Origin of the sequence: Mycoplasma miroungigenitalium (genome assembly GCF_013008635.1) — a bacterium.
Taxonomy (GTDB): Bacteria; Bacillota_I; Bacilli_A; order Mycoplasmatales; family Metamycoplasmataceae; genus Mycoplasmopsis; species Mycoplasmopsis miroungigenitalium.
Genome location: NZ_CP053096.1, coordinates 576,714 through 807,399, shown reverse-complemented (window position 1 = coordinate 807,399; position 230,686 = coordinate 576,714). Strand labels below are relative to the sequence as shown.

Annotated in this window: 155 protein-coding genes, 4 tRNA genes, 3 rRNA genes, 1 other RNA gene, 2 pseudogenes and 1 riboswitch (2 of these 166 only partly in view); of the genes and pseudogenes, 91 read left to right on the top strand and 74 right to left on the bottom strand. The window is 29.4% G+C overall.

The genetic code is table 4. The features are described from left to right. On the top strand, positions 1–5 hold the end of the coding sequence (locus HLA87_RS03535) for an MAG5150 family histidine triad lipoprotein (protein WP_171112010.1). The gene continues 1,009 nt to the left of window position 1, outside the view; 5 of the gene's 1,014 nt are visible here — the last part of the coding sequence; its start codon lies off the left edge, out of view; its stop codon occupies positions 3–5. Between the two features lie 513 nt (positions 6–518). Next, a complete protein-coding gene (locus tag HLA87_RS03530) occupies positions 519–6,122 on the top strand; it encodes an FIVAR domain-containing protein (RefSeq protein ID WP_171112007.1) in 5,604 nt (1,867 codons plus the stop codon). 331 nt (positions 6,123–6,453) lie between these two features. Here the strand turns inward: HLA87_RS03530 and HLA87_RS03525 are convergent, their stop codons facing one another. From HLA87_RS03525 to trpS, 3 genes are read right to left on the bottom strand one after another with little or no spacing between them, the layout of a single operon-like run. Beyond that, on the bottom strand, positions 6,454–6,852 hold the full coding sequence (locus HLA87_RS03525; RefSeq protein WP_171112005.1) for an MAG3450 family membrane protein: 399 nt from the start codon (positions 6,850–6,852) through the stop codon (positions 6,454–6,456). Further along, positions 6,845–8,593: a threonine--tRNA ligase gene (gene thrS, locus HLA87_RS03520; protein WP_171112003.1), complete on the bottom strand. Its 1,749-nt coding sequence runs from the start codon at positions 8,591–8,593 to the stop codon at positions 6,845–6,847. Before thrS ends, HLA87_RS03525 begins: the two co-directional genes overlap by 8 nt. Before the next feature lie 8 nt (positions 8,594–8,601). After that, complete coding sequence (trpS, locus tag HLA87_RS03515; RefSeq protein WP_336508858.1) at positions 8,602–9,618, bottom strand: tryptophan--tRNA ligase; 1,017 nt, start codon at positions 9,616–9,618, stop codon at positions 8,602–8,604. 246 nt (positions 9,619–9,864) lie between these two features. On the opposite strand from trpS, the gene HLA87_RS03510 reads away from it, so the two are divergent. After that, the gene (locus HLA87_RS03510; protein WP_171112001.1) at positions 9,865–10,224 is read left to right on the top strand and encodes a PTS sugar transporter subunit IIA; all 360 of its coding nucleotides are present in this window, start codon (positions 9,865–9,867) and stop codon (positions 10,222–10,224) included. A gap of 92 nt (positions 10,225–10,316) precedes the next feature. Here the strand turns inward: HLA87_RS03510 and HLA87_RS03505 are convergent, their stop codons facing one another. From HLA87_RS03505 to topA, 8 genes are all read right to left on the bottom strand, one after another. After that, positions 10,317–11,363 carry a ZIP family metal transporter gene (locus HLA87_RS03505; RefSeq protein WP_171111998.1) on the bottom strand — a complete coding sequence of 349 codons (1,047 nt, stop codon included), beginning with the start codon at positions 11,361–11,363 and terminating at the stop codon, positions 10,317–10,319. Then, positions 11,356–11,925: a hypothetical protein gene (locus HLA87_RS03500; protein WP_171111996.1), complete on the bottom strand. Its 570-nt coding sequence runs from the start codon at positions 11,923–11,925 to the stop codon at positions 11,356–11,358. The genes HLA87_RS03505 and HLA87_RS03500 overlap by 8 nt, the downstream gene beginning before the upstream one ends. A gap of 2 nt (positions 11,926–11,927) precedes the next feature. After that, on the bottom strand, positions 11,928–13,835 hold the full coding sequence (locus HLA87_RS03495; RefSeq protein WP_171111994.1) for an MAG3240 family lipoprotein: 1,908 nt from the start codon (positions 13,833–13,835) through the stop codon (positions 11,928–11,930). Next, positions 13,825–15,984, bottom strand: coding sequence for an OppA family ABC transporter substrate-binding lipoprotein (locus HLA87_RS03490; RefSeq protein ID WP_171111992.1), 2,160 nt, complete (start codon positions 15,982–15,984; stop codon positions 13,825–13,827). The genes HLA87_RS03495 and HLA87_RS03490 overlap by 11 nt, the downstream gene beginning before the upstream one ends. After that, positions 15,977–17,068 (bottom strand): ABC transporter permease subunit, encoded by a 1,092-nt coding sequence (locus HLA87_RS03485; protein ID WP_171111991.1) that lies wholly within the window; start codon positions 17,066–17,068, stop codon positions 15,977–15,979. The genes HLA87_RS03490 and HLA87_RS03485 overlap by 8 nt, the downstream gene beginning before the upstream one ends. Continuing rightward, positions 17,056–17,901, bottom strand: a complete 846-nt coding sequence (locus HLA87_RS03480) for an ABC transporter permease subunit (RefSeq protein ID WP_171111989.1) — start codon at positions 17,899–17,901, stop codon at positions 17,056–17,058. Before HLA87_RS03480 ends, HLA87_RS03485 begins: the two co-directional genes overlap by 13 nt. A 172-nt stretch (positions 17,902–18,073) precedes the next feature. Continuing rightward, positions 18,074–20,926: a C1 family peptidase gene (locus HLA87_RS03475; RefSeq protein WP_171111987.1), complete on the bottom strand. Its 2,853-nt coding sequence runs from the start codon at positions 20,924–20,926 to the stop codon at positions 18,074–18,076. A gap of 147 nt (positions 20,927–21,073) precedes the next feature. Further along, positions 21,074–22,885 carry a type I DNA topoisomerase gene (gene topA, locus HLA87_RS03470; protein WP_171111985.1) on the bottom strand — a complete coding sequence of 604 codons (1,812 nt, stop codon included), beginning with the start codon at positions 22,883–22,885 and terminating at the stop codon, positions 21,074–21,076. A gap of 320 nt (positions 22,886–23,205) precedes the next feature. On the opposite strand from topA, the gene rpsF reads away from it, so the two are divergent. Genes rpsF through rpsR form a run of 3 tightly spaced genes read left to right on the top strand, consistent with a single transcriptional unit; the run spans position 23,206 to position 24,446 of the window. Next, positions 23,206–23,631, top strand: a complete 426-nt coding sequence (gene rpsF / locus HLA87_RS03465) for a 30S ribosomal protein S6 (RefSeq protein WP_171111983.1) — start codon at positions 23,206–23,208, stop codon at positions 23,629–23,631. Positions 23,632–23,655: 24 nt separating this feature from the next. Continuing rightward, positions 23,656–24,168 carry a single-stranded DNA-binding protein gene (locus HLA87_RS03460; RefSeq protein WP_171111981.1) on the top strand — a complete coding sequence of 171 codons (513 nt, stop codon included), beginning with the start codon at positions 23,656–23,658 and terminating at the stop codon, positions 24,166–24,168. Positions 24,169–24,176: 8 nt separating this feature from the next. Continuing rightward, entirely contained in the window at positions 24,177–24,446 is a 270-nt protein-coding gene (gene rpsR, locus HLA87_RS03455; protein WP_171111979.1) for a 30S ribosomal protein S18, read from the top strand. Positions 24,447–24,518: 72 nt separating this feature from the next. Here rpsR and HLA87_RS03450 read toward each other — a convergent pair whose 3' ends face one another. The 6 genes from HLA87_RS03450 to HLA87_RS03425 form a co-directional block, all read right to left on the bottom strand. Continuing rightward, positions 24,519–24,977 (bottom strand): L-threonylcarbamoyladenylate synthase, encoded by a 459-nt coding sequence (locus HLA87_RS03450; protein ID WP_171111977.1) that lies wholly within the window; start codon positions 24,975–24,977, stop codon positions 24,519–24,521. Between the two features lie 16 nt (positions 24,978–24,993). After that, entirely contained in the window at positions 24,994–27,363 is a 2,370-nt protein-coding gene (locus HLA87_RS03445; protein WP_171111975.1) for a UU173 family protein, read from the bottom strand. Then, positions 27,332–28,177: an MAGa7180 family putative nuclease gene (locus HLA87_RS03440; protein WP_171111973.1), complete on the bottom strand. Its 846-nt coding sequence runs from the start codon at positions 28,175–28,177 to the stop codon at positions 27,332–27,334. The genes HLA87_RS03445 and HLA87_RS03440 overlap by 32 nt, the downstream gene beginning before the upstream one ends. A 170-nt stretch (positions 28,178–28,347) precedes the next feature. Beyond that, on the bottom strand, positions 28,348–29,703 hold the full coding sequence (locus HLA87_RS03435; protein WP_171111971.1) for a hypothetical protein: 1,356 nt from the start codon (positions 29,701–29,703) through the stop codon (positions 28,348–28,350). Positions 29,704–29,863: 160 nt separating this feature from the next. Further along, a complete protein-coding gene (locus HLA87_RS03430; protein WP_171111969.1) occupies positions 29,864–30,301 on the bottom strand; it encodes an MAG0130/MAG3770 family membrane protein in 438 nt (145 codons plus the stop codon). Then, a complete protein-coding gene (locus HLA87_RS03425; RefSeq protein ID WP_171111966.1) occupies positions 30,294–31,832 on the bottom strand; it encodes a TrkH family potassium uptake protein in 1,539 nt (512 codons plus the stop codon). The genes HLA87_RS03430 and HLA87_RS03425 overlap by 8 nt, the downstream gene beginning before the upstream one ends. A gap of 92 nt (positions 31,833–31,924) precedes the next feature. Here HLA87_RS03425 and HLA87_RS03420 point away from each other — a divergent pair, with 92 nt between their 5' ends. The 9 genes from HLA87_RS03420 to HLA87_RS03380 all read left to right on the top strand — a co-directional run bounded on the left by HLA87_RS03420 (position 31,925) and on the right by HLA87_RS03380 (position 39,055). Next, positions 31,925–32,602: a potassium channel family protein gene (locus HLA87_RS03420; RefSeq protein WP_171111964.1), complete on the top strand. Its 678-nt coding sequence runs from the start codon at positions 31,925–31,927 to the stop codon at positions 32,600–32,602. A 177-nt stretch (positions 32,603–32,779) separates the two neighbouring features. Next, positions 32,780–33,211 (top strand): division/cell wall cluster transcriptional repressor MraZ, encoded by a 432-nt coding sequence (gene mraZ / locus HLA87_RS03415; RefSeq protein ID WP_171111962.1) that lies wholly within the window; start codon positions 32,780–32,782, stop codon positions 33,209–33,211. After that, the gene (gene rsmH / locus HLA87_RS03410; RefSeq protein WP_171111960.1) at positions 33,211–34,113 is read left to right on the top strand and encodes a 16S rRNA (cytosine(1402)-N(4))-methyltransferase RsmH; all 903 of its coding nucleotides are present in this window, start codon (positions 33,211–33,213) and stop codon (positions 34,111–34,113) included. Before mraZ ends, rsmH begins: the two co-directional genes overlap by 1 nt. A gap of 21 nt (positions 34,114–34,134) precedes the next feature. Next, positions 34,135–35,289, top strand: a complete 1,155-nt coding sequence (locus HLA87_RS03405) for an MAG3720 family protein (RefSeq protein ID WP_171111958.1) — start codon at positions 34,135–34,137, stop codon at positions 35,287–35,289. Positions 35,290–35,301: 12 nt separating this feature from the next. Further along, positions 35,302–36,411: a cell division protein FtsZ gene (locus HLA87_RS03400; protein WP_171111957.1), complete on the top strand. Its 1,110-nt coding sequence runs from the start codon at positions 35,302–35,304 to the stop codon at positions 36,409–36,411. Positions 36,412–36,548: 137 nt separating this feature from the next. Further along, positions 36,549–37,253, top strand: coding sequence for a 16S rRNA (uracil(1498)-N(3))-methyltransferase (locus HLA87_RS03395; RefSeq protein ID WP_171111955.1), 705 nt, complete (start codon positions 36,549–36,551; stop codon positions 37,251–37,253). A 4-nt stretch (positions 37,254–37,257) separates the two neighbouring features. Beyond that, on the top strand, positions 37,258–38,088 hold the full coding sequence (mutM, locus tag HLA87_RS03390; protein WP_171111953.1) for a bifunctional DNA-formamidopyrimidine glycosylase/DNA-(apurinic or apyrimidinic site) lyase: 831 nt from the start codon (positions 37,258–37,260) through the stop codon (positions 38,086–38,088). Further along, entirely contained in the window at positions 38,078–38,311 is a 234-nt protein-coding gene (locus HLA87_RS03385; RefSeq protein ID WP_171111951.1) for a Smr/MutS family protein, read from the top strand. Before mutM ends, HLA87_RS03385 begins: the two co-directional genes overlap by 11 nt. 135 nt (positions 38,312–38,446) lie before the next feature. Beyond that, a complete protein-coding gene (locus tag HLA87_RS03380) occupies positions 38,447–39,055 on the top strand; it encodes a variable surface lipoprotein (protein WP_171111949.1) in 609 nt (202 codons plus the stop codon). A gap of 88 nt (positions 39,056–39,143) precedes the next feature. On the opposite strand, the gene rpoC is transcribed toward HLA87_RS03380, so the two are convergent. From rpoC to HLA87_RS03365, 3 genes are all read right to left on the bottom strand, one after another. Next, positions 39,144–43,544 (bottom strand): DNA-directed RNA polymerase subunit beta', encoded by a 4,401-nt coding sequence (gene rpoC / locus HLA87_RS03375; RefSeq protein WP_171111947.1) that lies wholly within the window; start codon positions 43,542–43,544, stop codon positions 39,144–39,146. Further along, on the bottom strand, positions 43,537–47,160 hold the full coding sequence (rpoB, locus tag HLA87_RS03370) for a DNA-directed RNA polymerase subunit beta (RefSeq protein ID WP_171111944.1): 3,624 nt from the start codon (positions 47,158–47,160) through the stop codon (positions 43,537–43,539). The genes rpoC and rpoB overlap by 8 nt, the downstream gene beginning before the upstream one ends. Before the next feature lie 365 nt (positions 47,161–47,525). Continuing rightward, entirely contained in the window at positions 47,526–49,943 is a 2,418-nt protein-coding gene (locus HLA87_RS03365) for a hypothetical protein (protein ID WP_171111942.1), read from the bottom strand. Between the two features lie 286 nt (positions 49,944–50,229). Between HLA87_RS03365 and HLA87_RS03360 the strand changes: the two genes are divergently transcribed. The 18 genes from HLA87_RS03360 to HLA87_RS03285 all read left to right on the top strand — a co-directional run bounded on the left by HLA87_RS03360 (position 50,230) and on the right by HLA87_RS03285 (position 70,951). Continuing rightward, complete coding sequence (locus HLA87_RS03360) at positions 50,230–51,060, top strand: deoxyribonuclease IV (RefSeq protein ID WP_171111940.1); 831 nt, start codon at positions 50,230–50,232, stop codon at positions 51,058–51,060. Positions 51,061–51,183: 123 nt separating this feature from the next. Then, complete coding sequence (locus tag HLA87_RS03355; protein WP_171111937.1) at positions 51,184–53,085, top strand: hypothetical protein; 1,902 nt, start codon at positions 51,184–51,186, stop codon at positions 53,083–53,085. A gap of 7 nt (positions 53,086–53,092) precedes the next feature. After that, positions 53,093–53,434, top strand: coding sequence for a thioredoxin domain-containing protein (locus HLA87_RS03350; RefSeq protein ID WP_171111935.1), 342 nt, complete (start codon positions 53,093–53,095; stop codon positions 53,432–53,434). Further along, positions 53,434–55,143: a GIY-YIG nuclease family protein gene (locus HLA87_RS03345; protein ID WP_171111933.1), complete on the top strand. Its 1,710-nt coding sequence runs from the start codon at positions 53,434–53,436 to the stop codon at positions 55,141–55,143. The genes HLA87_RS03350 and HLA87_RS03345 overlap by 1 nt, the downstream gene beginning before the upstream one ends. Positions 55,144–55,152: 9 nt before the next feature. Further along, complete coding sequence (locus HLA87_RS03340) at positions 55,153–55,905, top strand: hypothetical protein (protein ID WP_171111931.1); 753 nt, start codon at positions 55,153–55,155, stop codon at positions 55,903–55,905. A gap of 775 nt (positions 55,906–56,680) precedes the next feature. Next, entirely contained in the window at positions 56,681–56,986 is a 306-nt protein-coding gene (locus tag HLA87_RS03335; RefSeq protein ID WP_171111929.1) for a hypothetical protein, read from the top strand. 480 nt (positions 56,987–57,466) lie between these two features. Then, complete coding sequence (locus tag HLA87_RS03330; protein WP_272869872.1) at positions 57,467–58,402, top strand: ATP-binding protein; 936 nt, start codon at positions 57,467–57,469, stop codon at positions 58,400–58,402. A gap of 149 nt (positions 58,403–58,551) precedes the next feature. Next, positions 58,552–58,713, top strand: coding sequence for a hypothetical protein (locus tag HLA87_RS03585; RefSeq protein WP_212752331.1), 162 nt, complete (start codon positions 58,552–58,554; stop codon positions 58,711–58,713). Positions 58,714–58,836: 123 nt separating this feature from the next. Further along, positions 58,837–59,049, top strand: a complete 213-nt coding sequence (locus HLA87_RS03580; protein ID WP_212752330.1) for a hypothetical protein — start codon at positions 58,837–58,839, stop codon at positions 59,047–59,049. A gap of 315 nt (positions 59,050–59,364) precedes the next feature. Next, on the top strand, positions 59,365–59,742 hold the full coding sequence (locus tag HLA87_RS03630) for a type III restriction endonuclease subunit M (RefSeq protein ID WP_216547031.1): 378 nt from the start codon (positions 59,365–59,367) through the stop codon (positions 59,740–59,742). Continuing rightward, positions 59,634–60,977: a site-specific DNA-methyltransferase gene (locus tag HLA87_RS03320; RefSeq protein WP_336508869.1), complete on the top strand. Its 1,344-nt coding sequence runs from the start codon at positions 59,634–59,636 to the stop codon at positions 60,975–60,977. The genes HLA87_RS03630 and HLA87_RS03320 overlap by 109 nt, the downstream gene beginning before the upstream one ends. Further along, complete coding sequence (locus tag HLA87_RS03315) at positions 60,958–63,459, top strand: DEAD/DEAH box helicase family protein (RefSeq protein WP_171111927.1); 2,502 nt, start codon at positions 60,958–60,960, stop codon at positions 63,457–63,459. Before HLA87_RS03320 ends, HLA87_RS03315 begins: the two co-directional genes overlap by 20 nt. Before the next feature lie 157 nt (positions 63,460–63,616). Continuing rightward, on the top strand, positions 63,617–63,829 hold the full coding sequence (locus HLA87_RS03310) for a hypothetical protein (RefSeq protein WP_171111925.1): 213 nt from the start codon (positions 63,617–63,619) through the stop codon (positions 63,827–63,829). A gap of 252 nt (positions 63,830–64,081) precedes the next feature. Beyond that, positions 64,082–64,678 carry a type IV toxin-antitoxin system AbiEi family antitoxin domain-containing protein gene (locus HLA87_RS03305; RefSeq protein WP_171111923.1) on the top strand — a complete coding sequence of 199 codons (597 nt, stop codon included), beginning with the start codon at positions 64,082–64,084 and terminating at the stop codon, positions 64,676–64,678. Then, complete coding sequence (locus HLA87_RS03300; RefSeq protein WP_171111921.1) at positions 64,672–65,511, top strand: nucleotidyl transferase AbiEii/AbiGii toxin family protein; 840 nt, start codon at positions 64,672–64,674, stop codon at positions 65,509–65,511. The genes HLA87_RS03305 and HLA87_RS03300 overlap by 7 nt, the downstream gene beginning before the upstream one ends. A 1,265-nt stretch (positions 65,512–66,776) precedes the next feature. Then, positions 66,777–67,124, top strand: coding sequence for a type III restriction endonuclease subunit M (locus HLA87_RS03625; RefSeq protein ID WP_171111919.1), 348 nt, complete (start codon positions 66,777–66,779; stop codon positions 67,122–67,124). Between the two features lie 25 nt (positions 67,125–67,149). Next, complete coding sequence (locus tag HLA87_RS03290) at positions 67,150–68,469, top strand: site-specific DNA-methyltransferase (protein WP_336508868.1); 1,320 nt, start codon at positions 67,150–67,152, stop codon at positions 68,467–68,469. After that, on the top strand, positions 68,450–70,951 hold the full coding sequence (locus HLA87_RS03285) for a DEAD/DEAH box helicase family protein (protein WP_171111914.1): 2,502 nt from the start codon (positions 68,450–68,452) through the stop codon (positions 70,949–70,951). Before HLA87_RS03290 ends, HLA87_RS03285 begins: the two co-directional genes overlap by 20 nt. A gap of 135 nt (positions 70,952–71,086) precedes the next feature. Here the strand turns inward: HLA87_RS03285 and HLA87_RS03280 are convergent, their stop codons facing one another. From HLA87_RS03280 to aspS, 3 genes are read right to left on the bottom strand one after another with little or no spacing between them, the layout of a single operon-like run. Next, positions 71,087–71,776: a hypothetical protein gene (locus HLA87_RS03280; protein WP_171111912.1), complete on the bottom strand. Its 690-nt coding sequence runs from the start codon at positions 71,774–71,776 to the stop codon at positions 71,087–71,089. Positions 71,777–71,823: 47 nt separating this feature from the next. Beyond that, the gene (gene pip, locus HLA87_RS03275; protein WP_171111910.1) at positions 71,824–72,774 is read right to left on the bottom strand and encodes a prolyl aminopeptidase; all 951 of its coding nucleotides are present in this window, start codon (positions 72,772–72,774) and stop codon (positions 71,824–71,826) included. Positions 72,775–72,808: 34 nt separating this feature from the next. Next, on the bottom strand, positions 72,809–74,521 hold the full coding sequence (gene aspS / locus HLA87_RS03270) for an aspartate--tRNA ligase (protein ID WP_171111906.1): 1,713 nt from the start codon (positions 74,519–74,521) through the stop codon (positions 72,809–72,811). Positions 74,522–74,937: 416 nt separating this feature from the next. Here aspS and tuf point away from each other — a divergent pair, with 416 nt between their 5' ends. The 8 genes from tuf (at position 74,938) to HLA87_RS03230 (ending at position 81,639) form a co-directional block, all read left to right on the top strand. Beyond that, positions 74,938–76,128, top strand: coding sequence for an elongation factor Tu (gene tuf, locus HLA87_RS03265; protein WP_171111904.1), 1,191 nt, complete (start codon positions 74,938–74,940; stop codon positions 76,126–76,128). 100 nt (positions 76,129–76,228) lie between these two features. Beyond that, positions 76,229–76,624: a tRNA (adenosine(37)-N6)-threonylcarbamoyltransferase complex ATPase subunit type 1 TsaE gene (tsaE, locus tag HLA87_RS03260; protein ID WP_171111902.1), complete on the top strand. Its 396-nt coding sequence runs from the start codon at positions 76,229–76,231 to the stop codon at positions 76,622–76,624. Then, positions 76,624–77,181, top strand: a complete 558-nt coding sequence (gene tsaB, locus HLA87_RS03255; protein ID WP_171111900.1) for a tRNA (adenosine(37)-N6)-threonylcarbamoyltransferase complex dimerization subunit type 1 TsaB — start codon at positions 76,624–76,626, stop codon at positions 77,179–77,181. The genes tsaE and tsaB overlap by 1 nt, the downstream gene beginning before the upstream one ends. Then, entirely contained in the window at positions 77,181–78,113 is a 933-nt protein-coding gene (tsaD, locus tag HLA87_RS03250) for a tRNA (adenosine(37)-N6)-threonylcarbamoyltransferase complex transferase subunit TsaD (protein WP_171111896.1), read from the top strand. The genes tsaB and tsaD overlap by 1 nt, the downstream gene beginning before the upstream one ends. 113 nt (positions 78,114–78,226) lie before the next feature. Next, on the top strand, positions 78,227–78,466 hold the full coding sequence (locus HLA87_RS03245; RefSeq protein ID WP_171111886.1) for a YdbC family protein: 240 nt from the start codon (positions 78,227–78,229) through the stop codon (positions 78,464–78,466). 81 nt (positions 78,467–78,547) lie between these two features. Next, on the top strand, positions 78,548–79,366 hold the full coding sequence (locus HLA87_RS03240; protein WP_171111884.1) for a GNAT family N-acetyltransferase: 819 nt from the start codon (positions 78,548–78,550) through the stop codon (positions 79,364–79,366). Continuing rightward, positions 79,359–80,732: a signal recognition particle protein gene (gene ffh, locus HLA87_RS03235; RefSeq protein WP_171111882.1), complete on the top strand. Its 1,374-nt coding sequence runs from the start codon at positions 79,359–79,361 to the stop codon at positions 80,730–80,732. Before HLA87_RS03240 ends, ffh begins: the two co-directional genes overlap by 8 nt. Next, the gene (locus tag HLA87_RS03230) at positions 80,641–81,639 is read left to right on the top strand and encodes a YwaF family protein (protein ID WP_237022745.1); all 999 of its coding nucleotides are present in this window, start codon (positions 80,641–80,643) and stop codon (positions 81,637–81,639) included. Before ffh ends, HLA87_RS03230 begins: the two co-directional genes overlap by 92 nt. Before the next feature lie 122 nt (positions 81,640–81,761). Here the strand turns inward: HLA87_RS03230 and HLA87_RS03225 are convergent, their stop codons facing one another. Next, positions 81,762–81,950, bottom strand: coding sequence for a kelch repeat-containing protein (locus HLA87_RS03225; RefSeq protein WP_171111878.1), 189 nt, complete (start codon positions 81,948–81,950; stop codon positions 81,762–81,764). A gap of 232 nt (positions 81,951–82,182) precedes the next feature. Between HLA87_RS03225 and HLA87_RS03220 the strand changes: the two genes are divergently transcribed. The 7 genes from HLA87_RS03220 to HLA87_RS03190 all read left to right on the top strand — a co-directional run bounded on the left by HLA87_RS03220 (position 82,183) and on the right by HLA87_RS03190 (position 91,527). Next, positions 82,183–83,097 (top strand): hypothetical protein, encoded by a 915-nt coding sequence (locus HLA87_RS03220; RefSeq protein WP_171111876.1) that lies wholly within the window; start codon positions 82,183–82,185, stop codon positions 83,095–83,097. Next, complete coding sequence (locus HLA87_RS03215) at positions 83,098–83,451, top strand: hypothetical protein (protein WP_171111874.1); 354 nt, start codon at positions 83,098–83,100, stop codon at positions 83,449–83,451. A gap of 4 nt (positions 83,452–83,455) precedes the next feature. Next, positions 83,456–84,622 carry an Mbov_0396 family ICE element transmembrane protein gene (locus HLA87_RS03210; RefSeq protein ID WP_171111872.1) on the top strand — a complete coding sequence of 389 codons (1,167 nt, stop codon included), beginning with the start codon at positions 83,456–83,458 and terminating at the stop codon, positions 84,620–84,622. A gap of 108 nt (positions 84,623–84,730) precedes the next feature. Then, the gene (locus HLA87_RS03205) at positions 84,731–87,511 is read left to right on the top strand and encodes an Mbov_0397 family ICE element conjugal transfer ATPase (RefSeq protein ID WP_171111870.1); all 2,781 of its coding nucleotides are present in this window, start codon (positions 84,731–84,733) and stop codon (positions 87,509–87,511) included. 12 nt (positions 87,512–87,523) lie between these two features. Further along, entirely contained in the window at positions 87,524–88,129 is a 606-nt protein-coding gene (locus tag HLA87_RS03200; RefSeq protein ID WP_171111868.1) for a hypothetical protein, read from the top strand. Between the two features lie 118 nt (positions 88,130–88,247). Further along, positions 88,248–89,996, top strand: coding sequence for a hypothetical protein (locus tag HLA87_RS03195; protein ID WP_171111867.1), 1,749 nt, complete (start codon positions 88,248–88,250; stop codon positions 89,994–89,996). Positions 89,997–90,306: 310 nt separating this feature from the next. Further along, positions 90,307–91,527, top strand: a complete 1,221-nt coding sequence (locus HLA87_RS03190; protein WP_171111866.1) for an Mbov_0401 family ICE element transposase-like protein — start codon at positions 90,307–90,309, stop codon at positions 91,525–91,527. Between the two features lie 155 nt (positions 91,528–91,682). On the opposite strand, the gene HLA87_RS03185 is transcribed toward HLA87_RS03190, so the two are convergent. Further along, the gene (locus HLA87_RS03185) at positions 91,683–91,865 is read right to left on the bottom strand and encodes a hypothetical protein (protein ID WP_171111865.1); all 183 of its coding nucleotides are present in this window, start codon (positions 91,863–91,865) and stop codon (positions 91,683–91,685) included. Between the two features lie 65 nt (positions 91,866–91,930). Beyond that, on the bottom strand, positions 91,931–92,284 hold the full coding sequence (locus tag HLA87_RS03180; RefSeq protein ID WP_171111863.1) for a lipoprotein 17-related variable surface protein: 354 nt from the start codon (positions 92,282–92,284) through the stop codon (positions 91,931–91,933). Positions 92,285–92,535: 251 nt separating this feature from the next. Here HLA87_RS03180 and ssrA point away from each other — a divergent pair. After that, positions 92,536–92,930, top strand: a transfer-messenger RNA (tmRNA) gene (gene ssrA, locus HLA87_RS03175). 389 nt (positions 92,931–93,319) lie between these two features. Here ssrA and pgsA read toward each other — a convergent pair. After that, positions 93,320–94,099, bottom strand: coding sequence for a CDP-diacylglycerol--glycerol-3-phosphate 3-phosphatidyltransferase (gene pgsA / locus HLA87_RS03170; RefSeq protein WP_171111861.1), 780 nt, complete (start codon positions 94,097–94,099; stop codon positions 93,320–93,322). Continuing rightward, the gene (locus HLA87_RS03165) at positions 94,089–94,598 is read right to left on the bottom strand and encodes an MHJ_0274 family protein (protein ID WP_171111859.1); all 510 of its coding nucleotides are present in this window, start codon (positions 94,596–94,598) and stop codon (positions 94,089–94,091) included. The genes pgsA and HLA87_RS03165 overlap by 11 nt, the downstream gene beginning before the upstream one ends. Positions 94,599–94,805: 207 nt before the next feature. Here HLA87_RS03165 and HLA87_RS03160 point away from each other — a divergent pair, with 207 nt between their 5' ends. The 8 genes from HLA87_RS03160 (at position 94,806) to HLA87_RS03125 (ending at position 105,256) form a co-directional block, all read left to right on the top strand. Continuing rightward, positions 94,806–96,035 (top strand): hypothetical protein, encoded by a 1,230-nt coding sequence (locus HLA87_RS03160; protein ID WP_171111857.1) that lies wholly within the window; start codon positions 94,806–94,808, stop codon positions 96,033–96,035. Positions 96,036–96,319: 284 nt separating this feature from the next. After that, complete coding sequence (locus HLA87_RS03155) at positions 96,320–98,542, top strand: P68 family surface lipoprotein (RefSeq protein ID WP_171111856.1); 2,223 nt, start codon at positions 96,320–96,322, stop codon at positions 98,540–98,542. Between the two features lie 79 nt (positions 98,543–98,621). Then, positions 98,622–99,476 carry a thermonuclease family protein gene (locus HLA87_RS03150; RefSeq protein WP_171111854.1) on the top strand — a complete coding sequence of 285 codons (855 nt, stop codon included), beginning with the start codon at positions 98,622–98,624 and terminating at the stop codon, positions 99,474–99,476. 8 nt (positions 99,477–99,484) lie between these two features. Next, positions 99,485–101,614 (top strand): ATP-binding cassette domain-containing protein, encoded by a 2,130-nt coding sequence (locus HLA87_RS03145; RefSeq protein WP_171111851.1) that lies wholly within the window; start codon positions 99,485–99,487, stop codon positions 101,612–101,614. After that, positions 101,604–102,731, top strand: a complete 1,128-nt coding sequence (locus HLA87_RS03140; protein ID WP_171111849.1) for a carbohydrate ABC transporter permease — start codon at positions 101,604–101,606, stop codon at positions 102,729–102,731. Before HLA87_RS03145 ends, HLA87_RS03140 begins: the two co-directional genes overlap by 11 nt. Continuing rightward, the gene (locus HLA87_RS03135; protein WP_171111847.1) at positions 102,640–103,668 is read left to right on the top strand and encodes a carbohydrate ABC transporter permease; all 1,029 of its coding nucleotides are present in this window, start codon (positions 102,640–102,642) and stop codon (positions 103,666–103,668) included. Before HLA87_RS03140 ends, HLA87_RS03135 begins: the two co-directional genes overlap by 92 nt. A gap of 8 nt (positions 103,669–103,676) precedes the next feature. Further along, positions 103,677–103,955 carry a hypothetical protein gene (locus HLA87_RS03130; RefSeq protein WP_171111846.1) on the top strand — a complete coding sequence of 93 codons (279 nt, stop codon included), beginning with the start codon at positions 103,677–103,679 and terminating at the stop codon, positions 103,953–103,955. Between the two features lie 8 nt (positions 103,956–103,963). Beyond that, positions 103,964–105,256: an RNA-binding protein gene (locus HLA87_RS03125; RefSeq protein WP_171111844.1), complete on the top strand. Its 1,293-nt coding sequence runs from the start codon at positions 103,964–103,966 to the stop codon at positions 105,254–105,256. A gap of 121 nt (positions 105,257–105,377) precedes the next feature. Here HLA87_RS03125 and HLA87_RS03120 read toward each other — a convergent pair whose 3' ends face one another. The 6 genes from HLA87_RS03120 to HLA87_RS03095 are packed head-to-tail and all read right to left on the bottom strand — an operon-like array spanning position 105,378 to position 114,501. Then, positions 105,378–105,854: a hypothetical protein gene (locus HLA87_RS03120; RefSeq protein WP_171111841.1), complete on the bottom strand. Its 477-nt coding sequence runs from the start codon at positions 105,852–105,854 to the stop codon at positions 105,378–105,380. Next, complete coding sequence (locus HLA87_RS03115) at positions 105,854–108,250, bottom strand: ATP-binding cassette domain-containing protein (RefSeq protein WP_171111839.1); 2,397 nt, start codon at positions 108,248–108,250, stop codon at positions 105,854–105,856. The genes HLA87_RS03120 and HLA87_RS03115 overlap by 1 nt, the downstream gene beginning before the upstream one ends. After that, complete coding sequence (locus HLA87_RS03110; protein WP_171111837.1) at positions 108,237–109,337, bottom strand: ABC transporter ATP-binding protein; 1,101 nt, start codon at positions 109,335–109,337, stop codon at positions 108,237–108,239. The genes HLA87_RS03115 and HLA87_RS03110 overlap by 14 nt, the downstream gene beginning before the upstream one ends. Positions 109,338–109,344: 7 nt before the next feature. Beyond that, entirely contained in the window at positions 109,345–110,613 is a 1,269-nt protein-coding gene (locus tag HLA87_RS03105; RefSeq protein WP_237022744.1) for an ABC transporter permease, read from the bottom strand. A 1-nt stretch (position 110,614) separates the two neighbouring features. Further along, complete coding sequence (locus HLA87_RS03100) at positions 110,615–111,667, bottom strand: ABC transporter permease (protein WP_237022743.1); 1,053 nt, start codon at positions 111,665–111,667, stop codon at positions 110,615–110,617. Between the two features lie 32 nt (positions 111,668–111,699). Further along, the gene (locus HLA87_RS03095) at positions 111,700–114,501 is read right to left on the bottom strand and encodes an OppA family ABC transporter substrate-binding lipoprotein (RefSeq protein ID WP_171111833.1); all 2,802 of its coding nucleotides are present in this window, start codon (positions 114,499–114,501) and stop codon (positions 111,700–111,702) included. Between the two features lie 142 nt (positions 114,502–114,643). Continuing rightward, positions 114,644–114,810, bottom strand: a riboswitch (Lysine riboswitch). A gap of 314 nt (positions 114,811–115,124) precedes the next feature. Between HLA87_RS03095 and HLA87_RS03090 the strand changes: the two genes are divergently transcribed. After that, complete coding sequence (locus tag HLA87_RS03090) at positions 115,125–115,997, top strand: MSC_0882 family membrane protein (protein ID WP_171111831.1); 873 nt, start codon at positions 115,125–115,127, stop codon at positions 115,995–115,997. Positions 115,998–116,092: 95 nt separating this feature from the next. Here HLA87_RS03090 and HLA87_RS03085 read toward each other — a convergent pair. Continuing rightward, positions 116,093–116,176, bottom strand: a tRNA-Leu gene (locus tag HLA87_RS03085). A 102-nt stretch (positions 116,177–116,278) separates the two neighbouring features. On the opposite strand from HLA87_RS03085, the gene HLA87_RS03080 reads away from it, so the two are divergent. From HLA87_RS03080 to HLA87_RS03030, 11 genes are all read left to right on the top strand, one after another. Further along, positions 116,279–117,175, top strand: a complete 897-nt coding sequence (locus HLA87_RS03080; protein WP_171111829.1) for a nucleotidyltransferase — start codon at positions 116,279–116,281, stop codon at positions 117,173–117,175. 31 nt (positions 117,176–117,206) lie between these two features. Then, a complete protein-coding gene (locus HLA87_RS03075) occupies positions 117,207–117,437 on the top strand; it encodes a hypothetical protein (protein WP_171111827.1) in 231 nt (76 codons plus the stop codon). A 338-nt stretch (positions 117,438–117,775) separates the two neighbouring features. After that, entirely contained in the window at positions 117,776–118,372 is a 597-nt protein-coding gene (infC, locus tag HLA87_RS03070; protein WP_171111824.1) for a translation initiation factor IF-3, read from the top strand. Between the two features lie 24 nt (positions 118,373–118,396). Continuing rightward, positions 118,397–118,585, top strand: coding sequence for a 50S ribosomal protein L35 (rpmI, locus tag HLA87_RS03065; RefSeq protein WP_004419201.1), 189 nt, complete (start codon positions 118,397–118,399; stop codon positions 118,583–118,585). 36 nt (positions 118,586–118,621) lie between these two features. Continuing rightward, positions 118,622–118,972 carry a 50S ribosomal protein L20 gene (gene rplT / locus HLA87_RS03060; RefSeq protein ID WP_171111822.1) on the top strand — a complete coding sequence of 117 codons (351 nt, stop codon included), beginning with the start codon at positions 118,622–118,624 and terminating at the stop codon, positions 118,970–118,972. 310 nt (positions 118,973–119,282) lie between these two features. Further along, positions 119,283–120,614: a BMP family ABC transporter substrate-binding protein gene (locus tag HLA87_RS03055; RefSeq protein WP_171111820.1), complete on the top strand. Its 1,332-nt coding sequence runs from the start codon at positions 119,283–119,285 to the stop codon at positions 120,612–120,614. Continuing rightward, positions 120,614–122,512 (top strand): ABC transporter ATP-binding protein, encoded by a 1,899-nt coding sequence (locus HLA87_RS03050; RefSeq protein ID WP_171111812.1) that lies wholly within the window; start codon positions 120,614–120,616, stop codon positions 122,510–122,512. Before HLA87_RS03055 ends, HLA87_RS03050 begins: the two co-directional genes overlap by 1 nt. Then, a complete protein-coding gene (locus tag HLA87_RS03045; protein ID WP_171111810.1) occupies positions 122,466–124,592 on the top strand; it encodes an ABC transporter permease subunit in 2,127 nt (708 codons plus the stop codon). Before HLA87_RS03050 ends, HLA87_RS03045 begins: the two co-directional genes overlap by 47 nt. After that, positions 124,576–125,535 carry an ABC transporter permease gene (locus HLA87_RS03040; protein WP_171111808.1) on the top strand — a complete coding sequence of 320 codons (960 nt, stop codon included), beginning with the start codon at positions 124,576–124,578 and terminating at the stop codon, positions 125,533–125,535. Before HLA87_RS03045 ends, HLA87_RS03040 begins: the two co-directional genes overlap by 17 nt. Before the next feature lie 9 nt (positions 125,536–125,544). Continuing rightward, complete coding sequence (locus tag HLA87_RS03035; protein ID WP_171111806.1) at positions 125,545–126,963, top strand: leucine-rich repeat domain-containing protein; 1,419 nt, start codon at positions 125,545–125,547, stop codon at positions 126,961–126,963. A gap of 85 nt (positions 126,964–127,048) precedes the next feature. Beyond that, entirely contained in the window at positions 127,049–127,867 is an 819-nt protein-coding gene (locus tag HLA87_RS03030) for an HAD-IIB family hydrolase (protein WP_171111804.1), read from the top strand. A 59-nt stretch (positions 127,868–127,926) separates the two neighbouring features. Here the strand turns inward: HLA87_RS03030 and HLA87_RS03025 are convergent, their stop codons facing one another. Then, a complete protein-coding gene (locus tag HLA87_RS03025) occupies positions 127,927–133,167 on the bottom strand; it encodes a coiled-coil domain-containing protein (RefSeq protein WP_171111802.1) in 5,241 nt (1,746 codons plus the stop codon). 174 nt (positions 133,168–133,341) lie between these two features. Between HLA87_RS03025 and HLA87_RS03020 the strand changes: the two genes are divergently transcribed. Continuing rightward, complete coding sequence (locus HLA87_RS03020; protein ID WP_171111800.1) at positions 133,342–133,530, top strand: hypothetical protein; 189 nt, start codon at positions 133,342–133,344, stop codon at positions 133,528–133,530. Between the two features lie 481 nt (positions 133,531–134,011). On the opposite strand, the gene HLA87_RS03015 is transcribed toward HLA87_RS03020, so the two are convergent. Next, positions 134,012–138,151 carry a coiled-coil domain-containing protein gene (locus HLA87_RS03015; RefSeq protein ID WP_171111798.1) on the bottom strand — a complete coding sequence of 1,380 codons (4,140 nt, stop codon included), beginning with the start codon at positions 138,149–138,151 and terminating at the stop codon, positions 134,012–134,014. A 590-nt stretch (positions 138,152–138,741) separates the two neighbouring features. On the opposite strand from HLA87_RS03015, the gene HLA87_RS03010 reads away from it, so the two are divergent. The 3 genes from HLA87_RS03010 (at position 138,742) to HLA87_RS03000 (ending at position 150,466) form a co-directional block, all read left to right on the top strand. Further along, positions 138,742–148,554 (top strand): hypothetical protein, encoded by a 9,813-nt coding sequence (locus HLA87_RS03010; RefSeq protein ID WP_171111796.1) that lies wholly within the window; start codon positions 138,742–138,744, stop codon positions 148,552–148,554. A gap of 762 nt (positions 148,555–149,316) precedes the next feature. Continuing rightward, positions 149,317–149,568 (top strand): hypothetical protein, encoded by a 252-nt coding sequence (locus HLA87_RS03005; RefSeq protein WP_171111794.1) that lies wholly within the window; start codon positions 149,317–149,319, stop codon positions 149,566–149,568. A gap of 172 nt (positions 149,569–149,740) precedes the next feature. Next, positions 149,741–150,466, top strand: coding sequence for a hypothetical protein (locus HLA87_RS03000; RefSeq protein WP_171111791.1), 726 nt, complete (start codon positions 149,741–149,743; stop codon positions 150,464–150,466). A 271-nt stretch (positions 150,467–150,737) separates the two neighbouring features. On the opposite strand, the gene HLA87_RS02995 is transcribed toward HLA87_RS03000, so the two are convergent. The 8 genes from HLA87_RS02995 to HLA87_RS02960 all read right to left on the bottom strand — a co-directional run bounded on the left by HLA87_RS02995 (position 150,738) and on the right by HLA87_RS02960 (position 162,481). After that, complete coding sequence (locus HLA87_RS02995; RefSeq protein ID WP_171111789.1) at positions 150,738–152,009, bottom strand: hemolysin family protein; 1,272 nt, start codon at positions 152,007–152,009, stop codon at positions 150,738–150,740. Beyond that, entirely contained in the window at positions 152,009–153,445 is a 1,437-nt protein-coding gene (locus tag HLA87_RS02990) for a replicative DNA helicase (protein WP_171111787.1), read from the bottom strand. Before HLA87_RS02990 ends, HLA87_RS02995 begins: the two co-directional genes overlap by 1 nt. Further along, entirely contained in the window at positions 153,435–153,890 is a 456-nt protein-coding gene (gene rplI / locus HLA87_RS02985) for a 50S ribosomal protein L9 (RefSeq protein WP_171111785.1), read from the bottom strand. The genes HLA87_RS02990 and rplI overlap by 11 nt, the downstream gene beginning before the upstream one ends. Further along, on the bottom strand, positions 153,890–155,848 hold the full coding sequence (locus tag HLA87_RS02980) for a GGDEF domain-containing protein (protein WP_171111783.1): 1,959 nt from the start codon (positions 155,846–155,848) through the stop codon (positions 153,890–153,892). The genes rplI and HLA87_RS02980 overlap by 1 nt, the downstream gene beginning before the upstream one ends. A 75-nt stretch (positions 155,849–155,923) precedes the next feature. Further along, a complete protein-coding gene (uvrA, locus tag HLA87_RS02975; protein ID WP_171111780.1) occupies positions 155,924–158,749 on the bottom strand; it encodes an excinuclease ABC subunit UvrA in 2,826 nt (941 codons plus the stop codon). Between the two features lie 11 nt (positions 158,750–158,760). Beyond that, positions 158,761–160,746 (bottom strand): excinuclease ABC subunit UvrB, encoded by a 1,986-nt coding sequence (gene uvrB, locus HLA87_RS02970; protein WP_171111778.1) that lies wholly within the window; start codon positions 160,744–160,746, stop codon positions 158,761–158,763. Between the two features lie 181 nt (positions 160,747–160,927). Beyond that, positions 160,928–161,155 (bottom strand): DUF2188 domain-containing protein, encoded by a 228-nt coding sequence (locus HLA87_RS02965; RefSeq protein WP_171111776.1) that lies wholly within the window; start codon positions 161,153–161,155, stop codon positions 160,928–160,930. A gap of 87 nt (positions 161,156–161,242) precedes the next feature. Further along, positions 161,243–162,481: a YitT family protein gene (locus HLA87_RS02960; RefSeq protein WP_171111774.1), complete on the bottom strand. Its 1,239-nt coding sequence runs from the start codon at positions 162,479–162,481 to the stop codon at positions 161,243–161,245. A gap of 535 nt (positions 162,482–163,016) precedes the next feature. Here HLA87_RS02960 and trpB point away from each other — a divergent pair. The 3 genes and pseudogenes from trpB (at position 163,017) to HLA87_RS03610 (ending at position 165,839) form a co-directional block, all read left to right on the top strand. After that, positions 163,017–164,267 (top strand): tryptophan synthase subunit beta, encoded by a 1,251-nt coding sequence (gene trpB, locus HLA87_RS02955; protein ID WP_171111772.1) that lies wholly within the window; start codon positions 163,017–163,019, stop codon positions 164,265–164,267. Positions 164,268–164,375: 108 nt separating this feature from the next. Beyond that, a pseudogene (locus HLA87_RS03685) lies at positions 164,376–164,839 on the top strand (Bsp6I family type II restriction endonuclease). 50 nt (positions 164,840–164,889) lie between these two features. Beyond that, positions 164,890–165,839 (top strand): annotated as a pseudogene (locus HLA87_RS03610) (DNA cytosine methyltransferase). Positions 165,840–165,876: 37 nt separating this feature from the next. On the opposite strand, the gene HLA87_RS02940 reads toward HLA87_RS03610, so the two are convergent. The 8 genes from HLA87_RS02940 to HLA87_RS02905 all read right to left on the bottom strand — a co-directional run bounded on the left by HLA87_RS02940 (position 165,877) and on the right by HLA87_RS02905 (position 186,805). After that, positions 165,877–167,223 (bottom strand): ABC transporter ATP-binding protein, encoded by a 1,347-nt coding sequence (locus HLA87_RS02940; protein ID WP_171111770.1) that lies wholly within the window; start codon positions 167,221–167,223, stop codon positions 165,877–165,879. A gap of 3 nt (positions 167,224–167,226) precedes the next feature. Continuing rightward, positions 167,227–168,759, bottom strand: coding sequence for an ABC transporter ATP-binding protein (locus HLA87_RS02935; protein WP_171111768.1), 1,533 nt, complete (start codon positions 168,757–168,759; stop codon positions 167,227–167,229). 9 nt (positions 168,760–168,768) lie between these two features. Then, positions 168,769–169,752: an ABC transporter permease gene (locus HLA87_RS02930; RefSeq protein WP_171111766.1), complete on the bottom strand. Its 984-nt coding sequence runs from the start codon at positions 169,750–169,752 to the stop codon at positions 168,769–168,771. A gap of 5 nt (positions 169,753–169,757) precedes the next feature. After that, positions 169,758–170,831 (bottom strand): ABC transporter permease, encoded by a 1,074-nt coding sequence (locus HLA87_RS02925; RefSeq protein ID WP_171111763.1) that lies wholly within the window; start codon positions 170,829–170,831, stop codon positions 169,758–169,760. 11 nt (positions 170,832–170,842) lie between these two features. Then, the gene (locus HLA87_RS02920) at positions 170,843–173,737 is read right to left on the bottom strand and encodes an ABC transporter substrate-binding protein (protein WP_171111761.1); all 2,895 of its coding nucleotides are present in this window, start codon (positions 173,735–173,737) and stop codon (positions 170,843–170,845) included. A gap of 12 nt (positions 173,738–173,749) precedes the next feature. After that, positions 173,750–181,666, bottom strand: a complete 7,917-nt coding sequence (locus HLA87_RS02915; protein WP_171111759.1) for a PDxFFG protein — start codon at positions 181,664–181,666, stop codon at positions 173,750–173,752. Between the two features lie 189 nt (positions 181,667–181,855). After that, positions 181,856–184,963 carry a coiled-coil domain-containing protein gene (locus HLA87_RS02910; protein WP_171111757.1) on the bottom strand — a complete coding sequence of 1,036 codons (3,108 nt, stop codon included), beginning with the start codon at positions 184,961–184,963 and terminating at the stop codon, positions 181,856–181,858. Positions 184,964–185,245: 282 nt separating this feature from the next. Beyond that, complete coding sequence (locus HLA87_RS02905) at positions 185,246–186,805, bottom strand: phospho-sugar mutase (protein ID WP_171111755.1); 1,560 nt, start codon at positions 186,803–186,805, stop codon at positions 185,246–185,248. A gap of 156 nt (positions 186,806–186,961) precedes the next feature. Here HLA87_RS02905 and HLA87_RS02900 point away from each other — a divergent pair, with 156 nt between their 5' ends. Both HLA87_RS02900 and HLA87_RS02895 read left to right on the top strand, forming a co-directional pair. After that, positions 186,962–187,840: a hypothetical protein gene (locus tag HLA87_RS02900; protein WP_171111753.1), complete on the top strand. Its 879-nt coding sequence runs from the start codon at positions 186,962–186,964 to the stop codon at positions 187,838–187,840. A gap of 55 nt (positions 187,841–187,895) precedes the next feature. Then, positions 187,896–188,312, top strand: a complete 417-nt coding sequence (locus tag HLA87_RS02895; RefSeq protein WP_171111751.1) for a transcription antitermination factor NusB — start codon at positions 187,896–187,898, stop codon at positions 188,310–188,312. Between the two features lie 96 nt (positions 188,313–188,408). Here HLA87_RS02895 and HLA87_RS02890 read toward each other — a convergent pair whose 3' ends face one another. After that, positions 188,409–189,008 carry an FMN-dependent NADH-azoreductase gene (locus HLA87_RS02890; protein ID WP_171111750.1) on the bottom strand — a complete coding sequence of 200 codons (600 nt, stop codon included), beginning with the start codon at positions 189,006–189,008 and terminating at the stop codon, positions 188,409–188,411. Between the two features lie 175 nt (positions 189,009–189,183). Here HLA87_RS02890 and HLA87_RS02885 point away from each other — a divergent pair, with 175 nt between their 5' ends. After that, the gene (locus tag HLA87_RS02885) at positions 189,184–189,873 is read left to right on the top strand and encodes a nuclease-related domain-containing protein (protein ID WP_171111748.1); all 690 of its coding nucleotides are present in this window, start codon (positions 189,184–189,186) and stop codon (positions 189,871–189,873) included. Further along, positions 189,873–190,673: a YgjP-like metallopeptidase domain-containing protein gene (locus HLA87_RS02880; RefSeq protein ID WP_171111746.1), complete on the top strand. Its 801-nt coding sequence runs from the start codon at positions 189,873–189,875 to the stop codon at positions 190,671–190,673. The genes HLA87_RS02885 and HLA87_RS02880 overlap by 1 nt, the downstream gene beginning before the upstream one ends. A 64-nt stretch (positions 190,674–190,737) precedes the next feature. Here HLA87_RS02880 and mgtA read toward each other — a convergent pair whose 3' ends face one another. Next, on the bottom strand, positions 190,738–193,449 hold the full coding sequence (mgtA, locus tag HLA87_RS02875) for a magnesium-translocating P-type ATPase (protein WP_171111744.1): 2,712 nt from the start codon (positions 193,447–193,449) through the stop codon (positions 190,738–190,740). A 116-nt stretch (positions 193,450–193,565) separates the two neighbouring features. On the opposite strand from mgtA, the gene HLA87_RS02870 reads away from it, so the two are divergent. Next, positions 193,566–194,651: a M42 family metallopeptidase gene (locus HLA87_RS02870; RefSeq protein ID WP_171111742.1), complete on the top strand. Its 1,086-nt coding sequence runs from the start codon at positions 193,566–193,568 to the stop codon at positions 194,649–194,651. A 172-nt stretch (positions 194,652–194,823) separates the two neighbouring features. Further along, entirely contained in the window at positions 194,824–195,636 is an 813-nt protein-coding gene (locus HLA87_RS02865; RefSeq protein WP_171111740.1) for a hypothetical protein, read from the top strand. Positions 195,637–195,711: 75 nt separating this feature from the next. Here HLA87_RS02865 and HLA87_RS02860 read toward each other — a convergent pair whose 3' ends face one another. From HLA87_RS02860 to HLA87_RS02845, 4 genes are read right to left on the bottom strand one after another with little or no spacing between them, the layout of a single operon-like run. Continuing rightward, positions 195,712–197,262, bottom strand: coding sequence for a type 2 periplasmic-binding domain-containing protein (locus tag HLA87_RS02860; RefSeq protein WP_171111738.1), 1,551 nt, complete (start codon positions 197,260–197,262; stop codon positions 195,712–195,714). After that, positions 197,252–198,079 carry an ABC transporter permease gene (locus tag HLA87_RS02855; RefSeq protein WP_171111736.1) on the bottom strand — a complete coding sequence of 276 codons (828 nt, stop codon included), beginning with the start codon at positions 198,077–198,079 and terminating at the stop codon, positions 197,252–197,254. Before HLA87_RS02855 ends, HLA87_RS02860 begins: the two co-directional genes overlap by 11 nt. Next, positions 198,072–198,902, bottom strand: coding sequence for an ABC transporter permease (locus tag HLA87_RS02850; RefSeq protein WP_171111734.1), 831 nt, complete (start codon positions 198,900–198,902; stop codon positions 198,072–198,074). Before HLA87_RS02850 ends, HLA87_RS02855 begins: the two co-directional genes overlap by 8 nt. Then, entirely contained in the window at positions 198,892–200,262 is a 1,371-nt protein-coding gene (locus tag HLA87_RS02845; protein ID WP_171111732.1) for an ABC transporter ATP-binding protein, read from the bottom strand. Before HLA87_RS02845 ends, HLA87_RS02850 begins: the two co-directional genes overlap by 11 nt. Before the next feature lie 453 nt (positions 200,263–200,715). Between HLA87_RS02845 and HLA87_RS02840 the strand changes: the two genes are divergently transcribed. The 4 genes from HLA87_RS02840 to HLA87_RS02825 all read left to right on the top strand — a co-directional run bounded on the left by HLA87_RS02840 (position 200,716) and on the right by HLA87_RS02825 (position 208,708). Then, entirely contained in the window at positions 200,716–202,545 is a 1,830-nt protein-coding gene (locus HLA87_RS02840) for a M3 family oligoendopeptidase (RefSeq protein ID WP_171111730.1), read from the top strand. 36 nt (positions 202,546–202,581) lie between these two features. Continuing rightward, positions 202,582–204,384: an ABC transporter ATP-binding protein gene (locus tag HLA87_RS02835; RefSeq protein ID WP_171111728.1), complete on the top strand. Its 1,803-nt coding sequence runs from the start codon at positions 202,582–202,584 to the stop codon at positions 204,382–204,384. Between the two features lie 11 nt (positions 204,385–204,395). Continuing rightward, complete coding sequence (locus tag HLA87_RS02830) at positions 204,396–206,207, top strand: ABC transporter ATP-binding protein (RefSeq protein ID WP_171111726.1); 1,812 nt, start codon at positions 204,396–204,398, stop codon at positions 206,205–206,207. A gap of 899 nt (positions 206,208–207,106) precedes the next feature. Next, on the top strand, positions 207,107–208,708 hold the full coding sequence (locus HLA87_RS02825; protein ID WP_171111724.1) for a variable surface lipoprotein: 1,602 nt from the start codon (positions 207,107–207,109) through the stop codon (positions 208,706–208,708). 51 nt (positions 208,709–208,759) lie between these two features. Here HLA87_RS02825 and HLA87_RS02820 read toward each other — a convergent pair whose 3' ends face one another. From HLA87_RS02820 to rrf (HLA87_RS02795), 6 genes are all read right to left on the bottom strand, one after another. Beyond that, the gene (locus HLA87_RS02820; RefSeq protein ID WP_171111722.1) at positions 208,760–209,584 is read right to left on the bottom strand and encodes an HAD hydrolase family protein; all 825 of its coding nucleotides are present in this window, start codon (positions 209,582–209,584) and stop codon (positions 208,760–208,762) included. Between the two features lie 76 nt (positions 209,585–209,660). Beyond that, positions 209,661–209,766 (bottom strand): 5S ribosomal RNA (gene rrf / locus HLA87_RS02815). A gap of 92 nt (positions 209,767–209,858) precedes the next feature. Beyond that, positions 209,859–215,705, bottom strand: coding sequence for a hypothetical protein (locus HLA87_RS02810; RefSeq protein ID WP_171111720.1), 5,847 nt, complete (start codon positions 215,703–215,705; stop codon positions 209,859–209,861). 184 nt (positions 215,706–215,889) lie between these two features. Beyond that, a complete protein-coding gene (locus tag HLA87_RS02805; protein ID WP_336508856.1) occupies positions 215,890–216,492 on the bottom strand; it encodes a pseudouridine synthase in 603 nt (200 codons plus the stop codon). A 111-nt stretch (positions 216,493–216,603) separates the two neighbouring features. After that, positions 216,604–217,200 carry a hypothetical protein gene (locus HLA87_RS02800; RefSeq protein WP_171111714.1) on the bottom strand — a complete coding sequence of 199 codons (597 nt, stop codon included), beginning with the start codon at positions 217,198–217,200 and terminating at the stop codon, positions 216,604–216,606. Between the two features lie 52 nt (positions 217,201–217,252). Beyond that, positions 217,253–217,358 (bottom strand): 5S ribosomal RNA (rrf, locus tag HLA87_RS02795). 852 nt (positions 217,359–218,210) lie between these two features. Between rrf (HLA87_RS02795) and HLA87_RS02790 the strand changes: the two genes are divergently transcribed. Together HLA87_RS02790 and HLA87_RS02785 are read left to right on the top strand one after the other, a co-directional pair. Continuing rightward, positions 218,211–218,375 (top strand): hypothetical protein, encoded by a 165-nt coding sequence (locus HLA87_RS02790; protein ID WP_171111711.1) that lies wholly within the window; start codon positions 218,211–218,213, stop codon positions 218,373–218,375. 194 nt (positions 218,376–218,569) lie between these two features. Further along, positions 218,570–219,601: a DNA-methyltransferase gene (locus HLA87_RS02785; protein WP_212752327.1), complete on the top strand. Its 1,032-nt coding sequence runs from the start codon at positions 218,570–218,572 to the stop codon at positions 219,599–219,601. Between the two features lie 527 nt (positions 219,602–220,128). On the opposite strand, the gene HLA87_RS02780 is transcribed toward HLA87_RS02785, so the two are convergent. From HLA87_RS02780 to rpsL, 8 genes are all read right to left on the bottom strand, one after another. After that, entirely contained in the window at positions 220,129–220,569 is a 441-nt protein-coding gene (locus HLA87_RS02780) for a hypothetical protein (protein ID WP_171111709.1), read from the bottom strand. Between the two features lie 612 nt (positions 220,570–221,181). Further along, positions 221,182–221,287, bottom strand: a 5S ribosomal RNA gene (rrf, locus tag HLA87_RS02775). A 115-nt stretch (positions 221,288–221,402) separates the two neighbouring features. Then, positions 221,403–221,478: transfer RNA gene (locus HLA87_RS02770), tRNA-Lys, on the bottom strand. Positions 221,479–221,506: 28 nt separating this feature from the next. Further along, positions 221,507–221,593 (bottom strand) — tRNA-Leu (locus HLA87_RS02765). 474 nt (positions 221,594–222,067) lie between these two features. After that, positions 222,068–222,143, bottom strand: a tRNA-Lys gene (locus HLA87_RS02760). Between the two features lie 95 nt (positions 222,144–222,238). Further along, the gene (gene fusA / locus HLA87_RS02755) at positions 222,239–224,329 is read right to left on the bottom strand and encodes an elongation factor G (protein ID WP_171111707.1); all 2,091 of its coding nucleotides are present in this window, start codon (positions 224,327–224,329) and stop codon (positions 222,239–222,241) included. A 9-nt stretch (positions 224,330–224,338) separates the two neighbouring features. Further along, a complete protein-coding gene (gene rpsG / locus HLA87_RS02750; RefSeq protein ID WP_171111705.1) occupies positions 224,339–224,809 on the bottom strand; it encodes a 30S ribosomal protein S7 in 471 nt (156 codons plus the stop codon). Between the two features lie 25 nt (positions 224,810–224,834). After that, positions 224,835–225,254: a 30S ribosomal protein S12 gene (gene rpsL, locus HLA87_RS02745; RefSeq protein ID WP_171111703.1), complete on the bottom strand. Its 420-nt coding sequence runs from the start codon at positions 225,252–225,254 to the stop codon at positions 224,835–224,837. Positions 225,255–225,537: 283 nt separating this feature from the next. Here rpsL and HLA87_RS02740 point away from each other — a divergent pair, with 283 nt between their 5' ends. From HLA87_RS02740 to HLA87_RS02730, 3 genes are all read left to right on the top strand, one after another. After that, positions 225,538–226,752, top strand: coding sequence for a trigger factor-related chaperone (locus tag HLA87_RS02740; RefSeq protein ID WP_171111701.1), 1,215 nt, complete (start codon positions 225,538–225,540; stop codon positions 226,750–226,752). A 176-nt stretch (positions 226,753–226,928) separates the two neighbouring features. Continuing rightward, the gene (locus HLA87_RS02735) at positions 226,929–228,539 is read left to right on the top strand and encodes an ABC-F family ATP-binding cassette domain-containing protein (protein ID WP_171111699.1); all 1,611 of its coding nucleotides are present in this window, start codon (positions 226,929–226,931) and stop codon (positions 228,537–228,539) included. 136 nt (positions 228,540–228,675) lie between these two features. After that, positions 228,676–228,966, top strand: a complete 291-nt coding sequence (locus tag HLA87_RS02730; RefSeq protein ID WP_171111697.1) for a hypothetical protein — start codon at positions 228,676–228,678, stop codon at positions 228,964–228,966. Between the two features lie 69 nt (positions 228,967–229,035). Here HLA87_RS02730 and HLA87_RS02725 read toward each other — a convergent pair whose 3' ends face one another. Beyond that, positions 229,036–230,686: the 3' portion of a phosphoketolase family protein gene (locus HLA87_RS02725; protein ID WP_171111695.1), read on the bottom strand. Its footprint extends 725 nt past the window's final position; the window shows 1,651 of its 2,376 coding nt (coding positions 726–2,376); its start codon lies off the right edge, out of view; its stop codon occupies positions 229,036–229,038.

The window sequence follows — 230,686 nt, the reverse complement described above, 5'->3', positions numbered from 1 at the left end:
ACTAACAACTTATCACACCGCCGGGTGTGATTTTTGTTTTATAAAATCCATTCAAAAAAACAAATTTTTAAACAAATTTTTATTTATTTCATAAAAAAATTATTTTTAAGGACTGATTTTGTCTGTTTTTTTGCGTAAAAATTAGCATTTATTGGATTTAATTATTTATTAACTTAATTATTAATGCAAAAATAACTAATCAATAGATGAATAGAGCTATTTATATACCGCTAAGAAGTTTCCATTTAAGTCTATAAAATAGGGTGTTCCGTAATTAATTTCATTTTAACGGGATTTTCAACCAATTTTTTAAAACGAACTAAAATCGAATTTTAAGGATTCAATTTATTCAAATTCAGCTGTGTCATTTTGGTCTAAAACACCAATAAATAATGATTTTTACTCAAAAAATACCCGAATTAGTTTTTTTTGGTTAATTTGGTAAAATAATTACATACAAATAAATGGGAGAAACTTATTATGAAAAAGAAAGTAATTAATATACTATTGGGGGGGGCTTGCTATCTACGGCTTTAGCAACCGGAGTTTCAGTAATCCAATCCAATAATTTTGTATTGAACAAAAAGGATTTCAAAGATAAAAAAAGTTATGAACTTTCTATCAAAGATATCGACGTTAGATTTTCTGGAAAACGTATTGATAAAAACAACATTGTTATAGAACACGGTGAAACCAAAAAAGATAAAGACGGTAACCCAATTAGTTACGTTATCATCAAAGTTGAAACAGAAAAAAACGGCAAGAAATTAACTGATGAATTTAAAATCGAGAAATTCAAAACATCAAAAGATGATTTTGAAAATAGTAATCTAACTATAGATGGTGATAAAACAAAAACACCTCAAGAATTCACAGATTCTATTAATGATAATAAAATTACGCCTAGACTAAATAATTTACGTAACGCTGTTATTTACAATGTTACATTTTCTGATGCTAAAGTTAGTCAAGATGGGGTAGACGTGCTGGTTACTATTACTGACAAAAACGATCAAAATGACAGTTTTTCTGGCGTGGTAACAATCAATAAAAATGAATTTAAAAATATTGAAAAATTAATAAAAGTTATTACAGATGCTGAAGATACTAAGAAAAAAATTGACTCAATTACTGGTGAAAATGGTAAAAAACCAGAAGTTATTAATGCTAAAAATGATTTAGATAAAGCTATCGAAGATGGCAAAAAAGTCAAAGATAATCCTAATTCAACTCAAGATGAAATCAATGATGCTGAGAAAAACATTAATGATGCTAATGAGAAAGCTAAAAAAGTTGTAGAAACCGTTGATAATAAGAACAAAACAGATAAAACTAATTTAGATAAAGTCATTACAGATGCTGAAGATACTAAGAAAAAAATTGACTCAATTACCGGTGAAGATGGTAAAAAACCAGAAGTTATTAATGCTAAAAATGATTTAGATAAAGCTATCGAAGATGGTAAAAAAGTCAAAGATAATTCTAATTCAACTCAAGATGAAATCAATGATGCCGAGAAAAACATTAATGATGCTAATGAGAAAGCTAAAAAAGTTGTAGAAACCGTTGATAATAAAGTTGATAAAACAAAACTAATTAATTCAACCAAAGAAGCAACCACTACCGCTGATACAATTAATAAATATTATTCAAAAGATAAAGATATCAAATATATTTCAGATACTGAAACTGACTTAAATAACGCCATCAAAGAAGCTGAAAAAGTCAAAAATAACGATGTCGCTACACAAAAAGAAGTTGATGAAGCAGAAAAAAATGTTGCTGATGCCAATAAGAAAGTAAAAGAAGCAATTAAAAACTTTGAGTACTGAATTAAATTAAAAAACAGTGTAGACGAAGCAACAAAAACAAAAGAAAAAATGGATGCTATCACCGGCACGCCAAAAACATGAGATCATGTTGTATCAGCCGAAAAAGAACTTGAAGAAAAATTGGTTGATGCTAATGTATATCTAAATATTCCTGACACTCCGTCATTTATGGTAAATAGAGCTGCTAGAGATTTGGAAGATGCTAATAAAACAGCTTTAATGGAATTAGAATATGTAAATAACGAAATAAAAAGTAAATGAAACGATTTAAATTCAGAAATTATTGATGCGGAGAAAACCGCAAAATTATTGGGTTATGTTAAAGGCGAATATCAACATTATCCAGATTACAAAACAATTTTATCTAAATTAAATAACTACTTAAAGATTGCTAAAGAAGTAGCTAATAATAATGATGCAAACTATGATTTACTAGTATCAACCAAAGAACGTTTATGAAGTTTAAATTCAAAAGGTAAAAATGTTTTATATTTAATTAATGATAAGATGGCATATACATATAACTCATTAGAAATAAATATTAATCATAAGGATGAAACTTTAGAAAAGATTGACAATTTAAGTGTAAATGTAAAGGATAAACCAGAAATTAAGCAAGCTAGAGAAAATTTAGTTAATAGTTACATTCAAGCCGAAAAAGTCCTTAATAAGATTAATTTAGTTCCCGAAAATACAGCTTATTCACTGGTGACCACATATGAAATAGGCGAATTGGAAAAAACATTATTAGAAATACGCGCCGCTGATATCAATTTCCGTAATCTATTAAGCAAAGCAGATATAACAAATCTAACTAATGCTGTTAGAAAAGCTAGACTTATATATGCACAATTAGACTCAAAAAGACATTCGCTACCGTCAACTGCGAAAAAATATAAAGAAATAGATGAATTTTTACCAGAATTTACAAAAGGTATTAATAAAACGCAAGAAATTTGTTTTGCAGAAAATAGTACTCAAAGTCAAATTAACGATGCTGAAGCAGAACTTAATAAGTTAATAACGACTGCAGAAAAATATTTAGACTGATTATTGAAATATTTAAGTAGTAATTTAGTAGATACATACGAATTAGATAACTCTATTAAAAACGCTGAAAAAACCAAAGAAAAACTTGACTCAATTACTGTCGAGGACGCTAATAAACCCGAAGTTGTTAATGCTAAGACTGAATTAAATAAAGCTTTAGATGATGCTAAAAAAATTAGAGATATTGATTTAAATTTAGAAATCAGAACTCAGGAAGATGTTGATAAGGCAACAACCAACCTAAACAGTGCTAACAACAAAGCAAAACAAGTTATTGAATCACTAAACAATCATACTAATACTGATAAAACTAAGTTAGACCAAGCAATTACTAATGCTGAAGATACTAAGAAAAAAATTGATGCTTTTACTGGTGAAAATGCAAGTAAACCAGAAGTTGTTGATGCTAAAAATAAGTTAAACAAAGCAATTGAGGATGCTAAAAACGTTAAAAATAACCCTAAAGCAACTCAAAGCCAAATTAATAATGCAGAAACCAACCTAAACAGTGCTAACAACAAAGCAAAACAAGTTATTGAATCACTAAACAATCCTGCTAATACTGATAAAGCTAAGTTAGACCAAGCAATTACTAATGCTGAAGATACTAAGAAAAAAATTGATGCTTTTACTGGTGAAAATGCAAGTAAACCAGAAGTTGTTGATGCTAAAAACAAGTTAAACAAAGCAATTGAGGATGCTAAAAACGTTAAAAATAACCCTAAAGCAACTCAAAGCCAAATTAATAATGCGACAAATGCTTTAAATAAAGCTAATGACAAAGCAAAACAAGTTATAGATTCAATAAACAATCAAATTAAAGCAGCCAAAGCTAAGTTAGACCAAGCAATTATTAATGCTGAAGATACTAAGAAAAAAATTGATGCTTTTACTGGTGAAAATGCAAGTAAACCAGAGGTTATTGATGCTAAAAACAAGTTAAACAAAGCAATTGAGGATGCTAAAAACGTTAAAAATAACCCTAAAGCAACTCAAAGCCAAATTAATAATGCGACAAATGCTTTAAATAAAGCTAATGACAAAGCAAAACAAGTTATAGATTCAATAAATAATCAAATTAAAGCAGCCAAAGCTAAGTTAGACCAAGCAATTACTAATGCTGAAGATACTAAGAAAAAAATTGATGCTTTTACTGGTGAAAATGCAAGTAAACCAGAAGTTGTTGATGCTAAAAACAAGTTAAACAAAGCAATTCAGGATGCTAAAAACGTTAAAAATAACCCTAAAGCAACTCAAAGCCAAATTAATAATGCGACAAATGCTTTAAATAAAGCTAATGACAAAGCAAAACAAGTTATAGATTCAATAAACAATCAAATTAAAGCAGCCAAAGCTAAGTTAGACCAAGCAATTACTAATGCTGAAGATACTAAGAAAAAAATTGATGCTTTTACTGGTGAAAATGCAAGTAAACCAGAGGTTGTTGATGCTAAAAACAAGTTAAACAAAGCAATTGAGGATGCTAAAAACGTTAAAAATAACCCTAAAGCAACTCAAAGCCAAATTAATAATGCGACAAATGCTTTAAATAAAGCTAATGACAAAGCAAAACAAGTTATAGATTCAATAAACAATCAAATTAAAGCAGCCAAAGCTAAGTTAGACCAAGCAATTACTAATGCTGAAGATACTAAGAAAAAAATTGATGCTTTTACTGGTGAAAATGCAAGTAAACAAGAAGTTGTTGATGCTAAAAACAAGTTAAACAAAGCGATTGAGGATGCTAAAAACGTTAAAAATAACCCTAAAGCAACTCAAAGCCAAATTAATAATGCGACAAATGCTTTAAATAAAGCTAATGACAAAGCAAAACAAGTTATAGATTCAATAAACAATCAAATTAAAGCAGCCAAAGCTAAGTTAGACCAAGCAATTACTAATGCTGAAGATACTAAGAAAAAAATTGATGCTTTTACTGGTGAAAATGCAAGTAAACCAGAGGTTATTGATGCTAAAAACAAGTTAAACAAAGCAATTGAGGATGCTAAAAACGTTAAAAATAACCCTAAAGCAACTCAAAGCCAAATTAATAATGCGACAAATGCTTTAAATAAAGCTAATGACAAAGCAAAACAAGTTATAGATTCAATAAATAATCAAATTAAAGCAGCCAAAGCTAAGTTAGACCAAGCAATTACTAATGCTGAAGATACTAAGAAAAAAATTGATGCTTTTACTGGTGAAAATGCAAGTAAACCAGAAGTTGTTGATGCTAAAAATAAGTTGAACAAAGCAATTGAGGATGCTAAAAACGTTAAAAATAACCCTAAAGCAACTCAAAGCCAAATTAATAATGCGACAAATGCTTTAAATAAAGCTAATGACAAAGCAAAACAAGTTATAGATTCAATAAATAATCAAATTAAAGCAGCCAAAGCTAAGTTAGACCAAGCAATTACTAATGCTGAAGATACTAAGAAAAAAATTGATGCTTTTACTGGTGAAAATGCAAGTAAACCAGAAGTTGTTGATGCTAAAAACAAGTTGAACAAAGCAATTCAGGATGCTAAAAACGTTAAAAATAACCCTAAAGCAACTCAAAGCGAAATTAATAATGCAGAAACCAACCTAAACAGTGCCAATAACAAAGCAAAACAAGTTATAGATCCAATAACGAAATTGGACATAGCAAAAGATCAACTTCGGGAAGTCTTTGAAGAAACGCAATATTATCTTGAAATATTTAACAAAATTCATGAAAATGAATGACATTCAACCGGTGGGATGTTGCCGATTTGATACAGTTATAATTATGAAGATTTTATTAAAAGTAAAAACGCAGCCGAAAGAGAATTAACAAACAAAAACGCTACCACCGTATCGCTAAACAATCATAGAAAAGACTTAGCAAGCCAAAATGAATGATTGGTAGAATGTTTAGAAGATTTTTTCACTTTTTTTAAGTGTATTCCAGTATTTAATAAAGTTATAGAATTAAAAAATAATCTTAAAAAAGATCAAAACTCTGCTAAGTATGCTCAAATCATAACCATGATTGAAAATAATGTGAAGGATATACGGGATTATATTATTAAACAAATTAATAAACCACCTTATGCTGATTCGAGTGATATATGACCATATTGAGACAATCATCCTAATACCAACAAAGCAGTCTGACTACCACTTAAAGTCTCATGAAAAGTAATTGATGATTTAACCACGTTATATGATAATGCCGTTAAAAGCAAAAAAGAAATAGATTCACAACGTCACTAAATTATTACTGCATTAAGTATAATTATCGAAGCTATTAACACTAAAAAACAAAAGTTTTACAAAGAAATTAAACAAACCAATTGTAAATTGCGGTTTTAAAGATTATTTAAATTAAATAACTTCACGATGCAAAAAGCCCGGAAATACTATCGAAGTTTTAATAGTTGTCAAAATTTATCCTTAAGTAACTTAAATTACCGCAATGATTAACTAAAGAATTATTCAATAAAATGCTAAATGGAAGCGACGACTTACATAAACCACAACAATAATTAAACTAATTGCGCAGCTAATGCTGCGTTTTTTGTTACGCATATAAAAACCAAGCCGTTTAATTGGCTTGAGTTTTTGAATTCTTTATCCATGTATTTAAGGCAGTAATTATAAAATGACTAATAATCGTTGATAAAATAGCCACTACAAGTGAAATAATTACTCTTAAAGAAATATTTAATGAAGTAAAGGAAGTAAAAATCATTGCTAAAAACATCAATCCTATTGGAACTATGTAAGTCATTGACTTCAAGTTAATTATTCTAAAGTAAATCAAAATAGCGCCCAAAGTTAATGAAACAATAAAAATGGCGAAAGGTACAAAAATAATAACTCAATAATTAAAAATCTTTTGACCTTGAAAATCTTTAGTACCTATTAGCCACATAATTAATAAAGGTAATACTTCCAGCAAAGAAATGAAAAATATTGCTCTTAAAGGTGCGTATTTATTCATAATGTACTTTTTGTTTGTTTAACATTGAAATAAATTCATCTAAAGTTACGGTATTGGTTTCGTTTTCACCGTATTTTCTATATGAAATTGTTTTATCCTTAGTTTCTTGTTCACCAAGAATAACTTGATATTTAGATTTAGAAATTTGTGCTTCACGAATCTTTTTGTTCAAACGTTCATCGCGATCATCTAATTTTACACGGAAATCATGAGCAAATAACTCATTAGTAATTTGTTGAGCGTATTCAATATTTTCCTCTAGATTTACTGGAATGACTGTAATTTGTTTTGGAGCCAATCAGAAAGGCAATACTCCTTTAGTTTGTTCGAGCAAGATGGCAACAAAACGTTCGTAAGTACCGATTAGACCACGGTGAATCATTACTGGACGAGCGTCAGCACCGTTTTTATCTGTATATTTAAGGTCAAATTTCATTGGTTGTAAAAAGTCCAGTTGAATTGTTGCTACAGTGATTTCATGACCTAGCGCAGTGTGAATTTGAATATCAATTTTAGGCCCATAGAATGCAGCTTCGCCAGGAATAGCTTCATATTTAACATTTAACGAATCAAGAGCGTCTTTAAGCATCTTTTCGCTTTTTTGTCACATTTGTTCATCATCGAAATATTTTTCTTTATCTTGAGGGTCTCTTAAAGAAAGAGAAATAAAGCTAATTTGTGTTTTGAATAATTTTAAGGTTTCATCGATTTGACTATACATACGGACAATTTCATCATAAATTTGATCTTCGCGCACATACAAGTGACCTTCAGTTAGCAACATACCTCTCACACGTTCCAAACCAGTTAAGGCTCCTGATTTTTCATAACGGTACAACATTGATTGTTCAGAATATCTAATTGGTAAATCACGGTAAGACCTTTTTTCTAAACCATAACAAACGTTGTGGTGCGGACAAGTCATTGGTCTAGGAATTAAACGTTCATTTTCAACTATTAACGGTGCGAACATGTCATCTTTATAGTGTGCTAAGTGACCAGAAATACGATAAAGTTCTTCATTACCAAAATGAGGCGTTAAAACTTCAGTGAAACCGTATTTACGATCCATTTTTAATACTAAATTTCTAATTTCATTGTGAATATACATTCCATCTTCTAATCAAATTGGAAAACCTTGACCTGTTAATGGGTGCAAGGCAAAGATTTTAAGGTCTTTACCTATTTTTCGGTGGTCACGCTCTTTACGATCTTTTAGCAATTCTAAATAATTATCTAATTCTTGTTTAGATTCTCATGATGTTCCATAAATACGTGTTAGTTGAATATTATCTGAGTTCCCTCGTCAATAAGCACCGGCCAATGATAATAATTTGAAATTTTTCAGATTCTTTGTGCTTTCAATATGACCTCCAGCACATAAATCTTTAAAAACTATTTCGTGATTCAACGGATCTTGCAAGGCGTAAAATGTAATAGTTTCACCGCGTTGTTTTAATTCGTCATAAAGTTCTTTTTTATATGGTTTATCAGTAAAATCATATTCAGATTCAGGAATTTGAATAGTTACTAAATTACGCGATGATAATTTTTTCATCAATTTTTCAATCTTGTTTAATTCTTGGTCACTGATTGCTTCAGGGAATTCAAAATCATAATAGAATCCTTCATCAGTAGCTGGACCAAATCCCAATTTAACACCAGGATATAGTTTTTCAACAGCTGCGCCTAAAAGATGCGAACATGTATGGTTTAATAATTTATTTGCTTGTACTTTCATTTTTACCTCTAATTAAAGCCCATCTTATGAGCTAGTTCCTTTACTATTGGACCACAAATTTCTTTAGCTTTCAGTGCTCCTTGCTTAGTAACTTCATCTATTTGTTGTTTTGCAATTTCATAGTTTTTTTGTATCTTGATTAATTCATTTTTTACAATCTCGGCAACGGCAGTTTTAAATTCAACATAATTAGCATTAGTGAATTTTTCTTCAGCTTCTTTTAAAGTTATTTCAGCTAGTGATGCGTAAATATTTAATAGATTTAACACGCCAGGCTTATCTTCTGAAATATAAACCTTATTTTCAGAATCGGTTACTGCTTTCATAATTTTCTTGTAGGCCAATTCAGGGTCATCATGTAAGTAGATTGTACCTTTTGTTGATTTATCACTTTTAGACATTTTTGATTCAGGGTTGGTTAGTGATTTGATTCTGGCGCCAACCGGTGGGATTACACCATTTGGGATTTTAAATCTAGTTTTATATTTTTTATTTAATCTTTCGCCAATTGTTCTGGTTAATTCTAAATGTTGTTTTTGATCCTCACCAATAGGCACTACATCCGCATTATAAATCAATATATCGGCTGCCATTAAAACAGGATACATCAATAAACCAACCGGTATTTTTTCAGTACCATTATCTTGTTTTTCTAATTTCTGCGCTTTATCTTTAAATTGAGTCATACGATTTAATTCACCAAGAGATACTTCTGACGTCATTAATCATTGCGCGTATGCGTGTTCGTATAAATCTGACTGATAAAATATATTAGCTTTCTTCGGATCCAAACCACAAGCAAGATACATTGTCACTATTTCCCTACGAGCTTGTAAATTTTCTTTTGGATTTACGGCACCGGTTGTCAGTCCATGTAAATCTGCTACAAAGTAATATGCATCGTAATCCTCTTGCATTTTAACAAAGTTTTTTAAAGCTCCGATGTAATTACCAAGAGTTAAATCACCAGTTGGTTTAATGCCACTAATTAAACGTTGTTTCATCAGCACCCCCATTAAATTCATAAATATAATTGTAAATTATATTACAATGTTACCATTAAGCTAATTAATATTAATAGAAATACCTATTAGTATTAAAGTTTTGTTTTTAATCAATCATCGCAAAACTACCAATTGTAGATATTATTCATTAGTATGAAATTTACGAATTATATTGAAATTAGGGTAAAAGAGTTTTATCACTAATTTAAATTTAACAAAATGATTCTTTATTAAGAGTATGGATAAAACTGTTGGTATAATAGTTACATGACAAAAAAAGATAAATTTATTATTGCAATGTTAACAATTTTTACACTTGGTTTTTGTTGACTATATTGATCTCAAAAAAACAAAAAACAAGCCCTTGTTTTACAAGGGAAAGAAAATGTGAAAATTTCGTTCAATCAATCCAATGAATTAGTTAATCTTTTGGGCGGAGATGGTAATATACTTAATCTAGAAGCTAAAGGCTCGAAATTAATAATTGAAGTTTTAAATAAAGAAAATGTTATGTTAGCTAAAATCTTAGAAAAAAACATTGCCACAGGTGCGTTCGTAAACGCAAATAAAGTAACATTAATAATGGGCGAGCATGCAGCGGCATATGCCAAATCGATGACTATCTAATAATTAATCTTGAATTATTTCAAGATTTTTTTACCAAAATACACGTTTAACACTAAAAATAGACAAATAAAATAGGGCTATCCCCTATTAAATTATTTAAGATTTAAAGACCCATGAGTGTGGAAACAAAGAATTAAAATCGTAAATATGATTCCTAAGAAAAACATAATTAAAGTAATAATCCATTTATGTTTTTTCATATTATTGTGGTAAAACTCAGGTAAAAATTCAATCATAGCTGTAAATACCATTACACTACCCACAACTGACATAATAAATGCTTTCAATCATGGAATTGTATCGATTAAATCGCCTCCAAACAAACCAATAAAAATAAATGGAATTATTAATGATAGCGCGCCAATCGAATTCAATACTGCAAAAACTGGTTTAATACCCATTTCACGTTGACGATAGAAAAAGACAACTTCTTCAGGTATTGTGTGTAATACGAAAGAAACAAAGAACGCAACTGATATAGCATTTACATTCGAGTAAACAATTAAGTTATTTAAACTGATACCAATTAATAATCCCTCGGGAATTCTGTGTCCTAAAAGTAGAATTAATGCGGTTCATTTGTTTTTAACTTTAGGGTTACTTTCTTTAACATCTGCAATATCATTTTTATTTCAAATATGATCTGCGTGAGTATGTTGATGTTGATGTTCGCCCACATGGTGACCCTCTTCATGAGTGTGGACGAAAACAGAGTTGTTTAGCTTATATTTTTTCTTGATTGTGCTGTAAACTACAAATTTTATTGTGAATGCACTAATAATACCTAACAAAGCACCGCCAACAATTACCAGAATATTGTATAAATAAATATTTTTTGGTGGAATATTGGTCCCTTTTAAACCGGCACCGGTACTTGTTATTTCAATCGCTTCTCTTAAGTAACCAAAAGAACCAAGAATTATAAACATACCAGTAATAAACGAATATAAGTAAATCGAAAATTCTTTTTTAGGTTTTTTGATAATTAGTGGGACAATAGTGGCGACCAAAATTGGGATGCAAAGTAGAATTATTGAAACAATCAGACCAAAAATGAATTTCGAAATTGATTCACTTGCGTGAGTATAAGAGAGGGCGTTATTCAACCAAGTATAGAGTTGATTTAATTTATTATCCATTATTTTTCTCCAAATCTAACTCAAAATTGTGTGTAAAGTAATAAAGGGGCTCACTGGGTTTCTTTGAATCGAAGTTTTTTGATGCAAATTTAGCTTTAAAAGTTAATTTATTATTTTCTAATTTTATAAAGGAATTATCACCTTCTATTAATTGCATTTCAAAACGCAACACTTTTGTATGATCTTTAAACACATCATTAATTATTTCTTCATGAATGTGATCATAGGCACCACCGGCAACATCCCACCCAGAGTGCGGGCGAGTAGCAACAAGCGATATTCTGAGTTTATTTTGAATAAATTTTTCAGCATCTTGCTTGGTTTTGATGTCTTTAATTTCGGGAATAATAATATTTTCTATAGCTTTACTTGAATAATTTTGTTTAAAAGTAACTTTAATAGTTTCGGTCTTAATATTTTTGGGATTTGAAATTGTTGTTTCAAAATCACTGAAATTTCAATCATCAGCATGTTCATTAAATGTACCATCTAAGCAACTTGCAGATAAGGCAACGGGGCAAAAAATTGAAATTGGAGTTAAAAACATCAGTATTTTTTTCATTTTTATTCCTTTCAGTCAAAATAATCAATGATATTATTTTGATTTTTTAAATTCTTTTGTGAATTTTTTAATAAATAATCAATATTAGTATTGACTATATTATAGTTACTTATCTGTTTGTTAATCTTAGTGAAGTCAGTACCATTGAACCCATACCATTTTATGATTTTGTTGCGATTAAAGTCATTTAACATAGAATTTTTATTTTTATCCAAAAAATCAACCTTAAGCAATACACAACCGGGTTCATTACTTAATCCTAAATATTTTACATTAATATCGTCAATTAAATCATTCTTATTATTACCATTACCAATTAGATATTTAAATACATCGATTCCTAATTTAGTTTTTAATTGTTCAATTAAAATAGTATTATGTTCTACATTGTGAGCTTCATATTTCGTCATAACTCTATTGTTGAATAAAGTTAGATTATCTTTTAATTTGTAAACTTGTAAACTTAGTAGTTTTAACAGCATTTTTTCATAGAACTCATTAGGGTCGATAACTTTAGTTATTTTATTTATCTTTCCCTTACCCAAATTCTCATCTCAGCCGTATCCGTAAATATTATTACTATTTCAATCTGTGTTTAGGTTTGTTTTATATCCGGCAAAAGTATGGTAGTGCGAATTAATGTCGATTGAATATCATTTATAAAATTTAATTGATCCGTCTAGTTTAGTAACCTTAATTTTCAACTCAATTAATGACAATGAATCATTTAGATATTTCTCATTAATTTTCTTATCAACGATTTCATATTTCAAATCAACATTTTTCCGGTGTTCTGGCACCACTATTTCAAAGTACTTTTCATCATTTTTTAAGAATCATAAAAATGATCTAGCACTAACTTTATTGTATAAATAAGTCGGATTGACATATAACTCATATTGATTGTTTTCTAAAGATAAAGGATTAATATATTTTAGTATCGTAATATCATCATAGAAAACATTGACATATTCATTGAATAAAACCTCATTATCATCAATATCTAAAGTGTGTTTAAAATCACTAATTGAATTATAATCCCTAAATAATGAATTATATTTTTTCACATTATCATCATTGTAAGGAATTAAATAATCCTGATTTAATTGTCCAATAATGAATTTTTGATTTCTTAATTTTTCGCTGAGCAATGATTTACCATCAGCATCCAGAAAATTAATAGTTACAACAGGTGCGTTTTTATGATATCTCCCCTCATTTGATTCAATAAAATTAACGACTGAAATTTTTACCTTTTGAATTGGTTTTAAACTACCAAAGTCAAATCTTTTAAGTTCAAATAATATTAAATCTTCTCAGTAACTAATTTGTTCTTTGTTTTTAACTCAAGCCTTCGCTCTGATTCAGTTAGGAGTTATAAAATTTGGTATAGTGATATTTAATTGATCATTAATTGTTGATGTGGAAATTCTTTTAATGATGCTATTAATATCTGGAAAGTCAATATTTAAATCTTGGTCAAAGATATAATCATAATGTTCGAATAAAAGATCGTAATTGTCAATGGTCGACTTGTTTTTATCGACCATAATATATTTCCAATTTTGTACTTTGTCATTGATTAAATGTAAACCTAATTTAGCTATGGGTTTGTAATTCAAATACTTATAAAGTGATAAATGTTTGTTTTTTGTTTTAACTAAAATATCATTGTCTTTAAAAGTTATATCAGATGAATTAAGTTTGTCAGATTTCGCATTAAGTAAAGGACGAAATTTATTCAATATTTTAAGTTGTTCAATAGTAAATTTATTTAAAATAGATTCATTAGTATTCAACCCATATTTTAACTCTTTGTTAATCTTAACGTCAAAATCATTATTACAGCTGGCTGCAATAATACAAGGACTTATTAAAAAAGGTATAATGGTTAAATTTTTAATTTTCATAATCTTCTTTCGACACCGTGATATCCTCAAAGTATATTAAATTATCATCACGTGTTGGTTTATGTATTCACGATTGAACGAGTTCATATTTAAAATCGTCTAAGTCAACATTATTTTTGGTGTTATATGTAGGTGTTAATAATATTTTTAATTCAGTAATCATATTAATAATGTCGTAGTAATTAAATTTAGAATGTAACTTAAAAGCAAATTCACTCATATTTGATTCATAATCAGCCGGTTCCCAATTATTAACAGTTTCTAAAATCTGTTGGGGATTTATTTTAAAATATTCAGCAAAAAATTCTTTAAACTTAATCAAATATTTAAACTTCATATTCTCAATATAAGGCAGTGAATTTATAAAATTTTTATTATCTAGAGTTAATAATTGAATGAAGAAGTCAATTGTGTTATTGGCATTAAATGTTATTTTTTCATAATAATCATCGACAGTTTTATCATTAGTATCAACTATTTTTATAATTAATCTCTCATCAATTTCTGAAAATATTTCATTTATCACTTCTAAGGTCTTGAAATCAAACGCTTTAATATCGAAAGGTATAATCATTGTAATTGTTTGTTTTGATGACAAATTGTAATCATGATAAAACTTATTCAGCAACATATTAATATTATTTTTAATTTCATCAAATCAACGAGATTTTAATTGAATTTTTAAATCTAAATAACTATCTTTCTTGTAATAATCTTCTTTTAAAATTTGTGAATAATACTCAATTTTCTGTGATTTCGTAAAAATTACCGACTTATTTAAATGATCTATTGCATCCAGTATCCTAATATAGTTAGTATTTTTTGCATTAGAAATCAAGGCGTTAGGCGAAATTAAATTATCATAATATTGTGTCTTATATAGGTTGAAATTTAAAGTGAACTTGTTTATTATTTGTTGTAAATTATTTCTTAACTCAAAACCTCTACCATTATAAAAAGCTGATTCGTTTTTACTGATTCCATCAAACTCATACATGAATTTATCATATAAATCTATATCACCAATATTTGATAAAGTTTTAAATCTAGGCAATAACACATTTATTGAAGAATTGTTTTTAGTTTGAACTATATTCAATTTGACACCATTAATTTGTGATTTAAAATCCCGTATGTATTTGTTTTGTTGTAAATTATCAAATTTATCTATAGTTTGAGATGTAATTAAACCCTGTTCATATTCATTCATCAAGTGAATTCTATGAGTTTGCAATTCAACACTTCCTACAGGATTATATTTCAAAATAACTTTTTTGAGATCCTGATGCAAATTTGCAATATACTCCGTATGTTTTAAGTCATTAATTATTAAACTATATGCGCCAGCAGATCATTCATTATCTCTATAAGCAGTAAAGATTTTATTGTTAGCAAGTTCATTTAATAATAAGTCAACATTGGTTACTTCTGCCATATTAAATTTAAATTCACTATCAGAAAAATTATTATTTAAAACTAAGCTGTCTTTAATATCAAAACCTAATAATGATAAATGTTTAAGATTTTTTCTAGTTAAATTAGCTGCTTTGATTGATTTGAGCACATCTAATCCTGTAACTTTTGAGTTTGTTTTTTGACCTTTATCAAATCAAAATAAATCGGATTTAATATGAAAAATGACTTGTTTAGAATTCAATAAACAATTTGTGAAATTTTCTGAATTGATTGACTTAGGATTAGCCGAAACTAAATTGTAAATATAATTCTTATACCCACGGTTAATGTCGACCTTTGTTAACTTGCTAGGGTTCTTAAATTCATCTTCAGAGTCTGTATCAAAAAGACGTATTTGGCCATCATTAGTTATTATCGTTATTTTGTCAATAATTCCAAATTTACGGAATTTTCCAACTATTCCATTTTTTTCAAAATATTTATTTAAATAATCATATTTTGCTTCGCCAACAAATTTATATCTGAATATATAATTGCCAACCAACGAGTCATGTAAAGTGTTTTTATAATCTCAAACACCACCTGTTTTAGGTAGATTTAAATATGTATCATTGACACCATTTTTTTCCAGAACATACACATTTTTAGCAATATTTTGTCTCGTTGTGCATCCCAGTACAGTTAAAGGAATTACACATAAAGGTAATATTGCTGATAAATATCTTTTACTCATCTGACCCCCTAAAATTTATATAACTATTATTCAAACCGAATGCAAGAAATTTAAATCCAAACATTAATCCAGTTATTAATACAAATAGAGTCACCAAATATCAAGGATTAATCGAAATTAAATCTAATGCTTCTTTAATTACAGTACCAAGGGTTAGTGTTGATGTATCAATCGAAAAAATTGATATTGCAGTATATGCTAAGAAAATCAAACTTAATTGTTCGGTGGCTTGAATTAATTGATGAAGAAATACTGGTTTAAAAACTGTTCTGATTAGTAAATCAAAGTTACTAAAACCGACAGATTTATCAGCATTGATAAATTCATTTTCTAGTATTTCACATGTTTTTTGATAGGAACTAATAAATAATGTTATTGTAGAAATTACAGAAAAAATTATTATTGCATTTACAACGGTATTTTTAACTAATAAAAAGACGATTACCGAGATGAAGATATAAGGTATCAAAGCAAACGTTGAAAAAATTTTTTCGATAATTTGAGAGATAGATTTTTTAAAATAGATTGCAGTTAAAGAACCTAAAATAATTGATAAAAATACAGATATAACTGCAGCCGAAACTGAAATTATGATTAAATTAATTAATGTTGAAATCAATCTAGCGAAAATATCAATACCTTGTGAATTGGTTCCTAATAAGTGGAGTTTAGTATCACCAAATATTTTATATGCGTTAAAGGTAACGGAATAAGATATCAGTCCGTCTTTATCGTCAATGATTTTATCTATAAATACTGAATCCTTATTGTATTTAGCAAATTCTCGAAACACATTAAGTTCATCACTTTCGGGCAAAATCAAAGTTTTTCATGGTCTTAATGAACTAGGTAATTCGGAATTAAGTGAGTAAGCATCATTGATAGTTTTATATGAACTAGCACTATAAAATAATAACGATGAAATTAAGAATATGGAGATCAATAATAAAACTATTAAAGAAATAATCGAAAGTTTTGATGAGAAAAATTTTCTTCAATATCTTCTATTAGAAGAAACAGGAACAACTGTTCCAACTTGTTTGGATGGATGTTTACCAAAATCAAAATTATTTATTTGTTTCATTTTAAACCTCCAATTCTATAGTTTTTAACTATTTTGGATGTATCCAAAAAATAAATAGACAATTCACAAACAGCTTTAATCAAGCCAATCACTGAAATATTAATCAAAATTGAAAACATTAATAAATTAAAATATTGTGGCTGGCCTAAATATTGAAAAATAAACGATTGACCAGGGGCATAAAAGAAACGTTCAAGAATCATTGCATATGTCGTTAAGAAAATATAGAATAGCACAATATTTTGAAGCGCTTTTACGATTCAATTTCTTATAACCACAGTAACAAAAATTTTATATTGACTGAAACCGTTTGCGCGAGATCAAGCGTAATATTCACTTTGTAAAATTTCTTTTAGAATAGGATAATTAATTGCGACCACTAATGGTGTAATAACAATAGTTAAAATTAATATTGGAACAATTAATGACAAGAATGTTAATCAAAAACTGTTGAAATAAGTATCAATATAAATACTTGGCAACCCAACTAATTTATTAAAACCGATAGCTATCGGTCCTAAAATAAATATAGGTACCGAACTAAATATAAAAATTAAGATATTTAAAGTACTAGTTATTGCATTTTTATTATTTTTTGCTAATTTATATGATATTGCAAAACCAATATTGAAGCTTATTGCAAAACTTATTAAAACAACTAATAATGTGAAATTAAAGTAAGGAACATAGACATCAAAAACAGAAATACTTGAAGAATTTACTTCAATATTCCCATAATTAAAACTTAAAATACTTCTCAAAAATTCAAATCCAAATTTAGTTTGATAATCCGTTACCAAACTATAACCTAATGCTCAATGGATTAATAACATAGCAAGCACTATGACTATAAAATTAATTGCTATGTTCTTTAAAATGTATATTAAATAATTTAGAAATTTCATTTAGTCCGTTTCTACATATAGTTATTATATTAAATATTTAATATATTATCAATTTAATATTAATATTTATTTAAAATAACAAAAAAACAACCGCAATTAGCTATTTACGATTGTTTTTAGCTTTAGTTTTGAGATAAATTGTAATAAAAAGTAAGACTAAAATTATTAAACTGATAGCGCTAGATGTGATTATAATTGTGTTTTTATTAAACTTTTTTTGAACCTTTTTTTGTTTAATTTCCAAAACATGACGATTACTATTCTTAGGTCGCTGTTTGTTTTTATCACCGTCGCTAATCTCAATGATATTTACTTTGTTATTATTGTTTTGTTTAACATGTGACACATCGTTTTGTTTATTTGGATTATCAGTCACTTCTTTATTAGGAATCGAATTACCTTCTTTTGATTCACTATTTTGTATGGAATCATTTAAATTTGGCTTCACAATTAGTGGGTACACTATTTTTTCAATATGCAATAAATTACTTATATAAATATTTGTGTTTTCGGTAGGCTCGATTCGAGCTCGAATATAAAATTCGTCTAGTTTATTAATATCCTCTTGACTAATCTTATTTTTTGCATCAGAATCTGAATAAAATTCAAATATTACCGGTAAATCTAAATCATTTTTAGCTGTGATAAAATTTTTATTTACAGCAACATAAAATAAGTATGGAGTGGACTTATTTATCGTAAAATTTTTATAAATAACACCTTCAAATTTACCTATGCCTATTATCTTTATTGTTCCAATACCTGCATTCTTATTATTTTCATACTCTACTATAAAATCAGTGTTTCTAGTTAAAATTAACCCATTTAATTCAATACTCACTTTAGGTGTCAATTCTTTATTTACATATTCAAATGAATTATTTTCTAAAATAATATTAGCATTAGAAATATTAATTGGAATAACACTCGATTTAATCTTATCAACATCTCTAAACTCTAACCATAGAGCGTTAAAACTTTGATCAATTTCTTTAACTATTGGTAAGGGTGCATTTTTGACTAAAACAGTTCTGAAATAAGTTTGACGGAGATTGTATACATCGGCGCCTGTATATTTCAGTATTTGTTCAGTGTTGAAACCGTCATGTATTTTCTGGTCTGGATTGCTTCATCATAACCCGAATTTAGTTAAATTTAAATCTCCAAATTTATCTATATTTTTATCTGTTTGAATATACAAGATTTTATTCTCGTAATCAAATATTGAATTTGGAATATTAGTTAAATCTGGGTTTAAACCAACTTTTATACCGTAATAATTTTCGTTTCCTCCGCCATATTCTCCAAGACCTTTAACTTTAACTACACCATATCCAATAATATTATTATCATGATAATTTGACCCTTTATTTCCATAAAGATGTTCCTCAACAGTGAAATCATAATCATATTTGTATCTTAATAATTTACCACCATAATATACTTTTGGAATAGATTTGAATGTATCTTTATTATGTCTCAATACATTTTGTTCTAATAACACTCTTGAATATTTAAGGTCCTTTACAACAGAAGTATTAAGAATTGCTTTATTGACCGTATAAGCTTTAATTCTGGCGCTGTAATTATCGTTTGCACCAATTAAACCATTTTCTCATTTTCCGTTTAAATAATAGTATGACAAGTCATTTGTTGATTTTTCATTAGACCACAGAATTACAGCATTATTCGCACTATTTTTAACCTCAACGACAACACTGAAATACTGACCCTGAACCAATTCTATTTCTTTATCTAATTCAATAGTTCTCACACCACCGTGCCTAAAATGTTTTGTTTGTTCCACAACTAATTTCGATTCATCAATAGGGTTATTTATAGAATCTTTAGGATTCGCTTTATTGGCTTTTATATTGTTATAAATCTTAACTGAAACATCGAACTCACTTGGTTTTTCGTCATACGACTGAAATGCAACATTAATTGCTTTTAAATACTCTTTCCTGTCTGGTAAATTATTCAAAACAGGGAAGATATTAGCTGCTTTAGATATTTTTTCGCCGTTTGGAGATTCAACGCCTAAACTCATACCGTCATAGTGATATAAATTATCGTATTTAGAACTAGACACGTAATTATAAGAGTAAACTTTACGAATAGGCAATTCATAAGAAATATATGCAAAACCCTGATCGTGAAAATGTGTGCCTCATGAATTTTTAATTATTCACGCACCGTTTTTAATTGGTTGCTGAGAGAAATTCTCCTTTGCAACGTCATCATCTCAACCAATAATTGTGCTAACATGGTCTGTATCGGTATCATTGTGATTTATAAATTTTCCTGTTTCACCCAAACCTTTTCAGCTTATAGTTGCTGATCCATATTTGGCTACTGCCATTTTAATATCAGAAATGTTATCTCTATCCAGTTGAATTAAATCAGTAATTTTAGCAATAGGTTCTTGGTTTTTTTCGTTGAATAAATCATTTTTTGAATCAACTTGAATGATTGGACTGTTTCAATTAAATAGTGTCAATCCAGATAATAAAGAATGTTCTGCGCTGTCTCACTTCACATTCTTGGTAATATCGTCGGTTGTTAATCCTGTGTAATCAATGTTGCGACCACGATTTTTATGATAATAAGCAAAATTCTTTTCATTCAAATCGAGTTCCTTATCATCTTGATTTACATATAACCCTTTTAATAGAATATTAGTTTCAGCTGCCGACATTTGCGCATAAGATCAACAAATGTCTTGACTTTCTTGATTTTTAACAGATGTTACAATGCCATAATCTCTTGAATCAAAACGTTTAAGTTTAGACAATTGATATGGATTGGCTTTTCTTAGTTCTTCCAATGTTTTAGGTGGCAAAATATCAGTTTGATCATGAGAAAAACTGGCAGAAATAACACCCAAAGGTAAAGTTGATACCAATGGTAATAATCATTTAGAAAAAAATAATTTCTTAATTTTCTTTATCATTTTCTATTTCCTTGATCATACATTTAATACTAAACATTTGAATTTTAAACTAATAATTAAATCTTAATAAAAAAATAACAACTAATAATTTAACTAAATTAGTCGTTATTTTTCCTAAAACAAAACAAAAATGAGTGTTTTGGTAAATTATTTTTCGTAATTCTTAGCGAATTTACATTTTGGGAAATTGGGACAACCAATGAATTTATTGCCATATCTGTTTTTTCTAATGATAAGTTCCGCTCCATCTTGTGGACATTTTTCGTTAGCAAATTCGTATGAAATTGTTGTGTGTTCCATTGTTTTTTCAGCTTCATCATAAACTCTATTGAAGTTGTCTCAAAACTCTTGCATAACCGGTTTCAAATCAACTTTGCTCTGAGCGATTAAGTCCAACTCTTCTTCAACTTGAGCAGTGTAACCTTCCTCGATTATTTTTGGGAATGATTCAGTTAATTTGTCCATAACGATACGACCAAATTCAGTAGGATGTAGAGCCCCGTTAATATTTTCAGCATATTCACGATCTAGAACAATTTTTACTGTTGAAGCAAATGTTGAGGGACGTCCAACTTTTATATTATCCAAAGCTTCGATCAATGAACCTTCACTATATCTTGAAGGTGGGTTTGTTTGGTGATCGGTTACTTCAAATTTCTCAACCGAAATCACTTGACCTTCACTGTAATTAGGATCTTCAACTTCTTCGCGTTCACCTTTAACTACGTAATAACCATTAAACAAAATTTTAGAGGTTGTTAATCTAAATTTCAAACCTTGTTTATCAAAAACATAAGCTTTAGACATTCTAATAGGTACATTAATTAATGCTTGTAGTGTGTGTTCATAAATTAATTTATAAACTTGGTAGTCATAATTATTTAATTTAAACTTATTTTTTGCTTCTTCAGGAGTTAATGTAATGTCTGTAGGTCTAATAGCTTCGTGGGCGTCTTGATCACCCGAAAAACCTTTGATTTCCTCTGAAACATATTCTTTACCATATTTAATTTTAATATATTTACGTGCGTTATCTATAAAATATTGACTTAATCTAGTCGAATCTGTACGTGGATAACTAATTAAACCGCCATCTCCATATCCTTCATATAAATTTTGAGCTGCTCTTTGTGTTGATTGCGAAGAAAAAGGTGATTTTTTATATAAAACAGCTTGTTTTAATGGTGTTATAGCGCCCATTTTTTTTCTTGTTTCTTTTATGCTTTCAACAACTAATGAATTTGGTTGTGCAAATATTTTTTCAGATATTTCATCCTTTTCTTCTGGATAAATTCAATCTTTTTCACCGCTTGGGTTACTATCATTGTAATAATCTGCCTTGAAATTTTCATTGATGTAAGCACAAGCTTTATGATAATCTCTTGGAATAAAAGCTTCAATTAATTTTTCTCTATCAACAATTAATTTCAATGCTATCGATTGAACTCTACCAGCTGATGGTTTTGTCGGAGAGTTAGAAAGTTTTTGTTTCATTAATTTGCTTAGTTTGAAACCAATAATTCTATCCAACATACGACGTGCTTTTTGGGCATCGATTAATGCTTCATCAAGTTTTCCTGGGTGTGAAATAGCTTTTAAAATTGCATCTTTGGTTATTTCATTGTATTTAATACGAGAGTATTTATCCTGAATGTCTAAATACTTAACCAAGTGATCTCCGATAGCTTCTCCTTCTCGGTCAGGGTCAGTTGCAATGAAAACCTCATCAGCTTTTTTAACGGCTGACTTAAGTTTTTTAACAGTGCTTTTTTTTGTAGAATCAATCACATATACAGGTTCTCATTCATCAATCTTAATACCCATGATTGTATTGCCAATTGTTCTGGTTGAAAGTTTAGCAATATGGCCAACTGATGCTAGAACATCAAAATCATCTCCTAAATATTTTTTTATGGTTGCCACTTTATTTGGCGATTCAACAATAACTAATTTACTCATAATATTAAATTTACCACATAATTTAACTTTGTATATTAAGTTTGCTAAAAAAAGCTTATAAATTTAAATAGAATTGCATTTTAATGATTTTACGTTTCAACCATATTAAACAGTCAGTATTTTTACAAAAAACACTGAAAAATAACTCAAATAAGTGTATAGAAAATTTAGATTCGGAACGTATAAAAATCTATTATTTACATCGAAAATATTAATTAATAATATTGATTTTGTTTTTTTAAATCTTAATATATAATAACCATGAGTAAATATTAATTACTCCTTGGTCGTATGACCCAGATGTCCATAAGGAGGATAAAATGCATAAATATGAAATTATGATGCTCCTAGATCCTAAAGCTAACCACGAAATTGGATTCGAGTTAGTTGAAAGTGTCTTTGGAAAATCAAACATCATTAAGGCAGAAAAACTAGAAAACACAACTCTAGCTTATCCAGTAAACCATTCAACACAAGGACAATATCTTTTAATTCAACTAAACGGAGAAGCTTCATTAGTGGCTGAATTCGTTCGTCGTTCAAATATCTCTAAAGAAATTTGAAGACAATTAGTTATCAATTTAGATACAGAAAAAGGTTTAGGCAAAGAAAGAAAGACTTGAGCTGGCAAAAAAGTTTATAATCCAGCCGAAAAATCTGAAAGAAGACCTTTCAAAAAATCTTACGATGCAGAATCAAAAGTTGAAAGAAAACCTAGAACACCAAAAGCTGAAAAAGCTGAATAATTAACCAATTAGAAATGAGGAAATATGAATAAAGTATTACTGGTTGGAAGAATCGCTAACGATATTAGAGGTTTTACTACCCCTAGTGGCGTTAATTGATGTAGAACTTCTGTCGCAGTTACAAGAAGAACAAATTCAACCGAACCAATTACAGATTTTATACCATTAGTAGCCTGAAGAGCCACCGCTGATTTTATGTCAAAATACTTGACAAAAGGATCGTTAGTGTCTATTGAAGGTTCATTTACGACAGGTTCATACAATGGCCAAAATGGAGTTGTTAGAACCTATGAAGTTACAGTTGAAACAATTAACTCTTTGGAATCTCGTCAACAACGTGAAAGAAGAGCAGCAGATACTTCAAACATCGATAATTCATTTAATCCTCAAAGAAATCAAACTACATTTAGTGGATCATCAAAACCTACATCAAATTATAGCGCTACAGATACACAGGTATTTAATACACCAACATCTAACGCTAATGAAGCAAAACATAACTTTGCCGTATTTGATGAAGATGACGATTTACAATAGGAACTAAAATGGCAAAATTCCGTTCAAAAAAACCTGCTTTCAACAGACGTCGTAGAAGCTTAATCGCTGACTTAAACCTAAATTACATTGATTACAAAGATATTGAATTGCTAAATAAATTCGTTACAAACACAGGTCAAATTAAACCGCGTGCTTTAACAGGATTATCAGCAAAAGACCAAAGAAAAGTTGCAATGGCAATCAAAAGAGCTCGTTTCATGGCTCTAATGCCTTACGCTAAAGAACGTGTACGTGTTGTAAACAACCCTACACACTAATATTTTTAGTTAATAACACCAAAATCTGGTGTTATTTTTTTTAAAAAAATGTGAGTTTAACTCACATTAAAATTATCTTATTCACTCTTTGGAATCAACATTATAAATTCGACTTGCTTTACCTGAAACTTGACCAAAATTAAAAACATTTGTTATTTGAGGGAAAACAATTTTAGCTTGATTAATCTGAATTGGTTCTTGACCCGAAATATTGGCACTTGTAACATACATTGGACCATTTTTTAATAAGAACTCATTAAGTTTTGGATGATTCGGCATTCTGAAACCTTGATTATTGACAACAATACTTACTGCACCAGGTCAAAACTTCAATGCTACATTATTTGCTTCTTCGTTTCATTCCTTGAATTTTTGAGCTTGCTCCAATGAACCAACTAAAATCATTATTTTTTTATGAGCCGGACGTTGTTTAAGCTCATAAATAGTTTCCAAAGTTTCTTCACTAATTGGTCCGCCGATACCACAAACAGTGTCTGTGGTTGTTATAAAAATTTTTTCATACTTGTTCATAATACTTCCATCTTAATTATTTAATTGATACTTTAATAAGTTTTTTACTATCAAAATCAACTGCCAATTTCTCATTTTTATTTAATTCAAACTCAAAACCGTAAATCTCTGGAAATACATCCGCAATAAAGCCTAGGATGAATTCGTAAACAACAATCATTGCAACAACGTCATTGTGACAATACTCTTTTAATTTTTCGACCTTAGCAGCTCACTCATTATCTTTGGTGCAATTGGCATTTCTGTTTACGGCTAGCTCTAGTGCCATAGAACCATTTTTGATTTCTAATCCGGCATACTCTTTAATTTTTCAACGATATTGATAACCACTTTTAGTGATTAATTTTTCAAGTTTTTTAATACTTGTGTAACCAAGTAGTTCCATTATTCGAATAGTTTTTAATTCTTTATCAGCAAACGTGTTGCGACGATATTTGTCGCAGATTTTTTTATAATCATCTAGATTTCCTTCAAATTCTTTAAGATTTAATTTGAATGACGGTTTGTGATACTCGTTATATTTTATATATTGTGAGACATAAAACACTTGATCTGTTATATCAGTTTTGGTTGTAAAACACTCTAATAAATCGAATGTATTATCATAAATATGTTTAACTAAAATTTCAAAATCTAACCACGAATCAAATCCACGTGCTCTCATTTGATTTACAAATTCAACATCAGCGGTATTATTTTGGTCAAAATTATCATAACGCTGTTTGACCAAGTCTCTGATTTCTAAGTTTCTTGTGTTTTCGTAATTTTTATTGAAAACAACATATTTATCTGCTGAACTATGAACTCTAATTATTACATCGACTAAATCTATAAGTTCTAAGTTCTTGGGGTCTTTAATAACATCTTCTTCTGAAACAACCTGACCATTTTGTGTAATAATCACAGAAACTTGATGAGGAACTTGCCTTCACGATTTAAGCCCATCAAAAATTGGAATTAACGAGCTAACTCCTTCATAGTCATATCAGACAATTTTCAAATCCTTAATCATTAATTCACTGATTAATTCTAGAGCTTTATTTGTGAAATAATTCGGAAAGCTATATAACTTATCGACAATAAATTTGTGTTTATCAATATGATTTTGGTCTAATATCTTTAATGAATTACCTGTGCCACCATTGCCTGATGAATAAACATAGTGCGGTCCTAAATATAGATTTTTAATTGTATTCAACTCTTTATTCTTACCTCAACCGGTCGAATCGGTAGATAAATCGAAAATCAATTCACCATTTTGTTTTATTGAATAAACAGGTTTAGTAATTTTACTTGCATCAATTATTTTTGAAATAGATTGGTCAAATTCTTCATATTTAGCTTCTTTTAAATTAACGGTAAGATCTGGGATAAACAATTCATTATTTTTGATATTATCTAGAATTTTAGTTGAAAATATTGTAACGTCTTTGGATTTCGGGTTATCAAAAACAAATCCTAGTTTAAATGAATTATAAACGCTTGCCTTCACTCCTTCATAATTCGACTGCGAATGGGCTAATCCAGAATTAATTAAATCACGAACAATCAATTTATTTGTGTCTTTAGTTAAACTTATTCCTTCTCTTTTAACTGAAGAAGCGCTAGCGCTCGAAAAAGACCCATCAACTGTGCGAAATGTAATTCTTCCTTTTTTATCGTTATCGAAATCAAAAATAACGAATTTTATGTTATTAATTTTAATACCAGATTTTAGAGCAACATTATAAGTAAAATAAGCTTTTAGATAATCATCTATATTAGTAGAGCTTTTCATTTTTTGAAAATATAAAGTGCAATGTTCTTTACAATATGCGAAGCAAGTTGCTTTAACAACAAAATTAGCGTCACCTTTTTTTGCTAGATAACAAAATGTTGGATCTAATAGTAATGTTTTGTTCTTATCTACAAAAAAATCATTTAAAAATTCATCAGCTAAATGTAGCTGAGTAACCGGAAAAACTCTTTGCATATAAGATGTCGATAAATTATCTCCATGGTATTTAATCAAATAATCACAAGCTTGTTTATATGCCGTTGTGAACATGTTCTGATTTTCCATTTTGTAATTTCACTCACTAGTAAAAAAGCTTTTGGCCATGTCACTTAAATATTTATTATCGTAATAAGATTCTTCTTCATCATCATTAAGTTCTTTTAAAAAATCGAACTGATGTAATGGCTCGTTATCTGATGAAGAATCAATCGCAGAATCTAAAAACAATTTGAAACCGTTAATGTCAACATTGGGAATGATTGAATTCCCTTCTGAGTCCTTTTCAGATCAAATGAAATAAGGTTGACTTGTGTAATATGTTTTGAATTGGCTAAAAGAAATAACTTTTGTATTATCTTTATTTAACTTGTCAGAACTCAATATCTTCATCTACATCTCCAAATCTTTTTCATTTATTGAATAATTCTTCTCATTCCTGTTCGTTATGACACATTAAATACTCGACAACTTTCGCATCGCGTCTAGCATCATATTTTGGGCTTATACCAGTTCTTGAATAATATTTTCAAAATTTTACAATTGTTTCTAAATCATCGCGTGCTTTGTTTTGGTCAACATCAAACATATATTGGGCAATATTTCTTTGATTTAAATCTATTAACTCAGGTTTTTCATAATCGCCTTCCTCTAAATAAGTAGCAACTATTGAATATCTTGGATATCCTAATAGATAGGCGTACAATTCAGCTTGTTTTCGATAATCTAATGGAACATTAAGATTGTTGTTTTGTTCTCAAATTGCTTGTTTTTTAGCTTGCACCGCTTTCATTTCTAATACTATTTTTTTTGAAGGTATCAATCCATCAGGAACTCCCCCGACGATGTCATGAGTTTCTTTAAAATAATCATAACCAACCTTTGAAGCTTCGATATGCTCGATATCAAGCTTTGGAAATTTCTTTTTCATCAAATCAAAAACCATTGGTTCGACAGCTTCACCGGCCTTCACATACTTTTTAACAAAAATTGGAGGCGCTAGTCTAGCCATGTGTAAAAATGCTAAAAATTGCCCTTTGAATGAGTCAGTTTCAAAAATATTGCCTATTGATGAGCCACCAAATTTTTTAAATCCTTTACCTGCAGGTTTACTTAATAAATCCTCATGATATTGAGTTCTTAATTTAAGTGTTTGATTAACCACGTCTAAATCGTAATCTACACCGTTATATTTTCTTTTTGCCATATTTACTCCTATATATTTTATAACATAAAATATATACTTTTTTATCATATTTCAAAGCACATTTTAAACTATTTTTAGTTTCCCAAATAAGCTAGTTTTCTATATCATTAGTCAAAAATTATAGAATTTAAAAATAAAAAAAATCGCCACAACGGCGATTTCTGATGTGATTAATTAACGTAATTAACTACTCAATGTGCAATTACGTAAATTCCACCCACGATTATTAATAATAAAATAATCAAGAATAATCAGAATAAAAGATCGTTTTGTCTTTTTGGGGCAGGAGTTTTGGCTGGTTCAACATCAACTGTTCTTGTCCGAGTCATTGTTAAAGTTTGATTGTCATTAAAAGGTAATAATTTAGTATCACCTAAAATTGATTCAGCTAGGTCAAACTTAACTGAATTCGATTCAGATTTAAATTCACCTTTTTCAAAATGGTAAGTTACAAAAGCAGTCTCTTTATTTATTGCGTTGATTTGCTCAATTTTTAAATCTAAAACAGAATCTGATTTAAATTGTTTAGTTTGAAATAGAATTGCATCATTATTATCTGTAATATCAGCATAAATTGAAGATAATGATACTAAGTTATTAAATTCTTCTTCTGTGATTGAAGGGACAAATGAGTCTTCAGCATAGATAATTTCTGTATTATCGTCAAGTTTTCTAAAATCAAATACACCTGTAATATCACTAGAAATTAAATTATCCTTTGAAAAATGCCCTTTGAAAAATGTGTGTTCTAAACCTTGAACATTAATTTCTTCTACTACAAAATTCAAGTCTTCGTTATCTGATTTTATACAGCAAGAATGTAAATCTAATGCAGTCATGTTCTTTTTAGTTTTAGCATAAACTTGTGCTGATTTAATCAATTCGCGGAATTGTTCTTCTGTGATTAAGTCATCAGATTCGTATAAAAATTCTGTTTCCGAAGTTAAATTAAAGTAAATAAATTTAGCGATACGTGGTTGTGATACAAATTTATCTTTTTCTAATGTATACTCAACAGTTGCTTTTTTATCACCGTTAACAGCAATTCATAAAACGTTTACATTAACATCGGCAGTTGATTTAATTGATTTTGAATTAATTAAAATAGGTAAGTTATTTCCGTTTAATTCAATATAAAGTTTTGAGTTATCGATTAATTTATTGAATTGTTCAAGTGTTAAAGGCTTAGTTTTCTTGGTAGGCACCTTGTCAACTAAGTCTTCTCTGTTAATAAATTCAATAACATCTTTATCTTCAATTTTTTCTTCTTTAACACGACCTAGAATCACCATACATTGTTCAACTGTAGCGCTCCCTCTAAAACACCCATCACGATGGAATCAAACCTTAGCAGGCGATTTTGTTTTTGAAGCTTTTTCAATAAAAGCATTTAAGGCTAACTCAAATGTTGCAAAATTATTATGAGTTTTTAAATTTTGTTTTTTTAAGTTGAAAGACATGTTTCTGTCTTTATCAAATTTTTCAGCTAAATAGAATTTAGCAAATAATGTTTTTTTAGTAGCCATTTTGTCCCCTTTAAATAATTATTATTTACAATATCATACAACAAATTACTATATTTAATTATAAATATAAGTATTTATTACTGAATTTGTCTCTAATGAGTTGCTAAAACTGACTAAATTCGCATCAAGAGCCGTAATTCAAAAAAAATAAAAGCAAACTCTAATTAGAATTTGCTAGCAAATTTATTAGTTTATATGAATCGAATTTATTAATTTTGCTAATCTTCTTATGAGAAATATTGTGTGTTCAAAGAGCTACTTTTGTATCGAAAATAATACTTAAATATCTTGGTTTATACTTGGTTCAAACTTTAGGATTATCTTGTCGATAAATACGTTCAATGATTAAACAAAAGCGAACATAATTTAGGTAAATATTGATTATTAATGCAGGCAAAAATAATATAAGGATTGAAACTAACGTTGCTCATCATGGAGTAATTAATTTGACACATGAAATAAGTGCAATGATAGCAATAATCAGTAAAATTAATATTACAAATAGAGAAATATTGAGTTTTTTACGACGGGCACATTTTACAAATGACTCAGTAATATTATTATCTATATCTAAGTCTGAATAACTTTGTCTAGCCAATCATTACCTCCTCATGAATATAATCATATTTATATGAGTAATTCTTTTTGCCGCCTCAAACCAAAACGGTTGAACTAATACCAAATTGACCTATAAACATAATTAAAATTATCACGAGTTTTGAAACAACATTCATATTAGAAGTGACGCCAACTGTTAACCCGCTAGTACCAAATGCACTTGAAACTTCAAACAATAAATGGGCAAAACCAAATTTATTGTGATCTAATTTGCCACCGTAATCTATGGTACTTGATGAAACTATTAATGCGCCAACAAACACCAAAAATACTGAAATAGAGAAAATAATAAAACTCATTTTAACAGTGTCATCATCAACTCTTCTTCTAAATGCCCGAACTGAAGGACGCCCGCTAATTTTTGAAGCAAGAGCAAGTATTAAGATGGCAATAGTTGTTGTACGAATACCGCCACCAGTAGAAACAGGACCTGCCCCAATAAACATTAATATCGACATCATAACTACACTCCCCATAGTTAAATGTTGTATATTAATGGTACTAAAACCTGCTGAACGAGTAGATAATGTTAGGAAAAGTGATTGTCAAATTTTTTCAGCTATATTTCCGTATTCTGCTTTATTTCAAAATGTCAGCATTTCATTTTTAGCACTAGCTTCAAATGTCAATATAACAATAAAGCCCACTACTGTAGTAATAAGGTAAGTGCTTGTTGAAATTTTTGTTATTAATTTAAAAACATATTTTTTATTTTTGCCTCTGTATTTTATTTTTATTTTTATGCAATTTAATAAATCATAAATAACTGGGTAACCAAGACCGCCAATAACGAATAAAATTACGAAAAATATTTGTAATTCTATATTGTGATAATAAGACATTAGCGAATTATCACCAATAATGTCAAATCCAGCATTGTTCAAGGCTGAAATTGTATGGAAGAAACCATATCTAAATGATAATGCCCAATCTCCTTGCGAAGCAATGAAATCTCCGTGTAACTTGATATCGCCAGCAACTTTGGGTTCAGCCAAATAAAAGTACACGCTTAAAGCAAATCCGGCAATTATTGTAATAATTAATAAAGCAGAAACAGAATTAATTATTACTCGTTTATTTTGGCCAAAATTATCTCCCCCGCGTTCGTGGGCTAAAATTTCCATATCTGTAATTGAATTTTTAGCTTTAGGAAACAATAAAGTAAAGAAAAATATTTTTAAGGCAAAAATACCAATTCCTCCAGCCAAAATTAAAAATGCTATGACTGCCTGACCGAACATATTTCAAGTTTTTCAACTAGTTTTGGTTACCAAACCAGTGTCACTAAAAGCTGATGCAGTTGTAAATAAAGCATCAATGTAGGATATTTTATCAGTTGTTTGGTGCGTAATTGGACTTCATAAAACTAAACTTGCTAAAATTATTATTGCTAAATAAGTTATCAAAATGATACGAACATTTGATACTTTTTTTAATCAATAAAAAAATGAAGTAAGATTTTGTTTAAACCTAGAATTACGTCAGCGTGTTTCTCAATTTGGTTTTTTCATAAACATATTTTAATACATTAAACAATAAATATTCATTTTTAAACTATAATTTAGAAAACTTAATATTTATTCACACAAGCAAGGAGATTAAAATGCCAAGAAAATCTATACAGAATATCTGCGTTATCGGAGCAGGGCGTTTCGGAGAAGCAGTCATCAGACAACTTCTTACAATGAAGGTTTCATTACTAGTAGTAGACAAAGACGAAGCAAACCTAAAAATGTTTGCTGATTTAGTTGATAAATTAGTTGTCGCAGATGCCGCTGATACCAAAACCTTAAAAGCTTTAGGGATTAATGATATGGATATTGTTGTTGTAGCTACTAACGACAATATTGAAATAGTCGCTGCTCTGACTGAATTAAAAGTTGACAACATTATCGCAAGAGCTAAATCAGCTCGTCACGCTAATGTTTTACAGCAAATCGGAGTTAATGTAATTATTCGTCCCGAACAAGAAGCGGGAGTAAGAACTGCTCTTTTAGCTGCCAACCCAAACTTTGCTAAATATTCAAAAGGTTTACAAGAATTAGGAGATGGGTTTGTGATGGGTACTTCTTTACTAACTAATCCTTCACTAATTAATAAAACAATTAAGGAATGTAAATTCGTCGAAAAAGGTGTCAGCATCGTATTAATAAAACGTGGAGCCCAAAGCATCCTACCAAATGGTTTTAGTGTCTTGCAAGCCGGTGATATCATCACAATATTAGGAAAAGTACACGATGTTACACACGTTTTTGGTTTAATGAACAAAGTAACTAAGTAATTATCCTCCACTTTTATGGAAAATTCCACTTTTTATAAAAACTCGTTTTTCAATAAAAAAACTAGCTGAAAAACGAGTTTTTATTTTTTTTATTTTTTTTGTTGCAAAATTATTGAAATTTTATTAAATAACATACGTGAATAATGTAAAATTGTGGTGGATAGTGGAGGAAAGTGGATGTACGGACAATATCAAAGAAGTGTTGATTCAAAAAATAGAATTGCCTTACCATCAAAATTGCGTGATGCGTTAGGTAGCAAGTTTTATTTGACTATTGGCATGGAAAATGTAATTGAATTACGGAGTGTTGAAGAATTCGATAAATTAACCGCGGATTTAACTTCGCAAAGTCTTTATGATAAGAATGCGAGATTATTGAAACGTTGATGGTTGGGTAACACCCACGAAATTGAACTTGATTCTCAATCACGTTTCGTTATTCCAAAATCTATTCTTACCAAAGGCGCTATCCAAAAAGATGTAGTCTTCATTGGCGTTGGTGACTCTGTTGAATTATGAGCTACCGAAATTTATGAAGAATACGAATCAAAAATGAGTGTTGAAGATTTAGAAATGGCTGCCCAAGCATTGGCGCAAAGAGTTAAATAATGCACCATGAACATTATTCAGTTTTATTGCATGAAACTATAGAAGCCATCAATGTTAAACCAGACGGCATTTACGTTGATTTAACATTAGGAATGGGCGGACACTCAAGCATAATTCTGCCAAAACTTACCACAGGTCGTTTGATCAGTTTTGACAAAGATGTTTTTGCGATAGAGAAAAGTCGCGAACGTTTAAGCAAAATCGGTCATAATTTCACACTAATTCATTCAGATTTTCAAAATATTACTGACGAATTAGCAAAACTTGGAATCGATCATGTAGATGGCATTATTGCAGACTTAGGAATTTCTTCACCACAAGTTGACAATAGCCAAAGAGGTTTTAGTTACAACAAAGATGCTAAACTAGACATGAGAATGGACCAAACTCAAACCCTTGATGCTCATTACATTATTAATAATTATGATGAGGATGAACTATGTCGAATCTTGCACGATAACGCAGAGGTTAAGCTTGCTAAGCGAGTTGCGAATGCCATCATTGCAAATCGACCTATTGATACCACATTACAATTTGCTGATGTAATCAGATCTAGCTTGCCAGCTAAAATTGTAAAGGCCAAAAATCCTTGCAAAGCTATATTTCAAGCTATTCGTATCGAGGTAAACAATGAGCTTGGTTCGTTACAAAAAATGCTAGAACAAAGCATAAAATTGTTAAAACCAAATTCATCTTTGGCAATAATTACATTTCATTCGGTAGAAGATCGCATTGTTAAACGATTTTTCGGTAATTTAACAAAATCAAAATTACCTGTTAAAATGCCGATTTTAGAAAAGAAAGAATTCGGAGTCAAAGTTATTGACGCATCAAAAAACGAATTAGTTGAAAACAAGCGCTCAAGAAGCGCTAAACTAAGAGTTTTAACCAAATATATTTAAAAATAGATAAAGGAGTGGCTTATGAAGAATTTTTTAGTAACTTTTCAAATAAACAAAGAATTCGTACAAGCTAGTGTTGTAACTAATACATCACTGGGTTTTAGCACACTCCTAAATATTTCGAAACGTAACAATAATTTTACTGATTTGGTGTGTTTAATTGATGAAATAAAGCTTTTTATCAATAAAAACGTAAACACTAAAAAAAGCAAAATTAAATATTCATTAATAATTCAAGATGCATTGTTTGACGTTCAAGTTCTCTATAATTCTCATTCACAAAAACTAAACGGAAAAGTAGAAAATGAACACAAAACAGTCTTCGATGAATACTTAACTACATCTAGAAATAATCTTGACTATTACACATTAAATTATGCTCCATACATGTTTGAAGTATTAAATAATAGCGAAAATAAGAAATATGCTTTTTTTCCAGCAAACAAATTGGGACAAAAACTAATTACTTACTATAGTCTGGTTTTAATCAAAAGAAGTGATGCTAATTTTACAAATATTTTGAACCTATTCAATAGTAAAAATATTGAATTAAGTCAAATTATACTAGAATCACAATCTTTAATAACTAGTCAAAATAAGAAGACTCATTCGGTATTAGTACAAATGAATTTCAATATAATTTCTATCACCGGATTCTTCAATAGTATCGTCTTATATAAAGAAAATAAATTGTTAAATTTCAATGAAGTATTTAACAAAATCGGACGTAGTTTAAATATGAGTAAAGATATGGCTTCTGCATATTTTAAAGCAGTAATCGCTAATTGAAAATATTATTCAACGATACAAGATACTGCGTCGACTGAATCAATAATTTTCGGAGTATGTGAAAAAATGCTTCATAAAATCATTGATGAAATCGAAAAACAGCATCAAATCCACTACAATAAAGAACAATATGTTGAATACGTCGTTTCAGGTTCACAAGCTGGCTTATTGAAACATCTAATGGCCAAAGAAAAACAATATAATGTCAGCACATATGAACAAATTCCAGTCGAACAAAATATCTTGCCAGCAAGTCACTATGGCGCTTGTTTAATGGTGGATGAAAAAATAAATACAAATTTAATTGAAACATTAAATGATATTGATGATTTTAAACAAAACAAAAATGTATTTCAAAAATTTATAAGCCTATTTAAAAATGCTTAGAAAGGAGTCAACATGGATTTGAATACCAAAAAAATTACAATTAAAGTTATTGGTATTGGTGGTGCCGGTGGAAACATGGTTAACTCACTAGTAGATGAAAATCTAGAAAATGTTGAACTCTTTGTTGCAAATACAGATAATCAAGATTTGATTAAAAACCGAGTAGAAAATAAAATTCAACTAGGTAATGATACAGCAGGTCTTGGTACCGGAGGTAACCCAGAAATTGGGGCCCAGTGTGCCAATGAATCATTGGAAGAGCTAGATAAAATAATTAATAATACTGATTTACTAATTTTAGTTGCCGGTTTAGGTGGCGGGACAGGTACCGGGGCTACTCCGGTGATTGCTGATTACGCCAAAAAACACGGAATATTAACATTAGCAATCGTAACAACGCCTATGGAAGAATTGGAGGGAAGTCGTATTTGCGCTGTGGCTAGTCATGGCCTTAGAGAAATAAAAGACTCTGTAAATTCTTACATGGTAATATCAAACGAAAAGCTGATGAAACAAAATATAAATCTCCCTTTAACAGCTTCATTCCAACAAGCAAACATCTGCGTACGTGACACAATCGAATTAATTAACTCAATAGCAAATTCAACTGGCTTTATAAATATTGATTTTAACGATATTAAACAAGTTTTATCTAAGGGTGGAAAAATAACAACCACCACTGGAAAATGCAATGGTGATCAGCAAATACAAAAAGCAATGGATTTGGTTTCAAATTCAAATCAATTTGTTGATAAACCACAATCTTTTGGAAGCATCATATTACATTTTCAAGTTGGAAAATCAACATCGTATGGTGATTTATTAACGTTAAAAAAAGAAATTTTAAATCATTATGGAATTGATGAAACGGTCGATACTCAAATGGGAATTGACAACGTTATGAAAAATGATTCACGTGACGAATATTTCAAATTTAGCATTATATTAACTGAATCAAATGATAATAAAGTTAATAAACTTGAACAAGATACATCAATAAAAACTGATTCACTTGATGATGAAATTAATGAAATTACAAGCGGAATAAATTTAATTGGTGATAATGATATCAATACAACATTCGAAAATTCTAATAACACTGATCCTCTTCCAGAATTTTAACTACTGGGTGCTTAAAGGCATCCTTTTTTATTGCATTTTTTAGTAAAAAATATTTAAAAATGACTATATATGCTTTGGTTGTGCTTTATTTTTGTTCTATTTTTTATATAATTAAATTTAAATCTAAAGGAGATAAAATGCATAGATTTTTTGTTAATGAAAAAATAGGTAACACATTTAAACTAGATGACCAAACATTGCACCATATCAAGGTTGCTCGTCTTAGCAAAGACAATTTTTTAATAAACTTTCAAGGTGAATTTTATGAATGCCAACTTGAAACTGATACAAATTTAGCTCGAATCATTCGTAAGATTAATATAAACCATGAATTTAATAATAATTTGATTTTAGCTGCCCCAATAATTAAACCAGAACGTTTTGAATGAATGTTAGAAAAAAGTGTTGAGTTGGGTGTAAAAAAAATAATTCCTATGATATCTCAATATTGCAATCACAAATTAATCGATTCTAGTTTTAGTGATAAAAAATATATACGGTACCAAACAAAAATAAAAGAAGCAGCTCAGCAATCCTTTAGAAATATTATTCCCGATATAACAAAACCTCAAAAATTAGAACATATTGTTAATGAGTATTTAAACCAAAACTACACAATTTATATTGCTTTAGAAACATTGGATAATTCATTACAAACTAATTTTCTGGTAACTAATTCAGTAATGATAGCTGGACCGGAAGGCGGATTTAAAGAAAACGAAATTGAATTTATCATGAAAATAGCAAGCACAAATGAAAACATTAAATTAATATCGCTAGGAGCAAGAATATTGCGTGCCGAAACCGCCGCCATTACAATGCTTGCTAAGGTAAAGGAGTAATACTATGCCAGAAATGCCAGAAGTGACTACAGTAGTTAACGCTCTTCGCCCAATAATAAGTAATCAAACAATTAATAAAGTAGAAATTTATAAAGATAAATTATTTCAAAATTGTACTTCTCAAGAGTTTAAAAATTTTGTTCAAGGAGAAACAATTAAAGATATTTATAATCTTGGTAAGCACATTATTATCGAACTTAAAAATGAATCATTTATTTTAAACCATTTACGAATGACTGGTAAATACGCTTTTTATCAAAAATATCACAAACCAACTCTGCACGATCACGTTGTTTTTAACTTGAGCAATGGATATTTATACTTTAATGATGCTAGGGCTTTTGCTACTTTCCATATTAAAAATAAAAATGAATTAATGAGCACAAAGCCATTATGTGATTTGGGAAAAGTTCCTGATGAAATTGATGTAGATTGACTTTTTGAAAAAGTTAAAAAACGAAGTGTTTCAATCAAAAATATATTATTAGATCAAAATTTAATTTTAGGTATAGGAAATATATATGCTAACGAATCATTATGAGAATGTCAATTGCATCCTTCAACACCTGCTAATCAAATTAATAAAATAAAATTAATTGAACTAATAAAATCGGCGGGGCAAATTATGAAACACGCAACTGAATTAGGCGGTTCAAGCATTCAATCGTATTCTTCGCTTAATGGCAAAAAAGGCGAGTACCAAAATTTATTAAAAGTACATAATCGTGAAAATTTAAATTGTTATCGATGTGATAACAAAATACAGAAATATTGAGTAAGTAAACGCGGAACATATTATTGTCCACAATGTCAAAAGGAGAGAAATGATTTATAGTATTGATTTGCATGGCTTTTCAGTAGAAGAAGCAACTAGTCGCATTTTGCTTGCGTTACAGTATGCAGAAGAACAAGATTATGACTACCTAGACATAATCACGGGTCATGGAACAGGAGCAATGAAAGTTACTGTTGAAAACCTTTTAAATGAAGAAAACTATGATTACTCAATCATTCGTGATGGATGCTATCGAGTCTTAATTTACGGCACTTTTAGATAAATTATGTGAAAATGTCCATATTGTTTTCGCAATTGAGTCAAAATATACTGTTAAATTCTTCTAAATCTTAATAATTAAAATATTTGTAATAAAATATATACGAAATATTTTTAAATATTATTAATAAGGAGAGATATGAAAAGAAAATTATTCTTAATGCTAGGGGGAGTGGCTGCTTCAATGACAGCAATCCCAGCTATGGCTGCTTCTTGTGCCAAAAAAGAAACACATAAAAATAAAGATGAAGATAAAACCACAACTCAACTAGTAACAATGTTAGAAGAAAACAAAAAAGCTAAAGATGAACCAGTTGATAAAAAATCATCAGCACAATACCAAGACATGTCTGATATTGATTTAACAACATTTAAATTAACAATCGTTGAACCACTAACCGAAGATAATATCGGAGAGCATAATCATAATAAACAAGTATTTATTAATACTTTTAAAGGCGAAACTAAAATTATAGGTAAATCAACAGGCAAATCAATAGGTAAATCAACAGGCAAACCATGAGAAGGACCTACAATCGCTACAATGATATTGCCTGATAAAATTTCGCTAGTTAATGCGGATAAACCTCTATATTTCAATAAAAAAGATAATTCAGCAAAAGGTAGTGGTTTCATTACAGTTGTAAAGGACACTAACGGATACTTAGCTAAATTTAGATTATTCAAATACGATAAAGGTGGAAACCACAAAGTTTCAACCGCTGTATACTCAATGTATATAAAATAATTAGAATTTAAAACATCGGAATTTGCTTCTGATGTTTTATTAATTTGAATTAAAAAAATCAAGCATGATTATTAATGCTTGATTTTAATTATTCAAATTCGTGTTCAATGTCTTCTGTAAAGTTATCTTCAACTTGTTGAACGTCTAATTCAGAAAAGATTTCATCTAGGTCAGAATTAACTAAATCTAAGTCGACAGTAGCAAATTTTTCTGTTATGTCTTCGTGTTGAGGATCGTATTTCATTGAAAAGTATGATCTTGGGTCACGAATATCGTATTTTTCTTTAGCTTCAAAATTGCTATTTGTACCAGCAGGGATTTTGTGTCCTAGAATAATATTTTCTTTTAGACCTTCCAATTTATCTGTTTGGGCTCCGATTGAAGCGTTAACCAAAATTTTGGGAGTTTCTTGGTAAGAAGCTGCAGCGAGGAATGAGTCAGAAAGAAGAGGAGTTTGTTTAGCACCTTTAATTTTAACTTCTCCAAATGGAGGTTTTTTACCTTCTGCTAACAAGCGAGCTGATTCTTTTTGGAATGCAAAAATATCCACTAAAGAACCTGAGAAGAATTTAGAATCTCCAGTATCTGTAATCATCACTTTTGACAACATTTGACGAATAATAATTTCGATATATTTATCTGCAATTGAAATACCTTGTAGACGATATAGTTTTTGAACTTCTTTTAATAGGTAATTTTGTACCGCTCTTGTATCAGCGTATTTTAATAAATCACCTAAAACGATAGGACCTTCAACAAGTTTTTGTCCAGGGATTAATTTATCACCTTCTTTAACAACAATTCTACGATCAGCTTTGGTTTCAAAATCAAAGATTTCTTTTTCGCCTTTATCATTTAAGATTTCAGCAGTAATTATTTTAATATTTCTATTTGTAATTTCGGTTGGAGTAGTAATAGAAATTACTTTACCATAACCAGGAGCAATAATTGCCGGTCTACCCCATGGTGAGTCATAGGCGTCAATAAGTTCCATCAAACGACCGAAACCACCCGTAATATCTTCAACCCCTGCAACACCACCAGTGTGGAATGTACGCATGGTTAGCTGTGTACCAGGCTCACCAATAGATTGAGCAGCAACAACTCCGACCGCTTCACCGATGTTAACAACACGGTTTAAAGCTAGGTCTTTACCATAACATTTTTTACATACACCATTGCGTGTGTAGCAAGATAAAACAGATCTAATTTCAACGGCTTCAACACCAGCTTTAACTATTCTGTTTGCAATTTCTGGAGTAATTAATTGATTTGCAGCAATAATCACTTCACCAAATTGGTCTAAAACAGGTTTGTTAGTAAAGCGACCTTCAATTCTTTCAGCCAATGATTCAATAACTGTATTGGTTTTTGAGTCTTTAATATCTTTAACAACGAAACCGTAGTCAGTACCACAATCAACTTCACGAACTACAATACCTTGAGCAACATCGACCAAACGACGAGTTAAGTAACCTGATTTTGCTGTGTTAAGAGCAGTATCGGTTAGTCCTTTACGAGCCCCGTGAGTTGATGAATAAAATTCGTAGGCTGTAAGACCTTCTAGGAATGATGACTTAACTGGGATTTCAACTGTTGAACGAACGACACGTTCGTTTTCAGCGTCGGCTTTAAGGATTTTAACGTTGTTGTTCATTAAACCACGCATACCAGCTAGTTGAACGAAGTTACTTGAGTTACCACGCGCTCCAGATGTAAACATCATAAATAGAGGGTTATGTGGGTCAGATTTAGTAACTTGTTTCAGTTCATCTTCAATAGAATTTTTAATTTCAGCTCATTTTTTGATTGAAAGTGAATATCTTTCGTCATCTGTCAACATACCTTCTTCAAAAAAGGCTTTTAATCTTTCGATGTATTCTTCACCTTCTTTAATTTTATCTTTGGTTGTTGGTAAGGTAATAACATCGCTAACGGCAATAGTTGTACCTGAAATTGTTGAGAAGTGGAAACCTAATGATTTAATTTTGTCAAGAACACTAGCGACAACATTAGTATATTTAAATCAAACAGTTTCTAATAATTTTGTGTAATCATTAATGGTTCATAAAGCATCCTCATTGTTTTGAGTCATAGTAACTTCATATTGAATTTTGTTAAATTCTTCAATAATGAATTTAGTTAGAATTTCGGCATGTGAGGCACTGATATGTTCACCATTATAACCTTTTAATACAGCACATTTTTCAAAGATTTTATCAATTTCGTCTTTGTTTATTTCATTTAAAACGCCTGCTAAATCTTCCATGCAAACAACACCAACATATTGGTCATAAACTCTACGAACAATTTTGGCAATATCTTTTTTAGATAAAGGTAGGTTAATGTCCATTTTTGCAATATGTTCTGGGAAATTTGTACCTTTTGGCAATAAGTATCTTGATAATTCGTCTCCATTTGCAGAAGTGTGAACTATTTCTTTACCTTCAGGAGTTGTGAATTTACCAAAAATGAATTCAAAAGAATTTGGAAATGCACGGTTAAACATGAATTTACCAACTGTAGAAACAATGTAAGAATTTTGTTCAGAAGCATTGATTCATTTTTTATTGGCTTGTTCAATAGGTAAAACAACTCTAGTATGAACACTAACAGCTTTATTTTCATATGCTGTAACCATATCTTCATATGTTGAGAAGAATTTACCTTCGCCTTTTGCGCCGGCTTTTTCCATTGTTAAGTAGTATAAACCTAAAATCATATCTTGACCAGGGTTGATAATAGGCTCACCATCTTTAGGCCCTAAAATGTTTTTAGAAGCTAACATTAATTCGCGTGCTTCTCGAGTAGCTTCAGGACTAATTGGTACGTGAACAGCCATTTGGTCCCCATCAAAGTCCGCGTTAAATGGAGTACATGAAAGTGGGTGAAGTTTAATGGCTTTACCTCTAATTAGAACTGGTTCGTAAGCTTGAATACTTAAACGGTGCAATGTAGGCGCACGGTTCAATAGCACTGGGCGACCTTCAATCGCTTTTTCCACATATGGTCAAATGATAGGGTCTAGGTTTTCAACGGCTTTTTTACCAGATTTGATTGAATTTATATTGTTTTTATCACATTTGATTAATTCTCTGATAATTCAAGGTTCAAATAATTTAGCTGCCATTTCTCTAGGAATACCAACTTGGTGCATTTTAAGTTCTGGACCGACAACAATAACTGAACGCCCTGAATAGTCAACACGTTTACCAAGCAAGTTTTGACGGAAACGACCTTTTTTACCAGTTAATGCATCAGAAATGGATTTAAATGGTCTCCCATCTTTAGATGCAACAGGATTAGGTTTTTTACGAGCATTATCAATTAACGAATCCACCGCTTCTTGAATCATACGATACTCATTTTGTTTAATCAACATTGGAGCATCTGTTTCCTCTCATTTTTTCAAACGATTGTTTCTAATAATAATACGACGATAAAGTTCATTAATATCACTTGTTGAATGACGACCACCATCAAGTTGAACTAATGGACGTAAATCAGCAGGAATAACAGGTAAGTTATAAATTAACATTGATTTAGGATCTTGACCTGATTTAATAAATGAGTTAATTACAGTTAAACGTTTATATAGTTTTGCTCTTTCTTGAATTTTAGCATTAGCTGATGGGTTTTGAGCAATTTGCAAGTTAATTTCAGCAATTTCTTCTTCCAGTTTTGCTGCTTCCTCTTTTGGATCAACATGTTCTAGTAAGTATTCAATTGCTTTTGAACCAGTTGAGATACGAGCATCAGAATATTCGTGAATAATATCATTGTATTCATAGAAGTCAATACCATAATCTTGACCCATTTTTGATGTTGCTTGTTCTTTTAAGTCTTCAATTGCTTCATCAATAATTTCGTAAGCTTCAATATCAAATTCATCTTCGCTATTAGGATCAAATTTTTCTTTCAGTTCTTTCAATGCTTCATAGTAAACAATAGCGGCATCAGAAATATCAATAATTGCATTCTTTTTAAGCGCTTTCAATCCACCATCTTCCAAAACAATGTGAGATTTATAGTAGATTAATTTTTCTAATTCTGATTTAGTTACTGATCTATTTGAATTAGCAACTTTTAAACCTAAAAGTTTTGAAATAATTGAGTGGTCAATTTTAAAGAATCAAAAGTGAACAACAGGGTTTTTAAGACTGATGTGTCCCATTCTGCTTCTACGAGTGATTTTAGGTAGAATTTTTGGTTTGTATTTAACACACATTGGTGTACGAATACAGTCTGTATTTTCGTCACTTCTTTTGTATTTTGTATTACATACTGGACATTTATAGTCAGTAGTAGGCCCAAAAATAATTTCGTCAAATAGACCATCACGTTCAGGTTTGTAGCTTTTGTAATTAATGGTTTCAGGTTTTGTAACTTCACCATTTGATCAAGATGTAACATCTTTATCGGTTGCTAAAGATAAAGTAATTTTATCGATTAACAATTTTGTTTCATCTTTATTTTGAAATCTACTCATTAAAACCTCCTATATTTGAATCGAAGTGTTGAATTGATAAATCTTCATCATCAACTTCCACGTGATCAATATCTAATTTCATGCCTAAACCTCTTAATTCGTATTTAAGCACATTGAATGATTCTGGAACTCCAGGTTTTGGTAATTCTCTACCAGATGCTAATGCGGCATAAAGTTGGTTTCTGCCATTAATATCATCCGATTTATATGTCAATATTTCTTGAAGAATATTAGTTGCACCATAAGATTCAATAGCTCATGTTTCCATTTCACCAAATCTTTGCCCACCATTTTGCGATTTACCTCCAAGAGGTTGTTGGGTAATAAGTGAGTATGGTCCAACACTACGAGCGTGCATTTTATCGTCAACCATGTGGTTAAGTTTCAACATATACATAACACCAACTGAAACTGGATTATCAAATTTTTCACCTGTTATCGGATTGATTAAGGTTTGTTTACCAGTTGCGGGTAACCCTGCTTCTTCAATAACATCATAAATTTCTTCTTTTTTAATACCATCAAATACACGGGTAACAAATTTTGTTTTTAAGCTTCTAGCCGCCATCCCTAAGTGAATTTCTAGTACTTGACCAATATTCATACGAGATGGAACCCCTTGTGGGTTTAACATAACATCTACTGGTGTTCCATCTTCTAAGTGTGGCATATCTTCTTCAGGTAAAACGATTGAAACGACACCTTTATTACCATGACGTCCACTCATTTTATCACCGACTTTGATTTTACGTTTAACCGCAATTGAAACTTTAACAATTTTATCAATACCGTCTTCTAATTGGTCTTTATTTTCACGACTTAAAATTTCAACACCTATAACAGTACCACCATGTCCATTTTTAACTTTTAATGAAGTATCCTTAACTGCTTGTTGACGTTGTTGAAGAACTGCTAACAATAATTTTTCTTCTTGTGTTGGGTTATCATCCCCTTTAGGACTAACTCTACCAACTAAAACATCACCGGGGGCAACATCGCTGCCAACACGAACAACACCATGTTCATCCAAGTGACGAGTTGAGAATTTCGACACATTTGGAATATCAGCAGTTAATTCATCATCACCAGCTTTTGAGGTTCTAAATTGAACTGTTTGTTCTTCAATATGAATTGATGTAAAGACATCATCTTTAACTAATCTTTCATTTAAAATGACAGCATCTTCATAGTTATATCCATTATAAGTTGTGAATGCAACTAAAACGTTTTTACCTAGTGCTAATTCACCATCTTTAAATGATGAGCCATCAACCAATAAATCTCCTTTTTTAACTTCTTGACCTTCTCTTACAAGTGGTTTTTGGTGAACAACTGTATCTTGGTTAGAACGTTGGAAGTTTTTAAGGTTATATGTATCAATGCCTTTTTTATCATTTCTAATTTTAATTTTCTTGCCATCAACAAATTCAACAATACCATCGTTACGGGCAACGAAGTTACCTGAAGAGTATTTAGCGATTTCAGCTTCAATACCAGTAGCAACAAATGGGGCTTCAGTTTCTAATAAAGGTACTGCTTGACGTTGCATGTTGGCACCCATAAGTGCACGGTTGGCATCATCATTTTCAAGGAAAGGAATACATCCAGCAGCAACAGAAACCATTTGGTTTGGAGCAACTTCAATAAAATCAATTTCATCAGCAGTACCAATTTGATATGTGTAGTTGTGACGAATTGTTAATTGAGGGTCGATAATTCTATTATTTTCATCAACCTTAACAGTTGATTGGGCAATTTTGTAACCCATTTCATCAGCTGCTGTTAAGTAAACAGGTTCAGAATAGTCGACAATACCATTATCAACTCTAAAATATGGAGTTTCTAAAAAACCGAATTCATTTACTTTAGCATATGTGGCGAAGTTTAGAATCAAACCAATGTTTGGTCCTTCAGGAGTTTCAATAGGACAAATTCTTCCGTAGTGAGTTGCATGAACATCACGAACCTCAAATTGAGCAGTATCACGATTAAGACCTCCGGGTCCTAAAGAAGTGATACGTCTTTCATTTGATATTTCAGCAAGAGGGTTAATTTGGTCCATAAATTGTGAAAGTTTTGATGAGTTAAAGAATGTTTTCATTTGGTTAGAAATTAGCTTGTTGTTTGTAACATTTTTAGGACTAACTTTGTCGGGTTCTTTAGCACCCATTCTTTCACGAGTTGTTTTTTCCAATTTAGATAGACCAACTTTTAAGTTATTTTGAACTAATTCACCTAACGAAACAATACGTTTGTTTGTTAATGCATCTGGATCATCATCTTGACCAATACCATCAAGTAAATTAAAGTAGTAGTTAATTGTAGCAATTAGGTCTGAAACAACCAAATGAGTTTCGACCGCTTTAGGATCAGTACCAATAACTCTAACTGGTTCTTTTCCTTTTTCCATTCATTTCTTACTTGGATAAACTTTAATAGAAATTATTTTATCTCTTCTTTTCAATGATGAATTGGCAGGATCGTTAAGTAATTTAGCATAAACAACTTCAGGTTTAATACATTTAAGTTTTTCTGAAGGTAATTTACCGTTATTGAAGTTTCACTGAATTAATACAGCCAATTTGTGAGTAATTGTTTCACCAATCTCTAAATTAATTTCTTCACCGTCTTTGTTTTGGATTGTTAGCGGTTGTGCCAAAATAGTTCCCGAAATACGGTCAACTAAATTTAACTTAATGTTTAACATATAACGGCCAGTTTGACTTAAATTATAGTGTTTTTTGTGGAATAAAAGTCCTGGGATTAAGTTAGAAATAGATTCATCAGAAACACGATCTCCTTTTCTGATAGTTCTAAATAAATCGTCTTGACAATTTTTGATAACTTCTTCGTGTGATAAGTCAGTTGTTAATTTCTTGTCTTTTTTAATAGATTCTTCTAAAACATCCGATTTCCCGAATAAATCATAAATATCTTCGTGAGTTAAACCAAGCGCACCTAAAAATGTAATAATATTGACGTTTTTGTTTTTATCAATTTTAATTTTTACACTGTCAGGGTTTTTTGACGTAACTTTGTGCGAAATTTCAACTCATGAACCTACACGAGGCAAGATTTCAACTTTGTTAAATAAGTCATCTGATTGTTTATTACGAACACCACGACCAAAATATGCCCCAGGCGAACGTATTAACTGACTAACGATAACTTTTTCACTACCATTGATGATAAAACTACCACCAGAGGTCATTAATGGGATTTCACCTAAAAATACAGTGTCTTCCTTAACCAAACCATCCGATGTGGTTATAGCTTTAAACTTACCATACAATTTACCTGCATAGTTTGTTCCTTTTACTTTCGCTTTCGTAACTTCATCATATTCCTTGGCTGGGATTTCTAAAGTAGCACTATTGTGAATGTATTCAAGTGTTACTCCTTTGTTCGATGATGAAATTGGGTAATGTTCTCTAATAGCTTCTTCAATACCAGATTTTTTAAATCATTCAAAAGACTCTTTTGATGTTTTCAAAAAGTCTTGAACTTCATAAATATGTTTGGTTACTGAATAATCTCTACGTTTAGTCCCCGCACCAAATTCGGTTACTTTGTATGGGTATTTGTTAACGTATTTTTTTGTAACTTTTTCTTCCATAAAAACTCCTTTGTTAATGTGATATAATACTACTGCAAACTTACTTTAAGATTATGTGTAAGGCGTAATTAGCAAATATATTAATATTGTATCACTTTAAAAATTTAAAGTAAGTAGATTTGTATTTTTTCTTAGCGCATTTTTGCGCTAATTTTATTTTTACGAAAAATACTGAATTATAATTCATTTAGAGAAAAAACAATTTTAATGTACTGAGTTAGAAAATTTGGAAAAATTAACTAAATTATTGATTTTTTTAAAAAATTTCAAAGTTAATTAAGGAGTTAAAATTTATAAAATTAAGTTTTTATCTTATAAATTCAATGAAAAAAGCACCTAATTTAGGTGCCTTAAATTACATAATATTATGCAGTTTTAAATCCTTCTAATTCAACAAATTTTGTAAAGGTACTTATTGCGCTGCCTTTAATTCTGATTGAACATTTAAAGAACAAGTGACCAGGTTTTTTTGAATTCGTTCTTAGATCATCATAATCAATTATTTCTCATTCATCATGCAGACCTTGAACGTTAACATTTTGCTTTAATAATTCTTTATTATCTTTTATTTGTTCTACGGTGTAATTTTGGATGTTTTTAAATGTAAACTTAACAGTTTTATTTTTGTATAAATTAGTAAAATCTAAGTAAAGTTTTGCTTTTTTAGCTTCCGTTTTAACGTCTGATTTGTTTTTATTAGGAGACAAAATTTTAACTCTTACTATTCCGACTCTGTTTTCATTATAAGCGGCTTTCATGGTATTGTTAGCAGCATTATTCTTTTCACAAATAACCATTTTGGCAGTTAAAATCCCATTTTCATTTCTAAAATCAGTGAAAGCAAATGCTGTAAATTGAATGTATTTATTATTCACTAAATATGGAGTGTTTTTAAAAAATACATTATTTGAAGTTAAATTATTATTTTCATCAAATTTATATATTTCTCATAAAACTTTGTTTGCAGAATTGCTTAATAAATTATCATATGTTTCTTGATCGTCAACATAAATTGTGTCGTTTCCAGATTCATTAAAATGTTTATAAATTGGTAGGATATTTGCTTTGACTGATAACGATTTTGGCTCTAGTTTTTGAGCTTCATTGTCAACGTAATATTCAGATTTAATTTCGGGTTCATAATTAATGTCAACCGTAGCAGTAGGAGCTTCAATATCTTGAATAGCTTGTTTGTTTTTTGCAAGATTGATTTTATTTAATTTGTCTACACCTAACTCATCTAAATTAATTTTAATTTTTTTGTTTAATTTTTGGCGTGGTTTTGCTTCGGTTGGAACATAATCTTGGAAACTTAATGATAGTTCAATATAAAATGTTTTATCGTTAGTTTCTTCATTTTTTTCAACCGATAAGTTTCCAAATTCATATAGTAAATCATTATTCTTAGTATCTAATCAAAATGACTTATTATTTAGTTTTTGATTCATTGATTTATTGATATAAGTTCTATCTTTGCTGAAAAATGGATTTACAAATTCAATTTTATTTAATTCGTTAGTAAGGTATTCATGTTGTTGTTCAGTGGTCATATTGTAGGGATTTATTCCACGTTGGAAATCCGGTTTAATCTTTGCTTCTTTTTCTACGTAAATAGAATTATTCACAATCGATGAAGCTTTAACTGTCACAAACATTTCGTCGTTGCTTCTACGAAGGTTTTTTAATTCATATTTATAAACTTTATCATCAGAATTATTCACTACAAAATTAGGTTTATTATTGTAATCAAATATTCCGTTAGACTCTGTTAATTGTGTATTTTGGTCAAATGTTTTAACAACAATATTGTATGCTTTTATATTAGCAAATTTAATTTCTAATTTAGCAATAGAATTTTCTATTTCTGATTTGGCTTTTGACTCTAGTTCTAATATTCTTGGGCTTTTCTTAAAATTTTTAATGGTTTTAGACACATTTTTGGGCGACACGATGTCAGTGCCTGAAATTTTCAATTTAAATATTATTGTGTAATCATAATACTGGTCTTCATCGTTTTTCACCGCTTTAAATTCCGCCAATTCATAACCATCGGGTATGATTTTAACAATTTTACTTTCATCAGCATCACTAAGCAAAACATTCTCGGCATCTGGATAAGTGAATGTAGTATTTTCTTCTGCTTCTGTTAGTTTTTTCATTTTTTCAACAAGTTCTTTAGATAATATTTTACCTAATGTTTTCGTGCAAATTTCTGAACTGAAAATGTGATTTCCATCCTTAAAATATTTAGCTAATTTGAAACTAACAACAATGTCATTAGATTCATTAACAGACAACTTAATTTTAGAACTAATCTTGTTACTTCCATCTGAGGATTTGTAAGTTGGATTATCTGGGTTGGCCAATTGAATATTCTTTGCTTCAATATCGTTAGTGAATTCTCCGAAATCTAACAACGGACTATATTTTTCTTGCGTTCAATTAGGGAAAGTTCCTTTTGGAACGCTAATGATAACTTTTTTTACTCTATCATAGTAAAAATCGTCTCCTCTAGATACCGATTCATAGAATTCTCCAGAGTTTTCTTTATTTATTTCTAAATTTGTCTCAAAATCTTGAACAAATTTGTCTAATTCATTAGTTTCTCCAGTGGTTTCCCCGTTATTTATTGGTTTGTTTGGTTTGACAGGTTTATCTGGAGGAATAACTTCTTTTCCTCCATTGATTTGTTTTGGTGTATTACATTGCGCTGAAATAGCAATAGTTGTAACTCCACTTAGCAAACCTAAATTTAATAAAAGTTTCTTAAATTTTAGTTTCATTTTTTCTCCTTTTTTTTGTTTCCGAATTTATGATATCTTTTTTTGGTAGAACCTCATGTTAAAAGAACAAAAAATATGAAAAAAACATATATTTTGTGGAAATAATATTTTTTTATTTGATTTTGATGATCAAACGCGATAATGCTAAGTTAAACAAGATTTTTTGAAAAAACGAATAAATAAATAAATAAATAAATAACAAAAACATAGAATAAAGATTAATTATTTATCAATTTCAAACTAATATTTATTGATAAAATAAGGAAAATTAAAAGGAGTAGCAATTATGATTAAATTAGGTTCACACGTTCAGTTTAAAGCACCAAATTATTTAGTTGATTCAGCCGAAACAAGTATTAATAACGGTGCAAATTGTATGATGATTTATGTTGGTCCACCCCAAAGCACAAGACGGATTTCAAAAGAACAATACAAACTTGATGAATATATTGAACAATACTCAAATATAATAAAACCTGATGATGTAGTGGTACATGCTCCATACATAATAAATATGGCTTCGCCAGAAAAAGGTGATTTTGCTGTTCAATTTCTAATTGAAGAAATCAAAAGAGTTGACTACATTGGTGCTAAATATCTCGTTTTACACCCAGGTGCACACACAACTTTTGATGTAGATGTTTCTATTGAAACTTTATGTAATAATTTGCAAAAAGTTATAGATGCCACCGAAAACGTAATTATTTGTTTGGAAACAATGTCGGGTAAGGGTACTGAAGTATGTAAAAACTTCGAACAAATAAAATACGTAATAAATAAATTAAATAATGAAAGAATCCAACTGTGTCTTGATACATGTCATATTTGAGATGCGGGTTATAATATAAAAAATTATGAAGATTTCAAATCTGAATTGGTTAAATTCAACCTATTAAAACATATTAAAGTTATCCACTTAAATGATTCATTGAATGGACTTAACTCACATAAAGATCGACACGCAAATATAGATAAAGGGCATATTGGGTTGCAAACATTGTCTAGATTTGTTCACGATAAAGATTTCGATAACATACCAATAATTTTAGAAACACCTTGAACAGACAATGGACCAATCTATGATGTTGAAATCAAAATGCTTTTAGACGCAAAATAGCGTCTTTTTTTTACTAATATACACAAATTACAGTGTAATTCGTAATCAGTATAATCGTATTCAATGATTTAAATTATTTACTTATTAATATATAAATATTATTAAATGGTTATAATTTAAATTATGAATATAAATAGAAGCACTTTTAAACCTACTCCAAAACCATATTTTGCAAAATTAGAGCGCAAAACAAAGAATGAAATTATCGCCACCAAAACCTTGAATATCGGTCTTGAATTTTTAAAATTTTTATTGTTGGTGTTAGTTACCACATCATTTGTACTAGTTCAATACAGTGACAGTATATTCGGAAACACAAACGTAAATAGTTTCTTTAAAAAAGCATATCTATATACAATTGGTTTATCCTTCGGGGATTTAATTATCTTTTTTATGGTTGGACTAATAATTTCATTAATTATCAATTGGACTGAAGCTTCTATGAAAAAATATTACTGTTTTTGGTTACGCACTCATTCCAAAGTTGATTATTGAATAATTCGTAAAAGATTAAAAATGTTTGTGTGAATAACTCTTTTAGTTGTTGCAATAATTTATCATTGAGCATTGTTATCACAACGAAGTATTTCTAGTTTAACTCTCTACACGACAGATGATATGAAAAATATATTCATACAGGGTTGATATTACTCATTCACTCAAGTTAATAAAGAACTAAATTTACCTAATGCTACTCATAATATAGGAGTATTCGGGGATACAATTCTTAATGTATTACATTGCATATGTTTAGGACCATGAATAATTGCAACATTATTAGTTATATTAGTTTTATTATCATGAATTTATTTATTACTATTAAATCCGAAAGAATATTTTAAATACTTATTGGGCAATAATGATATATTCAAAGTTCGCAATTATCTTAAGAAACCAAATTCAGTCTTTTATTACACGCCTGAAGTGAAACGCTATTTTTCATTTTTACTAGCAGCAGCTAAAACATTAGAAATCAACCCCGATTCATTGAGCTTTAACAAACTTATTAAATTAGTTAAAAAGAATATAGCTGACATAGCCGCAAACCCTTTAACTTCAGAATATTTTGTAAACCCTAACTCAAGTAAAGCAAAAATTGAAACTGATGAAGAAAAATTTGAGAAATTTATAAACGAAAAATTGATAAATCAGCAAATTCAAGATAATATAGAAAATCCAGAAACACTAAATGAAGAAATAAATGTTGTTCAATCTGAAAATTCAGCTCAAATTGATATGGGCAACGAAACAGTATGTCATGAAACAGATAATCTTTCACAAAACACAAACACAATTCAACAAACCGTGTTAAACGAAATACCTACAACCGAAAATATTACTGATATTAACTTAAATGAAGGTAATTTTACAGAAGTGAATAATACTGTAATAACCAATGACGATTCAACGTATACCATTGTAAATACTACTGAAAATGAAAATTTACAAGAACACGATAGATCATGTATTTTTGATGAAAACAATGACGAACATGAAGAATTAATAATTGATAAAACAATTGAATTAAGAAGTGTTGACACAGACGAATTACAAAACCAAACAGTATTAACTAATATTGATGCAAAAGGAGCTACTCAAACAAACTCTATTGAATTAAATATTAATAGTGAAAACAAAACAGTAAGTGATAACTTAATTAATAACAGCATTGATGCGTCCAAGGAAACAAAGGTAGTTAACAAGCCAAGTTTTGTATTGCTTGAAGATACAGAAGAATTAAAGCAACCAGAAGAAGAATCAACCAAAGAAGCAAAAAATATTGATAAAAAAATAGGTTTTATAACAATTGATACTGCTGAAATAGGAACCAACACAACTCTAATCTCAAAAATCGATAAAGACGAATTAAACAAAAATAATCGGATTTGAGGACCACAAGAAGGATTTATTTTTGACACTTCAACATTTGAAATGCCATTAACACCTAATGAACAACTCGAAAAAACTCAGCAAATATTGCTTGAAGATGAAGATGACGGTACATGAATAAATCCGTTTGAATAGGAATAACATGAAAATAACACCATGAGAAGATGCATTAAAGTTAATAACAAACAAGGAAAACACTAACGTCACTTTCTTTGTTATTTTTACACGCCATCAGGATTGAAATTGTATGGTTATGTCCGAAGAATATAAAATAGTTAGAAAGCATTTTCAAAACGAAAAATCAGTGCAATTTTTACATGTAGATATCGATGAATCAAAATTATTAACCGAAATAAATAGCCCATTCCGTGTGTTACAGGTCCCAACATTCTTAATAATATTTAATAATAAGGTCAAAAGGTCGGGTAGTGGATATTATCCGAGAGAAATAATGATTGATTTTATAGAAGAAAACTTAGACTAATGACAGAATATTTAAAAAACCGTTTATCAAATGTGCCTAAAGCAGCCGGAATTTATTTATGAAAAGACAAGGATAATCAAATTATTTATGTGGGCAAGGCTAAAAATTTGAATAGAAGAATGCATCAGTACTTTGAAGGTGCAATTAATTCATACAAAACTAATGCTTTAGTTGAACGCATTAGTGATTTTGATTTATTTATTTGTCGAAATGATAAGGAAGCCTTATTACTTGAAAAACAGTATATAGAAAAATATAATCCTGAATATAATATCCTTCTACTCGATGATAAAAGATACCCTTATATTAAAATTGAATTGAAACCTCATGACTTGGATATATCTATAGTTCGCAAGATTAAAAAGAAAGAAAATTCTAACCTTATTTATTTCGGTCCATTTCCCCAGGGATATGGTGCGGGCGTAATTCTTAAATTACTTCAAAGAGAAGCTTTTTTTGAAAACGGTTTACGAATTCAAACTAAAGATATTGAATTCTGAAAACAAAAATTCAATCATATTAAATCAATCATTACTTTTCAACAGAAATATATTGCGCAGTTAAAAGAAAAAATGTTTACTGCAAGCGCCAATCTTCAATTTGAAATAGCTTTAGATATTAAAAACTCTTTACAATATTTAGACAAAATCGGGCAGGATCAAATTATTGAATTAAAAAATTTTCAAAACATTGATGTCTTCTGTTACAAAATAATTCAAGACACACTATACGCAACAATATTATTTTATAGACATGGAAATTTAATTGGAAAAGACAATATTGTTATAGATATGTATATTGATGAATTCGAAACATTGTCAAATTTTTTCAGAAAATATTATTTGAATAAACACGTTCCAGAATCTATTGTGGTCAATCCCGAATTGGAGCAGTTTAATCTAGAGAATGAGTGTTCGTTGAATTTTACATATCCAAAAATTGGCAACTACAAAAAAATACTGAATATAGCTCAGTTAAACTTAGACGAATTTTGTGCTAATCAAAACAAATATTTTATCAACGCCGAGAAAAAAGCATTTAACATGCTTAAATTACTATCTAAATATACAGATGACCAAATTCCACACAACATTGTTGCATTCGATAATTCAAACTTTGCCAATACTAATCCTGTCGGAGTTGCTGTTGTTTACACAAATGGACTTAAAAATAAATTCTACTATCGAAAATTCAACCACACAGAAATTTCGAGTCGTCAAGCTGATGTAGAATACATGAAATTAAGTGTCCATAAATATTTTCAAGACTTAAAGAATAATGTATTGCCTGATTTAGTAATTGTTGATGGTGGGTTAGCTCAAATTCACGAAGCAAAAAAAATTCTATTTGATATGAATCTAAATATTAACGTGATTGGATTAGTCAAAAACGATTATCACAGAACATCAAAATTAATTGATTTACAAGAACAAATAAGATCAATCCAACCACTAGATTTGAAAAATTTCTTAACGGAAATTCAAGTCGAAGTTGATAGATTCGCTAAATCCCATCACAGAAAAAGAGCAAAAATTTCATCTTTAGAAGGTAAATTACAGAGAATTAAAGGTTTGGGGCCAAATTATGAAAATAAATTGTTAAAATATTTTAAGACATATAACAATATTTATAATGCGCCTATTGAGGAACTGGAAAAAGTTGTTCCCAAAAATATTGCATTAAAAATATTTAACAAAGAATATTTATAAGGAGACAACATGCCAATTAATTTTTTCTCATTCGAAGTTTCATCATATTTGAACCTTTTTTTAATTGCATTAGTCATTTGACCGATAATTTACCAGTTAATTTTATGGCGTTTTTTCTTGAAAAAATTTTCTTTTTTCAAGAAAAACGAACTAATTACTCACTCATTAAGAAAATCTAAAATTAAAAATTTAATTCATTACGCGATAGTGGGTGTTGTTGGTCTGGCAGCTACATCAATACTTTATTTAATCGGATCGTTATTTCTAGAATCTGAAGAATTTTGAATCAAAAATAAAATGAGCGTTATAGCTGCAATAATATTTACGGCTGCAACATCAATTATTGGTTTAGTAACAATGGGAATTTTAATTTCACAAATGAAAATTAATCACAAAATTGATTGAAATAGTATTAAAAATATATCAATTGAAAAGGATTTAAATTTCAATAATTCAGATTTCCAAATTAGATGATTAGATCCAATAACAAAACAATATGAGGAAGCGAATCAGAAAGTTTTGAATGTCGAATGAAAAAAAGATTTTAATTTTTATCATTCAATGAGTATCAAGAAAAATATCTCCTTCAATGTTTTGAATCATTATTTGGCTAAAGCCGATTGCTTTTATTTCTACGGAATAAATGCACCCGAAAAAAATATCGAGTTTATTTGTTCGGCTGTTGTTAACCAGTTAATTCAAGAAGGCCTTTATGAAAATCTAGATTCTGCTATTGATGACCTTTCAAAAAAAATATATTAAATATCTTAGGTGTGCCTAAGGTCCTCAATTTAAAGTTCAAGCGTACACAAAAAGATAAATTTGGTTGTGTGTAGCTTGAACTTTTTAATATAAAACGAACCCTACAAACAATGAAAAAAGCACATGTGTATTATTATCTAATCAATAGATAAAAACATTTTAAATAAAAAAGTTTGCATATTTAAATTCATTTAAACCGCGTATCAGAGTTAACTAACAATATCTGGGTGGCTAGATAACTTGAAATACTTTTGTTTTTTAATATAATTGATTTGCAAAAAAAAGAAAGCACATAAAAGGGGGGGAAATGTATGAAATTTTATACACATCATTATACATATCAATGTTTATTATATATATAGTCGTACCCATTATTGTTCTGCTGTTTAATTCAATAATTCTCAATACGCTGCATAAAAGCACTTATTTAAAATCGCGAAAAAATAGAATGAAATTTTATCTATCTTTTTCGACAATTTGATTCGTCTGGATGCTTATACTATTTATAATAAGTTTAACCTATACAATACAAAAGTTCAGTTTCTATTCGGATTTTAAAATTTGGAAATCAGATATTTACAATTGATTAAAAAAATTTGACATTTTTTTAGATTTGGTAAATATATTTAGTTTTATAGGATTTATAATAATCATTCCCTTATTTATTTTTAATATCTTATATTGAGCAAAATTAAAAAACAAAAGACTATTATATTTTGAATATAAAGAACTAATTAATTTTAACGATGAAGAATATAATATTGATTTTCTTAAAATGAATGTAAAAATAACCAGAAGAAAAAGAATTGTTACAACAACACAAGAAACATTGGAGAAATTAAAAAGAATACCTAAAATATTGCCAAGAAAATTGTTAATTATGGATATAGTGTTTTGTTGTATTGGTTATTCTCTTTCATATACAGATGAAGATTTCGAATCAGATGAAATTCAGTTTCAATTTATGATGATGAATTATATTAAACAGCTTAAAATGAATTTTGGTTTTTCTGATGATGAGATTGAAAAAGCATACTATAAATTTATGATAAAAGATAAAAATAAAAAAGATGCAAAATAACGAATATACTCTATTAACAGAGTAATTCGTTATTTTTTAATCCAATAAATAGCCAAAATTCAATGATTATTAAATTAATAACAGTCTAACTAGCTGAATATTAAATATTTTTTGGCTCTACTTAATGGTAGGTGTTTTTTTTATGCCAAAATCCAAAGAAAGGAGAGCTTATAGCTAACAGAATTAAAGGCATTACGGTTGAAATTGGTGGGGATACTACTGGTCTTTATAAAGTCTTAAAAGGCGTTAACTCATCAATAAGACAAACTCAGACCACTCTTATTCCTACTTAGGTATGTAGAACTATGGATATCAATAAAGGAATTGAATTTGGTAACGATAAGTATGGTGCTAGATATATGGACAGAAAAAGCAATGATGGAGTAAAATAAAGCAAAGTTGCAGGTCAAGCTGAATTTGATAAGTTAAGCATGCATTTTAATAAAAGTAGTAAATACGCATTTATTTTAAAAGTAATCATTGAAAATTCCGAATGTAGATGTATATATTACGGGCAGTAATTCAAAGATGATTTCATCAGATGTACTAACGCAGTTTAGAGATCGTGGCGATGAAATAAGAGTATATCCATTTTCGTTTGCAGAATTTTATTCATGTTATGAAGGAGACAAGGGAAAGGCTTTTGCTGAATTCTGCCTGTACGGTGGAATGCCAATGTCTGCGCAACTTAAAAGTCATGAAAAAAAGAGCGAGTATTTGAAGAATGTTTTTACAAGTACTTATATTAAAGATGTAATGGAGCGCAATAAAGTTCTTAAAGATGCATCTATAATGGATGATTTGTTAGATATTATATCTTCATCTATTGGTTCTTTATCAAATCCGACTAAACTGGCTAATACTTTCATGTCAGAGAAGAATATAAAGATATCACCGTTTACGGTAAGCAATTACTTGGACTACTTTATAGATGCTTTTTTAATTGAAAAGGCCAGAAGATATGATGTAAAAGGGAGAAAATATATATCAGCCCCGTATAAATACTATTTTTCAGATATTGGACTTAGAAATGCAAGGTTGAATTTCAGACAGAATGAGCAGTCACATATTATGGAGAATATAATATATAATGAACTTCGCATGAGGGGGTTAAATGTAGATGTTGGTGTTGTGGAATATAACTATAAAGATGAGAATAGAAAAACGATTAGAAAAAATTTAGAAGTAGACTTTATTATCAATAGAGGAAGTAATAGATATTATATTCAATCGGCGCTTAATGTTGATACAAGAGAAAAACAAATACAAGAAACGGAATCCTTAAGAAGAACAGGAGATTCATTTAAGAAAGTTGTTATAGTTAGAAACAACATAGTGCCTAGATTTGATAACGATGGAATTTTATATATTGGAGTAGAGGATTTTCTCTTGGATGAAACAGCACTGGATTTATAGAAATAGCATCGTTAGATTTAATAAAAATGCATATTTACTCGATGATTTTAAATAAATAACAGTCTAACTAGCTGAATATTAAATATTTTTCGGCACTTACTTAATAGTAGGTGCTTTTTTCATGCCAATTTTAGGAAGGAGGTGGACAAGTGGCAAACAGAATAAAAGGTATTACCGTTGAGATTGGTGGAGATACAACAGGTCTTGATAAAGCCTTAAAAAGCGTTAACTCTTCAATAAGACAAACGCGGGCTTCTCTTCGTGATGTTAATCATCTGCTTAAGCTCGATCCTAGAAATAGTGAACTTTAGGTACAAAAGCAAAAACTACTGCAAAATGACTAAAAGGAACTAAGGAAAAACTAGAAACCTTAAAAGAAGCAGATAAACAAGCAAAAATACAACTTGAAAAAGGAGAGCTAGGTCAAGATAAATATGATGCTCTTCAAAGAGATAGTAGAAGCTAAGAACAAACTAAAAGAGCTTGAAAAAGAAGCAAGTGTTGCAAGTAGTTCATTAACTAAAATATCTGATACCGGAGCTAAACTTAAGACTGTTGGAAAAGGCATAGAGTCGGCCGGTAAAAAGATGTTTGATTCATCTGAAGGAGTTTTAGTTGTTGGCGGTGGATCAGCAAAATGAGTATAGACTTTAAAAATGCAATGGCAAAAACAAATGCCAAAGGCGATACACAAAAATTCAACTTAAAACATTAGAAAATCAGATAATAGCTTTATCTAATCAAACAGGTATTAGTTCTAGCGGATGGTGTTTCTTCCGATTTTTTTGTGATCTTGCATTTTTTTATTCACCCATAGATTTTCCTATAGTTCTATTTTTTATATATTCATTTATTTCACCTTGCATTTATTGTCGCTAATTAAAATATATTCCCAAAGTGCACTCATTTTAATATAATTTTAATTAGCTAAAAAATAGCTGATGTATTAATAAGGAGAAAATATGAACAAAGAATTAATCTTAAATGATTATATTAATAAAATAAATGAAATATCAAAACACGATATTAATCAAGACCAAAAAGATCTAATAATTAATATCTTAAAAAGAACAGATGAAAAAGATTTACAAGATGTATATCAATTTTTAATTAAAAGAGTAAAAATTGGTTTTGTTTTCGATGAAGCACCAGCTTGCAAAAACACAGCTTTAGCTTTACTTAAAAAAGATAATGAAAAATCGTTTATTAATGATATGTTAAATCACCAAGAATTTGAAAATACTCTAATTATTGGTGAAAACTATGATGCTTTAAAGAATCTATTAGTGATAGAGAGAGAGAGAGAGTCGCTAGCGACACCAATGCATTTTACGATGTAATTTACATCGATCCTCCTTATAATACCGAATCATCTTTAAGCGATGGAAATAGTTTAAAAAATGGCGAAAAAGATGATATCGCAGCTTCAAAATTTATTTATCGTGATAAATTTAGTCGTACTGGTTGACTAAATATGATGAGCGAGCGTTTAAGAATGGCAAAAGACCTATTGAAAGAAGATGGGGTTATTTTTGTATCAATTGATGATACTGAACAAGCCTATTTAAAAGTATTAATGGATGAAATTTTTGGGGAGGAGAATTTTGTTGTAAATCTGATTTGACAAAAAACAACAGCACCTAAAAACAATTCAAAATATTTTAGCATCAATCATGATTATATTTTGCTTTATTCAAAAAATAAAAATAAGTTAAATATTAGTTTGGACGAAAGAACAGAAAAACAGCTAAAAGAATATAAAAACAATGATAATGATTCAAGAGGCCCTTGAACAAGAATTAAATTACGTTCTCCAAAGTATAATAAATCTAATGATTATGAAATTGAATATATGGGAAAAGTTTATAAACAACCCGAAGGCTTTTCGTGAGTCGTTTCTAAAGAAACTATGAAAAAACTAATCGACGAAAATAGGGTTTATTCAGAAGGAAGTATGTTAAGAAAGAAGGCGTTTTTATATGAATCAAAAAATGGTGTAACACCTATCTCAATATTATTAAAAGACAAGGTTGGAATTTCACAATCAGGAACAGAGTTATTAAGAAAAATCATAGGTAATCTCTTTGATTATCCCAAACCTGTATCTTTAATAAAATATTTGATATCAAAAATCCCTAACAAAAACGCCCGTGTTCTTGATTTCTTCGCCGGTTCTGGTACCACAGGTCACGCTGTTATGGAATTAAACAGAGAAGATGGTGGAAATAGAACTTTTACATTAGTTACTAATAATGAAAATAACATAGCATATGATGTAACTTATGAAAGACTTTATAGAATAAATAATGGTAAAGGTACAAAAGAAGAATCATTTAAATGACTAGAAAAGAATAAACCTTATAAGCAAAATCTTAATGTTTTTAACATTGAATATTTTGATACAAAACTTTTCGATGACAATGTTAATAATGAATTAATCAAGCAAACATTAATTGACGAATTACAAGACAATGGAATCACAACATTCACAAAATTTGAAAAGCAACTTTATTTTGACCTAATGTCTTTAAAACCTCTTGATACTGATAAGGAAAATGAAAATGGCGGCAATTAATTTATCGGATGTCCAAGCTAGAGCAGTTAAAGAATTAGTTGAAAAATGTGATTTAAATAATAAATCATCGATTTATTTTAAAGCGCCCACCGGTAGTGGTAAAACATTCATGATTGCTAATGTAATTGATCGATTAATTAAATTACATGGTAATAAGCAAAAATTGTTTTTTATTATTGCTACTTTATCTTCTGGCGAATTGCCTAAGCAAATGGAACAAAATTTAAATGAATACAAACATGTTTTATACTCGATTAGAAATATTGAAAGAATAGAATCGCCTAGTATCAATAAAACTAAAAATAAAGATTATGAACCAAGATTAGTTTTAGAACAAAATAAAGTAATGATTTTTGGGGCTTCAACCTTTGGAAAAGGAAGAATACTTACAGAATATAATTACTTGGAAAACTTTATTGAAGAGATTAAAAATGAAGGCTATAAATTAATCTATATTAGAGATGAATCGCACCACGGGGGTGAGGTTAAAAACAATTTTGTTGATATTGATAGAAATGACTTAAAAAATAAAGATCAACAAAATGAAAAGCATTTTGAAGCCTTGATTCAAAAAGCTGCTCAATATATTATTAAAATGACAGCTACACCGCCGAGAACTCAAAATCAAGTAGTAATAACCGAAAAAGAATTACAAACAGATTCAATTAAATTAATTAAAACAGAAGCAAAAAGAAATGATTTTAAAGTTGATAAATTCTTAGAAGAAATTAGCGACTTTGATTTATTACAAAAAGCATGTGAAAAATTCAAAGAAATCAAAAAAGCATATGGCAATGCTGAGTTAGAACCATCATTAATTAATATTCATCCAGCAATGCTAATTCAAGTAAAAGACAAAACGGAAAAAGACGAAAATTTTGAACAAAACATAAAAGAAATTATCAAAATACTTGAACAAAATAATTTAACTTGGGTTAAATATTTCAGCGGGGATAAAGTAGATCAAAATACCAGTAGTATTAAGGAAGAAGTTTCTCTAAAAAAGATATCTAGAAATAATTCTGGTGTTGATTGCATTATTTTTAAAGTAGGTCCAGCCACTGGTTGAAATATTCCAAGAGCGTGTATGCTCGTTCAATTAAGAAATGTTTCGTCTGAAAACCTAAATATTCAAACATTGGGAAGAATAAAAAGAAATCCTAATCCTAATTATTTTGTTGATAATGATGATCAATTGTTTGAAAATTCAATTGCTAATAAATATTGGTTTTATTCAAACTTTGAAGAAAAGAAAAGAGAATGAAGTTATTATGAATTGCAGGAGAAATGAAAGCAAGATTATAATGGCTTAACTTCATTTTATAAAGGAAGCATAAATAGAAATTTATTAAAAAAGGTATCAAATACTAATGCATATAATGATGAACTTATTGGTGTTTTATCCAAAAAAGAAATCCTTGAAGAATGTAATGCACTTCAACAACATTTTAGGGAATATCATTATTTAGCTCCCAAAGCAGAATTATTGAAAAACGATAAAAATGAAAACTTTAGAAAAATTAATGATCAAGATAAAATAACCAATTCAATTGAATTAGAGTTATATATTGAAAATTTTTTAGATACAAACAAAGCTTATTTTATTGATGCAACAAAATTCAAGATTAATGGGTGAATAAAATCAACATTTTTAGACGACCCAAATAAGCCTGAATATATTTCGGCTAATTTGGTTTGGTTTGTAATTTCGTATCTTTACATTAGTCAAATTAAACAAATTCATAAAGAACAAATGAATAAATACAAAAAAACCGTACAAGAAAAAGAATTTATATTATCTAAACAAAATTCATTACCAGGCAATGAGTATCAATGAATAAATAGTGACTTACATATTGCATTTGACAATGAATTCGATGAAGTGAAATTAAATTACGCATATCAAAATACATATTTTGTTAACGAAAAAGAAAAATATAAACACTATTTAGATAGCCATAATGAAGAAATTATTTTAAACGCATTAAAAAATGTGTTTAAAGAAAAATACAAGAATGATGCTGAAGATTTTTATAATAAAGTAAAAATTTGAACTAAAAACCCAACCTTACACGGCGTAAATTATGAATACTATAGTAAAGATTATGATATTAAAAACTCATTCCCAGATATTGTAATTAAATATGGTAAACATCAAATTATTATTGAAGTTAAAGACGCCACTAAAGACTATGATAAAGAGAAGACTAAAAAAATTATAGAAGCATATCGTGCTTATATTGATGACCAATTGGATAATAGTTTTATTTTATCGCCTTTGACTTTGTTGGTCTGCAAAGTTAAAAAAGAAGATTCTCAAAGCAAAAAAAGCGGAAAAATGGAAATAACTTTTGAAGGTGCAAGCACAAATGAGTTATTCAATGACAAAATTAATGATGGCACATTTGACAAAAAAGGACTTGCTATAGAAAATCTTTTTAAGGATATGTTTGATGTCATTGATAAATTAGATAATAATTAGTTTTTAAGAATTAACTAAAATAGCAAAAATTAACATTAACTATAAAGGTGGACAACAAAAATTAACATTGCAAAGTGTTAATTTTTCGTACACAACCATTAGTGGTGGGATACCCCACCAAAAATTAAAAAATAAAAACTGAAAAGGATTATTGAATATGTCAAGACATTTAAAAATGGAAGAGTTTGATTTCATATTTGAGGTTTACCCAAAATATGGAAAGTCAGAAGCTATAAAAGCATTTTGAAATATTTCTCCAAAAACAAAGTTTGTTAAGAGAAAACATCTCGCAAGGAAAATTGCAAAAATAATTAAATATTATAATTTAGGAATGAAAGAAAAATTATTAACCAAAAAAAGGCAAAGATAGAAAAACGGGCTCAGAAATACCTAGAAAAGAACCAAATTTTGATTGAGATATTTTTGATAGAAATGATCTAATTGAGATAGCAAAAAGATATTATGAAATAACTAATGAAAAACCTAAGAAAGATAAGAAAGAAGAAGCTAAAAATTTTTGACAAGTTCTAATAAGTTGTTCCTGCAAAAAAGTTTCATACTAAAACTTTTATTTCACGCTCCTTTATGTTAGAATATAGAGCGTGAAAGGAAAGTGAATACTGTGAGTTATCAAGATTTATTAATGAAAATAGTTGATGAGAATAATGGTTATTTAGATACTTCACTAGCTCTTAGTAAGGGTGTGTCTTCTACTATTTTAACAACTTTCAAAAGGAAAAATAACCTTGTTCGCATAACGCAGGGTTTATATAAGTTACCAGATGCTTGGGATGACGAGTTATATGTTATTTCTAATTCTAATCCTCGAGCGGTTTTTTCGCATGAAACAGCTCTGTACTTGCATAGTCTGATGGATAGAGAACCTTTGGATATTAGCGTGACAGTAAAAGCAGGATATAATGCTACGCATCTTAGAAAAAAGAATATTCGTGTATATCAGTTAGATGAAGAAAAATATGAACTGGGGCAAAGTGTTATTCAGACAGCTTTTGGCCATGATGTAAAAGTTTATGATTTAGAGCGAAGCGTGTGTGATTTAGTAAGGAATAAGGATAAGACTGATGTTCAGATTTATTCTACTGCATGAAAGAATTATTTATCTAGAGCAGATAAAAATATTTCCAAACTTATGAGGTATGCTAAAGAGTTTAATATTCAAGATATTGTTAGGGGATATTTGGAGGTGGTTTTGTGATAACGAGTTCAAGACAGTTAAAAGATAAAATAAATAATCTAACTGGTGGGGATAGCAAGAAATCGCAGGTTTATCTTCGGAATTTCTTTATGGAGCGTTTCTTGGAAAGGGTTTCTAGGTCTGATTATAAAAACAATTTTATTGTTAAAGGTGGAATCCTTGTGTCATCACTTGTTGGTCTTGATACGAGGGCAACAATGGATATTGACACCACAGTTAAAAGTCTAACTCTAAGCGAGACGGAAGCTAGAAACATAGTAGAAAATATTATGAGTGCCGATCTTGCTGATGGCGTTACTTTTAAGATGGTTAATAGTGCATTAATTATGGAAGAACATGACTATCCAGGTATTAGATTTAGCATTGATGGGTATTTTGAGAAAATTAGACAAGCAATAAAAATAGATTTATCAACGGGAGACGCTATTACACCAAGAGCAATAGAATACAAATATTTCCTAATGTTTGAAGATAGATATATCTCATTACTCACATATAACATAGAGACCTTGTTAGCAGAAAAATTAGAAACCATGATAGCGAGATCAACAGCTAATACTAGAATGAGAGATTTCTACGATATTTTTCTAATAACAGGGGGAAACGACTATTCAATTGAGGTATTGCATGAAGCAGTTATAAAAACAGCCACTAAAAGAGGAACGCTAGATGTGTTGAAGGATTATAAACAGATTTTAGTAGATGTTAAAGAAAGTGAAATCATGCGAAAAGCATGGACTAACTTCGAAAAACAATCATTTTTTGTTAAGGATACAAATTGGGATAAAGTGATTGATTCTTGTATTAATCTTGCTGATGAAGTTTTTAATAATTAGATAAGTTGTTCATAGTTTTAATATTAATAAATGCAAATTAAGAAGAATGTATTCGAAAATCAGGAATGTCAAATAAGAAAGAATTATCAACAACAAAGTTGTATTATGCATTTCCGATTATAATCATAGGATGTAAAGATGCAAATTTAGATATAATATCACTAAATTATCTTCATCATATAGTTTGGGAGATATGTTAGTAATAGCAACTGTTGATGTAAGCAATTTAGCTAATAATATAAAAAAGAAATGGAATTTAGCGTAAATATTTCAAGCAAATACACGATGAAAGAAATAGAAGGTACAGGATTTTTTAGTGGTATAGATAAACTTTGAAAGTTAAATCTCGAATATATAATTGTTAAAACTATAGATGCATCGCTTATAGATAAGTGCGCTATAAATATAGAGTGTAAAGTGTAAAAAATATTGGAAATTGATGGATATTTAACCATAATTTTTAAAATCACAAGAAGATTAGTAAGCGGTAGCTTGCTTAACAATGATTTAAGCTTTAGTAATGAAAAGTTTAATCCTGTGTTTTTTGTCGAGATAAACAAAAAAGAGTTTACCGTTATTTAGATGAAAATATTAATGAATTTGGCGAATTTTAAGAATAATAAGCAATTTAACTAAAACAAACTTAAGACATTTACATTTTGTAGGTGCTTTTTTATGCCTAGTCAAATTATGGTTGGACATTTTTTTATGCCCATTTTTTAGGAAAGTTGGAAGTTTGTGGCAAGTAGAATTAAAGGTATTACGGTTGAAATTGGTTGACATACTGCTGGTCTTGATAAGGCACTTAGAAGTCTTAATTCAACAAAAAAACAAGACCACTTTTTTTGTAATCTTGCGTTTTTTTATATTAAAAAGTGTTTTTTCAATTTTATTAATCAGTTATTTATATCTAATAGAAAGTAATTTTTGGAATTTTATTAAAAAGTAAAAAGTTTTTAGTAATTCAGATTTTGATTTTGTTTGTGCCTCTTAATTCATTGTTTACGTTGTTTTGTATGAATTAATTCAAAATTAAACATATACAAAATTTTAAAATTCCTTTAACTCACATTTTTTTATATCTAATGCTACTAAAATGGTTTGTAAATAAATATTTAGCATTTTGTATCTTTAAATTATTTTATATAGTCATTTATTTCACCTTGCATTTATCGTCGCTAATTAAAATATATTCCCAAAGCGCACTCATTTTAATATAATTTTAATTAGCTAAAAAATAGCTGATGTATTAATAAGGAGAAAATATGAACAAAGAATTAATCTTAAATGATTATATTAATAAAATAAATGAAATATCAAAACACGATATTAATCAAGACCAAAAAGATCTAATAATTAATATCTTAAAAAGAACAGATGAAAAAGATTTACAAGATGTATATCAATTTTTAATTAAAAGAGTAAAAATTGGTTTTGTTTTCGATGAAGCACCAGCTTGCAAAAACACAGCTTTAGCTTTACTTAAAAAAGATAATGAAAAATCATTTATTAATGATATGTTAAATCACCAAGAATTTGAAAATACTCTAATTATTGGTGAAAACTATGATGCTTTAAAGAATCTATTAGTGATAGAGAGAGAGAGTCGCTAGCGACACCAATGCATTTTACGATGTAATTTACATCGATCCTCCTTATAATACCGAATCATCTTTAAGCGATGGAAATAGTTTAAAAAATGGCGAAAAAGATGATATCGCAGCTTCAAAATTTATTTATCGTGATAAATTTAGTCGTACTGGTTGACTAAATATGATGAGCGAGCGTTTAAGAATGGCAAAAGACCTATTGAAAGAAGATGGGGTTATTTTTGTATCAATTGATGATACTGAACAAGCCTATTTAAAAGTATTAATGGACGAAATTTTTGGGGAGGAGAATTTTGTTTCAAGTATTGTTTGAAAAAAACATAATTCTCAAAATGACGCAGTTTATATTGAAAGTAATCATGAATATATTATTTGTTTCTCAAAGAATAAAAGCCAAACCAAATTAATTAAAAACAAAATAGATAATAAATCAGGAAAAAGTTTCTCTCTATTACTGGGTAATACTGAAGGCGGAAGACTTAACAATAGGTATAAAATGGGTTACACTGTTTATTGAAATAAATCCACAGGTGATTTAATACCATTGCATGATTACGATTTAGAAAAAGCAAAAACTTCAAATGATATTAATATTTATAAGGACAATAAAGAACTATTGCAACAAGGTTACACAATTATTAGACCTCCTAAAACCGGCAATTATATTTTACGTTGAAAGTGAAATATAGACAATTTCTTGCGTAACAAAGAGAAAGTCGTGGTTAAAACAAAAAAAGATGGAACTTATACACTTCATTATCTTGATGAGAGGAATTTTAAATTTGTTGGAAATAAATCAATTATTGAAAACATTTCTTCTTCATTAGGCTCGAGAATAAACAGAGAAGTTGAAATAAATTTTACCAATCCAAAGCCAATAGAATTAATTAAGCACATATTGAAGATGTTTAATAACAATTCACGCGTCCTTGATTTCTTCGCTGGTTCTGGTACCACAGGTCACGCTGTTATGGAATTAAACAGAGAAGATGGTGGAAATAGAACTTTTACATTAGTTACTAATAATGAAAATAACATAGCATATGATGTAACTTATGAAAGACTTTATAGAATAAATAATGGTAAAGGTACAAAAGAAGAATCATTTAAATGACTAGAAAAGAATAAACCTTATAAGCAAAATCTTAATGTTTTTAACATTGAATATTTTGATACAAAACTTTTCGATGACAATGTTAATAATGAATTAATCAAGCAAACATTAATTGACGAATTACAAGACAATGGAATCACAACATTTACAAAATTTGAAAAGCAACTTTATTTTGACCTAATGTCTTTAAAACCTCTTGATACTGATAAGGAAAATGAAAATGGCGGCAATTAATTTATCGGATGTCCAAGCTAGAGCAGTTAAAGAATTAGTTGAAAAATGTGATTTAAATAATAAATCATCGATTTATTTTAAAGCGCCCACCGGTAGTGGTAAAACATTCATGATTGCTAATGTAATTGATCGATTAATTAAATTACATGGTAATAAGCAAAAATTGTTTTTTATTATTGCAACTTTATCTTCTGGCGAATTACCTAAGCAAATGGAACAAAATTTAAATGAATACAAACATGCTTTATACTCGATTAGAAATATTGAAAGAATAGAATCGCCTAGTATCAATAAAACTAAAAATAAAGATTATGAACCAAGATTAGTTTTAGAACAAAATAAAGTAATGATTTTTGGGGCTTCAACCTTCGGAAAAGGAAGAATCCTTACAGAATATAATTACTTGGAAAACTTTATTGAAGAGATTAAAAATGAAGGCTATAAATTAATCTATATAAGAGATGAATCGCACCACGGGGGTGAGGTTAAAAACAATTTTGTTGATATTGATAGAAATGACTTAAAAAATAAAGATCAACAAAATGAAAAGCATTTTGAAGCCTTGATTCAAAAAGCTGCTCAATATATTATTAAGATGACAGCTACACCGCCGAGAACTCAAAATCAAGTAGTAATAACCGAAAAGGAATTACAAACAGATTCAATTAAATTAATTAAAACAGAAGCAAAAAGAAATGATTTTAAAGTTGATAAATTTTTAGAAGAAATTAGCGACTTTGATTTATTGCAAAAAGCATGTGAAAAATTCAAAGAAATCAAAAAAGCATATGGTAATGCTGAGTTAGAACCATCATTAATTAATATTCATCCAGCAATGCTAATTCAAGTAAAAGATAAAACGGAAAAAGATGAAAATTTTGAACAAAACATAAAAGAAATTATCAAAATACTTGAACAAAATAATTTAACTTGGGTTAAATATTTCAGTGGGGATAAAGTAGATCAAAATACCAGTAGTATTAAGGAAGAAGTTTCTCTAAAAAAGATATCTAAAAATAATTCTGGTGTTGATTGCATTATTTTTAAAGTAGGTCCAGCCACTGGTTGAAATATTCCAAGAGCGTGTATGCTCGTTCAATTAAGAAATGTTTCGTCTGAAAACCTAAATATTCAAACATTGGGAAGAATAAAAAGAAATCCTAATCCTAATTATTTTGTTGATAATGATGATCAATTGTTTGAAAATTCAATTGCTAATAAATATTGGTTTTATTCAAACTTTGAAGAAAAGAAAAGAGAATGAAGTTATTATGAATTGCAGGAGAAATGAAAGCAAGATTATAATGGCTTAACTTCATTTTATAAAGGAAGCATAAATAGAAATTTATTAAAAAAGGTATCAAATACTAATGCATATAATGATGAACTTATTGGTGTTTTATCCAAAAAAGAAATCCTTGAAGAATGTAATGCACTTCAACAACATTTTAGGGAATATCATTATTTAGCTCCCAAAGCGGAATTATTGAAAAACGATAAAAATGAAAACTTTAGAAAAATTAATGATCAAGATAAAATAACCAATTCAATTGAATTAGAGTTATATATTGAAAATTTTTTAGATACAAACAAAGCTTATTTTATTGATGCAACAAAATTCAAGATTAATGGTTGAATAAAATCAACATTTTTAGACGACCCAAATAAGCCTGAATATATTTCGGCTAATTTGGTTTGGTTTGTAATTTCGTATCTTTACATTAGTCAAATTAAACAAATTCATAAAGAACAAATGAATAAATACAAAAAAACCGTACAAGAAAAAGAATTTATATTATCTAAACAAAATTCATTACCAGGCAATGAGTATCAATGAATAAATAGTGACTTACATATTGCTTTTGACAATGAATTCGATGAAGTGAAATTAAATTACGCATATCAAAATACATATTTTGTTAACGAAAAAGAAAAATATAAACACTATTTAGATAGCCATAATGAAGAAATTATTTTAAACGCATTAAAAAATGTGTTTAAAGAAAAATACAAGAATGATGCTGAAGATTTTTATAATAAAGTAAAAATTTGAACTAAAAACCCAACCTTACACGGCGTAAATTATGAATACTATAGTAAAGATTATGATATTAAAAACTCATTCCCAGATATTGTAATTAAATATGGTAAACATCAAATTATTATTGAAGTTAAAGACGCCACTAAAGACTATGATAAAGAGAAGACTAAAAAAATTATAGAAGCATATCGTGCTTATATTGATGACCAATTGGATAATAGTTTTATTTTATCGCCTTTGACTTTGTTGGTCTGCAAAGTTAAAAAAGAAGATTCTCAAAGCAAAAAAAGCGGAAAAATGGAAATAACTTTTGAAGGTGCAAGCACAAATGAGTTATTCAATGACAAAATTAATGATGGCACATTTGACAAAAAAGGACTTGCTATAGAAAATCTTTTTAAGGATATGTTTGATGTCATTGATAAATTAGATAATAATTAGTTTTTAAGAATTAATTAAAATAGCAAAAATTAAGATCAACTAAAATCACTCCGATACAAAGCAAATTAAAATACCAAGTGCATTCGGGATGCGCTTGGTATTTATTTCAGGAAATCATAGACTCGTCTAAGATTTTTAAATGTGACATTTTGTTTTTTTATGGCTTTTTCTAATTAGAGCTACTTCACCATATAAGTCAAAGTCCTCATTAGTTCAGTCTATTTCTGCAGAAGATTCAGTATCAACAGCATCAGAAACAATTGTTAGAATATGTCTATCTGAAAAAGCTCCAAATATTTCCATCAATACTTGTGTTGTGCGTGTGATGGCATCAAGGTATTCTTGATATCTAGATTGTTCTAATGCTTCCAACATTAAAATATTTCTTTTTGAATTAAATTTTTGGTTATTATCAGCGTTGAAAACTAATGATTCTTTTTTTCCATTTATTGCATAAATTAACTCGTTGTTTACAAAGTCAATATCAACTGGTCCAAATTTGTTATCAATCTGTAGCATATTATATGTAAAACCTGTTATAACGCTCATCATATTTAAAACATTTTGCATTGGATCGCTAGTTTCAAATGAACTAATGCCATTTTTAATGATGTTTTTTAATGATGTTGTAACTTTTCTATCGTCGAATGGTTTTAGAAATAGCTCTAACTGACTTGAATTTTGCAATGCCTCAATAGCTTGTTGTTTTAATTCTTGGTATGCCAATTCGTTAATTACGCTGTTATTTAAATCAAACAATCTAAATGCTGTAATAACTACTCATGGTTGCTTTTTAAGCAATCTTCTTAATAAGGTAATAGTCATTTTTGCCTCCTTTAAATATGTTTTTATTATACAAAGACAACAATGCATTAGCGAATAAAACTTTTAGTTATTTCAACTAATTTCTTAGATATTTTTCACTCGCGTTGTGTGTGAGCGGTTTTAGACAAAATGAATAAATGCGCATTATTCAATTCCTTAGCAAGTTCATATGCCCCTGAAGGTCTACAATCCAAATCATAAACACCATGGACTATATATGTTTCAATGTCTTTGATGCGCTCAACATTGTTTAGAATATAATTTTCAGGCATAAAACCTTTGTTAAAAAAATAGTAGTTTTCTAAAAATGATATTTCTTTAGTTTCCTTTAAATTGTTCTCACCATCAAAAGCAATTTCGTTAACACTAATTAAACACGTTTCTCAACGCGACCATTCAATAAATGCTTGATTTCTTATTTTTTCATTATCAGAATTCATTCTGTAATAGTATGCGTCTACAATATTATTTTTTTCTTGTGCAGTTAGAAAATGAGTATATTGGTCAAATTCGCGTGGTTTAAAATAACTTGCGCCTTCTTGGAATAGCCATTTTATATCACTTTCTCTGTTTAGATAAATACCTCTGAGAACCATTTTGCTAACATTTTGTGGATATTTTATTGCATAGCATAAACTCAAGGTAGTGCCTCATGAGCCGCCGAATAGAATTCATTGCTCTATCCCAAGCAATTTACGAATGTTCTCCATATCTTCAACCAAAAAGTCGGTTGTGTTATTTACCGTTGAAATTGATGGAGTTGATAATCCACAACCTCTTTGATCAATTAAAATGATTTTATAAAATTTTGGATCGAAGTATCTACGACAAACAGGGCTTGTTCCACCCCCTGGTCCTCCGTGGACATACACTATAGCAACACCATTCGGATTGCCACTAACTTCATAATAAATTTTATGATTTGAATCAGGAGCTGCGTAAAAACCTTTATGAAAGGGTTCTGTTTCCGGATATAAATATTTTAAATAAGTTTTCATAAACTAAATTTTACATAAAAAACTAGCATTACTGCTAGTTATTATTATTTTTAACTTGAATAAACAGTTCATTAAGTTGTTTTTCATCAACTGTATTAGGCGCTTGGGTAAATACATCCTGTGCTTTAGCATTTTTAGGGAATGCAATAACATCACGAATACTTTTTTCATGAGCTAAAATCATAACCAATCTATCAATACCTAAGCCAATACCACAATGAGGCGGAACCCCGAATTTGAATGAGTTCATGAATCATCCAAATTTTGATTGTTGTTGTTGTTCGTTCATACCGATTAAACTAAACATTTTTTCCTGTGTTTTTTTATCAAAAATTCTTGCCGATCCCGATCCTAATTCAAATCCATTTAATACCAAATCATAACTTTTAGCCATTACTTTTTCTAATGGAAGCTTATCTAATTCTTCAAGTTCATGGTCAAATTGAGTAAATGGGTGATGTGCTGCTTGTCATGAATTATTTTCTTCATCATATTCAAACATAGGTCAATCAGTAATTCATGATAAATGATATTCATCAGGGTTTGCATATTGGAACATTTCGTTTAATTCGACTCTAACAGCCCCAAGTGCTTTTGAAGCATTTTCGTATGTATTAGCAACAATAAAGTATGTTCCATCAGTATTTTGACGAGATTCAATTAATTTATAAGCTGATTCGCTAACTTTATTTGCGAAATTAGTATGTATAATTTTCCCGTCTTCGACAACAAAATAAAAAAGAATATTAGCTTTATTTTTTAATGCAATTTCTGAAAGAGATTTAAAGTCTTTTTTACTGATTTTCGTGTTAACGAAAAGCAAACGTTTAGAAGGTGCATCTTTAATAATGTTAAAATAAGTATCTTTACAAAAATCATTGATATCTTCAATTTTATAACCATATCTCAAATCCGGCTTATCAGTTCCGTAATCTCTTATCGCATCAAAGTATTTAACTCTAACTAAAGGTGTTTTTAGATTTAACCCCAATTGTTTAAAAATGTGAATGAATAATTCTTCAATATATTTTTGGAAATCCTCCACATTCATAAACGAAGCTTCGATGTCAAGTTGAGTAAACTCAGGTTGACGGTCTTTACGGCCATCTTCATCTCTAAAACAACGAGCAAATTGATAATATCTTTCAAAACCAGAAATCATTAAAACTTGCTTGAATAACTGAGGGCTTTGTGGCAATGCTCAAAATTTATCAGCTTCTCTTGTTGGTACTAGGAAATCACGAGCACCCTCGGGTGTTGATCTTGCAAGCATTGGTGTTTCAATATCGATGAAATTATGTTTGTGCATAAATTCACGAACTGCAAACATCAAATTATTTTTCATAATAATATTATTTTGCATTTTAGGTCTACGTAAATCTAAGTAACGATATTTTAATCTCAAATCTTCCTTAACATCGATATCATCTCTAACAGCAAAGGGTAATTCTTCTACTGATTCTGAAAAAATATTAAAACTTTCGACAACTACTTCGATTTCGCCTGTTTTTAATTCTTTGTTTACGCTTTTACGTTGAACAACCTTACCTGAAACTTCTATAATACTTTCTTTAGTGATATTTAAATCTTGATTAAATACACATTGAGTAATTCCACTGCGATCACGTAAATCAATAAATGTTAATTCACCAAAACGTCTTTTATTCGCGACTCATCCGTGCAAAACTACGTCTTGTCCAATGTTTTTAGCGCTTAAATCATTATTATTAATATATTTTGTTTTCATAATTAGCTCCTATTTTGATTATTAAATTATATACGTATTTAGGTATAACCAAATTTATTCATTTAATTTATTTTATCTAAATTTTATCATATGTTTTTTGTGAAAAATTTCACATTAACAACAAATCTTTCCAATATTTTGGAATTAAAAATAGCAGTGATTTGTTTTTTTACATTGCTAAATTTGATTAGAAATCAAAGATTAATCGAGTTTAAAAAAATACAAATGAATTCAACTTGTTACTTATTATTAATATTAATTGGAAATAATTAATTTTTGTAATTGTTAATCTTTGGTAAAATGATAATGCTATTTTATTATTACATTAAATAGGCATGGATAGGATGCGGATGAAAGGCCGCACTTAGGTGGTTTAGCGCTAAACAATTTAATATTTATGAAAGGAAATAAATAACATGGCAAAAATTGATTTTAACCGTGATAAAGAACACGTAAATATCGGTACCATTGGTCACGTTGACCACGGTAAAACTACTTTAACCGCTGCTATTGCTTCTACATTAGCTAAAAAAGGTCTAGCTGAGGCTCGTGATTACGCTTCAATTGACAACGCACCTGAAGAAAAAGCACGTGGTATAACAATTAACACATCACACATTGAATACCAAACAGAAAAACGTCACTATGCACACGTTGACTGTCCAGGTCACGCTGACTACATCAAAAACATGATTACCGGTGCTGCACAAATGGATGGGGCAATCTTAGTTGTTGCTGCTACTGACGGGGCTATGCCTCAAACACGTGAACACATTTTACTATCTAAACAAGTTGGTGTTCCACGTATGGTCGTATTCCTAAACAAAGTTGACATGCTATCAGCAGATGAAGCTGAAATGGTTGACTTAGTTGAAATGGAAGTTCGTGAACTACTTTCAAAATACGGTTTTGACGGAGACAACACACCATTCGTACGTGGTTCAGCTGCTAAAGCTCTAGAAGGAAATGCAGAATACGAAGCTAAAATTTTAGAACTAATGGATGCAGTTGACTCATGAATTGAAACTCCTGTTAAAGAATTTGACAAACCATTCTTAATGGCTGTTGAAGACGTATTCACAATCTCGGGTCGTGGTACAGTCGCTACAGGACGTGTTGAACGTGGAAGATTAAACCTTAACGAAGAAGTTGAAATTGTTGGTCTAAGACCTACAAAGAAAACTGTTGTTACAGGTATGGAAATGTTCAGAAAGAACCTAAAAGAAGTTCAAGCTGGAGATAACGCAGGTCTATTACTACGTGGAGTTGAAAGATCATCAATCGAACGTGGACAAGTTCTTGCTAAACCAGGATCAATCGTTCCTCACACAGAATTTACAGCACAAATTTACGTTCTAACTAAAGATGAAGGTGGACGTCACACTCCATTCTTCAAGAACTACAAACCTCAATTCTACTTCCGTACAACAGACGTTACAGGTGGAGTTGAATTTGAAGCTGGACGTGAAATGGTTACACCAGGTGAAAACGTTGAACTAACTGTTAAATTAATCTCACCAATCGCTGTTGAAGAAGGTACAAAATTCTCAATTCGTGAAGGTGGACACACTGTAGGTTACGGTAACGTTACAAAAATTATTAAATAATTTAAAAATTATTTTGAGATGGGGAAACCCATCTTTTTTTATACTTTCAGATAATTAAAAATTATTAATAATATAAAATAATTATTAAAGCGAGGTAAAAATGACTAAAGAATTTTCTATTCCTACAGGCGAATCAATAAAAAATGTTGCTATCTATGTATTAAATAATTTGACAAAATCAAAAATTTTATTGCTCAATGGAGACCTAGGGGCTGGTAAAACAGCGTTAGTTAAAGAATTGGCAAAGCTTATCGGCATCACCGAAAATATAACTTCTCCAACATTTAACTACATGAAAGATTATGAAGGATTAATTCATATTGACGCATATCATTTGAGTGATGATTTGAGCGAATTTGAAGATTATTATTTAGATAATATCGTCGCTATAGAGTGATCAGATAATATTACGCACAATTATTCCAACTACTTAGATATAAGGATTAAACTAGATAGCAATAATAATCATATTTTTCAAATAAAGGAGGTTGAATAATGAAATTATTTCTCGATACAACTACAGACACGTTTGCAATAGCGCTGTATGATAAAAATTTCAATTTGATAGATTCAAATATACTGGATAAGGAACCCAAAAAAGTTAATTTAATTACTGATTACACAAAAAAAATGCTAACTAAAAATGATATTAAAATTACTGATATAACTGATTTTTATACTAACTTGGGGCCAGGTTATTTTACAGGTGTTCGTATTTCACTAGTGTATTTAAGAACTATCGCCTTATTAACAAATGCAAAAATTTATACTACAAGTTCAATGCAAATTCTTCAAAAACAAAATCCAAATCATAGTAAATTAACTATTAACGCTTCTGGTGGAAAATCTTATGTCTTCTATCCTAAGAATACTGATTTTTCAATTGATTTAATAAAAATTGAAGTTTCAACAACTGATAACTTTGATTCCATTAATTACCACGACTTAATAAACAACTTTGTAAACTACTTAAACTTGTTTATTAGCAATGAAAATCTACTCAACATTGAACCATACTATATAAAACAACCACAAATAGGAGAAAAAAAATAATGAGAATACTTGGTATAGAAACAAGTCATGATGACACATCTATTGCGCTATTAGAAAACGGAAAAATATTGGATTTACACACAATAAGTCAAATAGATGTTTTTAAGGAATTTGGTGGTACGATTCCTGAAATTAGTTCGCGTCTTCACGTAAAAGCAATTAATTTGATACAAATGTTATTTCAAAAAAAATATGACTTAAAAACTATTGATTACATAGCTTATACTGAAAAACCCGGACTAATTGGTACATTGCAAATCGGTTTTTTATTTGCTAACGCATTATCATTAACATTAGATAAACCATTAATTCCAATCAATCATTTACATGGACATTTTTACTCTAATGCAATTGATAATAAAATTAATTATCCATCATTATGTTTATTAGTTTCAGGCGGTCATACTCAATTAATGTTAGTCAACAATGCCTTCGATATTAAAATAATTGGTGAAACACTCGATGATGCTGTTGGCGAAGCATTTGATAAAGTTAGTTCAAAGTTAGGATTAGGTTTTCCTGGTGGTCCAAAAATTGATAAGATCTATCAAAACTATAAAGGGCAATATATTTTATTTACCCAGCCCCACACAGAAAATGAATTTGATTTTAGTTTCAGCGGACTAAAATCACAGGTTTTAAACTATTTCAATACCCAAAAAATGAAAGGTGTTGAAATAGACCCTGAACAAGTTGCCGCAAGTTTCCAAAATACAGCAATTGATTATTTAATTAATAAAACAAAGTTAGCATTAAATAAATATGATGTTAAATCTCTTGTTTTGGCCGGCGGAGTAAGTGCAAATACTGAATTAAGAAAAAGATTTTTAGCTCTTAGTCCTAAAGCTTTAGTTCCTAATTTGAAATATGCCACCGACAATGGCGCAATGATTGCAATGTGCGCTTATATGCAAATCAACGAAAAAAACTAGGTAAATTCAATAATTTCATTCGAAAATCACATGTATATATTAAAAATAAATAATAAAATTTAATTATTCTATATAATATAAATATTAATTATTTTATATATAAAGGGGTTATTATGGCATTTAAAAAACCAGAAATTACAAATAAAATCGTACGTCATATTGGCAAAATAGCTGAAACAAACAGCGGTTACACCAAAGAATTAAATTTAGTATCTTGAAATGACGGTGAAGCTAAATATGATATTCGTGATTGAAGTGAAGATCACGCACGTTCAAGCAAAGGTATCACTTTAACTTTAGAAGAACTAAAAGCTTTAAAAACTATTCTTGATGAAGAAGTTAAAAATCTTTAATTTAATCATTAAAAAATAATAAAAAATAACCTGTAAAAAGGTTGTCTTTTTCTATTTAATAGGAAGTTGAGAAGAGGAAATATGATTATTAAAGCAACAGAAGCACAAAAAAATATCATCTTAGATTTTTTGGACAAAGATGTTGATAACAATTTTTTCTTTATTGGAGATATAGAAAATTTTGGACTTCATTCCAAAATTCATTCAACATATGTAAAATTATCACCTGATAATGAAATAGTAGCAGTATTATTAATTTTTAATAATACCTTGCTTTTTTATGACCCTTTTTCCCAACTACACTGAAATGAAATAATTGAAATAGTTAATAAAAATAAATTAATAAATATTAACATTTCAGAAAATATGTATAAGCGCTTTAGCGACAATTTTAACAGCAAGCGTTTCAACGTTCATAAACAGTATCTAGCCAGACTAAATAGCTTCGTTAACCTAGATACATCACGAGCAATAGAGGCAACAAAAGAAGATATCAAATTGATTGTTGAATCTAGATTAAAAATTCCTGAATTTACTGAATTTACCAGTGATTTCGTCAATGAATATAATTCATACCTAGAAAGTTATGAATCGGGAGTTTCGCATCCATTCATCATTAAATCTTCGTCCGGAAAAGTAGTCAGTTGTGCCACAATCGCTATTAACGCTTCAAATAAATCTGTAATTGGTGGGGTATATACCTTGCCAGAATTCAGACAATCAGGTTTAGCATCAATTGTTGTTGCGGCTTTAAGTAATTGAATACTGAGTAGAGGCAATCAACCGATATTGTTTTATCACAACCCAGAAGCCGGGAAAATATATCATTCGTTAGGTTATAAAGATGTTGGTATATTATACACAATAGTTATCAATGATATTAAGGAGAAAAATGTTTAATTTTTTAGAAAATAGAATACAAAAATCAATTCAAAAAATGAATAAGAAAACAATTATTAATGAAGAAGATATTTTAGAAGTGACAAGAGATATCAAAATGGCTCTTTTGGAAGCTGACGTCAACTTACGTGTTGTAAAAGACTTCGTTAATAATGTTAAAGAAAAAGCATTGGAATCTAGATTGGTTGGTTCGTTGAACGCTTCTCAGCAAATGATTAAAATTGTTCACACAGAATTACAAGAAATTTTAGGTGGAGAGGTCAAGGAAATAAAAATTGATAAACGACCATTTATTATTATGATGACAGGTTTGCAAGGGTCAGGTAAAACTACAGCAGCAGCAAAATTAGCTTTCCATTTCCGTAAGAAAAATTATGTTTCTAAACCTTTATTAGTTGCGGCCGATATATATCGTCCCGCCGCAGTACAACAACTAGTAACTCTAGCAAAAAGTATCCAAGTTGATTATTTTGAAAAAGGAACTTCGGATACAGCGCAAAACATAGTTAAAGAAGCTTTGAAATACGCAGAAGAAAATAAAAATGATTTTATCATTATCGATACTGCGGGCCGTCTTTCAATTGATGAAGCACTAATGAATGAGTTAGTTGATTTAAAGAAAATTGTCAGTCCCAATGAAATATTTTTCGTTGCCGATGCATTAAGTGGACAAGATATCATTAATGTAGCCACAGCTTTTAATGATAAGTTAAAACTAACCGGAAGTATCATTACTAAACTGGATTCAGATGCTCGTGGTGGAGCAGCCTTAAGTTTATGTAAAGTCCTTAATTTACCAATTCGCTTTATAGGTACTGGTGAAAAAATCTCTAATCTAGATTTATTCTATCCAGATAGAATGGCGGATCGTATTTTAGGAATGGGTGATGTCTTAAGCCTTATTGAAAAAGCTGAGGAAGTTTATGATCCTGACCAAGCAAATAACATGGTTGCCAAACTTTTAAAAGGCGAATTTACTCTTGATGATTTAATGAACAATCTAGCTCAAATGAAAAAACTGGGTAAGATGAAAGCTATTCTTAAAATGATTCCAGGATTGGCTAATAAAATCAGCGAAGAGAAAATTCTTGAAGCAGAAAATAAAATGGCCACTTATGAAATTTTAATTTCTTCAATGACAATGAAAGAACGAAAAAATCCTAAACTTCTTAAACAAGCTTCACGTAAAGCTCGTATTTTAAGAGGAAGTGGTAGAAGCGCATTCGAATTTAATAGATTAATTAATGATTTTGAAGCAATGTCTAAAAATATGAATGAAATGGCAAAAAAAGTTAAAAGCGGAAATCTATCAGACCTTGCCAAATTTGGCGGTATGGGCGGTAGCGGGGGATTCGGTGGGTTCTAGTTTATCTGAATTTTTCCGATGACAAGGAGAAAACAAACATTTTTCTTTCTCTGGAATAAGTTTAATTTTATATATTATTACATTCGCAATTGTTTTTACATGTGTAATTTTGTTATGAATATTTAAAAACCCTTTGCGAAGATGATTTTCTACCAAAAATACGCATTTACGTGTATTTAAGACAAACACATTATTTAGATTTATCGGTATAACAACATTGATTTTTATGGCATTTAGAAGTTACATTTTATACGCTTCTAATTACCCAACTAGATGAGAAATATTGCCTCTACACTTATGTAGATTAACGATGATATTTCTTTCATTAACTTTAATCTTAAACAGGATTGATTTAGTTAAATATTTTGGTCATTTAGCGATAATTGGTTCAATACTAGCTATCATAAAACCTGATTTTGATTTTACAAAAACAATAAATGGCGTTATTCCGGTTGGTCTAGACTCATTTTATTACTATGATTATATCCTAGCCCATTCTTGGCTATTATTGGCAACGAGTTCACTTTATGCCATTAAATATATTGATTTGAAACTAAAAGATTGAATTATAACAGTCGTTTTCTTTAGTTGTGTAGCTATTATTATGTTTTTCATTAATTGAATAACCTTCAAATATGCACCGAAAGGTTGAAAAACAAATTATTTCTATCTCGGGGATGATTCAATTAATCCTCAAAAAAACATCTTCGGTGCTGCCTCAAAATGACCTTATAACTTATTATCATGAACGTTAGTGGGCATCATAGCAACGTCAATATCAACAATGTTTTGAATTATTCAAAGCAAATTTATGTTTGATAGATTTGACAATAAATTTAAGTTTAAATTAGTAAAATCGCAACGTTGAGAAGAATTTAGGCACTCATTCAATTTGAAAAAACATTAATATCAAAAAATAATAAATTGACGCTTTAGTTTAGGGCGTTATTTTTATTAATTTAAATAGATATTGCATATATTTAAATCAGAATAAAAAACCTCGTTATTTCGAGGTTTTTTAATGATGCTTTATTCTAAATTTGGTAATGGTGGCATTTCGGTTCAATCATCTTTTTGGAAGTTATAGAATCATAAACGATTCCCATTAAATACATTACGACTTTTATCTTTCGTTTTATCATCTTCAATAACTTGATCAATAAATGCATATGCCAGTTTATAGCCATCTCTAATCGCATTTAATGCATCGTCTATCATACCATTCAATATTGTTTGGTAAATGTCGTGACGTCTACGTCTAAATTCAAGAATCGTAATATTATTAGGATTAGCATTGCCAGTTTTAAGTCAATATTCAGTATCGGTTTTCCACTTCCAATTAAAGTAATTAGAGGGAGAAAAAAATAAGTAGGTTAAAACCAATTTTCTTTCTTTTTATTTAATAAAAGTTTCTTTTAAAGGTTCAAAAAAATGGGGGTTCAAAAGTCTAATGTTATATAAAATCTGAAATTCTAATAGTTTTTGCACTAATTTTTATATATTCAATAAATCATTTAAATCAAAACCTACTCACGATGATGCTAAATTAATTAATTATTATTTTCATAAACAATTGGTATTTCCTAACAAAAAAATTCAAACAACGAGATTTTCGAGATTGGTTAATGCTATCAAACAAAATAAAACATATATTTGTTCGACGGGAAAAACATCACGATTTATAAATATTGATATAGATGATAATACTGAAAATATCTATAAAACATTAGTTGACTATTATTCAAAAAAAATTGAATTAAAAGAAATGAATGATAAAACTAATAAAAATTCACTATTTTTAAAATATCTTTTACCAACTCTTGCGTATGAAACTAATTCATCATCTATGTCTAAACCTAAACTAAGACTCATATATGCTTTAGCTTCTAACTGCGATAAAGAACTTTTAACAAAAACCACTGAAAAACTAATATTTTTAATAAATTATTGTTTTAATTCAATAGTTGCTAATGCCTCAAAAAACCTAAAACAGCTATTTTATGGAACATTAAATAAGGTTTTTGATACTAAAAATATACGTGTTTATAATTTGGAAAAATTAGATGAGATATTAGATTACATTTTTTGGCTATTGGGTATTGAATTACCTTTAACAGCAAAAAAACATTCAAATATCTCAATCAAAATTACTGACGTAATTTATTCAAATAATTACGATGAAGCACTTTGAATTTATATTGCACTCTCCAAATTGAACCTTCAATATCTATTGTTTACGAAACAAAAATGACTTGATAAGTTTCATAAAACTATAATCAACAGACCATATTTTAAGGTCAAACGCAATACTAAGGGATATGAAATACTACAAAAATATTTTATTAAATCCCAGAAAGGAGTATAAATGCCTATTAATGCCCTATTAAACACTACTGAAACTACAACCGATTCTACTGGTTTAGCTGGTTCAGTTGGTTCAGCAATTGCTCAAGGATTTCAAACTATTGCTTCTGCAATTACAATTCCTGTAATTATTTTATTAATTGGTACCATTATTTATTTAATTGTAATGCTTTCACGACGATGTTTAAATTTATCAAAAGTTGAAGCTTCTGACTATAAAATGGAAATCAAAAAAATTTGTTGATATGTTGCAGGATTAGCCGTTTTATTTTTTGCGTTAATATTTTTAATAACAATGCAATCAACAAACTGGTCAATTATTAATATTAATTCGAATTCGTTTAAAAAGAGTTAAATAAATGTTCGGTTTACTTCAAACAATCGCTTATGGAATTTTTTGTGCTTTTTGGTATGTATTAGTTTATATGCCCGCTTGAATATTGCATATTGTTTCAATGACGCTCGAATTTATAGCCTTGAAACTACCAATATATTTAATATTTGGCGGTTATGAAATAAATTTTTCATCACCTTTTTTCACAAAATTTATCATTATTTCATTTCTTTGCGTCATTTTCGTAATTGGTATTGTTTTCTACAAATTCCTCAAGGCTTCCAAATCACCCGAAGCTCAACTAAATTTTAAAGATTCTATTAAACGAGCAATGTTGGCTTTCATTCTAATTTTCGGAATACCGATTTTAATTTGAGTAATTTCTATTTTTGTTGTTATTCTTTATGATTTTACGAAAACAGCGTTGGGATTGGATTCAAACACAACTTTATCTAACTATATTTTTAAAGTTCTTGAACCTAAATTCAAATACCCACAATATCATACTGAATGAATTTCTACACAAAACACATTTCAACCAATTACAAAAAATGCTTTTATTGCTTTAGACACAAATTTTTTATTATTGATTATTGAATTATTTGTGTCCATTATTGCTATTTTATGAGTAATTATTAATTTATTTTTAAGAGTTATTAAAACAACATCATATCAGTTTATTTACTTTTTATGATTGCCCCCAGCAATTACACAAGCAATCAGTGATAATGGTATATCACTAAAAAACTGATTCAAAAAATATACAGAATGTGCTTTAAGTACTTTTATTATCTTGATTTGTTTAATTTTATTTGGTTTTTTAATAGAAATAACATTTGAACAACTCCCTAAATTAATTGTTGAAATAATTTCATCACCCCAGTTGCAGGCACTAACTGAACCTATTTCAACAATTGCTTCAATATTAATATTAATTGGAATGACGTTTGGGATGGAAAATATGACCACCAAAATAATGGAATTTTTCAATCTCCACGAATTTGCTCAACCACCAGTTAAATTAAAAGTACCAAAAAATAAACAATCTAATCAACAGACCAAATCAACAGATAAAAAGTCAAAAACTGCTAATACACGTGTTAGTTCTGATAAAAATGCCCTTGCAAAAACCAATACATTAAAAAACAAAAACATTCCAAAAACACTAAATCAAACAAAACAGAAAGCTTAACAAACCTAAAACCAACTTTACTAAAAATTTTCGACAAATTGAAAGGACTAAAAACTGATGCTTCAACCAAAACCGCTCAAAAGAAAAAGGTTTACGATTTTCAAGAGTATGACTTGATATGATTTAGCTATTTTTTGTTTAATTGTAATAGCAGAGTTTTTAATAGTTATATTTGGTATCCCACAAATTAGTGCAGTATATAGATTAATAATTCCATTAGTTTCTATATTTCCCACAATGTTATTGTTTATTAATGTTAAAAATACTTCTTACAAGGTTTACCAATTGTTTTGAGTTTGACTTAAATTTTTATCAAGTAAAAAGAAATTTTCTCAAGACGAAATTAATAATTTATTAGTATTTAAAACAATCGATAAAACCGGAATATTAAGCACTGATTCAACCTTATCAAAGAAAAAAATAAAAGCACAATTATTTAAACTAAATGGTAATTCCATTTTTAAATATGATGCATCAACCCAAGAATCTCTTTTAATCACGCTTGCAACTTCTTTGAGCACTATCTCTAATTCTCTTTCAATTATTAAATTAAATAATAAAGGCGAATTTAAAGAAAACACGTATGTAATTAACCAAAAATTAACTAAATATGTAGATTCCAATTCACAAAATTATTTATCAGCAAGACGTGATGATATATATAAATTTAAGAATTCTGAATATCAAGAATATCATCTATTAATTTATGGTGATAACGAATTTTGTTTAAAAGAAAATATACATAATGTTAAGTTTGCTTTTGAAAGTGTTAACTTCTTAATAAGTGAACTATCACAAACTGAAACTTTGTTGTTTTATAGTAATTATTATAGTTTAAATCAATCACTTGCCGATATTGAATTGAAAATCGTTAATACTGATTCAACAATTATTAATATTATTGACGTATTGAATTTAAATTCAATTGAATTCGCCAAAAATTATTTCAAACTAAACAATAATTTTTATTCAGTTCAATCGGTCAGCGAATTTGATTATGAAGTCGATAATGGGTGAATTAATACAATTTATAACACTGATTCAAATGTTATTTTAAATATAAATAAATTAAGTTTTAAACACGCTGAATCACTTTTGGAAGGCTCGAATAGAACAATTGGTACAAATGCATTTGAAAAAACACATCATTTACTAAGAAACCAAAAACGTCAATATGAATACGAGATTTTTAATGAATTAATTGAAAATGTTGCAAAAAACCAATCAAAACCACTTCTAGATATTGGTGTTTATTTTTTAAATAAATCCAATACTACAAAGGTTTTATCAACTCTCGAGAACAAAAACATCCAAAACGCTAAAAAAGAAAAAATTACTTTACGAAAATTTCACTATGAACAATTCAAGTGCTGAAATCAATCGCAATTGCCCGCTACAGATGTTTTAAACACTTCAATACAAGCACTACCCGAGTTGATTGCTTTTGGTTGACCTTGAAATTTAGAATTATTAAACGATAGCAACGATTTTATTTTAGCAACTCAACTAACTGACGAATCCCCTGTTTTCTTTGACTTATTTCATAGAAATACATTTCGTAGAAATAGTAATTGCATTATTATCGGAACTAGTGGTTCCGGTAAATCAACAATGTCTAAAAAATTATTATTAAATGAATATTACGATAATGCCCAAATACTTATTATTGACCCGCAAAATGAATATAAATCCATTTGTAAACAAGTGAAAGGCCAGTATATTGATTTGAAAGATGGCGACGAAACTATCATTAATCCGCTTGAAATTCAAATTAATGAATTTAACGAAAACAATACCAAAGTATTTAACATAATTGTTAATCATATTGATTTTCTTGGCGATTGAATAAGTATCCTTTTTCGAGATTTAGATTCAACAGACTTAATTCTGATTAAAACTGCTCTAAAGAGTTTATACAACAAAAATAAATTTTATGATTGTGAGTCTATTGAAGACTTAAAAAACACTGCAAAATGACCTATTATGAATGATTTAATTAACGAATTAGAGAATACAAGGTTTAATAGCAAACTCGAAAAAAACATTTATGAAATACCACTCGCAAAATTAATAAAAGAGTTTAAGTTCTATTTCCAAGAATTAACAACATATAAATCAATCTTTAATCAACAATCAAACACTAATCTAGATAATAAATTTATTGTATTCAACGTTAAAAAACTGCTATCCCAACAAAATCAAGATTCAGCAATGGCTCAAATATTTTTGCTTCTTAAAATAATTAACACAAAAATTAGTATTAACTCAATTAATAAGTCATATCACAAAACAATTTTATTTATTGACGAAGCCCATTTTGCTTTGAAAGATAATACGCCTCAATTAAGAGAGTTTATTATCGACACAACCAAAACAATTAGAAAGTACAATGGTTCGATTATACTCGCAACGCAAAACGTCATCGATATTTCAGCAAATGCATCAAAAATTCTTGGAAATATTCAATACAGCTTTTTCTTTGCTTGCAAACAAAAAGATATTGATGCAATCACTGAGTTGTATAGGACTAGTCAATCCCTAACCAAACAGGAATTAAAGTTTATTGCAAATGCAAAAACTGGTGAATGTTTAATGTTTTTAACTGAAAAACAACACTACCAGATTGCTATTAACTATAACAATTTAGAACAAGACTTATTTTTTAACGATTTTAAAGAGTTTATTAAATACATTAAAGTAGTGAAAATAGATATTAATTCTTTAATAGAGCGAATTTCTGACGCAGAATCAAAAAATGAGTTTATTACAGAATATGACCAATCTTGTGCTGAATACGAAAGTAAACTAACAATTTATTCAGCGTATAAACAATATTTAGCATTTTTATGCTCAATTAAACAAAATTTAATCGAAACCCTAAAACTTTAAAGGAGCACCTATATGAATCAAACTTACACCCAACATTTAACACCAAGCAACATATCAACAATTAGCCGAATTAACGAAAATTATGTTGCAGATTTTAATAAAAATATTGACTTATTATCGTCTTTAAAAGAAAAATCTAATTACAAAAAATCAATAATTATTCTAGACGGAACTATTGAACAACTAGTAGAAAAACATTTTACCCCTGATTTATGTAATAAATTTATCAAATTAGCATTACAATCACTAGACCACGAATATGTTATTAATATTGACCATTTTATTAGAACCATCTACTTCAAACAAGATTTTTCATCAATAATTGTTGACCTAGATAATTCGCTACCGAAAACAATATTTACTTGGTTTCTGAACTCCAAAACATCATTGACTATGATTTGAAATCTAATGGTTTATCAAGCGATTATCAATAAAGATATACAAACATTTACTAATGCTGGTTTAAGTGAGATAGAAGCAATAAGAATTACCAATAACTCTAAATTAACCCAAAAAGCATCTTGAGTTTTGGAAAATAACCAAACAGAACCCGTTGATAAATTTGTCTTTAATATCTATGACAAAAACACCTTGAATAAAGCAGTTTATGTTATGTAATCTACTTTTTATATAACAAAAATAACGATAAACATTTATACTTTAATTATGAAAAAAAACAAAACTAAATAAACTACTGATATTAACAGCACCTACAACTGCTGTTATTGCCCCCACGATGGTTTCTTCATCGTGTTTAGAAGACGCTCTTAACAAAATTCTTAAGCATCAAACTCAAGGTCGTACTGGTAAACCTGATACTCCAAATACAACTCCATCAACACCAGCTATTACGCCTTCAACTCCGCCAAAACCAGTGGAACCTAAAAAACCATCTAAAAACGTAAATGAAATAGTATATTCTTATGATAACTTATATAACACCAAAGCTTCGTTGGATTATCACCCTGCTGTTTTTAACGATACAGGTACATTTCTTACAAACTATAATCCAGAATTTAAGCACGGCAATAATACTCTAATTTTTAAGCATCCAACCGCTATGTTCTATTACTCGGGTATTAAAAAATACTACGATTACATCTTGCAAGTAGATAATATTAAAGATAAAGAAGGTATTAAAAATAGAATTAAAAAACTTCTAACTGAATTAAAACCCGAACAAGAAAAAATAAATAATGGTTATTCTACTGAAAGACTGGGAAAAATTTGATACGACGCAATAACTTATGATTTAAACAAAATCATTGCTGTCTTTGCTGACCTTTACAAGCAAGATACTCAATACGCAAAAATGTACCACGGCGTATTACCATTAGATTACGAAAATAATGAAACAATTCTAAAAACACCGCACGACGACGGCAACTGATACCAATATCAAGACGAACACTTGGATGATTCCATCAAAGGCGAAGCTTTCTTATCATATATAGATATGTTTAAAGTCTCTAAAAACTTCTACGAACGAACGGATAGACATTTCTTACAAGAACGTGTAAAACTAAATTCAGATAACATTTTACACTTAGACCCAGTCCCTAATTTAAACGTACCAAATTTAAACAAATCACAAAATGATTATGTTGATAAATGATACAATACTCAATTCGAATATTATGGTCAAGCCCAAGATGATAGTGATTTTATTGGTGTATATCCAAAAAACTATTATGAATGACTACCATCCGACAAAAGACTATGAGAACCACAATTGTTTTACAATAGTCCACTCATTTTAGCACCTTTTAAACCAATTCAGAACTCAAATATAACGTCTAAACACTTAATAGTTTTAAAACACTATATTCAATTCAAACAGATTCTTACTTTGCTCTCACAACGCCCTTTAAAATCATTTCTTGAGTTATTAGACGATAAAGAGAACAAAGAATTACAACAATTTTATAAAATAAACAAGTACAACCAAGGATTTAAGAGTTTTATTAGTTCATTTAATGATGCTCTATATGGCGCTATTGACCCGACAATCTATCTAAATTACATCGATGAAAATGGAGTTAAGAGATTCTTTTATGACGAATGAGAAGAAAGTTTATCATATGGCCGTAAAGGACACGTACAACCATCAAACCAACGCCAGATGTATATCTTTGCCCTTAACTTATATAATAAGCTTATAATGCCGTTTAATTACATATTAAACAAAACAGAAGGACTATGAGAAACTGGAATAGCCAAATACGACCAAAACGTTATTTTTAAACAAAAATTCTACGAACAATTCTACAAACCAGAATTTGGTTCAATCGCAAAATACACAAACACTGACGCTGTTTCAAAAACCAAAACTGCGAAAAAAGATATAGCTAAATTCCTACAAACTTCAAATTTTGTTGACGATAAACCAATTAAAAACTTATTGGGACTATATGAAATTAGTTCAAAAGATATAACAGACAATCAATTTAATGACCTCTGATTAAACCCTAAAGTTGTTAAATAATGTTTATGTAGCTTACTTCACAAACCGACATTGTATTGCCGGTTTGTGTTTTTATATGCTAAAAAAACAAATAACTCAAATATTTAAATTCGAGCGGTTAAATATCTTGGTCTTTGCACTTCCGCTCACACAACAGCCTTTAATAGTGTATTGTAAATACGCATTTTTATTAAATATGGAAAAATGCTATTAACCAATAGTATTTATTATTTACAAGGCCAAAAGTTTTTTAAAAACATATTTACCAAATATACACAAAAATAACTGAAATATGATAAAACATTGAACCAATATGCTCTATAATTTTTGTATGGAAACTACCGAAAATGAATTAAATTTAAACCAATTAGAATATATCAATTGATTAACTTGTGATGAAATTACAAGATTATCAACAGAATTTAAAGATTCGTCCGAACGTAAGCAATTACAATATCGTATCAATAAAAAAATAATTAGAACCATTATAGGTCAAAATAACACCAAATACGATTTTGTCTTATACGAGTATTATTACTATGAAAATGGTAAAAAACATTATTTTAGATATTACCCTAAAAAATATGAGCATTTATTTAAAAAAACTTATGATACAAAGCTAGTAATCGATACTTTTACTCAATTTTGCGGTTTAATTAGAAATAAATTTACGAATATTAGTTGGAATTTATGCAAATATTATGCCCAAAAATTTAATTTATTCGAACCAGTCAAATCAGAAACCACACAAAAAACCTATGCTTCAAATATATATATTCATATTGATGATTTATTCGGGAAGTTAAGAGAAAATTCCAAAATTTATAAAACAAATACAAAGTTAATGAAATTTTTTTCAGATACACGTTCTGAACCAATTTATATTTATGAAACGTACACATCAAATGATAAAGTTAAATTAAGTAATATATCTAGAGCCAAATTATTAATTAAAATTATTAAAAATTTCTATTTAATAAATAAACATACTCAAATTTATGTATTAAGTGATGGTGCAAAGTATTTCGAAAATCTTGCAAAAATACTTAATGCAAAGCATATTTTTGATTATTTCCATTTTAAGAAAAGATTCAATGACTTATTTAAAAAACCAATCTTTATTTACAATGAAAATAAAATGAATAAGAAACTGCTTAAAATCAATAATTTATCCGCAAAGCAATGAATGTTGAAAGTAATAACTAACAAGGAACTATTTATTGATAGATTAAAAATTCTTAAAAAATATGATTTTGTTAATATTGGTTTAAAAAATAATATTAATACCTTCATTAACTTCATTCGACGAACTTGCAAAGACTATAATTTCTACATCAACAACATAACATGTGAAGCCGAATCTAGTATTAGTTTGTTTAAATCATTTTATAAAAAGCGATATTCAACATTCAGCAGAAAGACAATTATTGCTTTAATAAACGCTAATAAAGTTTTTTCTAAATGGAAATTAGTTAACATTTTTGACGTCAGAGATGAAAATTTAATTTGAGAGAAGTTGAGTTTAAATTATTATCGATTTAGTTTTGCATAGTATATACGCACGCGCGCACGATAAGCAATATATATTATTGCTCTAGGGGCTTACTAATGGTAAGAATAGTATTTAGATTAATTAATGCAACATATAAAAATTTTTTTGGAAAGATTTTAATAGTGGTAAAATGAGATTAAAGAAAAAAACCTGCATTAATTTCTATCTCTCCTTAAAAATTGAGTAAGCGTTAATAAAATATTTTTTGCAAACGTATCATTGATGTTTGTTTTATTTTTTATTGATATAGTAAAGAAAATATTTTTATTCTCCTTATTTATATTTTTTACATCAATAGTGTATGAATCAATATTTCTTAATTCATCAAATAATTCCAAACATTTGTTTACATCTTGTAGTGAATTCTCAAATTCACTTAGCGTTAAACCCGTTCCTATAGTGGCTAAATTAAGGCATCTAAATCATCTTTGGCAGTGGCAAATTTAATACATATTTGATATTTGTCAGGGAAAAATTTAATAGCTTCTTCAGGACCGATAACTTTAAATGTTACACTACCAGTACTATCATTTGCTTCTATAATTTGATAATTTATCCTCTTTGATTCAGATCCGTGAATTAAAAATATCGGAAGTAGTTCCGGTGCAAACTTCGATGCTTTCATATTTTTAACAGAGTTCAATATTTTTTTATCTTGCTCTAATCGATAATTAGAGTCAATATTGCTACTATACTTGTGATGGCAGCAACTGTTGTGATACCAAATGCGGAAGTATATAAAATCTTTTTTCTTCATTATTTCTCCAATCAATTTATCTATTTATAATTTTATACTCAAATCTAAAACAAATTCATTCAAATTTGTGTCAATAGAAATGACAAAAAGTATTGAATTATGTGTATATATGTAAATTATTGTAATTTTGTTTACTAGTTAAAAATCTAATAATATAAATATTTAGTCTCTAAAAATCGTTTTTTTATTCAACGCGATTTAATAAATATCATTTAATAAGTTAATAAAAAGTGATATATTAATAAATATGTGGGGGTGTAATGGCTTCGACATGTAGTGGGTATTAGTAACATCAGTGGTTTGGTAGACCATAATGCTTCTAGGCTTTATAGTCGCAAAAAACGAAAACAAAGTTCAAATCGAACTACAAGACTTGATTATGGCAAACCAAAATCAAGCACATTCAAACCTAGTTTTTGCTTAATTTTGCAATCTAGTGCACCATTCATCTCGCCTTAGGTGGTTGGTGTGGTTTAAAGGCTCGGTTGATATTTACACCTAATATCAATTTAAAATAAAAGTGTACTAATATTGAATGTCTTTGTTTATTTAACATCTATATTAGCAACAGAAATAAACTAAACTGTAAGAAGTGTTGCTATGTCTTGCTATGTGGACACGGGTTCAACTCCCGTCATCTCCACCATATGTAATATCACCTAATCCGTTTATGCGGATTTTTTATTGAATTTTGTACTTAATTATGTTGTAAAATGTAGTCATGAAAAAGCGAGACCAAAAGAATACAGAATTAATTGAAAATACTTTAGAACTGAATGTTAAATCAAGTTTGTCGAGGAAACAAATAACTCATTTAGATAACTATGACAGAAAATTTATTTTACGCAAGGCTAGAAATAACATAACTAATAACCCTTATAAAGTTAAGAATGCACTCCGCAAGCGTTTATTTTCAATTTTAGCAGCTGTATTGTTGAGTTCTTTACTACTAATTCTCCTAATTACACTAATTATTGTTATTTTTTGAAAATATTAAAAATCACCCCCAGAACGAAGGTGATTTTTGTTTTATAACTACTTATCATCATTATCTTTAGTATTTTTGATTATTTCTGCTGTAATTTGATCGTCAAATTTAGATTTAAAATTTTCAACATCAATATTAGGTTTTGGCTTATTTGAGCGAATTAGATGAGGTAATACGCTTCGGATGTATAGATAACCAGATAATAAACTGAATATCAACGCAATAATTAGAGGAAGCGATGCTATATAAGCATATAAATATCATAATCCAGTATTTTCATAACGGAATTTAGAGAAAAAGTCCGGCGAGGCAATTGCAATAATAAATAACAAAATTATTGCAAAAGTTTGAACTAATGTTTTAATTTTTCCTCATATAGAAGCTGAAACATCAATATTATGTTCTTTCATCGCAACTCTGCAACCATCAACAATTAAATCTCTAATGACGAACAATAGAACTATTCAAAATGGAATAAAACCTTTTGAAATGACCATTAAAAATATTAACGAAGCTGTTGTCATCATTTTATCGGCGATTGGATCTCATAATTTACCAAAAGAAGTTACTAAATGATTCTTACGAGCGATATAACCGTCAAAATAATCAGTAATCATTGCGCCAATAAATATAATAAGCATCAAAGTGAGTAAGACTCTACTAAAATATTTTGTAAATCATTCATTATTATAATTACCGAAAATACTTCCGTAAAAATAAACATTGCTAATCGTTAAATAAATATGACCTAAAACCAACAAAGGAACAAACAAGATAATTCTTATCAAAGTTAGTTTATTCGGTAAGTTAAGATTTTTAAACTTCATTTTTATAATACTCCTCAATTTCGCTCTCAAATTTAACAATGTCTTCTTTTTTGTTTTCCAAATCAATCAACAATTTTTCTTCTTTTAAATATTCTAAAACAGTGTTTGCTTTATTTCAAACAGAAGAGCGAGTATCTCTTAAAACAACAAAATTTTTAAATAAATCTGTGCAATCTGTATTGTTGACTATAAATTCCTTAAATTCTGGAGTTTGTTGTAAATCAAGTAAATATTTTCTAGCTGTATTGACAATTTGACTCATTTTATAGTCACCGATACTTGGTTTGAAATTGTCTAATAAATCTTGATTTTTCTTTAGTAAAAGGTCAAGTTTTAAAACAGTTTCAGTTTTAATTCTTGCTGCATCATTTTTAAATTCAATTTCTTTTCTTTTACGTTTCTTTTTTGCTCTCGCATCTTTGACAGCAGAATAGACAAAAAATACGATTAAAAGTAAAATAACAACTCCGAAAATTCATCATATTAAATAACCATTCATATAACCTCCTAGTTACTATTAATTAATTATATATAAAAGTAACTAATATGTGTAATTAAACACAATAAATAATGAATATTTGATTCGTGTGTGATATGTAATTTATTAAAACATTATTTTTTAAATTTACCAAAACCATTAATTTTTGTGTAAAAACAACAAATCTTTAACAAAATAGAATGTTATCAATTAAAGTATAATGTAATCATGAAATATAAATTACTTTTAAAATTTCTTTCTGTGCCAATAACTTCAACATTGTGTTTGTCAGCAATTTCTTGCAAAGACGACTCTGCAAAAATTAAAGAATCATTCAATAAATACAGAACCAGTTTAGAAAACGTTTATAAAAACAATGATAAATTTTCACGTTATATTTTAAGTAATGAAAATAAAGATCTTAACGCAATGTTAATTGATAACTTATTTTTAAATGATTTAATTATATTAAAAAATGAAATTGGGCAAAGTCGAGATAACGATAACAAATTTAATAATTTGCTAAACCGTTCAGAAGTTTTAATAAACGTTATTGAACAAAACAATACAAGAAGTGAGTTTAATCAAGAAAAATCAAAATTTGATGAAATCGTTGATAATATCAAAAATAATTCTCAACAATATAACAATGTAATTAATTCTGTAATTTTAAATCTCTTAACGAGCATTACTCAATATTTTAACGACATCGAAAAACTTAATTCTAGTTCATTTTTAAATTTTATCAATCAAAGACTTAAAGTATTATGTCAATATACACAATCGCAAGAATTAAATAAAATTGTCTCTTCATTCAATAATTACGATGAATTATCAAAGCAATACAATTATTATAAAAAAGAAATTTTGCAAAACCTTAACGATAAATTTAATTCCCATTTTATATTTAAAGATAATTTTGAACATTTATGTGAATTCAGTGAAAAATACAACAATTTAAATAAATATGGGTCAGATATTTATAAAAATATTCAATTTAATTTACCTTACATCGCATTTAAATATTTCTTTATCAAAAATTCTAATGAATTTAGTTACCTTAATAATAGTAAAAAATGAACTAAAGAGGAAACTCGTAAATTAATCAATAAATTGACCCGCATTATTGAAAATAGCTATTATTCGAAATACGATTATCTTGCCAAAGTGCATTATGAATTCAAAAATTTTGTATTTTTTATCGATCGAATAGGTCCCCAGGATTATACAAATATAAAGAAATTAGGTTTACTGGATACAATGAAACAATGAACCACTAATTTCGATAAAACTGAAGATTCTTTTTTAGTTTGGTTTAACAAATTAGAAAAGAAAGAAACTATCTCTTATAAAGAAAATTTTAAATCGGATTTAACATATGAAATGACGCTAGATAATAAAAAAATTATTTTCAGAAATACTTTTGAAAGTGCTTCAAAAAATTATTCAAGTTGATAATTAGCGCTTTTAAATATCTTTATTAAATAGCAGATTTACGAATATGTCTTAAATTTAGTTGGTTTCGAAAAATAAAAATATTTTTCCTAAATTTAAAAATATTATAAAATTAAGTCTTGTTTGATTTTCAAACCGCACGCGCAAGGCGTGTTTTTTTATATATATTGTATAATTAGTTAGCTTATAAAATCATTATGGGGTTTCATATGTTTTAATAAGCGTTAATTCAAATTAATTAAACTCAAAATATACGCAAATTCAACATTTGCGTATGAAAGGGATATATGAAAAAAAATAAATTATTATTATCAATTGGGGCTATTGCTGGAACAGCATCAGTGGCTGCACCACTTTTAGCTGCTTCATGCAGTAACGACAAATTTGATAAATCAAGAGAAAAACTAATTTTTGCCGTTACTTTCTCGAGAGGTAAAGAGCAATGAAACGCTGTTGACGGAGTTATCAGAAAATATAACGCCGAAGTGGTTCAACCTAAACGTAAAGAATTACAAGCTAAAATTGCTAACGCTAAAGGTGATGAAAAGGCTAAACTTGAAGCTGAATTAGCTACCTACATGGAAGTTGAACTAAAAAACATTGGTTCAGGTTACGGTGCTGGTCATACAGAAGTTGTAAGCAACATGAAAAACAACAACATCAAACAACTACCAAACATGACAATTAACTACGCATCCACAATTGCCGAAATCGTTAACTACGGTAGAAAAGTTGATGTATCAGATAAATCATTCGGTGATTTAGCAATTCAAAGAAACGTATTTGAAAAAAGTTTCGTTGATGTTAACGATAAAATTACCGGTGTTGCTGAAGGCGGACACTATTCACTACCTATCATGAAATCAACAGTAGTATTCGGAATCAACGGTCCAATCTACAAATATGTATTTAAAACATTGAAAAATGCAGGATATACCATTGATGAATCATTGGTTAATGATTTCAAAGTTGACACAACAGATTGAGATGGAGACCTTGTAGTTATCGGTGATGACGAACACTTTGGTAAAGCTATTGCTAAGGAAGAAATTGAAAAAATCTTTACAGAAGCTAAATACCCAAGCAAAAAAATTGGTGCTAATGTATTAACAGAATTTAAAACATACATCAAATTTATTACTGATGCAATTAAGATTTTTGAAAAATCTAAATCAGTTGATAAATCATCAGTAGCATTATTAGGTATTGATGACCCATCTGGAATTTTAAACACTGTTCTATACTCAAAACTAGGTGGCAAGGATAAAGATATGCCTATGTCAGTTATTAAAGGTAGTGACGGATCTGTTAAAGTTTCATTTACGGGTATTGCTGACAAAAACTCTAAATCATACAAAGCAACTCGTGAAGTTTATGATTTAGTCATGGATGCCGTTGAAGCTGGAGCATTAAAAGTTTATGGTGGTGGCGCATATTCATCAGCTGACCAAACAAACCATAAAGTTGGTGCTAACTTTGGTTCAACCGCTGGTTACACACACAACTTTATTGATGCCGGAGATATTAAACCAACATTCAAATTATTAAATGTTAAAACAAAAGATGGAAAAGAAGTTAATATCGGCTCTTCAGATATCGGTACTGTTAAAGCAGATAAAAAAGACGCAAAGAAAACTAATTTACAATTCAAATACGGTAATAATCTTTTCGATTCAAAAACTGATACATCAAAAGAAAAATACTTCTACCAATCAGATGCTGCTAACGATTCTATTATTACAAAATTAAATGATTTAAAAGGTCAAGCAAATAAATATATTATTCATATTGAAAATATTGAAGCAAATAAATCTATTATTGAAGGTATGGATAAATTAACATCTGATTTTACTAGATTAGGTGAATTAACCCACTTTGAAAAACACGGTACACCAGAACATAAAGAAACTAAATATGTTTTCTATTCATTTACTAATGCAATAACAGCGTCTTACACCAATGCAGATGTATCTGTTAATTTACCATCAGCAACTGGTTCACTTCAAAAAGATGAATTAATTACTAAACAAACACCTGCTAAATATGATGAAACTTCAACTGTTCAAACCGCTTTCTTACAAGGTCCTAACCTATTTGTTATCGACAATGGAGAGGCGCAAAATAAAGCATCTGTAAGATTCTTAAACTTTGTTCTAAAAGACAAAACACCTAAAAACTATGGTAAACATCATGAAAAAGATAGTAATGCTGCATTTATAGCTTCAACAGCATCTTACATAGTTCCATATGCAGGGTTTGGTGAAGGTAAAGAATTAAATTTCCCAAGAAGTAAAAATGCATATCTTGACTTAGCATTTAAGTTATTTACAGATAAAGGTATCACTTTATACGAAGAACCTACAAGTAAATATTCAAGTACTTATAGAGAAGCATTCAACTCAAATATGAAATCATTCGCTGAGGCTTTACGTACTAACGGAAACGAAGCACGTAAAACATTTGAAATATTTGCACAACAAATGCAATCAACAACAACTAACTTTAAATAAAAAAATAAAAACAGTTATACATCATTTATGTCGCAAGGCATAAATGTTTGTATTGCGATAAATTTCCTAAGGAGCTAAAATGAACTTTAAAAGATTATTAGTATCCTCTGCTCTTCCATTAACAGGTTGTTTGACCACGTTATCTGCATCTTGTTCACAAAAAATTTCTGATGAAAAAATTGAACAACAATTTAATGAATTAATGAAAGAAAAAGGAAATTGAGAAATAAAATTGGATAAAAACAACTCGTTCGTTAATAAAAACATTTTTAAAGCAAGAGTTACTCAACATGCTGATGGGGACACTATTCAAGTGTTAGCATTAGAGAACAACGACAAACACAGTATCACTACTGGAAAACAATACAAAATTAGACTAGCAGGAATTGACACTCCCGAAAAGAATGTTGGGGGTACTGATTCAGATCCTGAAGAAATGTTTTGAGCAGTCAAGGCATCTAAATTCTGTGAAAAAGTATTAAAAGATAATCAAATCGTTTATATTTATGCCACCGGAAAAGACACATATGGGCGTATTACTGCTGATGTCTTTTTCAGCTATGATAATAACCAACCTAACTCAGTTGAAGAGGCAAAACATTCTTATTCAGTAGAAATCACGAGAGCAGGTTGAACATTACCTTACTTAACAAACCCAAGTGACTTAGTGACTTTAATTGATAAAGGTACACTTCAAAGTTATACATTCTATTCATTAGGTTTAGCACTAAAAAGCGCCTATGATAATAAAAGAGGATTTTTCTATACTCAATCATTATTCAAGAAAAAACCTACTGATTTCTCTAATATCTACAAAATCAAAAAACTAGGTGAAAGCTGAAGACCGTTTTGAAAGGATTCAGGAGTAAGAAATGTATTTCAATATGAAAACTACGACTCAGTATACAAACCAGCCGTAGCACAAAATAAATAAGGACCATTATGAGATTACTTAAAAAATTATTTAACAAAATTAATGTGTCTGCATCAAAATATACAGAGGAAGACTATCAAGAATACAGAAGAATTTTGGAATCTGTTATAGCGCACAAAGAAGATAAATCATTGCCAGCTATTGAATTGAAAAATGTTTACATCGATTTCGGTGAAACATTAGCTGTTGATGACGTTAGTTTCAAAATACCTGAAGGTAAATTAGTTACACTTCTAGGACCATCCGGTTCAGGTAAAACAACCGCTCTAAACGCGATTTCAGGATTACTAACTATTAGTAGTGGTAAAGTAAGATTTTATGGTAAAAACGTTACTGCACTTACTCCACAAAAACGTAAAATTGGTTTTGTTTTCCAAAACTATGCTTTATATCCACACATGAGTGTGTATGCAAACATTGCGTTCCCTCTTAAAAATGATGCAGCCTGACAAAATGGTATCATTACCAAAAGTTTGATTGCACAAACAAAAATAAATAACATTTACCTAAAAAAATTAGGCGCAAGTGAATTAGAGACACAATCATATTTAGAAACAGTGGAAAATACTCGTGCTGTTCTAGATGAATTAGAAAGATTGCTATCTAAGTCTATTTCAAAGAGAAGACACAATTTTTCAATGGCACAAAGCGCTTACAAACTTGCTCTTAACAAATATGAAGCAAAATCTTCCATACTTGCCAAAAACGTATTAGAACGTTTCAGTGACTTGAAAGAAGACTACAAAAAAATCGTATCTAATATCAAATTTGAAAAATCAATAGAAAAATCAAACGGTATCGTAAGAGAAGTTTTACCTTGCCCAATGATTCAAGAAATTGAAGAATCAGGTCTATTGGTATTCAAAAAACCTCAGGTTGTGAAAGCTTCTAAAGACACACAACACATTTGAGCATTTACACATGATTATGCTCAATTAGAGAAAAAATATGCTGAATACGAAGAATTATTAGCAAGAATTGACGAATTAAACAAGTTAGATTACTCTAAAGCAGATGCTATTAAATTAGCAAAACTAGAGAAAAAACTTCTTGTCAACCAAACAATTTGTAGACACGCCATGAAATTAATTAACATTCAAGACGAAAGTGTTGACAAAATTAAGCAACTTAAGAAAGAACTTAAGGATGCTGAGGTTGAGTTACGTACTATTAGTAAAGAACACATTGCTCGTGCTAAACGTAACATGAAAAAAATTCCTGTAATAATGCAAAAAGAATACAACCGTATTCACAAAGAATTGAATGATAAATACGATTTTGTGCGTATCATTAAGGAAGATAAAAAATTGCGCAACTTCAATTTAACACCTGAAGAACGTGCTGAAATTGAAGAAATTTCTAAAGATATTATTTCAATTAAAAAAGCGCTTCACAGAGATGTTTTAGAAGTTGCTAAACGTGTAAATATCTTGCCTATTTTACAGAAAAAACCAACGAGATTATCTGGTGGACAACAACAACGTGTTTCTATTGCACGTGCTATTGTTAAAAAACCTAAAATCTTGTTAATGGATGAACCATTGTCTAACCTAGATGCTAAACTACGTATCAACACAAGACAATGAATCCGTGAAATTCAACAAAGTTTAGGTATTACAACAGTATTTGTTACTCATGACCAAGAAGAAGCTATGTCAATTTCAGACATCGTTGTATGTATGTCTACTGCTAAAGTACAACAAATGGGTACACCAATGGAACTATATAACAAACCAGTCAACCAATTCGTTGCTCGTTTTCTAGGTATGCCTGAAATGGGTCTATTGTCTGGTGATTACACAAATGGTGTATTAAAAGTTTTAGGAGTTAATATTCCTGGAATTAAATTGCAAGACAAAGATTCTGCTGAAGTTAATGTTGGAGTTCGTGCCGAAGATTACACAATCATTGAAGACGCTTCACAAGCGCAATTCCACGGAAAAGTAACGACTGTTGAACAATTTGGTAAAGAATCAAAATTAGTTGTTACTTTAAACAAAGACACAAAACTAAACTTCCTTGTCAACAATAAATACAATTTCCATGTTGGCGATGATTTACACTTTAATATCCCATCTGACAGACTACATATTTTTGACGCAATAAGCGAAGAAAGAATTGAGTACGATGTTCAATAATTACTTTAAGAGAAAGAGTTTAGAAACAAATAACAGATTTTTATTCAATTTCTCTATCAATAAACAAGCAAAGAAAAACAACGCTATTTCTGAGTCGGTTGTTGATCGTAGAACTCCATTCATTGTCGCATTGATTTTAATCTTGCCGGCATTGGCAGTTCTAATCACTTTCTCAGTTGTGCCTTTTATCATTAACATTAAATCTACATTCACTCATGTACAAAATTCTAATGGTGAAAAAACTACAACTTGAGTTGGCTTTGGAAATGTTGTTGACTTGTTCAAACAACTGAAATTTGCTGTTGGGATAAGAAACTCATTCATTTATGGACTTTTAGTGTTACCAATTTCTATGATTGTTTCACTATTAGTATCATCTTTAATAGCAACAGTTATTCGTAAAAAATTAAGAGGATTTTTACAAACAATTTTCTTCTTACCTTACGTTACTAATATTGTTGCCGTATCGCTAGCCTTTGTTCAAATCTTCCAACCAGATGGACAATTTAACCAAATTGCCAGATGATTCGGGTTTAAAGGCAACACACCATGATTACAAGCAACCAAAGAAGGTGAAGTTGCATTCAAAGCCTTATTTGTTATGCTAGTCAATGGTGTTTGAGGCTCATTAGCTTTCAATATCTTATTATTCACTACTGCTATGCTTTCAGTGGATAAAAACCTATATAGATCTGCTTCAATTGATGGTGTTGGCGGAACTAAACAATTTTTCACTATCACACTACCTTCTATCAATAAAACAATAACATTCATTATGACTATGGGTATTATCAACGGAATTAAAGTCTTTCCTCTTGCTCTTTTTGAGATGAAACCTGAACAAGCCTTTAATGCCGGTGCCTCAACTATTATGTTATTCATTTACTACTTCGTACAACAAAACAACTACGAACTTGCTGGTGCAGCATCAATTATTTTATTCATTATTGGTGTTTCATACTCAACAATCATTCGTTCAGGATTTAGAGTATTAACTCTTGCCTCAATCAATAAAGGAGAATCTGATGTTTGAAACAAAATTAAGAATTCAGCGGAAATTAGCGAACATAAAGCTAAGACGCAAAAGAGATTCAGTTACTCTTCAAGTACATGATAGTTCTCTTTTAACAATATTTACGAAGTATTTTATCAAATTAATTTTATTGGTATTCTTTGCTATGGTTGTCTTGATTCCATTCGCTTACATGATTCTAATTTCATCAATGAGCAACAATCAAGCCGACTTAGTTAAAACTGGTCAAGCTGGTATCTGACCACAAACATGAGAATTGGGTAAAAACCTTGCAACAGCCGCAACTGGTCAAACAAAATCATTTTGACCTTGAGAACAAGGTTGACAACAAGGTTACTTATTCTCATTCATTCTTACTTTTGCTAACGTTTTAATTTCAATTGTTTTAAAAATATTTATCACAATGTTATTAGGTTACGCATTCAGTTTGAAAAAATGATGAGGCAAGGAATTTGTATGATTCTTATTAATGACAATTCTTGTCTTACCAGAAGTTGCCTTGCTTTCAGGGCAAAGATGAGTTGTTGTCCAAATGGATAATGCTCTAAAACCACAAGACAGCGACAAATTTAACTTATTTAACTATAACTTGTTTGTTATTGCTATTCCTTTTGTGGCTTCAATATTTAACGGATTAATGTTTAGAAACGCCTTTGAATCAATTCCAAACAGAATCAAAGAAGTTGCTATGGTTGATGGTGCAGTCGGCGCTAAATACCTATTCAAAATCGCAATCCCAATGGTTGCCCCTACAACATTAACAGTTATCATCCTTACTACACTAGCCTCTTGAAACTCATTCCTATGACCTTCATTGATCGCTGGTACCGATTATAGAGTTATGTCAGTTTGATTATTTGGTGTCGGTGTTGACCACACCACAGCAGACGAAAGAACATACTACAACATTAAGATGGCCGGAGCAATTTGGGTTATCTTACCTATGTTCATTTTCTTCTTTGTTGCTAGAAACAAAATAATGAATGCAATTAGTCGTCAAGGTAGCACAATTAAAGGATAGGTTATAAGATGAAAAAAATTAATATTAAAACACGCACCATTGTGTGGTTATTAGCTGGAATCATTTCACTAGCAATCATCATTGTTTGCTCATTAATTATTCACCGTGTGACTCATGGTGTCGAAGCTATCCGTCACATAAATCTAGAAACCGAATTAGCGGGTGAATATCGTTCTCACAAAGCATATGCAATTGGTATATTAAGTTTTTGCTCAGTGATTTGCGCCATTTCAATAGCAATTTGCTATCTTGGTTTCAAATCTTGAAACTACAATGCAACCTTATAGGAGGAAATATGAATAAAAAATTACTTTTATCAGTTTCGCCAATTATGAGCTTAGCGCCAATTGCTACTGTTTCATGTGTTAATCCTTTTACCGATAACGACTTATTAAAAACTGCCCAAAGACATAACAAAAACAACTCTATTTTTGCAAATAAAACATTTGATGAATTCAAGCAAAAATTAATTAAAGCTAATATTTATCCTAATAACACCGATCAAGAAAAAGAAGAATTTAACAAAGTTCTTTTAACGTTTAAGAATTTCTTCGATAATGATGTTAATGAAATAAACTATTTAACTTTAGATAAATTTAATGTATTATTCAAAATTGAAAATGCTAAATTATCAAACAAATTAGTTATCTTCAAAGATAAACAAAAAAATATCATAAACGCAAACATTACATCGCAGGCTCAAATTTTATTAATGGAATATCTATTTGGTAAATCGCCATTTGGTCACACTGTTTTAAATAAAATTTGAACCGATAATACAAAAGTTGAAAAAACTTTATATGAACCTTTAGAACATGAAGGCTTAAATGTATTTACATACAACAAATCAGTAGCAGACGTTAATATCGAATCAACAATTATCATTCCAAATGCAATTGTTGATATGATAAAAAATAACGAATTTATGGCTACTCAATCTGTTGAAACCTTTACAAAAGCATACAAACAAACTATTTCAACACTTTCTAAATTTATAAAGAAAGTCGACCAAACTAATGAACACAATCTATTAAATTCATTAGCTCCAATTTATTATGTTCTGGAAAACCCCAAAAAAGATTTTTGAATTAACAAAAATTATGCTCCAACTCAAGAAGGTGTCTATGCAATGTTTACTAACGAAGGTTTTGCTAAGTTAGATCAAAACATTGACAATAGAATTACAGACTTTGCAAATGATCCGGAAGCATTTTATAAAAAACATAAGAACATAACTAACAAGCACTATGCCGATAAAGAAAATATTGAAGAATTCACACAAACCATTCAAAAATATAATGAAGGTATAGGTAAATTAGGTTTAACAGAGTTAGTTGCTTACTCACTATATTTCAACTTCCCTGCTGATATTCAAATTTTAGATTTTAAAGATAAACAAAATAACAAAATTTACTTAATTCAATATACCGATGCAGAAGGAAATTCAATTCTTGTAAACCCTGTTGCAGACTTTAAAAAAGATTCAACAACAATTTACAAAAATAAAAATGAATTAGCCGCTGCCGGATATACATTAGACACAAGCAATATTCTGGGTCAAAGCATCCAAAGCTCAGTTTGAAAATAAACTATAATCATAAACCGACCCTCAGTGGTTGGTTTTTTATTGACAAATTCACACGTTTTTCTGTGAAATAAGTAAAAAAATCTAACCCTCGGGTTAGATTTTGATCAGTAACGTCTGATTATTATAAATAGATTAAAGAAATTGAGACTAATAATAATACTATTCCTAATATTACTAATAATCAAAATATAAAATTGTGGTGTTTAACTTTCTCGTTTTGAGATTGTTTAGTTTTAAGTTGCTCCAGTTCATCATTGAGTACACGCAATTCAATGCGTTGGTCGGTACTTAGTGAAGCATTCCTTTGCAACTTATTAATTTTTAATTGGAGTTTTGTCTGGTTTCGATTTTCGCTAATTTTAACTAAACCTGAACCTAATCCGGCTTTAATAGATAATGCAATAACACCATAGGATAAATATAATAATCCAGTAGCTAAAAAAGCATCGCCAAATACATATTTTAAATTTCCGTTATATTTATTGCCAAAATGTTGGACAAGAACCACAGCTATAAATAAAGCTCATCCTAATACCAAAACTACTGAAAAATGAATGGTTTTAGTACGTTTAAATGATTCTTTAAAATACTTTTTCATTATTTAATAGTTTTAGCGTCAACTTGTTCTACTGAAAGATTAAATGCACTCGCTCATTCCATTGCTTGTGCTTTAGTACCGTAAATATAATGATCTTGTTCGACTTTGAACAATTGAGGTACGTTGGGATATTGTTGACCTTGTAAATAAGTTAATTCAAAATTAATATTCTCGAATTTTTCGTTTGCATTTGAAATTTTAGGTATTGCTTTAAATAAGTTAATAGTATATGGGTGAACTGGTTTTTGATAAACTTTGTCAGTATCTCCGCTTTCAACTATCTTACCATAGTGCATAATTTGCACTCTATCAGCAATATATTCAATCATTGATAAATCATGAGCAATAAAAATCATACCGATATTTTTCTTTTCACATAAATCTTTTAATAAATTTACAACCTGTGCTTGAATTGAAATATCTAACGAAGCAATTGGCTCATCTGCAACAATTACTTTTGGTTGTGTAATCAAAGCACGGGCAATAACAATTCTTTGACGTTGTCCTCCAGAGAATTCGTGTGGATAACGATAAGCAAATTGTTTAAGCAATCCAACATCTTCAAGTGATTTATAAATTGTTGTCTTGATTAATAAGTTTTCAATCATAATTTTGGCAATAATATTTCCAGATAATGTTTTTAAAATCTTAACAAATTTAGAGTCAACCGCGGTCGAAGTATTGATTCCAAGTAATACCTTAATTGCTTTAACATCACGGTTCAAATATTTAGCTTCTATTTCAAAGGATTTTAGAGTTGCAAGTTTTGTTTCAACCTTCGATTGATATAAACTTATTGATTTTTTAATTTCTAATAAATTCTCTTTTGATTCGCCTTTTGCTTTAGCATCATTCATATACGATTTTAATTTATTAATAAAACTATTGTGAACTTTCATAACTTCAAGATTCGTGATAGTTTGCATATCTTTTAACAAATGATATTGTTTATCTGCTTCTTGAATCTTTTCATCAAGTTTAGCAATAGAAGCCTCATGTTCAATCACATATTCAGCAAGCATCGCTTTATTAACTTCGATGGCTTTATCATAGGATGCTTTAGCGTCAGCGATTTGTTGCGGACTTGCAGTTTTTTGTTTATCAACTACAATTGATTTATTGACTTTAATTTTATCTTTTAAATTGGCAATTTTTTTATTAAATTCACTTAAATTATTTGTATTTAACTGTACATGTTTGTCAAAATTAAAATTAAAATTATTTTCAATGCTTGATAGTATTTCTTTCTTAACTTCTGGCGTGTATTTGATATTTAATAAGTAGTTGTTGAAGAAGTTTTTTGAGTAGTCTTCTAATTCATTAATAACGTCACGAACTTCAGTATATTTAAGTTCTTTTAGACAAGATCTCAATTGTCTAGTAACCTTATTCAACTTTTTAGATAAATACTGGTTTTTAATATTGTGAAGATACATATCTAGTTTTGCAGAAATTCATTTCGCATTTCTATATATGATTGCATCTTTATGATATTCAGTAATAAAGTTATCAAAAGTGTTTTTATTAGTTGCTTTTTCAAGCTTTCTATTTTTAATTAATTGTTTAATTTCGCTCTGTCACACACGTATTTTTTGTTCCGCATTGTATTGTTTTAGAGTTATTTTAGACAATTTTAATGTTTTTAAATATTTTTCTTTAGCTAGCTTTAATTCGGTTTCATCAAGCTCTAAATTAGAATTTCTAAAGTCTTGCTGTTTTTCAAAATAAAAACTCATTAGTTCATCAGTATTGCGGTATAGATTGTTAACAATTTGACTTTCCATATTTTGTTTTTCTTCTAAATATGAATAGTAACTATTAAAATTATCCTCAAAACTAAGACTCTTATCAAATGTTCATGTTTTGAATTTTTGAACTCAATCTGGGAAAAAGTCTTTAGCTAAAATGTTTATTGATTCAAGATTTTGTAGTCTTAATGTTTTATATTTATGTTGGAATGTATAGAAATACATTTCTTTGACATCAACCCAATCTTTAAAAATATCTTTAACTTGGTTTTTGACAATACCATTTACAATTAAAGGTTCTTTTAAAGTTGTATATATATTCTTTTGACCATTCAATGAAGCATGAGGGTCTTGGAATATCATTTGAATGTTTTTACGTAAAAATTTTGTTTGGTTTCTTGAAATACGTTTACCACTGATAACTGAACCATCTAACATTACAAACCCATTGAAATCGTCATAAAGACGAAGTAATGAACGACCAACAGTTGTCTTTCCAGAACCAGATTCACCAATTAAACCAACAATTTCACCTTCATGTAAGTCAAAGCTTACATCATCAACAGCTTTATTAACAATACCGCCGTTGGTGAAATATTTTTTAAGACCTTGTATTTCCAAAATTGGTTTCGAATTATTTTTCTTCATCTTCAGTAAATACCTTTCTGAAACTTTCTAATCTAATTAATAAATCTTTAGGAAGTTCAACTTTTGGGGCGTCAGGGTGTAGCAATCATGTTGCGGCAGCATGACGTTTTTTCACCGGTAACAAAGGGGGTTCTTTATGGAAATCAATTTCCAAGGCATATTCATTTCTAGGTGCGAACGGATCTCCGAGCGGTAAATTAGCCATATCTGGAGGTGTACCTTTGATTGAATATAATCGGTCTAGTGAATTTTCTGGAATAGCAGATATAAGGGCTCACGTATAAGGATGACGGGGGTCGGTAAAGATATCTTTTCTAGTTCCTCTTTCAACAATTCTGCCCGCATACATTACATAAATATAATCACAGAACTTAGCAACAACACTAATGTTATGACTAATTAAAATAATTGAAATATTCATCGTTTGACGGATACGTTCGAATAATGCCAACACCGATGCTTGAACAGTTGGGTCTAATGCTGTTGTAGGCTCATCAGCAATTATTAGTTTTGGTTTTAAGGCAACAACCATTGTAATAACAACCCTTTGCTTCATTCCTCCTGACAAGGTATGAGGGTAACGGTCAAATATTTCTTCGGCGTTAGCAATACCAAATTCGCTCAGTAAACCGATTAAATATTTACGTTTTTCAGTATAAGGTTTTGTGCTTCATTCACTATTTAAATCCAAAGCGTCTAATAATTGTTTTCCAATTTTACGAGTAGGGTTTAAAGAAGTAAGAGGGTCTTGAGGAATATAACCAATATAATGTCCTCTTATTCCCTGTCATTGTTTTTCGTTTGTTATTTTGGTCAAATCTAAATTATCAATTTGCATTTTATCCGATACAAAGTAGGCGCCTTCATTAACGTTAATTAAAGCTTTTGAAGTTACTGATTTGCCCGAACCAGACTCGCCAACTAAACCAACGATTTCACCTTTTTTAATTTTTAAATCAAGTCCACGAACGATTCTAATAAAGTTTTTACGTCCGTTTTTAAAGTCAACTCTTAAATTTTCCACGTCCAAAAGCAAGTCGTTTTCTAAAGGAAGAGTTTCAAGTGAAGTTAAATTATTTTTTTTCATATTTCTCCTATCTCTTAACCTTAATTACTTTTGGATCTAAGGCGTCATGTAAACCTACTGCAATAAATTGCAAACTGATTGAAATACCTAACAATATTAGCGCTGGTAAGAATAATAACCAAGGATTTTCTTTCGATGATTCTAAGTTATCAAGCATAAATTTACCAAGGTTTGCAGAATTATCATCTTTAAAGAATCCTAGGAAGGCTAAAGAAGCAATTGAAAGAATTACCGAAGGAATTCTACGTACATAACTCATTGCAATTTTTCCTAAAATTGCTGGTAAAGCGTGTAAAAAGATTCTTCTTGATTCACTAGCTCCAATACTTTTGGCAGCCATAATGTATTCTTCATCTTTAACAGTGATGATGAATAAACGAGTTACTCCAATAGGTCCAGTTCAACCAACAAATAGTAAACCAGCAATCAGAACTCAAGGGTTTGTTCCTCAAATTGTAACAAATAGTAATAATCAAATAATTGAAGGCGGTGATGTGAATATTTCAATCACACGCATCATAAATGTATCCAATCATTTTCCGGCATTAAAACCTAAATAAGCACCAACAAATACTCCGATAATAATTTCTACTGTTGCAACAAATAATGCAATTCAAATTGATTCTAAAGTGCCTTTTCAAACTGTAGTTCAAATGTCGGCACCATGAATATTAGTTCCAAAATAAGTATGTAATTTTGGTATTGAGTTAACTAATTCGGATAGTTTTTGGTCAGTAAGAACACTTGCAAGGCTTTGGTCTTGAGGTAATGATTTTTCTATATCTCTAATTTTTGCCCATAATTGAGCACCTTCATAATAATTGTATGGGTCATAAGTAAGTGTAGATGGGCTTGTTTTGGTGAAATTAACATAGTTTGTAAAGTAAGGGCTATATAAATCATTGTTTTTTCAAGTTTCAAGGTTGTTTATAATAGTTTGATCACCTGTCTCTTTTATACGATTGAACATCGGAGGTAATGATTCAATATTTCTAATTTTATCTTCTGAAGATCAGCCAGCATCAATTCTCTGAACACCAGGATAATCCGAAGTAACTGAAACAATTATTGAAATTAAAATAATTGCGACAAAGACTATAAAAGCAATTAATACGGCAGGGTTTGTAAAAAATCTTTTTAGTATTTCAACTAGTAAGATTTTAGGTTTACCAGCAATATTATTACTGATTTTATCGTCTTTAGAAATTTTGATTTTTTCTTGAAGTTCAGCACTAATTCCGTATTTTTTATTAAATTCAGTTGCGGATAAACTCATATTACTCACCTCCTTCTTTATTAATTGTTACATTGTTTTGGTTATTAAGCATCGCTTGATACTCTAATTTACGTTTTTTAGCAGCAGATATAATATTGAATAAATTAATACCGCTACTTGCTTCATATTTAATTCTTGGATCGATAAGTGGGTAAGAAATATCTACAATAACTTGTGTGAATAATCCTAATGTGGTGAAGAAGAAAATATTAAACATTACAATATTGATTTCTCCCGCAGGGAATGAGTTTGCAATAATAGTTGCTGAACCTGGTATAAATCAGAATTTTTCAACAACAATAGATCCGGATAATAGAATTAAGTACGAAGGAATGATGATTGTTGCTAAAGGAATTGAGATATTTCTTAAAACATATTTTCTAAAAATAGCTCCGCCACTTAATCCTTTAGTTTTGGCGATTAATACATAATTAGAAGTCAACACTGTGACAACTTGATTACGTGAGTATAATGTGTAGCCAGCTAATGAACCAAGACTAACTACTGTTATGGCTGGAATTACTGATTTAATAGTTGCAGACCAACCATCACCAATTTCGAATGGTGAAATGAATCTAATATCAAATCCAAGTTTTTGGAAAACGTTTAAAAACATCGGGGCTAAAATAAAACTTGGTACGGCAATAAACACGAATACAAAAGCGTTTATTAAGTTATCGATTCATGTGCCACGTTTATATCCTGCTAAAACACCAATTAGAATTCCTAATGATGCCGAGATTATAAACGAAGGCAATGAAATTAAAATTGATCAACCTAATGGTCCAAAGAACAACTCTGGAATATTATCATAACCTTGCTGTGGGATATAAATTTCACCAAAATCGCCCGAGAAAAATTTACTGAAATATGTTGCTATTTTAGTAAAAACAGGGATAGCTTTAAAAGCTTGAGATTTTGCTTCATATTGTTGTCTAAGCAAGTTATCTGTTTCATTAATTAATTTAATTTCATAAGGGTTTTTAATGAAAATTACAATTAGTGTGTATGAGAAAATTAGAATAATAAACAATGTAAGAATGGCGAGCGCCATTCTTTTAAATATATATTTAAACATTGTTTTATTTATTTATTATTTTTTGTTTTCTCATTAACTACTTTTGTATCCATTGCTCATTCTGCTTCAGCTGCAGTAAATGGAATAATGTAATTTTTATTTGATAACGAAGGAACAAAACCAGCTACAGAGGTGAATCTTCTTTCAACTGGAACGCCTAGATATACAGTAAATTCATTTAATAATTTAATGTTTTGTGCGTTGGTTAAGGTTTTTACGTATTTGTTAAAGAATTTGGCTGTAATAGCTCCTCTTTCAGTAAAGATTTGTTTGTCATTAACTATCTTTAATTTTCCGTTTTCAATTGAACATTGTGTTCATTCGTCACGCAATGTAGTTAACTCTTCAGTTGATAGTTGAGCAAGGTCTTCAACGTTGAATCTCACTTTGATTCTTCCCGCTTCTTTTTCTTCTTTAATAAATTTAACTAGTGCTTCTGACATTTTAACTAATTCTGGTAATGCTTTTTGTAAATTCGATTTAGTTTCTTTTGCTTTAGCATCAGTTGGTTGTAAACCTAAAATCATTAATGAAATATCAGCATTAGATACATTAACCATTCCATCAAATCCTGAACCAATTGAGTTTGTGTCATATCCTCAACCACCAATAGTATAAGGACTTCAACCATAAATGTGATGACCTCAGAATTGAGACAATTCATTTTCGGCATTAAATTTAACTGATTTAAAGTCTAAACGAGGGTCAAGATCATTAATTATTTGAGGCATTAATTTGTAAACTTGTTCAAATAATACTGGGTTAAAGTTAACTCATCTAAAAGCTTGTGTTCATGAAACTTTTTCATTTGCTTTGATTCCGGCTTCATCAAGCAATTTTTTCATTTCCCTTTTAACTTCTTCAAAGTTTGGCGATTTAAAGGCTGACAATTCAGAAGAAGCATCATTTTGCGCAATAAAGAATTCTTGATATTCAACAGGTTTGCTTAATTTGTAATCAGTACTAATGAATGATAATTTATTAATGTCATTGTAATGTACACGTAGATTATTTTCTTGTTCATGTCCCTCAACATCATTACCTCCGATTTTTGCATCTAGCGCAAAACCTGAAATATTCATTTTTTGTTTATGAGAATTTATTTTTTGAGAAATACCTTCAAAGTTAAATGCTGAAGAGATTAAGCTTCTAAAGATTAGACCACGTCCGGCGAATAAATTCATAAGTTTTTCTTCACCTTTTACAGTTCCTTTAATTAACTCTTTTCTGTCTACACCATATAAAATTTTAGAAAAAGCATCATTAAATGTAACATTTTTTAGATATTCATTTAAATCTTCTTCATTATTTACATCGAAAGGAGCTGGCTTGCCATCATCAGCTTTGCGTGTTGGACTTGTTTCAGGTACTGAGATATGTGGCAACATATTTCAGAATTGTTCAGCACCAATTTGACTTTTATTTAAAGTTTGAGAGTATTTAACACCATATTTTTCAGGATATTTTGCAACATCTGTTGTGTTGGCAGTTGGAATTAAAGCATATGGTAATCTAGTTAAACGACCTTTTTTGAAGTCATTTCATAATGCTTGTTTAAATTGTTCAGCATCACCGCTACCTTGATATCTTTGGATAATAGTTTTAACAGATGAATCACTTTTTACTCAATCTTGATCTGCATATTTAGTATTCATTACATATTTTTCTTCAGATGTAGATTTTGAATAACCTTCATAAATGTATGGACCTGCATACAATGTGTATTCTGGGTCAATTCCATATCAATAAACTCCAGCGATAGCTAATTTATTGTCTTTTGGAAGCGATTTAACTAATTCAGACTCAAATTTGGCTTCAGTAGATTTTGATGTAATGTTTGGTAAGTTACCAGATTTGTTAACTTCAGCAATATATTGACTAGGAGCTGCGACAAATTCTTGTGAAGAAGCTAAGTTATCAATTAAATCAGCAAATTCAGCTGTTTCTTCAGTTGATTTCTTGTTAAAAGTAACTTTATCATCTTCAAGGAATTTATTTTCATCAAGTAAATCTGTTGATTCAACACCGAATAGTTCGTATAAGTATTCATTTGGATAACGAACTTTATTTGTGAAATAGCTTGAGTTAGGTACTAAAATTTTATTCGTTGCAGCATCTAATTTAGTAATTTTTTCTTGTTCTACATTACTTTCAGCTGCAAATTTAACTCTTTCATTGACACCTAATGAATAGGTTCTTAAGTATGAAACGTAAAAGTCTTTTGCAACAACTTCATATTTAGTTTCTTCACCTTTTTTATCAACTCATTTAACACCTTTTTTAACTTCAATCTGAACTTTTTTAGCAGTTTTTAAAGCATTGAAAAATTCTTTTGAGTTAATTGATTTAGGGTTTTTTGAAAATCCTTGGTAGATTGCATAGTTGTAGGTTTTGCCGTTTTCTGGTTTGATATTAACATCGAAATCATCTTTGTCAAATTCTTTTTTGGCACCATTATTATCAGTAACTATAAATTTACCTGCAAGTTCTAATTTGTAACCTCATACAGAAGGGCTGACAATTTCATACTTATCATTGCCCAAATTATTAATAACTGCATCATTTTTTGTTGTTTTTCTAATTAATAATGCTGCTATGTTTTCTTCGTTACGATTTTGTCAACCACCATATGAGTTAGATCTATCAGTATGGTAAGCCGATTCAGAATAAACTGAATTAATTGCTGTTCTTGTTGCTCTCGCCACGACATATTGATTATCCGTCTGTGAACATGACGCAGCTAGCGCCACTAATGGTAGTGACGATGATAACGTCAGGGGTGCGAGAAGTAATTTTGTTTTTAATTTCATATTTTTCCTTTCGCGAAAAATGTTTAATTGTGTTTTTTTCTTATTGTATTCGTTATGTTATTTGACTTGCCGTCTGAAAAATAAAAATTTTGTAAGACTCTAGCCCTAGTCTTACAAAATAATAAAATATATTTATTAAGATGTAGACTATAGCTCCAATGGAATTTTCCAAAGAACAACAAACTGTTATGCATTGTTGCCATCGATTTCTGTGCCCAGATAATCAATTCGGCATCCTTACCCTTTCAATAGTTTCGTTGCACGCCTGCTCAACTATTTACTAATGTAGGAAGCTCCTCTATAGTTTTTTCAAAAAAGCAGGTGTCTTTACCTGCTTTTACATAAATTTTTATTTTAAATTCATTTCACAGGTATTAATTCAAAATCGAAATAGCTCAAGACGCCATTCCATTAATATTTTTAATACGAGTGAATAAATTTGTTTTTAACATAACGGAATAATTATAAACACTAAAAAGCGAGATCGAAAAAATTTTTTTTACTTTTTTAGCTCAAATTACCTCAAAAACTATCCAAAAAGTAGAAATTTCCACATTTTATGGAACAAGTTTGTAATCTTAATAAAGAATATATAATAAGTAAGAACTGAAAGGTAACAAAATATGAAGTGAAAACCAATAAATGATACATCCACAATTGAAATTGTTAAATCAAGCAATGACCAAAATCTGGAAGGAAAAATTGTAAGAGATCCTAAAAACCAAATCTCTCCTAGACCATTCAGGGTTATAAGAACAGAAAAAAATATCAAAACAATAAATATGACAATTTGTTTTACAATCATGACTGCCGCAATTATATTTTTTGTGTTAGCGTATTTAAAAGTAGGGCCTTTTGTTGAAAGCTACTGGGGTTATCTAATTGCATTTGGAGTTACGGCAGCAATATTCTTAGCTCTTGGTATTAAAAATCTGATAGAAAACATTCAATGATCAAATACCGTTAAACGTTATCGCGAAGCATTAGAACTAGGAGACAAGACAAGCTCGAATACTTTCCATTTAGCCTACCGTCGAATAGTGCTTAAAGGTGTAGACTTAACATGATGTTTGATATTCGTGCTAACTTACTTAGGTTTAATTACTGCCATTGTGTATGGAATTTATTCAAAAGGTATGACGGAAATTAACTATGAACCAACCTTCAAATTAAAACTAAATTGAAAAGAAATTCTTGATAACGGATTTGGAAATACACCTCTATTTTGTCTAATAAGTACAATTGTAATGGCATTATTAATCGGTTTTTATGTCGCAATGAGATTGATTGATAAGAAACGTTTAGCAGATTTAAGTGATTTTTTAGGTGAAAGAAGTGTTGATATCCATGAACAAATAGAAAATTCTCGTCGTGACCGTAACAAGTTATGAATGAGAGCTTATTTAGTAATTGTGTTTTTAACAATATTACTGCCACTAGCTTTATTAACTGTAGCAATTTGAAGAATGATAGTTAAACGAAAGAAACAACTTTAATTTTAACCGATAATAATTTCGGTTTTTAATTAACAAATTGACAAAAGGAATAAAAAATGCAACAAGTTAGTTGCAAATTTGGTCATAAACTGATATGGTACCCAAGACAGGACTTGAACCTGCACGGATTTCTCCAGTAGATTTTGAGTCTACGGTGTCTACCATTCCACCACTTGGGCATAATTTCGTAATTATTATAATTAATTTTTTTATAATAATAACAAAATATATAAATTTCTTGATGTTGGTCAATTAACTTATATTTCTGATAGGAGACAACAATGGCAATAGGAATCGTGGCGGAATATAATCCTTTTCATAACGGACATATTAGACAAATTAACTGAATAAAACAGAATTTCCCAAACGAAAAAATAATCGTTGTCATGAGTGATAAATTTTCGCAACGAGGTGAATATACTATCACTAGTTTTAACAACAGAAAAAAAATTGCCAAAAAATATGGCGTTAATAAAGTTCTTAAATTAACTTTTGAAGAAACTGTTCAAGCTGCACATATCTTTGCCCAGAACGCAATAGCAAAACTTCATAGAGCTGGCGTCAGCAAAATTGTCTTTGGTTCGGAAACAAACAATCCAGATCGCATGGTTAGATTAGCTAATTTTTTAAAAAATAACCTTGATGAATTCAATCATGTTATTAGACACTATATCAAGAAAGAAAAACTGGCTTACCCAAAAGCTTTCGCTTCGGCTTTAAAAGATTTAACTGGTGAAAATTTTGCTATGCCAAATGATATCTTAGGTTTTGAATATGTTAAATCAATAGTAAACAATAATTACAATATTGAAATTTTTACAATCGAACGAAATATCCCCTTTCATTCGCAACTGCCAAATCAAAACTTTGCTTCAGCATCGCTTTTACGAACTAAATTAAAAAATAACGAAGATATTTCTAACTACTCACCAATGAAAATATCTCGTCCTCGTTTTATTGAGAAAGACTATAAAAAATTTATCAGTATTTTAACTAAAACACCTATAAATAAATTGAGAAAAATTAAATTAATTAGCGAAGGAATTGAAAATTTATTACTTAAACATTCTCATTTGGAAACCTACGATGAATTTGTTGATGCGTGCGTTTCGAAACGATACACTTCCAGTAGAATCAAAAGAATAATCGCCTGAATATTATGTAAAAAATGAAAATAAGTTTAAAATTAAAAATACTTGGAGGAACATTATGGAAATCTTATTGCACGACGAAACAAATACCAAAAAAGCAATTACTCGTTTAGAAAGAGAACTAGATGATATTTGAGAACAAGGCGAAAATGGTGCCGATGTAATCATGAACTTAGATGATCAAAACATGTGAAATGCTGTCATTAAATATCTCGACGAACATAAAGAAGAATTTAGTTATCAAGCAAACGAACAAAAAGCAATTATTAATGTAGAATTCGTTCTTTAAAAGAAGAAATTAATTATTTGAATGGCCTTTGTGCCGTTTTATTTTACTTTTAATACAGCAAATAAACAGAATATGGATAAAACGGAGAATAAATTTAATTTAATTATTAATTAACAAGTTTATGGTAAAATGATTAAGCAATATTTAATTGCAGAAAGTAGATTACATCTCACCTGATGGCCATAGCCTTGGGTTTCTAGCTACAATTAAAATCTTTTTTAAGATGTAGTTTAGAAAGTGGAGATACCACTTTTATTTTAATTTTAAAAATTATCTATTATAAAGGAGTTAATATTCAACCAACAAATACCAGAAACAAAAAACCTGCAGCTGAACACATGATAAATTCAAACATCCCTTTTTCAAAAGTCTTTTTAATCGGGCCTGAAGGGGATAAGATAGGGGTTAAACCTACACGAGAAGCTATCGAGATTGCTCGTGAATACGGAATGGACTTAGTGCTAATAAGCGTTGAGCCAAAACCTATTGCTAGAATATTGGATTATGGAAAATTCAAATATGAAAGAAAGAAAAAGCAAAAAGCTGCTAAGGAAAAACAAACAATTATTCAAAATCGTCAAATCAGATTAACAGTTATGATTGGAGACCACGATTTACAAGTGAAAGCTCGTAAAGCGAGAGAATTCTTGCTAGATGGTGACCGTCTAAAGGTTAGTTTAAAATATCGTGGACGTGAAATGGCTCGTCCTGAATTAGGTTATGACACAATGAATAGATTCTTCCAATTATTGGAGGACATTGCTGAAATTACCAAAGAGGCGACGTTAGTGAATAATAGATTTCTTGATCTATACCTACAACCAAATAAAGTTAAAGTTGCTAAATATAAGAAAGAGAATAATATAGTAGATAAGAACACTACACAAGATCAAAATGATGATTCTGACGACGAAGAATTCGACGATGAAGAATAATTTTGATTAATTTAAGGAGTAATTATGCCTAAAATGAAGACAAAAAGTGCTCTTAAAAAACGTATCAAAATTACAGGTACAGGAAAAGTTTTAAGAGAACAAGCTTACCGTTCACACCTAGCCCAAAATAAAACCACAAAACAAAAACGTCAAGCACGTAAATCTGTTCAAATGCACGCATCTGACATCAAAAGATTCAAAGGGTTATTTTAATTAACCTTACATTCAACAATATAGAAAGAGGAAACTATGAGAGTTAAAGGCGGAACAGTTACTAGAGCTAGAAGAAAAAAATGACTAAAACTAGCTAAAGGATATTTTGGACACAAATCAATAGGTTATAAAGTTGCTAAACAAGCAGTTGTTAAATCATGAACATACGCATTTAGAGACCGTAAACAAGTTAAACGTAACTTTAGAAAATTATGAATAGCCCGTATCAATGCTGCTACTAGAGCAGAAGGAGTTACATATTCACAATTCATTAACGGACTTAAAAAAGCAAACATCACAATTAACAGAAAAATGCTTTCAGAATTAGCTATTAACGAACCTAAAGTATTTTCAAACCTAGTTGAAATTTCAAGAAACGGTAAATAATTATTTAACTCAGCGTTGCTGAGTTTTTTTATATATTTGTTGAAAAAAATCGTAAAAATTATAAAAATTTCCACATTTTTATCTTTTCTCAAACTTTGAAATAAATGTATTAATCAAAATTTTAAGTCTTATAATACACAAAAATTAACTTTTTGCTAAAACTGGAAATTTTACCATATTCAAATGTGGTAAAGTTTCTGGAAAAAGAATATCAATATATAAATATATATAATATAGACAGATAAACACAAAAAGTTTATTCAAGCGGTTTAGAAATAAACTCGCTTCGCATATTTAGGAGGCAAAAAATATGAAAAATAAATTACTTTTAGGACTAGGAGCTGTATCGGCGCTTGGTACACTTCCTATGGTTGCTGCAGCATGTAGCAATGATAAAGGTGGAGAAATTAACGGTGTTGCAGTAAAACACACTGAATTCACTCACCCTAAAAGACCAACAGTCCCTGTTACAAAAATTACTTTAAATAAAGAATTTGGTATCACAAAAGGACAAAAAATGAAAAGCATCGTGATGATTAACGATGGTGGAGACATCAACGATAAATCATTTAACCAATCGGCTTGAGAAGGTCTATTAACTTTCGCTGACATTCAAAACGGAGTTAGTGCTGATAACTACGCTGTTCTTGAAGTTAAAGAAGGAAAATATGAACAAGCATATAGAGAAGCTTTAGATAGTAAATACAAAGTATGACTACTTCCTGGTTTCTTACACCAAACAAACGTTTCGGCATTCTTGCAAAAACCAGAAAATGCTAAGAAGTTCAAAGAATTAGGAATCGTTTTAATCGGTGCTGACTATACATCTTTATCTGATGTTAAAGACCTAGCAGGACACGCAGTATTCCAAGATTTCAAAACTAAAGAGGCTGCTTTCGTTGCTGGATATGCTGCTGCAAAATTCCTATCAACAGAAAAAGAATTTAAAGATAGATCATTCGCTACTTTAGGTGGTGGTGCTTTCCCTGGAGTTACTGATTTTAACGAAGGTTTCATGAAAGGTATTCTATACTGAAATAACCAACAAAAAGATGACTCAACCAAAATTCACTCTACAACTAATTCAGTAAATTTAGGTGCTGAATTCGACCAAAATGAAACAAATACAAAAGCTGTTGATGCCATGTTAGCAACAGACCCTAAAATTGTTATGGCTGTTGCTGGTCAAACAACATTCCAAGTTACAAAACACACTAAATTTAAAGGAAAAAATAAATACATTATTGGTGTAGACGTTGACCAAGCATTAAGTGCTTCAAGTGAACAAAACACATACTTTACATCAATTGTTAAAAACATTGGACAATCAACCTATGATGCTGTTTCAGCACTTGCATTAGGTAAAGATGTTGAAGGACTAGAAATCGATAAAAAAGACTCAATCATGAGCCATGGTTATGATAGAGGATGAGTTGGAGTTTCAAAAACTCACATCGAAGGTGACAAACAAATTCTTGCTCAACAAGCTCTAGATGAAGCTGAAAAGCTATATAAAACTCTAGATGAAGAAACAAAAGCATGATTACATTCTTCAAAAGTTACTCAAGATGGTGACGATATTATAAACATTCAAGAACGTATCGATGCATTAAATGCCGCTTTAAAAATTGAAAATAAATAATGAATGCTGTTGAATTCATTAACGTAACTAAAAAATTCCCCGGAATTACCGCTAATGACAGTGTTTCTTTTGCAGTTAAAAAAGGAACAATACACGCATTAATCGGTGAAAACGGAGCTGGTAAAAGTACTTTGATGTCAATCTTGTTTGGTCTTTATGAACAGACAAGTGGAGAAATCCTTATAAATGGCAACAAGGTGCTTTTTTCTGGACCAAACGATGCTAATGAAATGGGTATCGGGATGGTTCACCAACACTTTAAATTAGTTGACGTATATACAAACTTAGATAACATAATCCTTGGTGAGGAGTGAACAAAAAATGCGGGTGTCTTAAATAGAGACATTGCAATCAAAAAAATAAAAGCACTTCAAAATACATATAAATTGCACTTCGATTTATTCCAAAAATCTGGAGATGCTACAGTTTCAACTCAACAAAAAGTTGAAATTATGAAAATGCTTTATCGTGGAAATGACATTTTGGTTTTTGACGAACCAACTGCTGTTTTAACTGATGAAGAAATTCAAGGGTTATTACACTCATTTGAAATATTTAAAAAAGCAGGCAAAACAATAATTTTTATTTCTCACAAATTAAAAGAAATTGAACAAGTCGCTGATACTGCAACTGTTTTACGTTTAGGAAAAGTTGCTGGAAACTTTGTTTTAAAAGATACAACAATGGATCAAATTATTAGAGCAATGGTTGGTAGCGATGTTGTTGAAGTTAAAAATGACATACCAAGTGAGAAAAAAGAAGTTGTGTTTTCTCTAAAAAACATAACAACAACTAAATTAAATAAAAACTTAAAAAACATTTCTTTTGATGTTCACGCGGGCGAAATCTTTGCTATTGCAGGGGTTGCTGGAAACGGACAAGAAGAATTAGAATACATTTGTGGCGGAGTTGAACAGCCTCACAAAGGTTCAGTTCACTTAAAAATATTTAATCATAGCACAAATGAATATGAGTTTAAAGATATTACAAAAAGTGGTGCGTGAGATAGAAGTAGACAACATGTTGCCTACATTCCGGCCGATAGACACCACCATGGTGTAATTCTTGATTTCACTATTCAAGAAAACTCAGTAATTAGAAGACTTTGAGACAAGGAATTCGTAAAAGGCGGAGTATTTAAAACTAAAGCCATAAAAGAATTCACTAACGAAATTATTGAAAAATATGACGTTAGAAGTTCACAAGGTGCTAAAAGTATCGCTCGTTCACTCTCGGGTGGTAATCAACAAAAATTCATCGTTGGACGTGAAATGATGTTTGAACATGATTTCATCATCATTGTCCAACCAACACGTGGTATGGATATTGGTGCAATTACTAATATTCATACTCAAATCTTAAATGAAAAAGCAAAGGGCAAGGCAATTCTTCTAATTTCATATGAATTAGACGAAGTATTGGCGCTAGCAGATACAATTGCTGTTATTAATGAAGGTAAAATTCTTTCAATTAACGACGCTAAAACTTCATCTCGTGAAGAAATTGGTAAATACATGTCATCAAGTACGCAAAACGAACAAGATTCATGATTTAACCCTAATGATATTGAAGATTCTAAAGATAGTTACATTACATATCTAAATAAAAAATATGCTAAATTAATTGAAAAAGCTTTATTAGATAAAACTTCAATTAAATCAAGTTTATACATTGCTCAACACTCTAAAGATGTTGATAAAGAAACATTAGTAGAACTTAAAAATAACTATAAATTAGCTTCAGATAATCATAAAGCTATCATTCAACAAAGAAAACAAGAATTAAGTGAAGCCAAATCTTCATTTGATCAAATTTATAAAGACTTTAAAAATAGAAAGGAGGGAGCAGTAAATGACAAAACACAAAAACATTATGATTGAAACATTCAACAAGATTAGTGAAAAAATCAGTTCATTCGTCAAAATGGACAAAACAAAATCAACTGGTCGTAAGGTTGCTTCTTCTCTTTGAGCCTTGTTTTTCGGGATAGTACTTTCATTAGTTTATATCTTCCTAAAAACATCGTTACTTGAACACAGAATTATCAACCCGTTCGCAATCTTTACTAATGTTGTTGATAGTTTAAAATCGCCAAGTAACAAAGAAGTTATTTTAAACTACTTATTGATTTTTGGTTTCTCATCATTAGCTTGTGCAATCAGCTTTAAGGCTGGATTGTTCAATATTGGTATCCCAGGTCAAATGATGATTACAGGTGCAACTTCATTTGGTATTTTCATTAAATTAGGTTACACATCATATACCTCAATTCCAGTATGATTGTTATTATTAGCTCTAGTCTTTTCTATGATTTTTGCTTTTATAGCAGGTCTAATAGCAGGGGTTTTGAAGGCATATTTAAATGTGCATGAAGTTATTTCTACTATTATGATTAACTGAATTATTGTTGGCATTGCAATGGTTTGTTTCCAACAAAAATCTGCAAATGTTATTTGACCAGAATTCAGTTTAAACCAAATATCATATTACTTTAATGATGTTAACACAGGTACTAACCCAGGTATAGTTGGTATCAGTCAAGAAGTCAAAAAAGCATTTTCTATTGCTGGTCTAATAATTTTATTAGTATTAGTAATTGCTGTTGCCTTTGTCTTCAGTTTTACAAGTTTAGGTTACAAAATTAGAATGCAAGGTATATCTAAATCAAATGGTAAATACATGGGGGTTAATGATAAAAAATTAACAATGCTAGTTTTAGCCTTCTCAGCCATGATTGCCGGAGTCGCAGGATTCTTCAACTATGTTTTAGGTCTATCAGCAAGATTTGACTCAGTTACCCAACCTCTTAACTTAGGTTTTGAATGTATCGCAATCAGCCTATTGGCTTTAAACTCTCCAATCGGTATTGTTTTTACATCATTATTCTATACAGCACTATATACAGCAAACTACAAATTGCAAAAAGCTCCTCTATACCTAAAACCAGATGATGTCCAAGTTATTACATCAATGATTCTATACTTAGCAGCTACTGCAATTATGTTTACTCAATTCAAACCAATTGTGTACTTTAGAGGAAAATTTGCATTATTGAGCGACCCTAGATATAAAGCTTATTCTAAATTGAAACGTTATAATATAGCTATCGCTAAATTGAACGCAAAAAACAAAACACAAAATCACAACGCAAGATACACAGTATCAACCAAAAACGCTAACAAAACGATTGCTAAATTGAATTTAATTAATCAAAAATATCTTAAAGATATTGCAAAATTAGAATCAAAAATTGTAATTGCCAAATTTGAACTTCAAAAAGCTCAAAAACTTAATGATTTAATTAATCAAAAACATGCAGAAAAAATGGCAAATTACAGTCAATTGAATTCAGCAATCCTTGATGCCCAAAATGTTTACTATAATAAACTAGAAGACTTAAATAATCCAGAGCTAAATTACTCTAAAGATGAAATTAAATTACAAGTGTCAGGAGCAAAAGTTGCTTTAAAAGAACAAATCAAATCTCTTAAAGCTCAATACGTATCGCCAAATTGCAATAGCGAACTTAAACAACTACGTAATGAAAATAAAACCTTAGTTGCAGAATTTACAAAAAATGAAAATGAAGCATTAAATCAACGTTTATCTTCAATTAAAGCTGATGAAATTAATTGAGAAATTGATGAAGTTTCAAACAAAAATAAAGTTTCATTATTAAATAGTGAATTCGTCAAATTACAAGATAAATATCTTGCTGATGCAATGAACTATAAAAATACTGATGAGCAAACTTTAGTTCATTTCGAACAAATTAACTTGAAAAAATACGAATTAATTAATCAAATGAAAGAATTAGGTAAAACCGGTAAATTTGCCATTAGTCAACAAAGAACTGCTGATTTAAAATCTATTAACGCCGAATATGCTCCAATTTTTGTCGATATTATTGATCGAAGATTACGCATGGCGCTAGAAACACTAAAGAAAAAGGAGGTACAAGATGGCCTTAACGCTTAATGTTTATTCATCGCTAATTCTATTCTTTTGTATCTTTACCCTTGGTGGAATCAGTGGTCTATTCTGTGAAAAGGTAGGTATTGTTAACATTGGTATTAATGGGATGATGGTTATAGGGGCTGCAAGCTATTTAGCATTCACCGATACCTTGGCCACACTACTAGTTAAACACCCAAATATTGCAAACAGTGGCTGATGACAAATCTTAGGAACAATTTTTGCAGCATTATGTGCATCATTGTTTGCTCTACTTCACGGATTTGCCACAATCAAACTAAAAAGTGAACACACAATTTCAGGTTTTGCAATTAACTTACTAGCTTTTGGTATTTCAATCATCTTGCTAGAAATTCACGGACACGGAAATAAAAAACCTATTTTAAACATTGCTGAACTACAATACTCAGTTGAATTAGTTAAAAACAGTACTTTAAGTTTAGAAATTATTTCATGAAAACTTGTAATTACAGTAATTATTATTGCGGTTGCAGCCTTTGCTTTATACAAAACTAAATGAGGTTTAAGATTTAGAAGCATTGGTGAAAACCCACAAGCAGCTGATGTTGCTGGTATTAATGTTTATAAATATAAATGACAAGGTGTTGCTATCTCAGGTGCTATCGCAGGTGTCGCAGGTGCAATCTTCTCACAAGCTTACGGAATCTCATTTAATGGTGATGTTAGAGGGTATGGTTATCTAGCCTTAGCGATTATGATTATGGGTCAATGAAATATTTTCTTAGTATGTATAATTGCCTTCGTCTTCTCGTTCCTATATGGACTTTCAAACGCTTCAGGAGCCTTTATTCCTAGTCTAAAACCTTACGCATCATTATTACAAATTACACCATACCTACTATCATTATTAGTAATCATGGTTACAGCCAGAAAATCACACGCACCCGCCGCTTCGGGATTACCTTACGACAAGTCGGTGCGTTAAGGAGTTAAAATGAAATTTAAAAAACTATTATCATTAAGCGCAATCTCACTAACTACCTTAACACCTCTGGCTACACTTTCATGTAATCTATATGAAGATATTGATGGAGATACTTATATCCAACTAAGAGACTCTGAACAAAAAGTATTAATTATTGATGATAAAATCACCAAAATTAATAACTCAGCACTAATTTTCAAACACCAATTAGAAGAATTTAAATCTAATAATATAACTGATTTACCTGAAAATTTATTCCATTTCAATGACATCGCATTAAAAAACCTTAAAACAGTTACCGCTAACTCAATAACCTCAATTGGCGATAATACTTTTGCCAACTTGACGGGATTAGTAACTGTTAACGCACCAAAAGCAACCAAAATTGGTGAAGGTGCTTTCAAAAACGCTCGTAAATTAACCACCCTTAATTTAGGAGTGTTGACTACTATTAACAAAGAATCATTTTCTGACACCACAAGTTTAAAAACATTACCTCAATTTGCCGCTTCAATTACAACCTTGCCACAGTCTGTATTTGATGGCTGTGGTATCGAATCATTCAATAATAGCAACATCATCAAAGTTGAAAAATCCGCATTTTATAACTCAAGTATCAAAACATTAACATTAAAAAATGTTCAAGAAATCGGCGAAAATGCCTTAGCTGCATCGAATTTAGAAAAAATTGAAATTTCTCCAAATGCTAAACTACACCCACTGGTTTTTGGTTCAAAACTAAAATCAATGCCAAGCAAAATGTTTGATGCTAACGGTTTCTTAGTTTATAACGAAACTTTATACGGATTTGATCTAGCTAAATATAAAACAGCAAATCCCAATGCCACAGAAATTGTTTTACCAGATAATGTCAAAACAATTTCAAGTAAAGTTTTTGAAAAGAAAAATACTGGCGATTTCAAAACAATTAAAGCTAACCATGTTACAACAGTTTCAGCAAACGCATTTAGTTCAAATTCAACTATTGAATCAATAATATTACCACAAGCTATTAAAGTTGAAACTGAAGCTTTTGCCAAAATCAGCAAGCTTAAAGTTCTAACATTAAATGCTAATTGTGAATTTGATATTACACCATTTGGTAAAACATCATTACCACAAGGATTATTTAATCAACAAGGACTATTAATTGTTAACTCAACATTATTCAGTGTCAAGTTAGACGAAGCTGCTTTAACAACTGATACATTAACATTGCCAGATTCAATAACAAAAATTCATTCATATGCTTTTGGAGACAAAATTAAAAAGATTACTACCCTATCAGCTAACTCAGTTACTTATGTCGCTGCCAAAGCTTTCAGCGGTAATAAATCAATTACTAAAGCAACTTTTGCTCCAAATGTCCAAATTGATGAACATGCTTATGATTCTTCCGCATTGGTTAAAAAAACTGAAAAGAAATAATCTCGCCTAGCGAGATTATTTCTTTACCCATCACCGCTAAAGCTAATTATTTGGTAAAATTATTTATATTCTTTAGGAGATCAAAATGACTAAAATTTTTGCTTACGATTTAGACGGCACATTATTTACCAGTGCCAACTCAATGCACCCCCAAACGCAACAAGCTTTGGGTTTTGTGCAACAATCAGGGAACTACAATGTAATCTCAACTGGTCGTTCATTGGGCAATATATTAAATGCTTTAGGAGAAAATATAAAACTATTCGAATACGTGGTTGCTTCTAACGGCGCAGTGGTTTACACCCCTCAAAGCACTGAAGCTAAAATCTTAGGAAAAGTCGAGATAGATGCTTTTGATTCTCTCTACCAAACAGCATTAAACAACGATTATATTATGCGTATTGATACTACTGATGAATCAGTTAGTTTTTTAACTCCGGGTCAAACCCCCACATGATTAAAAGAACAAAATATTATGGATATAACCAAATTTAACTTTCTTTCACCCGAAGATTTTAGTGCCTACGCCTACAATCACAAAGACAATATTGTACAACTTGCTTTGCGTGGTTCTACAGACAATATATTAAACGAATACACTCATTTTTCAAAGGTTTTGGGAAATAAATACGAAGTAAAATACACTAACAAAGTTTATTTAGACATTAATGCTAAAAATATTAATAAATGAACTGGTCTAAGTTATGTTTGCTCATTAGCTAATGTAAGAAGTGAAAACGTAATTGCTTTTGGAGACTCGGGTAATGACGTTGAAATGATTACTCATGCTGGCATTGGTATCGCAATGGGCAACGCAACACAGGAGGCCAAAGACGCGGCGGACTTAATTATTGGCGAAAACACAACTAATGCTATTGCCATAACTATCAAAGAGATGAATTAATAACTTTATACAAAAAATACCAAGAATATTCTTGGTATTTTTTGTATATTATTTATTGCCTAACTTTTAACACTGTCAAGCGCCTTTTGTGCACGATAGACAATTGTTTTTAACATGTTAATTAAATTGAAAATATCGAATTTATTTCCTTCAGCTACAAATTGCTCAAATTCATCAAATAATTTATCAAGCTCAGCATTTGCTTTGACATAATTTGCATTTTCAGTATACTTTTGTATATCATCATAAATGGATTGTAGTTTTATGGAAACTTTGTTTATGTCCAAATTAATGTATCCTGTTTTAGTATTGAATCACTCATCAGCTATATCATTTTTAATTGTTTCAACTATGTTATTCATTTTTTCTTGAATAATTACATATTTATTAATCAACAATTTACCCAAGAAATCATTATCTGAAGCTACTTTAGTTTCTGCATTTTGCATATTTTTGTTAATTATCTCGGAAACATTAGTTCTATCCATTGGTTTAATTTCTTCAATATTTTGTTTAACTTGTTCAAGTTTCCCAAAAGTTCTGTCCAAGTAATCTTCTCTTAAAGCTCTTTGAACAAAAGTTTTGATTCCTTTAGAATTTTTTCCTTCATTAGTTCCAACAGTGGCTAATCATTCAATTGAATATATCTCTTGATTAGTCTCAATTAAATCAAAAATTCTTGCATTTGTTTGATCAATATTTTTGTCAACTAATTCAATAAACTTCTCTTTTAAATGTTCTAATTTTGATGTTAATTGTTCGATATTAACTATTTCTTCTCAGTCAAAATTTTTCAAATCAACTATTTCTTGTTTATTTATACCTTCAATTTTAAACAATTTACCATTGTTTTGGTTATCCAATTGTTTATTAAAGAAGTCAACAGAGTCTAAAACATAATTCATTTTATTTAACAATGTTTTAGTTGGCTCAATCCTTTCCACTACGCCTTGTTGAATTGATTTGTGTATATTGTCCACAGCGGTTGAATTGATTTTATCAAATTCTGATGATGAAGTATCAACTTGAGATATTTTTTCTGAAATATCGTTGGCTTGACTAATGGCTATTTGATTTGCGTCATAAATATCTTTAACAGGATTGTAGTAATTAGGTAATTTTGAGTGCAAATCGTCAACTTGATCACTAATTTTATTCAACTCCAATTTATCTTTTTCAATTTGTTGTAATTGATTTTGTTTATATTCTTCAAATAAACTCGTAATATTAGTCTTAAGTTCAGCTAATTTAGCTTCAATAGTATTAATATCTCATGATTGATCAAATATTTTTTGAGTTTTTACTAACTCTATTTTTTTGTATAATTCAGCAATATCATTATTATAACTTTCTTGAGCTTTTTTAGCATTTAAAACATCACTGTCTAAATTCATCAATTTAGCTAATTCTGATGAATATTCCTGTTCTATTTTTTTCTTAACTTCAATTTTCTGAACTAAATTATCATAATCATTTTTAGTTGAATCAAATAATTCAGTTAATAATGAATCATTTTTATTTAAAGCTAATTGAGCAACTGAATTAGTTCTTTGAGTTAATTTTGTAATTGCTTCATTAATTTCAGCTGTAAATTCTGGATGAGATGTTTTTAATTCATTAAATTTAGTTTCTCAATCTTTTAATTTAGTATTAGCATCATCAAATTTAGTTTTGATGTTTTCAATATCAAGAGTAATTTCAGAAATTTTTTGAATAGCTTTATTCATATTTTCTAAATTATTGTCTTTAATATTATCGAATTCAGTAAGAGCGGGTTTAATTACGCTCATATCTTTAATTGCGTTCTTTAAATCAACATATTTTGAATCAACTAATTTATTATCCAATGAGTCTAAATCATCTTTAAACTGTTTAGTTTTTTCAGATTTTGTCTTAATTTCACCTATTGTTAATGAATAATTATCGTACGTATCATTAATTAGTTCAGTTGAAGATGCAGAATTGCTTAGAACTTCATCTAAAGTATCTTGTGCTGTTGATTTAGCACTATCCAGAAATGATTTAATAGAACTGTATTTGTTGTCGGTGTTTAGTTGGTTGCTTAAATTGTTAAATTCAGTGTCTTTAATTTGTTTAATTGAGATCTTATTAGCACGAACGCTTTGTTCAGATTTAGCAGTTTCAAAAGCATTTTCAAGAGTCACGATATCTGCTAAAGATTGACTAATCGATGGGATTTGATTTAGACCTGATGTTGCATCAGTTTTGGTTTTTATATCACTCAATTTTTTATTGATATCTTTGTATTTGCTTGTTAATGTATTAGTTAAATATTCATCAACTTTTTTTGCTAATTCTAGATATTCATTATGTTTTGCAGTTTTAGCCACTTCTTTCTCTTTAATGAAATTAACTTTTGCGTCTGCAATTGTTTTTTGGTCTCTTTCGTATAATTCGCGCTGTTTTTCATCGCTAGAATTATCAGTGTTTTTTAAGTCAACAGCTAATTGAGCATCTATCTCTTTGATTTTTATGTCAAAGGCTGATTTTAAACCTGAGTATCCTTGTTCATTCGTAGAGTTGGATTCAGATTCGGCATCATTTTTAATTGTTTCATAATTCTTTTTAGCAAGTTCTTTAGCTGTTAAATTTGCTAATTTAATTGCATCATTTAAAGCTACAATTTGAGCTACAAAGTTTGGTGCTAAGGCTTTATCATCAGCATATCCATTAGCATTTTTTCCAACTGCGATATTAGCATTTTTTAATGAGTTTTCTAATTCTTTAACAACATCCGGATAATTAGATAATTTAGTTACTAAGTCAATTACTTCACTAGCTTTAGCTTCATATTCAACTTTTTTATCTTCATCAATTTGTTTTTTGGCTGATTTGAATTCCATTTTAGCATTATCTAAGGCAATTTTGCCCTCTTCAAATGCTTTTCGCTTGCCATCCAAGTCATCAATAGATACTTTCGCAACTTCATTATTTATTTTTGTGATTTCAGTTTTGTATGCAGTTTTAGCACTCTCATAGACGTCTGGATTGTTAACTTTTGCGTTTTGTTTTGCTACATCATAAGCAGTTTCATAGACTCTTTTGCTCTTGTCCAGTGAAGTTTTTAATGCAGAATTGTATGATTTTAATAAAGCTTCTTGCGCAGCGGCAATAGTTTCATAATCATTTATCTTATTCGTTCCGTTTTGATTATTAGCCTCTTTAGCAGCATTTAGAGCAGCTATTTCATCTTTGTATAATTCACTATTTTTATTAAGTTCAGTCAATAAATTATCAACATCTGAGTTAATTGAATTATAAACATTGACAGCCGCTTCTTGAATTTTAGTTTTTAAAGCTTCTGTTTGATCTATATAGTTTTGAACAGTAATAGATTTATTATTTTGAGCTTGTGTAATAAAATCTTGTGAAGTTTGTTTTTGAGAATTCAATGCATCACTTTGTTGTGTTTTTTGATACTTAGAATCTTTCGATAATTTATCAAGCAAGGTAATTTGGTTATTGTAAATTTTAATAGCATTATCAATGACTTCTTTATTACTTTTAATTTCTTTTAATAAATCCGATAATTTAACATTTTTATCCGCCATTTCGCCACGATCATCTTTAATAATATTGGGGGAGGCTATTTGTGGCATTTTTTGATTGATGTTGGCAACAATATCTCTATAAATTGGATCATTTAATTGATCTCTGAAGTCTGTAACTTGCTTATGCAACGAATTAAATTGAGCGTCTAATGAATTAAATTCATTTAAATATACATCATAGTCAGTATTGAATTTTTCATAAGCCTTACTTAATGAATAGATATCATCAACATATTTTGATGATTGTTTGATATCAACATCATTTTGACCATTTGTGATAGATCTATTCAATTCATTTAGTGAATTTTTCATAATATTATCTCTAAAATCGTTGTATTTTTCATCGACAAGTGAATCGTTAATTTTATTGATTAGTTGTTGAAGTTTTACTCTATTAATTTCATCTGTTTGATTATCAATTTGAGAGTTTTGACCTCTTAAATCTAGTAAACTTCTTGTCAGTTTTTTATATGTGCCTAATAATTCTTGTTGTTGTTGAGGTAATATACCTTTATTAATAGATTCTTGAGCAAGTTTATCTAATTCAACTAGTTTATCTTTAATTTCTTGGTGTTGTTCGTCACCAACAATAGAATTATTGAAATAATTTATTTCCGCTTTGACCTCTTTAATTTTATCTAGAATGCCTTGTTTAAATTCTAGATAGTTTTGTGCTGTTTTATTGTCAATATCATTTCTAATAATTTGATTTTTAGTTTGAGCATCAATTCTATTTAATGTCATTACCGGTGATGTATCCCTGACTTTACGTGAATTAATCAGTTCCTCATCTAATTTAGCTAGCTGATTTTTATGTGATATCGGATCAGTTGACAAAATTTTTCTGATTTCTTCGCCTTTTTTAATCGATTCCATTAATTTTTCAAGGGCTGCGTGAGTCAATTGATCTTTATCATCAATATTAACATTTGCTTTTTCAAGGGCTTTATTTAATTGATTTATTTTTTCTTTAGCATCGTCTAAACCTAAAAATGTTGAATTATTCTTTAATGAAAGTTCTAAGGAGTTGATAATTTCTTGATAATTATTAACATTATTAGATTTTTTCAGTTGTTCAATAAACTCTTTGATTCTGTTCACGACATCTGAGTGAATTTTAGCAATTAATTCAGGGTTAGAATCCATATCATTTAACGATATTTTAAATTGACGGTTGGATGAATCACTGATAAAATCAGGATTTTTATTTGTTAATATCGCATCGAAGACTAAATTATTGTTATTGTCAAAAAATATATTATTGTATTTCACATTGTATGAATCACCATTATTTGTGTTTTCAAGTAATTTCGTTTCATTATTTATTAATGAATTATATATTTCTAATATAGTTTTAGATTTAAATCATTTTTCATTCAAATTAGATGTAGATATATCGTCTTTTGCTGTCTTAAAATTACTAAAAATAATGATTCTATTACTATTTACATTTGTACCTGTACCCTCCCAATTGAATCTAACTGTCAAGGTACCATCTGTATCGTTATAATCAATAATTTCAAAATCAGTGATTTCTCTACTATCAAAATTGTTTACTTTTAAAAATACTTTTAATTCATTTTTTAAAAGTAAACTAGGTTTTTTGTTCAATGCTTCTTGGGTTCATTGAAATCTGACAATAGGATCAGATTCCAGAATTGCAACCACAGTACCAGCAACAGTCACTGTTGCAACGCTTGTTGTCAGTAAAGTAACTATTTTTTTCATTTTTTCCTCTATCTCTATTTAATATTTTATTCTCAAAATATTATATTACTAATTAGTAAAGCTTTTATTAATTGATAATATTAAAAATTAAAAATAAATTATTTATCTATTGAAGCTATTAATATACACTCAAAAGAAATAATACAAGCATATAATCACAGATTTAATAAACATATGAACAACTATTATGTTCCAATTACAGATGAAAATAAAAGATTTTACATGGGTGATGGAAAAGCAAATTTTGTAATGAATTCTTCAGGAGAATTAATGTTTATTATTGAGAATAAGATTTTAAAAGTGAAGATTTGAAAGGAGAATAATTGACAGATTACCAACTATTTTGCAAAAGACATTATTTAATTTATGAAAACTCTTTACTAAAAGTTTTATCGCGCTGTTAAACAAAGTAGAGAATTTGCAATTAACTTATACAATGTAATCAACGAATTAAGAAACTCAAACACGAGAGAAAAAGAATTGCTTGAAAAAAACTTATTAGTTTCAGAACAGATTCTTAAATTGCTTCTAAAACATATCAAGAACTGATTAATAAAATTTTAAAAACTGTTTTCATACAAGCGAATAAACTCAATTAAATTTTGCATTTAAATCATATATGTATACATCAAAAAAGCATTTTCTGAAAATAAAAAAGGCTTTTTTGAGTTCTTAACTCACAGAAGATTTTATTAATTGATAATATTAAAATTAAAATAGCCTATCTGTGATGATTAACTGAGCAAAATTTCTAATTTCGGCTGATATACTATAATTTTCTTTTACGCGTGTTCAAAAAAACTAAATAAACAAAACCCTCGTGGTTTTACGAAGGTTTTAAAATTTATTTTTTAAGTTTATTCTTCAATCAGACAAAATCATTTAAACTACTTGTGTCTAATACAGTATAGTTTTTAATAACATTGCGTTTAATTTTTTTGTGATAATTAGTCTCGGAATTAATTAACGACATAAATTGTTTATTAATGATAGGTTTAATGTATTCATTATTGATATTACTTGATAATTTAATTAATTCCTTATGAAGCAATTCATAAGCTTTGAATAAATTAGGTTTGACATTTTGTGACAATCAAATTTTAGCATCGACTTCTGATCCTGAAGAAACAGTCTGCGTTTGTCCATTGTTTACATAATCTATGTTAGTAATATCTCTACTTGTTAAATCTTTACCAATTGTCACAGAAGTAATACCACTATATGCACTGTTGCCAGCGTAATTATTGTGTTGAAATTCTTGAGTTTCTGAATTAAAGTTTGTAAATCTTAAATTATCGTTAGATTTTACTCAACTTTTAAAAGTGTTAACTCCGTAAACATCCAATATAAATTTAGCATATTTAAAGATGTTTGAATTATTAGAATCAAGCTCAACTTTTGAATCATAGTTACCATCCGGTTCATGATTGTTAACTTCTTTATATTTGGCTTGATATGCATCTATTAAACCTAATAGTAAATAGGTTAGTATTTCATAAATACCTATGTGGTATCAATATGTTGCATCATCACCTAATAGTGAATATACTCAATAAGACTTTCCGCCATTGTATCAATTTCATATTTCGGTATTCAAAATTAAATTTTTGTCTTTATTAATTTGTTCGTTTCCTTCCTGATCATCAGACAATAGGAATAAAGCGTAGGCAAAAGATTGAATTTTATCTCCAACTATTTCGGATGTATTATTATTAATTAAACGTGAAATATCTTTTATATATTTTTTAGCCATATTTCCTAAACCATCTGTTAATGATAATAATCCAAATGAATCAAGGTAATCACTCTGGTTGCTTCATTTATGTTTACTTGTTAAGCCAGATAAATCTGATTGGTATGAAAATTGTGCGTATCCACCATATTGGAATAAAGTTCCGTATGAACCATCATCTTCGACACCAAATGCATAAATTATTTGACTATCCACCAGTTTAGATGCTAATAAATCCTTAATTTCAGCACTACTCATTTTATTATCGTAATAACTTTTTAGTGCGGGTGTTATTGATTTGAAATAATTATTTTCATATTTAAGTAAAGATGTTAAATTTGTTATTTTTTCTCCAACTGAATTAGCACTTCATTGAAAATTATCTAAAGCTTCAGTGTATTTATCAAAAATGGTTTTTACTTTAGTTGTACTATTACCACTATATTTATCAATAGCTGTTAAGAAATTGTTGAAACGTGTGGTGTTTAAATTTGCATCATCATAAAAAGTTTGTTGATATTGACGTTTATTATTTTTAATCTGGTTTACAAATTCATTAATTTTGTTGGAGATGGCAGTGAATGGTGTTTCCAATTTTGTTATTTCTGAAAGAATTGCACTTTCATAAGCTCTACGGGCTTGATTCCCCTTTGAAAGAACATTTACACCTGTAGATACAGGTAAAAGTTTCATTCCTTCAATTATTTTTAAAATAAAATCTCTTTGGGTAGATAAAAAGTTTTTTACACCACTGTTTGAAGAACTGTTGAAGATATTATTTGACTTTTCTTGTTTTTCTTGCTCAAATAATGCATTCATTAAATCACTGATATCATTACCGTCACCTAAGCGTTTAGCCATTTCGGTTTTAATAAATTTATCAGTTATTTCTTCAGTTAATTTTTTATATGCATCAATATAATCATTTTTTAAAGTATAGTACTCAGAGATTTTGTTATGAATATGCACATAATCAATATCATCAATATGTTTCACGCTTTGCTCAATATCGAAAGCTTTTTGATTAAATACATTTCCGCCATTGCCTTTTAGTTTTAAAACTCAGGGTTTTTCACTCTCATTAATATTATCTGAATCTCTGTAAAAGTTCAATATAGCTGGAATAGTGTGTTTTTTGTCATTATCAACATCTTGAAGAAAATCTGCTTTTACGATTTTGCCCGGAATAGTTGATAATAAGTTTATTAAATTTTGGTTTATTTTAGCTAAATGTGTAATTGTGGTAGTCTCAGTAAAAATATAATCTTTAGCAGGATTTTGTGATGGTTTTTGTTTTAATTTAGACACTAAAACATTGCTAATATCTTGGTATTTCATTCCTGACAAAGTCCTAATAAAATGACGTATATGTTCTCTAGAAATCTCAATTTTTTCTTCTAAATTTGTTCTAACCATTCATAGATAATTTGTTTGGTGTAATGCATTGATTTTTTCAACGATTACAGAATTTTTTTCTCTTTGGTCTTCGGGTAAAGACAGTTGGTTTTTAACTCAAAATTTTTCTTTTGAAAGTAATTCGCTGAATTCATTGTTAAATGACTTAATATGATTATTTGGATCATGAATTTCTTTATATGCTTTCGGAAAATCGACTTTATTATCACTTTCGTTAATTGTTTCTGAATTATATTTATTTGAAAGGTCTTTTGTTTTTTTGGTAAAAGCGTTTGTAAATTCTTCAATTTTTGTTTGATAATCTTTTAAAATTGAGTCTTTAGATTTGTCGCCGGCAATATAAACGGATGGAGGTTTAATTGAGCTGTCTAGTTGTTCTTGTAAATCTCTTATGCGAATTTTGGCTTTGGTTAGTTCTAAATGATTTTGTAATTTGTTTGCCAACACAATTATTTCTTGATTTGTTACGTTTGGACTATCAAACTCTTTTTGTGATTTATCAATAATTTCATTTATTAACTTAATTAAATCACCATCTCTTTCGTTATCTAGAGTTTTAGCGTAAGCAGATAACTCCACTTTTGCATTATTAAATGATTTTTCAGCTGCTTCAGCATCAATAACAGATATAGTGTTATTTAAATAAGAAATTTTAAATTCATCATCTTTAGCTTTAGTTAAACTAACAGCCAATTCAGTGTTAGTCGCATTATCATTATTTATGACTGCGGTTAACTCAGCTATAGTTTGTTCTTTTTTGGATTGCGCTTGTTCATTTTTGGTTTCAACATTCTTGATTTTCTCTAATTCTGCTTTTAAAGCTTCTTTGGCTTTAATATTTTCTAGTTTATTTTCCAAATTAATTGATTCTAGAGTAATTTCGGCGTTTGTCGCTTCCGGTTTATCAACTACATTTTGACCAGCAGCAACTGCATTTGTTAGATTGTCAATAATTGGTTTATCTTTTGTTTGATCTAATGTTGCGATATATTCGTTTACTTTAGTTTTAGTTTCGTCAAACTTTGTTTTAGAGGCTGTTGTGTCAATAACAACAACTGGTTCATTTAGTTTTTCGATTTCACTTGCAAAATCTTTAGATTTGGCTAAACTAACAGCCAATTCAATGTTAGTCGCATTATCATTATTTATGACTGCGGTTAACTCAGCTATAGTTTGTTCTTTTTTGGATTTTGCTTGTTCATTTTTGGTTTCAATATTCTTGATTTTCTCTAATTCTGCTTTTAAAGCTTCTTTGGCTTTAATATTTTCTAGTTTATTTTCCAAATTAATTGATTCTAGAGTAATTTCGGCGTTTGTCGCTTCCGGTTTATCAACTACATTTTGACCTGCAGCAACTGCATTTGTTAGATTGTCAATAATTGGTTTGTCTTTTGTTTGATCTAATGTTGCGATATATTCGTTTACTTTAGTTTTAGTTTCGTCAAACTTTGTTTTAGAGGCTGTTGTGTCTGGTTTAATATTTAATATCTCAGGATTAATATATACAACCGATTTCATTAAACCTGATTTTTTATTATTTAATTCAACATAATACTCGATTTCTAAACCGTTGATATCATTATTCTTTCTTGCTCTTAAAAAAATGATTTTGGAACCGTTTTTCGATGAAATTTTATAATTTTTGACATTGTTAATTTCGTCAGAATTTAATTTAGAAATTCCCTTGTCAAGTAAGAATTCAAACTTTGGGTCTGCTTTATTGAAATTTGTTTGCTGTTCAATAATTGAATACAACGTCAGCGCTGACGCGACGATGGTAGCCCCCCCCGTAATTATCGATAAAAATTTAGCTTTTTTGTTTTTATTGTCATTCATAAAAACTCCTTTCATTCCCATAATTTAAAATAAAAAATTAATTTATATATCAAAATTATATTAATTTACGGGTTTTTAGATATAAAGTGCACCAAAAACCCTATTAAAATATGAAAACTTCTATGTTTTTATGGAAATATTGCCAAAATAATATTTTTACCGAAACAAATCATAAACAAAATAAAGAGACGGAAACATAGATAATTAGTTGGCAATTCGTTTAAGAAATCCTATAACTCGTAATAAAATCAGCTTAAAATTATTATCTGAAACAAACCAACAATTTTTAGTCGTAAATAAGCACAAAATTAATTCAATCAGTTTTTTTAATAAATCAATTTCATTTAATTTACTGATTTTAGAATGCTAATTGACAAAAATATCTCTCTGTTATTGAGTAATATTCTGTTCTAACAAAAAAATCCAAAAAATAAAATATCATTTTAAAAAAATGTTTCCATATTTTTTTTTTTTTTTTTGCACTAGTCAAAAAAGAAATATGTTTATTATTTTTATAATAATAAAATAAACTTAGATATTTCTATTGGTATATTCATATGATTTTTTATATCAAAGTTTAGGGAGGAAATATGAAAAAAATAATATTAAAATCATTAACCACCGGCGCTGCAGCTGCCACAGCAGTTGTTACCGCCGTAGCTTTAATCGATACAAAAATCCAAGCCAAATTAAAATCTGGCTCGGAATTGAAAAAAGCAGGTTCGATTACTGCTGACGATATATCGTTTGTTTTCAAAGGCGAAACTATCGATAAGAAAGATTACAAAATCGAAAGTATAACCCACGATATAATCACAACTGAAAACGGTAAAAAAATTGCTCGTGTACACGTTAACGCTACTATCAAACAAAATAACAAAGACGTTAAATTAGATTACGAATTTACAGGATTCAAAACAGCTGAAGATGATTTATTTGGTGATGTGATAACCAAAGGCGATTCAGAACAAACCGCTAATGAATTTGTAACAAGCATGAAACAAAATCCATCATTTGATAAATTAATTTCTAATTTAAATAACAGTAATGAATACAACTATGAATTCAGCGATTTTAAAATTGATGAAAAAGAAAACGTGGCATTCCACGTTAAAATCACATATAAAAATAATCCACAAGATATAGCAGAACGCGAACTTGCCATTGACGCTCAAAATTTCTTATCACAAGCAAAACGTAATGAAGAATTAGCAAACGCATATAAAAAATTAAGTGACGAAGTTGCTAAATGAATGTCACAAAATTTTACTGATGCTAAATATTCTCACTTAAAAGCAGACTTAACAAACATAAAAAATGCTCAAGATCTACGAGCATTACCAAATCCACAACACCCTCCAGTTGAGAATGTTATTTTGGATGCAACAAAAAAATTACAAGACGCATTCCAAAAAGCACAATTAGATAAAGCAAAATACGATTTAAATGCAAAAGAACAAGAATTAAGAGATTTTGACGTCAATAATTTAGCTAACAGTCCAATAGCTCATAAAATTATTGAAAAAGCTCTTGAAAATTATTCAACTAGCGTCATAAAACCCGAAGATAAAGACAATATAGCAAGATATCAAGATTATGAATCAAAATTAAATGAAGCCTTAATCCAAGCTAAAGCTATTAATGAAGCTAAAAAAGCTTATGATACAGAATTAAACAATAAAAATGATGACGCACATTTTGGTATAGACGAAAAAACCAAGAATGAATATAATGAAGCAGTTGGTAAGATTCTTGATGCTTTAAATAATAAATTAGAATCTCAACCATCACCAGAAGAAGTTATTAAAGCTTATGCCCAAGCACAAAAACAGCTTAAAGAACTTAAAGATAGTTTTAAAGATAAAAGAACAAGTATTATTGATCAATATGAAAAAGCATTAGCAAATGTGAATTCTTCTATTGAAGCAATGAACGAAATTGACAAGTATGCAAAATTACAAAACGACACTAACAATGTTGTAATTCAAAGCAACAAAAGCGTGGATAAAGAAAATAACTACAATGCTACTACATTAGAGAATATCATTGCAAAAACTAATGAATTAAATGAATTAAACTCTTCATTAAGTGTCAAGAAACAAGAGCTTGATCAAGCCTTCGAAAACTACTCACAAGCTTTAACAACTGCAAACAAATTAAAAGAAAAACCCGAATATGCCAGTGTTATAGCTGAACTTGAAAAATGAATTAATGATGTAACCACACGAATTCAACAACATGCATCAAATAAAACTAATGATGTTAAAACATACATTAATGCCGAAAAAGCACTTAAGGCTGTTTTGGTTCAAGCTGCTAAATCTAGATTTAATGTTATAAAATCAAATGCAAATAAAGTTGTAAATAACAGAATTAGCGGCTTTGAACAAGTAAATAACTCATTAGATGATTTAATTCAAGAACTAGATGCCATGGTGATTGATTCACAAGACCCTGAACAAATCGACTCTTTATGTGAACAATTACAAAAGGCAAGTGATGTAGCAACCAAACAAGAGGATTTTGCTCAAAAATACAATGATATTATCAAGCCTGCTGCTCAATACAGCAATATTAAAACTGCAATCATTAATGCAATGAAATCTCTTAAAGATGATGCATTAAGTTCAACTGATAAAGATCAAATCCAAAAAGATATTGATGCTTTAGCAACAAATAAATATGCCAATAAAATTGATAAAGCGATTGAAAAACACGATGCCGTTAATGCAAAAATTGAGGAATTAAATTTAGCAAAAGAAAAAGAGTTAAATTCTTACAATGAGGCCAAAAAAATTATTGAAGATGCCATATCTAAATTTAATAATAATACTATTGTTTCAGATACAATTTCTGCTGAAGTTTCAGATAAAAATGCATTAAATACCAATAATTATGACAATGTTATCGAAAAACTAAACAATGCTTTAACAGACGCAAACAATGTTAAAGAAGCTAATGAAAAATACAATGATGAACTAAAAACCCAATTGACTGAATCAGATTTTACTGGATATCCAGATGCAAAAAATAAATATGACAAGGCCGTTAAAGCTGCTAAAGATAAATTAGCTGAAACATTAGCAGAAGCTAAATTAAATCCTGAAGAAATTATCAAAGGTTATAACGACGCTCAACAAGCTCTTGCAAATGCAAAAGCTGATGTCGAAAAAAATAAAGCAATTGAGGATTATAATAACCAAGTTTCAAAATTGAATACATTAAAAGGCGAATTATCAGCAACAAGCAATGCTAAAAAACAACACGATAATTTGACCAATAACATTGAAAAAGCAATTGAAGAATCAAAATTACAATTAAACTATGCTTCTAATTTTGAAAATAAAACCATTAAACAAATCACTGATGAAATCTCTAAACTAAAACAATTCGATAAAGACACCGAATCTAAAAAAATAACAGTTGATGAAGCAGTAACTAATTATGATTCAACATTAACTCAAATTAACGATTTGATTTCAAAAGATATCGATGCTGAAGAAGACGCTATTGCTCAAAAAGCTAAATTAGCAGTCAAAACCAGATTGAATGAAGAAATCAAAAAGGCACAAGACATAATTGATGCTGTAAATCAAAATAATTTCACAACGCCTGAACAAAAAGATGCTTATCAAGCAGCTTACGAATCAGCAAAATCAAAATTAGCTGAGGCTTTACAAGTTGCTCAGAAAGAAATAGAACATATTGACCAAGTTAAACATAGACTTGGTGACTATGATCATGTGTCAACAAACGTAATTAAAAAAACCATTGCTGAATGAACAGATCCTAAATACAAAGAAATTAAGGATAAATTAAATGCAATCTTAAATCCTGAGGATTCTAAATGATTGCCTGTTGCCGATAAAAAATTAAATGAAATTAAATTAGATGATGTACAAACATCTATTGACACAATTATAAAAGCCTTTAACGAGGCAAAAGTTGAAAAAACTAAAACTGACTTCAATAATGAATTTCAATCAATATTAGATACCTTTAAAGATGATAAATATAAAGCATTAAAAGATGCTCTTGCTGAAGAAATGAAAACCATTTTTGATGAAGTAGAAAACATAACTTCAAAAGAAGATATAAAATTAGCTGACGGAGATTCTAAAGTTACACATATCGAAGAATTAAAAGCTAAATTAGCCGCATTCAATGACAAAGCAATCGCTGCCAAAAATGCTTTCGATGCTTTAGAAAATAAAGTAGCGGAATTAAACAGAGCAAAAACCGAACAATTTACCCAAGATCAAAAAGCAAGTGATTGAATCGATAAGGCAATTACTGATAATCAAGTTTCAACTGTTACTCAAAACATCTTAGATCCTCAATCTTACACCGATAAAGTAAATAATTTAGATACATCCAAATCTCAAGCTAACGAAATTAATCAAGCTAAATCAGATTATGATCAAGAAAAACAAAATCAACCCTCTATTGATAATTCGTTAGGCGAAACAAAACAATGATACACATCTGAAGTAAATAAAGTAGATGAAGCTTTAACCGCAAAACTTTCCTCAATAAGTGTGAATGACCCTGAATACGTTCAAAAAGTTAAACAAGCTTACAATGATGCTAAAGACCAGATTGCTGCTCTTAAAGAACAAATTGCCGTAAAAGCAGTTCAACAAAAACACCGTGAAGCCGTTAAAGCATTGAACGATAAATTAACACAACTTGACGTTAATAACAAACCAGAACTAAAAGGTTTAAAAAAACAAATAGAAGACTTAATCAATAGTTCAGAAACAGCCGTTAAAGCAAAAGAAACTACACCATATCAAGGTGTATCATCAAATACGTTAGAACAAGAAATCAAAAAATTAAACGATTTCAAAGATAGTATCGACCAAAAAGCTAAAGATATTGAACAAGCAAAAGCTGACTATGAAGCTCTTGTAAAATTAGTTGATCAAAAAACTGCAAATCCTTTATACAGCGCCCAAAAAGCCGAATTAGATAACGCAAAATCAGATGCACAAAATCTAATTACTAATGCCCAAAATGATTCAACCATTAATGCAGAAACTTACCAACAACAAGCTAAATTATTAGCTGATAAATTAGTTGATCAAGCAAATGATAGATTTACCAAACTTACTGAAAAAGCAAATGAATTAATCAAAAATAATAATCTTGAAAATGGTAATTTATACCAAGATTTAAACACTGCTTTAAGTCAAAAGATTAGTGAATTAAACAAACAATTACCTGACAAAGATGATGCTGCAAGCAATCCATCCGATAAAGTTGAAAAAGCAGAAGCTTTATACAATGAGTTAAATAAAGCTATTGAATTAGCCAAAGTTGAAAAAGCAAAAGCTGATTATGACTCAAGTAAAATGAACTTAACAGATACTTCTAACAACCTTGATGCTTATCCAAACACTAAAAAATGATTAGACTCTGAAATCGAAAAAATCAATAATGCCCTAACCCAAAAACTAGGCGCATTACAAAAAGATTCGCCTACTTTTGCTCAAGATTCAATTGCTGCTTATGAACAAGCTCAAAAAGATCTTGAACAAGTTAAAAATCAAATTAATGATAGAAAAACTCAAGAAACCAATGAAGCCCAACAAGCATATCAAACTTCATTAGCCACTTTAGATCAAAACATTGCTAACAGCACAGATGCAAGTAGAGAATACATCAAAACTAAATTAGAAAGCGATAAAACAAGTGCGAACAGTTTAGTAAAATCAAATCCAACTCCACAAGATTTTGCTAATGCTAAAGCAATAGTTGACAAAGCAAACGAATTTGCTCAACAACAATTCCCAATCGCCGATAAAGATAAAGAAGCAGTTAAGAATTACGACCAATTAAGTCAAAATGTGCAAATATTCTTAAATGGCTTAGATGACTCATCACCTCAATATAACAAAATTAAAGAAACATTAAAAAATGTTAAATCTACTCAAGATGCTTTAGCCGGTAAAGAAGTTAAACCATATCCAAAAGAAGCAGTTGCTAACGCTGCCTTTGCACAATTGCAAGAATCATTAAAGCAAGCCAAGGAAGATAAGACTGCAATCGATAATTCAGTTGCTGAGTATAATAAACAAGTCTCTTTACTTGAACAATTAGCCAGTGATCCAAAATATGCACAACAAAGCGATGCATTGAATTCTCAAAAACTAACTTCACAAGGTGCTATTGCACAAGCTCAAAACGATAAATCTATTACTGCTCAAAACTATATAGATCAAACAGAAGCTTTAAAAACCAAAATTCAAGAAGCGGCTGTCAATGTTTATAATTCTATTGACGCTGACGTTGATAAATTACTAACTAAACTTAATAAAAATAGTGAATTATACAAGGATGAAATTGCTGCTCTAAATGCTGCTAAAGAGGCTAATAATCAAAAGGGAACGAATAAGATAAATGATTATGAAACTATTGCTGCCGCGCAAACAGCTTTACAACATGCAATCGAAAACGCGGAAACTTCCGCATTAGCAAAAGCAAAACAAGCCTTTGAAAATTCAAAAACCCAAGCAGAAAAAGAGGCAAGCGATACGACAGATCCTGCTTCAGCACAATTGAAATCAGATTACGAAAATAAATTAAACGAAATCAAAAACCAATTAACTAAAGATTTAGCTAATCCAGAAAATGTCTCAGCACAAAAACAGCTTGAACTTTATGAAGCTGCACAAAAAGCATTAGATGCAGCTAAGTCAAAATTCATTGAAGATAAAAATAACGCTGAATCAAACAAAAACAATGAATATATTAAATTAGCTGAAGAAGTTCGAACTTACTTAAATGAAACATTAACAAATGGTTATAGTGACATCAATAAAACATTGAGTGCAGTTAAATCCGAAACAGACAAAACCTCTGGAACGGGCAAAAACCCAAGCTTAAGTCAAGCTCAAAGTGATATTGATAAATTAAACGAAGCTTATACATTGGCCAAATCACAACAAGCTATTCGTGCACAAAAACTTAGCGATAAAACAAGTAAAGATAATTTAATTGCTACAACTAAATCACAAATTCCAGCTGACGATAAATATGATGCAATTAAAAATTCATTGGATGTTGATAAACAACAGGCTCAAAGTGCTCTAGACACCGTATTAAACAATGAACAATCAACTACTGATCAAATTAATAATGCTTATGATGCTTACTCAACCGCATTAACAAATGCAATTAATAAATCAAGTAAAGCCAAAGAATTTAAAGATAAATACGATGAATTAATGGCAACACTTACTGATTCAAAATATGCGTCAATAAAAACTGCAGCTAATGAAATAGAACAAATTAAAGCTGCCGTTGATGGTTTAGGAAATATCAGCAATACTGATATCAAGGTTTTTGAAGATGCTATTGCTAAAATCAGCGAAATCAAAACCCCAATCGCTAATGCCAAAACTTCACTAGACACTATAGAATCAAAAGTAGGTGATTTATACAAATTATCTAACGCGCACAATAATAATGATGTTCGTAATTTACACGCATTGCTTGTTAATAAACTAAACTCAAACTACAAAACTTCAGTGTTGGATACTATTACTAACGCACTAGATCCTAGCCAATACACTGATACTATCAGCAAGGTTGACACAATGTCAACTAATAACAATGATGCCAACAGAATTATTGGTTCATTCAACACCAAAGAAACTGAATTGAGAAATTTATTTACTAATGAAGCAAACCAACAAGTTAAAGCTAAGGCATTAGAACTATTAAACGCTGATATTAATAACGTTAAATCAGAAGTTACTCGTAACATTAATTCATTCAATAGTGCTTATCCAGCCGATAAACCTGCATACGAAGAATTAAATGATAAGTCAGCTAAAATAGTTGCTGAATATACTACAGGAAAAGCTAAATTAGATGCACTTGAAGCAAATAAAGACAAATATCTAGCTCGAGCTGAATATGAAGTAGCAAAAAAACAGGTAAATGATAAAATAGCTGAATTAGCTAACCAACCAAAATATGCTGGTATTAAATCTCAATTAGAATCGGTTTTAAGACAAAATAATCGTGATAATGCCGATTCAACACCTGTCGTATTAAGAGAAGCTGCGAAAGCTTTTGCAAATACCGTTACTGGTATTGATGCCGTTAAAGCAAAAATTGATAATATAGAAACTAAACTAAATCAAACTCCTTTCGATAAAGCGAGTGCAATCAAAAACGCATTGGTTGCCGAGAATAACTCAATTACTGATTTAAACGGCACAACTACACTTGAACAAAAAATAGACTCATTCAAGCCGCTAATTTCAGATGCAAGTACACAAATTAGTAGTTTGAGACAAAGTCCACAAAAAACTGCATTAGAAACAAGACTTAATGAAGCCACAACTAAAGAGCAAATAGCGAAAATCATTGAAGATGCTAAAGCTAAAAAACAAGATGACATTTTAAGAGAGCAAAAAATTGCCGAATTAAATAATGCTATTAATGTCTTTGATTCAGGAACAAAATCTCAATTTGCAGTAACTAATGCAGATGATTCAAAAACAGTACAAAACAAAATTGATAAAGCAAATGCATTATATAGAGCATATAATGATGCTAAGGATGCTATTAACGATCTTAAACCAGGACCTGTTAAGGATGGTTTAAATACACAATTGAATGAACCTTCTAAAACAGAATCAAAAATGAACAAGCTTATTAAAGACGCTAAAATTGAAAAAGCAATTGAACTAGCTTCTGCCTTGTCAGCATCAAATCCGAAACGTGGTGCTTTGTTGGAGCAATTAAATCAAATGAAGAACAATAAAGATACAAATGTTCCAGCAGAATTGCCACCTATGATTCAAGAATTGAAAGATACTTATGAGTTGATTAAGTATGCTCCTTCTGATTCAACCGAATACACACCAGGGACAACAATTCGCACAAGATACTCATGAAAAAAAGAGGATGTTCATGGATTGATAGTCGTTAACCAACATGAAGGTAAACACGCAAACAAATATGTTTATTTATTAGCATCATCAGGTAATGACCATATAGTATCAGAACCAATGCAGTTAAACAGCGATGTTCTAAGATTTACTTTCAAACAAAATAAATTCACTAAAGATGGCGATTATGTATTAAGTAAAGTTGTTATTTCTGATAGCAATAATTTAAGTAAAGAGCAAGTCTTAAGTCAAAACCAAGATTTATTTAATAAAACATATACACAAGAAACAAGCGATTTTAACATTAAAAATAATGGAGAAGTTATTGCTAATAATGTTTCATTAATTTTTGAAAATTACACGCCAACCGAGAGACAACGTTCTGTTGAAGGAACAAAATTAATTGAAGCTGTAACTGATAATAAATTTATTATTAATGGATTTAGATCTTCTGATATAACAATTGAACAAAATCAACCAATTACAGTTGTTTTAAAAGGAAGCGCTACTTTTACAAGCGAAAAAGTATCTAGTTCTAATAACCCAGTTGCTTTAGAACATGATATTACAATTAATGGTGGTGTAAGTATAAATCAAGATATCCGTAATGGCAACATTAGTTTCCAATTTGAATCACTTGATCTAAAGGCTGGTTATACTTATAACTTAGAATCTATTTCATTTGCTGGTACAAGCAAACTATCTGGCAAGACTAATGTCTATACATGACATAATAAAAAACAACAATCAGACATAATTACTTATGAAAACGAAACATACATAAGAAATAATCTTGCCGCTGAATCATATTTATTTAAACTACCACAAGATAAAAGAAATCAAATTCTTCATGTTGATTTTGACGGTTCAAAAAAGGGTTACTACGATTATGATTACAAATTAGCTTTCAGTAATGGTTGAAATGCTTATACATTCTCTAGTTTACTAAATTACTTAAATAGCAAAGTTCCAAACACACCTAATAACTACTCTTCAGAAAAAGACAATAATGTGAAATATAACTTAAAACATAAATGAGTAGATTTCATTGCTCACCAAGTAGCACACATTTTAACAGTTCACAGAATAGAGAATAAAAATTTTAAGCTTCCAACAGATACCTATTATGGTCTTTACTGAACACTAAGAGGTGTTCAGTTGGGCTATGGAGATGGTCAGGACTATAATGATTTATATTTAAAATCTGGTTCTAAATTATGACCTGTATTGGGTGGCACAAAATTGATGAACGATTTACATACACACAATGAAGAAAACCTTGCTCAAGAGGCAGAAAGTTTCATGAAACCTTATGATAATAATAAAGTTACTGTTGAAGATGTTGAATATCCAGACTGACGTATGTGATTATTTACCGCTAAGTATGATGGTAAAATATGAGACTATGATCACTTCTACAAAAACTCTTATCCAGTATTCCAAAAAGCTTTACAATTAATATTGCACATGGGAAGAGCAGACTTTCTTGTTATTTAATAAAACTCAAAAAATTCAAGAATACAATCTTGAATTTTTTTATATTATTGATAAAAAATATTCGAGCAACTAATAATTTAAATATATCAAAAATTGATTTATATTATTTAAATATAAGCCAAAAAAGACATATAGGTTATATATCAATTTGTCAATAACCTATATTTTTCACATTTTTAACATTATTTAAAAATCAATAACGTGTAAATAATTTTAACTACAACTAGACGCTTCCGAATGAACTAGTATTTCTTCGTATAAATTCGGGTATTTATTGGAACGAAATAAAAATCACACACTAATCACAATATTTATAAAATCAAAAAAATAATAGCTAATTTAAAATTAATAGACATTGCAATTTAAATGAGAAAATTATAGTAATTTTCAACATAGGAATTTATTAATTTAAATTATACAAAATGCTTATAGCAAATAGACGAAACCGCTCATTTAAAAGGTACAAAAGGAAAAATCACTCAATCAATAATAGAATTTATTTACTAATATTAAAAATCACAATCATTTAATAACTTGAAATCAATAAAATGTTTTCACATTTTATCAGTTAATCAAAATATAACTCAATTAATATTTTTTGGATGTGTAAAAATAGCTGCGTTAGCACGCAGGTGAAAGCTTGCGTTTTTTATATCTTTTGTTAAATGGATAAAAAAAGAGCCGTCTGCTTGTCGACTCAATCAATAATCAGTGTCTGTATTATACATAATTTTCGACACTAAAACAAAAGAAAGGAAAAAAATGAGTAAATATGCAGAAATTGTAAATAAATTAAATAAGAATATACAAAATGGTAATATTGTTTTTAATGAATGCTATTTATCTAAAGATAGAAATAATAAAATAATTGTAGATTGAAAAGATAAAGTAAATACAAGCGAAATTAAAGATTTAAAAGAAAATATTAATGCAATATCATTATTAGATAAAAGTGAGCTTAAGGAATTTTTAAATGGTAATTACAAAATATTAGATAATAAAAAGATGTATTAAAAACAAAACATCAAAATCTTTATGTTCTAATGAAATAGAACCAAATGCTGTTAAGCCATTCCCGTCTAATCCAAAACCTGTTACAAATCATCCTTTAGAAACTTTTACATTGAAATTAAATCTGTAATATTTTCATGAACATAGCGAGGCTATGTTTTTTTATAATTGAATTATGAATTATGAAATTAATATATTCAGTAATGAACCAGATTTGAAAAAATACTATTTTAACAAAGCAAGAGAATTAAATTTTGCTGAAGAAGAATTTCGAAATAAAATACGTTTCGAAAAATATCCAGACTGGAAAATAGCAAAACAAAAAACTCATAAATGAATTACGATGCGCGGTAGTTTCGAATTAAATTATACGATGTATGAATATCTAGATAATAGGGGCAAAAAACGTCGAATAACATATTATCATGATGTAATAATAGAACGTTTAAAGCGGTCTAAATATGATTTTGATTTAATTAAATTTTGTATTATAAGCGACTTAAATAATCAATCATTACCGTCTGAATTGATACCTTTAAAGCCATCAAAACAACTATTATATGAGATGAAAAAACGATTCAAAATCGATGAGCAAATCGATATTCAAAACAACAAAAAATATTTAGAAAATGCCAATAGATTTAAGCTTAGAAATCAGAAAAAAATTCACGTTGAAATTGATGATTTATTCACTAGATTTCAAGGTATAAAATACCGTCCTAAAATGAGGGTTAGAGAGGTAATTTTACATACTAATTTTCTTAGCAAAAATGCAGCTAAAAAACAGCATCAAAACAGCTCGGCAATATGTTATTTTTTCACTAAAAATTTACACGATAAAGCATCAAAAAATGAACTTACAGTTTTAATATACCTCCTATTTCGGTATATTTCCTTATAGATATCAAACATTTAAATAGTTGAACCTTTTGAAAGCTGTAATAAATTAAAAAGCGTTTTGTAGCGATGTAGCACACGAATGGTGAGCGTAAAAACGTTTTTAATTTATTACATAATTAATAAGAGATATATGTAAATGTTTGATATAAAACTTTTAGATTTAATTTTATGTTTAATTAATACCGAAAGATTTCTTATTCTAACAAGTACAAAAAATGTACTTTGTTTAACTATAAAGTACATTAAAAAAATATTGAGACTTGCCCGATATATTATATTTCCATTGTCGGTTCAATATTAACAGGTGCCTGCGTTCCGATTTCGATTTCAAAACGATAATGTTTTTGTTTGGTTGTCGGTAATGTTAACACTTTAAATGAGACACCATCTACTTCAAATCTGGTGTTTTTATTTAATTTTTCTGTATGTTTGGTTTTTGCTCATTTTTCTAATGTTGAGTTTAATTCCTCATCCGATAATTGCAATTCTAAATTCATTTGTTTTAGAACTTGTTTCATTTTAACACCGCCAGAAACATGGAATAATTCAAGACTGATTTCGAAGAATTCTTTTAATTCATCCTCATCATATTCATCATATATTTCACCAACTATTTCTTCAAGAATATCCTCAATAGTGATTATTCCCAAGATTTCACTCGAAGACATATTATTTGTGACAAACGCCATCTGTGCCCGTTCAAATCTTAATCTCTCCAGTGCTGAAGCTAAGGTTGAATTAGCACTGATAGTTGGTACAGATTTCATATATGTTATGACTTTACCTTTTCTCAGGAAGAAGATATCCTTTAATAAAACAATACCTAGAAATTGACCATCTTTTTCAATAGGTAGTCTTGAATAGTTTGTCTTTTTAAACATTTCTTGCGCTTGCGCAATTGTTGCATTATACGGTAGATAAGACATATCTTTAATCTTAATATAATGTTTTCTAATTTTGGTTGTGTCTAAATCCAAAGCGTTTTGCGCCATGATGCTTTCATTAGCTTCTAAAACGCCTTCGGTATGAGCTACATCTAAAAGATTTTTAACATCTTGTTCAGTGTTTGTTATATAAATACTTTTACTAATCTTACCGATTAATCAACAAATTGGGAAAAATACTCAGTACAGTACTTCCAAAACATAACAGAATGTTTTAGCGACTTTTTCTGGGTGCGCTTTTGCAATTAATTTTGGCAAGATTTCACCAATAATAACAATAATAGGCGTTAAAACAGCAGTTGAAATTAGAGCAGAATATTGCTCTACAGAAGCACTTAAGTTTTTCGAAAGTAAGTATGAAACTGCCGCTGAAAGACCAATATTAACTAAGTTATTGCATATTAGAATCAAACCTAGCATACGGTTAAAAAATTTGTATTGCTTCTTAATTAATTTTGAACCAAATTCTTTTTTATCAATCATTGTTTCAAGCTTGCCCGGATTCAATGTTGAGTATGCAGTTTCACAACTACTAAAAATTGAACTACAAAGTAGTAAGAATACTAATATCGGAATTAGTATGATACTGAGTCTATCCATTAATTATCACCTTCTATTTCTATAAACTCATCGTAAAAATTTACGTCGGTAAATTTACCAATATGTGGTAAAAATCTTAGACCAATTTTACCCGTTTGGCCATTACGGTGTTTTGCTAAAATTAATTCAGTAACTTCACCGATATTTTTGCTTTCGTTTTCGACTTCTATATCTTTATTTTTTGAATTATAGTAGTTTTCACGGTATAAAAACATTACAATATCGGCATCATTTTCAATAGAACCCGATTCACGAAGGTCAGCTAGCATAGGTCTTTTGTCTTCACGCGTTTCGGTTTGACGGTTTAATTGAGACAATACTAAAATTGGTACATTTAACTCAAGGGATAGTGTTTTTAGACTTCTTGAGATTCTAGTAATTTCCAGTTGTCTATTTTCCCCACCACGACCTTTTGTAGTTGATGAAATTAATTGTAAATAGTCAACTACGATTAAATCAATTGGTTCTACTTTATGCAAACGACGACATTTTCATAAAAGAGTTTGCAGTTCGTTTTCGTAAGTATTATCAATAAAAAGATTTAAACGGTCAATCCAATTATTTTTAGTTGCATTAATTTTTAAAATCTCATCGTCAGTTAATAATTGTGGTTTTTTAAGTTTGTACTGATCCACACCAGACATAAATGAATAAATTCTACCCATTAGTTGTTTAGGGGACATTTCCAGACTGAAGAATGCAACACGACGATTGCGTTTAGTAACTTTATTTTTTGACCTAGCAACATTGACTGCAATATTTAATGCTAAGGCTGTTTTACCAATACCGGGTCTGGCAGCTAAAATCAGTAATTCCGATCCATGTAGACCTTGAGTGGCAACATCAATGTCTTTAAAGCCAGTTGGAATTCCCCTGATAGAGTTTGGGTCAGCATTTTTTAAAGTGTTTAACTCATCATAATATTCATCACTGACTGATTTCGCAGTTAAAAAGTCTTCACCATCTTTAGCTCGATCAACATCCATTAACAATTTTTGAATTTGGTTAATTAACGAATTTTCATCTAAATTATGGTCTAATCTGTTAAGTTGATTTTGCATTTCGCTAATTCTTGCTTGAATAGTTCTTAATTTCGTTAATTTGATTAATTCTTCTAAATAATTTTGGATATTAGAAGGCAAACCTGCCGAGGCATAAACTTCAGTTAATAGCATTGGTGTTACTAATGTTTCATTAGTTTTTTTAGCTAATTCAAGTATTTGTTGGTTGTTAATACTGATATTGTTTTTATACAAATGAGACAATACGATAAAAAGTCGTTTGTGTTCAACGACTGCAAAATCTTCTTCCAATAAGTAAGGAATAACATTGTCGGCGTATTTATTATCCGAAAGCACTACTCCTAAAATATTTTTCTCATACAGAACATTAATGTGAATTGAGTTACCGGACGAATTTTCTGGTTTATTTAACATTGACTTGTACCTCTACTTTAAATTTAGCTACAATATCCTTGTATAAAATTATGTCAATTTCGTGTAAGCCATTTGACACAATATGAACTTTTTGTACTGAATATTTGTCTAGTTTGTAACCTTTTTTAACTAAATCTCTGTTGATATCTTTAGTTGAAATTGATTTATGCACGATCAAGTTTCCGTGGGCATCAATTAAAGCATCTAACCGGTAAGTTAATTTGTCATTTTCTAATTGTTGCTTCAATTCAAGAGCCTTAGCACGAATTTCCATTTCGTCATTAGTCATATCTTTAAGACGTTTATCTAATTGGTATTTAGTTTTTTCGTTGTATGGAACCCCAAAACCTTTGGCAACCAAAAAGTTAGCCCCATAGCCATCTGATACTTCAATAATGGTATTAGCTTTACCATCTTTACAATCTTTTAATAGTATTATTTTCATTATTTCACACTCACAATCGCTTGTTTAATATTATCTATAAATGTTTCTAGGTCATCAGTAGAAACTGCTGCTGCTGCTGCAAAACCTCCACCACCACCGACACCTTCACAAATTATTTGAACATTTGTGTCAATGCCACGAGCTGATAATTTGTATTTATCGCCTTTTTCTTGTCGAGCTACAACAAAACTTGCTCTCCGGCCATCGATTCTTAAAATTTCTTCTGCCGTAATCGAAATTAAATCGTCTGACATTGGAACATCAGCGTAAGCAAGGAAAAATCCTTCTTTTACTTCTTCCAACGACTCCAACATTTTATTTACCTTGGCATAAGTTTCTGCATCTATTTTTAATGCATTAGCCGCAACTGTTGAATTCGCCCCTCTGGTTTCCAATCAACTTGCCGCCTCAAAGGTTTTAGAGGTTGCGTGTTTTTGGAATTGCAATGTATCCAAGCAAATTCCATTTAATAACATTTGAGCAGTGATTAGATCAACATCAACTTTGCGCTTTGAAAAAATTAGCATCTCAGTAACTAATTCACTGGCTGATGAAGCCGAAGTTGCAATAACCCTGTTTTCTTTTGGAGCAAAATCAATTGATAACTTCATTCTGTGATGATCTAAAATAAAGATGTTTTCCGACTTAACATTTTTTATCGCTTCTGGATTATCTGTACGTGTAGGGTGAGCATTATCCACAAAGAAGACAATTGTATTCTCATCAGAAATTTTATTTGCAACCTGTGGTTTTATAAAATTGTCTCCAATGTTTTCTCAATATTGTTGTAAGACTTTTTTAGTTGTAGAGTCTTGTGTGGCAGAACATATATATACTTGCTTACCATAGGTTTTACATAAAGCTAAAACCCCCATCGCCGAACCAATCGCATCTAAATCCGCCACGGCATGTCCATAGATAATTACCTTGTCTAATTTTGGATTGAGCAATCTTTGTTCTACTAAGCCAGTTAGGTTTCGAATTCTAGTTCTATCGACGCTAGGTAGAATTTCTGTTGTTGAACCAAAGTAAATTGGATGATCATAAGGAGATAAAACAACAACTTGATCACCACCACGTCCTTGCGCCTGTAATAAGGCGCTTTTTGCTAAATCTATTTTAGTTTGATATTCATTGGCCCCATATGCAAAACCGGCTGAAACTGAAACTACAATGTTATTATTATCGGTTTTAAGAACTTGGTGTAATTTATCAAAGAATTCGAACTTAGCATCTATCATCTTATCTAGTGAAATTTTGTTTGTAACAAGTAAAAATTTCCCATTAGTATTGTATTGACGATAAATCAAATTATATGTTTGAACTAAATTGTCCAGAACTGTAATAACGCTTTTATTAAGGTTGTATAGCTGTTCCTCAGAAAGAATTGATTGATATAGTCAGTAATTATCGATTTCAAGTTCCCCAACTACTGCTTGTTCTTGACTATAAATCTGCATACTTCTTTTTTCAAGAGAATTATCTCTAATTGAAACATAGTTATTCAAAGGAAACACAGAAGCTACGTAATAGGAGTTTTCATGTTTAAATTCATATTCTCTTTGTTTTTCAGAAAAATTAACAAAAATCGATTCGAAAAATTTATGTAATTTTAATCCAACTAAATGTTTACCAAAGCGAGTACGAATAAATTCGCTTGTTTGAATAATATTACCGCTCATATCGTAAATTATCGTGCCAACTTGATTATGAACCATTATTTCATCAACAAATTTACTATATGAAGATTTGATTGATGATTGGTTAGCAATAAAGGTTTTAATTGATAAAACAATAAAAGTACCAGTCAATACCGAACTTAAAATCAGTAAAGATGTAAATATTGCTGATCAAACTTTTGCCACGTCCAATCAAAGCATTATAAATGAAGCGATTACTAAAAATATTGACATAATCGCAACCATAATGTAAAGGATTAATTTTCTTTTTAAATTCATATTTAGAATTATATATAAAAATATAAAATATGTTCTTATATAATGTTATAAATGCAATAAAAAAACGGAAATCCGTTATTTTAAGTATTTTTTTAAGTATTGACCGGTAAAACTTAGTTCACATTGAGCTACTTGCTCAGGAGTACCCGAAGCAACTATTCTACCTCCATTGACTCCGCCCTCCGGCCCTAAATCAATGATATAATCAGCACATTTAATTACATCTAAATTATGTTCAATAACAATGATTGTATCGCCTCCGTCAACAATTTTGTTTAATACGTCTAATAATTTTTTAACATCGTGTGTGTGCAAACCAGTTGTTGGTTCATCGAGTACGTAAACAGTCTTTCCGGTTGGTTTTTTCTGTAAATAAGTTGCTAATTTGACTCTTTGTGCTTCACCGCCGCTTAATGTTGTTGATGGCTGACCCAATTTAATGTATCCAAGACCAATTGATTGAATTACTGCTAATTTTTCTTTAATTTTTGAGCGATTTGCAAAGAAATCATGAGCTTCATCAACACTCATATTCAATACATCTGATATGTTTTTTCCACGATATTTTATTTCAAGAGTTTCGAGTGTATAACGTTTACCATCACAGTCATCACAAGCAATATAAACATCAGGAAGAAAATGCATTTCAATTTTTATTACACCATCTCCACTACATTTTTCACAACGTCCACCTGGGACATTAAAACTAAAATTAGATTTTGTATAACCTCTTGATTTAGCTTCAGTAGTTGAAGCAAAAAGATCTCTAATATCATCGAAAACCGAAATGTGTGTTGCAGGGGTTGAACGAGGTGTTCGTCCAATTGGACTTTGAGAAATTGGAACAACTTTATCAATAGCTTGAATATTATTAATTGACTTGAATTTACCCAATTTATCAGTACTTTTATTGACAACTCTTTGTATTCCTTTTACGAAAATCTCATTTACTAATGTGCTTTTGCCCGATCCGCTCATTCCTGTGACGGCTATAAATTTGCCAAGAGGAAATTTAACATCAATATCTTTAAGGTTATTTTCCTTAGCGCCATAAATTGTTACAACCTGACCATTTCCAGAACGACGAGATTTTGGTACATCAATAGACAATTTACCGCTTAAATACTGCCCCGTCAGTGATTCTGGACAATTTTTAATATCTTCTAAACTTCCTTGCGCAACGATATTTCCACCTTGTGCTCCCGCCAACGGTCCAATATCCACCAAATGTTCTGCAGCTCTAATGGTGTCTTCATCATGTTCTACAACAATTAAAGTATTACCAATTTCGACCATGTTTTTCAATGTATTAATTAGTCTTTCGTTATCTTTTTGATGAAGTCCAATTGATGGTTCATCTAGTACATATAAAACACCAGTCAAATTAGAACCAACTTGCGTTGCTAATTTAATACGTTGACTTTCGCCACCAGATAGTGTTTCTGCGCTACGATTTAAACTTAAATAACTTAAACCTACATTTTGCAAAAATGTTAGTCTGTTTATTAGCTCTGTAATAATCAATGAAGAAATTTGAACTTCAGTGTCCTGTAATTCTATGTTTTCAATAGTAAATAAGGCTTCTTCGATTGATTGTCTAGCAAAGTCGTCAATGTTCATACCATTGATTTGTACAGCTAAAGCATATTTATTTAAACGTGAATAATTACAACTTGAACATGGATATGAACCCATATATTTTTTTAGTCAATCTCTCACTGCTTGAGATGCTGTTTCCATATATTTACGTTCCACAGTATTTAAAATACCTTCAATACGTTTAGTTCTTCTTATTTGGTTTCCAGAAGTGGAGGTTAATACATATTCTAATTCTTCATCTGCACCATATTTAATTATGTATAATTCTTCTTTAGATAAATCCTCAATTGGGATTGTTTTATCAATTTGATAATGAGCTAACAAAATATCAAATTCTTGTCATTCAAGATTTTGAGTATTAACTGTATTTTCATAAATCTTAATACCGCCTTCATTAATACTTCTTCAAGGTTCAGGAACCAGTGCTTCAAAACTAGCTCGCAAATCAACACCTAAACCTTTACACTGATCACAAGCTCCGGACGGCGAGTTAAAGGAGAATAATCTTGGTTCAATCTTTGGCATCTCAAAATCTTTATAAAAACAGGAGTGTAATTTAGAAAAAACCTTACTGTAACCATCTGTTGATTCAACTTTAACTAATCCTTTTCCATAATCAGCGGCAACAGATATTGCTTCAGCAATTCTGGCTCTATTTTCTTCGGTTAAAACAACTCTATCAACCACAATATCAATATAATGTTTTGAATTTTTATCCAAATCAATTTTTTCATCAAGGTCATAAATTTGACCATCAATTTTTAGGCGTACAAAACCCTCTTTTTTAAGTTTTTCAATTAAATTTACATGAGTTCCTTTTTCGTTTTCCACGACTGGTGCCAAAATGAATAATTTTGAATCAGGATCTAATGAATAAATTGAATCTAAGATATCTTTATTAGTTTGCGAAGTTATCTCAATTTTGTGTTTTGGACAAAACGGTTTACCAATTCTTGCGAATAATAATCTTAAATAATCATAAATTTCAGTAACAGTACCAACTGTTGAACGAGGGTTATTGTGGGTAGTTTTTTGCTCAATAGCAATAGATGGGCTTAGTCCATCTATTGCATCTACATCAGGTTTATTAGTCCCTCCAAGAAATTGTCTAGCATAATTACTTAAACTATCAACATATCTTCTTCGACCTTCTTCATAAATTGTATTAAATGCTAAAGAAGATTTACCCGAACCTGATAAACCAGTAAAGACAATTAGTTTATTTTTTGGAAGTACTAAATTAACGTTTTTTAAGTTGTTTTCTCTAGCGCCTTTAATCGTAATATTTTCTTTTGTTGACATAACCATCTCCTTTAATTACTATTTTCTAATTCGATAATAACATCTCTAATTTCAATAGCTTTTTCATAATCCAAATTTTTAGCTGCTTCGTTCATTTTTGCTCTTAATTCATTTATTAAATCAATTTTTGCTTGTTTTGAATTAGCCTTACGTTTATTATCACTCAAGAAGAAACTTATTTCTTCGTCCTTGGCATCATCTAAAAGTGAGTCGGGAATATCTTTGATTATAGTTTTAGGCGTAATGTTATGCAATCTATTGTATTCAATTTGTAATTGACGTTTTTCAAGATTATCGTCAATAGTTTCTTGCATGCTCCTAGAAATTTTATCAGCATAAAACAAAACACGCCCATTAGCATTACGAGCAGCACGACCCGCAATTTGAATTAGGGATTTTGTATCACGCAAAAAACCCTCTCTATCAGCATCCAAAACAACAATTAAGCTAACCTCCGGTAAATCAATTCCCTCACGCAGTAAATTAATACCAATTACTGTATCGTAGACACCTCTTCTCAATTTTAAAAGAATCCTATTTCTTTCAAAAGTATTGTGTTCTGAGTGAATAAAAGCAACTTTTTCGTTTTTTTCAAGATAATGTCTTGTTAATTCTTCCGCTAACCTTTTGGTTGTTGTTAATATTAAAGTCCGCTCATTTTTTGATTTTTGTTTTTGTAATTCGTCATAGATGTCCTCAACTTGATTTTGACTACTTCTAACTTCAATGATTGGGTCCAGCAGTCCAGTTGGACGAACGTATAAACGAGTAATAACACCATATGTTTTATTTAATTCATATTCCTCAGGTGTGGCCGAAATATAAATCGTTTGAAAATCGAAACTGTTTTCGAATTCATCAAATTTTAAAGGTCTGTTATCTAAAGCACTTGGCAATCTGAAACCATAATCAACAAGAGTTTGTTTACGACTTCTGTCACCTAAATACATTGCTCTTAATTGAGGAAGCATCATATGACTTTCATCAATTATTAATAATGGATTTTTATCAGCAAAATAATCAAGCAATGTATACGGTCGCTCGCCAGCCTCTCGTTTATCAAAATATCTAGAATAATTTTCAATGCCATTGCAAACACCAAATTGACTCAATGAATCCATATCTTTTCTTGTACGTTCGTCTATTCTTTGTGCTTCCAATAATTTTCCGTTTTTAGTGAAATATTCAATTCTTTCGTCAAGTTCTTTACCAATTTTTTCTACAACTTGTTTGGTTAATTCTGAACCTACAGTGTATGCATCTCCGGGGAAAATTCTGAACTTTTTATAAGTCTCAAATATTTGTTTTGTAACAGGGTGACAAGTTGAAATCTTTTCAATCTCATCGCCAAAAAAGTCAACTCTTATTAAAAATTCAAATGAGTGAGCCGGTCTAATAAAAACTATATCTCCTTTTGAACTAAAACTACCTAATGTTAATTCAACTTCATTTCGATTATAGTTTTTTTGCACTAATTCCTTTAAAAAGTCATTTCTTTTATATTTGTCCCCAACTTGGATAAAAAATATTTGTTCACGATATTCTGTTGGATTAAGAGCCCCATAAATAGCCGATACAGAAGCAACAACAATTGTATTATTATTGGTTAAAAGAGAATTATACGCAGACATTCTCATTGCCTCAATTTCTTTATTGGTTTGAGAATTTTTTTCTATATATGAATCCGATGAAGGAATATACGCTTCTGGTCGATAATAATCAAAATAAGAAACAAAATATTCTACATTGTTTTCAGGAAAAAAACCTTTCAACTCACTATATAACTGGCTGGCTAATGTCTTATTATGAGATAGCACTAATACAGGACGATCAAAATTTTTAATTACATTAGCAATAGTAAAGGTTTTCCCACTGCCTGTGACACCTTTTAAAACCTGAAATTTTTCACCATTTTTGATATTATCAACTAGTTCTTTTATTGCTGATGGTTGATCACCTGCCGGTTCGTATTTAGAGTGCAATTTATAATTAGACATAAAACCTCTTTCTTTTATTTAAATTTTATACGTAATTTAAAAATATTGTTATTTTTAATTATTAGCTTAATATTGATCTTACTATTTGAAGAACTCAATTTAACTTACGTATAATAAAAGTCAATAGAGCAGTTCTATTGACTTTTACATGTTTAAAACGAATGTTAATTAAAATTGATAATTATTTTTTCTTTTTATTGCTAATACTGTCTCTAACTTGACCAGTTTTTCTGTGAATAAGAACTGAACCATTACGTTTTTTAGTTAATTCGTTAGCATAAGCAACCGCTTCCTTTTGGGTATCAAATAATTTAGTTGGTCTTGTGTTACCTACACCTTTTACTTGTCATTTGCCGTTGTAAGGAGTAACGTGGTAGACACTTGCTAATGATTTTTCATTTTCTGCCATATTTCCTCTTTCTATCTTTTTCTTTAACAATTTAATTTTAATAAAAATGTATAAATATACTAATAAATAATGATAAATTACTGATTTTTAATTATTTACTAATGTATTTTGATTAATATTTAGTTCTATCTCACTTTTTTTATGCTTTTGTTTTGAACTAATTAGTTTTTTATGTTTGGTGCTTGCAGTGTAAACGTGGCCATCAACTTTTTTGACATCCAATACAGTCACAAAGGCATTTTCGTCAACATTTCTAATCATGTCCAATAATTGAGCAGCATCAATAAATAAACAAGTTGTTATCAAAATTTGTTGTTTTTGATTTGAATATCCACCACGAGCATCAACTATTGTTGTTGCGTATGTTTTGTCTTTACAATTAAGAATTGCTTGTTGTATTTCATTTACTTTTGAAGAAATAACTTCAACCCTTACTAATTGGAATTTAGGGAAGAATATGTTCAAAGTGATAGCATTCACCAAAATCATCAATACGCCAGCTATAAATGTAGGACTAAAGAAATTTTGCATTGCTCATGGACCTACATTGAAATTTTGATATTCGTGTCCCGTTATTGCGTGGCCTGCCGGAATATATGTACCAAACAAATTGGCAATAATTAAACATACAAGATGAATCAATAAAAATACTGAACCCATATCACGGAATTTTTTCTTAGACATATAGATAGCTACTATATCAAAACCTGCTGATGATGATCCGGTAATTAATAGTGCAGCATTAAAAATAGCTTGCAAAATCCCAAACAACATAGCATAAAAGAATATTGAAAATTCTTTCAAATTTGCAGTATCTCAAATAATAATTTCAACATTTTTTAAAACATCTGCTCCGTCTATTGCTGGTAACGAAGTATTAGGATCAGAGAAAATAAATCAATGCTCAGCGCCCGGAATAGATGCACATGCGAAACCGCTAACTGTAGAACTAGCTAAATAAGCAAAATTTAATAATGCAAATTTTTTATCTATTTTTTTGTACGCAAAAATAAATAAAGGGACATTTCCTAGAAAATTCACTAACCAAAAGAGGATATTAAATAATGTTTTGTCATCGTTAAATATTCTCGTGAAACGACCCAAAGCTTGAGCTAGCGCGCCCAAACCCATTTGGTATAAACCAGTAATTTGAATCATTGTGAATTCAATTACACCGAATATTAAACCAATAACGATTGACAAAGCGATTTGTCAACCTAACTTATTAATTCTATATAGTGTTGAAAAATGCAGAAATGATTGCTTAATTCTATTTCTTTTAATTTCTGTAACTCTTGTTACTTCAAGTTCGTTTGTTTTTTTCATAATCAGTTCTAATTATAATATACAAATATTTTTGTGTAGCTAGTTATTTAATTTTCACCTATAAATAACTAGTCTATTTTTGCCAATTTACACATTTAACAATAAAATACGTAAATTAAATTTTCTTACACTTAGAAACAATAAGAAATAATGCTTAGATATTTATAGTTTCTTAAAATTATCTTCTATTCTATGCTAGTTGACAAACAAAAACATAAATACATAAAAAATATTTTTCTTTTCTTTAAAAATATTGTTTACTAATAACGAATAAAATGAGCGGTTATTTAATCATATAAATAGCGTATAGCTCTAAGCCAGCACAAGAAGGGTGCTTAAAAAAACTAATGGAAATATTAGTTTTTTTAATTGAATAATAATACTTTACATTGAAAAATTTTAATTATCGGGAATCGTCATGAATATTAATTCTTACAAATAAAATAGAATGTGATAGTTTTTTTCATTTAAATAGATTTAAAAAAAGCAAAAAGCTAAAATCATATAAAATTATAATTACAGTATAGGAGTAATAATGAATGATAAATTAAAAAAGTATTTAGATAATACACCAAATGATGAGGGCTATTTTGGTGAATTTGGCGGTTCATATTTACCTGATGATTTAAAAGAAATATTTAAAAATATCGCCACACAATATAAAATTGTTTCAGAATCAGATGAATTTAAAAACGAGTTAAAAAATTTAAGAAAAAATTTTCAAGGACGTCCAACACCAATATATTTTTGTAAGAATTTAAGTGCTAAATTTGGCAAGGCAAGAATTCATATTAAAAGAGAAGATTTAAATGAAGGTGGTAGTCACAAAACCAACCATTGTTTAGCTGAAGGTTTATTCGCTAAAATGATTGGCAAAAAGAAACTTATTGCTGAAACAGGTGCTGGAAGTCACGGTTCTGCCGTAGCACTTGCTGCTGCTCATTTTGGTTTAGAGTGTGAAATTCATATGGGGGCTGTGGATATTGCCAAGCAACAGCCGAATGTTGAGAAAATGAAAATTTTAGGTGCAAAGGTCGTTCCGGCAACACACGGAAATCAAACACTAAAAGAAGCAGTTGATTCAGCGTTTGAGGCATACCGTAAACAAAGTGAAACGGCCTTGTATGCTATCGGTAGTGTAGTTGGTCCGCATCCATTCCCTTTGATGGTTCGTAACTTTCAAAAAATAATTGGTGAGGAAATGCATGAACAGTTCAATACTCAATACAATAAAAATCCTGATTATGTTGTGGCATGCGTTGGAGGAGGTTCAAACGCGATTGGATCTTTTTCTGCATTCCTATTCAGCGACACGAAATTAATCGGAGTTGAACCATTAGGCAAAGGGGAAAAGAAAGGTGATCACGCCTCTACTTTATCATTTGGCAAACCAGGTATTTTACACGGTTTTAAATCAATATTACTTGCAGACGAAAATGGTGAACCAGATGATGTTTATTCAATAGCTTCTGGTCTTGATTATCCTGGCGTCGGTCCAGAACATGCCTATCTAAAACAAAATAATTTGGCAACATATGTTGCAATTAATGATTTAGAAGCCCTTGAAGCATTCTTGTTACTGTCTTCAATCGAAGGAATTATTCCAGCGCTTGAATCATCTCATGCTCTTGCTCAAGCAATTAAGATTGCTAAAGAATTTAAAGACAAAGAGATTGATATACTAGTTAATTTATCTGGTCGTGGAGATAAAGATTTAGCATATGTTCTGGAAAATTATAAAAATGAGATTGAAGAATTCAGGAAAAATAATAATTGTAAATCTTAATTTTAATTATCAACATTTGCAACAATTTCTAATGTTATAATTAATTAAAAAGGAATATCAAATTAATTATGAACATAAAAAAACAAGGAAAATGAAGACATATTTAAAATGTATTTTGCTTGAAAGAAGTTAAATACACTTATAAAAAAAATTTATACACGCGGAGTTAATTTGCACGAAGCAATTACAGAAAATTTAGCTTGCATTATTAATGATTACAAACTTCAAGCTTCCGAAGGAGGAAGCGAAGATGCAATCTCAAAAGATGGAAAAAAATTCAGATTAAGGGAACAAGCAATTTCAATACCGATTTAACCTCATTTGGTCCACGTAGTGAATTTGATATACTAGAATTTTTAAGATTAGACATTGACGAGGATAAATTTTATTGTTATCGAATTGATATTGATGACCTCAAAAAAATAATGGTTAATGAAAAAGAATCATTTCACGCTAAACATTCAACTGGTCAAAGACCTAGATTTTCGATAATCAAAAAAATAATTATACCTAAAGATTGCAAGGAATATGCAATCATAGATTTAAATACCGGCGAGGTAATTAAATCATAATTTATTTTATTTATTAATATTTGGCAGCGCGCCGCAAAAAAAGGAGAAAAATGAAAAAAATAAGGGCTGCAAGTTTTTTTGCAGGTGTCGGAGGGATCGACCTAGGTTTTAATAAATATTGCGAAATTGTTTATGCGAATGAGTTTGACAAAAATGCTGGAATAACATATAAAGAAAATTTTCAGACTGAAGTTGATATAAGAGATATAAGGACTGTCAATAATAAGGAAATCCCAGACTTTGATGTAATGCTTGCTGGATTCCCTTGTCAAGCTTTCAGTATCGCGGGTTATAGACATGGATTCAATGATTTAAAAGGGAGAGGAAATTTATTTTTTGAACTTGAACGAATATTTAAGGAAAAAAACCAAAGATTATATTTTTAGAAAACGTAAAAAATTTAATATCTCATGATAACGGTAATACATTCAGAGTAATAATAAACTCCCTTAAAAAAGAAAAATACTTTGTTAAGTATAAAATATTAAATAGTATGGAATATGGAAATATTCCTCAAAATAGAGAAAGAATATATATAGTTGCTTTCAAAGATAAGTCTGATTATGAAAAATTTGAATTTCCGATGCCAAAAAAATTAAATAAACAAATCAGCGATATTGTTGATAACTTAAAAATAGTCGATAATAAGTATTATTATAATGATACAAATTTTAAAAATTTTAATCAACTAAAGGACTCCATAAATAAAGAAAACACTTTATATCAGTGGCGAAGAAAATACGTTAGAGAAAATAAATCAAATGTTTGTCCGACTCTAACGGCAAATATGGGGACGGGCGGCCACAACGTCCCTATAGTTTTGACTAAGTTTGGAATAAGAAAATTAACCCCGGAAGAATGTTTCAGATTTCAAGGATTTCCTGATTGATATAAATTACCCAACATCGCTAATTGTCATTTATATAAACAAGCGGGAAACTCCGTTTCAGTATCGGTAATTGAAAGAATAGCAAGTAATTTATTTAAACTAAAAAAATAAAAAAGATTAGAATGAACAGCTAATCTTTTTTTAATAATTATTTTTTCATTTTGCTATTGTAATTTTTAGCATTTTCAACAAAAGAACCAATTTCAACATCAGAAGCTAAGACATAATGTTTATCAGCGACTTTTTGTCATTTGGGTTGAGTTTCTTCTGTATAATCATGAATTGAAGGGTCGTATAATTTCCCGACCAATGAACCTTTTTCAGCTTCAATTGATGGAACAGCATCTAAAAGACTTTGAGTATAAGGGTGGTGAGGATTGTAAATAACAGACTTTGTTGGTCCAACCTCAAGTAGTGTACCTTTATTAATTACAGCGATTCTATCAGAAATATATTCAACCATACGTAAATCGTGAGCAATGAAAATTATAGTTAAGTTGTACTTTTCTTTAAGTTCTTTGAAAATGTTAATTACTTGTGCTTGAATCGAAACGTCAAGAGCAGAAATTGGTTCATCAGCAATAAGTATTTGCGGTTGTAAAACAACGGCTCTACAAATACCAACACGTTGTTGCTGCCCACCAGAAAATTCCAATGGGAATCTATTAAGGACCGTTTCATCTAGACCTACTTGATGTAAAATGTCAATTATCAGTTTTCTTTTACATTCCTTTTCAGTAAGGTTTTGTTCCTTGTCGCGCAGTTCTTTCCGTTCGCCCATAAATTCAATAAGTTTAGTAAAATCATCAGCATTAATGACTTCTTTTAAATATTTGAGTTCATTTAATGTTTCAACATGTAAGAAATCATAGAGTTGTTGTTCTGTATCTCAATGCTTTCTTATCTCTTCTCAAGGGTCATCAGAAAAAACTAATTTAGGATTTATTTCTTTTAACTTATTATTTAATTCAATATATGTCTCAATATCTATATTAGTTAAATAAAGGTATTTTGAACATTTTAAATTCGTTAATCCTTCACCAACAACGGTTTCAACATTCTTAAAGGGGTTTAAACTATTTGTAGGATCTTGAAAAATCATTTGCACTTTATTTACCATAAAGTCGATAATGTCTTTACCTTTTTTAGTTCATTTTATAATCTTTTCTTTGTTTTTAGGAATAACTCTATCCAAGATTTTAATTTGACCAAAGCTATGAGGGGTTAAACCAATTATTGCTCTACCAGCGGTTGTTTTTCCAGAACCAGATTCTCCAACTAAACCCAATACTTCACCTTGATAAATATTCAAGTTTAGATCTTTCAAAGCATAAAAGGTTTTTGCACCATAACCATAAGTGACATCCATATTTCGAATTTCCACAATTGGTTTTTTATCAACACAATTTAGCATTTCGTCAGTGCCGGGTCTAATTTGACGATAAACTTTTTTACCAAAACGTCCTGATTCAACATAAAATTTTTCTTGTTCCATGATTTATGCCTCCTCTTGTTCATTTTCTTGGTTGCGTTCGTCAATTAATAATTGTGTTTGTGTGTTCAATTCAGTAACTTTTTCTAAATCAATTTGATATTGTGTATTTTCGACAAATATACCATCAGGATATAGGTTATTTAATCTATCAAAATATCTTTTCCATAGATTTTGAATTACCTTAGGTGGTTCGTAGAATGGAGCTAATTCGTCTAGCAATGCCGACTTAACAAAGTGAGTTGGTGAAACATAATAGAAATCAGCTTCCTCATCTTTGTCTTTTATTAATGCGTAATCATTACGAACGGCAAAAGCATCACCTTTAATATTGTTTAGTGAACTAGGTACAGCGCCTTTTATAACATTAAGTCTTTCATCATTGTTGTAGTCAGGCATTGAAGAAATTAAACCTCAAGTATATGGGTGTTGTGGGTGCATTAGGACTTCTTCACGAGTTCCAGACTCGATAATTTGACCAGCATACATGATGTTAATAAATTCTGAAATCGACGCAACAACGCCTAAATCGTGGGTGATGAAGGCTACAGCTATTTTGAATTGTTCTTGCAATTCCCGAATAATATCCAATACCAAAGCTTGAACAGTTGGGTCTAAGGCAGTGGTCGGTTCATCCATTACAAGAATTTTCGGTTTTAGACTGACAATGGCAGCGATTGCAATACGCTGAATCATACCACCAGATAATTCATGAGGGTAAAGCTTCATTACTTGTTCAGGATTATTAATTTTTGCTAATTTCAAATATTTTATTGCTTCTTCGTTAGCTTGTTTTTTGTTTTTACAAATGCCATTAATTAGCATCCCTTCAATTATTTGATTGCCAACTTTCATAGTAGGGTCAAGAATCGACATTGGGTTTTGGAAAACAGCACTAACGATACGACCTCTTAATTTAGATTTTTCTCAATTGAAAAGATTAAAATTATGAACTTCTAGACCATATAATTTGACGCTGCCAGATTCTATAATTGAGTTATTACCAGTTAATCCGTAAAGTAATGAAGTAATAACAGATTTACCAGAACCAGATTCTCCAATAATTGAATGGATTTTTCCTTCATAAATTTTGAAGCTTGGACCTCTTAAGACGAGGTTTTTTTCTCTAGGATTAGCCGGGTTTTTAAAAGTTAAGTAAACATCTTCAATTTCTGCAGCAACCTTTAGATCTTCGCCTAAAACATGCTCAACTTTTGCATTTTCGATATAAGAATCAAAATCTATGTTAGATTCATTCTTTTTACCAAATTTGAATAAGTGTGTTAATCTATATCAAATATTTCCTCAAAAATCTTTTGTGTTTCTTCAAAATGATTTATTTTGTTCCTTTGTAACGGTTAAAAGATTTTTAGGATGTGGTTTAGCTAATTTTTTTATAACTTGTGGATATAACTTTGTATAAGGATCTTTATTTTCAATATTGCCAATTTTTAATGTTGTTTTAAAATTTTCCGAATAGTATTCAATTTTCTGCTTATAAGATAATTTTCTTCAATCTTGAGAATTGATTTTTTTCATATGATTCTCCTATCTTTGTCTCAACAATGAATCTTGAATACTTGCTGATATAAGTTGTATCGATGTTGTTAATAAAACAAGCATACATGAAGGCAACAATACATAACGTGGATATGCCGTAAACACTTTAGATCCTTCAGAAATCAAGTTACCTAATGTTGGTATATCAATACTCAATCCTATGAAAGCCAACGATGTTTCACTAAGAATAACACCTGGAATGTGAAATACAATTTCGGTAACTAATAGAGGAATTACTACCGGTAAATAATTCAATAATATTTTATAAGTAGGGGTACCTAGAATCCCAGATGCAGAAACTCATTCGAATGTTTTGGCTCTCAACACCTGTGAACGCATTTGGTTGGCTATACCAGTTCAGGATGTAAAAGTTAAAGCAAACACCATAACTCAGAATGTTGGACGTCAGACAATCGTGATTACAATTAATATGATTATTGATGGAACGTTTGAAATAACTTTGATAATATAAGTCATAATAGTGTCAAAAATTCTAAAGTGACCCATCATTATTCCTATCAATAATCCAACAAAAACTTGAATAATTGTAGTAACCAAGGCTAAAGCAAGCGAATATCTTAAACCTCACCATAACCTTGCAAATAAGTCTCTACCTAGGTAATCAGTACCAAAAATTACTGATGATTTTTCGAAAAAGTTTAAATATTTATTATCAATATCTAAAGTATCTGGATTTGTTGTTGCAAAAGGAATAAAGATTGCGCTGATAACCAGTACCAAAAACAATACTGCCCCAAATACTCCAGCAAAACTACGTGAATATCTGTAAAATAGTTCTTTTCATTTATTTTGTGGGTCTTTAATATGCGCCGATTCATGGTAATCTAATATATTACCCATCATTTCTCATTTTTTATAGTTTAGTGGTTGTAGGAAACGATTAGGAGCTAAATCCTTACCGTGTTCATTATTTGCTGCTGTATATTTTTTATTTATTTTTCAATCAAACATGATACCTACTTACTTCTTCTAACACGTGGATCAATAGCTTTATAAAGCGCATCACGACATGTATATGAAAGAATTGTTATTAATGAGAATAATGTAACCATAAACAAAATGATATTGTAATCTTTTGAGGTTATAGCGTGTAGTAGCAACCCACCACTACCAGTAATGAAGAATATTTGTTCAACAAACATACTTCCAATAAAACTACCGAATATAACAACTGGGAAAAACGTTGCAATCGGGAATAGAGAAGGTTTAAGGGCGTGTGTTCACACGAATCTTGATTTCGATAAACCTTTTAAGTAACAAAACTTAGCGTGTTGTGAGTTAAGTTCCCTATTCAACTCAGTTCTAATATATTTTATATATACAATTATAGAACTCAATGATAATGCGAGACCAGGCAAAATATAAGTTGCTAAGTCAGTTTCGACATATAGATAAGGTATATTTATAGCCCGACCAATCAATAATAGCCATAAAGCGAATACTAATGATGGAATTGATGAAAATATTGAAACAATAATTGTAGCAATATGATCTGGCAATTTATCAGGGTTCATCCCAACATAAACACCAACCGGAATTCCAATTAGCAATGTCAACATTACTGAGAAAATTCCAATCAAAAATGATTTATAAAATCTAATTCAAACAAAATCATTAATATCTTGTCCAGGGAATACTGAATATGAGATACCAAAATTACCGTGTGTTAAGTTTTTTAAATAGATAAAGTATCTTTCAACTAATGGTTTGTCAAGCCCATAAGTCGCTTCAATTGCTTTTGCCGATGATTCATCTAATCCGGCTGTTAAGGTTGTTGAACCAGGTATTGAGTTAATTAAGAAAAATGTAATTGTTACAACAATTCAAGCAATAGTTAGAAATTCGATCGCCATTATAAAGAATCTAATAATAGACTTTGCCAAAGGAGACTGAATATTTACAATGCTAGCAAACTTTGAAATTTTAGGTTTTAGCTTACCTGTAAAGTCAACGTAAGAAGCTTTTTCTGTGATTTTATTGCCGGACTGCTCAATGAATGATCTGTCCACAAAATTATTTTTTTGTTCCATATTTTCTCCTCCTATTTAATTAATGTTGGCAAGTCAGGTGATGGACGATTTGCCACATCATATGCATATTGCAATGAATAAGCAAATAAACTTTCAGTACCATTTACTCTTGAAACTTCTCAATATGTATCAACTTCCATTAACGGAATTACTGGTGCGGCTTCTCTAACTATTTTTTCGAATCCAGCAATAACTGCAAACCCATTAACCTCAGTTCAACCTTCATTTCTTTCTTCGTCTGTGTATTGTGCGGAGAAGAATTTCATATGACGCTTAGTATAATCATTTAAGTTTTCTCCGTTGTACATAACAGATAAATCAACTATTTTATCTCAAACATTTGGGCTCTTAGGTTGCACACCCAAGATTCTCAATCTTTGTTTTAAGTTTTCAATCTCTTTAGCTTTCTGAAGATCAAGTATTACTAATTTATTATTTTTATCTCTTGAATATCCCATTTTCGTGAAATAATCATGATATGTTCAACCGCCGGCAGGATTATTTCTGAATCCTGTTGTTTTTTGTTGTTTTGAATTGATTTCATCAGGTTTTAGAAAAACTCTGATGTAAGAATAAATATCGCTACCGAAGGCATCAAAGTTACGATATATTAAATCATATTTACCAGTTGTACGTCAGTCCTCATAAACATTCTCAGGTAAGTTTTTAATATCAATGTTGATATAATTGCCGAAAGCTTTGGCCATAAAATCTTTTAGAGCCAATCCGGCATTTTTTTGTTCATCAGTTGAATTCGAAATGAATTTCAATGTAATTTGTTTTTCGTTAGGATGAGATTTTTTGAATTCTTCTAGAAATGCACGAGCAACCTCTAGGTGGTATGCTTTATCGGTTCTGTTTACAGTTTCAAATCTCATTGATTTAGAAATATGATCGATATGTGCGTAGTTTTGAACCGGAATTGGAATTCCTCATTTTTTATCCTGGGCTTCCTGTTTAGCTTTTTGATAAATAAATTGGTTAAGGTAATTAGTTTTATCGCTTGAATCTTCAGGATAACTACCATATTTTGTGTACATATAGTCGTGGTCAAAACCAGATTCAACAGCATCACCATAGCTAGACGAAGCTTGACCAAAGGCTGTTCAAGTTATAACTGGGAATGAAGATGATCAACCTACGATATTTAACATATCATTTCTATCAATGGCATAATAAATTGCATTTCTTAAATTGATATCATTAACAACAGAATTTGAGTTAGTTTCTTTATCTAAGTTGAAAGCCAGAGCAATCGTACCGAAACCATTTGATTTCTTCATATATTTTCTAGTTTTTAAATCAGCCCAATATTTCCATTGAAGTACTGGTGGAATTTTAGAAGCTGATATATAACCATCTTCATACATTGCTGAGTTAATATTTGGGTCGTTAGAAAAGTAAATTTTGATTTTGTTGCTAATTGTTTTACTTGATGAATAATATTGTTTATTTTTTTCTAGCGAAATAAAACCTTGGGGTCCCAAAACTAAATCTTTGATATTGAATGGACCGTTAGTTAAGAAATGAGATTGTTTCAAACCAAACTCTCTAATTCCGCCAATTGATTCAACAAAACGACGATTAATTGGAATGATAATATTTGAAATATCATGATATGCATTATTGATATCAGTAGGTTGATACTCGTCGTAGGCTATTCTTAAAGTGAATTCATCTAAAGCTAGTACTCTATTGGTAAAATAATGTTTAGGTTTAAGTTTTTTGATAAATTCATTATCTAAAGTTGTTTGCCCGTTAGGCAACAAGTTTCTATACAACTTATTGACTTTTTCAGTATATAACTCTGTATTTTCATCAGAAAATTCAATATCACCAAGTTTATGTTTAAGAGCACGTGATTGTTCCAATAAATCCTTAAATTCCTTAGACGGCGTTTGTTTAGGATCGAAATATAGGTATTTCTTAACTTTGGTTGGAATTCTTTGAGGTATTGACTCTAATTCTTTATCTGAGTGAAGATTCACTGAATACTCTGGGTTGGGTAACATTAAAACTGTTTCATCTTTTTCAAAGTTGAAGTCAGGTGAATAAGGAATTGCTCCCAGTACAGTTTTATTGTCAATATTTCAATACATTCTGCCTGAATAAAACCCAAGATTTAAGGCAGCTTTTTTGATATTTTCTACTTCTTTTTCATCACCTTCAACTTGACTTGATCAAGGTTGATAACTTGGGTCGAAAACATCATATACTCACTCACCATTAACTTTTATTAATGGCGGGTATGCAAACGGATTTTTGTAAGCAACGGCATGTTTTTGAATGTATTCTTGTTGTGCCTGCATAATTTCACTTGATGATTGAAATTTTCTTTGTAACATAGTTGTTACTTTTTGAGAACCTGTTTCGAGGTCAAAAATATAGTGCATAGCATCAATATAATCATCAGCCCTAACTAAATCCCCGTTGCTTCATTTACTCTGTCCATCGTTTAATAAAACATTTAAAGATAAGAATTTGTTTGACGGTGTTTGCACGCCGTGTACTGCCAAATACTCAGATTGGTCTGTTGTGATGGTGCCCGGCGCTGAACCGAATCCATCTAAGGCATAAAATCTACCTGAGTTTTCTGGATTCGGGTTGTCTAGTAAGTATTTATCAAATGAACCATCCTCACTAGTTTGATAAATACCCATGTTAATTTTAGGAATATTTGCAAGTCTTTTAATTGACTCATTTGGACCAGATTTCAAAGGTGATTCAACTAACGATGGTAAAACTCTATTAACAGATGGATATTTAATGTAATTAAGTGAATTAATTGGGTCAGTTGCTAAACCTAAGTCATAGTCTTTTTTATTAGCACATGATAAAACACTCAAAGGTGCAATCATGGCAGTAATAGATAAACTTGATTTTATTAATAAATTATTTTTCTTCATGTTGCTCCTTTATTATTTTGTCCCATTAAATTGAACACCAACTTTAAATACTGGTGTATTTTTACCATTAATATCTTTAATATAAACAGCAGTTGGTGCTTGAGAAAATGTTTTACCGTTTTCCGAAATACTTTGATTTGAACCTAAATCAATTTCAAGTGTTTTATTTCCAAGCTCATTATCTGAAAAGTAAATTTCATACTCGTGATTTGGAGTTAGTAATTTATTTGAATAATTCGACATTATTCCGTAATCAGAAACTCATGCAACAAATCCTTTACCTTTATGATGTCCGTTAGAATCTGTGTAGTCATAGACTTCATCCTTTAATCAGTGACGAGACGCCGGATTAGTTTCATTATTTACGTGTTGTGTTGTGTAATAAAACATATTACTACTGTGATTTTTATTGATTTTTAGTGTTTTTATTTCGCTGGTAACTAAATCTTTGAATACTAGATAGTTTGCTTTTTTGGCATCTTCTGAGTTTAAGTAACCAAACATAGCGATAGCATCCTTATCTGTATGTCTTCAAATATTTGATAGGTTACGTAATCCAACACCTTGCGATTGAATGTAATATTGTCAATAAGCTTTAGCACGATTTGTAACCTTTTTACCTTCTAAATCGGTAATTGAAATAGTATCATCTGCAATCGGATTCCCTTCATCATCATAAATTCTAAAATTAAGCACATCTCTATATCAACGGTCTTTAAATCAACCATTATTAATTGATTTAAATTTTCCAAAATATGTAGATTGTCTTGTTGAATCGTTTGAAAAACTTGTTTTTTTGGCCATGTCGCTAGGAATAAATTCCATACCTAATTTATCAGCTCTAAGTTTTCCTTCAGCATCTTTTCGAGTTTCATAATTAGTAATTGTAGAAATAATAGAATGTTGGTTTGAAGAGTTCATTTCAATTAATGCTTTATTTCATTTCGCAGTAGGTTGGCCATCGATAACATACTCAAGACCTGTGTTAGATTCATTTACTCCACTAATAAAACTTGGTAGGTTTCTAAATTGCGAGTTTGAAGGAGAATATGTAATTTGTAAATTATCACGGTTGATTACTTCAGCGAATGAATAAGTATAGTCTGAGAAAAATTCATTGAATTTACGTTCTGTTTTTGTTTTGAAATATGAAACAACATCATCAGAAGGTTTGGCTTTTTTGGTAATACCTTTCACAAATGCTAACAAAATATCTTTAAGTGAGAATTTACCTAATCTAAAATTGTAAAGTAGTTGAGTTGAATACATTTGTGTTTTGTTATCAAGTATTAACTCATCAAACATAGTAAATTGATTTAAATCAACGCCATTTTGGTCAGCGAATTCTTTAAATGTATTAAATAATTCCTTTACAGAAATTTCTCAATTTGCTCTATCAGGATTTTGTTTACCAACTACAACATCATCAGATTTTCAAAGTCCGTACCCTAAATCTTTATCAAAAATTCAACCATAAGTTAACTCATTTTGACTATTTTCATTGATTTTACTATCGATTTCGCCTAAAGTTAACTCTTTGACAAATAATGCAAGTTTTGAGTTAATAAATCTGTTCATTACCTCATTGGCCAATAATTGTTCATCATTAGAATTAATCAATGCTGTAAGTCTTGCTTTTTCCTCTGAAGAAAGCGTTTTTGCTGATGCTAATGATTTAGTTAAGTTTGATGAAAATATTTTTAAATTAAATCTTTCTTTTACATACTCTAAATCTCAGTTAACTACTCTGTTATCTGGATCTAATTTTGCCTTTGTTGTATCAACACTAGCGAATTTCATAAATTGTTTATAGTCATTAAATGTAATGTTGTAACCATATTCTTTTTTGCCGGCTTTGACTACGTAATAACTTCCAAATAATGATTTTTCAACATCCTGCGAAAGAATTGATTCGTTGATTTTTAAGGATTTCATCTCTCAAAAGGCTGGGAAAGATTCATATTTAGGGTTGTTATTTACAATAGAACCGTCAGCCTTAACCATTAAATAGCTATGTTGATTAGCTTTATTTCCAACCAATTGAGAAATATAAGGTTTGAATCAGTTTAAAATAGGTTTTTGATGCAATTCTTTAAGAGTTGATAAATCCAATTCTTCTTCAAGGAAACCTCACGAGATTGCTTCAGGTAATTTTACGTTTGGCAGATATTGTTCAGATTCACTTAATCATAGCGATTGTTTACCGCCGGCCGAAACAAGTTCTAATGTCGAGCCGTTACCTAAATACATTGCGACAAGTAAATTGTTAAGATTTTGTTCTTCTTTTTTAACCCCATCAAAAGCATTTAAGTAATATACTTCTTGGAATGATTCTTTAAAATTAGGGTCTTTTGAAGGATTTGACGGGTCGAATAGCACATCTCCGTTTACATCATAAAATTTAGCTATTTCATAATTATCATGAATATAACCTTTTGATTTATCTCTTGATTTCAAATGATCAATATATGGCAATAACATTGCTTTATTGTAATTTGGATCGATTGAAGGAAAAATTTCAGCGTAACTTGGATATGCAATTGAAGTTTTAGGTTTTGTTGATGTATCTGTTGTGGCAAAGTCTCAACCATTAATCATGAATTCTTCAACTATCAGTGATCTAATTGTGTCAATTGCCTCTTGAATTTTGTCATTAACAAACTTAATAGTTACATTATTACCTTCAGCATCAACTTGATAATATGAACTTTTTGAATCTTCAAAATCAATATTCAACGGAACATTAACTATTGGGGTTCCGTCAACATTGTAAACAAGAACTTTTGTAATCTTTTTAAATTTACCTTCAGCATTTCTTTCACCTTCAACAATCTTAGGTAATGCCAAGCCGTTAACGTCTTCAAATTCAATAAAATTACCTTTTCCATCTTTTATTGCGCCTTTCAGCATGTCAAGTGAAGCTTTTTTGAATCTTCATTTTCCATCGGCGTCTTTAACCATGTATTTCACTGGGAATTGATTATCTGAAAATTTCGTTGGATTAAGCGTTCCGGAGTTTTGGTCTAAAGTATTCATCAATCAAAGGTCAAATACTTCTAATCATTTTTTGTCTTCCGGTGTATCAATACCATTAGCTTGTCTACGCAATTTGGTTGCTTCAACTAAACCTTCATAAGTTTGCAAGAAACGACGTTTTTTGTTTTCCATCGCTTGCTTAAGATCTTCGTGGCCTATCTTATGACCTCAGACATCCTCAGGGTTTTCAACAGTGCTTTTATCTGTAATGACCTTACCATTAACTTTTTTAGGTTGGTTGTAAAGCAAGTATTCACCTTCATTATTTTCTGAAACAACATTAGGCTGGTTCAATAGTGGTGATGAATTTAATTTTAGGTGTGTTCTTGCTTTAAGATACAAGTCAAGTGCTTTTCTTGAATAGTAGTTTTGAATATTTGGGGTGGCGCCAGGTAATAGAGCTGAACCATAAATTGGCTTTTCACCTTTATCGCCTAAATCTTGAGCAGAGTTTAATGTAATATGATGACCATACTCGTGAGCAGCAACGAATTTTAAAAAGTCAATTGAAATACCTTTATATTCAGTATTATTCATTGCCAGCAATGCCCATAAACCAACACGAGAATCGGGTGTAAATCCTAAATATTTTCCTTTTTCAACTTTGTATTCAATAACTCCGTCAGCATTTAGTTTTTTAACTAAATGTTCGCCTTCTAATCACTCGCCTGCTCATGGAATCTTATTTAATAATGTATTTGTAAAATTATCGTAAGCTTCAACATAAACATTATAAGTAGGTACACTAATTGTTTGACCATTTTCGTCGACAATTAGTTTGCTTCCTTCTTCTTTAATAATTGAAGGTTGAACTACTGCTTTATAGCCTAAAACATCAAAAAGTTCCTTAACTTGTTCAAGTTTAGAATCACCAACATTATCACTAGTGTTAGCATCTATATTAAATTTTAAATATTTAGTTGACATGTAGTTATCATATTTATCATTTTTAACCAGTTGTTTTTCCTTCAAGGTTAATATCAATTTTGTTCCTTGTTTTTGAACGCTATTTAACTGCATTCTATGAATGTATTTTTGAACAAATTGGTCAACATTTGTATCGTTTTTGATTATTCCTAAATTTGTTAATTTATCAATTAATTCAATTTTTGTGGAAGCAACAATCAGCGGATTTGTGCTGTTTATCTCATTACCTTCACCAGTCAATAGTGGTTCATGTCATTTTTTATTTTTTTGGTCAAGTTCTCAAATTTGTTTTGCTACAGAAACTGCTTTTTCAAATGTGGTTTCGTATTTTTCGTCAGCAATATTAAAACTATTAGCATTAGTTAAAAGTTTTTGTAAGAATTCAATTGGTTTTTGAATAAATTCATCATTATTAGCAAATAATTTTGTTTTAGTTTCGGTATAAATTTGTAGACTCTTATTGAAGCGATCAACTTGAGCTTTAGTGTATACATCTTTTAAAGGCGACGAATCTTTGCTAAATGAAAAAATAAAATTATCATTATTTTCGAAATCAGTAAATGTTCAAGCTTGTTTTAAAACTGAAATTTTATTCAAAGTGTTATAAACTTGTCCATCTTCGAACTTATTATTTTCCGCTAAATATTCATAGTAAAGTTGGTTGTTTTGCAACAAAACCAATTCCTTTTGTTTTTTATTTTTTTCATCTTGTGTTGGTAAATTATTAATTTCTGATTGCAATTTAGTTACTTTAGTTTTATAGTCTTGAGCTTTAGCATAATTCAATTCAAAATTAGATTTTTGGTATGCAATAAGCGGGTTGAATAAAACAGCGATATATTTTCTATGGCTATTATTTGTCGTACCATCTAAATTATATTTTCTAAAAATTGGACTAGAAACTAATGAGAAGTAATCAGTAATCATCTCATCAAAAATTCCACGATCCGCAGTTGTGCTATAAATTTTACTTTCATATGATTTAACATAATCTAAAGCGTTCTTTGCTTCCACTAAAATTTTAGATGTAGTTGATTCATTGTTGGCAAGATTCTTATTGAAAATATCAATGCTTTCAAATGCTGTAGCAACTAGCTCATTCATTAATTTTGATATTTCAGAATTACTTAAGTCAACTGAAGATAATTTTGATAATAAGACTGATAATTGCTTGTCATATAGCTGCAATTGAGATTTGGTGTAACTATCAAAATCGGATTTATATTCTTTAGAGATTTTAACCATTTGAGAATATGAAGAAATAATATTAGATAAAATTTTTGCAACTTTTATTTTATAAGTTTCAATGTTTGTTTGAATTTGTTTTCTTGTAACATCAATATCAGCCATAACTGATTTAAATGATTCTAATGAACCAACTAAATCGTTATCTTCTGTAATTAACTTAACAATTTCGTTATACAAAATCTTTTCTTTTGTTTTTTCGTCTTCGTATTCGACTAAAGATTTCAAAGTCATCACTTTAACATACTGATCGACATCTAGCTTATAATTGTTTCCTAAATCAGTCAGTTCTTGAATTGCCTTTTTAAATTCAGCAACAAATTTATCAAAACCTTTTGCGTTAACTTTATTATTAATTGAATCTGATTTTTTGACTAGCTCCTTGTTTTTAATGAAGGAATCTTTGATTGTATTAAATTCTTGATTATCTTTTGCCAAAGATGATTCAAGTGTCTCTTTAGGTTCATTATAGTCGTTTTTAACTGTTTTAAGCTCGGGAGCATAAACATAAAACTGTTTAGTTTGAGTATCACTTTGCGAACGTAAAAAACCATCAATATTTACATATTCACGTCAATTTATTTGATTTAAATTAGATATCTGTGATAGTTCATCAAGAGCAATTAATTGCGTTGGTAAAAATCCTAAGTCGTTTGAGTAGTAAACATAATCATTGGATTCTGGCTCTAATTTGGCAAAGTTATTGCCGCCTAATATTTCATTATAAAATTTGAATAAAGGTCTATTTTGAGAAATAAAATCACGTAATTCTTTAACATAATCTGCTTTTTGTTTAATATTAGAAAATTCGGTAACAGGTGTATTGAATTTTGAAGTTTTTACAACGTTAGCTAACTTGTATAAACCAATTAGTGATTCAAGATGTTCAGGAGCAATTTTTGCTCTTCTAAGTATTTTGATTAATTCTTGATTAATCTTTGGTTCGTCCAATTTTGTAATTTTCTCAGTTAAGTCTTTAATTTTCTTATTTGCATTTTCTAATTCTTGGTCGCTGGGAATCATTTTTTTGTATTCTAAGATTTTTTCAACAGCAAAATTTACAAGTTGTTCTAGCTCATATTTATTTAATTCCAATGATTTATTTTCTTTTTCGATTTTGAATATTTCAAAGTTTTTTTGCTTTTTAATTACTTCGTCAGTTGATGAATTAATCTCTGCACTCAATTTTGTAATTTTATCTTTATTAGATGCTATTTTATTGTTTAAATCTTCTAATTGTTTTTGTGAGTTTACTTTATGCTCATTAAATTTATTGATAATTTCATCATAATCTTTATTTTTTTCAATAATGACTTTATTTGCGATTGTAATTTGCTTTCTTAGATCTTTGATTGAGTCAAGATCTTCCACTAATTGCACAAATCTATCTTTATTTAAAATATTAAAATAAATGTTATTAGCGAATTTATTTGAAAAAAGAGTCTGGATATCACTTTCTAAATTGCTATATTCTCTTTGGCCTCTTTCTAACCCGTGTGTAATGCTTTCAACATTTTCAGCACTAGCAAAATGATCACCTTGTTGATATTGAACATTTTCAATTGAATCGAAAAGTGCAAATGATGTCCCATCATTAAAAATTATTTTTAGATACTCATCTTCAGCACCGAATTCTTTCGCATCAATATTCGAGGTATAAACTGTGTCCACAATTGTTTTCTTAACAAATTTAAAGTTGTTTATATTTTTCAAAACTCCATTCTTATCATTGTTTTGGTATTTTTGAGCTAATTTAGCAAATTTTTCTTGCGCTTCTTTTTCATTATCAGCAAATACAACTGAGATGTAATTACTTTGGATATTTAGTCTAGATTTTTCGATATCGCTAAACGAATTATCTTTAATAATTGATGGTAAATCACCGGAAATTGCAAATACAGATTTATTTAATAAACCACGTTTATCATTAATTGTTCTAAAAGATTGTGTTTTTAAGGTTTCGTCTGAAATATTAGTTAAAGAATTATATTGAGCAATACTTTCTAAAAATTTTGTTAATTCAGAACCTGAAAGTAATTTTTTATTAATTTTATAAAGCAATGAGTCAGTCGCGTTTCCAGATCCTCCCAATTCACTGTGCAATGGAATAGAACCAAAAAACGCATCAGGGAAAAACTTGATGGTAGTATATTCTTTATCCTTATTTGAGTGAGAACCTAGTGTTATATTGTTACCGTTTAATTCAACACCTTTGACAATTGAAAATTCCTTAAGGGTGATAATTTCTGGACCTCACGAAACATTCTTCATAAATCATTGAGTGAATTCGTAAAAATCTTTAGCGCTTACAGCTTCAATATATTCATTGTAAAAATCAAACATACCGTATCTGATATTCAAGAATGGCATTGCATGATTTTCATTGTAATAAATTTTTAAGAATTCATTATAGTCCACTCATTTATCTTTGTATTTAACTGAACCATCAGGGCCTTTGTTCGGGTCAAATTCTCCGATTGTTTTATCTTTATCTGTATTGACAAAGGATAAAACGGCGCCAACGCTAGGGTCGACAAATTCGTTCTTAAGTTCTTTAGCTTCTGTCCCTTTTTCTAAAACCGGTTTAGTTGAATTGTATTTCATAATCCCAATTGTTGCTGCTGAAGCAAGCACAATAATTCCAAGTGAAATAGCATATTTAGGTCACACTAACGTTCTTCAATTAAAAGGTTTTTTACTTTTATTTTTCTTTTCCTTCATATTCCCTCGCAATTAATATTCATATTAATTTATATATTTAAATAAAATTATATATTAATATTTAATTAGCGTATAAAAATAGATAATTATTTATTTTTTACTAATTACACTGAAAAACGTGTATATTCGTAAATTTTAAGCAAAAAATAATTCGCACTGTTATAGAGCGAATTAATATTATTTTTTTGTTTATTTTAGATACTCTTCGTATAGATCATTCATAACCGAACTTAACGCAAATGATTTAGCATATAGTAATAATAGAGAAGCAGCATCAAAACGATCGTAGTTATCATCCAACCCTCAATATTGGTCTGCACCAAATCTAATGAACTTGTTTCCAAAATGAATGTCTCTTGATTTTAGTTCATTTAACCATGTATAGTATGCTTCTCTTTTTTGCAATAAATCTGATTTTAGCTCATCTTTTTTATCTGAATTTTTACCATTAAATCAATCTATTAATGCTTTAGCATAGTTTGTTTCTAACTCAGTGAACTTAGCATGAATTTCTGGAATAAGTTTCGGATCAGCAACATCTCAAGTCTCGTCATTGCTTTCCACCTTCATAATTTGTTTGTATTCTGAGTATTTTGTAATTGATTTTAATTCATTTTCCAGTCAAAGAGCGAAAGGGTCATTTTTAAATTGTTCTTTTTGTAATTTATTTTTTTCAAAATCTGATCTCATAGTTTTAGATCAATAACGCAATAGAATATAAACCTCATGTCCCGAAAATACCTTGCCATATGTTGGAATATTTTCCATCTTCTTTTTAGCTCTTCTTATTTCATTATCGTAAGAATCTAAAGTTTCTTTCAACACATCTACAATTGGCGGATTATTGTCTGATACAGATCCAAATTTTTGTTTATTTTCTTTACTTAATTTGACAATTGAATCAATAATGGCTTTTCAACTTTCGTCATTTATAGTTGCTGCCTTAGTTTTAAATTCTTCCACTTTTGTTTTAAAACTACTAATTTGCTCATTTAATAACTGTTTTAATTCTGATGAATTTTCTAAATATTCTCAATCTCTTCCATATTCAGTAATGGTTTTAAATGTTTCAATAATAGCACCAATTTGAACTAACTTGTCATTTACGAATTTTATAGCATTATCTTTAGATGCAAATTCATTAGAAATAAATTGGTCGTAAATTCCAACAATTTGATTTAGTATTTTGATTGCTGGTTCGTAATATTCATCACCAGGCGTTAAATAAGAATTCTTAGCCAAAATATTGAATTTTCCATAGAAAGAATCAATGGTTGTGCCTTCTTTACCACCATAAATATTTGCAATCACTAATTTTCCATGATTAATAATGACTTCAATTTCATTTTTTAAATTTTGTTCATCTAATGTAGATGACAATGAATGTAATTTTTGAACTTCCTTATTAAAATCTGTAATCAATTTAACAATTTTTTTAGCACCATCATCTCCATACATGTGAGCTCATACTCCAACAGGAGAGTTAGTATTCTGATTTACAGTTAAATCAAAATTCTTTGTAAATGTGTCAGAAACATTTTTACTTGCAGATGATAATTCTTGAATGAATTGAATTGCAGAATTTTTATTTGTAAATTGATGTTGAAGTTTAAGTGTTTCAATAAGAGTTTTTTGTTCTTGTAAATTGCTATTATCACGTTCTTTATTTTTTTTCGCTGATTCAATTAGAGCTTGATATTTTGAGGAGTTATCCCATTTTAATAGATTTTTAAGGTTGTCAGTTTCTATGTTTTCTTCCAAATCTGTATGTAAATTAACTAAATTTTTAACAATTGTAAATTCTTTTACAAGCACTAAATATTCTTGATATCTAGCAAAGGATTGAGTAAAAGTTTCGTGATTCATATCGAAAATTGCTTTTATTTTTGTTTGGAATTCTCTAATCAATGAACTGAAAAGCAATTTTTTGGCATTTGAATCTTTATTGCTTTTAGTGGTCAATTCACCAATGAATTTAGCAGCCAAAGAAGCATTGTTATTTAAGTTGAAATTGCTATCGACTTTGTCATTCATTTCTCTTTTTGCTGATGAATTATCTATCAATAAACCTTTAAATAATGTTTCTTTAGAAGAATCGATGAATTTTTGGAATTTTTCTTTAGTAGAATATTCCGTGAAGTATTCTAGATTGCCTTCTTGCGTTGCGGATACTAATGTGTTTGTGATATCTCTGATTTCGTCAAACAGCTTTTTATAACGTACAGAATAAATAAAATCTATACCTCTGTTAACTAGAAATGACTTATACTGAGCAACCAAATCAGTTAATTGTTTTTTAGCACTATCAATAAAGTCTTTGTCAACAATTTTTTTATAAACTGGGAATAACGACATTTTAAAATCTGATAACTTGTACTGTGGCATTAATGATCTTTGGTGAGTTGAATTACCATTAATAATTTTTTCGATAACGCCATCTTTTTCATTTTCTAATTTATATCAATTTGAAATTTGATGAGACAATAGTGCAGATTTTTTGGCATCTTCGTATTGTTTTTTGTAAGTATTTAAATTTTCTATTAATTTTGCTTTAATTTCACTGCCATTGTTACCTTGTGTATTATAAGCGTCGTCTGCTTTTGAACTAACTTGTTCAATAATTCTTGAAATATCATTTATTCTTCAATCAAAAAGTGCATCAATTAATGAACTTTTAGGTTTGGTAATAGTTACAGGATTTTGCGGATTATCAACATATTTAGCAACCAATTCAGCTCTTTTTAAATTAAATAAAATCTTATTTTGTCAAAATCATACATTTTTAGAATTTTCCTCTATATTTTCTAAATCAGAAATTTCTTCAGTAACTTGTGTAGAAATTTTATCAAATAGTTCTTTATTTTCCTTAAACGCATCTGGGCTTTGTTCAGCCATTGCATTAGGGAAATCATCCTTAAGAAAGGTGACAACTAATTTAAATAACTCCTTAGCAGATAAATTATTAGTTTCAATTTCAGTACCATTTAATAAATCAATTTCTTTTTGCAAATTATTAATTTCTTCTATTTTATTATTTACTTCCTCTTGAGCAAGCTCAACATCAACAGATTGTTGTGCAATTTTTTGTTTTAAATCAGCCAATTCCGATTCAAGTTTTTCTTTTTGTTGATTGCTATCTTTTTGTTGATTCTGCAAGCTCTGTAATTCCTTCTTTAAATTAATTACAATAGTTGCATCATTAACATTTTCGCCACTTGAGTTACATGCCGCGCCTAAAAAGGCACTAGACACAGTAGCTAATGCAGTTAATGATAATAACAGATTTCTTTTTTTCATATTTTCTCCATTTGTTATGTATATAAAAAGTAGATTTTCATTGAAAACCTACTCTTATTATTTTTATTCTTGTTGGTAGGTTTATGATAACCACCATAATATTAATTAACTATGTGGTCGCGCATTAAAAATTCATCATTTTGTTTTTGATGTTTTGAATTTTATTTGAAATGCGAGTACATAACTTATTTAACATAACGTCGTTATTATACAATATATTTTTTTCTTACCTTTTAAAAAAATATTGCATTTTTTGTAAAACGCAATATTATCAATATTTGTTTATAAAACATTCTTTTTAATTAAATTAATATAATAATCAAGTTTTTTTTGTGAATCAATTGCATCATTTCCATAGGCGAAAACATAAAATTTTATTTTCGGCTCAGTTCCTGAAGGTCTCATTGCTAGTCAATCTGGCTTGTCATCGAAAAATAACTTAATCATATTAGACTTCATGAAATCAGTCTCTAAATTATAATCATGAATTTTTTTGTTGGTTGAAAATAAGTTTTTAAATTTGTCTTGTAGTACTGATAAATCAGTATTTTTGCCAATTTCAATATCTATTGTTTTACTTGAGACAAATCCATGTTTTAAATGAATCTTATCTAATACATCAATTAAGGTTAGACCTTTTTGTTTATAAAATTGTGCCATTTTAGCAACAGTAACCAATGATTGTATTGCATCCTTATCTCTGGCAATATCATGATTAATTAATGAACCATAACTTTCTTCAAAACCATAAAACATATCTTCATCTTTTTCGACTATCATTTTGCCTATTCATTTAAACCCAGTTGGAACAACATAAGTTTGTAAACCAAATTCTTTAGCAATTAGTTCCGGTAAATTGGATGAAACATACGAATACACTAAATATTTATTTTTTAGACTATCTGTTGAATTTTCTAATAAATATTGAATGGTTATTGATGCAGTCTCGTTACCGTTTAAATGAACATAATTACCATTGTGTAAGACCCTAACACCAACTCTATCAGCATCAGGGTCAGTAACCACCAAAATATCACAATTGTGTTTTTGTCCTAGTTTTTCGACCAACTTATAAACATCATCTCTTTCTGGATTTGGATATTCACAAGAAGTAAAATTACGATCCTGTTTGAATTGGGTAGGTTCAAAGAATACATCAACTCCTTTAGTTAAACCTAATTTATTAAATACTTTTTCCGCAACTACTGAACCTGTGCCGTGAAGCGGAGAATATGCAAGTTTAATATTAGAGTTGTTTTTATCAAATTTAACATTGCCTCCAACCGAACATACTTTTTCAACGTATTCATTTCATTCACTGATTTTTACATTTCTAATATTTTTGCTTGTTGGTCAGTTATATTTACAACTAAATTCATCAGAATAAGATGAAAATGGTTTAAAGTATTGTTTAATTTCTGCTATTTCTTCAGGAAGACATTGCGAGCCAAAATTATTATAAAGTTTTACTCCATTATATTCCTTGGGGTTATGGCTTGCCGTAATATTGACTCCAGCGTCTGCCTTATTTCTGATAATTAAGTACGAAACAAAAGGTGTTGGAGTTATTTTTCTTGAAAGAATAATTTTAATTTTGCCATAGCTATCTAAAATTTCGGCTATTACCTTTGCATATTTATTTGAGTACCTTCTATTATCTCGACCGATAACAACTAGTATTTCATTTTTGTTTGGATGTTTAGCAATTAAATATTTTGCTAAACCATGAGCTATTCTTTGGATATGGGCGTGACTTAGATGGTCAATTCCATGACCAACCTTGCCTCTAATGCCGGCTGTACCAAAATCTATTGCTTTAATATTACTTTGTTTATTTTTCATGTACTAATTATAAAATAATAATCTATTTTGTTTTATGAATCACTTTAATTATTAGTTTTACCTTATTCAATATAATATCAATAGCATTGGTAAAAATTTATTCATTATTAGTATTAAATTGGTTTTGTGGTTATAATACTATCTCGAGGGGGTGAAATGGAAAAAAATATAATTAATAACAAATCAAAAATAAATAACAGTTCAGAATTTGTTAAAAATATTTTTAAAGTTAATATCATGGAGTTGGTTACTGCGTCAATATTATTGAGTATTCACTGTTTACTTATATTGACTGCTAAGTTTACTATTCTACGAGTTATTCCGGTTCAACTTGAATTTGTTTTATATATATTCTACGGCTTATTATTAGGTCCTTTTAAAGGGGGAATTTTAGCTATTATTGGCGATACATTATTAATGCTTCTAACAGGCAGTATCGGTACGTGATTCTGGCTTTATGCTATAGTGCCTCCATTAATTTCAATAGTTTCTTGATTATATTTAATAATGTTTCAAAAAACCAAATACACACGTTTTATAGTATCGTTTGCATTAACTATTTCAGCGTTTATTATAACTATTTATATTTATTTGTCGCATTGTAACGAAGATGGCACTTTTTCATTAACTAAGAAAATTGCTGCTTCTAAAACGTTAATTATGATAATGATAGTTGTTCTGGGTGTTGCTTCCATCTTAATCTCTATAGTTTTCACAACATTATATTTTGTTACAAAAAACGAAAAATGAAATTACTACATGATGGTAACATCATTAATAATATTTATTTCAGTAATATTTAGATGGGTTTTAGGTCCTGTGTCTTATATAGAGTGATTTAATTACATTCATCACGCAAACGAAAATTCTAAACTGAAACATTACGGTACCGACTTTATTATCTTGTTTGTAAAAATAGTTATCAAGGATTTATTTGTAATACCAATTTATATCTCGGTATTGACCCCAATATTTGTAGTGGCATCAATATTAAAAGAAAAATATCTAATTAACTATAAGAAAAATCGTTATTAATACTCAAATTGAGTATTTTTATATATTAAAATTTAAATTAGTATAAAATAAAATCATGAAATCACGAAGAATAAATAGAATAGAAATAATTAATGCATTATATTCATGCGAGTTATTAGGTGTTTATGATCTAAAAAATATTTTTGAACACAATGATGAATTAACAACCGAGCAATATAAACAAGTTGAAAAAATATCACTAAATCGAGAATATTTGAAGAAAATCATCGAAAAGTTTTTGATTGAAAAATCATGAGATGAAGAGAGCCCACTAGTTAGAGCTATATTGTTAAACGCAGCTTATGAATTCTTTATTTTGAGCGCAAAAATCGTGATTAATGAAGCTGTAGAAATCACAAAAGACTTTTTTGGTGAAGAGTTAGAACTATACAAACATGTTAACAAAGTCCTAGACAGCATTTATAAATTTTTTGTTGTTAACGAAGCATTAATGAGAAAATACTTAAAATAAAACAAAAACACCAATTGGTGTTTTTTTAATAGCGATAATAATATTTAAAAAAGCGCAATGAATTTAATTTAACTCGTTTTGGTTAAATCACTGACATTAAAATTTATCTATTATAGATAATAGTTTAGGATTTATTTCGTCTATGATTTCTTCGTGAGTCATTTCACTTCTTGGCGCAACTTTGTTTCCATCAACTAATAATGTATTGACAGATTTTGCTCCCAAGAATTCAAAAATACCTTTTAAGTTATCTAAAAAAGCGCCAAAAGGATATCAGCCAACTGGAGCACCTTGGGTTCCGATTAAAATAACTCTTAATTTGTCTAATAAACCAACTGATCCACCTTTTTTACTGTATTTGTAAGAAAAAGTTTTATTTGCAACGGCTATAGCATCTATAAAATTCTTAATACCTGCTGAATATGAAAAATTAACCATTGGTGTTGATAAAACCAAAACGTCTGTATCGTGTAAAATGTTAATTCATTGATCTGAATCAACATTTTTGAAAAAATCGTCAAATTCTTCTGCATTCAAAACAAATTTGACAAATTCAGAATTAGTTGTATCCAATCTTGTTAAAAATGAATTTTGATGTTTTTCCATCAATTTTTTAATCATTTCATTATTGATTTCTTGAGATAATGAATCCTTATTTACTGTTCCAGTTACTGATAAAATTTTTAATGATTTCATAATATTTCCCCCTAAAATTTATTCAATTATAACACCTATAATACCACTATATTAAAGCATAAATAAATATATATTTAACATTGTCGCATAGCAAAATTACCTAATAATGAATTATTAAAATTAATCTTTTTCATAATATGTTGAAGATAAAATTCAAATTAAATATAATAATTATATGCAAACAAATATAAGTAAAATTTCAACTGAAATGAAAATCGGAATAATCTGCGGAATAATTGGTATGTCATTGTTAATAGTTTTGATTTTAGCTCTCTACATTAGAAATATTATAAGAACAAGTAGAAAAGATACGGCTGGTTTTGCTTTTGAAGAGCAAATTACACGCCGTTTAGCTTCTTATTGTAAAAATTCAAATTATAGATATATTAAAGGCGAGAAATTTAAATATGCTGGTGAAAATTTCTTTGAAATTGATGGATTTTTAATGACAAATAAGTTTTTAATCATTGTCGAAATAAAATACATCATTGGTGAACTAACAGGTCAAGCTAGCGACAAATTAATAAGTGTAATAAACAATGGTAATACCACTAGATTTACCAATCCATTAATTCAAAATTTTAGACATATTGAACATTTTTATAAAATGTGCGGTTTTAAATTCCCTGTTCTTTCATTGCTAATATTACCTAACGGTTCCGAATGCAACATAACTCATCAAGGTGCTTGGTCGGTTGTAGCAAATGAAGATAACTTTGAGAATGTTTTACTTGAATTGGATGAAGAACTAAAAGACATACCTAACATTTCAAAAGATAAAATTGACGACATATTTGCAGCGATTAAAGAACATAAAGTTGTTTCGCTTAAAGATATTAAAAAATGAAATAAAGGAAAAAAATAGTGTTTGAAAATAAATTGCTTGATATCAAATTACACCCAGAAAAATATAAGTTTTTTTGTCCCTACGACTTAGATTCAGGAAATATGGATAATAATGTTGCAACATCTTATATTTACGCAAATAACATTATTTTAGTTAAAGCTAAGATATTGAGCAAATTTAGTAATAACACAAAAAAATTAACTGAAGGGCAGACAATTCTTGACGGGAAATTAATAGATAAAATACTTTCCAAGGCACAACTTAGTAAACAAAATTGCAACATAATTAGTGCTGATTTAAACAACAATTCAATTTATATTTTTGGTAATAAATATAGTGTTTTATTCCACTTCAATAATTCGATTAACGAGCAACTATTTCTTGATAAAACTAAAAATATTGCACATTTTTGACTAAAAAATAATGCGCAAGTAAATAGAGAAATCAGATACAAAAAAATGATTGCAATACTGAGTTCAAATTTAAGAATAATAATCACACAAATACAAACTAAATACGAAAAACTTTTGGCTATTGATCATATACCTTTTAAAATTCAACCTCTTTCAAGTATTTGAGGTAGATATAAAAAATTCTTAAGCGGGTCAGCTGAAATTAAATACAATTTAACTTTAATTGGGTTGGGAATAGATTTTATTAGTGCAGTTGTAGTGCATGAACTTACACATCATTTTCATAAAAATCACGGCCACGAATTCAGAAATGCAATGTATAAATTAGACACCAATTCAGTTAATTATGATAAAAAAATGAAACAATATAATTCTGTTAAAGTAGATTTAGTAAAACTAAATTAATTTTACGTGGCGTATTGAAAATTGTATATATTAGAAAAAATAGGATACCTAAGTATCCTATTTTTTATAATAATTCCTTATATTTTTTGATATAAATTTGTTTTACTATTAATGTCAATAATACATACAATAATATTGAGCCTACTAGTAATGCATAGAATCAGGAGTTTAACGCTTGTACTTTAAGAGCTGTGTTTAATCATGGGATATAAGGACAAACTGTGATTAGTATTGAACCAATTATCGAAAAACACAATAAAGGTAGGGCAGGACGAGATTGAATAAACGCAACTTTTTCAGTTCTTATAAAATGTATTACCAATGATTGAGTTCACATTGAAATTATGAATCAACCAGTTTGGAATAACATCATAAACTGTTCATCATCCACGCTTAACGAAGGATATAAATAAGGTATAAAAACAAATCTTAATAATACGAATGCCAAAATATCAACTATGGATGAAACAGGGCCAAATCAAAGCATAAATCGAGCAATAGATTTTGGATTCCATTTTCTTGGCTTTCTCAATAAATCTTTATCAACATTATCTCAAGGAATAGCTCCGCATGAGATGTCATAAACTAAGTTTAAAAATAGAATTTGTACAGCCATCATAGGAACAAAAGGTAGCACTAAAGCAGCAAATAAAATACTTATTATGTTTCCAAAATTACTTGCAACTGTCATTTTAATGTATTTGTTCATGTTTGCGTATGTTTTACGACCTTCAATGATTCCAGTTGCTAAAACATTTAAATCTTTTTCAAGCAAGATAATATTCGCACTTTCTTTGGCAATATCAACTGCAGTATCTACGGAAATTGAAACATCCGCTTTTTTCATTGCTGGGGCATCATTAATACCATCTCCCATATAACCCACAACATGTTCTTTGTCTCTTAAGGCGGTAATTATTGAAGCTTTTTGATCGGGCGAAAGTTTAGCGAAAATATTATAATGTTCAACGATATCTTTAAGCTCATCATTAGAGAGCCCTTCAATATCTTTACCAAGTATAACCTTTTCACTAGGGATACCAACTTGCTGACATATTGCTCTAGTTACACGAGCGTTATCTCCTGTTAAGATTTTAACTTCAACACCATGATCGTGTAAGTTTTTGACAGCACTGGCCGTCGACTCTTTTGGGGGATCTAAAAATGCTAAGTAACCAATTAGAATCATTTCTGATTCATCTTTTACGGCAAAACTTCCCACAGAACTAATATCAACGTCTTTGCGAGCTACAGCGATAACTCTCATACCTTTATCATTTAAATCATCAACATTGGATAATACTTTCTTAATAATGCGGTCGTTAAGAACCTCGGTTTTGCCTTTTATTTCAATATGAGAACAAATCGAAAGCATTTCTTCAACAGCACCTTTTGTGATAACTTGTGCCTTTTGATTGCTATCTTTGACGATTACTGACATTCTTTTTCTTTCGAAGTCAAATGGTATTTCATCTATTTTTGTGTATTCACTTTCCAATGAACGCAGTTGTTCATCAATCGCGCTAAGTTCATCAGTCTTATCTATAATTGACAAGTCAAGTAGGTTTTTTAAACCGGTTTGATAATATGAGTTTAAGAAGCCATAACGTAATACACGATTATTATCCTTCCCTAAAACGTCAAGATGGCGCTCAAGAACAATTTGGTCCAGCGTTAAAGTACCAGTTTTATCCGTACAGAACACATCCATTGCTCCAAAGTTTTGTATTGAATTTAAACTTTTTATGATTGTTTTCTTTTTCGACATTGTGACAGCACCCTTCGCTAAGGTCGATGTAACTATCATCGGCAACATCTCGGGAGTTAAACCAACAACAACTGAAATTGCGAATAATAGTGCTTCAAGTCACTTACTACTATCTCCTTTAATCTGACCTTTAACGCCAATAATAAGAAAAACAATTGGTACAACAATTAGCATTATTTTAATTAATAATCACGAAATTGATTTAATGCCTTTTTCAAAATCAGTTTTTACTGGTTTTTCGTTGATTTTTTGAACAACTTGACCAATATATGTTTGATTACCTGTTGCAACTACTATCGCACGGGCAGAGCCAGATATAACATTAGAACCCATGAAAGCCAAATTATGATAATCAACTAAATTTTCGTAATTGTATCCTTCAACTAAATTAGCTAGTTTTTCAATGGAATGCGACTCACCAGTAAGAGATGATTGAGAAACGAACAAGTCTTTTGCTGACAATATTCTAACGTCTGCCGGAATAATATCACCAGCTGCTAAAATAACAATATCTCCCGCAACAATTTCTTCTAAAGGGATCTCGTAAAAAACTCCATTTCTTTCAACCCTTGCTGTAGTTGAGATCATCTTGACTAGCTTTTCTGACGATGCGCTAGATCTAACTTCTTCGACTAAGTGTAAAATTCCACTTAAAATTACCATTGAAAGGATAATAACCATAGTTGCTGGTTCCGCTGAATCTCCTTGATGGAGTGGAATTATAATATCAGTTACCATTGATATTAAAGCTAATACAATTAAAATTATTGAAAATGGGTTTAAAAACGATTGCACAATTTTATGCCATAACGTATTCGAAGATTTTTTGTCCAATTTATTTGAACCGTATTTCTCAAGGTTCGTTTCAAATGCTGCATCATCTTTCAAACCTTTTGATGAAGAATTAAATTCTTTATATAAAGCATTAGTGCTAGAGGTGGCGGCATTTTGCATTCGTAATTTAATTTCTTGTACATTAAGTACTGGTTTTTTGGTTTTCTTGGCCATAAACACCTCCTTGGCTTAATAATTAAATTTTATATTATTATTTGAGTTTTATATTATGTTTAAATAAAAAAGAATTATCATTATTAGTAATATATATTTGAAAAGGAGAAATAAAAATGAGTAAATATACTAAATTAGCAACTCGTCTTAAAGAATACATGGAAATAGAAGCCATGAGTAGATACGAAGAACCCGTTGCACAAGCTTTAAAAAATAACACACAATCTAACAATCTTGAATACACAAGAGATGGTTTTGGTTCTTTGATTATTTCTAATAAACAAACAGATCCGAACGCACCAGTAATTATGATTGCTGCTCACATGGATGAAGTTGGATACTTTGTTAGAAATATCGAAGAAAATGGTAATATGTTAGTTTCGCCAGTTGGTGGAATCTGACCAGCTACTGTAATAGGTACAAAATGCAAATTAGTTACAAACAGAGATAACAAAGTAATTTATGGAGTTTTTGGACATACTTCAATTCATATTTTAGAAAGTGAAAAAGTTTCAAAAGTCCCAACAAATAAAGAGCTATATATCGACTGTGGTTTTAATTCAAAACAAGAAGCCCTAGATTTTGGAATTGAAGCAGGGGATAGAGTTTACATGTCAGGTGAAGCTATTGATATGCCTAACAATTTAATTGCTGGTAAGGCAATGGACAATAGAGCCGGTGTTACAGTTATTGACTTTTTGGCAAATAACATCAAAGATTTAAAACTTCCTAATAAAACCTATATTGTCGGAACAGTTCAAGAAGAAGTAGGTTTAAGAGGTGCTAAAACCGCAACCTCAATTATTGACGCTGATGTTGCAATTGCAATTGATACATGTGCAAGTCACGATACGACAGGTTGCATCAAAGGTGGAACTAAATTAGGAGATGGTGTTGCTTTACTTGTCAAAGACGGTGGTTTATTAACAAATCCTAAATTAACAGAAATATTAATGTCATTAGCTCGTAAACACAATATTCCCGCTTATAAATACATATCTGAAGGAGGCGGCAATGATGCTACATCACTTCAATATGGTAAAGGTGGTGTTCCGGCTATTACATTTTCATTACCACAACGTTATTTACACTCTCCAATCGGTGTGTGTTCATTAGTTGACATTCAGGCAGCAATTGATTTAGCAACTGAATTTGTTAAAATGTTCGACGCAGAAAAAGCAAAAGAATTAAAACATCAATAATTATCAATTTACCAAAACAAACAAAATTAATGTGTTTTGGTTTTTTTATCAAAAATAAATCAAAATTCCGGAAATATAAAGCACATTAGCCTATTGATGTGGTATTTTTCGCTAATTTTTCCAAAAAAATGTGAAAAATAATAAATTTACAAGTAAATAAATTGGAGGATTTATGAAAAAAAATATTAAACTAGGATTGCCTATTATTGGTTTAACTGTTTTGCCATTTTGTGCGACAGCTTGCAATAGTAACAATCAAGATAAAAATAAAATAGAGGTAACTAACGAAACAAAAGTTGACAACAATAATATTAACACCGAAATTAATACAACTGTTACAACAACAAATGATGAATCAAATAACAATAAAACTGAAGATGATTCAAAAATCAACCATGTTAAAAAAGCTGAAGAAATCGAAAAACATAATCTAGAAAAAAAATATAATCGTAATAGTATTTCTTTAGAAATTGCAGGAATAGAACAAATATCATTAGAGGATTTTAAACCTAATTTTGAGACCTATAAAAAACAAATAGTTACAAAACTTGCTGATGGAGAAATTCCAAAAAATTACAAAATAGATTTTTATTTAAACCCGCAGGTATCAGGGTTTGCAAGTAATTCTGAAAAAAAGGGTAAATACAAAAATATTGGTATAACCATTACATCTGATAAAAATATTACAATTAAAATAGAATTTGTGAAATTACATGGATTTAAGTTTGAAGAAAGTACATTACCAAAACCAAGACAGGAAATCATTGATGAATTGAACAAAATTACAGTAGACAGCCCTAGAGCAGAAGACATCAAAATACTTGAATCTGTTAAAACTAAAATCGATTTACTAAAAGAAAAAGAAGCAAGAAACGAAGAATATAAAATATACGTTCCTAAAAAAATGATTTCTGAGCAAAAGGAAAAACAATCATCAACAGGTGAAGTTAAAAATGATTCAACAGTAACAATTGAACAAAAATAAAATAAATTTTTACCTATACACTCAATATTGTATTCATTAAGAAAAAAACAAACACTCGAGGCGTTTGTTTTTTGGTTACTTTTTAGTTTTTTGATTTCAGTATGTTGTTAGGTTGGTTTGTGTTTTTTGATCTGTTGGAACAATAGCTTTATGCACAACATTATAAGAATATAACACTTTATTTGTTACTGGGTCTTTTATATCGTAATTACCCTTAATTTCATACAATTGTTTAGCATAAAATTGTTCATAATCATCTAGGTCTGAAAACTTATTTTCTAGTGCATAGTTATATTGTGCTTTAAATGCCGGAGTATAAGAAACATAGTCAAAGTTTGTTCAAGCACTAAATTTTTCAACTGTTTCTGTTGGCAGCGTTGATCAATCAAGCTGATTTAAACCACCTAAAAAAGCTTTCTTCGCAGTGTTAAGAAGTTGATCGTAGGTCTTTTCATCTACTAAATCACTTTGTGCTAACACTAAACCATCAACTAGTAATAAGTTTGATTTTGGTCTAATAAATCTAATAGTTCCATCAGCAACTGTTTCGATATTATCGGTTGAAAAATATGCATCTGTTGCGTCGCCATTATAGATAATTCCTGCTTGAATATTTGACTGGTCATTGATTAAATTAGTTAAAAGCAACTGACCATCGCCTAATAACTGAACATTAGAATCTGTTAAAGAATATCCAGTACCATCTTGAATTAATTTTGAAAAATTATCAATTAAAGATTTATATAAATCAGGAACTTCAACAGTACTTGCATTACCTGAAATATTATTGTCAAAGTATTCTTTTTCATTATCATATTCATAGGCAGAACCATAAATCATATTATCTCTAACAGCATCGGTAATTTCTCAACGGTTATAGCCGTTAGCTCTTAATGATTTCAAAACATCAATAAATCTTGTTTCTTTTTTATCGATGCTCTTATCTTTGTTAAATCCAGAATTGTATAAAGAATTAAGGATTTTTTGGTCTGTTTCGTAAAGTTTTTTGCGACCTTCAGGAGTTGACAAGTCAAAATTCTTTAAATTCTTATCAACTTTTGTTGGGTTATATGCAACAACCATATCTTGGCTGAAATAAGGAATAAAATAATTGTATAAATGACGTTTTACTCCGTCTTTTCAATCCTTTCCGTCAAAATCTGTCAGCAATGTATTATCATATGACGCTAAATGTTCTCAAACTTGATCTGTATATAAACTCTTTTGAAATTTGCGATATTCATCACTCAATTTATACTGGTCAAATGTTTTGTTTAATGCCCAAGCTGGTGTTTGATCCCCAAACAATTTTAAATAATCTATCTCTTTTAGTTTATCTCGTCTAATCAATTGAACTGCTTGTGCATCTGAACCAATTCCACCGATAGCTTTTTTAGTTAAAATTGCCTTAGTGAATTCGTTAAGTGTCTCAAATTGTTTAAAATCGTATTTTTCGCTGATTATTGCTACGGCATCATCTGACATATACGATTTATAATTGTAAAATGTAGGTTTAAATGGTTTTTTAAATTTATATGTCACACCAGCAATCATTGCCGCACCTATTGCTGTTGCTCCAACGCCTAAACTTATTTTTTTAATTAATGATATTGTTTTAGTTTTCATTGTTGCCTTTCGGTGCTATTTTTTTAAGTTTATTTTTACGAACTTTGTATGCGATATAAATAGCATTTCCAATTAAAGTTAATGTAAGGACGGCAGCACCAACAACAAGACCTCAACCTCTGAAGTTACCTTCATAAAGTTTTGTACCTAACGTTGATGTATTGGTAGTTGTTTTTAAAATTATGAAATCATCAAATGAAAGAAAGGCAGCGACTAATCCAACAAAAATTATTGAAGGAATCATGTATATAAAATAGGTTTTGAATCAAGTTTTAAATTTAGAATAACCTAAATCTTGACTTGCTTCAAAAAGAGAACGTTCAAATTTTTCGCTTCGTGGATACATTAAACTAATGCCATATGGCAACGCCATAACTGTATGTCCAACAATCCCTCTTAATAAACCTTCTTTAGCAACTGATAGTGTTCCAAAAAAGAACGAGAACACAAGCACCAAGCCAATAGCTGTTATGTTATCAGGGTTAATCAAAGGTATGTTGTTGACTGATTTAATTACCCTTTCGTAATTTTTATTCTTTTGTCTTCATAAAGCAAAAACAGTAACTAATGAAATTGAAATAACTAAAACTGCTGTAAAAATTGCAATAATTACTGAGTTAATTAACGCTACGTCACGTCCGCCGTCAAAGAATGTGGTTCATGCTTCGGCACTAAATGTGTTTCATTTAGATGATAAATAACCCTTATCACTAGGTTTGTTAAAACTAAAAATTGCTGCAAAACATAATGGAATGTATGTTAATGCCAAAATTATATAAATATAACTTTTCTTTAGAAATTCAGTAAATTTAGACATGTTTACCTCTTTTCGCTAATTTAATAATTGCTCGTGGTAAGAAATTAATTATTCCATAGCAACCTATAAAAATTGCACTTACAACTAAAACTAGTACTGAACCGGCAGATAATTCAAATGCGTTTGAAGCATCTGAATATTGGTTAATTAGTGACCCTACCGTCTGTAATTGAGCTGGGTTAGATAATAATTTATCGCTGATAACAAATGTAGTAGCAGAAGCTAGGAAAATTAAGCTTAAACCACTTAATATTGCTTTAAAACTGTAAGGAATAACAACTTTAAACAGTGTTTTTATTTTGTTATAACCTAAATCTCCACTGGCTTCAATAATATTTTTAGGCATATCTCTAAAAACTGAATATAGAGGCATTATCATGTAAGGCAAGTTTAAATAAGTTAAAGCTAAAATCATAAATCATTCAGCATTTAAAACATCCTCGTCAAACATGCTTAAGAAAAACCCTCTAATTGCATAAATTTTAGCAATTGTGAAAATAATCATCGGTGAAAGAATTAAACTCATTGCGTATATTGGCAATATCTTGCTTTTCGATGTAGCAGTGAAATACGCATAAGGAAAACCAATTAATAGGCAAAGAATTGCTGAAATAACACCAATTTTTAAACTACGCCCAATAATTTTCCAAGTATTGAATTCTTTAACTAACTGCGCATTGTCAAAATTTTCTCTAGGAGTAAAAGCTTGGACAATGATTAAAATAACAGGCAAAATTATCAAAAATATTGCGATTGCTATATAAGGCAAAAGCATCAATAAACGCTTATTTAAAGCTAATTTTGTGCTTAATTTAGAATTCATCATTTGAATAATCTCACTTAGGATCTTTTGCCATGATATGAATTGAGTCAATTGTTCAACTAATTGAAACTTTTGCTCCCTCTTCAAATTTCTTCGCAGTTTCTACAAAAATATGGTAACCATTTTTAAAAACCACTTTTAAATAGTAATAACTGCCACGATATGACATTTCTTCAATTTTACCGATAATACCTGTTTTTTTTCTAGTTTCATCAGCGTACATAATGTCAACGTCTTCTGGTCTAATTAAAACATCTACTTGCGAATTTTGTTCAAATTCATCTTCGTCATGAACGGTTTTAAAAGTTTTATCCATGAATGTTACTGTAGCATCTTCATTGAATTTTGCACTATAAATATTTGAGTCCCCAACAAAATTTGCTACTCATTTATTAACTGGATAGTCATAAATTTGTTTCGGAGTGTCATATTGTTCAATAACACCGTCTCTCATGATGGCAATACGATCTGATAGTTCTAATGCTTCATCTTGATCGTGAGTTACGAAAATAAATGTAATTCCTAAACTTTGTTGTAGGCTTCTTAAAAGTTTTTGCATTTTTTCTCTAATTTTGGCGTCTAGTGCACTTAGTGGTTCGTCTAAAAGCAAAATAGTTGGTTCAATAACTAAAGATCTAGCAAGGGCAACACGTTGTTTCATACCGCCTGATAGTTCATTAATCGCTTTAGTTTCTGAACCTTTTAATCCCACTAATTCCACAATTTTTGCAACTTCAGCATTCATTTCTTCTTTTGAAATTTTTCTTGTTAAGTATGCTTTTTCAAAGTTTTCTTTTTTCATATCAACATAATTTTCTCAATATGAATAGTTGAAATCTGAGCGGTCTAATCATTTTCTTCTTCTTTTGTAAGGAAGAGAGTTAGTTTTTAATTTTTGCATTTCTGATTCATATTTCTTTTGCAATGAATCTAGTTTAGCCATTTCTTGTTTAGCTTTTTTATCTCATACTTTAATTTTTTGCTCTAATAAAGCTTCATGTTTTGGGTTAATGGTATCTTTAGGAATTCTTTTTAAAGATAAACCATATTTAATATTTCCCTCAACATTTAAATGTGGGAAAAGAGCGTAATCTTGGAAAATGGTTGATAAATCTCTTTTGTGAGGCGGTAAATCTTTAATATCTCTATCATTAAATTTGATTTCTCCACGAGTTGCTCTTTCAAAACCAGCAATAAGTCTCAAAATTGTTGTTTTTCCTGAACCTGATGGTCCTAGCAAGGTAACAAACTCACCTTTTTTAATTTTTAAGTTAATATTTTCTAAAACTACTTTGTCACCGAATTCTTTAACAACTTCTTTTAATTCAATAACATTTCGAGTGTTTTGTGTTTTATTCATAAATCCTCCTAAATAGTTATGCGTAAATACTAGTGAGCCAGGCAACTCAACTAGTAACTATTGGAAGCTAAATCAAACAAGTCTTCGAAATACTCGGCATATGAAAAACTAAGTGAGGTACAAAACTCACTTGAAAAATTCTGTAATATATACTTAGTACCTGTCTTAAATGAATCTTTCATAATATTGCTTATTATATATAACTTAAATTTTTTATAAATAAAAACATATTATTTTTTTTAGGTATTTTGCTTACGCTAATTCTATAAAAAATGAAATCTTATTTCATTATTATTTTTTAATGATTTTTTTACTAATTTACTGATTATTCAATTGAACTAGTAAAAGTAATATTTCAATATACTGAACTATAATGCACATTCCAGATACGTTACTTAAATATTGTAATATAATGAATTATTATATATAGAATATTAATATTTAGGGGTAATTATGAAACAATACAAAAATTTAAAAGAAGTGGACAAAAAATATTGCTTCGATCTTGATAGTTTGCTAGAGGGAAAAACTATTGAACAACTATTCGAAAAATATACCGAATTAATGAAATATTTCATTGATACTAAAGATTCAAAATACGACAATATCGAAGCCTTTATTGAAAATTTGAACAATCGTGAAGAAGTTGGAATATTAACCAACAGAATTCACAATTACATATCAAATAACTCAAATAGAGAGCTGACAAATGGTTATTTTACTGAATTAAGTAACAAATGAGATTTGATCAACCATGAAATTGCACAAAAAATGGGTTCAGAAACTGTAAGATTTTATAAAAACATCGATAAGATAAAATCTTGAATCAACGACGAAAGACTTAAAACTCATAAAAAGTCTTTGGTTGAAATAATTGAAGAATACGATCATAAATTAGATGACTCAGTTGAAGAATATATCATTAAAAAAGAAAAATCATCACCATCGTTTGAAGGTGTTTTTGACTTAATAACCGATGCTGAAATGGACTATGGATTCCCTCTTGATTCAAAAGGAAAAAAACACAAATTAAGTCCTGCAGTAAGATTACAATATCTGAAATCTAACGATTCCGTTTTGAGAAAAAATACTGCCATTAATTGACAAAATGCCTTATATAGACATAAAGATTCCTTGGCTAATCTTTTATTCCAACAATTCAATACAATTGCAACAGAAGCAAATATCAGAGGTTACAAAAATTCAGTTTATATGTTAACAAAAGAAGATAAAGTTGATGACGAATTATTGCAATCCCTTTTTGAAAGAGTTAGCGGACTAAAAAATGTTATTTCTAAAAAGAACAAATGATTTAAAAAGTTTTATGAAGCTAAATTCAATGAAAAATTTCGCCCAAAATATGACTCATTCAGGGAATTAGCCAACGTTAAGTCCAACTACACGGTTGAAGAAATGAAACAAACTGTTTTTGAAGCTTTGAAACCTTTTGGAAAAGAATATTCCTCTATGATTCAAAAGGCATACGATGAAAACTGAATAGATTTTATGACTATAGATAACAAAGTATCGGGAGCATATTCTATCGGTTCCACATATGGATTGAATAAAAAGTATATATTAATGAATTTTGATGGAGATTTAGGTTCTGTAGAAACATTAGCTCATGAACTGGGTCACTCAATGCATTCATACTTCAGTGATAAAAATAATGACATAAACAATTCTGACTACCCTATATTTTTAGCTGAAATAGCCTCAATTTTCAATGAATTGATGCTGTATGACTACTTATTAAAAACTTCTAAGAATGATTTATTTAAGTTCAAAATAATACAAAGCATGATTGATGGCTTTATCGGAACCGTACACAGACAAACACTTTGAGCAAATTATGAATACAATTTATACTCCGCAATCGAAAAAGGCGAAGTTGGTCCAAGTTATGAATCAATAGCAAAAATTTATTATGAAAATTCATTAAAATATTCAACAAAAAAACCTAAATTTGACAAGAAAGATCAAATAGGTTCTGTTATAGTTCCTCATTATTACTATGGTTTTTATGTATATAAATACGCAATCGGACAATTAGTAGCAAACTTTTTCTATACGAAATATAAAAATGAGGGCGAAAAGTTCTTACAATCATACATCAGCAATTTCTTATCAGCAGGCGGAAGTGATTATCCATTAAATATATTAGCTAACGTAGGCGTTGATTTAAAAAGCGATGAGTTTTATCAAATAGGTTTCAAATACTTTGAAGAATTAGTTGAGGAGTATATAAACCTAGGTAAAAAAATATTCAAAATTTCCAAATAAACACATATTACAATGTAATCCGATAAAGGAGGCTATATGATTAAAATGTTAAAAATGCTACCAAAAAAAATTAAATTCACATTTATTTCAGGGGCAATAATAGCTTTTATTGCTGTTATTGTTAGTTTGCTTTTACCAAATTTTATATCTCAATTTATAAGATTAATTTTTGATGATAAAGAATTACAAACAATTGAACTATTGAGTGGAAAAATTACTTTATTTAAAGATAAACCGCGAAATGAGGTTAGAGACTGACTAATAATAATGATTGCTATTCAAACCGCAATAACTGCTCTATTAACATTTGCGTTTACAGCTATATTTGTATATGGTGCAGAGCAATGCTCATATTTTTATAGAATGAAACTATATGACAAGATTAATAGTTTAAGTTTAAAAAATATTTCTGATTTAAAACCAGAATCAATTATGACTAAAATTTCTAATGATGTTGCTGTCTTTTGAGACTTTTTAGTTGTTGGTTTTAGTACGATGATACGTGGTTTTATGATGATTGTCGGCGGGATAATAATGGCCTTTATGGTTAATACAACAATGGCACTCGTTATCACGCCTGTTATTCCCGGTCTACTTATATTAATTGCAATAATAGGTAAAATAACAAGTCCCTTAATTAAGAGAACGCAAAAAAATCTTGAGTATGTTACAAAAAATATTGATGAAAACATTAAGGGATCTCGAACGATAAAAACATACAATCTCGAAAATAAAAGAAGTAAGCAATTCTCTGGTTCTAATGAAACATGATACAAATTAAGTGTTAAATTTAACTCGATAATTTCAATTCTTCATCCTGTGTTCTATACATTAATTAATTTTGTTGTAATTGGAATATTCATGGTAGTAAGACACCAAACACTAGAGCATGTTGCAACAGCAACTGACTTAGTTAATATGAACATTTTTATTGAATACTTATGAACAATTGGTTTTGGAATTATTTTATTAACTGTATTTATTATTTTTGGTTTTAAGGCAAAGGTATCAGCCGGAAGATTAATGGAAATATTTAATGCAAAAGCAGATAAATTGTATGTTGAAAATGGAATTAAAATTTCGGATATCACCAACCGAAATGAACCAAATTATGATTTAAATATCAAAAATTTAAACTTTAAATATTATCAAGATAATCCAAACTACGCCTTAACTGATATTAATCTAAACGTTCCGTTCAAAACTTCGCTAGGAATTATTGGGTTATTTGCCTCGGGAAAATCGACTCTTGTATCGTTGCTGTTAAATAATTATGTATACAATGAAGGTTCTATAACTATTGGCGGACACGAAGTTAACCAAATCAACACCAAACAATTATTAGACACTGTGGGTATAGTTTATCAAGACCCAATGTTATATTCTGGAACCATTAGAACGAATATGCTATGAGCCAAACCCGATGCCACTGACGAAGAAATAAATCTAGCCTTAAAAAATGCTTGCGCTTATGATTTTGTGTATAAGTTCGATGATAATCTAAATCACCCAGTTACACAAGGTGCTACAAACCTTTCAGGCGGACAAAAACAAAGAATTTCAATTGCTAGAACACTTTTACGGAAACCTAAGATTTTAATCCTAGACGATTCAACGAGTGCACTGGACAATATCACAACCAAAACAGTAATTAATAATATTATTAAAAATTATGACTGTAGCACTATTCTAATTTCTCAAAAAATTGGCGCATTAAAAAATTGCGATAAAATCGCTGTAATGGATTCAGGTCGCATTATTGACCAAGGTAGCCACGAGCACTTAGTCAAAAATTGTCCTTTCTATGAACAAATTCATCAAAATCAATTAGAACAATAAAGGAGGTTAAAATGAAATTAAAACGTAAACTTGGTTCAACCCTTGGCATTATTAAGTTAGTTAATAAATATTCTGGAAAATCAAGATGATTATTGTATTTAGGATTTTTAACTACCTTAATTAATTCGATTGCTTATATTGCGGGTACCGTTATTACTGGTTTAATAGTTTCACATGTTTTTACACCCGAAGCATTTCAAGAACCAACAAAGTTCAATCATAACTACTTTAATTTGATGGTGTCATTAATGAGTTTATCATTCTTGACTTATGCAGTATTTAGATTTGTAGAATTTAGAATTTATATAATTTGTGGTTATGCAACAGCTAAAAATATGCGTAAAATTGCAATGGATAAATTACTAAAAATGCCTGTTTCTTTCTATGATAAGAAAAAAACTGGAGACCTTATTTCCACTTTGGTTAATGATGTTAATAACATTTCAGTGTCTTTAAGTCAAATTTTAAACCAAGTTCTTTCAAATATAACTCACCTAGTAATCACTGCAATTATGATGTTTCTATACAGCTTCACAATTTCATTAATTACAGGTGTTATTACTGCAATATTATTCTCGGTTGCTGCCGTTATGATTCACAAAGCGCGCCCACGAATTGAAGCTGTTTGAGATGGCTTTGGTGATTTGAACGCGTTTGTTGAAGAAAGCGTTAAGAATATGAAAATCACCAAAACCTTTGGCCGTCAAAAAGAATCAACTGAAAAATTCAAAAAAATTGCTAAACACATCTATAAAAACGCATTAGTTGCTGACTTATATGGGCAAATTGCCAATCCATGATTTATCATGTCTACTAATATCGTTGTCTTAGTCTGCGCAGTCTTGGCATTGGTGTTCAAAAACTATAATCTTCCGCTATGAGCATTGATGCCCCACCCAAATGGTCCAGATGCAGGATTTATAGTTGCTTATGTTGGTTTAGTCTTCAATATTACTGGTGCATTGCAAACAATTACCAACACAATATTTGCTTCACAAAATGGGGTAGTTTCTTCAGAAAGAGTTAAAGAATTAGTTAATTTAGAACCACCTAAAGAATTATCAAATCAAGTAGATTTAACCAATGTCAAAGGTCACATTAAATTTGACCATGTATGGTTTAGATACAACACTTCTAAAGATGAATGACACCTAAAAGACGCGTCCTTCCAAGCATTGCCTGGCCAAAGCATAGCTTTAGTTGGTGCGACCGGTGCTGGAAAAACTACCGTTATCAACTTATTAAGTAAATTTTATGATTACGAAAAAGGTTCAATAACAATTGACGGAATCGAATTAAAAAATATTACAAAAACTAGCCTAACAAACGCCATGGCTGTTGTTTTACAAGATTCATTTATGTTTAAAGATAGCGTTTACAACAATATTTTAATTGGCAACAAAGATGCTTCCCAACAACAAGTCTACGATGCCGCTGATATTGTCTCGGCTCACCAAACTATTTTACGTCTTGAAAAAGGTTACGATACTAAATTACAAGATAACGATATGTTACTTTCTAAGGGACAAAAACAACTACTAGCCATTGCTAGGGCAGTATTAGGTGATAAGAAAATATTAATTTTGGATGAAGCCACATCAAATATTGACTCTAACACCGAAAAAATAATTCAAGATGCGTTATCTAATACTATTATGAAAAATAAAACAAGCATTGTAATTGCGCATCGTTTAAGCACAATTAAAAATGCTGACTTGATTCTTTATGTTGAGGATGGCTACATTGTTGAGCAAGGCACACACGAACAATTACTTGCTCAACAAGGAAAATATGCCTCGTTATATAAATCACAATTCGCTTAAAATAACATACAAAATTTAACACTTGAAAAAGTGTTATTTTTATTGAACTATATTGAATTAAAATAATTTGCTCTATAACACTCAATATTAATTGAATAGGTTATTTATTCATCTATTCTCAGGATTTAAAAATATATAATAGCAATGCGAATATTATCGACAAAGATAATTTAGGATAAAATGAATACATATTTAATTTTAGAAATATCAATGTTTAATCTTTTCATATTAACGCCTTCTTTTTTTTATAATATTCAATTCGCTTGCATTTATTCATTTACATAAAATATTTATCTAAAATTATGAAAAACTAACTCAATAGTTTTTCTTTGTTTATCTACAATTTGATTTTTCTTATCTTTTTAATATTCATAATAAGTTTGACTTATAGGATTAAAAAAATATTAATAGATAGTAATGTCGAAAGATGACCAATAGAAATTTATAATTGATTAGAAAAATTCAATATTTTCTAAATACTTGTAAATGTTTATGGTTTTATTGGTTTTTGCAACTATTCCATTATTAGTTTTGATTATAATGTTTTTATCCAAAATAAAAAATAAGATATTATTGTCTTTCGAATATGAATAAATACTTGATTTTTCCAATGAATAATTAAAGAAACAATACTATAAATATATAAAAACGATAAAACAAACATTGACAAATTAATATTTTCTTGGTTTAGTAATGCAAATAAGCCGACACTCAAAGTAGTACTGATTTTTTGCCATATTAACTGGATGTTTATTTAAAAAATGAAAATTTCCACAAAAATAGACTATTTTTTTCGCGGGCCGAGCTCTTTTTTTAGCGATAGATTTTAGCGATAGATATAATCAGTTTGATTATTAATTAATCACTAATCACATTAATCTATTAACTAAGGAGAAAAAATGAAAAAATTATCCAAATTAACGCTTGCACTAAGTACAGCTGCATCGTTAACTTCGATACCGTTTTTGGCTGCATCATGTGGCGGAGAAAAAAAACCAAATACTAAAGTTGTTCCTGATAAACCAAGCGAACAAAGTGAAAAAACTGACTTTACAAATAAATCAGCCGCATTTGCGCCTAAAGAATCTATTAAAAATAAAACATTTAAAGAATTAACTACCGCCGATTTAAATCAATCTAATTTTAATGTTACATTACCAGATAACTTCACATTAAAAGATTTCACCTCTAAAAAGGAAGAAGACAAAATTACAATTGCTTATAAATTAAGTAATGGTAATGAAACCTCAGATGTCAAAACCGCAGAAGTTAAAGCAGATCAATTCAAAAAAGAATTAACTGATGAAGAAAAACAAGCAATCAAAAATGAAGATATTAAAAACGAATTAGCCAAAATAGAAGTTACTTTTGAATTGAATGATAAACTAAAAGCAAAAACTTTTGAAGCAGTTACTCAAGATGAATTAACTCAAACCAATATCACTAACTCTGTTTTACCTGAAGGAGTGAATATTGTTGACTTCAATGCAACAAAAGATGAAGATAAAGTTACAATTTCTTACAAATTATCAAAAGAAAGCGTTACTCAAGAACAAGCTAAAACTTTTGTAATCAATGCTAGTGAATTTCACCAATTAACTGATGAAGAAAAACAAGCAATCAAAAATGAAGATATTAAAAACGAATTAGCCAAAATAGAAGTTACTTTTGAATTGAATGCTAAACTAAAAGCAAAAACTTTTGAAGCAGTTACTCAAGATGAATTAACTCAAACCAATATCACTAACTCTGTTTTACCTGAAGGAGTGAATATTGTTGACTTCAATGCAACAAAAGATGAAGATAAAGTTACAATTTCTTACAAATTATCAAAAGAAAGCGTTACTCAAGAACAAGCTAAAACTTTTGTAATCAATGCTAGTGAATTTCACCAATTAACTGACTTTACAAACATCAATGCTGAAGTTAAACCAAATGAAGAATTTGCTAAAGAATCATTTGAAAAAATTACAGCTGAACAACTAAACAAAGCTGCTAACTATGTTTTAACAGTTAACGGTTACACCACAAAATTTATTAGTGCTGCAAAAGATAACCAAGGAATCACTGTTACCTATACAGTTTCTAAAGATACAGATGAATCTGAACGAAAAACAGCAAAAATTAGCAAAGATAGTTTTGATTCTATTTATTTTAGAGGCACCGAAATTAATGGCATAGAATTTAGTAATGGACAGTATTTTGATATAAAATATTCCAAAATTAATGAAGAAGAATTTAAAAAATATTCGCTGGATACAACTTATGTAGCAAAAGACAATTCCAGAGAAAAATTACTTTCAATTAAACTGGTAGATACAAAATCAGGAGAGACATACACTGTTCCATTAATGTTCAATTTTAATAACAATGCACTAGCATCAATATCGCCTCAAACCTTTAAAGGAAAAACATATAAGATCACAGAAATTAAATTAGTAAAAATAGACAAATTATTAAAATATAGTGATGATATCGCAAAACAAACATATACTTTTTAAGCTAAACGATTAAAAAAATAAAATAAACACCAGTAAATTAACACTTGGTGTTTATTTTCTTTTATGATGAATAAAATATTTGTATAACCCACCATTTTTATGTTTTGGTGCCACCTCGTCAGCCAATGCTTTGAGTTGACTAGTTGCGTTGCCCATGGCTACCAATTTTCCAACGTAACCCTTAAGACACGCATCTGACATTGAATCTCCAATATGCACAGCATCAGATAAATCAATTCCTTTTAACTTGCAGTACTCTACTGTGGCAATAGCTTTGTTGGTTGATATATCTGTTATTTCAACAATAAAGTTTCGGTTAGCGGCATAAGCATTCACTTGGTCTGGATAAAGTTCTTGAATTTCTTTTATGATACGTTTCGTTTTAAAAGAACTTTTTAATACGAACGCAATTTTAGTAATATTTCTATGTTTGTCAATGTCAAAATCTTTATTAATCGATATTGTATTCATTCATTTTTTAAAAAACAAATTACCTAAACGGAGTTGAATTTTGTTTTGCACATATAAGTGTTCTCCGTTTGAATCATAAACAACAAAAACCACTTTACGCTTAGTAGCATAATTGACAATATTATTAACGGCTTTATCTCTAATATTAATATAAGTAGCTAATTTACGATCAATATAAACTTCAGCGCCTGAAGAACAAATAATATCATCAATTGACAATTGTTTCATCGCTTGTTGAACTCGTATATCTGTATAAGAACGACCAGTTGAAAAAACAACATTAGCAAAATTCTGCATAATTAAAATAGCGCTTTGATTGCGATAAGAGATTCTCGTAATGCCATGCTGGTCAAATAATGTTCCGTCAAGGTCAATAAAGTATGTGGGTTTGCTTGTGTTTTTCATTCTATCTATTATAAATTATTATGAACAAATGCGAAATAATGGAGTAACTATTAATTTAGCTAAAAAAAGCATAAAAAAATAGCAGCTCCCTATTTTCCCATCTCTGGTATCGTCGGCACTACAAGGCTTAACTACTGAGTTCGGAATGGTATCAGGTGATCCCTTGCGCTATAACCACTGTTAATATATTACTATTTTTTTTAATATTTCAAAATATTTTTTCTGTTTTTCTAGATAATTTCATAAAAACAAAAAAATAAGCCGTTTTATATGCTTATTTCTTTCTTTTTGATTTTTTAACTATGAAAATAACTGAAATTATTAGTGCTCCCAATATTGGTAATAATAATAAATATAGATAATTTTTATTGAAATCATTTTTAGTTTTGACTTGTATTTCATCGCCAACTGTTATGTGTTGTATTGAAGCACCATCTTGTTTCTTAGAACTTTCAGCTTTACTTGTAGGTGTTTGTTCAGTTTTATTAAAATTATTTTTATCATTATTTTTTTCTAAATTATCAGCAGTGTTTTTATTTTTTATTATTTCTTCATTATTTGAAATATTTTCCGCATTTTCGGACTCTTTTTTAAATTTTTGAACGTTATATCCGTTTAGGATATTTTCGTAAGTGGCTTTGGTTTTGTTCAATGAATCAATATCAACATTTGGAATTTTAGTTTCTACACCGCGGATTAATTTATCTACGTCATTAATTCTATTTACAATATCTTGATAATCATTTTTGACTTTATCTACTGAATCAATGTCAATGTTTGGTAAATGAGTTTCAATGTTATTAATGAATTCTTCGCCCTCGGTAACTCTGGCTTGGATATCTTCGTAAGTGGCTTTGGTTTTGTTCAATGAATCAATATCAACATTTGGAATTTTAGTTTCTACACCGCGGATTAATTTATCTACGTCATTAATTCTATTTACAATATCTTGATAATCATTTTTGACTTTATCTACTGAATCAATGTCAATGTTTGGTAAATGAGTTTCAATGTTATTAATGAATTCTTCGGCCTCGGTAACTCTGGCTTGGATATCTTCGTAAGTGGCTTTGGTTTTGTTCAATGAATCAATATCAACACTTGGAATTTTAGTTTCTACACCGCGGATTAATTTATCTACGTCATTAATTCTATTTACAATATCTTGATAATCATTTTTGACTTTATCTACTGAATCAATGTCAATGTTTGGTAAATGAGTTTCAATGTTATTAATGAATTCTTCGGCCTCGGTAACTCTGGCTTGGATATCTTCGTAAGTGGCTTTGGTTTTGTTCAATGAATCAATATCAACACTTGGAATTTTAGTTTCTACACCGCGGATTAATTTATCTACGTCATTAATTCTATTTACAATATCTTGATAATCATTTTTGACTTTATCTACTGAATCAATGTCAATGTTTGGTAAATGAGTTTCAATGTTATTAATGAATTCTTCGGCAGGAGTGATTAGTCTTATATCAGTAATTAAATAATTTTTTTGTAATATTGAATATTTATACGAAGCGGCGAAGTTAATATTAAGACTTCTATCTTCATAATTTTTGTTAATTGACTGAATTGAAACATTTAATTCATCGGGGCTTGATATATTAATATCTTTATCTTTTATATCTTTTAGAGCTAAATCTTTAGAAACATCAAATTTCACTTTAGATAATAAATTGTTAAACTTAGTTGATATAAATTTTTCACCGGCTTGGGTTATGTTTTCGAAAGAACTTTGCGATTTTTTTTCTATCTCATTTATTGGTTTCGAATCAAGATTAATTTTACTTAAAATTGATTTGTACTCATTCATTTCTTTAACGAAAAAACTGACATTTGAGATAAATTCGTCAAAAGCATACCGATTAACAAAATTTAAATACCCATTTATTTTTTTAGTTAGTTGATTTGCATCGGCAATATTTTTATTGAGTACTTTTGTTTCAATATCAGTTTTATTTAACTCTGCCTGCTTAATTGCTTTTTTTGTTGCTGTAATAGCATCATCATATCATGATAAATTATCAGAATCCGCGTTACTATATTTAGTTTTTACCGAATTTAAATCGTTAATTATTCTTGAATAAATTGAATCATTCAACAAATCTATAAGGTTTTTAACTTTCTCAATTTCGTTAAATAATGATTGTTTTTTTAATGATAATTCTTTTAAATAATTAAACTGAGCAATATTCATAAAACCGTTTATAGTTTGCGATTTTATTGAGTTAAAATCATTATTTTCGATAGAGTAATTAATTAATAAAGTTCCATTTTCATCGTAAGGAGTAAGTATCAAGTTTGTAACCTTGAAACTATCATTATTATTTACTTCAATTAAATCGTCATTACTTATCGTACTTGGTAATTGTGTCTTTTTCTGTTCAGGAACACCAAAAGAGAATTCTTTAACATAGTTGTTAAACACTTTTTGTTTTTCATTGTAATTATTAACTAATTCATCAATAACTAATTCATATTTATTTATTAATTCTTTTATCTTTGAATCGGTTTGAATAATTACTTCTAAACTAGTATTCAAATCAATTTTATTATCGTTAAGTTGCTGAGTGATTTCATTAAATGTTTGACTCAAAATACTTCCAGGATTATTGCGGTTTATTAGACTTGATAATTTTTCAAAATCAAGTAAATAATTATTATATGCTGTTTCTTTTTGTTTTTCGGTTTCGCATTTTCTTGAGTTCTCAATTAAAGAACTAATTGAAGTTTTGAATTGTTGAATTTCTGTATCAAGAATATTAAAATCTGTGGTTTCTACTAGCGAACGATTTAAATTATCGAATTTCTCTTTAAATTCTCGTTTTGAGGCATCGTAATTATTTATATACTCGGTTTGAGTAAATCAATTTCTATTTTGATTAATAAGGTTTCTCCCTGTATTAATTGAATGTAACAAATTTAAATATTTATTTTTTATTTCATCATAAGTTTGTTTGGATCTGGTGCTTAAAAGATCATTAATTGCTTTGGCAAACTGACTCTTTGAAAAAGAAGTAAATGTTTGTTTGTCTTTTAAAGGCTCATTGGCAGTTTCTCTTGATTTGAAAGCTGTTTTTAATTCATTAAATTCATTAAAATTCTTTATTGAAGACAGCTTCTCCATAAAAATATTCTTTTCAAATTGATACAATTGCGATGAATCTGAAATTAAATTATTAAAGTCCGAAATCGTTTTATCAATATTGAATATTTTGTCGTATTTACTCAATTTAGCAATAAATTCGTCAATTTTGCCTGTGTCAATAAAATGGTTCATTTCTTCATTAATTGTTGAAAGTAATGCTTTAAGATCATTTTGTTCAGTGGGGTTTAAAAATTCGAAGCCTTTAATTGTGTTTAAATTATTAAATTTATTTTTTTCAATAATTAGCACATTCATTTTTTGATTTAGTATTTCATAAATTGTAAATGTATTATTAATCTCTTTTTCATTCAATGTAATTGAAATTTGTTTCAAAAATTCATCAGATTGAGGAGAATTTAGATTTTTAAATGCTTTTAACTTCACAACATAATTATCTGAAATTAATGAACTAATTTCATTTTTAATTTCGTTCGTGGTTGAATCGGTATAAATTTCTAATCTATCTAATTTTTCTTTTAAGATTTTTTTATGACCAGCAACAATTAATTGCGAATTATTAAATGAAGATAAAATTTGATTATAAACTTTTGTTGAGTCCGAAATAGATTGCATAACTAAATTTAATGCCGAAATTTTTTCCTCAATGAATTGTAAATTCAGTATATCCGGATTATTATCACTTAAAGCATTATTGGATTCCTCAATTAGCTTCAAATAAGAACTTTTATCAGAAGAATTTAACATAAAATTATTTCGTTCTTTAAAAGAATCGGTATCTTTCGTTAGTTTTTTTAATAAATTTAATTTCTTTTTAAAGGATTCTGCTTCACTAATAGTTAAATCAGGATTGTATCAATAATCAATGATTTTTTCTTTTATTTGGTCCACAAAATGAGGCAGCAAAATTTCATTTTCTTCTTTAAAATATTCTGAAAAAACAGATAAAATGGTGTTTACTTTCCTAATTTGTAATTTAAGTGAACTTAAATCTGTACTCATTTTGTCGCTTAAATTTCTTGCAAGATTCATAACTTCATCAGGATTCTCTTTGCTGATTAATTCTTCAAATATTTCGTTAGGTTTATTATTTGCCTCAGTTAATTTTTGAATTCAGTAAAATTTTGCAAAATCATATTCTGCAAAACTATTTTCAAAATCAGATTTTATTTTTGCTATATTTAAAATTTTAAAGTCATTTACAATTGTTGGTAAATACTTACTTATTCATCTGTACTTTTTTAATTTATTTGAAAAATTACTAATTTTAACAACTGTAATTACAGCAGATTCTTCAGGATTAAAAATACTATTCAATTCCGAGTTAATTTCTTTAGTAAAATTTGTTATATTGTTTGTGTTTTGCTTATTAAAAGTCGAAGTTAAATTAGTGTATTTAAGTTCATTTTGGCTATCAGAAAAATTAGCTAAATCATCAATAAGCGAATCCATTTGTTGAGAAATTAAGTCTCATTTTGAGTTTATATCGTTTAGATCTGCTCTTGAATTAGTTTGATTTCTGCTTAAACCTTGTATTCTTTTTATAAATTTTTCATCAATGTAATTGTAAATTTGAGGATATTCCTGTTCGTAGTATCTTTGAGTCGACTTAATTTTATCGATTAAGGATAGTTTATCATGAAGCAAATCATCTCTTAAAATTTCGATTGATAATTCTTTTTTATTATATTTTTTGGGTTCATATCAACCATAATTAGGTGTTAATTTATACGCTAAAACTTTTAACTTATTGCTTATATTGAAACTATAATCTGGACCTAACTCAATAATTAAGTTATTAGAATCAAATTCAGCGGAAACTACAATTTTTTTGATTGTTTTTTCATCGACCACTATTTCAAATGTTGCGTTTTTATAACTAGATGGATTATTAGAAGTGTTTATCGTGATTGTATTATCACCTTCATATACACTATCAGTTGAAATTTGATACATCAGAGGTCCTAAACCTCCATTATTTAAATAATCATCTTTGTAATTAAAATTAGTCCGGTAAACTGATTGTATCAAAGCAGGTCCTGGATAATCCATATATACAATTCCTAAGGTACCCAAATCATTATGTTCGTTCAATCACTTATTGACTGCTGGATTAACTTGCTGAGAAGATGAAAAAGGTCTTCAACCACTAGCCATAGACAAAAAATTTACATGCAAATCAGTTTCATGAATGTTACGATTATCTGCTTTTTCCATTGCTTGTGTAACATATTTAACTTTTTCATCAATAGAATTTATACTGTCATAATTATCTTGAACAGTTTGTGAAGATGTGACAAACTTATACATAAATCCACCTCTCGGACTTGTATTAACCTTATGGTGTCAATGGTTTAAAATAACAATTTTGCCTCTAAATTTTTCAACATTGAAACCTTCATCAGAAAGATCTCAAAATGATTTTCCACTCGGGTTGTATAGATATTTTTCAAATTCATTCAAAACATCGTTGTAAATTTTATTTGCTTGTTGTGCTTGCCAATCTTTATCAACATTAAAATATTCGTCTTTTACTCTAGCTACAATAAATTCAGTAGGATGCTTATCCAAAAAGGTGGCGAAATCGCGAATAGCGTCTCTAAATACTTGATTTGAATTAACTGGACCATGAACTAATTTTCCGTCGTTTTGCATTCTCAAGTCAAATGCACGTATTCCGAGTTTTAATTGGTCTTGGAAATTGTAGTATTGAGTCAAAGCGTATTGTCAACCAAAAGCATACGAAATTCCGTAACCATTGTACATCGTTGAGTCGTGTGTCCCTGGAATACTTAAAGAGAAAAAACTTTTATTATCTGGGATTTGTGACATTCAATCACTTGCTTGCACTTTGTTTATATCATTAACCACACCACTATCAGCAACATAGGTTAAGTCACCATTTTTATATAACTTTTTATCTATTGAGTCATTCATATTCATAGCAACATTCGCAATAGATGTAATTACTATTGGACTAACCAGTAATAGTCTTTTTTTCATAACACCTCCTATTTTAAAGTTAAATAACAAATATATTGTTTTTGAAAAGAGAAAAATAACAAGGAATATCCTTGAAACTAAAAAATTATACAACTACTGTCCAAAAATATACAATTTATTTTCCAAAATAAGTGGTAAATCAATTGTAATGGTCAATAAAAAACAAACACTTACTGAATGTTTGTTAAATAATTTTCAAGAGTGTTTTTTGGTCAGTATTTATTTCAATTAAAGACCCAGATTTTAGATTTTTTGACAGTTCCAAATCACCAAATTTAATTCTTTTCAAATAAACAACATTGAAACCGAAATAGTTCAACATTTGTTTTACTTGATGATATTTGCCTTCATAAATAGTTAGTTCGCATTGTTTGTTATTTAGGAATTTAAAATCATATTTAGTCACTTCATAACCATCAATTTTTATAGGACCAGAATGATTGAGTATGTTTTCATCAAATTCTTTATCAATTTCAAGGAAGTATGTTTTTGGAATATGATTTTGGGGCTTTAATACCCAATTCGCTCACTTACCATCATCAGTTAATATTAATAATCCCTCAGTGTCCTTGTCTAGTCTTCCAACACTAAAATATTGCGTGGGTTTTAAATCAATCAAATCAAAAATTGTTTTTGATCTAAAATCGCTGTTCGCACACAAATAACCCGAAGGTTTATTAAACATATAATAGTGGTGTTTTTCGTATTTAATTTTGCTATCACAAACCTTAACGTTATCCTTAAAAGGATCAATATTAACTATTTTATTTATAATTTGTCCGTTCACGCTTATCATCCCATTTTTTAATAATCTGACAATATCTTTGCGAGTATATCTAGTGGAATGACAAATAAATTTTTCTAACCTAATTTTTTTCATAGTTGCCTTTCATAGATTTTATTTTGAATTTTTTTCTATGGTACTTTTATTTATTAAATTCAAAACCCTGACATAGTCTTTACGATCAAACACTAAATATAATTCATCAATTGAATGATTTAAATAATTATCAAATTCATTAGGTAGTTTTATCTTCGGAAATTTTTCAATCAATGATAAATGTTCCCTATTGCTTCAAATTACTTCATTATTTTGGCTAATATCGAATGGTATTTGAGTTTTAGCAAGAATTCCACCATTATTTAAGGTAAAAAAATTCGTGTTTTTTCCGCCAACATATATAAGAAATTTTTTCTCGAAAAATTTTTTGTTAAAAATACTTGAAATTTTTAACACATTAATATTATCAGGTCAATCAGATTCAATAGATTCAGTTTGAATAAATTTATCATAAATAAAATAATTAGCAAAAGCTTCAGTAGCGCTTAAGTCATTTTCAATGATAATTAATTGGTTATTATTTGGCAATAATTTTAAAAAATCAATATAAGTATAGGCTTTTATCTCGCTGCGAATTGTTTCTGATTTTTGACATGAAACAGCAGACATAACTGACGGAACAACAATACTAGTAGCTAATAAAATTTTCTTCACATTACCTCCAAAACTACTATTTAATTATACATATCTCAAAAAAAGCATAAAAAAATAGCAGCTCCCTATTTTCCCATCTCTGGTATCGTCGGCACTACAAGACTTAACTACTGAGTTCGGAATGGTATCAGGTGATCCCTTGCGCTATAACCACTGATAATATTCTATAATAAAATTTTGAAATACCAAATAAATTTATTATTTTTTTCAATCGTTGATATGCATAAGTATTGGTCTTCTAAATTTCATTAGCAATTTAAAAAAATATTTTTTAGAGTCATCTCAGAAACTGAATTTCTTGATAAATTAGTTAAATCCAACTCGCAGAATCTTCCGTTATAAATGATATTTTTATTTCTGGCAAATATGCCGAAGGTAAAGTGACTTTACCTGATGAAATAAAACATTAACAGATTTAGCGTTTATCTTTAATGAAAGCATACACATATTGTTATGCAAAACGTGACCAAAATCGCTCGTATGCTTTTAGTAGTTGTTTTAATTTAACCAGTGTTATAGTACCAGAAGCAGCTATAATAGGTGACTGCTCATTTAAAAACTGCGTTTCCTTATAAATATTGAATTACAAAAAGAAACCAAATTAGACGAAAATGCTTTTTGCGATTAAAAACATTTTCATAATAAGTACTCAGTATAGTTTAGCGAATTAATTAATTTAATTAGTGACAAAAGATTAAATTTGAATAATTATGATTCGTTTTTTATTGGCAGAACAGTTTTGCACTATAAGCACTGATATTATTTTATAATAATAGATATAAATTGTATTAGTACTAATATCAAATATAATTAATCTATGATTATTAATCGTAATTTTTTGTGTCTCAAACAAAATTATCTAAAGATTAAATTTTAATAATTAAACAATGACTGGCTTCGGACTTATAAATGCTTTATAAAATCGATGTTAAATTATTTTTTAAAATAAACTTTTTAATACTCGGAATAAAACCTATCTCTAATTTCAATACTAGGCTATAATCTATATTATGGAAAAAGATATTTTTGATATTAAAAAAAATAAGGATTTGACTGTTTCGGTTCACTATACAATTAAATCATCAGTAATTGAAAAGGTTAAAAAAATAGCAAAAGAAAAATCTATGAGCGAAAGCAGGGTAGTTAACACAATATTGGAAAATTTTTTTAAATAATGTTCTTATTCTATAATATATAGCATAAAATTTATTAAACATATTGCTGTGATTAAAACAGAATGAATTTATTTGCCTAAAATCAAAAAAACCATAGTGGGATAGCAAAAAGGAGATTTTAAATAAATAAGAAAAACAATGATAATTTAATAATTGATATCCGGAATTGTGATTATAGGGATTTGTTAGCCTCTTTGTCAGATAAATCCATAGACCTAATTTGCATCGACCCGCCTTATGGAAAAATTAACGGAATGATACTTTCAGGACAAAAGAAGAAGGTTGATTGAGATGAAAATATTAATTGAAGCATAATGTTTCAGCAGTTCAATCGCGTAATCAAAGACGGAGGAACAATAGTTTGTTTTGGACAAAATCCAACATACGCACAAATGATACTTGCGAATCTAAAAGATTATAAATATGAACTTATTTGAGAGAAAAATAATGCAGCACAAGGTTTTCACGCCGATAAAATGCCGTTAAATTTTACCGAAAACATTGCAATTTTTATTCATAATGAAAACAAAAAACACAAAAGAACTTTTAATAATATTGCAACAAAAATTGCAGTGGATAAACAAGAGCATTTTTGTCGTTGATATGCTCAGCAAATGCAACAATGAATTGACTTGCCCAGACGTCAAATCCATCAAAAATTAGGACACCGTAAATTAGAATTTTGATTTTATTTCACGGGAGAGCACTTCGGTTTATTAAGTGAAACCCTTTATCAGCAATTAATAGAAAAATTTAACATAGACCAGTGAAAGGAATTTGTACCTTATAATCAGCTTAAAACCATCTGGAGTGACGAAAAAGAAAGAACCAAAGGTGTAAAGCTAAATTCTAGTTTATACAATAAGACTTTAAACAATATTTTAAAAATTTCTAAAGAAAATATCTATTTACATCCGACACAGAAACCACTTGAACTAATAGAAAAATTAATTTTAATGTATTCAAAAGAAGGCGACATAGTGTTAGATTGTTTTTTAGGTTCAGGTTCCACAGGTGTTGCTGCAATTAAAAATAATCGTAGCATTGTAGGTTGTGAGTTAAACAAAGAATATTTTGAAATTTCAGAAAAAAGAATAAAAATAAAGGCGGACAACAAAAATAACATCTACGTGGTGTTATTTTTTTGTGAGCATGTATCGGCATTGTTATTAAGTCAAAGAATTCCCAATAAAAAGGAAATGATTTCAAAATGTAAACACACTTAAATATTAAAGGGTTTGATTTAGCGTATGGAATTATAAACAAATTAAATTAAGGATATTTGTAAAAAAGAATTAAGACATTTTCCAACCAGAGTTTTTTAAGAAAAGACAACTTTCAAACAGATGAAAGAATAATTAAATATCATCAGTCAAAAACAAGTGTCGAAAACCGAAAAAAAATAACTTGAAAAAATCGAATTTTATTTTGGGCAATTCAATGAAATTAACTTGAAGGAATTACCAAAAAGATAATATTAAATAACTGGTGAAATACCAAAAAGGATGATGAAGCTGAAAATAAGTTCAAAGAAACCGATGATACGGGATGCAAAAATAATATTTTTAAAAGATGATGCCAAAAAAAGATAATACTTTGTAAAAGATGACCAACTTGTAATTTAAAAAACCGTAGCACTCACTATGGTGTTTACAAATTAAGAATTTATTGTTCTTTGTTTACGTCATATTTGTCGACAATTCCTTTTACATCGTCAACTTGTATTTTGAATGTTAATTGAGAATTATTATTTTTATTTTTTTTCGGGCAATAATTTTAAGCCGATCATTAAAGATTCAACACCATTATTGAGTTCTATTCTAAGTCGGAAAGGTGTTTTACTATTGTCGCTATTCAAAATTCTATAAGATTTTTTATTTGTTTCCGGACAATGATTTAGGTCAATATTTTTTATTTCTTGTACAATCCAATCTCTCTCCAAAAAATGCAAATTCTTAGTATTAATAGGTTCATCTATTCCTGTTTCATAATCTCTTATGACATCTATAATACCTTTTTCCGAATTCAAAATATTATTAAAAATCGCTACAATAATATTACCTGACATTGATTTAATCAATTTGTTAATTGATTTATTCACAGCAGTTCTAACATTTTCAACTTCTTTAATAAATTGCTTTTCTTCGAGCTCCTTCAACAGAAATTCATATTCATCAAGTGATGTTTTAAACAATTCATTTTGTTCATTTAAAAAATTCTTAATTCTCGATGTATTTAATAAATCAAAAGTTCCTTTGTATTTATCGTTTTTAATTTTTTTTGACTTAATAGATATTGAAATTTTATTATTAACATCAAAAATATCTTTTCTATTCTTTGTTCCGCCTTTTTTAATAAAACGGAAAGGCTTATCTATTTCAATATTTGGATTAATCTTCGATATAGTTTTTTTTTAATAATTAAAATGAGATGGATGATTAAAATAATTTAACAAGGAATCTTCACCGCTTATACCATTGTAATGTGAACTACCGTCTGTTTTATAAGCCATATATTTCTCCTTTACACTCCATTATAATATTAAGAGACAATTTAAACTTTATTTTTGCCTATTAAAGTTTATTAAAAAATATTAAATTAATTATATATGAATAAAAAATGATTTATTAAAAGAATATTTGTCTCGTCGCATTTATTAATTATTGTTATGATAATAAAATAAATATCTAGAAAAATATACAGATTAAAAAATCATAGAGATTCTTAATATGTAATTTTGTGTGCCAATCTCATGCATAATACTACCATTTATTAAAATATTAAATTTTCAAAAAAAGCATAAAAAAAATAGCAGCTCCCTATTTTCCCATCTCTGGTATCGTCGGCACTACAAGGCTTAACTACTGAGTTCGGAATGGTATCAGGTGATCCCTTGCGCTTTAACCACTGATAATATTCTATAATAAAATTTTTAAATACCAAACAAATTTATTATTTTTTTTACATATGAATCTATTAAAAAATAAAAAATAAGCCAACGGCTTATTAATGGTCAATTTCTTGACATGGTACGCCCTAGAGGATTCGAACCTCTGACCCAATGGTTAAAAGCCATTTGCTCTACCTGCTGAGCTAAGGGCGCATCTTCTTGTGGAGACCTTACGGTCATCTGGTACCCAGAACTGGACTTGAACCAGCACGGTGTTACCACCGAGGGATTTTAAGTCCCTTGCGTCTACCTATTCCGCCACCTGGGCAATTTCATTTGAAAATTGCTATTTAATTATAAGACATTTTATAAATGAACAAAATATTTTTTAATTTTTTTTATTTGTTAATAACAACAGAAATTAACGGAATTATTTTAACATATTTTATGATCAAAATAAAATAAATTAAGGTTTTATGGGCGATTATTTTATGATTAAAAAAATATTTATTTTCTTTGAATTATTTTTTTTCATGCTAGAATATATATCGTAACTTATGTTACAATAAAAGTGTTAAACCTTTTCATATCTTAATTTATTTTTTATACATCCTAACAACCGAAATCATATTATGGTTGTTTTTTTTATATTTTTTTGACGTATTTAGCTAACAATAACAGGTATATGGATTTTGAAATCATTCTGGATTTTGAATATTCCAGCGATATATATATGCAAAAATAACTAATAATATAAAAATAAGTCACCGGTTGACTTATTTTTACGATCAATTTCTTGATTTGGTACGCCCTAGAGGGTTCGAACCTCTGACCCAATGGTTAAGAGCCATTTGCTCTACCGGCTGAGCTAAGGGCGCATGTAATATTGCATATAAATTTTAGTACTTTTTTAGTAAGTTGTAAAACTTTTTTTAAAAATAATAAAAAATAAGGCCGCGCCTTATTTTTTAAATTAATCTTCGTCGTTGTTTTGAATATTACGTGTTTTAATAACTTGATCAGCAATATTTTTTGGACATTTTTCGTAGTGATCGAATTGCATTTGGTAGTTTCCACGACCAGCAGTCATACTACGCAAGTCAGTCGCATATCCAAACATTTCTTTTAAAGGAACGTGAGCACGGATAATGTGAGCACCGTCATTACGTGTTTCATTATCAACGATTTGTCCTCTACGACGTGTTAAGTCTCCCATAACATCACCGAAGTAATCTTCAGGAATAACAACAGCAACGTCCATAATCGGTTCCAATAATACTGTTCCTAATTGATCTTTAGCTTTAGTTAGAGCTTTAGAAGCAGCAATTTTGTAAGCCATTTCAGACGAGTCGACATCGTGGTATGAACCATCAAATAAAGTAGCTTTAATGTCGATCATTGGGTAACCAGCTAAAATACCGCTAGCCATTTTATCTTCAAGTCCTTTTTGAATTGACTTGATGTATTCTTTAGGGATTTTACCGCCAACAATTTTGTCAACAAATTCAAATCCTTGGTCTTTGTTAGGTTCGAATTTAATTCAAACGTGACCATATTGTCCTTTACCACCTGATTGTTTAATGTGTTTGCCTTCTACTTCTGCGTCTTTAGTAATTGTTTCACGGTATGAAACTTGTGGAGCACCAACTTTAGCTTTAACACCATGTTCACGTTTTAAACGGTCAACAATAATGTCAAGGTGCAATTCACCCATTCCGGCAATAATTGTTTGTCCTGTTTCTTCGTCAGTGTAAGTTCTAAATGTTGGGTCTTCAGCAGCTAATTTTTGAAGACCAAGCGCTAATTTTTCCATAGCATCTTTTGTTTCAGGTTCAAGTGCTTGAGAAATAACTGGTTCTGGGAAAATCATTCTTTCAAGAACAATTTTTGGTGATTTTTCAGCAACTAGTGTATCACCTGTTGTGGTTGCTTTAAGACCAACTAAAGCGTTGATATCTCCGGCATAACATTCGTCAATTTCTTCACGTGAGTTAGCGTGCATTTTAATAATACGTCCAATACGTTCTTTAACATCTTTAGTTGTGTTGTAAACATATGAACCTTTTTTCAATACACCAGCGTAAGTACGGAAGAAAGTTAACGATCCAACGAATGGGTCTGTCATAACTTTGAAAGCTAGTGCCACAAAATCGTGGTCATCAGTAGCAGGTACTGAGACTTCTTCCTCGCCTAAGTAACCTTTAATAGCAGGTACGTCTAATGGTGAAGGTAAGTAGTCCACTGCTGCTTGAATCATTAATTTAACACCTTTATTTTTAAAACTTGTTCCACAAATACATGGGAAGAATGTTGATGTTAATGTTGCTTTACGAATCATTGATTTAATTTCTTCAACTGTTGGTTCAACACCTTCTAAAAGTTTCATCATAAATTCGTCATCATAAGTTGAAAGAGCATCAATAAGCATTGCTCTTCTTTCTTTAGCAACGTCTAGTAAATCAGCTGGGATTTCAGTGATTTCTGGGTTTTCTTCTGGAGCACCATCATAGATGTATGCTTTCATTTCAACAAGATCGATAATACCTTTAAAGTTTGATTCAGCACCAATAGGTACTTGAATTGCAACTGCATTTCCGTTTAATCTTGTTTTAACTGAGTTAACTGACATGAAGAAGTCAGCACCCAATTTATCCATTTTGTTTACGTAAACAATTCTTGGAACTTTGTAGTTTGTAGCTTGTCTTCAAACTGTTTCTGTTTGAGGTTCAACACCACTTTGCGCATCAAGAACTGTAACGGCACCATCAAGTACACGTAATGAACGTTCAACTTCAACAGTAAAGTCAACGTGTCCTGGGGTGTCGATGATGTTAATTCTTGTGCCTTTTCAAAAGGCTGTAGTCGCAGCTGATGTAATTGTGATTCCACGTTCTTGTTCTTGAGCCATTCAGTCCATTTGTGAAGCACCGTCGTGGGTTTCACCTAATTTGTGAATTTTACCTGTGTGTAGCAAAATTCTTTCGGTTGTAGTAGTTTTCCCTGCATCAATGTGGGCCATAATACCGATATTACGGTAGTTTTCTAATTTATATTCTCTTGCCATAATATCTTATTATCATCTAAAGTGAGCAAAAGCACGGTTGGCTTCAGCCATCTTGTGTGTGTCTTCACGTTTTTTGATTGCTCCACCGGTTTTGTTTGATGCATCAATGATTTCGTTAGCTAAACGCAAATCCATTGTTTTTTCGTTTCTTAGACGTGAATATTGTACTAGTCATCTTAATGATAATGTTTGTTTTCTACGTGCAGAAACTTCGGTTGGAACTTGATAGTTTGTACCACCAATTCTTCTTGTTCTGATTTCTAGTTGAGGTGTAATGTTTTCAATTGCCAATTGGAATACTTCCATTGGTTCTTTGTTAGTTTTTTCTTTAATAATGTTAAAGGCTGAGTATAGAATATCTTGCGCTACGGATTTTTTACCATCTAGCATAATTGAGTTAATTAATTTAGTAACTAGAACTGAATTAAAAATTGGGTCAGCAAGTACTTCTCTAACTGGAGCTTTGTGTTTTCTTGACATAATTTTCTCTCTTTCTTTCTAAGTATTAGTTACTTGATTTTTCTCTCTTGGTTCCGTATAGACTTCTACCTTGTTTACGGTTGTTTACTCCCGCTAAGTCTTGTGTACCTCTAACGATGTGATATCTAACACCAGGTAAGTCTTTAACTCTACCACCTCTGATTAGAACAACTGAGTGTTCTTGTAGGTTATGTCCTTCACCGCCAATGTAGGCAGTAACTTCCATACCATTTGATAATTTAACACGAGCATATTTACGCATAGCTGAGTTAGGTTTTTTAGGAGTCATAGTTGCAACACGAGTACATACACCACGTTTAAAAGGTGCAGATTCTTTACGACTTGTTTTTGTAAGTGTATTGAAACTTAAGTTTAATGCTGGCGCATTTTGCTTACGTACTTTTTGCACTCTACCACTACTAACTAATTGATTTGTTGTAGGCATTTTATTTTTCCTTTCTTTATAATAAATATATTAATGTCCAATATTGCCATTTTATAATAGCGGACTTATTATACAACAACCCATCCGTGCGTATCAATAAAAATTATTTTTTTTTGTTTTTAACTGTAAAATAACGTTTTAATATAAAAAATATTGCCTATTTTTAGTTTAAAGGTGCAAAAAATTAATGAAATTACAGAAAAAATGACAATAAAATAAACAACCAGCTTAATTTATGAATTGTTATATATAATAGATATACAAAATCTTTTAAGGAGATAAAATGATTAAATACAACACAATTGAAAAGCAAGTAAACTTAAATAAAGAGAAATTTGCAAGTTTAAAACATAATCAACTTATGTTTGCCTTAGCTAATAAAATAAAATCAACGCCCGAAGTTTTAAAAGGTCGTGCAATAGACGAAATAATGAATAGAGAAGTAACAACTTTAATTGAAGAAGTCAACAAAGATAAAACAAATGTTTTGGTAGGGAGACCTTTCGTTAACATTTTGGAAGCTGAAGAAGAATTAAAAGCTGAAATAGTTTTAGTTTACTATTCAGGTCAAGAAATCAATAAAATTGACTTAAATAATATTAAATTTGATTATCAACCAACACGAATTGATCAATCAATGCTTGATACAATTTTTAATGAATTTAAGAAAAAATATCCAGTCTTAAAGGAAGTTGAAAATCGCCCAATTGAAGAGGGTGACATTTGTGACGTTAATCTAATTGCTAAATATGACGGTGAAGAAAAAGATAACCAAAAAAATATTAAATTACAAGCCCAAACAACAGAATCGTTTTCAATTAACCAGGAATTAATTGGTAAAAATATTGGTCAAACATTCACCTTTAATGATCCATCAAACTATAATTGAACAGTCACAATTAATAAAGCATTTCATGAAGAAATTATTAATGTTACAGAAGAAAACTTTGAACCAATGATTGAAGAAAACATTAACAGTTTAGAGGAATTAAAAACTGAGTTCGAAAAGAATATTAGAATAGAATATTATTCAAATGAACTATTTAAATATTTCAGTGTTTGTGCAACTGAATTAGCCAATTCTAATGATATTGAAATACATCAATTTTTGCTAAATGATTCATTGGATAGAGTCGCATCTCAAGAGGCTCGTCCAGGGGGTATTTTAGATGGTTTAAAATCAATATCTGAATTAGATAAAACAAATCCTGATCATTTAAAGTTAATGGATATTGCTTATAAATCAGTGTTAAGCCAAGTTTCTTCAATAATTTTAATGCAAAAAATGAGTAATCTTTATGACCTTGAACCAACACAAGAACAAATTCAAAATGAAATAACTTTCATTAATAAAATAGATAAAACATCTCGTGGCGCTAATATAAACCCAGACATGATTGCCAGCGGTTTAAAAAGACAGTTCGCTGCATTAAAATTAATTCAAATACTGCACCCTGATGTTGCTAAGTTATTTTTAGATAATATTAAATATAATTAAAATGAAGCTCGGTCTTCTTTTTTAATTATTTTACTAAACAAACAGAAAAATGAGTATATTCGTCGATTTATGAGTATTGTTATTGAAATAAATAGAATACAATATATAACGCTTTAACCTTTATATAAATTCTATCTTTGATATAATAATTAAATATTAGTTTAATGGGAGGAACTATGTTAGAAGTACAAAATTTAAGCAAAATCTTTAGTGATAAAAAACTATTTGAAAATGTTAATTTGAAATTTACTGAGGGTAATACATATGGAATTATTGGTGCTAATGGTGCTGGAAAATCTACATTCTTAAAAATTTTATCAGGCGAAATTGAAGCAACCAGTGGACAAATAATAATTGAAAAAAACCGTAGATTAAGTGTTTTAAGCCAAGATCACAATGCATATGATGATTTAATCGTCACAGAAGTAGTTGTAATGGGGAATACGGATTTGTATAAAATAAAAAATGAAAAAGACGCAATTTATGTTAATCCTGATGCAACCATGGATGATTATACAAGAGCTGGTGAATTAGAAGAAAAATTTGGAGAATTGGGCGGATGAACAGCAGAAAATGATGCTCAAGAATTATTATCTGGACTACAAATACCTAAAGATAAATGAGATGTACCAATGAACCAATTAACTGCTAATCAAAAAATAAAAGTTTTACTTGCAAAAGCTTTATTTGGAAATCCTGATATTTTAATCATGGATGAGCCAACTAACCACTTAGATTTACGTTCAATAAAATGACTAGAAAACTTTTTAGCAGATTACGAAAATGTTGTTATTGTTGTTAGTCATGATAGCGATTTCTTAGACAATATCTGTACACACATAGTGGACATTGATTTTAACGAAGCTCGCATTTACACTGGGAACTATACATTCTGAAAAGAAAGTAGCCAGCTTGCTTTAGAACTTATGAAACAACAAAACGCTAAAAAAGAAGTCCAAATTGAAAAACTTAAACAATTTATCGCTCGTTTTAGTGCTAATAAATCTAAGTCTCGTCAAGCTACATCGCGTAAAAAATCACTTGAAAAAATATCACTTGACGAAATCAAGCCATCAAATCGTAAATACCCATATATTAATTGAGAAATAAACCGCGAACCAGGCAAGGACATCTTAGAAGTTGAAGGACTTTGCTATGAGGAAAATGGCAAGAAAATGTTCCAAAATGTATCATTCACACTGTCTCGTGGAGAAAAAATGGTATTGATTGGCGATGATGATATCGCGAAAACAAGGTTCTTAGAATGCATTTTAGGCCTAAAAAAACCTACCAGTGGTAGTGTTAAATGAGGTCAAACTATTAAAACCACTTATTACCCAAATGATAATAAGAAATACTTCAATGAAGATATGTCAATTTTAGAATGAATATCTCAATGACCACTTGAAAACACCACTGAAGAAACACGTGACGTTTCCGATCAAAGAATGCGTGGTTTTTTAGGTAGAATGCTATTCTCAAACGACTCTGTATTTAAGAAAGTTTCAGTAACTTCAGGGGGCGAAAAAGCAAGACTAATGTTTTCTAGAATGATGCTTTTAGAAGCTAACTTTTTAATTTTAGACCAACCATTAGACCACTTAGATACCGAAAGTATTGACTCTTTAATTTCAGGTTTGAAAAATTATCGTGGGGGCGCAATATTTACCACATATAACAGAGCTTTAGTTAATCAAGTTGCAAATGTTATATTAGAGATTGCCCCAGATAAAAGTTTCATTTATCATGGAACCTTAGATGAATATGAAAAATTAATGAATTATTAAAAGCGTTATTACGCTTTTTTTCATATTTTTTTCATATTTATGATTGGTTTTCATTGGAACAATTGTTTTTTGAAATCAAATCACAATTAGTGAATTAACATTTTAAGGTATAAAATATAAACAAGGAGAGGTGGATATGAGTATGAAAAAACTAAGCAAAATAACATTAGGCGTTGCCGGTTTAGCAGCTTGTGCTTTACCGGTTATCTCGGCATCATGTAATAACACAACAACAAAGAAAAATAAATTAAAATCATTGTATAAAGAATTAGGAGAATTAACCGGTGTTGATTTAACTAATACCGAGTTTGCAAAATTCATTGATTCACTTTCGAAAAAAACAAATAAAGAAATTGATGAACTATTAGACATTCAGATTTCATTAATTCAAAACGCAATTAATAAAATTAAAGGTCTTAAACAATAAGAAAAAAAATTAACATTTTTAAGCAAATGTTAATTTTTTTATATTCACTTATAAAAGCGATTTTAAATATTATTTAATACCTTCTCATTTTCAGTTTTTAACTTCATCAATATCGGTACCGTGTTCTCTAATGTATTCGGTATGGTAAGCTAATGTATCGTCCATTTTCTTAATGAATGAACTTGCTTTGTCGCCATAAACTGCTTTAGCAGCAGAAATTGACATGTGGAATCTGTCCATTTGTGATAATTGACGAATATCAAACGAAGTTGTAATGTCACCGTGTTCACGGTAGCCGTGAGCTAATAGATTTCTGTTGTGACGTGTAAAGAAGATATCTCTTAATAAACTTTCGTAACCGTGGAAAGCAAATAAAACTGGTTTGTCTTTTGTAAATACTTTGTCAAACTCTTCATCTGTTAAACCACGAGAATCTACTGATGGATGTCTTAGTTTTAAGATTTCAACTACGTTAACAAATCTAATTTTTAATTCAGGGAATTGTTTATTTAAGATTGAAATTGCCGCTAATGCTTCAATTGTCGATTCAGTACCTGAAGCAGCAACAACTAAGTCAGGTGTTTGATCGGCTGATACATTTGATGCTCAATCAATAACTTTGTAACCTTTTTCAACTAATTCTTTAGCTTCAGCAACTGTAAAGAATTGTTCTCTAGGTTGTTTTGAAGCAACAATAACGTTAATAACATTTTTTTCTGCAAATGCTTTTTCAGACACTGCTAATAATGTGTTTGTGTCGGCTGGTAAGTATTCTCTAACAACATCAGCATTTTTGTCAGCTAAGTGTCCTAATAAACCTGGGTCTTGATGTGTGTAACCGTTGTGGTCTTGTTGAAAGGCGTTTGAAGTAGCAATAAGGTTTAATGATGGTAAATCATTTCTTCAATCTAGTGGTTTACACTTGTTAATTCATTTTAAGTGTTGTGTAATCATTGAGTCAACAACTCTTAAGAATGCTTCATAAGAAGCAAAGATTCCGTGACGTCCAGTTAAAACATATCCTTCTAGAAAACCTTCTGCTTGGTGTTCTGAAAGCTGTGAATCAATAATTCTACCAGCAGGACCTAAATTTTCATCCAATAATGGGTCGATACGATCTAATCATTGACGTTTTGAGTGTTTTAAACAATCAAATAAACGGTTAGATTTAGTTTCATCAGGTCCAAAAACTCTAAAACTTGTTGGGTTTAATTTCATTAATTGTGCGTAGTAACTACCAAGGTTAGCCATATCTTGAGAAATTACAGTACCTGGTTTGTCAAATTTAATTGCAAAATCTTCTCAGTTTCCTAAAACAAGATCTTTAGGATCGATTCCACCGTTTGTTGCGGGGTTCATCGCCATTCTTTTGTTGCTTTTAGGAGCGATGTAAAATTCTGGTTTAATTTTGCCATTTTCATCAAAGATTTCATGCGGTCTATATGATTCTAGTCAAGCTTTTAATTCAGGTAGGTGTGTTGGATCTTCAGCTTTGACAGGAATTGGAACTTGGTGAGCTCTAAAACTTCCTTCGATTTGGTTTCCACCAAATTGTTTTGGTCCTGTTCAACCTTTTGGTGATCTAAAAATAATCATAGGTCATTCAGGTCTTGTTTGTTCGTCAGCAGATTTTTTGTCAGCTTCTGCTTTAATAGCCATTATTTTTTCAATAGCGTAATCTAATTTGTTAGCCATTTCTTGATGATAGTCTTCAACTTTT